The organism is Aminobacter sp. AP02, from assembly GCF_003148805.1.
In the GTDB taxonomy this organism is placed as follows: Bacteria; Pseudomonadota; Alphaproteobacteria; order Rhizobiales; family Rhizobiaceae; genus Aminobacter.
In genome coordinates this window covers 57,111-218,998 of the sequence record NZ_QGGX01000010.1, presented here as the reverse complement: position 1 = coordinate 218,998, position 161,888 = coordinate 57,111, and the positions used below count along the sequence as shown (strand labels likewise).

Genomic DNA, 161,888 nt, shown 5'->3' with positions numbered 1-161,888 from the left:
GTGAGGATGCGGCCGAGCGTGGACTTGCCGCAGCCGCTTTCGCCGACGATCGCCAGCGTCTTGCCCTTCTCGACCTGGAAGCTCACGCCCTTGACGGCGTGAACGGTCTTGGCCTTCTTCAGGAAGCTGCCCGGCACATGGTAGTCGCGCACGATGTTGCGTGCTTCGAGAATGACGCTCATCGTGCAGCCCCTTCCAGATTCTCGTCGTCGACGAAGAGTTCGGAGATCGTCGGCAGGCGGTCGCCGGTCGCGTTGTCAGGCAAGGCCGCCAGCAGCGCGCGCGTGTAGCTGCTCTTGGGGTTCTCGAACAGCGTCAGCACGTCGGCTTCTTCCATCTTGCGGCCCTTGTACTGCACGACGACGCGGTCCGCGGTCTCGGCCACGACACCCATGTTGTGGGTGATCATGATCAGGCCCATCTTGTGCTCGGCCTGCAGCTTCATCAGCAGGTCGAGGATCTGCTTCTGGATCGTCACGTCGAGAGCGGTGGTCGGCTCGTCGGCAATGAGCAGCTTGGGGTTGCAGGCGATCGCCATGGCGATCATCACGCGCTGGCACTGGCCACCCGACATCTGGTGAGGATAAGAGCCAAGGCGCTCGGCCGGATCGGCAATGCCGACAGATTCAAACAGTTCGATCGCGCGCTTGCGCCGGGCCGCCTTGTCGAGACCCAGGTGCACGCGCAGCACTTCCTCGATCTGGAAGCCGACGGTGAAGCACGGGTTGAGGCTGGCCACCGGCTCCTGGAAGATCATGGCAATATCCTTGCCGATGATCTTGCGCCGTTCGTTGGCGGGCATCGACAAAAGGTCGCGGCCGTTGAAGGTCAGCTTGTCGGCGGTGACGTTGGCGGTCCAGGGCAGCAGCCCCATCGCCGCCAGCATCGACACCGACTTGCCCGAACCGGACTCGCCGACGATGGCGAGAACCTCGCCCTCGTGGACCTTCATCGACACGCCGTCGACCGCCCGGAACGGGCCGGAGGCCGTCTGGAACTCGACGACGAGGTTTTCGATTTCAAGAAGCGCCATGTCAGGACCTCTTCAGCTTCGGATCGAGCGCGTCGCGCAGGCCATCGCCCATCAGGTTGATCGCCAGCACCGTGACCAGGATCGCCACGCCCGGAAGCGTTACCACCCACCACTTGCTCTGGATGAACTCGCGGGCCTCGGCCAGCATCGTGCCCCATTCCGGCGTCGGCGGCTGCGCGCCCATGCCGAGGAAGCCAAGAGCTGCGGCGTCGAGGATGGCGCTCGAAAACGACAGCGTCGCCTGGACGATCAGCGGCGCCATGCAGTTCGGCAGGATGGTCTTGAACATCAGGCGCGTGTTGCCGGCGCCGGCGACCTTGGCGGCGACGACGTAGTCGCGGGTCTTTTCGCTCATCACCGCGGCGCGCGCCAGGCGCACGAAATGTGGCTGGTACACCAGCGAGATGGCAATCATCGCATTGACCAGGCCCGGCCCGAGGATGGCCACCAGCACAAGCGCCAGCAGCAGCGACGGGAAGGCCAGGATGATGTCCATCACGCGCATGATGGCGGTGTCGACCCAGCCGCGGAAGTAGCCGGCGATCACGCCCAGGATGACACCGACGACCAGCGACAGGGCGGTCACGATGACGCCGACGAACAGCGAGAACTGGGTGCCGAAGATAAGGCGCGAAAGCATGTCACGGCCGACCGCGTCGGTGCCGAGCAGGAAGTCGGTGCGCCCGCCCTCCTGCCAGAACGGCGGCACCAGAACCGCGTCGCGGTATTGCTGGGTCGGATCGTGCGGCGCGATCATCGGTGCGAAGAGCGCGAGCAACACCAGGAAGATGAAGAACACGAGGCCGATGACGGCGCCGCGGTTTTCGGAGAAGTAGTACCAGAACTCGGCCAGCCGCGCCCGTCGGGACGGATCGGTCGAAACGGCGCTGGTTGCAGCAGCTTGAGACATTGTGCCCTCCTAGTGCCGGATACGTGGATTGATGAGACCGTAGAGCAGGTCAACGGCAAGGTTCACCAGCATGATGACGGCGGCGATCATGAGCAGACCGCCCTGGATGACAGCGTAGTCGCGCCGCGACACGGAATCGACCATCCACTTACCGATGCCCGGCCACGAGAAGATCGTCTCGGTCAGGATCGCGCCGGCGAGCATGACGCCAACCTGCAGGCCGATGGTCGTGACGACCGGGATCAGGGCGTTGCGCAACGCATGGACGCCGACGACCCGGAAGGCCGACAGGCCCTTGGCGCGCGCCGTGCGTACATAATCTTCCGACAGCACTTCCAGCATCGCCGAGCGCGTCTGGCGCGCGATGACGGCCAGCGGAATGGTGCCCAGAACGATCGTCGGCAGGATCAGGTGGCTGACCGCCGACTTGAAGGCGCCGGCCTGGCCCGAAAGCAGCGAGTCGATGAGCATGAAGCCGGTGACGGGCGGGAAGTAGTACATCAGCGAGATGCGGCCGGAGACGGGCGTCCAGCCGAGCATGCCCGATATCAGCATGATCAGCAGCAGGCCCCACCAGAAGATCGGCATCGAGAAGCCGACAAGGGCTGTGCCCATCATCGCCTGGTCGGCGAAGGAGCCGCGCTTGATGGCAGCGATCATGCCAGCGGGAATACCAAGCACCACGGCAAAGATGATCGCGCACAGCGACAGCTCGACGGTCGCCGGAAACAGCTCGAAGAACTGGTCGACGACAGGCTTCTTGGTGACGATCGAGGTACCGAAATCGCCGTGCACCACGCCCCAGAGATAGTCGAGGTACTGGACGACGATGGGCCGGTCGAAACCGAGCTGGGCGGAGATTTCCGCGTGGCGCTCCGGCGACATGACGCGTTCGCCCGAGAGCAGTGCGACCGGATCGCCGGGCAGAAGGCGGATGAAGGAGAATGCGATGATGGAGACCCCGATGAAAGTCGGGATCAGGACGGCGAGCCGCCCCAACAGGAACCGGAGCATGTCGAACCTTTAAGTGAATGTTCCGAGAAAAGGTAAGGGTAGCACAGAAAGTGCATTGGGGCGCTTGTGATCCAAGCGCCCCAACCCAAGGCTGGCCTGTTTAGGCAACCTTACTCCGTGATGTCAACACCGTCGAAAGCGAAGTCGCCGAGCGGGCTCTGGACGAAGCCTTCGACGTTCTTGCGCATCGGGACAACCGACAGCGAGTGGTCGAGAGTAGCCCACGGAGCCTGCTTCTTGAACACAACCTGGGCTTCTTCATAGAGCTTGGTGCGCTCTGCCACGTCGTTGGTCTCCTTGGCCTTCTTCACGAGCGTGTCGAAGTCCTTGTCGCACCACTGAGCGCGGTTGTTGCCACCCACGGCCGTGCAGCCGAGCAGGGTGTCGAGGAAGTTGTCCGGATCGCCATTGTCGCCGGTCCAGCCGAGGATGACGGCGCCGTCACGGTCCTTGGCCTTCGACTTGTCGAGGTACTCGGCCCACTCGTACGAGACGATCTCGACCGAGACGCCAACCTTGGCGAAGTCGGACTGGATCAGCTCGGCCGCGCGGCGGGCGTTGAGCATGTAGGGACGCGACACCGGCATCGCCCAAACCTTCATCTTCAGGTCCTTGACGCCAGCTTCCTCGAGCATCTTCTTGGATGCTTCCGGATCGTACTTATCGTCCTCGACGGCGTTGTTGTACGACCACATCGTCGGCGGGATCGGGTTCTTGGCAGGCGTTGCAGCGCCCTGGAACACGGCGTCGACAATGGCCTGCTTGTTGATGGCCATGTTGAGGGCCTTGCGGACCTCGGGCTTGTCGAACGGAGCCTGGGTGGTGTTGTAGGCCAGGTACGAGACGTTCAGGCCTTCCTGCTCCATCACCTTCAGGTTCGAGTCAGCCTTCATCGCAGCCACGTCGGCAGCGTTCGGGAACGGCATCAGGTGGCATTCGCCAGCCTTCAGCTTCTGGAAGCGAACAGACGCGTCAGGGGTGATCGCGAAGACGAGATCGTCGATCTTCTGCTTGCCGCCCCAGTAGTCCGCGTTGGCCTTGTAGCGGATGACGGCGTCCTGCTGGTAAGCGACGAACGCGAACGGACCGGTGCCGAGCGGCATCTGGTTCATCTGGTTCATCTTGCCGTCAGCCTGCAGCTTGTCGGCATATTCCTTCGACACGATCGATGCGAACGGCATGGCGATGTTGGCGAGGAACGGAGCTTCCTTGCGGGTCAGGGTGATCTTGACGGTCAGGTCGTCGACCTTTTCGACCGACTTGATCACTTCCGGGAAGCCCATGCCGGCAGCATATTCCCACGAAGCGCCGGTGACGTACTTGTTCCAGGGGTTGTCGGCCTTCAACTGACGGTCGAACGAGAACACGACGTCGTCGGCATTGAAGTCGCGGGTCGGCGTGAAGAACTCGGTGGTCTGGTACTTGACGCCCGGACGCAGCTTGAAGGTGTACTCCAGGCCGTCGTCGGAAACCGTGTAGCTCTCGGCCAGGCCCGGCTCGGTCTCGGTGGTGCCCTTCTTGAACTCGAGCAGGCGGTTGTAGACGGTGTGCGCGGCGGCGTCGAACGTGGTGCCGGCGGTGTAGAGGCCCGGATCGAAGCCTTCAGGCGAACCTTCCGAGCAGTACACGAACGTCTTCGCGCTCGCCGCACCGCTGAGGACGGTTGCAGCCAGCAACGCGGCCGCAAAGGTCGTTTTTTTGATCATTGAACACTCCCTATGATTTTGCCCAAGCCCATCCCTGTCAGGCTCGCAGGCGCGCATATAAGCACCGTTTATTGAGCATTGGAACTCCCCGCCCACCTGCCCTTTGGTAAGCACAATAATTTACCCACAGATGACTTCGAAATAGTGGGGATTCCGCCAGTTCCACTGCATGACGGCGTATTTGAACTTGTGATTAGATTCAGCCGTGGCGAGTTATATCAACGCGATAGCGGACAATTCGGGCTCGCAGACCTGCATGACGCCATGTAATCGCGAATCCTGAAATTCGGCCCGACAGGTGACGTTGGGTGATACTTGCCGTTAACGTCATGTGGCAATACAAACAACTACAACATGCCCCAACGCGGCACTGTTCTTATGCGCTGCGACGTTGACGGGGGCGAAAGCCGGCGGAGCACCACAGCCGGAAACAAGAACATCGAGGGAGGTTGCATTGGCTAAATCCACCGGCAAGGCAAGCAAGGCGCAGACCACCAGCAAGGCGGCAGCCCAGCCAGTCGACAATACGAATTCCGCGACCAAAGCTGCCGTGAAGGCGAAGGCAGCGCCCGCCAAGACGGCAAAGCCGAAGGCAGCACCAGCCAAAGCCGCCTCGGCACCAAAGCCTGCAGCCAAGGCTCCCGCCACAGCCAAGAAAGCCGCTTCCAAGCCAACCACTGCCAGGGTCGAAGCTGCCAAGGCCCCGGCAAAGGCCGAGCCAACCAAGCCAGTTCCTGCCAAAGCTGCCGCCAAGTCGAAGCCCGCTGCCGCAAGAACCAAATCCACGGCCCCGGCAGCCGTGAAGTCTCAAGCCGTCAAGCCGGCGGCCGCAAAGCCGGCGCCAGCCAAGGAAAAACCTGCCGCAAAGACCAATTCGGCTGCCGCGCCCGCGCCTGTGGCCAAGGCAGCTGCCAAGGCAGTGGCCGTAAGGTCCGACGCGAAGCCCTGGCTGAAAAGCTATCCCGCCAACATGCCGGCCGAGATCGCACCGCTGGCCCACAACTCCATCGGCGACCTGCTGTCTGCCGCCTGCCATCAGTATGCCGGCCGCCCGGCCTTTTCGTGCATGGGCAAGTCGCTGAGCTATGGCGAACTCGACCGCATGTCGACGGCCTTCGCCGCTTGGCTTCAGTCCAAGGGGCTGGTCAAGGGCGCCCGCGTCGCGATCATGATGCCCAACGTGCTGCAATATCCCGTCGCCATGATGGCGATCTTGCGCGCCGGCTACACGGTCGTGAACGTCAACCCGCTCTACACGCCGCGCGAACTCGAGCACCAGCTCAATGATTCCGGCGCTGAAGCGATCGTCATCCTCGAAAACTTCGCCACCACGCTCCAGGCCATCATTGCCAAGACCCAGGTCAAGCACGTCGTCGTCGCCTCGATGGGCGAGATGCTCGGCGTCAAGGGCATCCTGGTCAATCTTGTCGTGCGCAAGGTCAAGAAGCTGGTGCCAGCCTGGTCCCTGCCGGGCCACGTCAAGTTCAACTTTGTCCTCCACCAAGGTGCGGCAAAGACGTTCAAACCGGTCGCGGTCAAGGCCGACGACATCGCCTTCCTGCAATATACCGGCGGCACCACCGGCATCTCCAAGGGCGCGATGCTGATCCATTCCAACGTGCTGGCCAATGTCGCCCAGCTCGCTTTGTGGGTCGAGGACGCCTACTCGGTCAGGCCGAAGCCCGCGCATCTGACCTTCGTCTGCGCGCTGCCGCTTTATCATATCTTCGCGCTCACGGTGAATGCGCTGATGGGCATGCAGCAGGGGGCGCTCAACGTCCTCATCCCCAACCCGCGTGACATCCCGGGCTTCGTCAAGGAACTGAAGAAGTTCAAGTTCAACATCTTCCCCGGCCTCAACACGCTGTTCAACGCGCTCACCAACAACGAGGAATTCCGCAAGCTCGACTTCAGCGGGCTGATGCTTAGCCTCGGCGGCGGCATGGCGGTGCAGCGGCCGGTCGCCGAGCGCTGGAAGAAGGCGACGGGCAACCACATCACCGAGGGTTACGGCCTGTCGGAGACGTCTCCCGTGGCGACCGCCAACAAGTGTTCGTCGCCCGATTTCACCGGCACGATCGGCCTGCCCCTGCCCTCCACCGACATCGCCATCCGCGACGAGGACGGCAACGACATGCCGCTCGGCGAGGTCGGCGAGATCTGCATCAGGGGCCCGCAGGTCATGGCCGGCTACTGGAACCGCGCCGACGAGACCGCCAAGGTGATGACATCAGATGGCTACTTCAAGTCGGGCGACATGGGCTTCATGGACGAGCGCGGCTTCACCAAGATCGTCGACCGCAAGAAGGACATGATCCTGGTCTCGGGCTTCAACGTCTATCCCAATGAGCTCGAGGACGTCGTCGCCCAGCATCCCGGCGTGCTCGAAGTCGCGGCCATCGGCGTGCCGGACGAGCATTCGGGCGAAGTGCCCAAGCTGTTTGTCGTGCGCAAGGATCCGAACCTCACCGTCGAGATGCTGATCGCCTACTGCCGCGAAAACCTCACCGGCTACAAGCGCCCGAAACACATCGAGTTCCGCACCGAACTGCCGAAGACCAATGTCGGCAAGATCCTGCGGCGCGAACTCAGGGGATAGCAAGCAACTCCCTCGGAAGATGATGCGGCCGCCGTGGAACCCCACGGTGGCCGATTTTCTTGTGGCCCGCTCGAACCGCAACGCGCCGGAACGATTTCTCGCCAAGACCGGACTCGCCCGTTTTGGTCGAGTTACCTGGGCAGGCCGGCCTTGCCGAGCATGTCCAGGAACCGCTTCTGCTGCTGCTCGCGGACATATCGCGGCACGAAGCCTGGCGAGACATTGCCGAGGCGAAGATCAGGCAACTGGCCGAGGCAGAGTTCCACAGCCCGCCGAGCTTCCTCGAAGTTGCCGCTTGCCGCAGCCGCTGCAGCCCAAAAAAGCGCGCCGCGTGCGAAGTCGGGCTTCGAGCGCATGACATGGCGCGCGCTTTCCAGCGCACCTGCATCGTCGCATGCGGCGAACTTGGCCACCGAGAGCGCATAGTGGCGCCAGAAATCCGCCGGGTCATGAAAGCTCGAGCGGATCGCTTCGGTTGCCTCTTCGATGGCTTCGTTGGTTTGCCCAAGAAACGCACATATCTCGGCGAGGTCGCCGCGGGCATTTGGATAATGCGGGTTGAGAATGAGCGCGTATCTCACTTGCGCGGCGGCTTCGTTGTGCCTGTCGGCACTCAACAGCGCAAACGAAAGCGCGCAGCGGGCAATCTCGTCATCTGGAACAGCGGCAACGGCGGTTTCGGCAAGGCTGATCGCCCTCTTCAGCGTCTCCGGCGTCTTGGCGAAAGCTCCAAGAGCCATGGCAACCGTCGTTGCGAACGACAAGGTCCGCATGGCCTGAGCGCTGTCGGGATCGATCTCCAGCGCACGTTCGGCCAGTGCCACCGAGGCCGACAGAGATGCCCTGGTCATCTCGTAATATTTGACCACCGCGCGGTTTACGAGAAGGCGCGCGGCGGGATCATCCAAGGGCGCCTTGTCGCGCACTTTCCAGCGGGCTCGCAACAGGTGCACCCGCGTGGCAAACGCCATCGACTGGGCAACCTTGTCCTGAAAATCCAGAGCTTCTTCCACGGCCCCGTCATACCGCTCTGCCCAGATATGATCACCGGCAGATGCATCGACAAGGTGGGCATTGACGCGCAGATGCTCGTTCGTTCGCTGCACGCTCCCGCCCAGAATGTAACGTACACCGAGCCTCGAAGCGATCTCGGCGATGCGCGGCGAGTCCGCCCTGAAATCGGATGGTACCTCATCCGCTCGGATGATGAGTTCCTTGTGCGGCGAAAGTTCCGTGACAATGGCTTGCGCGAGCCCCCTCGAAACAAGCTCTTCGCCCTGGCTTCCAGTCAAATTGACAAAGAGCTGAACGCCGACCGAGGGTCGCTGCTCCATGGATTGTTGCGTGCGATCGGCAAATGCCGGTGCTTTCCAGTCGCGGGCAGGCTGGGGCGTGACGATGGTCTGCCGCAATCGCTCCGTCTCGGGGCTGGGCTGGACGCCGAACTCCCTGCCCAGCATGTCCCTGCACAAATCATATTGTCTGAGCGCGAGGTCGCGATGACCGTTACGGGCCAACATCTCCATCATGAGGCGATGCGAGCTTTCCCCCGTTGGTTCTATCGTCAAAAGGCGACGCGCAAAGTCGAGACCATGTTTCCCGCTCGCCTCGCGTGCCAGCCGTTCCAGCGCAATGATCGCGACGCCGGCCAGCCTCCCCCGCTCTGCCGAAGCCCAGTCCTCGAAGATGTCGCTTCCGGCAAAAAAACCGTCGAGGAACGGACCTGTGTAGATGTCCGCCAACGTGTGGCCATCGTCCATGGACCCGGTCGCCGCCGCGCTAAGGAAGCGGTGGACGTCGCAGTTGACCGAAAGCGGCCTGAGACCCACGAGGTCATGGCGGGAGAACAGGATGTCGGGATCGTACGGAGAGAGCTCACGGCGCAACATCGCCAACGTCTGCCGCAAGCTGTTTCTCGCGTGCCAGTTGTCGGCACTGCTCCAAAGAAGGTCGCTGAGCTTGTCCCTGGACGCGGCCATGCCCTGGCATTGGCAAAGATAGGCAATGAGCGCCAGGCTCTTCTTGCCCGAAATGGAAACCGTCTCGCCATCGGCCGTCTGCAGGCGCGCGCCGCCAAGCAAGAGGACTCTGATCGGGCGGCGATGGCGACCTAGAGCCATGGCTGCAGCCCCACGCTCCGCTCAGCGCCCATGGCGCCGGAAGGCGTTTGCCGGACCTGGACCGCGGGCCCCATTTTAACGTTCCTCTAACGCCAGACAAGCGCCGCACTGACGCGTACTTGGTAACCTTCCTCTACGTCAGCGTGCAAGTACAAAGAGGCGGAGATGGCCACCAAACGCTCTGAATACCGCTTGATCGTGCTGTGCATGACCTTGCTGCAGGCGCTACTTCTGGTACCGCCTGGCAACACACGCGCCGCGGATAGACCGGCAGACCATACGACAGTCGATGTCGCCATTGTCCTTGCCGCCGACGTCTCCGCTTCGATGACCGAGGAAGAGCTGGAGTTCCAGCGCATAGGTTACGCCGAGGCGCTGCGCTCGATCGATGTCCTGACTGCGATCCGCACAGGCTACGCGGGGCGCATCGCGGTGACCTATGTCGAATGGTCGGGAAACGGTTCAGCCCGCGTCGTCGTTAATTGGACCGTCATCGACAACAGCACCTCTGTCGCCGAGGTGGCAGAGACGATCCGGTCCTTCACGAGCATACCCTCGCGGCGTGGCGGTGGGGCGCGCACGTCCATTTCGCATGCATTGCGCTTTGGCGTGGCCCAATTCAGCAAGCTGCCCTGGGCCGCGACTCGCCATGTCATCGACATTTCGGGTGACGGAATCAACAATGACGGCGGGCCTGTGGAGGCGGCGCGAGATCTCGCGCTTGACGCTGGCATCGCGATCAACGGCCTGCCCATCGGCAATGACAGCAACAGCGGAGAACCGATTTCGGCCTACTACGCACGCGCGGTCATTGGTGGCGAAAACGCATTCATCGAGCCCGCCGCGTCGATCCGTGATTTTCAGATTGCCCTGCAGCGAAAGCTCCAGCGCGAGATTGCCAACCTGGATGGAATGTCGACCAAGGCAGCGTCGATTACGCCGGCGCAGGGCGCCAGCTCCCAGCACGCGACAATGGAGAGACTGGCGCGCCACGGCGCTGCCCGCGACGACGGTTAGACCGTTCGTTCGTCAACCCACATGGGGTCACCATGACGCGCTTGCACGCCAATGCGCTGCTTTTCCTGGCTGCGTTTTGCTGGGGAGTTGGAAATGTCGCTCAAAAGACCGTGCTCGACGACCTTGGTCCGATCCTCGCCATGGGCTTGCGGGGAATGATTGCTCTGATCGTGGTCGCGCCGTTCTTGTGGCGAGAGACCAAGTCCAGCGCGCCTCCGACAGGCGGGCAATGGCGGGCACTGGCAAAGGTATCCGTCTTCTTCCTTCTTGCGCTGGCCTCCCAGCAACTGGCCTACGGCGGAACGTCGGTCACCAATGCTAGCTTCCTTGTCAACACCACGGTGGTGTTCACGCCCGTATTTGCGTGGCTGATGCTTCGGGAGCGGCCCGACCTCGTGCTGGTGCCGTCAGTTGGCCTGGCCGTCTGTGGCATCTTGCTGATGAGCGGCGGATTGGGCGCGCTGCGGTGGGGTGACGCCGCCTGTGTTGCCTCGGCGGTACTCTATTCGGTTTGGATTGTCCTTGTCGCCAATGTGGCACGTGCATTCGATCGGCCATTCATCATCGCAGGCTGCCAGTTCTGCCTTGCGGGCTTTGTGGGCATCACGTTCGGCCTGATCTTCGAGAACATCAGCTGGCAGGCGCTTGCTGCCGCGGCACCCGAGCTTGCCATGCTCGGCGTTATCTCGACGGGCCTCGCCTATACACTCCAGGCCGTTGCCCAGCGCCACACGTCACCTTCCCATTCGGCCATCATCATGAGTGCTGAAAGCATCTTCGGCGCCGCTGCCGCCTCGATGCTACTCGGCGAGCGGATGAACCTGATGAACGGTGTCGGCGCAGCGACGATACTGGCGTCGATCATTCTCCTTCAGGTGCCCGCGCAGCTTGTTTTCGGTAAGCGTTTGACAAGGCTGGCGGCCGCGATGGCCTACACAAAGCGATAGGCAAGACACGCATTCTCGCTAAGGCTTCAGATGCGCGTCGACGCGTAAAGGCCGGTCAGCGCCGGTCCGGAGCTGAAGTACCCCGGCTGTTTTGCCCGGCAAGATGGAAGCAACTTGAATTTCGTTGCTGCTTTTTCTGCCGAATTGGCAGCAACTCTGTCACCAACCACCGTGGATAGCCGCGCCCGTTTTTCCACGCCCTTGAATCCCGTTTTATCATTCTCCTCGCGATCTTCCACGGGACTCCGGTGCGCACCGGGTGTCGGAGGGAAGCGCCGGTGCCGGGCTGGTGGGAGGTCGGTTCTCCCACTGGGTGATGAGCCCCCAAGTCCGGGCCTTGCGGCGGCTGGCGGTGCGACAAGCACTGAGGCGACTGAGCGGGCAAGAACACCGGGCGGGGCGCGAAGGTTCGCGCCACATACAAACTATCGGAAGGCACGGCCTCGCGCCCCGCTTCCCGAGTTCCTCATCCTGAGCTTGTCGAAGGATGACAATGGCCAGACCGGCAACGGGGCGTGGCGGTGAATAAGTGTGGCTTCTTCTCCCCGTTCACGGGGAGAAGGTCCCGGCAGAGGGATGAGGGGCAGCGCAAAACTTTGGCCCCTTGGCCCCGCCCCTCACCCGGCCTCCCGAGTTAGTCGAGGGGCGGGCCACCCTCTCCCCGCAAACGAGGCGAGGGAAATCCTACGCCCCGCCGACTTTCTCGCCAAAAGCCGAAAAGAACTGCCCCGCGAGCTTCTTCGAGGTCGAGGTGATCAGGCGGCTGCCGAGTTGGGCGATCTTGCCGCCGACATCGGCCTTGGCCTCATATTTCAGGATAGTGGAACCGGGCCCGTCTTCGGTCAGCGTGACATCCGCTCCGCCCTTGGCGAAACCGGCGATGCCGCCCTTGCCCTCGCCCTCGATGGTATAGGAGTGCGGCGGATTGAGGTTTTTCAGCGTGACCTCGCCCGCAAAGGTCGCCTTGATCGGGCCGACCTTGAGCACGACCTTGGCGGCCATCTCGGTCGGCGAGTTCATCTCCAGGCTCTCGCAGCCTGGAATGCTCTCTTTCAGGATTTCGGGGTCGTTGAGCGCCTTCCACACCACATCGATGGGGGCGGCTATCTTTTCTTCGCCTTCGATCACCAGGGCCATGCGCAATCCTCCCGAATTCCGATCCTTGAGGGGTAACGCAGCCTCCAGCTATTGTCCATCACACCGGCATCGGTCAGCCCTTGTGGCCGATCGGAATGATCTCGCGCAGGTCAGGCGCATAGGGCGCGCCCTGCCAGCTGCCGAGCCAGCGATCGACGACGAGCCCCGCCTCGGCCATCATCGCGGCGAGCCGCTCCTTGTCGGCAAAGGCGATGCGCGAGCGGGCATGAAAGCGCTGGCCAGTTGCCGGCACACGGTAAAACGTATCGTAGGTGACGATGCCGGTGGCCTCGTCGCAAACGGCATCGTTCCATGCCTCGACCGCACCGTAGACCGGATGCTCAGCGGTGCGCTGCGAGTCGGCAGGCCCCCAGTTCAGCCAGCTCTTGGCCGCGGGATTGCGCGTGTCGAAGATGAAGCGTCCGCCTGGCGCGAGGTGGGCGGCGATGGTGTCGAGTGCCGCCCTTTGATCCTCGGCTGTCAGGAACACCTGGAAGGCGTGGCCGGTCAGAAGCACCAGGTCGAAGCTCTTGCCAAGCCGAAGCGACCGCGCATCGCCCTCGACCCATTCGACCCGGTCGCCGCCGGGGCGTTTGCGGGCGACATTCAGCATGGCGGGGGCCGGATCGACGCCAGTGACTGCGCGGTCTGGGGACAGCATCGTGGTCAGCATGCCGGTGCCGCAGCCGAGGTCGAGCACGGTTTTAGCCCCGCCGGCAAACTCGAGGCAAAAATCGACGTCGTCGCCGCCTTCGTTTTCGAGGTCGTAGAACTGGACAAGCTCCGGGTCGATATAGAGACGGTCGTCGATCAAAGCACTGGTCCTCGCTGCATTGCGCCGGTTTCATAGCATTGCGACGGCCCAAGGACAGCCCCACGAGTAGGACCAGTGCCGCCTTCGAAACCGGCGCGCTCAGATGTCTCAACCGCCGGCCCCTTCGTCGCCCTTGCAGCGATTTGGTCCTTGCCATAACGATGCAGGTCCGGATTTCGGGAGGAATTTATGGCCGTCGACAAGACCACGAAGAAGCTCCGTTCGCAGGAGTGGTTCGACAACCCCGACAATCCCGGCATGACCGCGCTTTATCTCGAACGCTACCTGAATTTCGGCCTGACTCGCGAGGAGCTGCAGTCGGGCAAGCCGCTGATCGGCATCGCCCAGACCGGGTCGGACCTGTCGCCGTGCAACCGCCACCACATCGAACTCGCCAAGCGCGTGCGCGACGGCATCATCGCCGCCGGTGGCGTGCCGTTCGAGTTTCCCTGCCACCCGATCCAGGAGACCGGCAAGCGTCCGACCGCTTCGCTCGACCGCAACCTCGCTTATCTCAGCCTCGTCGAAGTGCTCTACGGCTACCCGCTCGACGGCGTGGTGCTGACCATCGGCTGCGACAAGACAACGCCAGCGCTTCTGATGGCGGCGGCCACCGTCAACATCCCGGCGATCGCCCTGTCGGTCGGGCCAATGCTCAATGGCTGGCACAAAGGCGAGCGTACCGGCTCGGGCACCATCGTGTGGAAGTCGCGTGAAAAGCTTTCAGCCGGTGAGATCGACTACGACCAGTTCATGGACATCGTCGCCTCGTCAGCACCTTCGGTCGGCTATTGCAACACCATGGGCACGGCAACGACGATGAACAGCCTAGCCGAGGCGCTGGGCATGCAACTGCCCGGCTCGGCGGCGATCCCGGCACCTTATCGCGAGCGCGGCCAGATCTCCTACGAGACCGGCAAACGCGTCGTCGACATGGTGCGCGAGGATCTGAAGCCATCCGACATCATGACGCGCGAAGCCTTCGAAAATGCCATCGTCGTCAATTCGGCGATCGGCGGCTCGACCAACGCGCCGATCCACCTCAACGCGATTGCCCGACACTTGGGCGTGCCGCTCGACAATGACGACTGGCAGAAGATCGGCCACCACGTGCCGTTGCTGGTCAACCTCCAGCCCGCCGGCGAGTATCTCGGCGAGGACTACCACCACGCCGGCGGCGTGCCTGCCGTTGTGTCGGAGCTGATGAAGGCAGGCCTGCTGCCGCACCCGAACGCGGTCACCGTCAACGGCAGGACCATGGGCGAAAATTGCGGCGCGGCGGAAAACCACGACGAAAAGGTCATCCGCGCCGTCGCCGACCCGTTGAAGAAGGATGCCGGCTTCATCAACCTCAAGGGCAATCTGTTCGACAGCGCGATCATGAAGACCAGCGTGATCTCGAAGGAATTTCGCAACCGCTATTTGTCGAACCCCAGGGACCCCGGCGCCTTCGAAGGCACGGCAAAAGTGTTCGACGGGCCGGAAGACTATCACGCCCGCATCGACGATCCCGCAGAGAACATCGACGAGAACACCGTGCTGTTCATGCGCGGTGCGGGCCCGGTCGGCTATCCCGGCGGCGCGGAAGTGGTCAACATGCAGCCGCCGGCCTATCTGCTCAAGCGCGGCATACACTCGCTGCCCTGCATCGGTGACGGCCGCCAGTCAGGAACGTCGGGCTCGCCTTCGATCCTCAACGCCTCGCCGGAAGCCGCCGTCGGCGGTGGGCTGGCGCTGCTGAAATCGGGCGACCGGGTGCGCATCGACCTGAACAAAGGCACCGCCGACATTCTGGTCAGCGACGACGAGATCACCCGTCGCCGCGCCGAACTGCACAACCATGGCGGATACCATTTCCCGGCGCACCAAACGCCATGGCAGGAAATCCAGCGCGGCATGGTCGACCAGCTGTCCGAGGGCATGGTGCTGAAGCCGGCGGTGAAGTACCAGCGCGTGGCGCAGACCAAGGGCATCCCGCGCGACAATCACTAGCGCGCGGAATGTACCGTCCCGGCGGCGCTCAGCCGTGCTTGCCGCAGCCGCAGTCGGCCGGGTGGTAGCGCCCGGTCATCTCGACCATGCCGCCCTTGCCATACATGTCATGCGGCCGGACCCAATCGGTGAGCAGGTGGAACGGGCCGTTCTCGGCCCGTCCCTTTGGCATCACGTCGAGAAAACCATAGATGCCGAGGAACTGCTCGGCGCCGCGCCCGAAGGTGGAATAGGTGAGGTAGATCTGCCCGTCGACATCCTTGAAGAAGACGCTGTCGCCGGACAGATCCTCGATCTCGAAGTCGAGCGGCGCGTAGTTGTAGCTGGCCTTCTTCGCGGCCAGTTGCTCGGGCGTATAGGAAACATTGAAGTCGTAGTTGAAGTCGCTGGCAAAGGACGAGACGAAACGCGCCCGCCAACCCATGCGCGCCTTCAACGCATCGACCTCGGCGATAGGCGCACGCGCCACGGCGACATAACTCACGTCATGGTTTTCGAGATGGACCAGCACGCTGTCGACATTGTCCATTTCGAATGAGCAGCCGACGCAGTGATGCTGCTGGCCTGGCGCCATCATGAAATGCTTGATGAACAGCTGGCTGCGCCCATCGAACAGCTCGGACAGCGACAGCCGGCCTTCGGGACCGTCGAAATAGTACGGCTTGTCGATACTGACCCACGGCAACTCGCGCCGCTCGGCGCTGAGCTGGTCGCGCGCCTTGGTCATCGCTTTTTCCCTGGCGAGCAGGGCGCGCCGCGCCACCAGCCAGTCTTCCCTCGACACGATTTCATGCTGCATTTCGCTCTCCATCGTTTGGACACAGGTTCTCCATCGGCAGCCGGAGGGCGGCCGTCATGCAAGGCTGCGAGCTGTTGGTGCTCGGTTAGAGGTAGGAGGCCACCGCAGGCGGGCGGTCCCAGGCGTCGTTCTTGCCGTCCTCGTAGATGATAGGCACGGCGGCCAGTTCCTCCGGCGTGACGTCATCGAGGCAAGCAATGTTCACGGCATAGAAGTCGCCACCCATGATCTCGAAGCTTGCCGAGGCGAAGGGGTGGACGCCGCAGCGGCTGCAGAAAGTGTGGCGGATGGCGGACGTGCCGAAGCGGTATTCGGTCAGCATGTGCGCGCCCGAGGTGACGGAAAAACCGGCAGGACGGGCGAAGTCCTTCCAAAAGCGCGTCTTGGCGCACCAGGAGCAGTTGCAGCGGAAGCTCGACGTCCACCAGACGCCGTCAAGTTCGGGCTTCGAGCGCTGGCCCTCGGGTGCTAGATCGAGCTGACATTCGAAATGCACCGCCCCGCAATGGCAGCTGCCGCGATAGGTCTTCAGCATCGTCGTCTCCAAGCATGGCTCGTCGTTCCGATGATCGACAACGATTAGCGGCGACAGCGGTTTCATTCGGCAGTCGGCGCGCCGTAGGCTTAGGCCGGCGCGCAACAACTCAGACGACGGGACGGCCGGCGAGCGCGTCGCCAAGGCGATCGAGGCATTCGCCCCAGCCACCCAGATGCGAGTCGCGGGTTTCGACGTCGAGGAACGGCTCCTGGCGGAAGGTCAGACGCGTACCGTCGCCCTCGGGCTTCAATGTCACGGTCACCAGTGTCTGCCAGTCGGGATCGTGATCCCAGGCGAATGTGAAGACGATCCTCTCGTTCTCGACGATCTCGCGGAAGGTGCCTGACATGCCGTTCTGGTCATAGCCGTGGATCAGCAGGTGGTAGCTGCCGCCCTTGCGGAATTCGTGCTTCTTGCAGCTCGACGTGAAACCCTTCGGCCCCCACCAGCGTGTCAGGTGCTCTGGGCTGGACCACATGCGGAAGACGAGCGCCGGCGGCGCATCGAAGACCCTGGAGAGTTCGAGGAAAAGCGACTGTGCGGCGACGGTGTCAGTTCTTGCGGTCATCCGGATCTCCCTTGGGCGTTTGCAGTTCCTTGAGATAATCGGCCATGCGGTCGAAACTCGCGTCCCAGAAGCGGCGGTAGCGCTCGACCCAGTTGGCAATGTCCTTGAGCGGCCCGGCCTCGAGCCGGCACGGGCGCCATTGCGCCTCGCGGCCGCGGCTGATGAGGCCGGCGCGCTCCAGCACCTTGAGGTGGCGCGAAATGGCCGGCAGGCTCATCTCGAACGGTTCGGCCAGCTCATTGACGGTTGCCTCGCCCTGCGCGAGCCGGGCAAGGATGGCTCGCCGGGTCGGGTCGGCGAGGCTGGCGAACGTGGCGTCGAGGCGATCTTCGGTCATTTATTTAGCATGATTGTTAATTAACACATCTGTTAACTAAAGCCGAAACGGAGCTGAGTCAAGAGCACGCGCTTGTTGCCGGGCCGATGGAATAGAGGCGGCTGTCGCCCGTTGTCCCCGGCATCATCAAGGAGATGCCAGATGTTCCTTTCGCCCAAGCCGCGCTCGATACGCTTTCTCTGCCGCCCCGAGGACGACGGCGTGATCCCGCCGCCGGTGCCGGCCAAGACCTTCCTGCCCGACTGGTTCCGCAAGCTGCCGGCTGTCGACCCAGAGAAGCTGTCGGCCGGCGACAGCGGGCTGACGGTCAAGCGCTGCATGCCGTTTCTCGACGCCATGACCGCTGGCTGGATCATCCGGCTGGCGGCGACCGTGCGCATGGAGATTTCGGACGGCGGCAAGACAGTCGATACCGCCTGGGATTTCGACCGCACGCTGGTCAGCAACCACGGCGCCCACCAGGTCACCGGCAACCCCCGCGCACCGCTGCCGCCATGCAAGTTCCACAACTACTGGAGCATCCGCACGCCGCCGGGCTGGAGCTGCCTGTTCGTACAGCCGCTGAACCGGCCGAACGGCATCTTCGAGATCGTCTCCGGCGTGGTCGACACCGACAGCTACACAGCCGAGATCCATTTCCCGTTCTTCGCCACCGGCGCGGACGGGCTGCACATCATCGAAAAGGGCGCGCCGATCGCGCAGGTCATTCCCTTTGAACGCAAGGCGCTGGAACTTTCGGCCGACATCCGTGCCGAGAGCGACCACGAAAAGCAGGACCGCAACCGCGTCTTCCGCAACACCATCGCCTCCGACGGCTGGTATCGTAAGTTTGCCCGTGCCCAGCGCTAACTTTCATCGGGCACAAAAAAAGGGGCCGGAGGCGAACCACCGGCCCTTTTTCCCTGATCCGCTTGGGGTTCAATCGTCGTCGGACGACGAGTTCGACGAACTGTTCGAGCTCGAGTTCGACGAAGAGTTCGAGCTGGAATTGGACGACGAGTTGGAACTCGAATTGCTCGATGAGTTGGACGAGCTGTTGGAGCTCGAGTTGTTCGACGAGTTCGAAGAACGGTTGGAACTCGAATTGTCCGAAGAATTGGACGAGCGGTTGCTGCTTGAATTCGACCAGCCGTTGCGTCCGCTCGAATTCTTTCCGCCCGAAACCACCGACTTGAAGAAACTCGAAATATCGCTGTCCGCCATTGCAGACGTCTGGCTTGCAGGGGCTGCAACAAGCAATGCGCCAATTACGGCAAATATCTTTTTCATCTTCCATCTCCTGTTCGGCAACCTTGGTGATTGCCTGTGAGGAACGGGAGATGCTCCGTTCTATTCCCCCGGCGGCAGAAAAATCCGGGAACGTGCGCAAGGGCGAGCGATTTCGCGCGCGCAACCCGCTGGTGTATGTTGAGCCAGCAACAGAGGTGGAATGGCCATGCGCAATCGCATCGCATCCTGGCTGAGTGCATTCATCCTGATTCCCATGCTGCTGACGGACGCTGCCTTGGCGGCGACGATCGATATCCAGACCTCTGCCGAGCCGGCGACACTCGACCCGCAAAAGCTCACCGGCGATTGGCCGGACCTGATCGTCGGCGATCTGTTCGAAGGTCTGGTCACCGAAGACCCGTCCGGCAACCCGGTGGCCGGCCAGGCCGCATCCTGGAAGGTGTCGGCGGACGGGCTGACTTACACATTCAAGCTGCGCGACGGGCTGAAATGGAGCGACGGAGAGCCACTACAGGCGAGCGACTTTCTGTTTGGCCTGCGCCGCCTACTGGACCCCAAGACCAAGGCCGAGTTTGCTTTCATCCAGTTCCCGGTCAAGAACGCCGAGGCCTTCAACAACGGTATCGTGACCGACCCAGCCGCGCTCGGGATGGCTGCTCCCGACGCCAAGACACTCGAAATCAAGCTCGAACGGCCGATGCCCTATTTCCTGCAGGCGCTGGTGCAGGCGAGTGCCTATCCAGTGCCGCAGCACATCATCGAGAAGTTCGGCGATGACTGGGCCAAGCCGGAACATCTGGTGGGCAATGGCGCCTTCAAACTCGCCGAATGGAAGCCTGGGAAGACGCTGCGCGCGGTAAAGAACGACAATTATCGGGCGGCAGACGAGGTCGAAGTCGACGAGGTCGTCTATCATATCCTAGCCGATGAAGCCGCGACGCTCGCGGCGTATGAGGCTGGCGACTTCGGCATCGCCACCCAATTCCCCGCCCTGGAGATGAAAAGGCTGGAGACGAGCAGGCCAGGCGAGGCGCGCATCACGCCGACGCTCGGCATCTGGTACTACGTGCTGAACATGAAGACGCCGCCCTTCAACGATCCACAGTTGCGGCGCGCATTGTCGATGGCAATCGACCGCGAGCAATTGGGCGCGGGCGTGCTGGAGACAGGACAGGCTGCCGCCTATGGGATGGTGCCGCCCGGCGTGCCGGGCTTCGGCGCCACCCCCTATGCGCCCGATTGGAGAGTGAAATCATACGAGCAGCGCGTGGCGGAGGCGGCAGCGCTGATGCAATCCGCCGGCTACGGACCCGACAAGCCACTCAAATTCCAGCTACGCACATCCGACTTGCCTCCACAGATCAAGGTCAGCGAAGCAGTGGCAGCCGCGTGGAAGGGGATAGGCGCGGAGGCCGAGTTCGTGAGGGCGCCAATTCCCGAACATCAGAGCGCGCTCAACAGGCACGATTTCGCCGGCGGCTCCACGCGCTGGATTCTAGACTATTCAGACGCCGCCGACTCCCTGGCGCTCATGAAAACCGGCCATCCCAACAATTATCCGAGCTACTCGAACCCGGCCTTCGACCGGCTGCTTGAGCTGGCGGCAACCGAACAGGACGCAGCGGAGCGGGCAGCGTTGCTGAGGGCCGCCGAAAGGCTGGCACTCGACGAAACGGCAGTCATTCCGCTGACCTGGGCGGTGTCGAAAAATCTTGTGTCGCCGAAAGTTGCCGGCTTCGAAGACAACGTCCGCAACGTTCACCGCTCGCGCTGGCTGGCGCTCAAGGAGTAGTTGGCCAACGTTGCCCTGTTACCGGTGACTTGCACCGGTCGACCTTTGTATTCCGTTTCCGAACCACCTAATTGGTTGGGAAACGGAATGGGACATCATGGCCAGACGACGTTCTTCCCTTGGATTCCTCGGCATGTTCGGCCGCTCGGGCGATCTGCGCGAGCTGGACACGGCCTTGCGCGGTGTCGATCTGTATCCAGCGCTGGTTCCGGAAGGCGTAAAGCTCACCATCGTCAATTTGATGAAGGATCAATGGCCAAACGATCCACCGTCCCAGGCCTACCCGCCGGTGGCGCAACTGTTCGGCTACTGCATCGCCGGACCGGAAGCGTTCGAGCGGGCCAATGGCCACGACTCCATGGAAGAAGCCGAGCAACGCATCGAGGGCGCACTGGAAGCCGGCGAGGGTTTCGATGCGGAGATCGTGTTGCTTGCGCTTCATGCCAAGCTGATCAACCCCGAGGTGGTCGAGCGCTTCGGGTTGAGCAGCGACTAGCGGCAGCCCCCCTACCCGCCCATGCCGCCACGCGGCAACTTGATCAGTTCACCGAAGCGGGCGCGCAGCCTGTCGTCGGTGGCCTTGGGAACGTGGCGCGGAAAGCACTCGGCCAGGATGCGTTTCTTTTCTGATATCGCCTTGCCCAGCAAATCGGGCTTGCCCTTTTCGTTCCACTCCTTGGGCGAGAAACGGTCGGCAACGGCCGGGTAGAAATATTCGGTCTGCATCAGCCTGAGCGTCTGCTCGTTGCCGAGGTAGTGGCCGGGGCCCTTGAGGCACACCTCGGTGATGGTGTCGATCGACAGTGCCGCGTCGGTGACCTCGATGCCGCGCACGCAGCGCAGGCATTGGCCCAGCATGTCGTTGTCGATGATCAGGCTTTCCAGGCAAAAGCCGAGCAGCGAGGCATGCATGCCGGCGGACTCATAGACCAGATTGAGGCCCGACAGACCCGCCATGACATTGGTGATGCCCTTTTCGTAGCCGGACTGGATGTCGGGTAGCTTGGAGTCGGCCATGCCGGCGGCCGAACCGCCGGGCAGATCGTAGAACTGGGCCATCTGGGCGCAGGCCGCAGTCAGCAGCGCCTGTTCGGCCGATCCACCCGACATGGCGCCGGTGCGCAGGTCGGAGACGAAGGGCCATGTGCCGAAGATGGCGGGGTGACCGGGTTTCAACGCGTTGACATAGACCAGGCCGGCCAGCACCTCGGCCACTGCCTGGACCACCGCGCCGGCGATGGCAGCCGGTGCTGTTGCGCCCGCCTGCCCTGCCGACAGCAGCAGGATCGGGATGCCGCCGTCGACGCAAGCCTCGAGCACGCCGCAGGCATCCTCGGCGAACTTCATCGGCGGCACGACGAAACAATTGGAGTTGGAGACGAACGGGCGGGCCCTGAAATTCTCCTCGCCGCCGGCGATTTCGTAAAGCATCTCCAAGGCCGGGGCGACGTTCTCGCGCACGGTGAAACTTGTGCCGACATGCTTGGACGTGCCCGACACGCAGGCATAGAGCGTGTTGAAATCCATTTCCAGCGGGTCGGGAATGTCGCGCGGCACCATGGGGCGCTGGAAGAAATGGATGTTGTCGAGCCCGTCGACGATGCGGGCGGCGTCGTAGATGTCCTGCAGCAGGCTTTCGCGGTATTCGCGCTTTTCGACGTCGACAAGATGCACGGCAGCGCCGGCGGTGCCGTAGTGCACGCGCTTGCCCTGGATCACCATGTCGTGCCTGGGGTCCTGGCCGCAGAGCGTGAAGTTGCGGGCAGCATTCTTGATGGTGGAGAGCACCAGCGCGCGCGGAAAACGAATGCGGCCGTCGTCGCCGTAGCTTGCGCCGACCCTCGTCAGCGCCTCGATGCAGCTTGGAATGGCGTTGGCGAAGCCGACGGTTTCAAGCAGCGTCAATACCGCTTCGTGGATGCGTTCGAGATCGTTTGGGCCCAGCGCCTGGAAGCGTCCGCCTTCGAGGCCAGCGCGGATGGGGCGGATGTCGTCGGCGAGTGGAGCCGCGCGCATCGCCCGCCTGGCCTCCCTGCCACCGGATCGGCGCGAGCGTTGCTCCGCCGACAGGTCATGGCTTTCGATGGCATGCGGCATGCAGGTCCTCCGAATTTCTCTGAGGCTGGCCCGCAGTGATTATGCCACCGTCGTGTCGCCTCGTTCCCTTTGCGCGACTATGCCGTGTCCATTGGCCCAGACTATGGGCCAACGGATTCCGCCGGATATGCCAGATCGCTGATATAAGCCGGCGGCGCGGAGGAGCCGCCGGCGAAGGGCATCATGCAGCCGCTGGGCGGCGTCCGGCGGCGGTCGCCAGTTCGCGGATTCCGGGTTCGATATGCTGGAGCGCAATCGAGGAAATACCCAACCGCATGAAGCGGGTAGGCTTGTCGGAATGCTCGAAGAAGCGTTCGCCCGGCTCGATGATGACGCTGCGTGTCGCAGCAGCAGCGGCAAGCCCGCGCGAGTCGGTGCCGCGCGGCCCTTCGAGCCACAAGGACGTGCCGCCGGCGGAGTCGGTCGACTGCCAGTCTGGCAGAAAAGCCGAGATCGCCTGGACCAATCGCTTGCGCCTCTCGCCGAAGGCGGTCGACAACCGGCGCACCAGCGCCTCATGGTGGCCGAGCGACAGGAACAGAGCGACCGCGCGCTGGTTGTTGGCCGGTGGATGGCGCAGCATGAAGCGGCGCAGCGCGCGCAGCTCGGCGATGAGATCCGCCGAGGCGACGATGTAGCCGAGACGCAGGCCGGGCGCGAGCGTCTTCGACATCGAGCCGACATAGACGACACGGCCGGAGCGATCGAGGCTCTTCAATGCCTGCTGGGGCGCTTCGTCGAGCAACTGGCTGTCATAGCCGTCCTCGATGATGATCTGGTTGTTGCGCATGGCACGGGCAAGGAGGTCCTGCCGCCGCTCTGCACTCAACGGCACCATTGTCGGGCACTGATGGCTCGGCGTAACGAAGACAAAGCCGGCATCGGACGGGATCGCCGACGTGACGATGCCCGAATGGTCGACCGGAACCGGCTCGATGTCGGCACCGGCGAGCCGGAAGATCGAGCGAGCATCCGGATAGCCCGGGTCTTCCATCGCAACCTTGGAGCCCTTGGACATCAGCAGCGTTGCGAGCATGTAGAGCGCGTTCTGCGCGCCAAGCGTGACGATGATCTCGTCTGGGTTGGCGAAGATGCCACGGCGCGGCAGCAGGCGTGCCTGGATCTGCTCGATCAGAAGCGGATCGTCGCGGTCGACCATGTCCGCCGCCCAGTTGCGGATTTCAAGCACCGCCAGTGCCATGCGGTTGCACTCGCGCCATTCGGCGGTCGGAAACAGCGTCGGGTCGAACTGGCCATAGACGAAGGGGTAGGACGACTTGATCCAGTTTTCGAGCTTGGCGGGCGGAGGCATGTCGGAGGCAGCGATCTGGCGGCGCGCCTTCCAATCGATTTCATTGGCCTGGTCGGGGCTCTTCTGCTGCGGCTTGGCCGGCGTTGCCAACACTTCGGGATTGACGAAATGGCCCCGGCGCTCACGCGCCACGAGGAAGCCCTGGTCGACCAGCTGCTGGAAAGCCAGAACCACCGTGCCACGCGCCACGCCAAGCTTTTCGGCAAGGATGCGGCACGAAGGCAGCGGCATCGAAGCCGCGATCTGGCGGTCGAGAATGGCGGCGACGATCGCCTGCCTGATCTGGGCCTGGAGCGTCTGACCTGATTCCGCCGAAATCCGGAACAAGCCTGACCAGATAGCCGTGTCGTTTCGCTGTGGCATAGAATCTCTTCCCGCATGTCCAGTCTTTTTGACTTTGCTGGACCATAGAACGCTATCCTTGGTACAAGCGGTTGCACCAATCAATTTTTCTAATCCTATAGATTTATGCCAGTGAACCTTTCCAGCGACGGTTGTAGATGGAGGCAATTGAACCGATTGAAATTTGGAACGATAGTCCGCCGCGACGCCTCTCAATGACTCTCAAGGTCTGCTAGGGTGATGCCAGCAGCTCACATCCCCGGAGTTTCCAGATGATCGACCAATCCTTTCATGCGGCGCTGACCGCGCTTAGCAACCATCATCAGGACGCGCCCAGGAACTTGCGGGCGGCATTCGCCTCCGACCCGAAGCGGTTCCAGCATTTTTCGGTGACCGACGGTGACTTGCTGTTCGACTGGTCGAAATGCGCCGTAGACGCCACGACCATGGCGCTGCTCGAAAAGCTGGCCCAGGCGATCGACCTCGCGGGCAAGCGCGCGGCTATGTTTGCCGGTGCGCGCATCAACGTCACCGAAGATCGCGCGGTGCTGCACACGGCCCTGCGCAACCCCGTCGGCGAACCGGTCATGCTCGACGGCCATGACGTTACCGTGGACGTACACGCAGTGCTCGACGCCATGGCGGCGTTTTCGGACGATATCCGCTCGGGCAAGGCGGCAGGCGCCACCGGCAAGAAGATCACCGACATCGTCAACATCGGCATCGGCGGCTCCGACCTCGGCCCCGCCATGGCGACGCTGGCGCTGGCGCCCTATCATGACGGGCCGCGGGCGCATTTCGTCTCCAACATCGACGGCGCCCATATCCACGACACGCTGAAGGGGCTCGACGCCGAGACGACGCTGTTCATCATCGCGTCCAAGACCTTCACCACCGTCGAGACGATGACCAATGCCGCGACCGCGCGGCGCTGGGTCGAAGAAAAGCTTGGCGCGGCGGCCGTGGGCAAACACTTCGCCGCTGTGTCGACCGCCCTCGAGAAGGTTGCCGCCTTCGGCATCGAGCCTGGCCGCGTCTTCGGCTTTTGGGACTGGGTCGGCGGGCGTTATTCCCTGTGGTCGGCGATCGGCCTGCCGATCATGATCGCCATCGGCCCGAAGAATTTCCGCGAGTTCCTGGCCGGCGCGCATGCCATGGACCGGCATTTCGCCACCGCGCCGCTGCTCAAGAACATTCCCGTGCTGATGGGGCTGGTCGGCTTCTGGCACCGCGCGGTGTGCAACTATCCCGCACGCGCCGTCATTCCTTATGACCAGCGCCTGTCGCGCCTGCCGGCCTATCTGCAGCAGCTCGACATGGAATCGAACGGCAAGAGCGTGACGCTCGCTGGCGGCGGGGTGGTGACGCCGACCGGACCGCTGGTCTGGGGCGAGCCCGGCACCAACGGCCAGCACGCCTTTTTCCAGCTGCTGCACCAGGGTACCGATATCATCCCGGTCGAGTTCCTGGCGGCTGCCGAAGGCCACGAGCCCGACCTTAAGGAACACCATGACCTCCTGCTCGCCAACTGCCTTGCGCAGTCGGAAGCGTTGATGAAGGGACGCACGCTCGAAGAAGCGCGACGGCAGATGCTGACCAAGGGGATCAAGCCCGAGGAGGTCGACAAGATCGCGCCGCATCGCGTTTTCTCGGGCAACCGCCCTTCGGTGACCCTCCTCTACCGCAAGCTCGACCCGCATATGCTCGGGCGACTGATCGCGCTTTATGAGCATCGTGTCTTCGTCGAAGCGCAGCTGTTCGGCATCAACGCCTTCGACCAGTGGGGCGTGGAACTCGGCAAGGAACTGGCCACCGGGCTGCTGCCTGTCGTGGAGGGGCGAGAAAATGCCGCGCGTCACGACTCCTCGACAGCAGGCCTCGTGGAGCATATCCACCGGCTCAGATCAGGGGAGTAGTCATATTGCGGGGCATCAAGGGCATACTTTTCGACAAGGACGGAACCCTTGTCGATTTCCAGGCGACATGGTTCGCCATCGGCGAAATGATGGCGCTGAAGGCGGCTGACGGCGACAAGACACGCGCCGATGCGCTGATGGACGCAGCCGGCTACGATTTCGAGGCACATGGTTTCCGCGCCGATTCGGTGTTTGCCGCCGGCACCAACGCCGATATCGTGGCTCTATGGTACCCTGACGCCGGCAATGACGAGCGGGCCGCACTGGTCAAGGTTTTCGACCAGGTGTCGGCCGAACAAGGCTCGGCCAAGGCCGTCCCCCTGCCCGGCAGCAAGGACGCACTGGCACGCCTGCATAGCGCGGGCTTCCGGCTCGGCGTCGCCACCAACGATTCGACCAGCGGCGCGGAAAAGACGCTGCTGACGCTCGGTGTCGCGCAGATGTTCGAGGCTGCCTACGGCTATGACGCGGTAGCCAATCCGAAGCCAGCACCGGATTCGATCCACGCCTTTTCCGATCTCACCGGCCTCAAGCCGTCGGAAATCGCCATGGTGGGTGATAATCGCCACGATCTCGAAATGGCCCGCGCCGGAGGGGCAGGTCTCGCAGTCGCCGTGCTTTCGGGCACCGGCACGCGCGAGTCCCTGACACCGATGGCTGACGTGGTGCTGGACTCGATTGCCGACCTGCCGGCCTATCTGGCGTCCAACAACGGCTGAAGAGCGCGGCGGCGAAGCCGCGATCGGCGGGGATTTTCATGCCATCCGAACTGACAATTCGCCGGGCAACCCGTGCGGACCTGCCTGGACTGGTTCAGCTCTACAGGCATCTGGTTCCCGACGACGTGCCGCTGGACGACGCGAAGGCCGGCCTGATCTGGGACCGGTTTTCGCGTATCGAAGGCAGCTCGATATTTCTCGGCGTGCGCGACGGCATCCTCGTTGCCACGTGCACGCTCGTCGTCATACCGAATTTCGTCCGCAGCGGCGCGTCCTATGCGCTGATCGAAAATGTCGTGACGCACTCCGATTTTCGCGGGCGTGGCCACGGCGAGGCCGTGCTTGGTCGCGCCGTCGAAACGGCGTGGTCGCTCGGCTGCTACAAGGTGATGCTGCTGACCGGTTCGAAAGACCCGGCAACCCTGGGGTTTTACGAGAATGCCGGGTTTGCGCGCAGCAAGACGGGTTTCGAGATGCGGCGACTGCCGCCGCGTGAAGGATGAGGGGCCGAGGCCCCCTCGCCTACTCGAACACGATGGTCGGCGTGGCGGCTTCCGAAGCGTCCTTTTCTTCCTGCAGACGAGCCCAGACCTTGGTGGCGATGTCGCGATAGACCTTGGCTTCGGCACCGTCCGGCTTCGACACCGTGACCGGCGTGCCTGCGTCCGAGCTTTCGCGGATACCCATTTCGAGCGGCACCTCGCCAAGGAAGGTCACGCCAAGGCGTTCGGCTTCCTTCCTGGCACCGCCATGTCCGAAGATGTCATAACGCTTGCCGGTGTCGGGAGCGATGAAATAGCTCATGTTCTCGACGATGCCGAGCAATGGCACGTCGACCTTCTTGAACATGTTCAAGCCCTTGCGCGCGTCGATCAGGGCAAGATCCTGCGGCGTGGAGACGATCACAGCACCTGCCAGCGGCACCTGCTGGGCCATGGTCAGCTGGGCGTCGCCAGTGCCGGGCGGCATGTCGACGACGAGCACGTCGAGCGGCCCCCATTCGACCTCGCGCAGCATCTGGGTCAGCGCCGACATGACCATCGGCCCGCGCCAGATCATCGGCGTCTCCTCGTCGACGAGGAAGCCCATCGACATGACCTTGAGACCGTAGTTGCCCATCGGCTTCAGGATCTTGCCGTCGACCGTCTCGGGCCGGCCGTGGATGTTGAGCAGGCGCGGCATGGACGGGCCATAGATATCGGCATCGAGCACGCCGACCTTGAGGCCAATCGCCTGGAGGCCGAGCGCGATGTTGACGGCGGTGGTCGACTTGCCGACGCCACCCTTTCCCGAGGCAACGGCGATGATCGAAGAGATGCCCGGAACGCCGCGCTTGCCCTGGCTTTGCGAGGCTGGCGCGTGCTGTGCCGGACGCGCTGCGGGCGCGGCTGCGGCCGGGCGCGCAGGCGCTGGACGCTGCGGCACGGGCGCCTCCATGCCACCACCCTTTTTCTCGGCGGTCAGGGCAACTACAGCCCCCGTGACGCCTGGGATGGCCTTGACGACACGCTCGGCAGCGGCGCGCAGCGGCTCCATTTCCTGCGCGCGGGCAGCCGGAACGGTGATCGAGAAGAACACCTTGCCGTCAGCGATAAAAATGTCGGACAGCAATCCGAGATCGACGATGTTGCCTGAGAAATCCGGGCCGTTGACCGTCTTGAGACGCTCCAGAACGGTTTCTTTGGTGACTGACATTTGGGCCCTGCCTTACTGCTCCATTGCGTCATTGAGATAGTGCAGTTTGCCTCAAGAACCAAGCTACCCGATACGGCAGCCGCGCCATGCCCGATGGGCCAGCCCGCCGATCGCCCCATGCTTGCCCGGCAAAAAAGAAATCCGCGCCAGCATGTCGGCGCGGCGCTGCCTGCTGCGTCCTTGGGGCAGACTGAGCGCAAACGTCAGGGAGAACCGACATGAAATTCGTCAATTACCTCTTCTTCAACGGCGACACCCGCGAGGCTTTCGAGTTCTACGCCAAGGTCTTCGACGGCAAGATCACAGGCATGCTCACCCACCGCGAAACGCCTGCGAGCAAGGACGTGTCGGAGGAGTGGCAAGACAAGATCATCAACGCCCAACTCATCATCGGCGACCAGGTGCTGATGGCTTCGGACGCGCCGCCGCAATACCGTACTGAAATGTCTGGCTTTTCGGTGTCTGTCGACATGGACGACCTCGCCAAGGCCGAGCGCGTCTTCAACGCCCTAGCCGATGGCGGCTCCGTCAACATGCCGTTCAGCCCGACCTTCTGGGCCAAGGGGTTCGGCATGGTGAAGGACAAGTTCGGCACACCGTGGATGATCAGCAGCGGCAACGCCGGCGCATAAGCAAAACAAGCAGCATTACGAGGGACCAGACCATGCAATCGGCTATTGTAACTCCAACCATTTCGAGCCCTGTCCTGTGGACCGGACGTGTCCTCAGCGGCGCCCTGATCGCTTTTCTTGTCTTCGACGCGGTGATCAAGCTGGTGCCGCTGCAAGTGGTGATCGACACCACGGCAGCGCTGGGCTTTCCACCTGAATTGGCACGAACGCTCGGTGTGCTGACGCTTATATGTACCGCACTCTACGCCTGGCCGCGGACGGCGATCCTCGGCGCGATCTTGCTGACCGGTTATCTCGGCGGGGCCATCGCGATCCATCTACGCATCAGCAACCCGCTGTTTTCGCACACCTTGTTCGGCGTCTATCTCGGGCTGATGGCCTGGGGCGGGCTCTACCTGCGTGACGAACGGTTGCGAGCCTTGATCCCGTTCCGCCGCTGAACACCACGCCTGGTCGGCCCGTAGAGGCACCGGCTCGCGCTACACTGTCGCCCCGCTGGGGCGACCCTATTTACTGAACGGGGTGCGAGGACAAGACAAAGGAGAAAGCCATGCTTGGTGAAACCAACGCCGTTGCAAATCTCGCAGTCAGGGATCTCGCCCGCGCCAAGGCCTTTTACGAGCACACCCTTGGCCTGAGGGAAGTCGACCACATGGGCGAGCAAGTGTCGGTGCTGAAAAGCGGCGATACGGTGATCAACGTCTATCGATCGGATTATGCCGGTACCAACAAGGCGACAGCGGTGACCTGGAAGGTCGGCGACAAGATCGACAGCCTGGTCAGTGAACTCAAGTCAAAGGGCGTGAACTTCGAGCATTACGACCTGCCCGAAACCGCCCATCAGGGCGACATCCATGTCTTCGGCGATATTAAGGTCGCCTGGTTCAAGGATCCCGACGGCAACATCCTCAACCTCGTGAACAGATGATTTTCGCGCGGTAGTCCCTTGTGAAGACTGGCTTAATCGGACGGCGCCGGATAGTTTTCCGGCATGATCGACAAGCTTGAGTTCTTCATCGCGCTCGCAAGGGAGCAACATTTCGGACGCGCCGCCGAGGAATGCGGCGTCACGCAGCCGACGCTGTCGGCCGGCATCAAGCAGCTCGAGGACATCTTGGGCGTCATGCTGGTGCAGCGTGGCTCGCGCTTCCAGGGCCTGACGCCAGAAGGCCGGCAGGTGCTGGACTGGGCGCGGCGCATCGTCGGCGACACACGCGCCATGCGTGACGAGATGCGCGCCGCCCGCCACGGCCTGTCAGGGCGCATCCGCATCGCCGCCGTGCCGACAGCGCTTGCCATGGTGCCAAAGCTGACAACGCCGATGCGCGAAAAGCACCCGGGCGTCACCTTTTCGATCCTGTCGCGCACCTCGATCGAGATCCTGTCTTTGCTCGGCAATTTCGAGATCGACGCAGGCATCACATATCTCGACAACGAACCGTTGGGGCGTGTCACCAGCGTGCCGCTGTACGCCGAACGCTACCAGCTGATCACGGCTGCCGGAAACGAGTATTCCGACCGCGACAAGGTGACATGGGAGGAAGTGAGCACCTTGCCGCTGTGCCTGCTGACGCCCGACATGCAGAACCGGCGTATCATCGACCAGCATCTCGCCGAAGCAGGCGTGCAGGTGCGCCCGACCCTCGAATCCAATTCGATGATCGTCTTGTTCTCCCACATCCGGACCGGCAAATGGTCATCGATCATGCCGCTGAACCTTGCCGAGACCTTTGGTTTCGCCGAACCTATCCGGGCAATTCCCATAGTCGAACCCGATGCCAGCCACAGCGTCGGGCTGGTCGCGGCACCTCGCGAGCCGCACACGCCACTGGTCAAGGCGCTCATTGAGGAAGCCATGACGCTAGCAGGCAACTTCCGGCGCAAGCCGTGATATAATGACTGGCGCTCCGTCCACTCGATAGAAAATTTTTATCATGTGACGAAACAGCTTTATTGATTCCGGGCGTTGAGATCGGGTTCAATAGAGACATAGCGCCTAAGTCGGCGCCAGTGTCAGGGAGGGCGCTGCATGGTTCTGCAGCCTGCAAGTACCGAGATCGCAGCGCGCACCGCTGCGGTGATCAGCGAGTTGAAGAGCCTCGAGGGTCCGCTGATCCCGATACTTCACGGTGTTCAGGAGGAATTCGGCTACGTTCCGCAGGAAACCCTGCCGATCATCGCCGAAGCGCTGAACCTGTCGCGTGCCGAAGTGCACGGCGTCTTCACCTTCTACCACGATTTTCGCCATCACCCGGCCGGCCGCCATGTGCTCAAGGTCTGCCAGGCCGAGGCTTGCCAGTCGATGGGCAGCGACGCGATTGCCGCCCAGATCAAGCAGAAGCTCGGCATCGGCTTCCACGAAACCAGCAAGGACGGCGACGTGACGCTGGAGCCGATCTACTGTCTCGGCCTGTGCGCATGCGCGCCCGCCGCGATGCTCGACGGCGAAGTGATCGGCCGGCTCGACGCCGACAAGATCGATGAAATCGCCGAGGAGATCCACTCATGAGCGTGACGATCTACGTTCCCGGCGATTCCGGCGCGCTTTCGCTCGGTGCTGAAAAGGTCGCCAAGGCCGTTGCCAAGGAGGCAGCTGAGCGCGGCGTCGATGCCAAGATCGTGCGCAACGGATCGCGCGGCCTCTACTGGCTCGAGCCGATGGTCGAAGTCGTCACGGACGCCGGCCGCGTTGCTTACGGCCCGGTTTCGGCCAAGGACGTGGCGTCGCTGTTCGACTCTGGTTTTGTCACCGGCGGCGCGCACAAGCTGTCGCTCGGCGATCCTGAAAAACTGCCATTCGTCGCCAAGCAGACACGGCTGACCTTTGCCCGTTGCGGCATCACCGATCCGATCTCGCTGGAAGACTACGAAGCCCATGGCGGCCTCGTTGGCCTGCGCAATGCGGTCGCCATGGCACCCGCCGACATCGTCAAGCAGGTGACCGAATCCGGCCTGCGCGGACGCGGCGGCGCGGGCTTCCCGACCGGCATCAAGTGGAAGACGGTCCTCGATACGCCGGGCACGCAGAAATACATCGTCTGCAACGCCGACGAAGGCGACTCCGCGACCTTCGCCGACCGCATGATCATGGAAGGCGATCCCTTCGTCTTGATCGAGGGCATGGCGATTGCCGGCCTCGCGACCGGTGCCACCAAGGGCTACGTCTACATCCGCTCGGAATATCCGCATGCGATCGCGGTGATGGAAAAGGCCGTCAAGGTGGCGCGCCGCGCCGGTGTGCTCGGCAAGAGCGTGCTCGGCGCCAGCCAGGGCTTCGACATCGAGATCCGCTCGGGCGCTGGTGCTTATGTCTGCGGAGAGGAAACTTCGCTGCTCAACAGCCTCGAGGGCAAGCGCGGCGTTGTTCGCGCCAAGCCGCCGCTACCGGCGATCCAGGGCCTGTTCGGCCGCCCAACCGTCATCAACAACGTGATCTCGCTCGCCTCCGTGCCGATCGTCATGGACAAGGGCGCGCAGTACTACAAGGACTTCGGCATGGGCCGCTCGCGCGGCACGATCCCGATCCAGATTGCCGGCAACGTCAAGCATGGCGGCCTGTTCGAGGTGGCCTTCGGTCTCACGCTCGGCGAGATCGTCGACGAGATCGGCGGCGGCACAGCAACCGGGCGCCCGGTCAAGGCGGTGCAGGTCGGCGGCCCGCTCGGCGCCTATTTCCCGCGCGCGCTATTCGACACGCCGTTCGACTATGAGGCATTCGCGGCCAAGGACGGCCTGATCGGCCATGCCGGCATCACCGTGTTCGACGACAGCGCCGACATGCTGAAGCAGGCGCGCTTCGCCATGGAATTCTGCGCCATCGAAAGTTGCGGCAAGTGCACGCCCTGCCGCATCGGTTCGACGCGCGGTGTCGAAACGCTCGACAAGCTGGCTCAGAACATCGAGCCCGAAAAGCAGCTCGCGCTGGTGACCGACCTCTGCAACACGATGAAGTTTGGGTCACTTTGCGCTCTTGGCGGCTTCACGCCCTATCCGGTGATGAGCGCCATCAACCATTTCCCCGAAGATTTCCGGCCGGCAGCGGTCGCTCAGGCAGCGGAATAGGAGACGGCATCATGGGTCTCATTCAAGAAATCGATTTTGGCACCCCTGCCTCCAAGTCCGAAAAGCAGGTTACGCTGACCGTCGACGGCTTCGAGGTGACGGTGCCCGAGGGCACCTCGATCATGCGCGCCTCGATGGAAGCGGGCATTGCCATTCCCAAACTCTGCGCCACCGACATGGTCGATGCATTCGGTTCCTGCCGACTCTGCCTCGTCGAGATCGAAGGCCGCAACGGCACGCCCTCGTCCTGCACCACGCCTGTCATGCCCGGCATGGTCGTCCACACCCAGACCGGCCGTCTCAAGGACATCCGCAAGGGCGTGATGGAGCTGTACATCTCCGACCACCCGCTCGACTGCCTGACCTGCGCGGCCAATGGCGATTGCGAATTGCAGGACATGGCCGGTGCAGTGGGCTTGCGCGACGTGCGCTACGGCTATGAAGGTGACAACCACGTTCGCGCCAAGAACAATGGCGTCGAAAACTTCAAGTGGATGGCCAAGGACGAGTCCAACCCCTATTTCACCTACGATCCGTCCAAGTGCATCGTTTGCTCGCGCTGCGTACGGGCCTGCGAAGAGGTGCAGGGCACCTTTGCGCTGACCATCGAAGGCCGCGGCTTCGGAAGCCGCGTTTCGCCGGGCGCGCATGAACTGTTCCTCGACAGCGAGTGCGTTTCCTGCGGCGCCTGCGTGCAGGCCTGCCCGACGGCGACGCTGACGGAAAAGTCGGTCATCCAGATCGGCCAGCCCGAGCATTCGGTCGTCACCACCTGCGCGTATTGCGGCGTCGGCTGCTCGTTCAAGGCGGAGATGCGCGGCGACGAGCTGGTGCGCATGGTGCCGTGGAAGGACGGCAAGGCCAATCGCGGCCACTCCTGCGTCAAGGGCCGCTTCGCCTATGGCTATGCCACGCACAAGGAGCGCATCCTCAACCCGATGATCCGCGAGAACATCGCCGATCCATGGCGCGAAGTGTCGTGGGAAGAAGCACTTGAGTACACGGCCAAGGAATTCCGCCGCATCCAGTACCAGTATGGTCGCGGTGCTGTCGGCGGCATCACGTCCTCGCGCTGCACGAACGAAGAAACCTTCCTCGTACAGAAGCTGATCCGCCAGGGTTTTGGCAACAACAACGTCGACACCTGCGCTCGCGTCTGCCATTCGCCAACCGGCTATGGCCTCGGCCAGACCTATGGAACCTCGGCGGGCACGCAGGACTTCGACTCGGTCGAAGATACCGACGTCGCGCTGATCATCGGCGCCAACCCCGCCTCGGCCCACCCGGTGTTCGCATCGCGGCTGAAGAAGCGGCTGCGCGCCGGTGCCAAGCTGATCGTCATCGATCCGCGCCGCACCGAGATGGTGAAGTCGGCCCATATCGAGGCAGAACATCACCTGGCGCTCAAGCCGGGCACCAACGTGGCTATCGTCACCGCGATGGCGCATGTGATCGTCACCGAAGGCCTGTTCGACGAAAAGTTCATCCGCGAGCGCTGCGACTGGTCGGAATTCCAGGACTATGCCGAGTTCGTCTCGGACCCGCAGTACAGCCCCGAGGCGGCGGAAAAGCTGTCGGGCGTTCCTGCCGAGACGATCCGAGGTGCGGCTCGCCTCTATGCCACCGGCGGCAATGCCGCGATCTATTACGGCCTCGGCGTGACCGAGCACAGCCAGGGCTCGACCACTGTCATCGGCATCGCCAACCTCGCCATGCTGACCGGCAATATCGGCCGCAGGGGCGTGGGCGTGAACCCGCTGCGCGGCCAGAACAACGTGCAGGGGGCCTGCGACATGGGCTCGTTCCCGCACGAGTTGCCGGGCTACCGTCACATTTCGGGCGATGCCGTGCGCGAAATATACGACAGCCTGTGGGGCGTGAAGCTCGACGACGAGCCTGGCCTGCGCATCCCCAACATGCTGGATGCCGCCGTCGACGGAACGTTCAAGGGCATCTACATCCAGGGCGAGGACATCCTGCAGTCGGACCCGGACACCAAGCACGTCTCGGCCGGCCTCGCAGCCATGGAATGCGTCGTCGTGCAGGATCTGTTCCTCAACGAGACGGCAAACTACGCCCATGTGTTCCTGCCCGGCTCGACCTTCCTCGAGAAGGATGGCACCTTCACCAACGCCGAGCGCCGCATCAACCGCGTGCGCAAGGTGATGGCACCGAAGAACGGCTATGCCGACTGGGAAGTGACGCAGAAGCTCGCCCAGGCCATGGGCCTGAACTGGAATTACCAGCACCCCTCCGAGATCATGGACGAAGTGGCCAAGACGACGCCGAGCTTTGCCAACGTCTCCTACGAGTTCCTGGAAAAGATGGGCTCGGTGCAGTGGCCGTGCAACGACAAGGCGCCTGAGGGCACCCCGATCATGCACATCGACGGCTTCGTGCGCGGCAAGGGCAAGTTCATCCGCACCGAATATGTGGCTACCGACGAGAAGACCGGCCCGCGCTTCCCGCTGCTGCTCACTACCGGCCGTATCCTGAGCCAGTACAATGTCGGCGCGCAGACCAGGCGCACCGAAAACGTCGCCTGGCACGCCGAGGACTTGCTGGAGATCCATCCGCATGACGCCGAAGTACGTGGTCTGCGTGACGGCGACTGGGTGCGCCTGCAAAGCCGCGCCGGCGAGACGACGCTGCGCGCAACGATCACCGACAAGGTATCGCCAGGCGTGGTCTATACCACCTTCCACCACCCCGACACTCAGGCCAATGTCATCACCACCGACTTCTCCGACTGGGCGACCAACTGTCCGGAGTACAAGGTGACGGCGGTTCAGGTTGGTGCTTCCAACGGGCCGTCGGAATGGCAGAAGGAATACACCGAGCAGGCACAGCAGAGCCGCCGCATCGCCGGCCAGCTGGAAGCGGCGGAGTAATGGTACACGGGACGCAAGCCTTTCCTTCTCCCCGTTCACGGGGAGAAGGTGGCCTGAAAGGCCGGATGAGGGGCTGTACCAGCCTCGAAAGGTTTGCGCTGCCACTCATCTGCCTGCCGGCATCTTCTCCCCGTAAACGGGGAGAAGAACGATGACCGACCGCCCCGCAATCTCCGCGACCTCCCGTCTCGCCCGCCGGGCGAGCGGCACGACAATCGCCAACCGTATGGTGCCGGAAGAGACGCCGATCGCGTTGTCTTATGGCGGCACCACGCATGCGGTGATGATGGCGAGCCCGGCGGATTTCGAGGATTTCGCACGCGGCTTCTCGCTGACCGAAGGCATCATCGGCTCAGTTGAAGAAATCGAGTCGATCGAGGTGCTTGATGTCGAAGCCGGCATCGACATCCAGATCCGGCTCAAGGACAAGGCCAACAAACGCTTCGAGTTGCGGCGTCGTAGGCTCGCCGGGCCGGTCGGTTGCGGGCTGTGCGGCATCGAATCCATCGAAGAAGCGATGCGCTCTGTCGATGACGTACACACGCCGGCGCTCAGGCTTTCGGCCGACGACATCGTGCAGGCGGTGAAGCTGTTGTCCAAGGCGCAGCCACTGCATGCGGAAACAGGTGCTGTTCACGCCGCGGGCTTTTACGTACCCGGAAAAGGCATTGTCGCCGCACGCGAGGATGTCGGCCGCCACAACGCGCTCGACAAGCTCGCCGGCGCGCTCGACAAGGCCGGCATTTCGGGCGGATCGGGTGCTGTGGTGGTGACCAGCCGCGTGTCGGTGGAAATGGTTCAGAAGACGGCAGCCATCGGCGCGCCCTTCATCATCGCCGTCTCAGCCCCCACGGCCCTTGCCATCCGCACCGCCGAGCAAGCCGGCATGACGCTCGTCGCACTTGTGCGCGGCGACGATTTCGACATCTTTACCCATCCAGACCGCGTGAGTACCGGAGCCGCCAAAAATGTCGCATGAAGAGCACAAGATGGGGACGAAGGAAAAGATCGTCTACATGGCGAACCAGATCGCTACCTTCTTTGAATCCAAGCCACATGATGAAGGCGTCGCCGGCGTGGCTGAACACATCAACAAATTCTGGGATCCGCGCATGCGTCGCCAGTTCTTCGAGATGTTCGACGAAGGCGGCAAGGGCATGAAACCGCTGGTGATAGAAGCGGCCGCCACGATCAGAAGGCCTGCCGACAAGGCCGCCTGACGCCCCTCCCCTTAGCACGCGAAGCCACTTCACCCTTCGGCCGAACATCTGATATGTTAGCAATTCCTAATGCAATCCGCAGGTGGAATGGCTGTGCCAAGGCCGATCGCGACCCGATATGCCCGCAGTGGTGACGTGCGGATCGCCTATCAGGTGGTCGGCCAGGGATCGTTCGACCTCGTCTTCGTTCCCGGATTCATCTCCAATCTCGACCTTCACTGGGAAGACGAGGGTTACAGCCGGCTGCTTTCACGACTTTCCGCCTTTTCCCGCCTGATCCTGTTCGACAAGCGCGGCACCGGGCTTTCCGACCGGGTCGACACGCATGCGCTGCCGAGCCTGGAAACGCGCATGGACGACGTGCGCGTGGTGATGGATGCCGCCGGAAGCAGCCGAGCGGCAATCCTCGGCGCCTCGGAAGGCGCTCCAATGGCGATCCTTTTCGCAGCGACCTATCCCGAACGGACGCGCTCGCTCGTGCTTTATGGCGGCTACGCGCATTTCCATAAGTGGGTGATGAGCCCTGAGCGGCTCGACGCTTTCATCGCAGACGCGGAGACGTCCTGGGGTACCGGGGCAACACTTCAGAATTTCGCGCCAGGGCGGCTCGACGATACCCGTTTTGCCACCTGGTGGGGGCGCTTCGAACGGCTATCGGCGAGTCCAACCGCAGCGGCGGCGCTTGCCCGGATGAACGCCGAAATCGACGTGCGTGGCGTGCTGGCCAGTATCCGGGCGCCGACCTTGCTGATCCATCGCCGCAACGACGCCCGCGTCAATCCCGATGCCAGCCGCTATCTCGCCCAGAAAATACCAGGCGCGCGCCTTGTGGAGGTCACCGGACGCGACCATCCGATCTGGACCGGCGACGTCAACCGTGTCGCCGACCTTGTCGAAGAGTTCCTGACCGGCACACATGCGGCGCCTGAGACCGAGCGGGTACTTGCTGCCCTGCTCGTCACGCGCATTTCCGATACCGCACGTTTGGGCGACCGGATGTGGAGCGAGCGCAGCGAGCGCTTCCACGAGACCTGGCGGCTGATCGTCGGCCGCCATGGCGGACGCATCGCCGACCAGCATGGCGAAACGCTTGTCTCGCGCTTCGACGGGCCAGCGCGGGCGGTCCGCTGCGCCTCGGCGCTGCGCGAAGCGGCCCAGGATATCGGCATCGCCAGCGCCCACGGAGTACATGTCGGCGAGGTCGAGATGCGCGGCCCGCCAACGGGACTTGCGATGCGGGTGGCGGTGCAGATCGCCGATCGTGCCGAACGCGGAGATATCCTCGCCTCGCGGCTGGTGGCCGACCTCGCTGCCGGCTCGGGCCTGCATTTCACGGATGTCGGCAAGGTTATGTTCGATGACCTCGACGAGCCGCTGGCTTTGGTCCAGGCGACCTCGGAACAGCATCTCGAACCGGCGTGCCGTAGCCGCGTGATCGCTGTCGAACCATCGGCACTGACCGCGCGTGAGAACGAGGTGGTGGCGTTGATTGCCGACGGCAAGAGCAATGCGGCGATCGCAGCCGAACTCAGCCTCAGCGAACACACGGTCAAACGCCATGTCGCCAACATCCTGTTGAAGCTCGACCTTCCCTCGCGGGCGGCGGCTGCAGCATTCGCGGCGCGGCAGACTGGCCCGGACGGGCCATAGCGGAGATGGCCCTTTCGGGCGAAGCGGAAGGACGGCGCCAAGGACTACAAATTCTTCCCATCCAGACAGGCTGAAACACTGACCTGCGAATGGAGGAAGACATGACCAAGGCAATCGGACTGCTTGCGTCGCTGGCGATAGCCGGCCTGGCAACGTTCGTCGTATCGGACGCCCGAGCCGAGGACAGCTCGGCTCAAGCAACCTACAAGGACATCGCGGCCACGCTCGGCTCGGTGCCGAGCTTCTTCAAGGCGTTTCCGGAGGCCGGCGTTGCCGGCGCATGGGCTGAATTCAAGAGCGTGCAGCTCAATCCCAAGACCGAACTGAACGGCAAGACCAAGGAACTTGTCGGCCTTGCCGTCGCTGCCCAGATACCGTGCCAGTACTGCATCTATTTCCACACAGCAGCCGCAAAGGCCAATGGCGCGACGGACGAGGAAATCCGCGAGGCCGTGGCGATGTCGGCGATCGTGCGGCATTGGTCGACGGTGCTGAACGGCATGCAGGTCGACCTGCCCCAGTTCAAGCAGGAGGTCGACACAGTGATGGCGGCGGCCAAGGCCAAATCGCAGTAGCTGATTTCTACGGGGCGGCGGGCCGCGTTTCGCGGTCCTTGGCTGCCGGACCATCCAAGACAGCGCCGCTCGCGGAGCGGCCGACAGGAGGATAAAATGCTTGCCACCAAGGAACCCGTGACCGGTGCCTCGATCAAGAAGGCGATCGAAAGCCGCGACGGCAAGATGCTGTCCAGCTTCTATGCCGACGACGCGCTGGTACGTGTCATCGACCGCAACAATCCGCCGAGCAAGCCGCGCGAAATCCGCGGACGCGCGGCAATCACCACCTTCTGGGACGACATTTGCAGTCGCGCGATGAGCCATCGCGTCGACACCACCATCGCGCAAGGCGACAGCCTCGCCTTCTCGCAAGCCTGTGCCTACCCCGACGGAACCAAGGTGTTCTGCGCCGCCATGCTTGAGCTCAAGGACGGCAAGATTTCGCGGCAAACCGTGGTCCAGGCCTGGGACGAGTGATCGAATGCGGGCGAATGGTCGCCCGTAGACAGGAGGAAGCCATGTTCGTCGCACGCTGGAAGATCGATGCCCGCTTCGGGCACAAGCAGGCCGCAATTGAGCTTTTGCGCCAATGGGAGCGCGAGATCGGTCCACAGGCCGGTGTCGACAAGATGGCCTTGCAGATCCTGAGCGGATCGGTCGGCGCCAAGGAAGCCACCGTCGAAGTCAATCACACGGTGGAGAGCCTGACTCAACTGGAAGAGATGTTCGCCAAGATCTCCAAGATCGACGCCCATGCCAAGTGGGGCAAGCAGTTGGAGCCGCTGGTGGTTTCAGGATCGTCGTACTGGAACATCTACCGGGTGATCAAGGACTAGGTTGGAGCCCACTCCATCCGAGCACCCGGATCGTGCTCTAGGGCCGAGGATGCGTTTCGCCCGAGGGATGGCTGTCGGCCGTCCCACGGGTGCTGTGTCGCAATGCCAGCAGGAAGACGATCTCGGCGAGGACAACGATGGCGACAATGCGGAATCCGATCGTCACCGGGTCGTGGTCGCCGTCGCGCATCAGATAGCCGCCGACCAGAAAGGCGGCGTTCCAGAGAAAAGCGCCGCATATGGTGGCAAGCGCGAAAGGCACGAACGAAAGGCGCAGCACGCCTGCCTCGAGCGCGAGGTAGGTTCGCGCCACCGGCACCAGCTGGGCGATCAGCGAAGCGCGGAAGTTGTTGCGGCGATAGGCATGCGTCAGCTTTTGATAGGTCGCGTGCTTGAGGAAGACGTATTTGCCGAAACGCTTGACGAAGTCGTTGGCGCGGTCGGGCCCCAGCCAGTTGCCGCCCGCATACCAGATCATCGAACCCAGGGTCGAGCCGAGCGTGGTCGCAAGCATCAGCGCGACAAGCATCGGCACGTGGGGCGCGGCGGTCATGCCGAGAAACAGCAGCAGCACATGCGACGGCGGGACCGGCGAAACCTTCTCCATGAACGCAAGGCATGCCGCGCCGACCAGACCGAAACCCAGGATCGATGGAATCATGCAAAACGCCAGTCGTAGATCTTTGCCGGCTTCATCCTGGTGATCCGATAGACAGCCGCCGGCGGCAGATTGCGGAAAGTATGGCCGACCCGGGTCACCTCGAGATCGAGCCTGTCGAGCAGCGACTGATCAATAGGGCAACGGAAGCCGTAGGTGAAGATATACATCGCCCCGCCTGCCCTGACATTGGCGAAAACGCCTTCGAGGATGGCGAGCGTCTGGCGCGGCGGAATCGCCAGGAACGGCAGCCCGCTGATAGCAGCACCGGCGAGCGGCGTTTCATAAAGCGGCTTGCAGCGCAGTTCGGCTGCATCCATCTCCAGCACGCGAGACTTGGGAAACCGGCACCGGAGCAGATGGGCGAGATCGGCGTTGAACTCGATCAGCGTCATATCGCTTTCCCTGACGCCGCGCGCCAGCATGGCGCGGGTGAACGGCCCCGTACCCGCTCCAAGCTCCAGAACAGGCCCGGTGTCGGGTCCAAGATCCTGGGTCATCAGCTTTGCCAAGCTTGAACTGGACGGCGCTATGGAAGCAACCTTGAGTGGCGCCGTGGCCCATGCCATGAGATAGGATAATGTGTCGTTTGCGGCCATTGCGAACCTCTTTCGAAATCGTCTGCCGGCGAACCGGTCGCCAGCCTGTAGCGAAAGCTGTGTGCGGCCACTGGATTACACAGGCATTGCAGGAAAGGTGCCGTATCAAGCAATTTGGTGCTTGCGTTTGTTCAGCGTCTTTGTTTCGCAATGCTTCCGCAATGTTCATGACGTAGCCGGGCGGCTCTCAAGGGACCTTCGAGGAACAGATGCGCATATTGCTAGTTGAAGACGAGCCAGAACTGGCGTCGGCTATGCGGACGGCGTTGCGACGGTATGACATGGTCGTGGACCACGCCACATCATTGCTGGAGGCCGGCGATTTCGCCGCCAGCGAAAGCTATGACGCTATCCTGCTCGATCGCCAGCTGCCCGACGGCGACGGCCTGACCCTGGTGCCAAAGCTGCGTGCGCGCGGAAACGCGACACCGGTTCTGGTGCTGACGGCACGCAGCGACACTTCCGACAAGGTCGACGGGCTGGACATGGGGGCCGATGATTATCTCGCCAAACCCTTCGCCTTCGAGGAATTGCTGGCCCGGCTGCGCGCGCTGCTGCGCCGGCCGGCCAACGTGCAGACCCAGGTCATCCATGCCGGCGATCTCGCCTTCGACTTCGGCCACCGCGAGGTCCTGGTCCGTGGTGAGCCCATGGCGTTGCCCCGTCGCGAACTGCTGGTTCTGGAGGCGCTGTTGCGGCGCACGGGCCGGATGGTGCAGCGCTCGTCGCTGATGGAGGCCGTGTTCGGCCTCGACGACGAGATCCAGTCCAACGCACTCGACACGCATGTGTCGCGGCTGCGGCGCAAGCTGGCTGAAGCCGACGGCAAGGTGGAGATCAACGGTGTGCGCGGCGTCGGCTACCTCCTGCGCGAGATTTCATGAACGCCTCGCGGATTCTACGCTCGCTCGGCCGGTTCTTCCGCCCGATCTCGCTGAAATGGCGTCTGGTCTGGCGCCTCGTGATCCTGCAGGTGATCCTGCTGACGCTGCTGATCGCCATGATCCTCGGCGCCCTCATCGTCACCGGCGTCATCCCGGACCATTACGAGGGCCGGGCGGTCGAGGTGCTGCAAAAGGTGGTCCGCCGGGACGACGCGGGCGAGCTTGTCCTCAAGAGTACCCCGTCACTGGCGGATCTACGCGAGGAAGTGCCGGATCTTTGGTTCGTGTTGCGCGACGAGCAGGGGCATACGCTGTCGGAGGGCACGGTCCCGCCGGAATTCACCCGCATGGCCGCCGCCCTCGACCATATCGACACCGCCAAGCTAGTCTGGAAGAAGGGCACGACACTGCCAGCTGCGACGGTCCAGTGGTACGACACAAGCGCCGGAAGGGTCCAGATCTTCACTGGCGCCCAAGGGCGCTTCAGGGTTTCGGCGCTGATTTACGCTACGCCGGGAATTTTCACGGAGGTCATCCTGCCGGTCGGCGCTGTGATGGCGGTGGCGACGCTGCTGGTGATCCCATTGGTGGTGCGCAGCGCGTTCCGAGGCCTGAGGCAGGCGGCCGCCCAGGCCGAGAAGATCGACATAGACGAACGCGGCGTGCGGCTGCCCGTGGAGCGTATCCCCTCGGAGATCGCACCGCTGGTGAAAGCCGTCAATGGCGCACTCGACCGGCTGGACAGGGGCTATGAAAGGCACCAGAGATTTCTGATCGACGCAGCGCATGAATTGCGCACGCCGGTGGCCATCCTCAACACCCGCATCACATCGCTGCCGGCTACGCCCGAGCGCGCAAGGCTCTTGCAGGATACGGCGCGGTTGTCGACGCTCACCGATCAGCTTCTCGATATCCAGCGCCTCGGTCGGCAGGCGCAAAGCTTCTCGCGCATCGACCTTGTGGCGGTGGCGCGCGGGGTTGTCCTCGATCTGGCGCCGATGGCTTTTGCTGCCGGTTACGAGGTGTCATTCGAGCCCTCGCGCGCCCAGCTGTTCGCCAAAGGCGACCCGACCGCTGTCGAGCGCGCCATCACCAATCTGGTACAGAACGCGATCGAACATGGCGGGGGCGCAGGCAAGATCACGATTGCTGTGAACAGCCCGGCCACGGTGGAGATTTCGGACGAGGGTGACGGCGTGCCGGCGGAAGAGCGCGAACGGATCTTCGAGCCCTTCTACCGCCTCAAGCCACGAGGACATGGAGCGGGCCTCGGCCTCAACCTGGTGCAGGAAATCATGCAGATCCATGGCGGCCGCATCGAGCTTGCTTGCATCGAGCGTAAGGGCGCCTGCTTCAGGCTGGTCTTCGCGCAGGCCTAGGATTCAGCCGTCCGCGATGGTGAGTTGCGTGCCAGCGTCCGCAAGAGCCCTGGCCAGATCATCCGCTGGCTGGCGATCGGTGACCAGTTCGGTGAAACCGGAGAAGCCGCAGACCTGCACCAGCCCCTGGCGACCGAATTTGGTGTGGTCGGTGACGACGACCGAACGCTGGCCGCGCGACAGCACCACGCGGGCGAACTCGGCTTCTTCGAGATTGTAGTCCATCACCCCGTTCGCCGCGTCGACGGCCCCTGCCGAGATCACCGCATGGGTGACAGCGAAGCGGCTGACGAAGTCGATCGCCGAGACCCCGAAGGCGGCACCGCTGTCGCTGCGCAACTCCCCGCCCGCCATATAGACCTTGTTGCCGTTGACGGTGGCGAGCGTTCTGGCGATGTCGGACGAGTTGGTCACGACAGTCAGGCGGCGATGACCCAGCAATTCTCGGGCGAGATAGCTGGTGGTGGTGCCGGTATCGAGCATGACCGCCTCGCCATCATGGATGGTGGCGGCGACAGCCTTGGCGATGGCGCGCTTGGCGCCGGCGTTTTCGCGCATGCGGCGCTCGAAAGGTGCCTCGCCCACCACTGACGGCAGGCCGATGGAGCCATGCATCTTGAGGATCGAGCCATCAGCTGTCAGTGGCTTTACGTCACGCCGCACGGTCTCGAGCGAAACGCCGAGCTTGTCGGCGAGATCGGCAATGGTGATCGTGCCCTCGTCGTTGAGCAGACGCAGGATTTCACTGTGGCGCTTGGAATGGTTCATCATGCGGCCCTGGTCGGATGCGCGGCATGGCCGCAACTCAGAAAGCTACTGCCCGAATCTACTGCAGCATTGCAACCAATCTCAACAGATACGGTCACAAAAACAACTAAAGCCACAAACTCGCGTTGACAGCGGCGCTTCCGCTGCGTGAGACTACCACCCAACAAGGCCAAGACGCGACACTGGGGAACGCGTCATGCACAGCGCGGAGGGGCTTCATGACGACGAGCGAGGACCGCATCCGCGCCCTGCCGCTGTGGAACGGGACGGTGACTATCACACCGCTCAAGGGTGGCATCAGCAACGAAAGCTGGGTGGTGAGGGATGCCTCGGGGGGCCACGTGGTGCGCTTCGGCCAGGATTTTCCCTTCCATCACGTCTTTCGCGACCGCGAGGTGATGGTAGCCAAGGCAGCCCATGAGGCGGGCTTCGCGCCGGAACTGCAATATGCCGCGCCTGGCGTGATGGTGACCGAATTTCTCGGCGCCAAGACCTATGGCGCCGATGACGTGCGAGCCAACGCGGCACGCATCGCCCGCCTGATCAGGCATTTCCACGACGAGATGCCCCGGCATGTGTCAGGGCCCGGCTTCATGTTCTGGGCCTTCCATGTCATCCGCGACTACGCGCGCACACTTCAAGCCGGCAAAAGCCGGATGACGGCGGAACTGCCGCGCTATCTGGAATTGGCGGACAAGCTCGAAAAAGCACAGGCGCCACTGCCGATCATCTTCAGCCACAACGACCTTCTGCCGGCCAACTTCCTCGACGACGGCGAGCGGCTGTGGCTGATCGACTTCGAGTATGCCGGTTTTTCGACCGCAATGTTCGACCTTGCCGGCACGGCCTCCAATGCCGGGATGACGGGCGAAGAATCGGACGAACTGCTTGCCAGCTATTTCGGCGCTGCGCCCGACCAGCAAATCAGGCGCTCGCATGCGGCCATGCAATGCGCCTCGCTGCTGCGCGAAGCGATGTGGAGCATGGTCTCGGAACTCCACCTCTCCGCCCCCGGCGTCGACTACGCCGCCTACACCGCCGAGAACCTCGAAAAGCTCGAGACGGCGCTCGAAACCTATCGCACGCAATACGGAAAGCTCTGACCATGGCCCTTCCCTCACATGCGCAGATCGTCGTCATCGGCGGCGGCATCATAGGCTGCTCCACGGCCTATCATCTTGCCCGCGACCATAAGGCCGACGTCATCCTGCTCGAACAGGGCAAGCTGACCTCGGGCTCGACGTGGCATGCGGCCGGTCTCGTCGGGCAGCTGCGTTCTTCGGCGTCGATCACGCGCGTGCTCAAATATTCGGTCGAGCTCTACAAGGGGCTCGAGGCCGAGACCGGGCTCGCCACTGGCTGGAAGATGACCGGCTGCCTCAGGCTTGCCACCAATCAGGACCGCTGGACCGAATACAAAAGGCTGGCAACGACGGCGAAAAGCTTCGGGATGGACATGCAGCTGGTGTCGCCGGAAGAGGTCAAGCGCATGTGGCCGCTGATGGAGACGTCCGATCTCGTTGGCGCCTCATGGCTGCCGACCGACGGGCAGGCAAGCCCCTCCGACATCACCCAGTCGCTCGCCAAGGGCGCGCGCATGCACGGCGCGAAACTGTTCGAGAATGTGCGGGTGACCGGCTTCGAGATGAAGGACGGGCGCATCCAGAAGGTGAAGACCGACCAGGGCGACATCGCCTGCGACAAGGTTGTGAACTGTGCCGGCCAATGGGCGCGGCAAGTGGGGGCCATGGCGGGCATCAACGTGCCGCTGCAGCCGGTGAAGCACCAGTACATCATCACCGAGAAGGTGCCCGGGCTTTCGACCGACGCACCGACCATCCGCGACCCCGACCGGCGCACCTACTTCAAGGAAGAGGTCGGCGGGCTGGTGATGGGCGGCTATGAACCCAATCCGCAAGGCTGGACCACGGGCGACGTGCCCAATGACTGGGAGTTCCGCCTGTTCGACGACGACTACGACCATTTCGAACAACACATGACGCAGGCGATAGAGCGTGTTCCAGCGCTGGAGACCGTCGGCGTGAAGCAGATGATCAACGGCCCGGAGAGCTTTACGCCTGACGGCAATTTCATCCTCGGTTCGGCGCCGGAATGCTCGAACATGTTCGTCGGCGCCGGCTTCAACGCCTTCGGCATCGCCTCGGGCGGCGGTGCTGGCTGGGTGCTGGCGCAGTGGGTGGTCGACGGCGAAGCCCCGCTCGACCTGTGGGTAGTCGATATCAGGCGTTTCTCGAACCTGCACCGCGACCGCCAATGGGTTTCGGACCGCACGCTCGAAGCCTATGGCAAGCACTACACGATCGGTTTTCCGCACGAGGAATATGAAAGCAGGCGGCCTTACATCGTCTCACCACTTTACGAGCGACTGAAGCGGCATGGGGCGGTGTTTGGTTCGAAGCTCGGGTGGGAGCGGCCCAACTGGTTCGCGCCGCAGGGCACGGAAGCCAAGGACGTCTACTCGATGGGCCGACAGAACTGGTTCGCTCGGGTCGGCGACGAGCACGCCCATGTGCGCAAGGCGGTCGGCATCTTCGACCAGTCGTCCTTCGCCAAATACGAGATGAGCGGCAGCGACGCGCGACGGGCGCTTGATTTCATCTGCGCTAACGACGTGTCGAAGCCCGCCGGACGGCTGACCTACACACAGCTGCTCAACACGCGCGGCGGCATCGAAGCGGATCTCACGGTGGCCCGCTTGGCCGATGACAAGTTTTACATCGTCACCGGCACCGGGTTCCGCACGCATGATCTTGCCTGGATAAGCGATCATGTTCCGGCAGGGCTGAAGGCACAGCTTGTCGACGTGACCGAGGAATACGGCACGCTGTCGCTGATGGGGCCGAAAGCGAGAAACGTGTTGGAAGCCGTGACAAAGGCGGATGTTTCGAACGCCGCCTTCCCGTTCGGGCATGTCCGCGAAATCGTCATCGCCGGCACAACCGTCAGGGCGCTGCGCGTGACCTATGTCGGCGAACTCGGCTGGGAACTGCATGTACCGATCGCCGCCACCGGCGAGGTGTTCGACGCGCTGATGGCGGCCGGCGCCGCTCATGACATCCGGCCCGTTGGCTATCGCGCGCTGGAATCGCTCAGGCTGGAAAAGGGCTACCGCGCCTGGGGCTCCGACATCACACCTAACGACACGCCGTTCGAGGCCGGGCTCGGCTGGGCGGTAAAGCTCAGAAAAAACACCGACTTCCTCGGCCGCAAGGCGCTCGAGAAAATTGCCGGGGCGGCACTCACCAAGCGGCTCGCCGGCTTCACGGTCGATGACAAGGATGTCGTTCTGGTGGGGCGCGAGACGATCCTTCGCGATGGCCAGCCGGTGGGATATCTGACCAGTGGCGGCTATGGCTACACGGTGGGCAAGAACATCGGCTACGGCTATGTCCGCAACGCCGCGGGCGTCGGCGACGATTTCCTCAAATCGGGCGTCTACGAGCTTGTCGTGGCAACGGAAAAAGTGCCTGCCAGGATCCATCTCGAGCCGATGTTCGACCCGGCGGCCGCGCGCGTGAAAGCCTGAAGATCGACGGATTTCGCCAAAAAGCCATGATCTGGACTATCAAGGCTGGCGGGGGACGGAACAAGGATCGGACGATGGCTCAGCGGATGATAGGTGCAGCTGCACGCGCGATGGTGATGGGCGGACTGGCGTTCCTGGCCGCCTGCCAGACGGGTTCGAACGTTGTTGGCGAAGGCGGCGGGGCCTCGACGACCGGGGTTGCCTACCTCCAGACCATCCGCTCGGAACACGGGCTGCCGCCGCTCAAGCCCAACGCCACGCTGGAGCGCGCCGCCTTGCAGCAGGCGGACTACATGGCGCGCGCCGGACGCATGGCGCACACCACTGGCCTGGGCAAGGATTTTGCCACACGCATGAACGCCAGTGGCGTCGAAGGTGCCGCCGCCGAAAACATCGCCCATGGCCGCATGGAGCCGGCCAAGCTGTTTTCGATGTGGATGAACTCGGACGGCCATCGCCGCAACATGCTCGACCCGCGCTTTGCCAGCTTCGGCCTCGCCTATGTGCGCGCCGGCGAGGGAAGCGAAGAACGCTACTGGGCGCTCGTGCTGGGACGCTAGGCCCTAGTGGACGCTGGTCGGGACCGTCTCCGGCTCGGCCTTGTCCACGACCTTCTGGCGGTGGAAGATGAACAGGCCGGCAACGACGATGATCGCCGAACCGATGAGGACCTGCGCGTCGGGGTAATCGTTGAAGAAGGCGATGCCGAACACCACGGCCCACAACAGCAGCGTGTATTGCAGCGGCGCCAGAAGCGAGGCCGGCGCGAGCTTGAGCGCGCGCGTGATCATCAGGTGCGCCGCGCATGAGACGACGCCGATCAGCAACATCGCCGACCAGTCGAGCGCAGTGGGCGTGCGCCAGTCGTAGATCGCTAGCACGCCGCCGACTGCCAGCGCGCCAAGCGTCTGCCAGGTAACGAGCGTGGTGTCGTTGGTGGCGCGCAGCTTGCGGCTGAGGATCAGCGTAATCGCAAAAGAGAGGCTGCCTACGATGGCAAACAGCGAGGGCCAGGACAGCGAGGCCGTGGAAGGGCGCAAGGCGATGACCACACCGCAGAAGCCGAGCACGATGGCGATCCAGCGCCGCCAGCCGACCTTTTCGCCGAGGAAGAAATGCGACAGGGCAGCGATGTAAATCGGCCCGGCCATGTAGAAGGTCATGACGTCGGCCAGCGGCAGATAGGCAACCGCTGCGTAGAAAAAACCGGTGTCGGCGGTGGCGAGCACGACGCGCAGCACCTGCAGGCCAGGACGCTCGACCTTGGTCAGCGGTCCGATGCCTTGCTTGGCGATCATTGGCCCCAAGATGATGAAGGCGCCGATGGAGCGGATGAGCAGAACCTGGGCGACGGAGAAGCTGGTGACCAGCCATTTGCCCATCGCGTCGTTGAGCGCGAACATGAAGTCGCCCAGCAACATGAGGAGGATGCCCGCAAGAACCAGATTGTTCTTCGGGAGGGCGATGGCTTGTCGGAAGGTCATTGCACAGAATCCGCCGGGCAAAGGACCCGAATGCCGCTATCTAGGCCCAGAGGCCCGCATTTGCGAGGCCTATCTGCGCCATCGCGATGCGTTGAGGCGTCGCACGCCGGTCAGCGCCGAACGATGACGGGGCGATAGTAGAACGGCCCGTAGAAGTCGTCATATGTGCTTGCCCTCAATGCGGCGCGGCGATCGAGATCGATGCGTTGCAGGCATGCGGCAAACGCATCGTTTTTCTTGTTGAAGCCGTAGGAGCGGCATTTTGCTTCATCGAGCGCGCGCTGTTCCTGGGCGGTGACGCAACCGGCAAGCGTAGCGGCCATGAGGAGCATCAAAATCGTCGTGATCCTCATGGCCTTGGTCCTTCTGCGCCGGTAGAATCTGGATTGCGATTGTAAGCTTTTCGTCTGGCCAGGAAAAGCTGCCCGTCGAGGCTCAATTCACCTGCGGCGGCACGACGTGGCGGCGATTAATCGAGGCGGGCCGGCCCTTGATCGACAACGCCGTGTCGCGCTTCGGACGCTCGGCAACGACCTTGCCCCTGGCTACGACGCAAAGGCGCTCGGCGCGCAGGCGCACGGCCTCGATCGGATTGCCGGCGTCGAGGACGACGAGACTCGCCACCTTGCCGACAGCAAGCCCGAGATGGTCGAGGCCCATGATCTCGGCATTGACCTTCGTGACCATGTCGAAGCAGCGGCGCATGTCGGCAGGGCTCGACATCTGGGCCACATGGAGGCCCATGAAGGCGACGTCGAGCATGTCCGCGGTGCCAAGCGAATACCAGGGGTCGAGCACGCAATCCTGGCCCCAGCCGACGCGGATGCCAGCTTTCAGCATTTCAGGCACTCGCGTCATGCCGCGGCGCTTGGGATAGGTGTCGTGACGACCCTGCAGCATGATGTTGATCAGCGGGTTGGGGATGGCCGAGACACCGGCCTCCGCGATCAGCGGCAGGAGCTTGGAGACATAGTAGTTGTCCATCGAATGCATCGAGGTCAGGTGCGACCCGGCCACCCTGCCCTGCAGTCCGAGACGCTGCGTTTCGTAGGCGAGCTGTTCGATGTGACGCGACAGCGGATCGTCGGTTTCGTCGCAATGCAGGTCGACCATCAGACCGCGTTCCGCCGCGATCTCGCAGAGTTCGGTCATCGACCGCGTGCCGTCGGCCATGGTACGCTCGAAATGCGGTATGCCGCCGACAATGTCGACGCCCATGTCGAGGGCGCGGATGGTATTTTCGCGCGCATTGGGCGAGCGGTAGAGGCCATCCTGCGGGAAGGCGACGAGCTGCAGGTCGATATAGGGCGCTATCTCCTTCTTGACCTCGAGCAGGGCCTCCACGGCGAGCAGGCGGTCGTCGCAGGTATCGACATGGGTGCGGATGGCAAGCAGGCCCATCGACACGGCCCAGTCGCAATAAGCGAGCGCGCGCTCCTTGACCGCTTCGTGGGTCAGCAGCGGCTTGAGTTCACCCCATAGCGAGATGCCTTCGAGAAGCGTGCCAGAGGCGTTGATGCGCGGCAGGCCGTAGGACAGCGTCGCATCCATATGGAAATGCGGATCGACGAAGGGCTGCGAGACGAGGTTGCCTGACGCGTCGACAACGGACTTCGCCGCAGCTTCGATCCTGGCCTCTATCGCGGCGATCTTGTCGCCCTTGATGCCGATGTCGGCAACTGTTCCGTCGGGCAGCGTACCGCCCTTGACGATCAGGTCGAAGCTCATCTCTCGCCTTTCTGGTAAGGGATCATCAGCGCCTTGGGATAGGTGGCGCGGCGCGCCACCAGGATCAGCGCCAGGATCGATAGTGCATAGGGCATCATCAGGAACACCTGATAGGGAACGATGCCGCCGGAAAGCTGCTGCAGGCGAACCTGATAGGCATCGAAAGCAGCAAACAGGATGGCGCCAAGCAGCGCCTTGCCCGGCCGCCACGAGCCGAAGACGACAAGGGCGATGCAGATCCAGCCGCGGCCGTTGATCATCTCGAAGAAGAACGAATTGAATGCCGACATGGTGAGAAAGGCGCCACCGACAGCCATCAGCGCGCTGCCGACCATCACCGCACCCATGCGGATGCCAGTGACGGAGATGCCTTGCGCCTCGACCGCAGAAGGGTTTTCACCGGCGGCGCGGACGGCAAGGCCGACCGGCGTGCGATAAAGCACCCAAGCAACCACGGCGACGGTGACGAAGGCGAGATAGGTCAACGGCGTTTGCGAAAACAGCGCCTCGCCGAACAGTGGAATTTGCGACAGGCCGGGAATCGGCAATGGCTGGAACGGCTCGATCTTGGGTGGCGAGGTCACTTCCGGCAGCACAAGTCGATAGGTGAAATAGGTAAGGCTGGTGGCAAGCAAGGTAACCCCGATACCTACGACATGCTGCGACAGGCTAAGCGGCACGGTGAGCGTGGCATGCAAAAGCCCGAACATGGCACCGGCAAGAGCCGCTACCAGCACCCCGGTCCACAAGTCGCCGCCGGCATAGACGGTGAACCAGCCGGCGAAGGCGCCGGCGGTCATGATGCCCTCGATACCAAGATTGAGCACGCCCGCGCGCTCGCAGATCAGCTCGCCCATGGTGGCGAAAATCAGCGGCGAGGCGATGCGGATGGCCGCGACCCAGAACGAAGCTGTGAAGAGGATTTCGAACGCGTCCATGCTCACTTCCACCTCACACGGAACCGCGTCAGCAGGATCGCGACCACCATCGTCAGCAGCGAGGTGGCGACCATGACATCGGCGATGTAGCTCGGCACCTTGGCGATGCGGCTCATGGCGTCGGCCCCGACAAAGATGCCAGCGACGAAGATGGCTGAAACGACGACACCGAGCGGGTTCAGCATCGCCAGCATGGCAACGACGATGCCCGAATAGCCGTAACCCGGCGACAGGTCGAGCGTCAGATTGCCCTTGAGACCCGACACTTCCGAGAAGCCGGCAAGGGCTGCGAGGCCGCCTGACAGCAGCGCCGTCTTCATCAGCACGCGGTTGACAGGAATGCCGACGAAACGCGCGCCCTCGGGGTTGTGACCGACCGCGCGCATCTCGTAGCCGAGGACGGTCTTCTTCATGATGACCCAGACAACGATCGCCGAAACGATGGCGACAACAAAGCCGTAATGCAGGCGCTTGCCCTGGATGATGCGTGGCAGCTGCGCGTCGGCGATGACCTTCTGCGACTGCGGCCAGCCGAGGCCCATCGGGTCCTTGAGCACGCCTTCGAGCAGCATGGACACGAACAGCAGCACGATGAAGTTGAGGAGCAGCGTGGTCACCACCTCGTCGACGCCAAAGCGGGTCTTGAGGATCGCTGGCCCCAGCAACAACAAGCCGCCGGCGAGCATCGCGGCAAGCATGATGACAGGGATGAGGATCACCGATGGCAGCGGCAACGCACCGGTGCCGAGAACGACCGTGACCACGCCCCCGATGTAAAGCTGGGCTTCGGCGCCGATGTTCCATAGCTTGGCCCGAAAAGCGACGGCGACGGCAAGCCCAGTGAAGATCAGCGGTGTGGCCCGGGTAAGCGTCTCGAGCAGGGCGAATTGCGAGCCGGCTGCACCCTTGGCGACGAGATAAAACACCGACAGCGGCGAAGCGCCGGCTGCGAGCACCAGCAGCGAGGTGAGCAGCAGCGTGGCCGCGATGGCGGCCAACGGAAACAGCAAGGTCATGCCAAGCGAAGGTGCGGGTTTGGGCTCAAGCCGCATCCTTGGCTCCCTCTTCGCCATGTCCGGCCATCAGTTCCCCCAATTCGCGAATGCTGCGCTCACCTCGGGCAGAGGGGCTCGATAGCCTGCCCTTGGACATCACGACGATACGGTCGGACAGGGCCAGGATTTCTTCGAGGTCTTCGGAAATCAGCAGGATCGCGGCTCCTCTTTGCCGCGCGGCAAGCAGCATGCGGTGGACATAGGCAACGGCGCCGACGTCGAGGCCGCGCGTCGGCTGGCTGGCGAGGATGACCGACGGCTCGGGATCGAGCGCGCGGCCGAGAATGAGCTTTTGCATGTTGCCGCCCGAAAGCAGGCGGATGCGCGCTTCAGGCGACGGACATTTGACGTCGTAGTCGGCGATGATCTGTTCGGCGAAATTGCGAGCAGCCTTCCAGTCGAGAAAACCCATGCGGCTGAAGCGCGGGCTGGCGTAGCGCTCGGCGATGACATTTTCCGTCACGCTCATGTCGCCGATGGTACCCACAGCGTGGCGATCTTCCGGAATGCGGGCAATGCCGTGGCCAAGTGCTGCTTTCGGCGACCAGTCGCCAATTTGCCTGCCGCCGATCACGACCGTTCCCGCAATGGGGCTTTCAGTGCCGGCCAGCAGCGCGGCAAGTGCCGCCTGGCCATTGCCGGAAACGCCCGCAAGGCCAGTGATTTCCCCGGCACGCAGGGTGAGCGAGACGCCGTCCAAGGCAGCACCATTGCGGCGGCCCGTGGATACCGTGTCGAGCACTAGCAGGGCATCTCCCGGCTCAACGGCAGTGACCTCGGCCGGCTTGACCTCCTGCCCGACCATAAGTGCTGCCAGCTCCTTGCGGTCAGTTGCGGCCGTGGCGCGCTCGCCCGCAAGACGCCCCGAACGCAGCACCAGCACCCGATCGCTGACAGCCATGACCTCATGCAGCTTGTGTGAGATGAAGATGATCGACAGGCCCTTGGCGACCAGCAGTTTGAGTGTGCGAAACAACGCGTCGGTCTCGGCGGGCGTCAGCACCGCCGTGGGTTCATCGAGGATCAGGATGCGGGCGTCGCGGTAGAGCGCCTTGAGGATTTCAACGCGCTGGCGTTCGCCCACCGAAAGGCTGGACACGACGGCGGCTGGATCGACCGCCAGGCCAAAATCGGCGGAAAGCTGCTCGATACGCAGGCGGGCCACGGCCCGGTCAAGGCGAGGCAACCACAGGCTTTGGGTGCCTAGCGCGATGTTTTCCAGCACGGTCATATTGTCGGCGAGCGTGAAATGCTGGTGCACCATGCCGATGCCAGCGTCGAGCGCTGCACGCGGATCGCCTGGCTGCAAGGGCTGGCCGAAAGCCTCGACGCTGCCCTCGTCGGCGACATAGTGGCCGAACAGGATGTTCATCAGCGTGGTCTTGCCCGCACCATTTTCGCCAAGCAGCGCGATGACCTCGCCACGCTCGAGCTCGAAGGAAATGGCGTCGTTGGCCACGAGCGGGCCGAAACGCTTGGTGATGCCGGAAAGGCGCAGGACAGGAGGTTGAGAGGCAATGGACATGGGATGGCCGCAGCGATGGAGATCCCTTCTCCCCGTTCGCGGGGAGAAGGTGGCCCGAAGGGCCCGATGAGGGGCGCGGCTGCGACTTCTGAAAGGCTATTGCTGCCCCTCATCTGCCTGCCGGCATCTTCTCCCCGTAAACGGGGAGAAGAGCGCTGTCATCAGCTCGATTTCGGTTCGGCGTCGTTGATCTCGACGGTGAACGAACCGTCCTTGATCGCCTTTTCCTTCTCGGCGACCTTGGCCTTGACCTCGTCGGGCACCTTGCTCTCGAAGGTGCCAAGCGGAGCAAGCGAGGAGCCGCCGTTTTTCATGAACGAGTAGACGCCGTAGTCTTCAGCCTTGAAAGTACCGGCCTTGACCTCAGATATCGCCTTGTCGAGCGTCGGCTCGAAGTGCCACAGCGCGGACGCCACCACGGTTTCGGGATAGTCGGCCTGGGTATCGATGACGTTGCCGATGGCCAGAACCTTCTTTTCCTTGGCAGCGTCGGAGACACCAAAGCGCTCCGCATAGAGCAGGTCAGCACCGCCGTCGATCTGGGCAAACGCAGTTTCCTTGGCCTTGGGCGGATCGAACCACGAGCCGATGAAGGCGACCTGGAACTTGGTATCGGGCGCGCTTTCCTTCACGCCAGCCATGAAGGCGTTCATCAGCCGGTTGACCTCAGGGATCGGGTAGCCGCCGACCATGCCGATATTCTTCGACTTGGTCATGGCGCCGGCGACGATGCCGGAGAGGTAGGAGGCATCCTGGATGTAGTTGTCGAACACCGAGAAGTTTGGCACCGCGGCGTCCGGCTTGAAGCTGGAGCCCATCAGGAAGGCGACGTCGGGATAGTCCTTGGCGACCGCACGCGCCGCGTCCTCGACACCGAACACTTCGCCCAGGATCAGCTTGTGGCCGGCCTCGGCATATTCGCGCATCACGCGCTCGTAGTCGTTGTTGGCGGTGTTTTCCGAATAGACATATTCGATGTCGCCGCGCTCCTTGGCAGCGTTTGCCGCCTTGTGGATGCGGCTGACCCACTGCTGCTCGACAGGCACGGTGTAGACGGCGGCGACCTTGATCGGATCGGCCGCAAACAGGCGCACTGGCAATCCGGCTACCGCGACAGCGGCGGACGCACCCGCGGCCTTGATCAAGGTACGCCTGGACAAGCCGAAATCACTTGAACTTCTTGGCATTCTTTCCACCTCTGGCTGGTTTTGGTCTTCTTTGGCGATGGTGTCTTTTTATCGTTTGGTCAACGGTATGCGAAATCCCCCATAGCGGCAATCGGCGGCCGCGGGCTGTCCACCAAGTCCTTGCAAACCCGCGACCCTTGGTCCGCAATTTGCCGGTTCCCCTTGGCCAATCGTTGCTTTATATAGACCCGCGCAGGGGTACGACCCAAGGGACTCATTGATTTGTTTCGTTTTTTTCGTCCGACACAGAACCATCTCCTGATCTGGCGGCTGATACGGGAGTCGTTCCGTCAGCATGCGTTAGGCTATGCCGTTGCGATCGCTTCGATGATGGTTGTGGCCGGCATGACGGCGGCGAGCGCCTGGATCATGCAGGACATCACCAATGAGTTCGTGATCGGCAAGGACATCAACCGCGTCTACCAGATCGCAGGGTTAGTGGCGGCAATCTTCATCACCAAGGGGATCGCCACCTTCCTGCAGGCGTTTTTCCTGAGCCGCGTCGGTAACTCCATCATCGCCGACCGCCAGCGCAAGATCTACGACCGCATCCTGGCCCAGGGCATCTCCTTCTATCACTCGATCCCGTCTTCGGACCTGATCACGCGCGTGACCCACAATGCGCAGGCAGCGCGAAATGTGCTGGACGTCATCGTCACGTCGTTCGTGCGCGACCTGTTTTCGCTGATCGGCCTGATCTTCGTGATGGTCTACCAGCAGCCGGTGATGTCGCTGGTAGCGTTCATCGTCGGGCCGATCGCCATTTTCGGCGTCAACATGATCCTGCGCAGGGTGCGCAAGATCATGGAGGCGGAGTTCCTGTCCCTGGCCCAGATCGTGCAGGTCATGCAGGAAACGACGGTCGGCGTCAGGATCGTCAAATCCTTCAATCTCGAGCCGATCATGCGCAGCCGCATGCACCGCGCGGTCTCCGACGTGGAAAAGCGCGCCAACACCATCGCCGCACTCGAGGCAGGCACCAGCCCGATCATGGAGACGCTGGCGGGCCTCGCCATAGCCGGCGTGGTCCTGGTCAGCGGCTATCTGGTGGTCCAGGGCGGACAGACGCCTGGCAGCATCATGTCGTTCATCACAGCGCTGCTGCTCGCCTATGAGCCGGCCAAGCGGCTGGCACGCTTCCGCGTCTCCCTGGAAACAGGACTCGTGGGCGTGCGCATGATGTTTGAGCTGTCGGATCGCCCCCTGACCCTGGCTGAGAAGCCGGGAGCAACGCCACTGGTGCCCGGATCCGGCGCGATCGAACTCAAGGACGTCAGCTTCTCTTATGCAGACGGCGAGCCGGTACTGCGCGATCTCGACCTGGTCTTCCCGCCCGGCAAGATGACGGCCCTTGTCGGCCCGTCCGGCAGTGGCAAGTCGACGATCATGAACCTGATCATGCGCATGTACGATCCAGACAGCGGCGAAGTGCTGTTCGACGGACAGGACATCGCGCATGCGACGCTGCACTCGGTGCGCGACCGGATCGCCTATGTCAGCCAGGATACGTTCCTGTTCTCCGGCACCATCATGCACAACATCCGGCTCGGCCGCGATGGCGCCAGCGACGAAGAGGTGATCGAAGCCTCCAAGGCCGCCAATGCCCACGATTTCATCATGTCGCTCAAGAACGGCTACGAAACCCAGGTCGGCGAAAACGGCGCACTTCTTTCGGGCGGCCAGAAGCAACGCCTGTCTATCGCACGCGCCATCCTGCGCGACGCCAACGTTCTCTTGCTCGATGAAGCGACCAGCGCACTCGACGCCGAGTCGGAATCGCTGTTCCGCGAAGCGCTGGAGAAGCTGTCTGCAGGACGCACGACTATTGCCATCGCGCACCGCCTGTCGACCGTGCATCAGGCTGACAACATCGTGGTGATGCAGGACGGCAAGGTCGTCGAGCAAGGTCGCCATACCGACCTCATCAACTCCGAGGGTCTCTATCGCAGGCTCTACGAGTTCCAGCTGATGGGCTGAGCCGAACCCAGTCTTCAAAACTTTGCGAAAGCCGCGCCCCGGACATTCCGGGGGCGGTTTTTTCGTTTTGGGTCCACTGCCAGCGCACTTGCCGATGCGTCGGCGCCATGATAGTTAAGTATCTACTTCAGTGTTTGAGCAACGTGGATCCAATGAGGTTTCCAACATGTCGTTGACGCTGCATTTCCACCCCCTCGCCTCGTTCTGCCACAAGGCGCTGATTGCGTTGTACGAGAACGACATCCAGTTCGAACCGGTCATCGTCGACCTCGGCGAGCCGACATCGCGAGCGGCGTTCCTGAAGCTCTGGCCTATCGGCAAGATGCCCGTGCTGCACGATCATGCACGCGACCGCGTCGTGCCGGAGTCGAGCATCATCATCGAGTATCTCGACCAGCATCATCCTAGTCCGGTGAAGCTCGTTCCCGTTGACCTTGACGAAGCGCGGCGGACGCGTCTCAGCGACCGCTTTTTCGACCTCTATGTGCAGGAACCGATGCAAAAGATCGTGACCGACAGGATCCGGCCAGCAGGCATGAACGATCCGCACGGCGTGGCCGCGGCTCGGACACAGCTCGAAACCGCGCTCGGCATGGTGGATAACGATATGCAGTCCAAGCCCTGGGCGATGGGCGAGAACTTCACAATGGCGGACTGTGCCGCGGCCCCTGCCCTGTTCTATGCCGACAAGGTCGCGCCGCTCGCCAGCGGACATCCCAATGCCGCCGCTTATCTGGACCGCCTGATGGCACGACCATCGGTGGCACGCGTGTACAAGGAAGCGGAACCCTATTTCAAGATGTTCCCAAGCTGATGGACAACCGCGATGCTGCATGATCCGGCACAACTCGACCTGATGTTCCAGGCACTTGCCGATCCAGCCCGGCGCGGCATGGTCGACCGGCTGTGCCAGGGGCCAGCCTCGGTGAGTCAGTTGGCCGAACCATTCGCCATGTCGCTGTCGGCGGTGATGCAGCATCTCCAAGTGCTTGAGGCCAGCGGCCTCGTGCGCACGGCCAAGGTGGGCCGCGTGCGCACCTGCCAGATCGAGCCGACGGCCCTGAGGCGCGCCGAAAGCTGGATTTCAGAACGCCGGATGCTGTGGGAACAACGCCTCGACAGGCTGGGGGAATTTCTGGCCGAAACATCCGATGAAAACTGAGCAAGGGAGTTCGAAATGACCAAGCGATCCGTGACCCACGCTACGTTCACCATCGAACGCCGCTATGACGCGTCGCCGACACGGGTCTTTCATGCGCTGAGCGACCCTGTCGCCAAGGCGCGCTGGTTTTCCGGCCCCAAGGAGTGGGGCGCGATGGAGCACAAGATGGACTTTCGCGTCGGTGGCCGTGAACTGAATTCGGGCGGACCGAAGGGCGGGCCAGTGCACAAATTCAATGCGGTCTATCATGACATCGTGCCGGGCGAGCGCATCATCTACAGCTACGACATGCATCTCGGCGAGACCCGCATTTCGGTGTCGCTGGCAACGTTCGAGCTGATGGCTGATGGCACTGGCACAAGGCTTACCTTCACCGAGCAAGGCGCGTTTGTCGACGGCTATGACGACGCTGGCAGCCGCAAGCGTGGCACCCTCCAATTGCTCGACGCGCTGGGCGCAGAGCTTGAACGGCAGGCAATCGCCTGAGCTCAGTCGATCCGGATGAAAACGCCCTTGGTGTTGAGATATTCGTCGAGGTGCTCGGCACCGCCCTCACGCCCGTAGCCGCTCATCTTGTAGCCGCCGAAAGGCACGGCAGGGTCGATGGCGTGGTAGGTGTTGACCCATACGGAGCCCGCATGAAGCCGCCGCGACAGCTGGTGAGCGGTGGCAAGGTCGCGGGTAAAGACACCGGCGGCAAGGCCATAAGGGGTGTCGTTTGCACGCCGCACCACCTCGTCGAGCGTGTCGAAGGACAGTGCCGAGATGACCGGGCCGAAAATCTCCTCGCGCGCAATGCGCATGATGTCGGAGACACCGGCAAAGACAGTGGGCGCCACGAAATTGCCGGCCGCGAGGGCGCCATCCGACAGCCTATTGCCGCCAGCGACGAGCCGGGCGCCCTCCTCCGTGCCGGCGCGCAGATATCCCTGGACCCGGTCGAGCTGGCGCGGCGAAATCAGCGGGCCGATTTCGGTGTTCGGATCGATGCCGTTGCCGATGCGCAATGCGCCGGCATAGGCCGCCAGTCGCGCGACGAATTCGTCATGGATGGAGCGCGCGACGAAAAGCCTGGAGCCCGCGATGCAGATCTGGCCGGAATTGGCGAAGACCGACATCGCGGCGACCGGCACGGCACGCTCGAGATCGGCATCGGCACAGACAATGACCGGCGACTTGCCGCCGAGTTCGAGCGACACGCGCTTGAGATTGCCGGCCGAGGCGCGGACGATGCTCTGGCCGGTGGCGGTGGAGCCGGTGAAGACGATCTTGTCGACGCCCATATGTTCGGCGAGCGGCGCGCCAGCCTCGGGGCCGGTGCCGGTGACGATGTTGACGACACCATCAGGGACGCCGGCGTCAGCCATCAGTTCCGCGATCAGAAGCGGCGTCAGCGGCGCCTCCTCGGACGGCTTCAGGACAACCGTGCAGCCAGTTGCCAGCGCGGGGCCGATCTTCCAGACCGAGGCGGCGGTCGGAGCATTCCACGGGATGATGGCGCCGACGACGCCCACGGGTTCCTTACGAGTGTAAGAGACGATATCGCCAGCCAGCGAATTTTGGATGCTCTGCCCATGGATGGCCGTGGCCATGCCGGCGTAATAACGCAGCATGCCGAGAACTCGGTTGGCGTTGCCCCGCGCCCTGACGATGGGCAGGCCCATGTCGGTGGTGTCGGAAACGCAAATCTCTTCCCAGTGACGCTCGAACAGATCGGCGATCTTCAGCAACAGCTTCTGCCGCTCATGCGGCTTGAAACGGCTCCATGGACCGTCAAAGGCGTTGCGAGCGGCAGCGACCGCGCGTTCGATGTCTCGCTTGCCGCCCCGCGGCACGGTGGCGATAATCTCGCCGGTGGCGGGATTGCGGGTCTCCATCGTCTGGCCGGACGCGGCCTCTACCCACGCGCCGCCAATGAACATCGGGCGATGGCGGCCGTCGAGCGAATGGCGGGTCTGGTCTACGGTCATCAACTGGCTCTCCCCTGGCGCAGCAATGGGCACAGGCGCCCATGGCAACGTCAGTCCCGCAAGCCTAGGCTGGAGACATCAAACCATTCAAGTCATTGAGATGGGGCCAGCAGAGAACGCTCAGGCGATGGCCGTGCGTTCGAAGTCGCCGGTATTGCGGTCCATCAGCCACAACTCGCCCGCCGAGATATCGAACCAGGCGCCAAAGATTTCCAGCCGACCCTTCTGCTCAAGGATCTTCACGCATGGAAACGTGCGCAGATTGGCTATCGAATAGCGGATCGAAATGCGCTCGAGCGCGGTCTGCCGCTCGGTCTGGGTCATCATCGTATTGCCGGTCACCGTCTCTGCGGCAGGGGCGACCAGGCTCATCCATTTGCCGATAAAGTCACCGGGAGACAGCGGCGCCGAATTGGGATCGAGCGCCGCCCGGATGCCACCGCAACGTCCGTGGCCCATCACCACGATGTTCTTCACCTTGAGCGCCTGCACGGCGAATTCGAGCGCGGCCGAGGTGGAATGGAATTCGCCGTCCGGCGAATAGGGCGGCACGAGATTGGCGACGTTACGGACTACAAACAGTTCGCCGGGGCCAGCATTGAAGATGGTTTCAGGCGCAGCGCGGGAATCGCAACAGGCTATGACCATTGTCTCGGGCGACTGACCCTCTCGCGCCAAAGATTTGTAATGATCAGTCTCGGCCGCATAGCGACCGGTCATGAAGTTGCGGTAACCGGTGAGCAGTGTCTCGGGCAGATGCGACATGCGTTTGGCCATAAACAAAAAATGCCGTCGCGGCAAATGCAAAACCGCGACGAAGCGATGGCCGCCACTTCGGATTTGTACACGAAGCCCAGGCTCAACCAGCAGATGAGTCCCCTGGTGCTTTACCGCGCCGGCAGTTGGGATATGCTGCGCTGCCGGCCGCGACGGAACGCCTGCAACGATAGGGTGAACCCGCCGTTGACACTGCGACATCGGTCGCGACCTTTCCAGAACGCTTCGGGGAGAGAGACATGCGCGTGCTTCTTTTCGCAGTTACCATCTTCTGTCTGCTGGCAGCGCCGGCCACGTCGTGGCAATTCACCACTCGTGCACAAGCTCAGGAATGCACAGGGGAAAACTGCCCCAAGCCGAGCGGCCAGGGACGGGACTGCGAACAGAAAAAAGAAAAGACCGTCAGCTGACACCCTGCTCGCTGTTCAGGGATTGAGCGCAGGCAAGGCCGAGGATGAAACGGTTCTACCCGCGTGGCTTGCCAGCCACCGCTTCCTGGCGGGTGCTAATCCGCCCAGCAGTTTCTGGGGATTGCAGGGCGTGGAATCCGGCTTTGCTGCGAAGATGGCACTTTCGAAGCGCGCTAATTCTTGTTGCGCTGCCTCATCTCCGTTTTGGCGTAGCCACATGGACACCGGCGCAATACCTGCCCGACGCGACCAGGAATCGAGGGCCGAATAGATTTCAGGCAAGCGACCCGCGCGGCACGCTTCTTCAAGGCGCTGGAAGTAGGCAGGCTCGGATTGTTCATGCTCCAAACGCCGCGCGTGTCGCCAACCATGCAGGCGCGGCAAGGCGGTTGTAACGAGCCACGCCAAGGCCGCCAGCGCAACTGCCACCGCCACGAACCACGGCCAGTATTTCAGCCATGCTTTCCACTTGGCCGGCGCTGGTTCCTCAGGCGCTGGCGGCGGCGCGATGGCAGGCTTGAATGCGGCGACATCGGCAACCGACACCGAGATCTCGGGAGCCCGCGCCGTCGCATGCTTTTGCGATGCCGGGTCATACCAACCGACCTCGACAGCGGGCAAAACGTAGCTGCCCGGCTTTTCGAAGGCATAGGTGACGCGGTCGACACGCTTGCCGCTTCCCTCCTGGTCGGAGAGCACGGGATCATGAGGATAGATGCGAACGCCGTCGGGCGCGGTGAAATCCGGTACGGGGATCATCATCGCCTGCATGCCCTGGGCACTGACAGTAACTGTACGAACCAGAGTGTCGCCGGTCTTGAGGCCCTTGGGCTCCGGATCGACAGTCTGAGTGACCGTCAGCGCGGTGGCGGCGGCCACATTTCCGGCCGGGGCGCCGGGCACGCCGGCAACGGTGAACTTGGCCGGCGGCAGCGTGACCGATCCTTTGGTCGCCTGCCCGGGGACCGCGGCATAGGCGAATGTGATTGTCGCTGGCGGCAGCACATAATCGCCTGGCGCTTGCGGAGTAACGAAATACAGCCGCCGAATGCCCGAAAAACTCTCCCCGCCTATTGTCTCGACGAGGTTTACCGCCCGCACATCAGGCAAGGTAACGACGGCGTTTGGAATGTCGAAATTCGGAAACTGCGGCGCCGACATGAAGAAATTCGGCACCAGCACATCGACCTGGACCTGAACCTGCTGGCCCGAAACGATGGGAGCCGGCGTCAGGATGTCGACCCGAATGAGAGGTTCGGCGGCATGAAGCGGCACGACCGATACGAGCGCGAAAAGCAGGACAGCCAGGCAGCGGGCGACGAAGCTCATCGTTTCGTCCCCGCCACTTCAAGGGCGAACCTGCGGGCCAGAAGGTCGGTGGGCGTTACCTGGATGTTGCGCATCCACATGTCAGCCGTCTGCTGCGCCAGGTCGACAGTGCCCGCCTTGCCCTTCTTGCCCTTGTCATCGAACTGGATCTGGTCCGGCTTTTCATTGGGATCCTGCTGCTGCTCGTCCTCTTCGTCCTTCTTCTGGGCAATGAGCTTTTCCACAATGGCCAGGTTTGCCTTGGCCTGCGGCCAGTCGGGCTTCAGCTTGAGGGCTTCCTTGAAACCGGTCACCGCCTCGTCGAGCTTGTCGAGTTGCGCGAGCGCATTGCCCTGATTGTAGTAGCTCTCGGCTTTCCTCACCTGCGCGAAGGCATCGATGGCGTCGCTGAATTGACCCGCCCGATAGAGCGCGACTCCGCGCCACATGGGATCGCTGAAATGCGCCGCGGCACCCGCATAGTCACCCTTGTCGAAGGCGAGCCGTCCCTGCTGGTCTGGGGTCAGCCACATGCCTGCGAAATCGAACTCGGCCGCATCGGCACGGCCTGGCGCTGCAAGGGTGGCTGCGATCATTGCCGCGCAGGCCCATTGCACCGTCCAGCCGCGACGGAACCAGAACGCACCCAGCACGGCGATGGGAATTGTGAGCCACCAGCCGACATCCAGCCAGCGTGTCTGGCCTTCGGCGAGCTTTGCCTGCAAATGGCTTTGCACGCGCTGGGCGATCCAGCCGACATCGCTGTCGTCCATGGTGATGGTGGCGACGCGAACCCCGGCATCGCGCCCAAGAGCCTGTAATTGCGCAACGTCGAGTTTCGCAATGACGCGGCCTCCGCCCTCTGACAGGAACTCTCCCTCCCCCGTCTTGACCGGTCCGCCCTCGGCGGTTCCGACGCCCAAGACCATGATTTCATTGTTGCCGGTATGGCGCTTGAAGGCTTCCGTCGCGGCCGGTTCGACGCCGTCGGTCAGGAAAAGCAGCGTGCCCGGCACCTCTTCGTTTTTCAGCCCCGCTTCGGCGGCCTCGAGCGCCTTGGCGGTATCCTTGCCCGGAACCGGCATGACCCTCGTCTGCAGTGCGTTGACATAGGTCTTGACGAGATCGGCGTCGTCGGTGAGCGGCAGAACCATATGGGCGGAACCGGCATAGGCGTAGACAGCGGTACGACCGCCGGGCCTCAGCTTGAGCAGGTCCTGCACCTTGAGCTTGACCCGCTCAAGCCGCGAGGGCGTGATGTCGATGGCGTCCATCGTCTGCGAGACGTCGATCACCAGCACCAGCGGCGCCCTGTCCTCGACGAAAGGCGGTTGCTCGCGCTGCCATGTCGGCCCGGCCATGGCAACGGCGCCAAGCGCAATGAGGAGGGCGACAAAATGCACCGGTCGCCAGCGTTTGCTGCTCTGCCGGTCGATGACGAGATTTTCGAGGAGATGCGAGGCGATGAGGCCACGCAGGCGCGAGCGGACATCGGTTTGCCGCGACAATAGGAACACCAACGCAATGGCGGCAAGAATTGCCAAAAGCCACCAAGGCCGGAGGAAATGAAAATCCGCGATCATGAGACCTGCCCCACCCGCTCGGCCGGCGCGCGGCGCAACACGACCCACAGCCAGGCAAACAGGTGATAGGCGATCAGCAAAAGCAATGCAGCGCCCAAGGGGTAGCTGAACAGCTCGATCTTGGGGCGCCAGGAAAGCGTGGTCTGGTTGGCGGGCGTGATCTTGTCGAGGGTGGCGTAGATATCCTCGAGCTGGCTCTGGTCCTGCCCGAAGAAGTAGCGACCGCCGGTCGTCGCGGCGATCTTTTCCAACGCGCCGACGTCGAGCTTGTCTTCGCCCGTGGCCCCAGGGTCGCCGATGCCGACCGTGTGAATGACGATCTTGTTCTGGCTGGCGATATCGGCCGCGCGGTCCGGCGGCATCTTGCTTGCCGTATCGTTGCCGTCGGTCAAGACGACCAGCACCTTTTCCGGCGCCTTGCTGTCGGCGAACATCTTGATGGCAAGGCCGATGGCATCGCCCAGCGCCGTTCGAGGCCCGGCCATGCCCGGCAAAGCGTCCTCGATCATGGTCTGGACGGTGAGATGATCGAGCGTGAACGGGACCAGAGGATATGGAGCATCACCAAAGGCGATCAGTCCGACGCGATCACCCTGCCGGCGCTTGACGAAATCGCTGACCACCTGCTTGACGGCGTCGACGCGGGCTTCGATCTGGCCGGACGGATCGCGAAAATCACGCGTGTCCATCGATTGCGACAGGTCGAGCGCCAGCATCAGGTCACGCTGCGGCTCGGTCTTGGTGATCGGCGGCTCGACAAACTGCGGCCGGGCCAAAGCCAGCACGATGAGAAACCAGCACAGCGGCGCCAGCAGCCTTTGCGCCCAATTGGTGCGGGGTATGACCGAACCTTGCGTCGGCACCACGCCGGCGGCATCGGCCACCTCGCCAAAGAACGGGATGCGGATCGCGGCGGTTTCCTCGCGATAGGCCGGCACCAGCCACCAGATGAGCAATGGCAGCGGCAGCACCGCGAGCAACCATGGATACTCAAGCTGATACAACGTGGCCCTCGATCCATCGGCGTGCTGAAGCCGCAAACATGCGCGCATCGTCTTCGCTGACGCTCGCGCGTGTTTGCCTCGAACGGTATTCGAGATCGTCGAGCAGTTGTGCGGCCGGCTCAGGAAAGGATTTTTCGCCGCCATGCTTGCGCAGGAAAGCGAGCCAGTTTCCGCCGCTGAGCGAGGCCACGGCATCGCGCGGCCAAGCCGCGAGTGCGACGCGCTTGAGCAGTTCGGGCATGGCTTCAAGCGCCTCGGCCCGCGTTTTGGTATCGCCGAGTTCCTGCTCGATGCGGCCCAGCTCGACAAGCGCTTCGCGGCGGTAGCGGTTGGCGACGCGCCGCCTGTGCCAGCGCCACACGGCAAGGAGCAGCAGTGCAGCGGCTATCAGCGCAAGCAGCGCCCAACCCCAGGTCTGCGGCATCCATGACACCGGCGGCGGAACGGCGATGTCATCCAGTTTTTCCAGTGCCAGTCTGGTCAGCGGATCCTGTTGGGACTGTACCGGCTCCATCGTCACCGCCTCCTCTGCCGCCAGGCAAGCTGGCCGAGCGTGCGGCGCAGTTGCGGTGCAGTTGCCTCGGCTGCGGAAACCAAAAGCATCGGCAGGCCCAGCTCCTGCTGCCAGGCCATTAACTCCTCGCCGCGTTTTCTGGCAAAATCCGCGACGCCGCCCCTGACCTTGCCGTGTCCGAGCGGCAGCTCGGCCTGCATGCTGCCGCCGCTGACGACGATTTGGCCGGTCTCAGGCAGGTCGAGCATGAAAGGATCGTAGACCAGCACCGCGATCACGTCGTTGCTGATGGTCAGCCGCAACAGCAGGTCGCGGGTGCGCGGGCCGTGGCCTTCAAAATCGCTGATGACGATGACCAGATGATCGTGGCGCGCGACATTGGCCACAGCCTCGAGTGCAAGGTCGAGTTGGCCCGAGCCGCGATGATCGGACAAGTCTGCCCTCAATTCGGCATTCTGCCCGGCGATCGCACCGGCGAGCTGGATGACGGCGGCCCGGCTGCGATGAGGCCTCAGCTCGTCGATGCGGGTGTCGTTGAAGACTAAGCCGCCGACGCGGTCGCCGAGGTTCATCACCCGCCAGGCGCAGAGCGCCGCCGTCTCCGCCGCCGACACCGATTTCATCATCAGGCGGCTGCCGAAAAACATGTTCATGCGCTGGTCGACGACGATCAGCGCTGGCCGGTCCTTCTCCTCGTCATAGACGCGAACGAAAGGCTTGCCGGTGCGCGCCGTCACCCGCCAATCGATGGTGCGGACGTCGTCGCCGGGCAGATAGTCGCGCAGTTCCTCGAAGGAAAGCCCGCGCCCCCGCATGTTGGAGGCATGGCGGCCGGCGAGCAGGCGATTGACGGGCTGCTTGCGGAGGAAATTGAAATCTCGTGCCGCGGCCTCCAGCGCCACCAGTTCATCGACGGTCGTATAGACACCCTTCGCCGGCGCCGGCACAGCGTTGCGCGGCTTGACCAGGCCCTTCGACCGTCCAAGAGCCGACAAGGAGAAACCCATGGATGCCTCCGTCAGGCCACCGCCACAAGTTCAACGACACGGTCGACCACCTGGTCGGCGGTGACGCCGGCGGCATGCGCCTCGTAGGACAATATCAGGCGATGACGGAAAACGTCATGCACCACCGCCTTCACATCGTCGGGACTGACATAGTCACGTCCGTTGAGCCAGGCGTTGGAGCGAGACACCTTGTCGAGCCCGATCGAACCGCGCGGACTGACACCAACCTGAATCCAGCTTGCCAGGTCCTTGTCTAGCTTGGCCGGCTCGCGTGTCGCGTAGACGAGGGCAACGATGTAGTTCTCGACCGGTTCGGAAACGGTGATTGCACCGATCTGCTGGCGCGCATCGAAGACCGATTTCTGGTCGAGCTTGGCCGCCTGCTTGCCTGCGGGTTTGCCGCTGCTGTTTTCTTCCCCCCGCACCAGCCGCATGATCTGGGCCTCGGCTTCGCGGGCCGGATAGTCGACCCGCACGTGCATCAGAAAACGGTCGAGCTGCGCCTCGGGCAGCGGATAGGTGCCTTCCTGCTCGATCGGGTTCTGCGTTGCCATGACGAGGAACAATTCGGGCAATGGGTGGCTGTCGCCGCCAACGGTGACCTGCCGCTCCTCCATCGCCTCCAGCAGAGCGGACTGCACCTTGGCGGGCGCTCGGTTGATCTCGTCGGCGAGAACGAGATTGGCAAAGATAGGTCCTTGCTGGAACCTGAACTCTCCTTTGCCTGCTTCCGTGAAATAGACTTCCGAGCCGGTAATGTCGGACGGCAGAAGGTCGGGCGTGAACTGGACGCGCGAGAGCTTGGCGTCGAGGTTCTTGGCAAGGCTCTTGATGGCGCGGGTCTTGGCAAGACCGGGCAAGCCCTCGACCAGCAGATGGCCGTCGCTCAACAGCCCCAGCAACAGGCGCTCGACCATGGCATCCTGGCCGATGATCGACTGGCCGATGCGTTTGCCGAGGTCGATGATGTCGTCGCGTGCGGTCATGGCGACCTCAATTTTGCGTGTCTGTTAAAGGACGCGCCAACCTGTGGGTTGGCGCGTCGCAGCATGGGAACGTGAATAGCCCAGGCTATTGCTTCTTTTGTTGCTCTTCGAAGTGCTTCTCGATGGCCTTGTCGACCTCCTCGCGAATCTGATCGACGCTGAAGCTTGCCGGCCGCTGACTGGGCGGGTATTCGACAAAGGTCTCCAGAATGGCGGCCGACTTCATGACCCCTTTCACGAACAGAAAATCATTCCTGACCCGCCAATCGTTGTACTGGTCCGAAACGATATCGGCGCGCTCGTAGGGGTCCGTGCGAAGATTGAACAGCTTCGGAACGCGGAGTTTCGTGAAGGGATTTGCCCAGACGTCAAAGCCGCCAGGCAAACGTTGTTCTTCAAAGACGACTTTCCAGTCGTCGAAACGCGTGGCCACCAGATCGCCATCGTCATTGAAGTAAAAGAACTCGTTGCGTGCGCTTTTCGGCGACTTGCCCGTCAGGTAGTCAAGCTGGTTGAAGCCGTCGAGATGCACCTTGAACTGCTTGTCACCGATCTGCTTACCCTTCAGCAGCTCGTCCTTGATGGTGGCGTCGCCGCCCGCCGCCAGCAGTGTCGGAAACCAGTCGAGCCCCGAAACCATCTCGTTCGAAATCTGTCCGGGCTCAATTTGTCCGGGCCAACGCACCATTGCCGGCACGCGGAAGGCGCCTTCCCAGTTGGTGTCCTTTTCGCTGCGGAAGGGTGTCGTCGCCGCGTCCGGCCACGACCACTGGTTTGGGCCGTTGTCGGTTGTGTAGACTACGATCGTGTTGTCGGCGATGCCGAGGTCGTCGAGCGCCTTCAGCAGCTTGCCGACGTCGCCGTCGTGCTCGATCATCCCGTCGCCATATTCGTTGTCGGGCATCCCGCTTTGGCCGCGCATCGATTCACGCACGTGAGTGAAGGCATGCATGCGCGTCGTGTTCATCCAAGTGAAGAAAGGCTTCTTGGCCTTGGCCTGGCGGTTTATGAAGTCGATGGCTGCAGCCGTCGTCTCGTCGTCGATCGTCTCCATACGCTTGATCGTCAGCGGACCGGTGTCCTCGATCTTGCCGTCGGCGAAACTGTGCAGCACGCCGCGGGGGTTGTAAGCCTTGAGAAATTCCGGGTCGTCCTTCGGCCAATTGGGACTCTCGGGCTCTTGCTCGGCATTGAGATGATAAAGATTGCCGAAGAACTCGTCGAAGCCGTGCTTGGTCGGCAGGTACTCGTCGCGGTCGCCTAGATGGTTCTTACCGAACTGGCCGGTTGCATAGCCAAGCGGCTTCAGCGCCTGGGCAATCGTTACGTCGCGATCCTGCAGGCCAACAGCCGCGCCGGGAGCGCCGACCTTGCAGAGGCCCGTCCGCAAGCACACCTGACCCGTAATGAATGTCGAGCGCCCTGCCGTGCAGCTGTTCTCGGCATAATAATCCGTGAACATCATGCCTTCCTTGGCGATGCGGTCGATGTTGGGTGTCTTGTATCCCACCAAGCCCATGGAATAGGCTGATATGTTGGTCTGGCCGATGTCGTCGCCGAAGATGACGAGGATGTTGGGTTTTTGCGCGTCCTGCGCGCTGGCGGATGAAACCGCCCCGATGGCCAAACAACTGGCCGCGGCGATCATTGCCGCCCTCAAAATACTTCCCTTCCGCATAGTCATACTCCTGAGCGAAATCAGTTGGAACGAACCGGTGCTTTCAAGACAGGGAGTGCCCATCAAAATGTCGACGGACTTTGTGCCGGACCTCCATTCGGCATGATCAGTGTATTGGCGCACTTCACGCTAGGGAAGACGGAACGTAACAGGAATTCTTGTGCCAGCAGATGTTTCGGTATCAAAGCTTACATCTTGTAAATGAAGCGATAGTCGGCGGCGCTTCGGTGCCTGTATGAGATTGTATTACTATCAACGAGTGCTAATGAAAAACGGCGTTCGGTTTTGCTCTGGAGGATTGGCGAAAACACAGATAGCATTGCAGATGAGCAGTTCAGTCGGAGGCGATTTTGACGACCCCCTCACGCAACTTCTTCCTGCAAACATTCCTGGCACTTCCTCTCCTTTTGCTGGCACTTGTCTCCAGCGCCTTCGCCCAATCGGACCCGTTGCCGTCGTGGAAGGACGGCGCGGTGAAGTCGGCGATCACCGATTTCGTCGCCAAGGTGACGAAGGATGGCGGAGCGGATTTCGTAAAACCCCAAGAACGCATCGCTGTCTTCGACAATGACGGAACACTGTGGTCGGAGCAGCCGATGTATTTCCAGCTGGCTTTTGCTCTCGACCGCATCAAGGCGATGGCGCCACAGCACCCGGAATGGAAGGACACCGAGCCTTTCAAGTCAGTGCTGGCAGGCGATATAAAAGGGCTCGCCGCATCGGGCGAAAAGGGCCTGATGGAGCTGATGGCGGTGAGCCATTCGGGCATGACCACGGATGAATATGCCGCCATCGTTGCCGATTGGTTGAAAACAGCGCGCCACCCCCGCTTCGATCGCCCCTACGACGAACTGGTCTACCAGCCGCAACTGGAGCTTCTTGGCTATCTCCGCGCCAACGGCTTCAAGACGTTCATCGTCTCGGGCGGTGGCGTCGAATTCATGCGCGGCTTCGCTGAAAAGGCCTATGGCATTCCTCCCGAACAGGTCATCGGATCGGCCGGGGTGACAAAGTTCGAATTGCGAGACGGCAAGCCGGTTCTGGTCAAGGAGCCCAAGGTCGAGTTCATCGACGACGGCCCAGGCAAGCCTTCGGGCATCAACAATTTCATCGGCCGCCGCCCGATCCTCGCCTTCGGCAACTCGGATGGCGACCAGCAGATGCTGGAATGGACCGCGGCCGGCGACGGCGCGCGCTTCATCGGCATTGTCCACCACACCGATGCCGACCGCGAATGGGCCTATGATCGCCAGTCGCATATCGGCAAGCTCGACAAGGCGCTCGATGAAGGCACCGCCAAGGGCTGGACCATCGTCGACATGAAGAGCGACTGGCTCACCATCTATCCGCCGGCAAAATAGCCGGCGGCGCACCGCCCCCATTAGAGGCACCGACATGCTGCCAGCCGAAATCGTCAAGACCTTTCGGGTGAAGAAGGGCCGGAAGTTCCAGCTTGGCGACTGCAATCCGGGCGACACGTGTGGCCTCGACATCGAAAAGGACGACGCCAAAGAACTGCTGGAAGCAGGCGTGAAGCGCCTGCGCGGGCTGCAGGAACGGCTTTACGCCGAAGGGCGCTGGTCGGTGCTGATCGTCCTGCAGGCCATGGACGCAGCGGGCAAGGACAGCGCCATCGAACACGTCATGTCCGGGGTCAACCCCCAAGGCTGCGACGTGACTTCATTCAAGGCACCGAGTTCGACCGAACTGCGCCACGACTACCTTTGGCGCTGCGCAGTCAGGCTGCCGGAGCGCGGCCGCGTCGGCATTTTCAACCGTTCCTATTACGAAGAAGTTCTCGTCGCTCGCGTGCACCCGGAAATCCTCGCCAGCCAGAACCTGCCGCCGGACCTTGTGACCGACGACATCTGGAAGGAGCGTTTCGAAGACATCTGCACCTTCGAAAAGCACCTGGCGCGCAACGGCACGATCCTTCTCAAGTTTTTCCTCCACGTTTCGAAGGACGAGCAGAAGCGGCGTTTCATGGAACGCATCGAAGACCCGGAAAAGCGCTGGAAATTCTCCAGCCAGGATCTTGTCGAGCGCCAGCACTGGAGCGCCTACATGGACGCCTATGAGGACATGATCCGGCACACGGCGACGAAAAGTGCGCCCTGGCATGTCGTGCCGGCCGATAACAAATGGTTCACGCGCCTGGTCATTGCGGCAACCATCGTTGACCGGCTGCAGAAGCTCGACCCGAAATTCCCGGAGGTTGGCGACGAGGTCTTGCAGGAGATGGACAAGGCCCGAAAGCAGCTTGCCGATGAGAAATCCTGAGGCCCAGTGCGCATGTGCCGGGCAGCGAAAAGGTCGACACGACAAGGGCAAGGTGTATGCTGCCTCGCCGTGCAAACGCCGTTGAAAGAGATATCGCGATGAACGAAAGCCCAGTCATCGGCAAGGCGGACATGCTGTGGATTCCAGGCGGCACGTTCCGAATGGGCTCGGACAGGCACTATGCCGAGGAGCGCCCTGCCCACCGCGTCAGCGTCGACGGGTTCTTCATGGACAAGACCCCTGTCACCAATCGCCAGTTCAGGCGTTTCGTCGAGGCTACCAACTACACCACCTTCGCCGAGATCCCGCCAAACCCGGCTGACTATCCAGGCGCCCTGCCGCATATGCTGCAAGCCGGATCGCTGATCTTTTCGCCGCCGAAAGGCCCGGTCGACCTGCGGAACTGGGGGCAGTGGTGGGCTTTCAAGTTCGGTGCCAACTGGCGCCGGCCGTATGGTCCGGGCAGCAACATCAAAGGGCTCGACGAACATCCGGTGGTTCATGTCGCATACTGCGACGCCGAGGCTTATGCCAAATGGGCCGGCAAGGAACTGCCCACCGAAGCCGAGTGGGAGTTCGCTGGCCGCGCCGGGCTCGAAGACGCCGAATACGCCTGGGGCGACGAACTCACCCCCGGCGGCAAGCACATGGCCAACACCTGGCAAGGCACGTTCCCGCACGAGAACCTCAAGAGCGACGGCAACGACCGCACCTCGCCGGTGACAGCATTTCCCGCCAACGCCTACGGTCTCTACGACATGATCGGCAATGTCTGGGAATGGACCAGCGACTTCTGGTCGACCAAGCACACCGAGGATGCGCCGAAAGCCTGCTGCGTGCCGACCAATCCGCGCGGCGGCCCCATTGAGTCGAGCTTCGACCCGAACCAGCCGCAGATCAGGATCCCGCGCAAGGTGTTGAAGGGCGGCTCGCATCTGTGCGCGCCCAATTATTGCCGTCGTTACCGGCCCGCCGCGCGGCATGCCGAGCCAGTCGACACCTCGACGAGCCACGTCAGCTTCCGCTGCGTGTTACGGCAGAAGACGGACTAGGCGGCGGGCTGACTAACCCGCACGGACGCGCTTTCGCTCGGAAGCGACTCAGCGCGCCAGATAGTAGGCTTGGCCAACCGACCGCAATTGCTCAAGCGTTTTGCCGGCGCAGCTTCCGCTCCCGTCCGCTCCTACAGGCTCGGCCTTGCCTTTGATCGTTATTGTCCCGGCCTGCCTGTCTGGCGAGATATAAATGGCAACTCCATCCGGGCCAATTGTCGATAGATAAAAGGCTCGACTTAGGCCGCTAAAGCTGCAATGCACCAGGAACGGGAAGTCATCAAATGCCGACTCATCGGCATGTGCTTGAACGCCGTAGATCGGCGTTAACTGCAATGCCGATGCGGCAGCAAAAGCAATCAGCCAGCGTGCCTTCAAGCCCGAATTTTGGCAGGACGTTACTGTAGCCATTGATTGAGAACCCCACTTGCTTGCCATCACTCTTTGACAGCTCGGTTGTGACGATGGTCCGACAATGATGTAACTTCACTACCGCTCGACAAGCGGTCCTTGGAATAGTTTTTGCGCAGATGCCGTCATCTGGCAAGCGCATTTAAGTTGGGCGAAATTCTCGCCGAACCCGCAGGAATTCAAGGTATTGGCAGTTACCGGACACCAGGCCGAACAGCAGTGCTTCGGGCCGTTTCGGACAGCAAGGCAATTTTCACAATACGTCTCTGGCGGCAATGGTGGATCAGTCATGCCGCTGTCTGGCGATCGAACCGCCGGAGCTTTGTTGCCAACGACGGATCACCTCGGCCAAGGGCTCATTGGCGGTCACCGGCCCGCCATCGTCCTTGAACCCTGCCCGGCCAAGCGTTTCGCGAACACTGCCTAAAGTATCGGCCAGCGAGAATTCGATCCCGCGCTCGCGCAACTTTCGATGAATTTCTTCCAGCATTTCCAGGCCCGCGAGATCCAGGACAGGCACCGAGCCCATGAAAAACACTGCAAGGCGCGTGTCGATCGGCCGGCTGTCCAGCATCTCGAAAAACCTGTCGTTCAACGCATCAACGTTGAAATAGAGAATCGCGCCACTGCTGCGAAAGATGAAAACCCCGGGCACTTGCTCATTGGTCGACTGCCGGGCGAGATCATCGAAATAGTCGGTTCCCGGGACACGTCCCAGTTCCGTTGCCTGGGGCCGCGAACTGTTCCGCAACAGGATAATAATGGAGATCACGGCTCCAATCAGGACGCCGCGCAAGATACCCGAACCGAGCACGCCAAGGAACGCGGCTGCCGCCACCGCAAACTCCGTCCGGCTAAACGCCCAAAGCCGTTTCAAGGCCTGGACTTGCACAAGCCCGGTCACTGCCACGAGCACCACTGCGGCAAGCACCGGCTGGGGCAGATCGCGCAACGTTCCCGACAGCAGGATCACCACCAGCAGGATGAAGAATGCGGCGAACAGGCCCGACAGCGGCGTACGGGCTCCGCTGCTCTCGTTGACCAACGATTGAGACAGACCGCCACTGACCGGATAGCCTTGCCCGATGCCCGCGGCGAGATTGGCTGCGGCGAGCGCAAGCAGATCCTGATTGGTATCGAGCTTGTAGGCGTGCTTGCGCGCGAACGTGCGACCGATCGCAGCCGTTTCGACCGCCCCCAAAAGCAAGCAGGCCATGGCCAACGGCAGCAAATCGTTCAAGTCTGCCCACTGTACCGCCGGCAATCCAATTGGCGGCAGGCCCTGCGGAACCTCTCCAAGCAGCTTCACACCACGATCCCCAAGATTGGCCCATTGGGCAACGAGGATTCCGGCCACCACGACGAAGAGTGCCACAGGTCTGTTCGGCAGGTATTTCTTGCCGAGCAACAGCAGCGCCAGTGCGCTTACGCCGAGGATCAAGGCCGCCACATTGGTTTCGTTCAGATGAGAAAAGAAGTGCCCGATCCGCTCCCAGAAATCGCCATGCCCGCCTGCAAATCCGAACAGCTTCGGCAATTGTGTGCTCGCCAATAGCAAAGCCACCCCGGCCTTGAACCCGGTCATCACCGTCTCGGATACGAAAGCGATTACTGCCCCGCCATGCACGGCCCAGACCATGAGCGCCATGGTTGCGACCATCAAGGCCGTGCACGACGCCAGCGCTGCATAACGCGCCATATCGCCGCCCGCCATTCCCCCAAGCGTGGCTCCGACAAGCAGCGAAATGGCTGACGTAACGCTTATCGCGGTATGGCGGGAACTGCAGAACAGCCAGAATACGAGACCGGAGAAGAGGCAGGCATAAAGACCGGCTTCGGGAGGCAACCCCGCGAGGGAGGCATCGCCGATACCCGCTGGCATCATGTAGGCCGCGAGTGTAAGTCCGGCAACAAGGTCAGCACGAAACCACTTGCCCTCGTATCCCCGCAACCAGCGCGTCGCCGGAACCAGGTTGCCAAGCCCGCCTTGCTTAAGTTCGCTCAAGGACATGTCAGTCCTTATCCTCTGCCGTGCCGTCAGAGAGTTTCGCGCCTGCTTCGAAGATTTCAACTTCGCGCGGCGAAGCAGCTATCGGGCAGCGTCACGTCCATTTGAGCATTACGCCCACATCCCCTGGAACACCGCTCGAGAAGTCCACGATCTGCATCGACAATTTGTACCCGCGCGGCTGCAATTGCCTCTGCCAGAATTCATACATTTCCTTGGGAAGGCCGGTCAGCGTGGTCTCCCAGCCCCGCTCCTGCTGATTGATGGCGCGACCGCCATCCGTGCACAACGAGTTCGGAAAACGATAGACCTGGACTTCGGTCTTACCGTTGCTCACGGCGCGCTGAATGATCGTGGCGACGCGCTTCAAGGCCTCTTCATCGGAAACACCTGAAGGCTTGATCAGGCGATCGAGCAGTGCCTTCTTTTCGGCGTCTTCAGCAGCCTTCAGCTTGATCGCCTCAGATGCTTTCTCGGCTTCCGCCAGTGCTGCCCTTTGCCTCAATTCGTTCGCGGTTGGTAAAAGATTCGCCAGGTCGTCGGACATCGAACTTTCCTCTTAGCTAGTCAGTTCCATTCCCCATGCCGCGCCAAGGGCCGTATCAGTCGTGATCGCCAGAGCAGCGGCGCCAAGCAGCCGACGGCGTCAGAATTTCTCCGGAATCCAACGTCGGCCGCTGATGGTCGCCTCATCGTCATAGGCGTGCTTTGTCGAACGCTTGGGCAACTTCACCTCCGGCCTCGGAACAGGCTCGTAGGGAGTGATTGAAAGCAGATGAGCAATACAGTTGAGCCGCGCCCGTTTCTGATCGTCGGAACGAACTATGTGCCAGGGCGACTCGTCGGTGTCGGTAGCCTCGAACATGACATCACGCGCCCGGGAATACTCATACCATCGCTCACGCGACGGAAGATCCATCGCCGACAGCTTCCATTGACGCAATCGATCTTCGATCCGGGCTTCAAATCGCTTTTTTTGCTCCTCGTTACCTACTTCGAGCCAATACTTAATTAACGTAATTCCATTGCCTATAAATACATTCTCAATTTTCGGACACAATTCAAGGAATGTTCTTCTCTGTTCTTTTGTGCAAAACCCCATGACATATTCAACACCAGCACGGTTGTACCAGCTTCTATCAAAGATAACTACTTCACCAGCAGCCGGAAAGTGCTCAATGTAGCGTTGAATATAGATCTGGCTCTTCTGGCGGTCAGACGGAGCCGGAAGTGCTACAACCCGAAATATGCGTGGGCTCACCTTCTCGGTAAGCGCCCGGATGACCCCGCCCTTGCCGGCGGCGTCGCGCCCTTCAAACACGATGACGATGCGCTGGCCAGTCTCCTTGACCCATTCCTGCATCGTGCAGAGTTCGGCCTGCAGCTTTCTGAGTTTCTTCAGATATGCCTTGTTTTTGATTTTTCCGGTTTCGAATTTTTCGCTTTCGGCCTCAACCAGATCCGAGACTGCGCCGGGTTTGTCATCCATGACCGACCTCCCATCCAGGGACAGCTGCGCCCGCCGATAGCGCGCCCGCATTGTTACCGATGAGCGCCGGCAGCTTAGCCAAATTCGACCCGGGTCAAGTCTATCCCAAAGCCGGACCCAGTGCCTGTGGAATCTTTGACGAACGAACTAGTTCAAAAGCCTTAGCGTCCGGACCGACCTCGCTCACGATTGCGACGACGGCGACATTGTCCGTCCCACTCGTCCATTCACTGTACGTTTGGCGGCAGCAAATAAAGCGTCATGGCAAAGACCACGTAGATCATCAGCACGAACACTCCCAAAAACCACGCCGAGCGTCCGGTAGTCGTCGTCAAAAACGCGGTCATCGTCGAGATGAGCACCATGACTACCGCGCCAGGCCAGAACCGCAGATCCATCGGCGCAGGGCCGATGACGTAGCTCAGCAGAACCAGTACCGGCGCAACGAAGAGCGCGATCTGGGCGGCGCTCCCCAGCGCGATGCCCACGCTCAAATCCAGCCTGTTCTTGCGGGCACCAGAAAAGGCGGAGGCCATTTCGGCAGCACCACCAACCAACGCAACGACGATAAAGCCCACGAATGCGGGAGTCATGCCGAAGGTGACCGCCGCTTCCTGCACCGACTCGACGAAAACCTCGCTGACCAACGCCACGAGCACAGTCACGCCAGCCAGGACCGCAAGCGCAAGACCCATAGGCCATATTTCGTCGCCGGCCTCGTGATGGGACGCGCTCCCGAAGAATTCGCGATGTGTCTTTAGCGAAAAGAGCAGGCCCAAGGCATAGGTGCCGATCAGCAAGACTGAAAGCCCCAAGCTCAATTGGTGAGTGAAGGCCGGCGTGGAAAAGGAGCCGGAATCCAGGATCGCGGACGGCGTCATGATCGCGATCGTCGCCAGAAACAGCAGACATGTTTGTAGCCGCGCACTGTCTCGGTTGAATTCCTGGGTGTGGTATTTGAGGCCGCCGAGCAGGAAAGACGCGCCGAGCATGAACAGCGTATTGGTAACAATTGCTCCGGCAATCGACGCCTTCACCAATGTGTACTGGCCGGCACGCAGCGCAGCCAGTGCGATGACGAGCTCGGTCAGGTTCCCAAGCGTGGCGTTGAGCAGGCCGCCAACGGTATCGCCAGTCTTGGCCGCCACCGCCTCCGTCGCGGAACTCAACAACGTGGCCAGAGGCACGATCGCCAGGACGGAAAGCACGAAAAGCAGCGTATGCGCTTCGGGCTCAAGCTGCTGCGCGACGAACACCATAGGCACAAATGCCAACAGCCAGAGAATGGGATTGCCGCGGATTTCCTTGAGCAAGAGAAGCATGGTCGCGGTCCCCTTCCTTATCCTGGTCACAGAATATTCCATGCCTGCAATCGTCGACCAGCTTTCCAACCTGTCGGTCGCAACCGCCCCATACCGGAGCCGGCATGCGTATCGTCGAGTGAGCCTATTTTTTATCAGGATCCTCGGCTTCGGTCGCACGCAGTGACTGGACGCTGACAGCTGCAACCAGCCCTGTCAGCACGATGCCTGAAAAACCAATCAGCACCGCCAGCAGCCGCGTCAGGAAATGCGTTGGTGAAAAGTCTCCGTAGCCGATCGTAAGGCCAGTTACGAAGGTGAAATAAAGGGACTCACCAACACTCCATCCCTCTATTCTGCCCGCGACAACCCCAGCTCCAACCATAGCCAGGAGAACTCCTGATACGATTGGCCACAGAACATACAAATTCTTCAGAAGCGCAGAAAAAAATATTCGCCTTATTTGAATGGCATTGAGTTTGACGGGTGACTTTTTAGGCATCGCCTCAGCACCTGATTCGCCGGCAGACATCAGTTGGCCATAACTCCCACGATTACCGTACCCCATGTCGTGAGCAAGATATGGCCGATTGGAACCGCCGGCGTGTAGCCGAGCACGGCTACCGGACTGCCGGACCGCTCCTGAACGGCAGCCATGCCGGCCGTCATGGTCTGGGCGCCGGCCAGCCCCCCAAGCAGCAGTATGGGATTCATGCGCAGCAGGTAGCGGCCAACGTAAAGCCCCACGATCATGGGCATCAAGGTGACGATCATGCCGCCGAACAGAAGGCCGACGCCCACTTCGGCGATGGCCGACACAAACACTGGTCCAGCATGAAGTCCGGTCATCGCAACGAACGCGGCAAGGCCGAGTGCGGTCATCAGTGACACCGCAGCGTCGGGTATACGGCCAAAGAGAGGGAAGCGCGTGCGCAAGTGCCCGACGACCAAACCGGCCAGCAGCGTGCCGACGCTGGTGCTCAAGGAAATCCGCATGCCCGCGATGGGTATGGTGACTAGAACGCCGACAAGCCCGCCAAGGAAGATCGCAAGGCCAAGCACGAAGAAGTCGGTCGCTGTCGTTGGTGCAACGACGACCCCTATGCGCTCAGCGGCACGCGACACCACAGCCTCTGGTCCTACCAGCCGCACGATGTCGCCACGTTCGATCGTGATTCCGGGCGCGAAAGGGATGTCTTGCCCCCCGCGTGTGATGCTGCGGAGATAGACGCTCCTTGCCCAGCTCTCCTTCGACACGTCTTCGATGCTCCGGCCTGAGGGATCCGGATGAGTCACCAGAACGTCCAGGATCGAAACCGGAACATCGAGAAGTTCCGGATCCTCGACTTCTTCGGCGCGCTGTTCAATCACCTCCACCAGCGTCTCTCGCCGGCCCGACACGGCAACGACATCACCGGGTTTGATGACAAGTTCTGGTGCTGCCTCAAGGATCGCGCCGCCCCGCCGTACACGCTGGATGAAAAGCCGTTGTTCAGGAAACGTGCTTTCGGCATCCTTTACGGACAGCCCAGCGACCGGCGCATTCTCCGCGATGAGGTATGCGCGCAGCTCGAATCTGTGCCAGGCCGAGGAGACCCCGGCCGCGACGCGCTTGATGCCCAGCTCCTGCTCCAGCTTCAGCGCCTCGGCGGCAAGGTCGATGCCGAGCAGCTTGGGGCCGACGACGCTGCAAAACAGGATGACGCCAACCGCACCGAATATGTAGCAGACCGCGTCTGCCACGGCGATGTGGGCCACAAACCGCGCGCGGTCTGCCTCAGGCAGTGGAAGAGCGTTGATCGCCTCGGTTGCCGTGCCCATGGCCGGGCTCTCGGTGAGTGACCCAGAAAGGAGCCCCGCCGAAAAGCCCGGATCGAGGCCGAGCGTCTTGGCAACGACGATCGCCGTGAGCAGTCCGGTCACGCACACGACCACGGCGAGCAACACCGGTTTCATACCGTCGCGCTTCAGGGCCTGCAGGAATTGCGGCCCGACCGAATAGCCGATGCCGAAGAGGAAGAGCAGAAACAGGAACGACTTCGCCGTACTTGAGACCGGCACTTCGGCGAACTGGCCGATCAGGATGCCCGCAAACAGGGAGCCAGTCACCGGCCCAAGGCTGAAACCTCCGAACTTAATGCCACCGATCAGATAGCCGATGCTGATCGCCGCGAAGACCGCAAGCTCGGGATACTTGACCAGGAATTGCTCGAACCACGCCATGACGAAACTTGCTCCCGTCTTCCCGAGCCAGGCTAGCTCGCCAGCACCATTGCAAAAGGCGTTCTGCGCTGCATCCGCATGGTGCCTTCAGCGTTTCGACCTGGCGGCGACGGCGTCAGGCTTCACCAGTTTCAGTCCTCTCGCTTTTTCGTAGCCGTGGATTTCCTTCACATCGAGCTTTCGCATGAAGTCGATCGTCTCTTGCGTCAGCACCTGGCCCGGCACCATGATGGGGAAGCCCGGCGGGTAGGGGATGACGAAGTTGGCCGACACCATCTCCGGCCCCTCGCGCAGCCGCTTGTCGCACTCGGCGCCGGCGAGCGGCACATATTCGCAAACAGAGGCGTCATAGGCGTTGAAGAAGGCGGAGCGAATGTCGCCCTCCGGCGTGTCGCGCCCGGCGTCGCTGCGATACATCTCATGGAAATGGCTGAAATTGGGAAGGTCGGGCACGTCGGTCATCAGCGACTTCACCCGCGCCGCAAAGGCTGAGCGCTCCCCCTCCCCGCCGTCGGCAAGACGCTTTTCGATGCCATGGCAGATCTCGACCAGGACGCGGATGAGGTGGGCGACGTCGCTTCTTGTGTTGTTGATGTTCGACTGCAGCAGCACGCTGTTGCGGGACGTTTTGTTCAACTGGATGTCATATTCGTTCGCCAGAAGCCCCTTGAACTGCGTTCCGTCGAATCCGGCGGTACCGCAGACCAGCGTCATGCGTGTCGGATCGAGATAGAACTCATCCTCCTGCATTGCCTTTACCGCACTGCCCCAGGTCGAGCCCGGCGCGAGATAGTCCTTGAAGCCAGATTGCCGGTACTCCGCCGGGATCATCTCGTCAGCGCCGAGCACGCGGAAGTATTTCGAAATCAGCGGATGCTCGTTCACCGCGCGGCGGATCTTGAGTCCGATCTCGATGGCATTCATCACCAGCCCATAGCCTTCGAGCTCCATCTGCCGCCGAGCGACATCGAGGCTGGCGATCAGTTGCTGGTTGGGGCTGGTCGAGGCATGGGTAAAAACTGCCTCGTGGAACTGGGCTTCCACCGTATGAAAATCCACGTCCTTGACCAGAAGCATGGAACCCTGGCGGATGGCCGACATCGACTTGTGCGTGGAATTGGTCTGGTAGACCCGAAGCCGCACAAGACGTGGATCGGGGATCAGACGCGCTGCGAGCAGCGTCTCGTCCGAGGGTTTGTCGCCAAGTTCCGCCTGCTGCTTTTCATAGGCATCGACGGATGCCGGATCCCGCAGCCATTCCTCGAGATCCGCGGCAGCCCCCATGGCCGTGCGCGGACGCAGGAACGGCGAAAAGCGGGCAAACCCGGACCATGCCTCGTCCCAGAGAAAGATGAGGTCCGGCTTGATGGCGAGGCATTCCTCCATAACGCGGCGAACATTGTACATATGCCCGTCGAAGGTGCAGTTGGTCAGGTCGAGCAGTTTCAGCCGGTTCAGACGGCCTTCCGCTCGCAATGCCAGCAGCGCGCGCTTGATGGTGGCAAGCGGCACTGCGCCATACATCGAATATTCGGCCATCGGGAAAGCTTCGACGTAATAGGGCTGCGCGCCGGTGAGCACCATGCCGTAGTGGTGCGACTTGTGGCAATTGCGGTCCACCACCGCTATGTCGCCCGGCGCAAGCAGTGCCTGCACCGCCATCTTGTTGGAGGTGGAGGTGCCGTTCGTCACGAAGAATACGTGGTCGGCACCAAATGCCCGCGCGGCCATCTCCTGCGATCGCTTGATGGTGCCGGTCGGCTCCAGCAGGCTGTCGAGGCCGCCCGTCGTTGCACTGCTTTCCGCCAGAAACAGATTGAGGCCGTAAAATTCGCCCATGTCGCGAATCCAGTCAGACTTGAAGACCGACTTGCCACGGGCGATGGGCAATGCGTGGAACGTGCCGATCGGGCGCCGCGCGTATTTCTTCAGATTGTCGAAGAAGGGCGTTTCGAAGCGGTCCTGCACACCTTCCAGGATGGCGAGGTGCATCTCGAGCGGCTCCTCTACAGCGTAGAAGATGCGCCGCACGGCATCGGCCGCCGGATCGCCTGCAATGTGCTCCACCTGGCGATCGGAGAGCAGGTAGATGTCGAGCTCCGGCCGAATCCGCTTCAGCGCGCGCGAAAGCCGAAGCGCCGACATTTCAGGCCCCTCGGTTTCTCCAAGCGGATCCAATATCGAGCGCAGCACGGGCGCGTCGCGGCGGGAACGGTAGGGGAACCCTTCGGCAAGAACGACCGAAATGATGTCGGGATTCAATGCCGCGGCGACGAACGCATCTTCGAAGGAGCCCACCATGACGGGCTCGTAGATGAACGCATCTTCCGGCCGGCGCAGCCTTCGCAACTCCGCTGCGAATGCAGGCCAACGCGAGGCTGGCTGGTTGTTGACGAACAGCACTTCGAAATAGGGCCGGCGTCCACCTGCTTCGCCAGTTGCGGGTGGCATCACGTCGGCCACCTCGCCCGACGACATCTCGTCATGGACGTCCCACTCGCCGGGACGACCGCGATAGGCATGCGTCAGCAGCCCGTTGGAGATACGGCGCGCGAGTTTGGACGCCCCACCCGCGTCGTTGGTGGCGATGCGCTCGTTCAAGGCTGTAAGCAATCGCGCGCCAGGATAGGCGTGGTACTCTTCGACCGCCGCCATGTCGGCGATTGCAGCCTCCAGCTCTGCCCGCTCGCCACGTCCGGCGGCCCAGGCATCTGCCAGCGTCGTGATCTCTCGCCAGTTGTCGGCACGCGCCGAATGGATGAGGAGGAACTTATCAATACGTGCAGCCTTGCGTGGCATCGCGTGCTCCCAAATTTGGTTCTGATTGAATCCCTGCCGCGGCCAGCCTGCCGTCATCTCACCGGCTTCGAAGCCGTATTTCGGCGCTTCATTGCGGCCCGACAGTTCCTCCTGACGCAGGCCCCAGTTCAGACGTCCGACGAAGGTTCACCAGAGTCGGCCCTAGGCCATCAGCATGACAATGACCATGCCCCAGATCGTCAGCAGGGTGTTTCCTACGGCATAGGTAACTGTATAGCCGAGCCCGGGGATCTGGCTCTTGGCGCGGTCGTTGATCATGCCAAGCGATGCCGTCGTCGTGCGTGCGCCCGAGCAGCACCCCAACAGAATGGCCGGGTGGAACTTGAACACGTATTTGCCGACATACATCGCCAAAACGAGCGGCACTGTCGTTGCGAAAATGCCCCAAAGAAACAGACTGAAGCCAAGCTGCTGCAGGCCGGCAACAAAGCCTGGGCCCGACGAGATGCCGACCACGGCGATGAAGACGTTGAGGCCGACCGAATTCATGAACCACACGGTCGATGACGGGATACGTCCGAATTTCGGGTGGACCGAGCGCAACCAGCCAAAGAAAAGGCCCGAAATGAGCGCGCCACCTGAAGTCGACAGCGTCAGTGGCACATCGCCGATCTTGTAGACGATCGCTCCGATCAGGGCACCGATCGTAATAGCCGCACCGATGAAAGCCACGTCGGCGATATCTGTTGGACGGTCGGCCACGCCGAGCGCCTTGGCCGCCGCCGTGGTATCTTGGGTGCGCCCCACAATGGTGAGGATATCACCCCGATGAATCTTGGTGTTCGGCAAGATTGGAATCTCGGTCGCCGTTGCTCCCCGGGCGATCCGGCGCAGAAATACGCCGCGTGCCGCCGGTAGTTGCGCCAGTTCGGCAAGGGTCTTGCCGTTGGCCGACTTCTGGGTCACCAGCACATCGACACCTTCGATGGGTACCGCCAGCAATTCGCGATCGTCGACCTCTTCAGCGGCATGGCCAATCAGATCAACCAGGACTTCGCGCCGACCAGACACCGCAACGATATCGCCCGCCTGGATCACCGTATTTGCAGTCGCGTCCTCGATCTTGCCGCCACGGCGAATACGTTCGATGAACACGCGCTGGTCGGGGATCATGGACTCGGCATCATGGGCCGTCTTTCCGACGATCTTTCCGCCCTCACGCACCTTATATGCACGCAATTCGTAGTGATGCCAGGCCGTGCCGGCTCCACCCACTTCCTTGCTGCCGCCGTGTTCGGCTTCGTACCGCTTGCATTCCGCCTCGAGATCGATGCCCAGCAAGGCGGGGCCAAGCAAGGCCAGGACGATGGCCGATCCGACCGTGCCGAAAATGTAGGTGACGGCATAAGCGACCGGCATCGCATCGAGCAGCCGCTTGGTCTCATCCGGCGGCAACGCCAGGCGATTGATCGCGTCGGTCGCCAAACCCATCGATGCCGAAATGGTCTGCGAACCGGCGTAGAGACCTACAGCCGACCCGAGATCATAGCCGGCCAGCTTGGCTGCGAGCAAAGGCGCACCGAGGCAGAACACGCAGACAACCACCGCAAACAGCGCCTGGGGGATGCCATCCTTGGCAATGCCGCGCACGAATTGCGGCCCCACCCCGTAGCCGATCGCAAACAGGAACATCAGAAAGAAGGTCGCCTTGAGCGGAGGCGAAATGGTGATGCCGAGTTGCCCAATGATGACGGCAGCGATCAGGGTTGCCGTTACCGCACCGAGGCCGAGCCCTTTGTAGGTAAACGACCCGAAGTAATATCCGAGAGCCAAAGAGAGAAATATTGCGATTTCTGGATAAGTGCGAAGTGTGCTCACGAACCAGTCAAACATAGTGGAATCCCTCTATGAATCGGAACGGCCGGTGACAACTCTGCGCTGCAACAGCGCATCGCTATTCAGTCAAGACTACACACTTGCGTGATCCTTTCAAGATGTTACCATCGAGAAGAAAACAGGCGATAGGCGTGCGCGGCTAAAATACGTATTTTGGAAATCTGATCTAGGTGAAGCAACAACAAGGAAAATTTCAATCTAAGCAATCGGCCTAGGATGTATTTCATGTCCATCGCGGTTAACAAAAGCTGAAATGAGAATGAAACGTTCATCTACTTCCGATGGCGCCATTTCGATGACTTATCCCCTGCAATGGACAATACTTTCCGGAAAACTCGACACCACCACCAGCGCAGCTCCTTCTGAGCGAAACCCGCTCGCTATAGCGGCCCGGATGGTTGCTAACACTTCAGCGGCGTCGCGAGCGTTCCGCCTATTCCGACGTCAGGTCGTGCACCGTTGCGCGCTGTCGGCCAGGCCAGTTTTCATCGCAACTTCACCCAACTCTTGCCTGACGACCGCTTGGCCGGACCCTGCGCCAAATGCTGCTGCGGCGTTGCCAGAAAACCACAGGCACGCCGGGCAACCAAGCCGAGCAACGGCATCCATCAGGCGATCTTTTTGGTTTGGCGGGGGCCTGCAACGCGGCGTGGCCGCAGATTGAAACGGACTGGAGATAGGGGACAATGCGAACTCACCGACAAGCGCTGGCAGCGGCAGTGGCATTTCCGCTCATGTCGCTGGCGCTGGCGATGCCAGCCGCTGCTGCGGACGCAGCGACGGCCAAGGCAGCCGACACCGGCAAATCTACCCTAATACCCAAGCTGCGGGTTGGCGACGACAACAGCTATCTTGAATTCTACGGGCAGATCAACAAGGGCCTGCTGGTCTTCGACGATGGCGGCTCGACCTTGGGGTATGGTCCAGTCGACAACGGCAATTCGTCCTCGCGCATCGGCATACGTCTCTATGGGGCCTTCTACGAAGGCTGGTCGCTCGGCGGCAACCTTGAATGGGAGTGGAACCCCTATTCCACAAACAATGTAACCCAGCTCAACCGGGGCGATTTCGATTGGGATACCAATCTGCTTCGCAAGGCGGAATTCTATCTGGAGTCGAAAGAACTCGGCAAGCTGTGGCTCGGCCAGGGCAGCATGGCTTCCGACTCGACCGCCGAGGCTGATCTTTCCGGCACCACCGTGGTCGGCTATTCGCTGGTCGCCGACATGGCCGGCGGACCGTTCTTCAGGGAGGCCGACGGTACGCTGACTTCAGTGCATGTCAAGGATGCTTTCACCAACTTCGACGGCCTTGGCCGCAAGCTGCGCGCGCGATACGACACGCCGAAATTCCTTGGCGGCTTCAGTCTTGCTACTTCGGTGGGAACGCAGGTGGTCCCCGATGAGACAAACGTCACTGTCTGGGACATTGCCGCGCGATACGACAACACCTTTGAGGACGTCAAAGTCTCGGGCGCTATTGCCTATTCCAGACCCGGCGAGGACCAAAATCTAGTCGATGCGTCGGTGTCTTTACTACATGAACCGACGGGCCTGAGCTTGACGCTCGCTGCCGCCTATTCGGATGAGCAGACGGTCGACGGGAAATATGGCTACATCAAGCTTGGCTATCAAACCGACATCTTCGAGGTCGGCAAGACCGCGTTCTCCGTCGATACCTATTTTGGCGACGACATCGCGGCTGCCGGCAGCAGCAGCACTTCCTTCGGTGCGCAAATCGTCCAGAATCTGGATTATCTTCAGACGGAACTCTATCTCGGCGCGCGCTCGTATTCGTATGAAGAGGCATCAGTGGATATCGACACCAGCTATGCCTTTCTCGCGGGAGCCAGGATGAAGTTTTGAGGCCGGGCGGGACAACAGCCCGCAGGCAGCATGATGATCGTGAACGAAGTCGCCGAGGTTCGCACCCTCCGTGCGAACGGAAATGAAGCAGAGCAGGCAATGACGCCCTGTTCGGTATTCTGGGAGTGATGTCATGGAAAAGATCGACTACCGGGAATACGAGAAGATGAGCCCGTTCGAGATCAAGGACGGGCTCATCAAGCTGGCCAAGCAAAGCGCGCAGAAATCCGCCCATGCCCTGCTCAACGCCGGACGCGGCAATCCCAACTGGGTTGCGACCGCGCCGCGTGAGGGGTTCTTCCTGTTCGGCCAGTTTGCCCTTACCGAATGCCGCCGCACCATGGACGATCCGAAGGCCGGTCTCGCCGGCATGCCGCAGATGCGTGGCATTGCCGAGCGCCTGGAAGCCTGGCTGGACAAACACGCCGACATGCCTGGTGCCGACTTCCTGTCGAACATGGTTCGCCATGGCGTGAAGGCGCTAGGCTTCGATGCCGACGCCTTCGTCTTCGAACTCACCGACTCGATCATCGGCGACAACTATCCGGTGCCGGATCGCATGCTCGTTCACGCCGAGCAGGTGGCTCATCGCTATCTCATGTGGGCGATGGCCGGCGACAAGCTGCCGTCCGGCAAGTTCGACCTCTACGCGGTTGAAGGCGGCACCGCCGCCATGTGCTACATCTTCAAGTCGCTGATGGCGAACCGCATCCTCAAGAAGGGCGACACCATAGCGATCGGCACGCCGATCTTCACACCTTACATCGAGATCGCCGAGCTCGAAGACTACGCATTCAAGTCGGTTCACATCAAGGCGACGCAAGAGCATCGCTTCCAGTACTCCGACGAGGAGATCAAGAAGCTCGAGGACCCCAAGATCAAGGCGTTCTTCGTGGTCAATCCCGGCAATCCGACCTCGATGGCCATCGACGCCGCAACCATGAAAAAGCTCGTCGACCTGGTGAAGAAGAAGCGCCCGGACCTCATCCTTCTCACCGATGACGTGTATGGCACCTTCGTGCCTGGCTTCCGCTCGCTGATGGCCGAGTTGCCGCACAACACCATCGGCGTCTATTCCTATTCGAAGTATTTCGGATGCACCGGGTGGCGCCTCGGCGTCATAGCGCTCCACGAACAGAACATCCTCGACGATATCATCGCCAAGCTTCCCGCCAAGGAGTTGGAGGCGCTCGACAAGCGCTACATCGCAATCACGCTCGAGCCCCGCAAGCTCAAGATGATCGACCGGCTCGTGGCCGACAGCCGCGACGTGGCACTCAATCACACCGCCGGGCTGTCGCTGCCGCAGCAGGTGATGATGACCATGTTTTCCATGAGCGAGCTGATGGACACGGAGAAGATCTACCAGAAGGCCTGCATGGAGATCTGCAAACGCCGCGTCGACAGCCTGCTCGAAGGGCTGCCGCTCGATGTCCAGCCCAATCCGAGCTTTGCCGGATACTACGGCACCCTCGATTTCGAGTTCTGGCTGCGCAAGTACCAGGGCGAAGAGATGGTCGAATGGCTGAAGAAGAACGTGCATCCGCTCGATCTTGTCTATCGGCTGGCCGAAGACCATTCGATCGTCCTGCTCAATGGCGGAGGATTCGATGCGCCCAACTGGAGCGTACGCGTCTCTTTCGCCAACCTACAAGATGACGTCTATGACGACATCGGCCGGGCGGTCCGAGCGGTCGCGCGCGGATACGTCGATACTTTCCACGCGTCGCAGAAAAAGAAGTAATATCCTGTCCCGGAAAGGCGGTTCGCTACCGGTATCCAATCGGATGCGAACCGCCGCAGTGCGGTGCCTGAAAACGTCACGGCCTTGCACGGCAAGTTCAACCACCGAACTATCCTTGAAGGCACAATTTCCATGGAAGCCACGCCTCACCCTGTCGCAATAGAGCACCTGCCGTTCTTCATCACCGCGCCCGGGCAATCAGATGTCCTCTTCAACGTGATGGTCATCTTCTTGCTGGTGCTGATCCTTGCCATCGGAAATCTGTACTTCCAGCTTCATGCGGTGCCGGAGCGCATGGCGCATCGCACCAGCAAGGTGCAGATGGAACTGGTCGCCGTGCTGGCGCTGATTTCCCTCATCACCCACAATCACCTGTTCTGGATCGCGGCCCTGCTGCTCGCGATGATCGAGTTTCCCGATTACTCCACGCCGATGCTGTCGATTGCCGACTCGCTCGAAAAGCTCGTTGGACGACGCGATGTCCGGATCGGTGAGCCGATGGCGGACCCTTCGAACGCCAACTACGCCGAGCCTCCTGGTGCCGAGCCACCGGGCCAAGGCGATAACCCGGCAATGGCGCACGCGCCGCACGTGCATACTCCGAAAGGGAGTTGAGCGATCATGCTTGAGTTGATGCTCTGCTCGATGCTCACGGTCTTTCCGGACTATCTCTATCGCCGCTACGTCCAGGGTAAGCGGATCGGCCGCGAGATCACTCTTTACACCATGTGGTACGAGCTGAGGTGGGGCATCACGGCCTGCCTTATGCTGACGCTTTCGCTGATCACCCTCATCTTCTACTTCCATCCCTCGACATCGAATGTCACCGCCGTGTTCCGCACTGTCTCGGTCTTGCCCGAGTCCGGCGGCCGTGTCGCCGAGGTGTTCGTAAGCATGAACCAGAAGGTCGAGGCCGGCCAACCGTTGTTCCGGCTCGACAGTTCCGAGCAGGAGGCGGCGAGGGAGTCGGCACGTCGGCGCATAGCCGAGATCGATGCCGAGACAACCGTAGCGCAAACCGAGCTTGCGGCGGCGGACGGCGTGATCGCACAGGCACAAGGTGCGTATCAGCAGTCGCTGGACGAGCTTGAGACCAGGACGGAGCTGAGGCGGCGGGATCCGAACTCCGTCGCCCCACGCGAGATCGAGCGCCTGCAAGTAGCTGCCGATGGTCGCAAGGGCGCGGTTGATGCCGCCCAGTCGAACAAGCTGACGTTGGAGACGAAGATTTCCTCGCTTCTGCCAGCCCAGAAGGCGAGCACCGAAGCTGCGCTGGCCCAGGCGCAGGTCGAGTTGGACAAGACACTTGTGCGTGCCGGTGTCGCAGGCACGCTCCAGCAATTCACGCTTCGCCCGGGCGACGTCGTCAATCCGTTGCTGCGCCCCGCCGGCATCCTCGTCCCGGCGGAGGCGGGCAAGGTCGCGCTCATCGCAGGTTTCGGGCAGATCGAGGCGCAAGTGCTCAAGGTCGGCATGATCGCCGAAGCCACGTGCATGGGCAAACCTTACACCATCATTCCGATGGTGGTGACCCAGGTTCAGGATGTCATCGCCGCCGGTCAGGTTCGCCCGACTGATCAGCTAGTCGACATCCAGCAGATGGCGCAGCCGGGCACGATCACCGTCTTTCTGGAGCCGCTCTTTGCCGGACAGCTCGAAGGCGTGCCCCCCGGGGGCAGTTGCATCGCCAACGCCTACACCAATAATCACGATGCGCTGGCCGACCCGAATTTGAGCATGTCCCGCTGGCTGTTCCTGCATGTCGTCGACACGGTCGGGCTGGTGCATGCCATGATCCTCAGGTTGCAGGCCATTCTCCTTCCCATACAGACCTTGGTCTTCGGGGGACACTGACAGCCAGGGAAAGGGGATGGCACCGCCGCTCGGAACTCCGTGGATGGTTTTGTGCCGCGCAAGCAGCGGCGCAGCCACTGGCCCAAGAAATCCCTCCCTGCCCGGCGGGATCTGACAGCGGGCGCGATCGTGGGCACTGGAGGCGCGAGAGAGGGAATGGTTCGAGGAAATCAGGATATCACGCGCCTTACTTTGGCGGTGCTGTTCATCGGCGGCATCCTTGTTGCCAGCATCTGGGTGATGCTTCCTTTTGTGCCGGCGATCATATGGGCCATGACCCTGGTGATCACCACCTGGCCGCTGATGTTGTGGGTGCAGCGCCATGTCGGCAACCGTCGCGGATGGGCCACCGTGATCATGACGCTGGCCTTGCTGCTCGTCTTGATCATACCGCTATGGTTGGCCGTCGGCACCATCGCTGCCAACACCGGCAAGATCGGGGAATTGATCCGAACCGCCTTGTCCCTGCGGATCCCGCCGCCGCCGTCCTGGCTGGCGGACGTGCCATTGGTGGGCGCCCGCGCGACAGAGATCTGGACAAATCTGTCGGCTGGCTGGATGGATGAGCTGACCTCCAGGCTTGCGCCATACACAGGGGCCCTCACCCAATGGATCGCGTCTGTTGCCGGCAGTTTGGGAGGGATGTTCTTCCATTTCCTCCTGACAACCCTGATAGCCGCGATGATGTATCTTGGCGGCGAGCAGGCAGCTGAAACCGCAGTGCGCTTCGGCCGTCGACTGGGCGGCGATCGTGGCGACATGGCCGTGCGGCTTGCCGGTCAGGCAATCCGCAGCGTTGCCTTGGGCGTCGTCGTGACGGCGGTGGCCCAAAGTGTCTTGGGAGGCATCGGCCTGGTGGTGACCGGGGTGCCCTTCGCGCCCTTGCTGACAGCGGTGATCTTCCTGTTGTGCCTGATCCAGCTCGGCCCGGCCCTGGTCATGCTGCCGGCAGTGGCATGGATGTACTATTCCGGAGAGGCGCTTTGGGCGACTATATTGCTCGCCTTCACCATCGTTGCCGCGACAATGGACCAGTTCATACGTCCAGCACTGATCCGTCGCGGCGCCGATCTGCCTATTCTGCTCATCATTGCAGGGGTCATCGGCGGCCTGATTGCATTTGGCATGCTGGGCATTTTCATAGGCCCGACCGTCCTTGCGGTCGCTTATACGCTCTTGAATGCGTGGATGGCGGAGGGGGACGATTAGGCGGTATCCGCATGCCGTAAGCCCAGCAATTCGCCGCGCTCCATCAGGCCGCGATGCGTCGAGGGCATCCAAAGCGGGATGCCGGTCGATCCACGAACTGACGGCAGCTGGCATGGGCTTGTCCAACCACCGGACGTAGCCTAAACGGCGTTGCTGAAAGTACAGAATGTCGATCCAAGCCATGCAACTTGCCGCATCGTCTGCTTCCGCGAACGCTTATACTGCGGAAAGCCTCGTCCGGATGGACCGATTTCGCGACGGGCTCGCCTCCGCGGCAAGGGAATTGCTTGAAACGCACCTGGCCCTGCCCCAGGAGGTTCACTACGTCGCCGACTTGCAGCGATGGCTGCTCAGTCAGATGACGGTCGCCATGCATTTCGAGAGCAGCCTCGATCCTGCCGCCCCGCCGATTTCCGCCAAGAACCTGGTCGACGCCCTGGCGGGCACCGGGATAGCCAGCCGCAACACAGTGTATGGTTTTCTGCAGGAACTGAAGCGCTACGGCTTTATCGTGCCACGACCGAGCGACGACAGGCGACAACGGTTTTTTCAGGCGACCGAGATGAGCGAACGCCTCATCCGGCGCTATTTCGACATCCACCTGCGGGCTCTGGATGTTGTCGACAACGGGCAGCGCTACGTCCTGTCATGCCGGCATCCTGGCATTCTGCTTCAGGCGCAGCCCCGTTTCGCGCGGCTTCTTCTCGCGCTCGACGCTTGGCACAGACCGCCGCAGAACATCGCCAAGTTCGTGCGCTCCGACTCCGGCAGCAGCATCCTGCATTGCCTGATCAAGGGCGTTCCCTCGCTGTCGAGCGACATGACGTCGCCGATCGGGGTCGGAAAGGTGTCGCCCAATGCGCTGTCGCAGCGATACCGAATTTCGCGGACACATGCCGCCCGGCTTTTCGGGCTGGCGCGAGATGCGGGGCTCGTCGGCTGGACCAACAGCAGTAACAGGGGCAATTGCTGGATCTCGCCGGATCTCGTGCGTGCCTACAGGCACTGGCAGGCCATCAAGCTTGCAGCCGCGTCGCAAGCATTCCACGAGGCCTGCCTCGACGCGCCTTTGGAATTGCATGAGCCAGCCGGCAGGTAGTTGCGGAGAGCCATAGACCGGCTCCCCGCAAACAATTGGTCATTCGTGGATTGTGTAGGATCCCATTTCGCACAGATCCTGCGTGTCGGTCGTGGTGTCCAGGTCCGAGCCCTGTTCGAATTCGAATTTCATGTCGTACTTGCAGACATCGCGCCCGTCGGCGATGGTGATTTCCATGGTCTCGCCCGGGTTGAGAACATTCTGGCCGAATACGTCATCTTCCCAGTTGTTGACGCCCACCGGAGACGTGTAGAAGCGCGTGAGTGTGGATTGCGTTCCGTTCTTGAGCGTGAACACCAGATCCTCGGCCTGAGCCGGGGCAGACATGCATAGAACGGCCGCCGACAGAGCAAGAGCGACGTTAAATTTCCTCATAATTTCATCCTGTTGCAAGGTGGCGGGAGAATTCCCCCGAGGCGCGATGTACACGACCGCCCCATGCGAATGAAGATGGCTGCCGTTCCATGTTTGGGACGATTGACGTTGCGGCACTGAAGACGCAGGCCGGCTGCCTGGCCGTCCTTTCCCGCGCACCACTGCTGTCCATCGATTTGTCAGCGGTCGAGACCTACCGCGCCGCCGACTGCTCCATGGCGTTTGCGTAGCGACCGGGAGGCTGCCCGACATGCCGGCTGAAGGCCGTGCTGAAGGTGCTTGCCGAACCGTAGCCAACACGTTCGGCAATCTCGGCGATCGGCAGGCCCTGGCGCCGAAGCAGGTCCTTGGCGATCGCCATGCGCCAGGCGAGCAGGTATTCCATCGGCGGCACGCCCACATTTCGCGTGAACCGATCGAAGAACCCCGAACGAGAAAGTGCTGCCTTGCTTGCAAGTTGGGCCATGGTCCATGACCGCGCCGGGTCGCCATGCATCAGCCGTATCGCCTCCACCAGCCTGACATCGCCGAGCCCGCGCAGCAATCCTGCAGGCGCATCCGGTTGCTGCGTCAGCCGCAGCGCCTCGATGAGCAGCACCTCGACAAGACGCGCGAGCACAAATTCGCGGCCAGCGTGCTGTTCATTCGCTTCTTCGGTGAGAAGACGCACCAGAACGGCCAGCCGTTCAACCCCACGCACATGCACCTGTATGGGCAGCAGCGACGCCAGCAATCCAGCATCGTCGGAATCGAAGATGAAGTAACCGCCGAGCAGGCGCACGCTGGCAGGTCCGTCGCGTGTGCCATGGCGGATCTCGCCCTCAGGCGAGGGCGTGATCCTGGGGTCGATGAGTTCGGGGCTGAACGGCTCGAAACCCGACAAGGTGAAGCCAGGCGTTGTCGGCAACAGCACGAAATCGCCCGCTTCGAGTATGAGGGCGTCCTGCCCTTCGACAGCGAGGCGGCAACTTCCTTCGATCACCACGCAGAAGCTTGGATGGCCGAAATCGGAATAGCGAACGCCCCAGCGCCCGGCTCCGCTGATGCCCTTGGTGAACACCGCTCGTGGCCGCAACAACGTGATGACTTCGGAAAGGGGGTCAACCATTTCTGGACGATAGCAAACAAAATATGGACCATCAATTATGGATAGTCCGATATTGCTTCGTTATCTCTGGGGCATCGAAACCAACAAGGAAGTCCCCATGAAGACCGTACTGATTACCGGCTGCTCGTCCGGCTATGGATTGGAGACCGCGTGTTACTTCCATTCGCAGGGCTGGAGCGTGATCGCCACCATGCGCACGCCGCGGCAAGAGCTTCTGCCTAAATCGGAGCGGATCCGTGTGCTGCCGCTCGACGTGACCGAAGCTGAAAGCATCAAGGCAACGCTGGAGGCGGCCGGCCCCATTGATGTCCTCGTCAACAATGCGGGCATCGGCGTGGTCGGCGCTTTCGAGGCAACCCCGATGGCGCATGTACGCAAGGTGTTCGAGACCAACACGTTCGGAGTGATGGCGATGACGCAGGCAGTGATCCCGCAGTTCCGGACGAGGCGATCGGGCGTGGTGGTCAATGTGACTTCCAGCGTTACCCTTGCGCCAATGCCGCTGGCGGCAGCGTATACCGCAAGCAAGATGGCCATCGAAGGGTTCACAGGGTCGCTGGCCCACGAACTCGAGGCATTCGACGTACGCGTCAAGCTGGTCGAACCGGGTTACGCCCCGACCACGCGCTTCACTGAGAATACCAACGTTCGCGTCGAGGACCTGATCCCCGAAACATATGCGTCCTTCGCGGCCCCGATCTTCGCCGCCTTCGCCAAGCCTGCCTTGGTAACCACGGAGGCGGATGTGGCCGAGGCGGTATGGCAGGCCGCCAACGATACGACAGGGCAGCTTCGTTTTCCCGCGGGGCCCGATGCCGTCGCCTTGGCTCAGGCAAGCTGAAGGGTGCTGGCGCCGGTCATCGGATAGCCTGGTGACACGGCGCCACCCGCTCGCAAGCAAACGACCTACGGCTTTTGGCCGTCGAGCACCTGATGCAGGGTTCTTGCGAAACCCTCGCTGTGGCTGCCGAAGCCTCCGTGTCCACCTGGGAACACGACCGGCTCGGCGCCCAGCTTCGCCGCCAGCGCCACGCTCGTGCGGTGAGTGATCTGTCCAACCGTCTCTTCGCCGATGCCAACCACGACGCGGGGTTCGCCTGCGCGCAAGGCAGCAACATCGGGGCAATAGAGCGACAGCGGCATCAGCCCATGGGCGATGAAATATTCGAAATTCGCTTCCATCCTGGCGAAGGTTGCTATGTCTTCGGGCGAGGGTTCGAATTCCGGCGACCCGCCGTCGTACTCGTCATCGAGGCCGGCCATGACCATGAATTTCGCCATCGCCGGGCCTATGCCGTCACGAAGGTAGGTTTCGTAAATCTCCCTGTCGGCAGCAATGGCTTTTTCCGGGTCATCGAGCATGACAAGGCAAGGTGGCTCGTGCGCCACAAGCACCCGCACCCGTTCGGGATGCCGGGCTGCCAGATTGAGACCGATCTGCGCGCCCCCGCTGTTGCCAAGCACAAAAGCCGGCCCGTCGCTCAGCGCGTCGATCAGCCGGGCGGCATCGTCGCCGTGAACGTCAAGCTGCTGCTCCACGGGTTCGCCGTCGAAATGACTGCGCGAGTTTCCGCGCGGGTCATAGGCAACGACTGTGTAACGATCGGCAAGCTGGCGCGACAAACCGGCAAAAACGCCGGCGTCGCTGGGGCCGCCGGCGATTGTCAGAAGCAAGGGGCCGGATCCCAGGGCTTCGTAGTGGATCTTCGCTCCAGGCACTTTCAACGTCGATGATTTAGGGGTCATGACCATCTCTCCCACCGTCAGTTGCCGAGCACCAAGCGATTACCCTCGCTGTCGCGGAATTCGGCGACGATGCGTCCGGGCTGCCAGGGTGCGTCCTGCGGTTCGCTGATGATCTCCACGCCATGCGATTTGAGTTTTGCGACTGTCGCTTTGACGTCGCTGTCGACCAGCACCAGCACCGGGTCTGCCGACGGCGTTTCATCGGCGCGCCTGACAAAGTGCAGCGCTGTTTCCGCGCCTGCGAATTTGAGTTCGATCCAGCGCCAGCCGTCCTTGCCCATCGGCGCGTCGGCTGCGACCTGGCATCCGAAATGGTCAAGATAAAATGCCTTGGCACGGTCCTGGTCGAACACGGGCAACTCGGCAAATTGAATGTGCATGGGAACCTCCTCGAATTGGCTTGACGAAGTGAACTAGACCGTACAGTACCGCATTTGCATAAAACTAGACTGTCCAGTACTGTTGAGTCAACCTGAGTCTCGATCTTGATGGAACGGCGCCCGATGACGGAAGTGGCGACAGCGCAAAAAGCGGACGGGCCGCGATCGACCCGCAAGCGCCAGGCGATCCTGGCCGCCGCAACCGAGGTTTTTCTGAAGAGCGGCTATCTCGGCACCAACATGGACGAGATCGCGGCCCTGTCTGAGGTGTCGAAACAGACCGTCTACAAGCATTTCGCTTCCAAGGAGGCGCTGTTCATCGAAATCGTCACCTCCATGACAGGTGCAGCCGGCGACAGCGTTCATGACCAGGCCCCCGAGTTCGACGAGAGCGGCGATCTGGCGACCTATCTCCACGATTATGCCGAGCGTCAACTGATCGTGGTGCTGACGCCGCGCCTGATGCAGTTGAGGCGACTGGTGATCGGCGAGGTCAGCCGTTTTCCTGAACTGGCCAAGGTGCTTTACGAACGCGGCCCCCAGCGCGCGATGACGGCACTGGCAACGATATTCGAACGCCTGGCTGAACGCGACCTGCTCACGATCGACGACCCCATGGTGGCGGCCTCGCATTTCAACTGGCTGATCATGTCCACCCCGGTGAACCAAGCCATGCTGTTGGGCGATTCCGCGATACCAAGTCCTGAAGAGCTCCGCCGGCACGCCGCCGATGGCGTCCGCGTCTTCCTCGCCGCATACGGAAAACAGCAATCATGACCGCGACATCGAAATCCATTGTGCGCTGCTCATGCGGAACCGTCGAACTAGAGGCGTCAGGTGCGCCGATCACAAGTGTTGTCTGTTATTGCGACGACTGCCAGGCCGGATCGCGCCAACTGGCCGCATTGCCGGATGCCGCTGCAGTCCAAGACGCCGATGGCGACAGCGCCTATGTCCTCTACCGCGCCGATCGCATCAGATACACCAAGGGCAGCGAGCGCCTGCAAAGCTACAAGATCAAGGAAAAGTCGGCGACAAACCGGCTTGTCGCCTCTTGCTGCAACGCGGCCATGGCCATGAAATTCGACGATTCCAGGCACTGGACGCCGATCTACCGGAAGCGCTTTGAGGACCATGCTCCGCCCTTGCAGTGGCGCATCTGCACAAAATTCAAGGCTGAGGGTGTCGAGATTCCAAATGATGTCCCCAGCTCCAGCATGTACCCGTTCGGGTTCATCTTCAGGCTGGTAGGCGCAAACATCGCCATGCTGCTCCGCCGCTAGAAGCCAAGGCGCCTGGGCCCCTCTTGCGCCTTGGCACGGCGCGTTTGTGGAGCCGGCGCGGTCGGCTCGCGGCCGGCTGGATGGTTTTCCCTGAAAACTTTGCCGGCGGCGGCTTGCAATTCGCAAAGCCAGCCGCTAGGTAGCGCCGGTCGCTGCGATCCATCGATCGAAACGACTTGGCCGCTGCCGTGGCCTGATGCGCGCCCGTAGCTCAGCTGGATAGAGCACCAGACTACGAATCTGGGGGTCAGAGGTTCGAATCCTTTCGGGCGCGCCATTCTCCGAACAAAACTCAGAATTTCGGCAGAATGCTCTGCCTTCCCGTCGCCAGCCGCTCAAGCGTGGTCCGGTAGCCGATGATCCGGATTTTCCGCGTCGTCCATTTCCGCTTGGCCGATGACCGAGCGGATATAGGCGCGGCGGAACAGCGTATTGCCGGTCAGCACGTTCGACTGCATCACATCGACAAGGGTGGCTATCTCTTCTACCGTGATCCGCCGCGCGGCGAGGTTCGGTGACGGCGGGGTCAGAGACGATCTCGCGTTCGGTCAGGACTGCGGGGATACGACCTATCAGGGGTGGTCCGAGGAGTCGGCAACGCCGCTTTCGATGGCGGTATAGAGCCGGTCGAGGCGCGCTTTCGCATCTGTCTTCCTTGCCCCGATGCGTGCCGGGGTCAGAAGCCTGTCGGCAAGGCGCTTGATCACCAACCGCTCGAGCTTCCGCCTCTTTTGGGGAGAGCTGCCCAGTTCCAATTTTGGTGAGGTGGTGAAAAATGGCGCGCCCGAAAGGATTCGAACCTCTGACCCCCAGATTCGTAGTCTGGTGCTCTATCCAGCTGAGCTACGGGCGCGCGTCAGGCCATGAAGGTGGCCAAGTCGTTTCGATCAATGGACCGCAGCGACCGGCGCTACCTAGCGGCTGGCTTTGCGAATTGCAAGCCGCCGCCGGCAAAGTTTTTGGTGACGGCGGCCGGACGCAACGTCGCCCGGCCGTTTGTCGGCGCATCCCAGGCGCACGGTGTCAGTGCGACAGCAGCACCGGCAACCGCAGGTCGCTCAGGATGCCCTCGGTCGCGCCGCCCAGCACGAAGTCACGCACGCGGGAGTGGCCATAGCCGCCCATGACCAGGAGCTTTGCCCCCAGTGAAGCAGCGGTTTCCTGAAGGGTAGCACCGATGGGCGAGTTGCCGATTGAAGTCGGCACCGCTTCGGCTGCAAGGCCGCGCTGGCGCAAGCCTTCTGCAAGCTGTTCCGCCGCATCCGCATCGCGCAGCTTCTTTTCGTTGAGGACGGTGATCACGGAAATCCTGGATGCCTTTTCCAGGATTGGGCGCGCGTCGGCGACAGCGCGTGCCGCAACGCGGCTGCCGTCCCAGGCGATGGCGACATGGTCGATGGCGCCCACGGTCAAGAGGCTCGGTACGATCACGGTCGGGCGCCCGGCGCCGAAGACGACCGCCTCGGCAAGCATGCGCGAGGTTTGATTGCCCGCTTCCCAACCGAGCAGCGCGAGGTCGAAATAGCGGGCCTGCTCGCAGGCCGTTTCGCCAAGGGCTGCAAGTGGCACCGATGTCTCGCCGGTGGTGACCTCGACGCCGACCTCATTCGCGCTCGCTTCCACAGCCGCGAGAAGTTCCTTGCCATGCCTGCGGCTCGAAGCCTCGGCATCCCGGATCATCTGCGGCGTATCGAGCAGCAAGCGCGAAAGCGCGTTGGATACCTGCGGAATGGCCGGATTGAACACCACCGCACGCAGGTTAGCCTTGAACTGGGCTGCGATCGACGCTGCACTCGATGCCACCGCCTCGGAGTTGGGCTCGGGATAGGTGGCAAGGGGAAGGAAGAATTGCGGCTTCATCGGAAGTCTCCTGTTTTGACGCGCCAACCAACAAGGCCGTGGCGCGTACTCGACTGAGATTACCCTTTCGCAGCCAGCCCTTCATTGAGCTGGATCAAGACAGGCTGCCACCTTGCCCGTAACCGCGGCGCACCCTCACGCCGGGCGGCGCATGCCGTGGCGCGCTTCATCGAGGCGAACCGGCTGGTCGGGAATTGCAACGGCAAAGACAGTGCGCCCGCCGGAACTCTCGATCAGTTCAAGCGTGCCACCATGGGCGCGCACCAGCTCCTGGGCAATGGCGAGGCCAAGTCCGGTGCCGCCGCTGCGAGCCGAACCGCGGAAGGCGGCAAACAGATTTTCGCGCGCCTTTTGCGGCAGGCCGGGACCGGTGTCGGCGACCAGGATACGGCTGACACTGCCTTCGCGTTCGGCATAGACCGTCAGCCGATTGACGATGGAGCTGTCGGCGACGCCGGCCATGGCCTGGACGGCGTTGCGGCAAAGATTGGTCAGCACCCTGAAGAGTTGGTCGGGATCGGCGTCGATCTCGAAATCGGAACTCACAGCGTTGTTGAATTCGATGCCGGACTCAGGCTCCAGACCGAGCAGGCCATGCACGTCGTCGACCAACTGCGCGAGCCGCAGGCGCCGCCGTGCGGGAGGCAATTCCTGGGCGCGGCCATATGACAGCACGTTTTCCGAATAGGCGACGGCGCGGTCGAGCGTTCTCAGCAATTTCGGGGCAAAGGCCTGCACCGCCGGATCCTTGACCATGCGCAAACGGTCCGACATCAGCTGCGCGGAAGCCAAGATGTTGCGCATGTCGTGATTGATCTTGGACACGGCCAGACCGAGATCGGCGAGATGCTTCTGCTCGCTCAGCATCCTTTGCAAATGCGTCTGCATCGCCGCAAGCTCGCGCTCCGCCAGTCCAATCTCGTCGGATCGCGCTTCGGGAACGATGACGCCGGCGGGACTGTCAGGCGCATCGGAAAAAGTCAGCATCGAGCGTGTCATGGCGCGGATCGGCTTGATCATGATGCGGTCGATGGCGGCATAGACCAAAGCTGCCGTGCAAAGCGAAATTAGCAGCGAGACAAAGACGATGTAGCGCGCATTGACGAGCATCGCACGATGCAGCCGGTAGTCGGGGATGACGAGTTCGAACTCCTTGGCGCTCTCGCCCACCGGGCCATAGACCCGCAGCATCCGGTTGCCGCCAAACAGCAGCGTGTCTATGGCCGCCGGCATAGAGCTGAGCACGCTGGCCTTGGATATCTCGATGTGTTCGTCGACTTCGGGCGGCATGTCGGCAACGACGAGCAGCCTTGACACCCCGCCGTCGCGCACGGCGATCGCCTTGGCGCCGATCGCCGCCAGCACGTCGTTCTGGGCCGAACGCGACAGGGTCGTCGGATCGCCCTGCACCAGAATGGTCGCGACGGCCGCCGCGGTTGCCAGTCGTTCCTCAAGCCAGCGCATGCGGAAGCTGGCAATCGAAGGCAGGAAGAACAGCACTTCGGCGAAGAGCACGAAAGCAACGGTCAAAAGCAGCAGCTTCGCCGATAGGCTGCGCGAGCGCGGAACCGACCGTTCCGCCTGTGTTCCGGCATATGCGCCGGTATCGGCTGCTTCAGTCATGCTGTTCTTTGCTGCAAATCCGCCCTGGGAGAAATTGCCTCGGATCCGTCAGGTCCCGAAACGCCTTTGCTTCCCGACCTCGCAAAGATAGGCTATTGCAGCGCAGTTGCAAATTCGGCAGTGCAAAAAGAGCTTCGTCGAAGCACCCAATTACCGCCATCAACAGCCGCCGGTGGCGGCGGCGCTTGCGCATTGACTTCACGGCACCTTCTTTCTATAAGCCCGCACACGCTCGGGACCCGCTTCCGTCGCGGTTTTTGATCGCGTCGAAGCATGCTGAGCCAAGCTCCTGTTACAAAGTGACAGAATCAAGAAGGGCCGCACCCCGCGGTATTAAAACAAATGAAGCGTACCTATCAGCCGTCCAAACTCGTTCGTAAGCGCCGTCATGGTTTCCGTGCTCGCATGGCTACCAAGGGCGGTCGTGGCGTCGTCGCAGCTCGCCGCAACCGCGGCCGCAAGCGGCTCTCCGCCTAAGCCATAGGCGGGAACCTTGCCCGCTGACAGCAAGCCTGAGGGGTCTGCGCCGCATGGACGCGGCCCCGAACGGCTTCTGAAAAGAAAACAGTTTCTGGCCGTCCGCCGCGGTGACAAGCGGCGCGGACGGTTTTTTCTCGTCGAGGTTTTGGATCGCGGCGACGAAACGGGGCCCAGGGTCGGCTATACCGTTACCAAGAAGGTCGGCAATGCGGTTGTGCGCAATCGCGTCAAACGGCGCCTCAGGGAAGCCGTTCGTACACATGCCGCAGGTGACATGGCCGCCGGCAAAGACTATGTGATCGTCGGGCGCGAAGACGTGCTCACCGCCCCTTTCGGCCAGATCACGGCCGAACTTTCTCGGCGTATTCGCGGAACGCGATAAGGGCTTTCGATGGAAAACAACCGTAATTTCTTTATCACCATCGCCTTGTCGGTGCTGATCCTGACGCTCTGGCAGGTGTTCTACATGAACCCTCGCGTCGAAACGCAGCGGGAAACCGCGCGGATCGAGGCCGAGCGCGTGGCCCAGCAGCAGAAGGCCGCGCAACCGGCCGGCACGACGCCCGGCGCCGGAACGCCAACGGCACCGCAAGCCGGCATTCCCGGTGCGCCGGCGACCCAGGTCTCGGTCGCTGACCGTGCACAGGCGATTGCAGCTTCGGGCCGCATCCCGCTCGACACGCCGAGCCTGAAGGGTTCGATCAACCTGACCGGCGCGCGCATCGACGACATCAGCCTCAAGCACTACCGCGTTGCCGTCGAGCCGACCTCGCCCATCATCGAGCTGTTGAACCCGCAGGCGCTGCCGTCCGGCTTCTACAGCGAGATAGGCTTCGTCGGCAGCGAAGCGACAGGTACCGTTCCAGGTCCCGACACGGTGTGGACCGCCGAAGGCGCCCAGACCCTGACGCCGGCAACGCCCGTGACGCTGACCTTCACCAATGAAAAGGGCCTGACGTTCAAGCGTACCATCGCTGTCGATCAGAACTACATGTTCACGGTCTCCGATACGGTGACCAATGCCAGCGGCGCCGATGTGTCGCTGTCGAACTACGGCCGCATCACCCGTTTCGACAAGCCGCTGCATGCCTCGACCTACGTGCTGCACGAAGGCCTTATCGGCGTCACCGGCACCGAAGGCCTGCAAGAGATCAAGTACGCCTCGATCGAGAAGGACAAGCAGGTCCTGCCAGGCAAGTCGACCGACGGCTGGCTCGGCATCACCGACAAATACTGGGCCGCCACGCTGGTCCCCTCGGGCAAGCAGCCGTTCCAGCCGCGCTTTTCCTACTTCGAGGATGGCCGCCCGCGCTATCAGGCCGACTATCTGACAGACCCGATCACTGTTGCTGCCGGCCAGTCGGCAACGGTCGAGACGCTGGTCTTTGCCGGCGCCAAGGAAGTGGCCAAGATCAACGCCTATGAGAAGGATCGCCAGATCCGCCAGTTCGAGCTTCTGATCGACTGGGGCTGGTTCTACTTCATCACCAAGCCGATGTTCTGGCTCATCGACACGCTCTACAAGATGCTCGGCAATTTCGGCCTGGCGATCCTCGCCACCACCGTCATCGTCAAGGCCATCTTCTTCCCGCTCGCCAACAAGTCGTACAAGTCGATGGCGAACATGAAGATGGTTCAGCCCAAGATGCTGGAAATCCGCGAGAAATACGCGGATGACAAGATGAAGCAGCAACAGGCGATGATGGAGCTGTACAAGACCGAGAAGATCAATCCGCTCGCCGGCTGCTGGCCGGTGTTGATCCAGATCCCAGTGTTCTTCGCGCTCTACAAGGTGCTCTACGTCACCATCGAAATGCGCCATGCGCCGTTCTTCGGCTGGATCCACGATCTGGCGGCTCCCGATCCGACGTCGCTGTTCAACCTGTTCGGCCTGCTGCCATGGGGCGTGCCCGCCTTCCTGATGATCGGCGTCTGGCCCCTGATCATGGGCGTCACCATGTTCCTGCAGATGCGCATGAACCCGACGCCTCCGGATCCGACCCAGGCGATGATCTTCACCTGGATGCCGATCCTGTTCACCTTCATGCTGGCATCGTTCCCGGCGGGCCTCGTCATCTACTGGGCATGGAACAACTCGCTGTCGATCCTCCAGCAGGGCGTGATCATGAAGCGCCAGGGCGCCAAGATCGAGCTGTGGGACAACCTCATGGCGCTGTTCAAGAAAAAACCGACACCGGCCGAATAGCCGGACGTCGTGGAGAAAACGAAAAGGCCCCGGCACGTCCGGGGCCTTTTTCTTTCCGCACACATGACCCACTGAAACTTTTGCGGCGCCGGCCCCGTAACTTTGTGATGCCTCTCATGCATCAGCCTGTGGGGTGGCGGTTTCTGACCACCCCCCGGTCAGAATTGAACCGTCTCGGCAAGGCCGGGGTCCTGCATCCCTTGCGGGACCCCGGTTTGTCCTGCCATGCTGCGGGTCTGCCAAGGCAGCCGGCCCCCGACACCTCCCCCGATGCCATCGCGTTGGATCGCGCTATACTGTCATGGCACACGCATCAAAATGGACGCAGCCATGCAGGGACCGAACCCGTCGATCAAGCACCCCATGCCGATGCACAAGCGCGTCGGTTTCCTCAAGCCGCTCGTCGATGCCGAAAACATCGAGATCGGCGACTTCACCTATTACGACGACCCCGAGGGACCGGACCTGTTTCAGCAGAAATGCGTCCTGCATCACTACCCCTTCATCGGCGACAAGCTGATCATCGGGAAGTTCTGCGCTATCGCCGAGGGCGCGCGTTTCATCATGAACGGCGCCAATCACGCCATGTCGGGCTTTTCCACCTATCCATTCAACATTTTCGGCCACGGCTGGGAGGAAGGCTTCGATGTCGCCACCTGGCACAAGGAGGTGCGCGGCGACACCGTGCTCGGCAATGATGTGTGGATCGGCATGGAAGCGGTGATCTTGCCGGGCGTGCATATCGGCCACGGCGCCATCATTGCTGCGAAATCGGTTGTCAGCCGGCACGTACCGCCTTATGCGATCGTAGCCGGCAATCCTTCCGTCGTGGTCAAGAAGCGTTTCGACGACAAGACCATCGAACGGCTCTTGACGATTGCCTGGTGGGATTGGCCGGTGGACAAGATCGGCCGCAACCTCAATGCCATTCGCGGCTCGGATATTTCTCTGCTGGAGGCAGCGGCTTGAACGATCAGACAACACCAACAGCGCCGGTCAGTGCCGAGCTCTTCACGCGCCCATGGGTCTTCATCCGTGGCGTACCTTCAATGAAGTTCCTGCCTCCCGAAGGGCCGCCGGAGATCGCCTTCGCCGGCCGCTCCAACGTCGGCAAGTCTTCGCTGATCAATGCGCTGGTTCGACACAGCGGGCTCGCGCGCACCTCCAACACGCCGGGGCGCACCCAGGAGCTCAACTACTTCGTGCCCGACGGCTATTCCGGCCAGGCCGGCGACTTGCCGCCGATGGCACTGGTCGACATGCCGGGCTACGGCTATGCCAAGGCACCCAAGGATCAGGTCGATGCCTGGACCAAGCTGGTGTTCGACTATCTGCGCGGCCGGGTGACCCTCAAGCGCGTCTACGTGCTCATCGATTCGCGCCACGGCATCAAGAAGAACGACGAGGAGGTTCTGACCCTGCTCGACAAGGCCGCCATCTCCTATCAGATCGTCCTCACCAAGACCGACAAGATCAAGGCTGCGGGCGTGCAGCCGCTGATTGAGGACACGCTGTTGAAGATCAAGAAGCGCGCCGCCGCCTTCCCGACCGTGCTCGCGACCTCCTCGGAAAAGGGCGTAGGCATGGACGAGTTGCGAGAGGCGATCGCGCTCGTGGTCAATGGCGGCTGAGCGGCCACCATCCACTGTCTTTCGGGGTGACCGGCCTCAAGCCTGCGTCACCTCATGGACGACCTGGTAATAGCCCGGCGTCACGCTTTCGATCAGCGGGGCGACCTTCTCGATATGCTCGGTGAACCCTTGCGTCTCATGCACGCGCTGGTGGTCGGCGACGCTGTCGAAGGTGCTGATCATGATCGCCGTGTTGCCGTCGATCGAACGATGCAACCGGCTGCCCCGCCAACCCGGCACATTTCCGACTGAACGCTCCAGATTGATCTTTTGAAGGGCGATGAAGTCGTCGAGCTTGCCAGGCTTCAAGGTGAAGATGTTGACGAACGCCACCGGGCCGTTTGGTTCATTCTTCGCATTTTGGGTCATCGCCGCTCTCTTGTTTTCGTGATGGTGAGAGCACGTCGATACAACCTCAACATATCTTAAGGTCAAGGGGACAAGGCGTGTGAGAACGCTACGCCGCCACTGGCCTGAAGGTCAGCGCCACGCCATTGATGCAATGGCGCTTGCCGGTCGGCGGCGGACCATCATCGAAGACGTGACCAAGATGACCGCCGCAGCGGCGGCAATGCACCTCGGTACGGGTCATCAGCAGGGAGCTGTCGACCTTTGTGCCGACTGCATTTGGCAGCGCTTCCCAAAAGCTCGGCCAGCCGGTGTGGGAATCGAACTTGGTGGCTGAAGCGTAGACGGCGAGATCGCAACCGGCGCAATGGAAGTTGCCCGTGCGGTGTTCGTTGAGTAGCGGGCTCGATCCCGGCGGCTCGGTATCTTCCTGGCGCAACACCGCGAAGGCGGCGGGCGAAAGGATCGCGCGCCATTGGGCGTCTGTCTTGGTGACCTCGAAGTCCTCGGCCAACGCCGGGGCCGATATGTTCAGCCGCCTGGACAACACCAGGCCCGCAAGAACGGCAATCGCTGCGCTGCCCAACAAGAATGAACGGCGATCCATGGCACATCTCCTGACCGACCATAGGCCGGTGTCGCATCACTGCAAAATCAATACGGCTTGAGAAAATGGACCACGCCCCGCAACGCAGACCGTTGCGGGGCGCTTGCCGATTGCACGCACCTCAGGGAGCCCCAGCGCGCGCAATCGCCCTGCCCGCCAGGCTTACATCTTCGGCAGCAGCACCTTGTCGATGACATGGATGACGCCGTTCGACTGGGCGACATCGGCGATCGTGACGTTGGCGACGTTGCCGTTTTCGTCTGTTACCGTGACCTTGCCGCCAGCATCCTTGAGTGTCAGGGCGCAGCCGCCTGCAGTCTCGACCTTGTGTGCGCCGCCATCGGCCATGACCATCTTGGCGACGTCAGCCGACATGGCCTTGGCGCCGACGACATGGCAGGTCAGGATCTTGGTCAGCTTGTCCTTGTTTTCGGGCTTTAGCAGGGTCTCGACCGTGCCAGCGGGAAGTGCCGCGAAGGCCTCGTTGGTTGGAGCAAAGACAGTGAACGGGCCCTTGCCCTCGAGCGTGTCGACCAGACCGGCTGCCTTCACGGCCGCCACGAGCGTGGTGTGGTCCTTCGAATTGACAGCGTTCTCGACGATATTCTTGTTGGCATACATGGCAGCACCGCCAACCATGGGATTTTCGGCATAAGCGAAGGTAGCGAGAGCGGAAAATGACCCGGCGAGTAACGAGAGATAGATCTTGCGCATGTCACAACTCCTTGAGTTTTTTCGCGGGATGAAAAAGACACAAGAAGTTACGGATGCGAATTCAATTAGTTTCGCGAATTCAACAAAATATACTTATTTCTTTCATCGAAAATTCTCCAAACCTTGCAGGTACGAGCATTACGACGATGAAGTTTCAATCTGCGAGCAAAAAATTTCTGAGATCAAATTTGGCGGAGATCGCCAGCGGCGACAACAGGGCCGGTCGGCAGGCCGGTTGGCGAGCCTCCCACCGGCTCGACGCTGACGGCGAGCACGGTCCCGGCGGCGAACTTGCCGCGCATCCCCTCTTTGACCGGCATCTTCATGGTCGTTCCGGCCGGAATGACGCCCATTGACACCGGCTGGGCGTTGGCGTCGATCATCCAGAGTTCGAAGTCCTTGCCCGAAGCGCGTTCGCCGGCGACATGCGACAGGCCTATCTCATTTGTCGCCGCGTCATACATGATCATGTACTTCACGTCGCTGCCATCCGCGGCAAGCGAGGCCACCATGAACTCCCGCGGCGCCTGGGCAGGCGGATTGATGTAGGGAACCGCAACATAGATGGCCAGCGCGGCGACCGCTGCGGCTGCCAGGCCGCGCCAGAAGCCAAGGCTCGACCAAAGCCTCGGCCGCCCTGCAGTCTCTGTCTGTTCGGTGAACAATCTGCGATCGATAGCCTGCTTGACCGAGGGCGCTACATCGATCTCGGGATAGCCGACCGCCAGCGGGGCAAGATGCACTTCCCATCTATCGACCATCCGCGCGAAGTCAGGCTCCGCCGCGATACGAGCGCTCACCTGGCGCCGTTCGTCGGCCGAAAGCACGCCGAGAACGTATTCGGCGGCGAGGATGTCGTCGCCTCCACGTTCCGGTCCGCTGTCTTCCGCTAGCGTCATCTTTCCAGGCATTCCCTAAGTTTCAGCAAGCTGCGGCGCAGCCACGTACGCATGGTGTTGAGCGGCACGCCATGGCGCTCCGCAAGTTCGGCATAACTCTCGCCCTTGAGATAGGCGCCGCGCACCGCAGCCGCCCTCTCCTTGTCCAGTTCTTCGAGGCAGCCCTTGATACGCCCAGCCTCGTCGCCGGCCAAAGCGGCCGCCTCAGGCCCCGGCGCCGGGTCGGCAACCTCAAGCGCCTCGTCAATAGCAAGGGGCGCCTGACGCCGTGCCCGGATACGGTCGATCGCATGATTGCGCGCGATTGCCACAAGCCACGAAATGGGGCTCAGTTCGGAGGCCGCAAACCGGTCGGCCTTCGTCCAGATCTTGACGAAGACCTCCTGTAGCGCCTCTTCGGCATTCGCCCTGTCATTCAATACACGCAGGCAAACGCCGAAAAGTTTCGAGCTCGTCTGCCGGTAGAGCAGATCGAAGGCCGCACGATCCTTCATCGAGGTCCGCACAATCAGTTTGGTGATGTCCTGCGGCGTCATGGTCGCCAAGTTACGTGGCGAAGGATGAAATGCAACTGCTGTTTAGCGGATCGGCAATCCGCAACCGGTTCAGCTGCGCATCACTCATGGCCCCGCATCCGCGCGCCAACCATCGAACCATTTGCCCCCTGCCCGGTTTCCGGCTAAGACCGCGCCGACCTTTTCCATCGATCCGGGACCCATGCCGATGACGACGAACGTCGCCGCCACCGCCGAAATGCAGGCCGCCCTGCTCTCCGCGGCCTTGCCCTACATGCAGCGCTACGAAAACAAGACCGTCGTGGTGAAGTACGGCGGCCACGCCATGGGCAATGTCGAGCTGGGCCGCGCCTTCGCCCGCGACATCGCCTTACTGAAGCAGTCGGGGGTCAATCCGATCGTCGTGCATGGCGGCGGTCCGCAGATCGGCGCGATGCTGACCAAGATGGGCATCGAATCGAAGTTCGAGGGCGGCCTGCGCGTTACCGACCAGAAGACGGTCGAAATCGTCGAGATGGTTCTGGCCGGTTCGATCAACAAGGAGATCGTCGCGCTCATCAACGCCGAGGGCGAATGGGCGATCGGCCTGTGCGGCAAGGACGGCAACATGGTCTTCGCCGAAAAGGCCAAGAAGACCATGATCGACCCCGACAGCAACATCGAAAAGGTGCTTGATCTCGGCTTCGTCGGCGAACCGGTCGAGGTCGACCGCACGCTGCTGGATCTGCTGGCCCGCTCGGAAATGATCCCGGTTCTGGCACCGGTGGCCCCTGGCCGCGACGGCCACACCTACAACATCAACGCCGACACCTTTGCCGGTGCCATCGCAGGTGCGGTCAAGGCCTCGCGCCTGCTGTTCCTGACCGACGTTCCCGGCGTGCTCGACAAGGACAAAAAGCTGATCGACGAGCTGACCGTCGCCGACGCCAGGGCTCTGATCAAGGACGGCACCATTTCGGGCGGCATGATCCCCAAGGTCGAAACCTGCATCGAGGCGATCGAGCGCGGTGTCGAGGGCGTCGTCATCCTCAATGGCAAGACGCCGCATTCGGTGCTGCTCGAACTGTTCACCGAACATGGTGCGGGAACGCTGATCGTTCCGTAAGTGCCTGAACCCCGCTTTGACCGCCGAATGGCGGAAAGGCCGGCTTTCGCCGGCCTTTTGTTTCGCGCAGATCTCGCGCGCCGATGTCCATCACGAAGCGTTGAAGCGCATCGGCTTTCATTTTTCCCAACTTGCCGCACACTGACTATGAAGTCCGCTCGGAGGGCGATCGTCGCGACAAGCGATGCTGGCAACGCTGGCACTAATCCTGTGCATGAATTGCGAACTGCCCGTCACCCCGATCGTCGGTGCGGACGCAGGGACGGTCGATGTCGAACTGGTGCTCGCCGTCGACGTTTCAAGTTCGATGGACGACGGGGAGTTCGCGCTCCAGCGCGCCGGTTACGTAGGTGCGCTGCGCGATCCTGCCTTCATCAATGCCGTACTCTCGGGTTTGAGGGGGCGCATTGCCGTCACCTATTTCGAATGGGCAGGAAGCGTCCTGCAAGACACGGTCATACCCTGGCAAGTCATCGACGGTCGCGAGAGCGCAGACGATTTCGCCGCCAAGCTCGCAGCCAGCCCGATCGGCGGATCCGGCGGCACTTCGATCTCGAATGCCCTGGTCTTCGGGGCAGGCCTTCTGGAAAACAACGCGTTGAGAGGCGAAAAGAAGGTCATCGACATCTCTGGCGACGGGCCCAACAACACCGGTGCGCCGGTTGAGGTTGCCCGCAACAATGCGGTCGCGACCGGCATAATCATCAATGGATTGCCGATCCTCGTTCGACCAACGGGGAGCCTTGAAGGCGTGGACCGCTACTATGCCGAATGCGTGACGGGCGGGCCAGGTTCGTTCGTCCTGCCCATTTACCGCACCTCCGAATTCATCACCGCAATCCGCCGCAAGCTCATCCTTGAGGTCAGCGGTGTCAACGCACCCAACGTCGTGAAGATCCAGGCGACAGAGCCGGTCGACTGTCTCGTCGGCGAGCATTACCGGCTGATCTATCCCGAACCCTAGATGCGGTCCTACGCCCGCAAATGTGCCAGCGGCACATGCCCCGGGCCCTTGATGTTCTGCAGTACCAGCTGCGTATGCACGTCACGGACGCCTTGCAGGCGCATCAGCCGGTGCATGACGAAGGCGTTGAGGTCGTCGACGTTTGGCACCATGACATGCAGCAGGAAGTCGTAGTCTCCGGTCATCGTCCAGCAGGCCGAGACCTCGTCCATGCGCTGCACGGCAGTGATGAACTTTTCCGGCGAGTCGTCGCTGTGACTGACCAGCCTGACCTGGACGAACACCTCGACCATGAGACCTACCGCCCTGCGGCCGATGCGCGCCGAAAACCCCTTGATGACGCCGGCTTCCTGCAGCGCCTCGAAGCGGCGGGCGCAGGGCGTGTTGGACAAGCCGATCTCAAGGGCAATTTCGGACACCGGCTTGCGCCCGTCGCGCTGGAGGATGTCGAGCATCCTGATCTCGAATTCATCGAATTGAGGCATTTTCACTCCCATTTTCTCCAATGAGAGTAATCATACCTCAAATCTCGTGTGAATTCGCCCAAAGAAGTGAATCCCGCTCCGTCCGTGAAGCTATCGTTCGCCAATCACAGCCTGTTTCTGGGGAGGATCAGACCATGGGCATCAGCGTTCAGGATTATGCACGGGAATGTGCGGCCCAAGGGCTGCGCGGCGACTATACCGTTTGCCGCCCGGACTTCACCGTCGAGCAGAAATACGACTACAACAACTCAGAGCAGGAGGTGTGGCGCACGCTGTGCGACCGCCAGACCAAGCTGACCCAGCGGCTGGCGCACAAATCCTATCTCGACGGCATGTCCGCGCTCGGTCTCGTCGACAGGATTCCCGATTTTCACGAGGTCAGCGAGAAGCTGCGCAAACTCTCCGGCTGGGAGATCGTCGCCGTCCCCGGACTGATCCCGGCACAGCCCTTCTTCGACCATCTTGCCAATCGCCGCTTCCCTGTCACCAACTGGCTGCGCAAGCGCGAAGAGCTCGACTACATCGTCGAACCCGACATGTTCCACGATTTCTTCGGCCATGTGCCGGTGCTGAGCCAGCCGGTCTTCGGCGACTTCATGCAGATGTATGGAGAAAAGGCGACCGACCTGATCGCGCTTGGCGGCGACGAGATGATCACCCGGCTCTACTGGTACACGGCCGAATACGGGCTGATGCAGGAACCCGGCCAGCCGCTCAAGGCCTTCGGCGCCGGCCTGATGTCATCCTTCACCGAATTGCAGTTCGCGGTCGAAAGCCCCGATGCGCATCAGGTGCCTTTCGACATCGAGACGGTCATGCGTACCACCTACGAGATCGACAAGTTCCAGCGCGCCTATTTCGTGCTGACATCGTTCGACGCGCTCAAAGACGCCTTCCAGAACACCGATCTGGCCAGTGTCATCGCACGCTGGAAGGACGAGCCACCACGCGATCCGGCGACGATCTAGTTTCTTGGGCTAGCCCACCGCGAGCAGTACCAGGATGCCGCCAACGATCAGCACGCAACCGGCTATCTCGAGCCGGTTGATGCGCTCGCGAAAGAAGAAAACCGACGACGCGAAGGTAAACAGCATCTCGATCTGGGCGAGCGACTTGACGATCGCCGCCTGCTGCAGCGTCATCGCCATGAACCAGCCGAATGAGGCCGAGGCACCAACGAGGCCGGTGAACAATGCCGGCCGCCAGGCTTTGGCGATGCGTGGCAGCTCATCGCGTTCCTTCCACAGGATCCAGACCAGCATGAGCACGGTCTGGAAGACGATGACCACGGCAAGGGTCACCGCTGCCTGCATCATGAAATTCGGCCCGCCGAGCGCCAGCGACGCGGCACGATAGGCGACCGCCGAGATGCCGAAAAACGTGCCCGAGGCGAGCCCGATCAGTGCGTTGTGGCTGAGCACGGAGGTGACCAGCGTGCGCGCGGTAAATGCCGTGTGCGCGACAGAAATCAGCATCACGCCGAACACGCTGATGGCAATCGCCGCAATCGCACCCGCCGTTGCCCGTTCGCCGAGGAACAGCAGCCCAAACAGGGCAGCCTGAGCCGGCTCGGTGCGCGAATAGGCGGTGCCGACCGCAAAGTTGCGGAACGAAAACAGGTGAATCAGCAGGAACGTCGCCGCGATCTGGCCGATGCCACCGAGTATCGCCCAGGCAAAAAACGTTGCATTGAGCGATGGCAGTGGGTAGCCGACGACAAGGTGCAGCACGCCGACGAAGGCAAGCGCGAACGGAAAACCGAAACCGAAACGCACGAAGGTGGCACCTGTCGTGCCCATCACGCCTTTCAGGTGCTTCTGGACCACCGACCGCAGATTCTGCAGGAAGGCGGCAGCGATAGTGATGGGTATCCACAATGTCATGATGGCGCAGTGTCAGCTGATAGGCGACCCGAGCGGCCGCACATTCGCGTCTACAGCATAGCCTCGAGAATCGGAATCGATTTTCGGCAGCATCGCACCGTGCACCCAACGAAGAACGGGGCCTGTCTCGTCACATTTCCACAGGCACCGGCGGGGATTGAACCTTGTCGGCATTCTGGCCCTTGCTGCCATGCGGCGCTGCCGGCTTCAGGAAAAACACCATCGCTGCCACAAGCGCGAATGCTGCGACCTCATAGATGAGGGCGTGCTCCATGGCGGCTACAAAAGCGGCATGTGAAAGCTCGCCCGCCCTCAGGCGACCATCAAGCGTCGAAAAGAAGATCTGCCCCGTGATGGCAATGCCAAGGGCGGCGCCGATCTGCTGGAAGGATTGCATCGCGCCCGAACCCGAACCGGCATCTCGCGGCGGCACAGCCGACAGCACGGTCTGAAACAACGAGGAGATGGCTATGCCCATGCCGAAACCGCAAATCAGCAAAGGCAAGACAAAGTACCAATGATTGACGGCATCGCCGATTCCAACGACGACAAGACGAAGGAAAACCATGCCGACGCCCATGACCAGCGCACCAACGACGATCCTCTGGTGAGGCCATCGGCTGCCCAGCCGTCCAGAAACGAGCGAAGCAATCAGCACGCCGATCGGAAACGGCACCGTGGTCAGTCCGGACTGCAACGGCGTCAGCCCGAAGCCGGTCTGCAGGAAGACGGCCAGGACCAGGAAGAAGCCCGCAACGCCGGAAAAGAACGTCATGGTCATCGCAGAGCCGAGCAGGAAGCTGCCGTTGGTCATCAGGGCGACCGGCAACAATTGGCTCTGGTCCCTTTTCTCCCGTGCCTTTTGATGCAGGAAGAACGTGACCATCGCGACGACGGAAAGGCCTATCATGGCAAAGGTCCACAACGGCCAGCCATAGGCGTGCCCCTCGATCAGGGGAAACACCAGCAGGAAAACCGCGGCGCTGGCGATCAGGATGCCGACCGGATCCTGTGTAAGCTCGGGGCGACCGGGCATGTCGGGAATGAGCGCCCGGCCGGCGATCACAGCCAGGATACCGACCGGGATGTTGACCAGGAAGATCGGCCGCCAGTCGAGGCCAAAAAGGTCCGCGCTTATCAGCATGCCGCCGGCAAGTGGGCCAGCGACGGAGGCAAGGCCAGCCGACAAACCAAACAAGGAGAAGGCGAAGCCACGCTCCTGCGGTGGAAAGATCACCTGCGTGATCGCCAGCACCTGCGGCATCATCATGGCGCCGGCCAGTCCCTGCAGCACGCGCGCGACGATCAAAGTCGTCATTGTCGGCGCCAGCCCACATAGCGCCGAAAAGACCGTGAAACTCGCAACGCCGATCAGAAACAGGCGCTTGCGGCCGACCACGTCACCGAGCCTGCCAAACGGCAGCAGGCCGAGCGCGAAGGCAAGCACATAGGCCGCCACCACCCATTCGATCTGGCTGCTCGTCGCACCAAGCCCAGACTGGAGGCGCGGCAGCGCGACGTTGACGATGGTCACGTCGATCAGGTTCATGAACCCGGCCAGAAGCAGGATCGCCATCGCAACCCATCGCCTTGGATAAGCATCCTCCGGCGTTAACGGCGAGCTATGGGAAAAAGTCATTTCCAATTCCTTTGACTTCGGAAGCCGACCCTGAATCGCCGCCCCGACATGATCGCATCCCATTCAATGCAGACCAATGTCGCCGGAGCGTCGCCCGATTTCGACAAGGCTTTCGCAAAGTGCCATCTGACCCCAAGCTTACATTTGGCGCGGGCACGATCAAAGTGAACAGGGCAAAAAGGACGACTGCAAATGCCAGCGTCCCGGAACAAGCCATGCTGTCGTTTTGAACGCCGTTACGCCGCTTCGGAAATGCCCGTGTCGAAGATGGCGCGGTTGCGGCCACGGCGCTTGGCCTCGTAGAGGCGCTTGTCGGCAGCGCGCATCAGCTCCGAAACATTGGCTTCGGACGCACAATTGGTGCCTCCTATGCTGACGGTCAGGGGCACGGCAGGCTCGTCATTGGGCTGGAAGCGCAACCGCTCCACTTCGCTGCGGATACGCTCGGCCACAAGCTTGGCTTCCTCCTCCGAGGCGCCAGCCAGGAAGGCACCGAACTCTTCGCCACCGATGCGGCCGAGAATGTCGCCGCTGCGAACGCCGCGCGTGATCGCGCTGGCAATCTGGAGCAGTGCCTGGTCGCCGGTCAAATGACCGAAGCTGTCGTTGATCTGCTTGAAATGATCGGCGTCGATGATCAGCAGCGCGCCGCGATCGGTCTTGCGCCTGCTGCCGTCGAGCGCGGCAAAGAAATTCTCGCGGTTGAGCATGCCCGTCATCTCGTCGCGGCTCGCCTTTTCCGAAAGGCGGCGATGGGCTGCGGCAAGTTGGGCGTGGGCGCGCGTCAGGTCGGCGTGGGCTACTTTCAGCTTTTCGCCCTGCAGGAAGGTGAAAAACGCCAGTGGCGTCGCGATGGCCAATGGGCACAGGATGCACATCAGCCAGCCGATGACACCAACAGTTCCCCCAAGCGCCGGCACGATCGTCAAGACCATGGCGAGCGACCCCACGATCGACACCAAGGTCACGGCGGCCGTTTTCAGAATCACACTTTTCATTTCAACTCCCTGCCGGCAGTTGGAATGCCAGCATCAACTGAAGGTCATCTTTCAGCGGTAGTTAAAATTTGACCAACCCTGCCGAATTTGGCCATCGTGCGATGCCACGCTGGCCTCATGCTGCGGCTTCCAAAATTCTCGAACCATGCCATAAGGGCGTCATGACCGATATTCCCGATCCCGCCCGCTTCGACCACGTCACCGACTGGATCTTCGATCTCGACAACACGCTGTATCCACACCATTCGAATCTGTTTTCGCAGATCGACGTGAAGATGACCGGCTATGTCGCAGAGCTTCTGACGCTGTCGCGCGAAGACGCGCGCAAGCTTCAGAAAGAACTCTATCTGGAATACGGCACGACGCTGAACGGGCTAATGCAACGCCACGGCATCGACCCCGACGCCTTCCTCGAACATGTCCACGACATCGATTACTCCTGGCTGGTGCCGGATCCGGTGCTGGGTGCGGCGATCCGGCAGCTGCCGGGCCGGAAATTCATCTTCACCAATGGCAATCGCAGCCATGCGGAGCGCACCGCGCGTCAGCTCGGCATCCTGGACCATTTCGACGACATTTTCGACATCGTCGCCGCGGGCCTGACGCCCAAGCCGGCGCGCCAGCCCTACGAGACCTTCGCCGCACTGCACAAGGTGACAGGCGCCAACGCGGTGATGTTCGAGGATCTCGCCCGCAACCTGTCGGTGCCGAAGGCGCTTGGAATGACAACGGTGCTGATCGTGCCGCGCAACTTCGAGCCAACCTTTTCGGAAATCTGGGAAAGCGACCCGACGCACGAGGACGACGTCGATTACGTCACCGACGATCTCGCAACGTTCCTGACCACGCTCGTCGAGGCCAACGCCGCTTGAGCCGTTTCACCTCCGTCGAGGCACGGGTCGATGCTGCGGCGCATGCCGTGCTCGACCGGTTGCCCGCCGGAGGCATTTACGGCGGGCTCGTCGAGTTCCTGGTGTTCGGGCTGAAACAGGCCTGGGCCTGCCTGTTCGGTGGCGCAATGCTTGCTTTGATCCTGGCAACCAAGCTGTGGTGGCCGCAAGATGCGGGACTGGCGCGCTACGACTTCCTGTTCCTTTCGGCGGTTGCCATCCAGCTGGCGATGCTGGCGCTCAGGCTGGAGAAACCTTCCGAAGCCAAGGTCATCCTGATCTTCCATGTCGTCGGCACGGCGATGGAGATCTTCAAGACGTCAGCGGGGTCGTGGATTTATCCCGAGGAGAGTTTCTTCCGCGTCGCTGGCGTGCCTTTGTTTTCCGGCTTCATGTATGCGGCGGTCGGTTCCTACCTCGCCCGCATCAGCCGCATCTTCGACATGCGATACACGCACTATCCGCCGCTCTGGGCGACGGTGCTTCTGTGCGCGGCGATCTACGTCAATTTCTTCGCCCATCATTTCACGGTCGACATACGCTACGGGCTATTTGCAGCAACGGGACTGCTCTATTTGCGCACCGTCGTGCACTACCGCGTCTTCCGCTTCCGCCACCGCATGCCGCTTTTGCTCGGCTTCCTGCTGGTGGCGCTGTTCATCTGGTTCGCCGAAAACATCGGCACCTGGTCGCGCGCCTGGATCTATCCCGGACAGAACGACGGCTGGACCCCGGTGTCCATCCACAAGCTCGGCGCCTGGTATCTGCTGATGATCATATCGTTTGTGCTGGTGACACTGGTGCACAGGCCACGACCGATAAACAGCAAGGCCGGCTCAAAGGCTGTAGAACTTGCTGATAATGTCCCAGGCCTCGTCGGCGGTGTCGACGAAGTCGATGATGTCCTGGTCACCCGGCGAGATCGTGCCCTGGTCGGCCAGGAAGTCGAGGTCAATCGCCCGCTCCCAAAATGACTTGCCGAACAGAATCACCGGCACGCGCTCCATGCGCCCGGTCTGGATCAGCGTCAGCGTCTCGAAGAACTCGTCCATGGTGCCGAAGCCGCCGGGAAAAACGGCAACCGCCTTGGCGCGCATGACGAAGTGCATCTTGCGGATGGCGAAATAGTGGAAGTTGAAGCAGAGCTCCGGCGTCACATAGGCGTTGGGCGCCTGCTCATGCGGCAACACGATGTTGAGCCCGATCGAGGGCGCGCCGACATCATCGGCACCACGGTTGCCAGCCTCCATGACGCCCGGGCCGCCGCCCGTCACGACAACGAATTCGCGGTAGTAGGATGCCGCCGAATGCTGCGAGCACAAGCGGGCAAACTTGCGCGCCTCCTCGTAGTAGCGGCTGTTGGCCTCGAGGCTCTTGCGCTGCGTCTCGTTCTTGGCCGCCCAGGCTTCACCGCCCGGCTCCGGGATGCGGGCGCCACCGAATAGGATGACCGTCGAACGAATACCGCGCTCGGCAAGGACCATCTCGGTCTTGAGCAATTCGAGCTGCAAGCGGACCGGTCGCAGGTCGCGCTGGGTCATGAAATCTTCGTCGTTCCACGCAAGCCGGTAGGTTGCAGCACGTGTCTGCGGCGTATCGGGCACGCTTTTCGAGCGTTCCAGGTCCTCGTCGGAGTGCGGCAGCGGCGTCCAGCCAGCCTTTTCCATTGGATTCATTTTCTGCTCGACCCCAAATTGCCGTTAAGCGCGACATTACGCGGCGCTACCGCGATTGACCCCTTCATAAGGCTGAAATAGGGTCCGCGCGATTTTATGCCAGCTTAGAAGCCTTATGCTTAACGGCTCGTAACGGAGATGTTTATGTCGAAGCCTGATCTCGCCAGCCTCGAAAAGACCATCGACAAGGCGTTCGAGGAACGCGACGGCATCTCGACGTCGACCCGCGGCGAAGTCCGCGAGGCCATCGAGGCCGCGCTCGACCTGCTCGACAAGGGCACGTCGCGTGTCGCCGAGCGTCAGGCCGACGGCAAATGGCAGGTCAACCAGTGGCTCAAGAAGGCGGTCCTGCTGTCCTTCCGTCTCAACCCGATGGAGCTGATTTCGGGCGCGCCGGGCGGGGCTTCGTGGTGGGACAAGGTGCCGTCCAAGTTCGACGGCTGGGGCGCCATGGACTATGAGAAGGCCGGCTTCCGCTCGGTACCTTCGGCGGTCGTGCGCCGCACTGCCTACGTCGCTCCCGGCGTCGTCTTGATGCCTTCCTTCGTCAATGTCGGCGCCTATGTCGATACGGGTACCATGGTCGACACCTGGGCCTCGGTCGGCTCCTGCGCCCAGATCGGCAAGAACGTGCATCTTTCGGGCGGCGTCGGTATCGGCGGCGTGCTGGAGCCGATGCAGGCCGGCCCGACCATCATCGAGGACAACTGCTTCATCGGCGCGCGCTCGGAAGTCGTCGAGGGTTGCATCGTGCGTGAAGGCTCGGTGCTGGGCATGGGCGTGTTCATCGGCCAGTCGACCAAGATCGTCGACCGCGCCACCGGCGAAGTGTTCTACGGTGAAGTGCCGGCCAATTCGGTGGTTGTCGCTGGCTCCATGCCGGGCAAGCCTTTGCCCAATGGCGACCAGGGCCCAAGCCTTTACTGCGCCGTCATCGTCAAGCGCGTCGACGCCAAGACCCGCTCCAAGACCTCGATCAACGAACTGTTGAGAGATTAAGGTTGCGGCACATCGCTTAACCGGGCATTTGAGCAAATCGCTCGAATGCCCGGCCAAACAGAACGGACCAGATCCACTTGCCTGACAAATCCCAGCTTTTCTGGTTGTTCTTCCGATTCTCGGGCCGCGTGAATCGCGCGGTCTATTTGCTCGGTTTCCTGTTCATGCTGGTGGCGATGTCCTTCCCGCTCTACCAGTTCATGCGCGTTCACCCCGAAAGCGGGGCCGCTCAAATCTGGTCGATGCTGTTCGGCCTGACCTTCCTGGTGTTTTTGTGGGCGCATATCGCCTTCAGCGTCAAACGCCTGCATGATTTCGACAAGCCCGGCCTCTACGCGGTCGCCTTGTTCATCCCGGTGGTTTCGATCTTCGCCTTTATCGCGCTGTGCCTTTTTCCAGGCACGCCGGGCCCGAATCAATTCGGATACGAGACCAACGCACCGCGATAGCGGCCAGGCATCGAACTCTTTCCTTCCTGAACGGCTGGCCAAGAGGGAAGCCGCCGCGATGCTTTACCCAACCTGGAATCGGCGGCCGCTGGAGTGATCAAGCGTCGTGACAGGGGCCGGCGATTCAACTATCGCTATGGCCATGAAGCTGCCCACAGACCCCGCCGAAAACCTTGCCGCCCTCATCCGCTGCCCGTCGGTGACACCCGCGGAAGGCGGCGCCTTGAGCGCGCTGGAAACCATGCTGAAACCGCTTGGCTTTGCAGTCGACCGCCCGACATTCTCGGAGGACGGCACACCCGACGTCGAGAACCTCTATGCCCGCCGTTCGGGCAACGGTCCGCATCTGATGTTCGCCGGCCATACCGACGTCGTGCCGGTGGGCGACGAGGCAGCGTGGACGCACCCGCCTTTCTCGGCTGCGATCGCCCATGGCGAGATGTACGGACGTGGTGCTGTCGACATGAAGGGCGGCATCGCCTGCTTCATCGCTGCTGTGGCTCGTCACGTCGAAGCGCATGGCGGACCCAAGGGATCGGTTTCGCTGCTGATTACCGGCGACGAGGAAGGCCCCTCGATCAACGGTACGGTCAAGTTGCTCGAATGGGCGGCTTCGCGCGGTGAAAAATGGGACGCCGCACTGGTCGGCGAGCCGACCAATCCCGATGCGCTCGGCGACATGATCAAGATCGGCCGCCGTGGCTCACTGTCGGCCACGATCACCGTGCATGGCCGCCAGGGCCACGTCGCCTACCCCCACCTTGCCGACAATCCGGTGCGTGGGCTCATGACGCTGGTCGATGCGCTGATCAACCCGGTGTTCGACAAGGGCACCAAGGATTTCCAGCCGTCCAATCTCGAAGTCACCACCTTCGATGTCGGCAATACCGCGACTAACGTCATTGCGGCCAAGGCCACGGCGACCTTCAACATTCGCTACAACGATACCTGGACGGACGAAACACTCCAGGCGGAGATCCACAACCGTCTGGACAAGGCCAGCGGGAGGAAGAAATATCGTCCGGGGCGCAAGGACCCGATCGAGTTCGAACTCGCCTGGCGCGACCGGCCGAGCCACGTCTTCCTGACCCGCAACGACAAGCTGATCGACGCATTGGCTGGATCCATAAAGACGGTCACCGGCCGCGAGCCGAAGCTTTCGACCACCGGCGGCACGTCTGACGCGCGATTCATCAAGAACTACTGTCCTGTCGTTGAATTCGGGCTGGTGGGCAAGACCATGCACATGGTCGACGAGCGCGTGCCGCTTGCCGAACTGGAGATGCTGACACAGGTCTACCAGCAGTTCCTCGCGGACTGGTTCGGGTGACGACAAGCTCCCATGTTGGCAACCGATGACATCGAGCAACATCTGTCGGGCGCCTGGCGGCTGATGCTGGGCAAGGCCGACGGGTTGCGCCAGCTTGATCTCAGCGCCGACGGCTTCTGGAACTCGTTCCTTGCCATCTTGATCGCGGCGCCGGCGCTAATCGTCGGCTGGGTCGCCGTTTCCGATGAGCTTGCGCTGCAATCGGCGTTTTTCGCCACCCGCTTCGGCATCATCCTGCGGCTGGCGCTGGTCGACATCGGGGCCTGGATATTGCCGCTGATTGCCTTTGCGCTGGTGGCGCCGCGCGCGGGCGTCGGCGACCGCTTCGTCCACTATGTGGTTGCCAGCAACTGGACTTCGGCAATCGTCGCGTGGCTGATGCTGCCGACTGCGCTGTCGCGCATGCTGTTTCCGTCGGCACAAAGCTTCACGGCGCTGTTGTCGCTGGGGCTGTTCGGCCTGTCCATGGTGCTCACCTGGCGCATGACAAACGCAACCATCGGCAAGGGGGCCGCGGTTGGGTCGGCGGTCTTCACCGCCATGTTCATGCTATCGCTGCTGGTATTGTTTTCGCTGCAGGCCCTGTTCGGGATCTACGTCCCCTAGCGCACCGGCCCGAAAATAGGGACCGATTTTCGGAAAGCACGATGCGCAGATCCTAGGACGTAGAGCGTCCATTCGGACGCACAAAGGTCGCTCTAGTAATCCACGCCGCTCAGATAGAGCCCATCAGGCGGGGCCACCTGGCCGCAGGCAGAGCGATTGCGGGCGTCGAGTGCAGCCTTGAGATCATCGGCACTCCAGCCCCCCTCTCCGACCCGCTTCAGGGAGCCGACCATCGAACGCACCTGGTTGTGCAGGAAAGAACGCGCCGAGGTCGTGACCTCGATGATGTCGCCGGTCCGCGTCACATCGAGCCGGTCGAGCGTCCGCAGCGGACTGTTGGCCTGGCACTGGGTCGAGCGGAAGGTGGTGAAATCGTGCCGGCCAAGCAGAAGCCTGGCGGCCTCGGCCATTGCCTCGTGGTCGAGGCGCTTGGGTACCCACCAGACCTTGCCTCGCTCCAGCGCGGCGGGTGCCCGGCGATTGAGGATCCTGTAGATGTAGTGGCGCCCTGTGGCCGAGAAACGGGCATCGAACTCGTCCGAGACCTTCTGCGCTGCAAGCACCGCAACGGTTTCGCCCGCCGCCTGCAGATGCGCGTTGACCGCATCGCGCACCTTGTCGTTGGCCCAATCCTTCGTCAGGTCGGCGTGAGCCACCTGCGCCGTCGCATGCACGCCGGCATCGGTGCGGCCAGCGCCGCGCAGCGAAATCTCGTCGCCGCTGAATTTTTGGATAGCCTGCTCGATGGCAGCCTGCACGGTGTTCAGGCCAGCCTGCCGCTGCCAACCGGCATAGGCGCGACCGTCATACTCGATATCCAGGCGATAGCGCGGCATGTGCTGGAAAACTCCGGCCGCTTACGCGGCCAGAGCCGTGCCGAAGGCCGAGGCGTAGACCAGCCTGCCGGTCTCGGGAGCGTCGCCCCAGGCAAGAGCCTGCAGCGCCTCGCCCTGATAATCGCTTTCGAACTTCGCGGCACGCTCGTGGGTATAGCCGAAGCGGCCGTAATAGGCCGGATCGCCAAGCACCACGGCAAGCGTCTCGCCGGCATCCTTGAGGCGGATGTGGGCCTCGCGGATCAGCGCGCCGCCGATGCCGGTGCCATGGAAATCAGGCTCGACGGCCAGTGGCGCAAGTGCGACCGCCGCAACAGTGCTGGCGCCATTCTGAACGTAGAGGCGCGAAAACAGGATGTGGCCGACCACGTCACCGTCTTCCTCAGCGACCAGTTCGACGATCACGTCACCCTGGGACACCAGCGCATCGACCAGGCCGGCCTCGGCCTGCTGACCGAAGGCATGTTCTTCAACGAGGCGGATCGCCTCACGGTCGCGGGGCGTTGCCGCCCGAATCGACATCATGCTCATGACAACTTCATTCCTTTTTCGATCTTGGCACCGCGCAGGAATTCATCCGCGGTGACGGGCTTTCCTCCCGCCTTTTGTACCTCGACCAATCCAACGGCACCTTCGCCGCAGGCAATCTCCAACCGGTCGTTGAGAACCGTTCCCGGCTCTCCATTTCCGGCGGCACGTTGCGAGCGCAAGACTTTCAGGCGCTCTGTCCGTCCGCCGATTTCAAATTCGCACCAGGCGCCGGGAAGCGGCGACAGGCCACGGATATTGTTGTCGACCGCCGTTGCCGGCAAGGTCCAGTCGATCCGCGTCTCCGCTTTATCGATTTTCTTGGCGTAGGTCACGCCTTCGCTGGCCTGCGGTACCGTTTCCAGCTTGCCCGCTTCGAGTTCCGCCAGCGCTTCTACCATAAGCGAGGCACCCACCGCCATCAGACGATCGTGCAACTCGCCGGCTGTCATGTCGGGTGCAATCGCGACTTTTTCAAGTCTGGCGACCGGTCCGGTGTCCAATCCTTCTTCCATCCGCATGACCATCATGCCGGTTTCCGCGTCGCCCGCCATGATGGCGCGCTGGATGGGAGCAGCCCCGCGCCAGCGCGGCAGCAGCGAAGCATGACCGTTGTAGCAGCCAAGCCGGGTACCCTCAAGAATGGCCTTGGGCAGCAGCAGCCCATATGCGACGACGACCGCGACATCGGCCTTGAGGCGCGCAAATGCTGCCTGCTCGGCCTCACCTTTCAACGACAGCGGAGTGCGCACTTCGATGCCCAACCGCTCGGCCTCGCGTTGCACCGGCGATGGCGTGAGTTCGAGCCCACGACGGCCTGCGGCGCGCGGCGGCTGGCTATAGACGGCAACGACCTCGTGGCCGGCCTCAGCAATCGCACGCAGCGTTGGCACGGAAAAGTCCGGCGTGCCCATGAAGATGACGCGAAGGCTCATTCGGCTCTGGCTATCCCGCAATGCCCCAGATGGCGTTCGGCTATCCGTTCAGGCTCTCGCTTCAAACGGGTTTACGAGCCTGAGGTCAAGTCCGTCGAAGTCGCGAACGTTGCGTGTGGCAAGAGTTGCGTCGTGGACGAAGCAGATCGCGGCGATCATGGCGTCCATCAGGCCCATCGGGCGACCAACCGCTTCTCGTTTGGCCAGGATCTCGCCGAACCTCATTGCGGAAGTGGCGTCGTTGACAAGCACTTGGTTGCGGAACTGCCCGCTGATCAACAGCGACAGTGCACCAAGATGCTTCGGGTTCTTGTCTCTGAGCAGAATTCGATGAGCGCCATACGAAAGCTCAGCCACCACAGGAGCACAAATAGACAGCTCAGACCGGTCTTGCTGCGCCATCCAGGCAACAACGTTGGCATCGGGACGGCGCAGCGCGATTTCGGACACCACGTTCGTATCGAGGACAATCATTCAAGGTCAGGGACGGGCCGCCCCATGTCCTTGCGCATCTCCTCGACGGCTTGCATGAATTCGGCGTGGTCCTCGTCGGACATCAGCGCATCGTTGTCTTCGAAAACGCTTCTCAGCATCTGGTAGGCATTCTTGGTTACCGCTGGCGTTTGTTCGTCTTCCGCCAGACTGCGGACAAGACGCAGCATCACCTCATCAGACAGGCTGCGGCCGCCTTGGCGAGCCCTGTCAGTCAAGCCTTCCTTGACAGCTTCCGGGATATTCCTGATCAGCAGGTCGCCCATGGGCACCTCCATCGCTTGATATCAATGATATCAGGCCGCGGCGATACCGGCAAATGGGGCAGAATCACCCCACCATTCGGCTCGGCGGACGGTCCTTGGCGAGCTTCTTGAACTTCTTCATCACCATGTCGCGCTTGAGCTTGGAGATGTAGTCGATGAACAACACGCCGTTCAGATGGTCGATCTCGTGCTGCAGGCAGGTGGCGAGCAGGCCATCGGCGTCGACTTCCTGCTGCTTGCCGTGTTCGTCGAGATACTTCACCCGAACCGTCGCCGGACGCTCGACTTCGGCATAATAGTCGGGAATCGACAGGCATCCCTCTTCGTAGACCGCGCGGTCATCGCTGCTCGTCACGATCTCGGGATTGATGACGATGCGCGGCGCCGGCTCTTCGCCCTCCTTGGCGAGGTCGATCACGATCAAGCGGATCGGCTCGCCGACCTGGATCGCGGCCAGGCCGATGCCCGGCGCGTCATACATGGTGTCGAGCATGTCGCGCGCGAACTTGCGCACGCCGTCGTCGATGCGTTCGACCGGTTTGGATTGCTCGCGCAACAGCGGATCGGGAAGGAGGATGAGCGGCTTGATCGTCATGCGCTTCAACTAAGATGTCGGAATAAAACCGTCAACTGGTCTGACGCGGCAATGTTCCTGCTTTGATCTGACCTTGCGGGGCGAATCGGTTATTGTGCCGGCCATGAACGAGCTTTCCAGCATCCTGTCGGCCCCGGTCGCCCAGCTTGGCGCCACCATCATCACGCTCGGCGAGGCACTTGGCTTCGCGGCCTTTCTGTTGGTAGCCTTGTTCGTCATGCTGATGGTTGCCCTGTGGCGTTCGGCCAAGGCACGCGCGGTCGCCGCCGCCGAAGCCGCCGACCACGCCCGCGACGCAGAAGCCCGCATGGCAGGCATCCTGCAGGCGCAGGCGGAGATGCAGGGCCGGCTCGGCACGGTCGCCGACATCTTCGGCGCGCGCCAGGCCGAACTCACCCAGTCGCTCGGCCAGCGCCTCGACGCCATGACCGGCCGCATCGGCCAGACCATGGCCGAACAGACCAAGTCGACGCATGACAGCCTCGCCAAGCTGCAGGAGCGGCTGGCCGTCATCGACACCGCGCAGGGCAACATCCAGTCGCTCGCCGGCCAGGTCGTGCAGTTGCAGGCAATCCTGTCCAACAAGCAGACGCGCGGTGCCTTTGGCCAATCACGGATGGAAGCGATCGTCGCCGACGGATTGCCGCTCGGCGCCTACGAGTTCCAGGCGACGCTGTCGAACAGCAACCGGCCGGACTGCCTGGTCAAGATGCCGAACGGCGCGCCTTCCCTGGTGATCGATGCCAAATTCCCGCTCGAGGCGTGGAACGCGATCCGCGCGGCGGCCGACACCAACGGCACTGTCGATGCCCAAAAATATGCCGCCCAGGCGTTCCGGCGCGACCTCGAGGTCCACATCAAGGCGATCGCCGACAAATACCTGATATCGGGCGAGACGCAGGACACCGCCTTCATGTTCGTGCCGTCGGAATCGATTTTCGCCGAGATCCACGAAAACTTCGAATCCCTGGTGCAGCGCGCCCACCGCGCCCGCATCGTCATCGTCTCGCCATCGCTCTTGATGCTGTCGATCCAGGTCATCCAGGCGATCCTCAAGGATGCCCGCATGCGCGAACAGGCGCACCTGATCCAGGGGGAAGTCATCAGGCTGATGGAGGATGTCGGGCGTCTGGACGAGCGCGTGCGCAAGCTGCAGACGCATTTCGGCCAGGCAAGCAAGGACATCGACGACATCCTCGTGTCGTCATCCAAGGTCACCAAGCGCGGCGAAAAGATCGAGGCGCTGGAGTTCGGTGCGGGGCATGCCGGCGAAGGCGAGGAAGCGCCACGGCCGCAAGCCCCGCGCGCGGCCGATTCGAAGACCGGCCAGTTGCGCCTGCGCGTCGTCGAAGAGGAGTAGGAAAGGCGTACTAGGCCTTCTCCACCGTTTCCATGCTGTCGAATGCGGGCAGCCAATGCAGCGCCGAGCGGTGCCACACCTGCTTGCGCGGTACCAGTTGCTCGCGCTGGTCGGATGTGCCTGTCCTGAGACCATAGACCTTGGGTCCGTCGCCGACTGACGTGGCGAACAGGTGCGAACCGCACTCGGCACAAAAGCCCTGTGCCCGCTTGTTGCCGCTCTCGCCTGTCTTGACGTAGATCTTCGGCGTTCCCGAAAATACGATCTTGTCCTCGGCCACGGGCACTGTGACACGGAAGGCCGTTCCGGTCAGTTTCTGGCAATCGGTGCAGTGGCAGATCGCCGTCTTCTCCGGATCGACTTCGGCTTTATACGTGATGGCGCCGCAATGGCACCCGCCCTCTATCTTCATGAAATGCCTCCCTTTCGGAAACTGATGATGCCTTAGGCATCCTAATCCTTTTCAGGCGCCGCCGTCCCGCCTTGCGGGTTCACGATTCGCGCCCGCCGCTCCCGCCAGAGCCGCGACGTCTGCGGCTTGACGAACACTGCCGTCACTTCCGGAACCTCGGCCTTGAGCTTGGCCTCCAGCCGCTCGACGCAAAGTTCGATCTCGGCGGCCGAGATATGATCGACGAAATCGAGGCTGAGGCCGGCAACGACCTGCTCGGGGCCCATATGCACCGTCAGCACGCCGTTGGCGTTCTCGACCGCGGGATCGGCCTGGGCGATGGCAAGGATCGACGATTGCACATCCGGCAGCGCCGGCTCGCCCATCAACAGCCCCTTGCTTTCATGGGCCAGGAACACGGCCGTTGCACCCAGGATCAGGCTGATGCCGATGGAAGCGGCGCCATCGAGCCAGGGCTGCTCGAAATATTGCGCGGCCGAAATACCAATGAAAGCGATGATGAGGCCAAGCAAGGCAGCGCTGTCTTCAAACAGCACAGTATAGACGCTCGGATCCTTGCTGCGGCGAACCGCCTGGATGTAGCCGAGATCACCCTTGTTGCGGCGAAACTCCTTGAAGGCGACCAGCCACGAACCGCCTTCGAACACCATGCAAAGGCCGAGCACCACATAGTTGATGAGCGGGTTTTCGATCGGCTCGGGGTCGAGCATGTGCACGATGCCTTCATAGAAGGCGACGCCCGCACCGAGCGCGAAGACAAGGAGTGCTACGATGAAGCTCCAGAAATAGAGCTCGCGGCCATGGCCGAACGGATGCATGCGGTCGGGTGGCTGGGCGGCGCGATGAAGCCCGTAGAGCAGCAGCGCCCCATTGCCGGTGTCGACGAGCGAATGCACCCCTTCCGACAGCATCGCCGAACTGCCAGTGAAGGCCGCTGCGACGAACTTGGTTGCAGCGATGAGCAAGTTGCCCGCTATCGCCGCGAAAATCACAAGCTTCGAGCCGGAATGTGCTGCCATCTCTACCTCTCGTGGTCAGACTGTAGCGGGGACATTTCCGCACTCAAGCGTTTTCGCCCCAGCGGCGAAGGCGCGGTCGGTGCCCTCAATACCCCTCTTGCAAGCGCGGCGACTTCGCGTTTCACTTCGCGTCTCAGCAGCGGGAGAAACGAATCATGGCCAAGGGTGCGATGAAAGCGGGGAAAGAACCCCGGAAACCCAAGAAAGATGCCAAGAAGCCTGCGCCTGCGCCGGCATTCAAGGCACCTCCGGTGCAAGCGACGAAGCTCAAGGACAAGTAGTCCCTGCTATCGGCTTGACGCCAATCAGCCGCGCCCGGTCTCGGCCGGGCGCATGGTTGAACTTTTCATCAAAAGAACCTATTTGAACGGTGCAAGGACGGCCTTGCATTCCCCCAAAAAAACCCGGCCGGGACGACCCGCCATCCCCAATGGAGCGTTCCATGGCTTGGACTTATCTGTTTTTTGCCGGCTTGTTCGAGATCGGCTGGGCCATCGGCCTGAAATACACCGACGGCTTTACTAGGCCGATGCCAACTGTCCTCACCGTTGCCTCGATGGTCATCAGCCTCGGCCTGCTCGGCCTGGCGCTGAAGTCTTTGCCGCTTGGCACCGCCTATGCGATCTGGACCGGCATCGGCACCGTTGGCACCGCGATGCTCGGCATCTGGCTTTTCGGCGAGCCGGCGACGGCGATTCGCCTCGCCTGCATCGCCCTGATCGTGTCGGGCATCGTCGGTCTCAAGCTCGTCGCCTGATAAAATCGACGAAATCGTGAAATGGCCAGCCCTGTGGGGCGGGCCATGAGCCCAAATCCGAACACTGACCAATAGACGCGCAAAAGCGATCCGCGACCGGGGCTTGGCAATACCCCCGGTCGCGAACCGCTAGCAATGTGAATTTGCACTATCGAACCTGGTTACCAGACCGATGCGTCACTCAGGCGAATGTGTCAGCCGAAGTTGGCCGAGGGCGGCATCCGCTTGCCACGCGCCTTGCGTGCGGCGTAGCGCGCATCGCGCTTGGCCTTGCGTTCGGCCTCGTCGGCGAGCAGGCGAGCGATACGATCGCCTTCCTCGGCCTCGCGTGCCTTGGCTTCCGCCTGTGCGGCTTCTTCCGCTGCCAGACGTTCGGCTTCGGCCTTGGCTTCGCGCTCGGCCTTTTCTGCAGCTTCGCGAGCCAGGCGCTCCTGGCGCAGCTTTTCCTTCTCGGCTTCGCGGATGGCGCGAGCCTCTAGGATAGCCTTGCGCTCGGCCTGACGGGCCAGGACCATCGGATCGTCAGCTGCGGGGCGGGCCTTGAACTTTTCGAGGAGTGCTTTCTTTGCGTCATTGGCGGCGTTACGCCGCTCGAAGACGTCTTTTTCTCTGTAGATTGCCAATTTGATTTCCCTGAAGTCACTTCGCGCCGCTTACATACGCGCACGAAGGGATAGTTCAAGCGCCAAAAAGGCATGTCTCCCATGAATTCGCATGATGTTGCGGATAGGAAACGCTCTTGGCGCCAATCTCGACATGGATTGTTCACTAGACCGCATCTGGCGGCGTCGTGGAGCGATAGCTACTTGTAGCACGAAAAATAGCGATAGGACCAGAGACCATGGAACTAGGCCTGTACACTTTTGCCGACGTCAGTCCTGAACCCGGACCTGGCGCCATCGGGCCGCATCAGCGGCTACGCAATCTCATCGAAGAAATCGAACTGGCCGACCAGGTCGGGCTCGACGTATTCGGCCTTGGCGAGCACCACCGCCCAGACTACGCGGCTTCGGCGCCGGTCGTCGCCCTGGCGGCCGCTGCCGAGCGCACCAAGCGGATCAGGCTGACGAGTGCCGTGACCGTTTTGTCGTCCGACGATCCCGTACGCGTGTTCCAGCAATTCGCTACCCTGGACCAGCTCTCCGGCGGCCGTGCCGAGATCATGGCGGGTCGCGGCTCGTTCATCGAATCGTTCCCGCTGTTTGGCTACAATCTCGAGGACTACGACGATTTGTTCGCCGAAAAGCTCGACTTGCTGCTGGCGCTGCGCGACAGCGAGCGCGTGACATGGTCAGGCACCCATCGCGCGCCGATCAACGATCGTGGCGTCTATCCCCGCCCCTATCAGGACAGTCTGCCGATCTGGATCGCCATTGGCGGCACTCCGCAGTCGGCCGCGCGCGCCGGCGTGCTCGGCCTGCCGTTGGCGCTTGCGATCATCGGTGGCGAGCCGGCCCATTTCGCCCCCCTGTTTGATCTCTATCGCGAGGCGGCGCGCCGTGGGGGCCAGGAACCGGCCAAGCTCGCCACCAGCATCAACGTGCATGGCTTCGTCGGCGAGACGACCGAGCAGGCAGCCGACGATTTCTACGGGCCACAAGCCGAGGTGATGAACCGCATCGGGCGCGAGCGCGGCTGGGGCCCGACATCCAGGGCGCATTTCGACCAGGCGCGTTCGCCGCAGGGCGCCCTGTTCGTCGGCAGCCCGGAAGTGGTGGCCGAAAAGATCGTGGCTCAACACAAGCTGTTCAAGAACGACCGCTTCCTGCTGCAGATGGCGATCGGCATCATGCCACATGACAAGATCATGAAGGCGATCGAACTCTACGGCACCAAGGTGGCGCCGCTGGTGCGCAAGGAACTGGGTGCGACGACATCGCAGCCGGTAGCTGCCGCCTGACGCTCCGGTGCCTGGACCAAGGTAAATTGCCGCGACGGGTTTGTTCGCGGCAAACCGCTTCCTATATCCGGCGGGTCCCAACCGCCGGAGCTGCCCCATGACCACCCTATCCGTGCTCGACCTTTCGCCGGTCACCGAAGGCAGCACTGCCGGCCAATCGCTGAGGAACACGCTCGACCTCGCGCGACATGCCGAGAAACTGGGTTTCCACCGCTACTGGCTGGCCGAACACCACAACATGGCAGGCATCGCCAGTGCCGCGACCTCGGTTGTCATCGCCCATGTCGCGGCCGGCACCAGCACCATCCGCGTCGGCGCCGGCGGCATCATGCTGCCCAACCATGCCCCGTTGGTCATCGCCGAACAGTTCGGCACCCTGGCCGCCCTGCATCCGGGCCGTATAGACCTCGGCATCGGCCGAGCGCCGGGCACTGATATGCTGACTGCGCGTGCGCTGCGCCGCAATCTCGAGGCCGGCGTCGACAATTTCCCCCAGGATGTGGTCGAACTTATGGGCTACTTCGAGCCGGCGACGCCGGAACAGCGCATTCGCGCCGTGCCCGGCGAAGGCGAGCAGGTCGAGGTCTGGGTGCTCGGCTCAAGCCTCTATGGCGCCCATCTCGCGGCCATGCTCGGCCTGCCCTACGCGTTCGCCTCGCATTTCGCCCCGGCCGAACTCGACCATGCGCTCGAAATCTACCGCTCGCGCTTCCAGCCCTCGGAGCGGCTGGCCAAGCCCTATGTCATGGCCGGAATCAATGTCGTTGCGGCCGACTCCGACGCGGAAGCAAAGCTGTTGTTCACTTCGGTCCAGCAGGCCTTCGTCAACCTGCGCAGCGGCCGTCCGGGCAAGCTGCCGGCACCTGTCGAAGGCTACGAGGGCGAACTCGATCCGGTCGCACGCCAGATGCTGTCGCAGACGCTCGCCTGCGCGGTGGTCGGTTCGCCTGACACGGTACGGCACGGCATCGAGGCCTTCATCGCTCGCACCGGCGCGGATGAGCTGATGGTGACGGCACAAGTCTACGACCATCCAGCTCGCAAGCGCTCATACGAAATCTTGGCGGAGCTGCACCAGCAGAAGAAGGTCTTGGCGTAGTCGCAGCCCCTCGCCCCGCTTGCGGGGAGAAGGAAACTAGCGCATCGCCTCGACCACTGACTTGTCCGGAAAACACGTGGCAGAGCGGCCGTTCTTGGCTTGCCAGTCGCCGATCGAACGGCGTGTCTTGAAACCGGGCAGGCCGTCGGCACCGCCGACATCGTAGCCGAGCTTTTCAAGTCCACGCTGCATGTCGGCGACGTCCGAGCGATAGAGCCCGTCGACCTTGCCCCAGGCGCCAGCAAAGCGCTTGTCGCCGCTGGCAATGCGGTCTGCGCCGTGGCCGATGAACAGCGCGTAGACGTCGCTCTCGTTGTATTCCTTGAGCACGTAGAAATTGGGCGTGACGATGAAAGCCGGGCCGTTGCGACCCGCAGGCATCATCAGGAAGCCGTCGGCGCGTGACTCGTTGGCCGGAAACGGCCTGCCGCCGACGCGCGTTATGCCCATCGCCGCCCAGTCCGATATCCTCTTGCCCTGATCGGGGCCCTCCAGCGCGCAGGTGACATTGTCGGGCACGGAAACCTCGAAGCCCCAGTCGCGCCCTTTAACCCAGCCGTAGTGGACGAGATAATTGGCGATCGAGGCCAACGTGTCGGGCGTCGACTTCCAGATGTCGGCACGGCCGTCGCCGTCGAAATCCACGGCATGCTGCAAAAAGGATGTCGGCAGGAACTGCGGCTGGCCAAGGGCGCCCGCCCAGGACGAGCGCATGTCCTTGCGGCTGACCAGCCCGCGCTCGACCATTTCAAGTCCGGCGAGAAGCTCCTTGCGGAACATGTCCTTGCGCGTCGCAAGGAACGCCTTTGTGCCCAGAACCTCGAAGGCGTCGTAAGGCATCTTGGCCGCGCCAAAGCCGGATTCGCGACCCCAGATGGCGAGCACCACACCACCGGGCACGCCGAAGCGTTTTTCGATCGCGGCAAGCGTCTTCGCGTTTGCGCCGGCGCGCGTGCGACCGCCTGCAGTGACGGCACCGAGGGTCTTTTCGGCAAAATAGTTGCCCGGCGAGCCGAATTCAGCCTGATGCTGTTTTTTTGGCGTCTTGGGCTTTTCGCCCGGCAAGACGAGGTCGGGCAGCTTCAAATTGGGCGATACACCCGAGAAAGCCGCGTCAAAAGTAGTCCTGGAAATGCCCTTGGCCTTGGCTTCCGGCCACAGGTCTTTTGCCAGCCAAGCCTGGAACTGGTCGTCGATCTTTGCGGCTGAGGCGGGGGATACGGCAAGCAGGCCAGCGATGGCCAACCGGAAAACGGCGGCCGTGGAGCGCACGGCAATTCTGGCGAGAAGACGTTTCATTCCCCCTCCCTGCCGGGCAATTGCGTCAAAAGACGGTACGCGACTTGAGTGCGGCCGACAGTGTCCCCTCGTCGAGGTAATCGAGTTCGCCGCCGACCGGCACGCCATGCGCGAGCCGTGTGACCTTGATATCGAAGCCGGAAAGCTGGTCGGTCAGATAGTGCGCCGTGGTCTGGCCCTCGACGGTTGCGTTGACGGCGAGGATGACCTCGCTGACACCGCCCTCGGCGATACGCGTCACCAGCTGCTTGATGGTGAGCTGGTCCGGACCGATGCCGTCGAGCGGCGACAGCGTTCCGCCCAGCACATGGAAACGCGCGTTCATCGCCCCGGCGCGCTCGAGCGCCCACAGGTCGGACACGTCCTCGACAACGATGATGGTGGTGGGGTCACGGCGCGGATCGGTGCAGATCATGCAAGGATCCGACGTATCGACGTTGCCGCAGGTGGAGCACACCCGCACCTTGTCGACAGCTTCGCCCATGGCTGCGGCCAGTGGCGCCAGCAGCTGTTCCTTCTTCTTGATCAGGTGAAGTGCGGCACGGCGCGCCGAGCGCGGCCCAAGCCCCGGCACCTTGGCAAGGAGCTGAATCAGACGTTCGATCTCGGGACCGGCGATTCGCTTCGACATGGAAGCGATATAAAACGTGTAGCGAACAGTGAGTAGCGAATAGTGAAGGCGGGCGTCACGCCCGCCATCCCCTAATCGTTCATCGGCCGATCCTGGCTGGCGATCAGCGCGCCGATGGCCTCGGCCTGCTTGGGGCTAGCCTGGAAGGACATGGCGCTTGCCAGCGCCGCGTCAGAACTAGCCGAAGCGACCGTGGTGGGCGCTGAATCCTCGACGCCGGGCAAGGTCGGCTTGTCGGCGGAAGCGACCATCGTCTCGGCTTCCGGAGCGGCGGGCAATTTTGCCGGTTTGCGCCCGCGCTTCTCATAGAAGGCATTGCCGCCGGCAACGGTGGTGTAGTGCATGTTCTTGTATGGGAATTTCAGTCCGGCGGTATGGAAGAACATGACATTTGGTGCAACCTTAGGATGTCGCTCGCCCTTGAGCACCGCCTCGGCTGCGGCCTGCACATCGGGCAGTGCCTTGGAATCCATGCGCCTGGACAGAACGCCGGGCGCGAACTGGTTCTTCTGGCCGACCACGCCACAAACCGTATCGGCATATTGGCCCGATTTGAGCCGGTTCATGACGACGCTGCCGACGGCCACGAGGCCGTCGCGACTGGAGCGATTGGATTCGAAGAACATCGCTCGCGCCAGACACTCCTTGTCCTTCGCCGTATAGGCATAGGACTTCGTGCCGACAGAACTGGTGGTGACCCCGTCTGCTCCGTTGCTGGTGGTGCAACCGGACATGAAAAACGGGGAGGCGACAACGCCGACCAAAATCGGCGTCCTCCATCTCACGGCGATCACAGGCTTCCCCTCTTACAAAAGCCCGCCACGTCCCCAGAACTCAGTAAGATGAGCCAGTTTCGGGCAAAATGATGGCCACGAGCCTCAAAAGCGGCTTGCCGTCAGGCTCGCACCTTCAACACCTGGCCGCTATGTTCGTCCATCAACTGCACGAATGTGCCCAACACACGCCAACGCCTCTGGAGGAAATCTTGAAAGCTGTCTTGTTCGAGCAGTTTGGCCAGCCGCCGAGAGTGCAAAATGTTGCCGACCCGACCCCGTCGCCGACAGGCGTTGTGATCAAGGTCGAGGCCACGGGATTGTGTCGCAGCGACTGGCACGGCTGGATGGGACACGACGTGGATATCGTGCTTCCGCATGTGCCGGGCCATGAACTGGCCGGCACCATCGCAGCACTTGGCAAGCTGGTTACCAAGTGGCGTATTGGCGACCGCGTCACCGTACCTTTCGTTGGCGGCTGCGGCCATTGCTTCGAGTGCAGTTCAGGCAATCACCAGGTTTGTGAACACCAGTTCCAGCCAGGTTTCACCGCCTGGGGCTCATTCGCCGAACATGTCGCGGTCGATTTCGCCGATACCAATCTCGGGCGGCTGCCCGACAGCATGGACTTCGTCACCGCAGCCGGCCTTGGCTGCCGCTTCGTCACTTCGTTCCGCGCGGTGCTCGACCAGGGCCGCGTCAAACCTGGGGAATGGGTTGCCGTGCATGGCTGCGGCGGCGTCGGATTGTCGGCGATCATGATCGCGTCCGCTGCTGGGGCCAATGTGATTGCCATCGACCTGGCCGACGACAAGCTGGAATTCGCACGCCAGATCGGCGCAGTGGCGACGATCAATGCGTCCGGCACGAGCGACGTGGTCGGCGCCGTCGGCGAGATCACCAAGGGCGGCGCGCATCTGTCGATCGATGCGCTAGGCCACCCTACCACCTGCTTCAATTCGATCGCCAATCTTCGCCGGCGCGGCCGCCACGTCCAGGTCGGCCTCATGGTGGGCGACCATCATCACCCACGGATTCCGATGGACAAGGTCATTGCCCACGAGCTCGAAATCCTCGGCAGCCACGGCATGCAGGCATTCCGCTACCAGGCGATGATGGAGATGATCGAGGCAGGCAAGCTCAGGCCGCAAATGCTTGTCGGCAAGCACCTCAGCCTCGAGGAGGCGCCTGAAGCGCTCATGTCGATGGACCGGTTCGACGGGCTTGGGATCAGCGTGGTTACGCGGTTCTAGGGTGAGTAGCCACTACTCGCCGCTTCTGTCGCGCATCGGAGACATCTGGTCGAACAGCCACACCTGAAAGGCCACGATATCGGCATCGCGCTTGCGATCCGGAGCGATGGCCAGCTGATACTGTAGATCCGACAAGGTGCTTTCGGTGAAGCAGCGAACAAGGCGTCCAGCGCGGATGTCGGCATCGACGAGACAACTCCTCACCAATGCAAAACCTTCCCCGCGTCGGCATGCCTCCAGCATCTCGACAAAGGTTGGATAGCAAGGCCCACCGTCAAAATCGGTGGTAGCAGGCACCTGATCGTACATCTGGCCATGCCACCGGCCCCAATCAAGCGCAGTGTGGCGGCTTCCGGCGTAGCGCAGCAACGGCGCGACACCGAGCGCATTTCGCTCTGGCAACAATACTGCGATCGACGGAGCGCAGACCGCAAACTCCTCGTCGTTGGTCAACTGTTCGCTCCCTGTCGACGGACCCGCAAGCCAGATCGCGAGATCGACCTCGTCGGCGGCGAAACGTGTTCGGCGATATTCGACCGTCACGCTCAGGTCGATGTCTGGATGAGCGCTGCAGAACTGCGGTAGTCTGGGAGCCAGCCACTGTGCCGCAAACTCTGGCGTCGTTGACACCCGCAGCCTCTGGATTCCCACGCTTTGACGGGTTCGCTCCAGGATCGTGGAAAGGGTTTCGAGCAGCGCGGCAATGTCGGGCACCAGCCCGGCGCCGAGACGTGTCAGCGCAACTCCGCTGCGGTCGCGGACAAAAAGCGGACCGCCGATCCAGTCCTCAAGCTGCGCGATCTGATGGCTAACCGCCGTCTGGGTGATCCCGAGAGCATCAGCTGCCTTCGTGAAGCTCCTCAGCCTCGCGACCGCGACGAGCGCGCGTAGCGTCTGCACAGGCGGCGTGTATCCGGGCAGTACTTGCATGAAATTTCCTCATGTTCGTGCTGAGGACTCTTCATTTCACTATCGACGAAAATGCCACGATGCTCCGCTCCATGAAAGCGAACTCATCGGTTCTCATGAAGAAAATTGGTCAGATCGTCAGGCAGTTGGTTCAGCGCGGCCGGTGCCGGCCACCTTCTTGTCCTCCCGACGCGTTGCGAGAGGACATCGGCCTGCCTCCGCTTCAGGAAGCACGCCGATGGCAGGATTATCTTTAACCGCTCAGAACGGCAGTTTCATGCCGGGCGGGATCGGCAGGCCGGCGGTCAGCGCCTTGGTCTTTTCCTGCATCGTCGCTTCGACCTTGGCCTTGGCGTCATTATGGGCGGCGACGATCAGGTCCTCGAGGATCTCGCCCTCGCCTTCCTTCAGCAGCGACGGGTCGATCTTCAGCGACTTCATTTCCGACTTGCCCGAGAGCGTGACGGTAACCATGCCGCCGCCGGACTGGCCGGTCGCTTCGATCAGCGCGACCTCTTCCTGCAGGGCCTGCATCTTGGCCTGCATTTCCTTCGCCTTGCCCATCAGGCCCAGCAGATCCTTCATCGTCTTGTTCCTTTCGTCTCAGAACGGATCGTCATCGTCGTTGTCCACGCCCGGATCGGGCGGCAACTCGATGTCGGTATCGATATCGGGTGTATCGGGCGCCGTGGGAAGGCGCACGTCGATGATTTTCGCACCGGGAAAACGCGACAGGATCGCAGCCACGGTCGGGTCGGCGCGCGCGTCGGTCAGGGCGACCTCGCGCTTGTTGGCCTCGACCTCGGCGAGCGTCGGCCCGCCCTCTTCACGTGACAGCGACACCATCCAGTGGCGGCCGGTCCATGCCTTCAGCTTGGCCGTCAGGTCATTGAGGAACGTCCGTGGCGCGTCCGCGGTCAGGCTGACTTCGATGTGGCCAGGCTCGATACGGACCGGGCGCACGACGCGCCGGATCAGCACCTTGAAAGCCATTTCGCGATTGGATTCCGCGAGGTTCGCAAGCTCTTCGATCGTGCGTACCGGCACGGCATCGACAACTGGTTCGGGCGCGGGAGCCGGTGCCACAAAGGCAGCCGGTGCGCTTTCGACCAGACGCATCGCCTGGCCGCCGCCGTTGCTCACAGGCATCCGCGCCTGCGATACGGCCGAAGCTGCCGGCCCGCCATTGCCGGCACCGGCTGAGATGCCGCCGTTGCGCGGGCCGGGTGCCGGCTGAGACGGCGCATCGCCAAGCGATTTCAACGCTTCGTCTAGCGTCGGCAGGTCGGCGGAATGCGCCAGCCTGATCAGCACCATTTCAGCGGCACTGACCGGACGGTTGGACGACTGCACTTCGGGAATACCCTTGAGCAGCATCTGCCAGGCGCGCGACAGCACCCTGACCGAAAGGCTCTGTGCGAATTCGACGCCCCTCTTGCGCTCGTCTTCCGACAGCGAGGCATCATCGGCCGCTGATGGCACGAAGCGCAGGCGGGTCACCAGATGGGTGAACTCGGCCAGATCGTTGAGCACCGCCACCGGGTCGGCGCCAGTGTCGTATTGGGCGCGCAACTCGCCGAGAGCTGCCGCGATGTCGCCCTTCATGATGTTTTCGAACAGGTCGACGACACGGGCTCGGTCGGCGAGACCGAGCATGGCGCGTACCGCTTCCGTCGTCACCTTGCCGCCGCCATGGGCAATCGCCTGATCGAGGATCGACAGCGAATCGCGCGCCGAGCCTTCGGCGGCACGCGCAACCATGGCCAGCGCGTCGTCTTCGACCGCAATGCCCTCTTGCTGGGCGATGTTGCGCAGATGCCCGACCAGCTTGCCGGCATCGATGCGGCGGAGGTCGAAGCGCTGGCAGCGCGACAGGACCGTGATCGGCACCTTGCGGATTTCGGTGGTCGCGAAGATGAACTTCACATGCGGAGGCGGCTCCTCCAGCGTCTTCAGCAGCCCGTTGAAGGCTTGCGTCGAGAGCATGTGCACTTCGTCGATGATGTAGACCTTGTAGCGCGCCGAAACGGGCGCATAGCGGACGCGGTCGATGATGTCCCTGATGTCGTCAATGCCGGTGTGCGAGGCGGCGTCCATCTCGATCACATCGACATGGCGGCCTTCCATGATCGCCTGGCAATGCTCGCCAAGTACGGAGAGATCGACCGACGGGCGATCGATTTCAGCTGTCTTGTAGTTGAGCGCGCGGGCGAGAATACGGGCGGTGGTGGTCTTGCCGACACCGCGAACGCCGGTCAGCATCCATGCCTGGGCAATACGGCCTGAGGAGAATGCGTTGGTCAGCGTCTGGACCATCGGCTCCTGGCCGACGAGTGCCGTAAAATCGGCGGGGCGGTATTTGCGCGCAAGAACGCGGTAGGCGCCGTCTTTGCTCTTATCGGTCTGTCCGGCTTCGCTCATTCGCCCCGTCGCCCGTTGGTATTGGCGCCCCTGCCTCGGCCGCAAAGGACCGATTCCGCGAAACGAGTTTCGCCCGCACGGCGCAACGCCGTCAATGACGCGGAGAAGGGCGAAGAGGCGGGAGGCTGGAACAATGACCCGTTCCGGGCTCGTTAGGGCTGCTTCCTTCCGGACCTGACCCGGTTGGCGAGTGGATCGTCCACCACCAACCTCCCAACTTCCATATCGGCAATTGCCGAACCAATTGCAAGAGCCAAGGATGAGGAGCCCCCACCCGCGATCAAATGCCCTGGGAATTATGCGCGCCCGAAGACGCAATCGGCGACATTGATGCGTATGCGCCACTTGCAATGGCGGCCGCGCGATGCTGCAGCAGTCAACATATCGGCATCGCCGCACGACTTGCCACCCCGCCGGCGGGAACTAGCTTTTTCAATGATTCGCTTGCAGGCACGGCAGGCAGGCTCTAGCCTTCGCCTGAACAAAGGAAACGCCAATGATGTCGGGCCTCAAGGCTGGGTTTGCGTTGGATTCGCGTCTCGACGCCGACAGCGAACCGCTGATGTGGCTTGGACTTTGCGAATTGCGCGTCATGAACGACCAGCGCTGGCCCTGGCTGGTGCTTGTGCCGCAGCGCTCCGGCGTCGAGGAAATCCATGACCTGACCCCGCTCGACCAGGCGATGCTGACCTTCGAGAGCAACATGGTCGCACATGCGTTGAAGCGCACCACCGGCTGCGCCAAGATCAACAGCGGCGCACTGGGCAACATAGTGCGCCAATTGCATTTCCATGTCGTCGCCCGCTCCGAGGGCGATCCCGGCTGGCCCGGCCCGGTCTGGGGCCATGGCGTGCGCGAGCCCTACCGCCGCGACGACCTCCACCGGTTTGCCGAGCGTATCAAGACCGCCCTATAAAAGCGGCACCAATCCGGACCGAGTCTCCAATGCCTTTCAGCCTGTTCAGCGCACCGGCGCGTGAAGCCAGCCATTTCCTCGGCTTCGCCGGCAACATCATCGACCGCCAATCGGAAAAGCGCAGCGACGACTCCGCCAAACTTGCGCTGGTCGAACCCGACGCCCGGCTGCTGCTGATCGCCTCCGGACGACTGGTCCTGGATTTCAGCGATGGCCCAGCCAATCCTTACTTCACGCTCGCAGCAGTGCAGGCGCTCGGCGCTCAGACCAGCGACGCGATCCTGCTTGGCCGGACCGACGGCACAGCCACGCTCGCGGTTCCGATCGCCGCAGAGCCAGAAAGCCTGCCCGACCACCTGAAAGCCATCGACTTCCGCGCCATCCTTGCGCAAGGCCTCGCCGAAAAGGCCGAGCTCGGAGCACTGGCGCAAGGTGCCGCCTTGCTTGCCTGGCACGCCAACCACCGTTTCTGCGGCCGCTGCGGCGGCCCAACCGAGATGCGGGCCGGCGGCTACAAGCGACTGTGCGCGGCTTGCGGCGCCGAGCATTTTCCACGCACCGATCCGGTTGCGATCATGCTGACGGTTTCAGGCGACAAATGCCTGATGGGCCGCGGTCGGCATTTCGCTCCCGGCGTCTATTCTGCATTGGCGGGTTTCATCGAACCCGGCGAAACGATCGAGGCCGCCGTGCGGCGTGAGACACTTGAGGAATCGGGCATCCGCCTTGGCCGGGTCGTCTACCACGCGAGCCAGCCCTGGCCGTTCCCCTACTCGCTGATGATCGGTTGCTACGGCGAAGCGCTCAACGAAGACATCTCGGCCGATTCCGACGAGCTGGAAGACTGCCGCTGGTTCTCCCGCGCTGAGGTTGTGCAAATGCTCGACGGCACGCATCCTGGTGGGCTCAAAGTGCCGGCCGGCCATGCCATCGCCCATCAGCTGATCCGCACCTGGGCGGATGCCGCCAGCGATTCCTAGACCAACAAATATTGCCTTTCGTCAAATATCTGACTATCGTCAGGCAATGGACAAGTCTCTGCAAATCACCCAGATGCGCAGTTTCAACCGCGCGGTGACCCGCCGCATAGGCGCGCTGGAGGACAGTTATCTGAGCCGCGGACGCCCGCTCGGCGAGGCACGCCTCATTTTCGAGATCGGGCCGGAAGGCGCGGGGCTTGGCGTACTGCGTTCCCGGCTTGGGCTGGATTCGGGCTACCTCAGCCGCCTGTTGCGGTCGCTCGAGGCACAGGGCCTTGTCTCAGTCGGCAAACTCGACGGCGACGCCCGCAGCCGCCACGCGACGCTGACCGACAAAGGCCGCGCCGAGCATGCAGCATATGACGCGCTGTCGGACGACCTGGCGAATTCCATTCTCGGGCCGCTTTCCGAAGCAGCGCGGGGTCGCCTCGTTGCGGCGATGGCAGAGGTAGAGCACCTGCTTGCCGCGGCGTCGATCACCGTCGACCAGGAGGCGGCCAATACCGAGGATGCACGCCAATGCCTGGCGCATTACTTCAACGAACTCGACGCGCGTTTCGAAGAAGGTTTCAACCAGGCCAAAGGAAACGCAGCCACAGAGGACGAGTTCACGCCTCCGCGTGGTACTTTCGTGATCGCTCGCCTCGACGGATCTCCGGTAGGTTGTGCGGCGCTGCGCATGTTCGATGCCACCACCGCGGAGATCAAGCGGATGTGGGTCGCACCCTCCGCGCGCGGGCTCGGCGTTGCCCGCCGTATTCTGCACAAGCTCGAGGCCATCGCGCCGGGTTTCGGCGCGATGGCCGTGTGCCTCGACACCAACCGCGCGCTCAAGGAGGCGCAGTCTCTCTACAGGCGCGAAGGCTATAAGGAGGTCGGCCGCTTCAACGACAACCCTTACGCCGACCACTGGTTCGAGAAGCGCCTGTAGAGCGCTTCACGATCAGATCGAATCGCACCGAAGTGGCTCCGTCCGCCGGGAGCCGAGCGCGTGATCAAGCGTCGCCGTTATTTTGCGTGCCGCGGAACTCGTTGGCCTCGTAGACGCCGAGAATGCGCACCTCGCGGGTGAAGAAGCGCAGTTCCTCCAGCGCGAGCGCGACCAGGCGGTCGTCGGGATGGCCTTCGATGTCGGAATAGAACTGGGTCGCGGTGAATTCGCCGCCGAGCTGGTAGCTCTCCAGCTTGGTCATGTTGACGCCGTTGGTGGCGAAACCGCCCATCGCCTTGTAGAGCGCTGCCGGCACGTTGCGGACGCGGAAGACGAAGGTGGTCATCATCTTGGTGTCGGGGTTGGTGCGCTCGGCCCAGCTCTTGCCCTTGGACAGGACGACGAAGCGGGTGATGTTGTTTTCGGTGTCCTCGACGTTTTCCTCGAGGATATCGAGACCGTAGAGCGAGGACGCCAGGCGCGGCGCGAGCGCTGCCATGGTGCGGTCCTTGACCTCGGAAACCAGCTTGGCAGCGCCAGCGGTGTCGCCCGCGACGACCGGCTTCCAGCTGTTCTTGCGGATGTATTTGCGGCACTGGCCCAGCGCGTGGATGTGGCTGTGCACGGTCTTGATCTCCGAGCGCTTCACGCCCGGCAGAACCATCAGCTGGAAATGGATCGGCAGGAAATACTCGCCGACGATATGCAGCTTCGACTCAGGCAAGAGATGATGGATGTCGGCGACGCGACCGGCGATGGTGTTTTCGATCGGAATCATCGCCAGGTCGGCTTTGCCCGTTTCCACCGCATTGAACGCATCCTCGAAGGTCGGGCACGGCATCGGCTCCATCTGAGGAAAGACGTTGCGGCACGCCGTGTCGGAGTTCGCGCCAGGCTCGCCCTGGAAGGAGATGCGGTTGGTCTTTTCGGGCATTTTCAGGCCTGTTCTATTTTGAGAGAAGTTCGCGAGCGCGTTCGAGATGCTCCGGCGTGTCGACGCCGAGCGGCACCGTATCGACGATTTCGACGTCGATGCGCATGCCCGCTTCCAGCGCCCTGAGCTGTTCGAGACGCTCGCGCTTTTCGAGCGGCGACGGGCCAAGCCCGACAAAGCGCTCAAGGGCAGCACGGCGATAAACATAAAGCCCGACATGGTGATAGAGCGGGCCCTCGCCCCAGGGTGCGGTGGCACGGGTAAAATAAAGCGCCCTCAGCCGCTGCGCCGACAATGGCGAGCCGATGATCTTGGGGACGTTCGGATCGACCTTTTCTTCGGGACGGGTGATTTCGACGCCAAGCGTGGAAATGTCGACGGACGCTTCTTCCAGCGGCCGCAGCGCGGCCTGTATGATTCCCGGGTCGATGGTCGGCAGGTCGCCCTGGACATTGACCACTGTTTCAACCTGGCCCTTGGGATCGAGCGTGGCCAGCGCCTCGAAGATCCGGTCCGAACCCGACTCATGGTCGGCGCGCGTCATCACCGCTTCGAAGCCATGCGCCCTTACGGTCTCGGCCACAATATCGGTATCGGTCGCCACCACCACGCGGCCGAGCCCGCTTTCCGAAGCGCGGCTGGCGACATGAACGATCATCGGACGGCCGGCGATATCGGCCAAAGGCTTGCCGGGCAAGCGTGTGGAGGCCATTCGGGCGGGGATCAGGACAAGGGTGGACATGGCGGTACGACTGTTTCTAAATGGCTTTGGAAAGTGTCAAAACGTCTCACTGGAAGCGCCCTTATAGGTGTTGCAACCGGCAAGCAAAAGACCTAGTTTCCGCGCGATTTGACCCGGTCCGCCGGGCGATAGACTTTACCGACAAACGGCAGCGGTCGCAGAGGATGGCGATCGACCGGATAAGGGAGCCAGGGGCGTATGGACTCATTTGAAGTGAACAAGGTACTTGGCGGCCTGCTGGGTACTGCCTTTGTGGTGTTCTCCATCTCGCTCATATCGGATGCGATCTTTGCTGCGCCGGTTCCCGAGAAGCCCGGCTTTGCCATCGAGGCCGCTGAAGAAGGCGGCGCGGGTGCTGGCGGCGGCGAAGCCGCACCGGCTGCCGTGCCGATCGCACAGCTGCTGGCCAGCGCCAATGCCGAAGCCGGTGCGGCCGTCTTCAAGAAGTGCACCGCCTGCCATTCGATCGAAAAGGGCGGCCCCAACAAGGTCGGTCCGGACCTCTGGGGCGTCGTCAACCGCCCGCTGGCCTCGCATGAAGGCTTCGCCTATTCCGGCGGCATGAAGGAATTCTCGCAGGGCGGTACCGTCGTGTGGGATTTCGAGCACCTCAACCACTTCCTGGCGTCGCCGAAGGGCTACATCAAGGGCACCGCGATGGGCTTTGCCGGCATCAAGAAGGATGACGAGCGCGCCAACCTCATCGCCTACCTGAATTCGCAGTCGGACAGCCCGGCACCGTTGCCTGCGGTTGACGCGGCTCCGGCGGCTGAGCCCGCAGCGGCTCCGGCTGGCGCGGCCCCTGCCGCAGCCCCCGCCACCGAAGGTGCTGCTCCTGCCGCTCCCGCGGGCGCTGCCCCGGCAGCCCCTGCAGAAGGCGCTGCGCCAGCTCCTGCCGCTCACTAACGAATTTGTCATTTTCGCATCTTGAAAAAGCCGGGTTTAGCCCGGCTTTTTTGTTGCCTTGCGCAAACATGCGACGACAATCGTCTAACGTATGGTTTCCTCGCGCTGCGAATTAATTAGAGTGTCCGAGAATACCGATGCGAAGGGGATTTTCATGAAGGCTTGCCTGATCAGGATTTTTGCAACCGCCGGCCTTGCCGCGGTTCTTCTGTCGGGCACCTGGCTGCCGGCGAGCGCGCAGGACACCAGCCAATGGCATACGACCTCATCGCTGATCGGGACCTCGAAATACGGCGAAGATTTCAAGCACTACGACTACGTCAATCCGAATGCGCCCAAGGGCGGCACGCTGAACTCGACGACATTCGGCACGTTCGACAGCTTCAACCCGTTCATCGTCAACGGCACGCCCGCGGCCGGGTTCACCTACTTCGGCGGCCTGCTCTACGATACGCTGATGCAGCAGGCGACCGACGAGTCGAGCACCAGTCATCCACTGATCGCCGACGCCTACAAATATCCCGCCGACTATTCTTCGGCGACCTATCGAATCGATGCCCGCGCAAAGTGGCATGACGGCAAGCCGATCACGGCGGATGATGTCGTCTGGTCGCTCAACACGCTGAAACAGATCAACCCGCTTTATGGAAAATACTTCGCCAACGTGACCGAGGCAGTGGCCCTGTCCGATCGCGAGGTCGAGTTCCGCTTCGACCAGAAAGGCAATCGCGAGTTGCCCCACATTATCGGCGACCTCGCCGTGCTGCCCAGGCACTGGTGGGAGGGCACCGATGCCTCGGGCAAGAAGCGCGACATCACCAAGGGGACCCTGGAGCCGCCACTCGGCTCGGGCGCCTACAAGATCGAGAGCTTCAAACCGGGCGCCGAGATCGTCTGGGCGCGCGTACCCGACTATTGGGCGTCTGAAGTTGCGGTCAATGTCGGGCGCAACAATTTCGACAAGCGGCGCTACATCTATTTCATGGATCAGGACGCCGAATGGCAGGCCTTCACCAAGGGCGGATTTGAAGACATCAGGCTTGAAAACCGTTCACAGCGCTGGGCCACCGGCTACAATTTCCCGGCATTCACTGCCGGCGATGTCATCAAGAAGGAATTCGACAAGACCTCCGGCGCGCCAATGCAGGGCTTCGTGCTCAATACGCGTCGCCCGCAATTCCACGATCGTCGCGTGCGCGAGGCCCTGACCATGGCTTTTGATTTCGAGAGCATGAACCGCACGCTGTTTTACGACTCCTACGTGCGCACCGACAGCTACTTCAAGGGTGGCGACCTCGCATCCAGCGGCCTGCCGCAAGGCAAGGAGCTCGAAATCCTCGAAAAGTACCGGGACAAGCTGCCGCCCGAGCTGTTCACAACACCGTTCAAGCTTCCGGTTTACGGCACCCCGCAATCGTTCCGCGAAAACCTGCGCTCGGCTTCGCAGCTGTTGAAGGAAGCGGGTTGGGTGAACCGCGGCGGCAAGCTTGTCAGCGAGAAAACCGGCGAGCAGTTCAAGATCGAATTCCTCGGCAACGACCCCACCGACGAGCGCGTCACGGCACCGTTCATGGACAATCTGCGCAAGCTCGGCATCGATGCCACCCTCAGGATCGTCGACGTCAGCCAGTATGTCAGCCGGGTCAATCAGTTCGACTATGACGTGATGAGCACCGTCATCGCCCAGACCCAGTCGCCGGGCAACGAGCAACGTGATTTCTGGAGCTCCAAGGCTGCCGCCACGCCGGGATCGCGAAACTATGCTGGCATCAAGGACCCTGTGGTCGACGAGTTGATCGATCGCGTCATCTTTGCCGACGGCCGCGAGGATCTCGTCGCCGCCACCCGGGCGCTCGACCGCGTCCTGCTGTGGAACTACTACATCGTGCCGCAATGGCATCTGCCGAAGGTGCGGACGGCCTACTGGAACAAGTTCGGCATTCCTGACAAACAGCCGGCCTATCTTGGCGTCGATCCCGATTCCTGGTGGATCGACAAGGACAAGGAGGCCGCGCTGGCGGCCAAGTACAAGGGCGTCAATTGAGCCCGCGCCTGCCCCGTCGCGATTTCCTGGCGCTCGGTGCGGCGGCGGCCGTCGTACCATTGCTGCCAAGGCGCGTCTTCGCCGCAAGTCCGACCGGTACCGGGCTGCATGGCCTGTCGGCTTTCGGCGATCTCAAATACGGTCCTGATTTCAAGAACTTCGACTTCGTGAACCTCGACGCCCCCAAGGGCGGTACGTTCAATTTTTCGCCACCAAACTGGGTCCTCAATCAGAGCCCGCTCACCTTCAACACGCTCAACACCTTCGTCAGCCGCGGCGATGCGCCGCCGCGCATGGGGCTGTGCTACGATTCGTTGATGACGTCCGCGCTCGACGAGCCCGATGCCATCTACGGTCTTCTGGCGCACTCGGTGACCATTTCCGACGACCGCAACAGCTTCGATTTCGCGCTGCGGTCCGAGGCGCGTTTCAACGACGGCACGCCCTTCACCGCTGAAGACGCCGCATATGCTCTCACGCTGTTCAAGAAGGATGGCCATCCCAGCCTGCTCCTACCGCTCAGCCATCTGGTGGAGGCGAAGGCGCTCGACGCCCACACGCTGCGGATCAGCTTCGACGGCAAGCAATCAGACCGGACTGTTCTCGACATCGCGACCTTTCCGATCCCGGCGAAATCGTTCTTCGAGGCCAATCCTTTCGATGCCTCGCAGATGAAGGCGCCGCTGGGGTCGGGGCCTTACAAGGTTGGCCGCGTCTCCCCCGGCCAGACGATCGAATATGAGCGGGTGGCCGACTATTGGGGCCGTGACCTGCCGGTCAATCGCGGCCTCTACAACTTCGACCGCATCCGCATCGAGTTCTACCAGGACAGACAGGCCGCCTTCGAAGCATTCAAGAAAGGCGACATCGCGTATCGCCAGGAATTCACCTCGCGTATCTGGGCAACCGGCTACGACTTTCCTGCCTTCACCTCAGGCAAGGTGGTCAAGCGCGAGTTCCCCGGCGAGAAAAGGCCGATGATGCAGGCGACTGCCATCAACCAACGGCGCGAACGATTTCGCGATCCGCGCGTGCGCCGCGCCATGGCACTGTGCTTCGATTTCGAATGGACCAATCGCAACCTGTTTTATGGCGCCTATCAGCGCTCCCAATCGACCTTCGAGAAGTCGACCTATCGCGCCGAGGGATTGCCCTCAGCAGCTGAACTGGCGCTGCTAGAGCCTTTCCGCGGTCGTATTCCCGAGGAAACCTTCGGCGAGGCAGTGCTGCAGCCGCCTTCGGACGGTTCAGGCCGCGACCGCAAGCTGTTGGGGCAAGCCTCGAAGCTGCTGGCCGATGCCGGCTGGGCGCGCAAGGACGGCAGTTTGCGCAATACCAAGGGAGAGCCACTAACGCTCGAGGTCCTGGTCGACGATGACAGCTTCGTCCGCGTCTATTCGCCATGGATCGAGAACATGCGGACGATCGGTATTGATGCGTCCATTCGCATGGTCGACGCGACCCAGTACCAGGCGCGGCAGACCAGCTTCGATTTCGATGCCATCTCGACCGCTGCCTCGTTTTCCGCAACGCCAAGCCGCGACGAAATCGACGGTTTTTTCCATTCCCGCGCAGCCAACATGCAGGGCTCGACCAATCTGCCAGGCACCGCCGACCCGGCAATCGACGCGCTGGTCGACGCCGTGGGTGCGGCCAAGGATCGCGAAGCGCTGACAGTTGCCATGCGTGCGCTCGACCGGGCCTTGCGCGCCCGGCTAGACTGGATTCCAAATTGGTTTTCGGCGAATCACCGCGCCGCATTCTGGGACATGTTCGGCTATAAGGAGCCGAAACCGGATTTCGGTTTCCCCGTCGAGGCTATGTGGTGGTTCGACAAGGACAAGGCTGCACGTATTGGCAAGACCTGAGATTTCTATCCCTGCCCCATTGCTCCGTCTGAGGAGCCTTGCCTGATGGGCGCCTATATCCTCCGCCGTATCCTTTTGATGATACCGACCCTTTTCGGCATCATGGCGATCTCGTTCGCCGTCATCCAGTTTGCTCCAGGCGGTCCGGTGGAGCAGGTCATCGCCAAGCTGACCGGCCAGGGCGGCGACGCGGGCGACCGCCTGTCCGGCGGCAGCGGCGGTGATGTCGGGGGCAACAATTTCGACGCGTCCGGCAGCGAAGGCTCGTCCAAATATCGCGGCGCCCAGGGGCTCGATCCCGAATTCATCGCCAAGCTCGAGAAGCAGTTCGGCTTCGACAAACCGCCGCTCGAACGCTTCGGCATGATGTTGTGGAACTATGCGCGCTTCGACTTCGGCGACAGCTATTTCCGCGACATCTCGGTGCTCGACCTGATCATCTCCAAGATGCCGGTGTCGATCTCGCTCGGCATCTGGATCACGCTGCTGTCTTACCTCATCTCCATCCCGCTCGGCATCCGCAAGGCGGTCAAGGACGGCTCGACCTTCGACATCTGGACCAGTGGCGTCATCATCGTCGGCTACGCCATCCCGGCCTTCCTCTTCGCCATTCTTTTGATGGTGCTTTTTGCCGGCGGCTCGTTCTTCGATTGGTTCCCGCTGCGCGGCCTGACCTCGGAAAACTTCGACCAGCTGTCGCTGGGTGGCAAGGTCGTCGACTACCTCTGGCACATCACCCTGCCCCTGGCTGCGCTGGTGCTTTCGGCCTTCGCCACGACCACGCTTTTGACCAAGAACTCGTTCCTCGACGAGATCCGCAAGCAGTATGTGGTGACCGCCCGCGCCAAGGGCCTCTCGCAGCGCCAGGTGCTTTACGGCCACGTCTTCCGCAACGCCATGCTGATCGTCATTGCGGGTTTCCCCGGCGCCTTCATCTCGGCCTTCTTCACCGGTTCGCTTCTGATTGAAAACATCTTCTCGCTCGACGGGCTCGGCCTGCTTGGCTTCCGCTCTGTGCTCGATCGCGACTATCCCGTGGTCTTCGCCAATCTCTACATCTTCTCCCTGATGGGGCTGATCGTCGGCCTGATCTCCGACCTCACCTACACCTGGATCGACCCACGCATCGATTTCGAGCGGAGGGACGTCTGATGTCGGCGCTCGATGTTGTTGCCACACCGGCCGGCGTAGCCAAACCGGTCAAGCGGCCCTGGCTGTCGCCGATCAACAAGCGGCGTTGGCAAAACTTCAAGGCCAACCGTCGTGGCTACTGGTCGCTCTGGTTCTTCCTTGTCCTGTTCGGCCTGTCGCTGTTTTCCGAGTTCATCGCCAATGACAGGCCGCTTCTGATCCGCTTCAAGGGCGAGTTCTTCTCGCCGATCATGAGGGACTATGGCGAAGAGACCTTCCTAGGCGATGAAGGCTTCCTGCCCATCACTGACTACCGCATGGCGGTGGTGCAGGAGGCCATTGCAGCCAATGGCTGGATGATCTGGCCGCCGATCCGCTATTCCTACCGCACCACCAACAACGAGATCCCCGAGGCGGCACCTGCCAAGCCGTCCTGGATGTATCCGAAGGAGGTGCGCTGCCAGCGCTATCCGCAAGGGGCCAACGACCCCAACTGTACGGTCGGCAACTGGAACTGGCTCGGCACGGACGACCAGGCTCGCGACGTGCTGGCGCGGGTCATCTACGGTTTCCGCATCTCCGTGCTGTTTGGCCTGATCCTGACTGTCGGCTCCGCTCTCATCGGCGTTTCGGCCGGCGCCATGCAGGGTTACTTCGGCGGCTGGACCGATCTCCTGTTCCAGCGTTTCATCGAAATCTGGTCGGCGATCCCGGTGCTCTATCTGCTCCTGATCATCGCCGCCGTGCTGCCGCCCGGCTTCTTCATCCTGCTTGGGCTGATGCTGCTGTTTTCCTGGGTAGCGCTGGTCGGCGTCGTGCGGGCAGAATTCCTGCGCGCCCGCAACTTCGAATATGTGAATGCGGCGCGCGCGCTCGGCGTGCCAAACCGCACCATCATTTTCCGCCATCTGCTGCCCAATGCCATGGTCGCGACGCTGACCTTCCTGCCCTTCATCCTCAACAGCTCGATCTCGACGCTGACCTCGCTCGACTTCCTCGGCTTCGGCCTGCCGCCCGGCTCGGCCTCGCTCGGCGAACTGCTCAAGCAGGGCCAGCGCAACCTCAACGCGCCCTGGCTCGGCCTGTCTGGTTTCGTGGTGATTTCGCTGATGCTGTCGCTGCTCATCTTCGTGGGCGAAGCCACCCGCGACGCCTTCGATCCAAGGAAGACGTTCAAGTGAGTTTGGATGTATGGTATAATTTCTTATGTTTTCTACCATGGAGACAAACATGGGAATGAACATCAAGAACGCGACCGTGGAGCGGCTTGCCAAGGAACTCGCCGCCGAGACCGGCGAGACGATGACTTCGGCGATCCAGACTGCCCTTGAGGAGCGGCTGGAACGTCTGCATCGACAGCGAGACGTCGGGGAGAAAAGGCGTCGGCTGCGTGAAATCCTGGATTCGCTACCGCCGCCACCTCCCGGTGTGACCAGTGATCATTCGGACCTGTATGACGAATTCGGATTGCCGAAATGATCGTCGACGCTTCGGCAATCCTGGCGATCCTGCTCAAGGAACCGGAAGAATACCGTTTCGCTGACGTTCTGACCGAACAGGCTGACACTGTAGCCCTGTCTCCGGTCAATTATCTGGAGGTCGCGCTGCGGGTCGATCGCGGGGACATGGGTGTCACCTCCGACAAATTGGACCAGATCATCTCCAGCATGAATGTAAGGCTAGTCGACATCACGCCGGATCAGGCACGCCTTGCCCGCGAAGCCTACCAGCAATTCGGCAAGGGCAAGCACGCAGCCAAGCTCAACCTCGGCGACTGCTTTGCCTATGCGCTCGCCAAGGCGCGTCGCGAGCCGCTTCTTTTCAAGGGTGACGATTTTCGCATGACCGACATCGAGGCCGCCATTTGACCTCCCCCCTCCTTTCCGTCCAGGACCTGTCCGTCGCCTTCAGCCAGGGCGGTTTGACTACGACCGCGGTCGACCACATCTCCTTCGATATCGCCAAGGGCGAGACGGTAGCGCTGGTCGGTGAATCCGGTTCGGGCAAGTCCGTCTCCGCCCTTTCGGTGCTCAAGCTGCTGCCCTATCCGCCGGCAAGCCATCCCTCGGGTCGGATCATGTTCGGCGGGCAGGACCTGCTGGCGCTGGACGAAAACGCATTGCGCAAGGTGCGCGGCAACAAGATCACCATGATCTTCCAGGAGCCGATGACCTCGCTCAACCCGCTGCACACCATCGAGCGGCAGATCGTCGAAGTGCTGTCGCTGCACCAGGGCATGCGCGACAGGCAGGCACGTGCCCGTACGCTGGAACTGCTCGAGGAGGTCGGCATCCGCGATCCCGAGAAGCGCCTCGACGCCTATCCGCACCAGCTCTCGGGCGGTCAGCGCCAGCGTGTGATGATCGCCATGGCGCTTGCCAACGAGCCCGAACTGCTGATCGCGGACGAGCCGACAACCGCGCTCGACGTGACGGTTCAGGCGCAGATCCTTGAGCTGCTCGCCAAGCTGAAGTCCCGCAAGGGCATGTCGATGCTGTTCATCACCCACGACCTCGGTATCGTCAGGCGCATCGCCGACCGCGTCTGCGTGATGACACGTGGGCAAATCGTCGAAACGGGGCCAACGAAGGAGATCTTCGCGAACCCGCAGCACAGCTACACGCGCCATCTGCTTGCCGCCGAGCCGAAGGGCAAGCCGCCTGCGGCCAATGCCTCGGCCAAGACGGTGATGTCAGGCTCTGACGTGAAGGTGTGGTTTCCGATCAAACAGGGCTTCTTTCGCAAGACAGTCGATCATGTGAGGGCCGTCGATGGCATCGATGTCGCCGTGCGCGCCGGCCAGACGGTTGGCGTCGTCGGCGAATCGGGCTCGGGCAAGACCACTCTGGGGCTCGCGCTTACCCGCATGATCTCGTCACAGGGCCGGATCGATTTCGACGGCCGCGAGATCGACAAGCTGACCTTCAACGCGATGCGGCCGCTCAGGCGCGAGATCCAGATCGTGTTCCAGGACCCGTTCGGCTCGCTCAGCCCGCGCATGTCGATTGCCGACATCATCGAAGAAGGCCTGAAGATCCACGAGCCGAAACTCACCGCGGCCGAACGCGACGTTGCCGTCGTCGACGTGCTGCGCGAGGTCGGCCTCGATCCAGAAACCCGCTTCCGCTATCCGCACGAGTTCTCAGGCGGCCAGCGCCAGCGCATCGCCATCGCGCGCGCCATGGTGCTCAAGCCGCGCTTCGTCATGCTCGACGAACCGACCTCCGCACTCGACATGAGCGTGCAGGCGCAGGTCGTCGACCTGCTGCGCAGCCTGCAGGCCAAGCACGACCTCGCCTATCTGTTCATCAGCCACGACCTCAAGGTGGTGCGCGCACTTGCCAATGACGTCATCGTGATGCGCAACGGCAAGGTGGTAGAGGCGGGGCCGTCCGAGCAGATTTTCGAGCGCCCGCAAACAGACTACACTCGGGCGCTGATCTCGGCGGCGTTCAAGATCGAAACAGCGCCGACCGGCGTGGTCAGCGAATAGCATCAAGGGCAGGGCATGGCGGACAAGGGCAAGATTCTTCTTTCGATCACAGGCTTCAGTCCGCAACGCTGGTATGAACTGCTTTCAGCCGAGCGTGAAGTGGTGCTCGAACCCGATGGTGCTGCCGATCCTTCGATCGAATATGCCGTCGTCTGGAAGCAGAAGCCGGGCACGCTCGCCAAGCTGCCCAACCTCAAGGCGATCTTTTCGATCGGTGCCGGTGTCGACCACGTTTTTGCCGATCCCGGCCTGCCCGATGTGCCGATCGTGCGCGTGGTCGCCGACAACCTGACGCAATACATGACCGAATACGTGCTGTGGCGCGTTCTCGACCATCATCGCCAGGGCCAACTCTACCGCACGCAGCAAACCAAGAAGACCTGGCACGAGCCGCCCCAGAGGCCTGCAGAAGACATTTCGGTCGGCATCATGGGTATGGGCAATCTTGGCCGCGCGTCCGCTGAGGTGCTAAAAGCCGTGGGCTTCCGCATCAATGGCTGGAGCCGAAGGCCGCAGGAGGTCGCGGGCGTAACCACCTTCAGCGGCGACGCAGGACTGGTGCCGTTTCTCAATGCCACCGACATTCTCGTGGTTCTGCTGCCGCTGACCGACGCCACAAAGGGCATCATCAACTACGGCCTGCTCAAGGAGTTGCGCCGGCGCAATGGCCTTGGCGGTGCAGTGCTGATCAATGCCGGACGTGGCAGGCTGCAGCGCGACGCCGACATATTGCGCGCGCTTGACGACGGCACGCTGAAGGAAGCCAGCCTCGACGTCTTCGAGGTCGAGCCGCTGCCCAAGACCAGCCCGATGTGGAACCACCCCAAGGTGTTCGTCACCCCGCACGCGGCCGCGACCTCCGATCCGGCGCATCTGGTGGCACCCATGCTCAAGCAGATGGATGCATTCGAGCGCGGCGAAGCGCTTCAACACGTGGTTGACCGCAACGCGGGTTATTGATTCTCGGTGGCCTGGCGCATCAGCCCGGAAATCGGAATCGATTTCCGGAAAGCACGATGCGAAGATTCAATGAATTACGGACGCACGGCGCTCTAAGGCCGCCTGAAAGCCGTCGGGCCACCATAGAGGTAGCCAATGCGGTCGATGGCCTCGCGCAGGCCCTCGCGGGCAACGGTCATTGTATGGCCGTTGGCGTGGATCATCATCTCGGCGTCGGTCATGATGGCGACATGGCCCTTCCAGAAGACGAGGTCACCGCGCCGAAGTCTCGAAAAATCGGCGCCCGCGTCTACTTGCGTGCCGAGCGAAGCCTCCTGCATGTCGGAATCGCGCAGCACATTGCGTCCAGCCATGCGCATCGACAGTTGCACCAGCCCGGAACAATCGATCCCGAAGGCGCTGAAGCCGCCCCAGAGATATGGCGTGTCGATCAGCCGTTCTGCGACCGAAACGAAATCGCCGGCCTTGGCTTCGACCGGTGCGAGGTGCTGGGTGACGAGCGCCTCTCCCGAAGCCAGCAATGCGTAGCCGGTGCCGCGCGTTTCGGCATAACCGGTGATTGCCACACGCGCGCCCAGCGACAAGACCGAACTGCGCGGCAGCTTCATGTCGGGGCCGGGGTAGACGAAGGTGCGAAGGGCCGTGACGACATGGGTCGGCACAGGCCCGCGCGGAGCAAGGTCGCCCGCAGAGACGTAACCGACATAACCGTCGCGCTCGGCTTGGAGCCAGGCAAAACCTTCGGCCTCCTCGAAGACCAGGACGTCGTCGCCATAGAGCAGCTGCGTGTTGACGCCGGCATCAGGGCGCGGCGCCTTGCGGACGTCGGCAACCGGCACGGAAATGCGCGCCGGGCGCCCAGAGACAAATCTCTCCGCTGCGACTTCGCCCTCAAGGCGGGCATCGGCAAGGTCCGGGCGGAAGGCGTGAAGGCGGCTGTCTCGGGCGGTCAAATCGGAAGCTCCATTGCTTTGGCAATGATAGCATCGCCCAGGCGCTCGACATAGAGCGCCCCTTCGACAGTGCGCCGGATCAGGACGTTGCGCTTGTCGAGTTGGTCGCGGTGGCGCGACACCAGCTTGAGCGCGCCCATCGTGTCGAGCGCGCGGGTGATGACCGGCTTGCTGACGCCGAGCCGGGCGGCCAGCCCGCGCACGGTGTGTGGCGGCGGGTCGAGATATATGGTGAGAAGGATCGCCATCTGGCGCAGCGTCAAGTCGGGCGCGTCGTCACGCACCTCGGACAGGGTAAATTGCTGCAACAATCTCAATGACTGGCTAGGACGCAACGCGATCGGCATGAAGCCAGCATCCACGCTAATTGTTTCGGTTCCGTTTCATTCAAATGAGACTTTGAGGCAAGGGCAAGGCGGCGCAACCGCAATGCCCCCTCAACGTCACCCCAAAATTCAGGACCCGGCCCCCCGCTACGTTGAGGCGAGGAGCCGGCGCCCGTCTCACCCAAATCGCGCCGAGATCACCTTTTCCAGCGCGCGGATGGCCTGTGCCTCGCCGCCGATCGGACCGTGCGGGCGGTCGGTCGGGTTCCAGGCAAAGATGTCGAAATGCGCCCAGCTGGTGGTCTTTTCGACAAAACGCTTGAGGAACAGGGCAGCCGTAATCGAACCGGCAAAACCGTCCGTGGTGACGTTGTTCATGTCGGCGATCTTCGACGACAGCTTCGCGTCATAGGGCTTCCACAGCGGCATGCGCCAGATCGGATCCTCGACCGCCACCGAAGCGGCCGACAAGTCGGCGGCAAGCGCCTCGTCGTCAGTGTAGAAGGGTGGCAGATCCGGTCCAAGCGCCACGCGCGCGGCACCCGTGAGCGTCGCCATGTCGATCAGCATAGCCGGCTGCTCCTCGTCGGCGAGTGCGAGCGCATCTGCCAGCACGAGGCGCCCTTCGGCGTCGGTGTTGCCGATTTCAACCGTGATGCCCTTGCGGCTTTGCAGCACGTCGCCGGGCCGAAAGGCGTTGGCCGAGATCGAGTTTTCCACCGCCGGGATGAGCACACGCAGCCTGACGTTGAGCTTGGCCGCCATGATCATCGAGGCGAGACCGAGCACATTGGCCGCGCCGCCCATGTCCTTCTTCATCAAGAGCATGCTCGACGGCGGCTTGATGTCGAGGCCGCCGGTGTCGAAGCACACGCCCTTGCCGACGAGCGTGATCTTCGGGGCATCGCTTTGCCCCCATGTCATGTCGATGAGGCGCGGGGCATCGTCGGAGGCGCGGCCGACGGCATGGATCATCGGGAAATTGTGCTTGAGCAGATCGTCGCCGATGGTCACGCTGAGTTCGGCGCCATGCGCGCTTGCCAGCGCCCTGACCGCGGCTTCGAGTGCCGATGGCCCCATGTCGTTGGTCGGGGTGTTGACGAGGTCGCGGACTAGGAAAACCGACTCGACGATGCGTTTCAATCGCGCGGCATCGACGCCCGCGGGCACAGTGAGCCCGAGTTCCCTCCCCGATTTCTTGCCATAGCGGGTGAAGGCATAACCGCCCAGCGCGACGCCAAGAGCGGCCAGTTCGGGTTGAGCAGGCTGGGTCGCAAAATGCCAGGCACCTTCGGGCAAGTTGCGGGCGAGCGCACCAAAGGCAAGTCCGTTTTCGCTCTGACCGGTCCCGAACAAAGCGCCTGCAAGGTGGCCGTTGGCACCAGGAACCGCCAGCACCTTGCCCATCTCGCCGGCAAACCTGTTGGCATTGGCCCAGGCGAGTATTTCGGGGGCGAGACCGGCGTTTTCGAGGCCATCCTTGGCCACGAGGTGGATCGGCAGCGTGTCGGAGGGCGTGGTGTCGAGCAGTTCGACCGGCATTTCGACTTCCTTCAGTGTCGGATGGCGCCGTGTTCCGGACATTCTTAACCATCCATTAGGGTTAACAGATTATTTCTCCAAATCAGGGAGATGGCCGGCGAACGGCCACGCGGACGAATGGAGAGCCGTCGCCGATGTTGACCAATCGCTCGATGAACGCAACGGGAAAACGCCTTGCGAGAGCGGCTTTGCTTTCGCTGCTCATGGCCGGAGTGGCCGGCTGCGGCACTTCGAAGATGACCACGGGCTCGATCGGAAGCAGTGGCCAATCGCTCGACACGATGTCGACCGGCTCCCTCGCCAGTTCTGCCGACAAGATCGGCCGAACCTATGCCAGCGACCCCAACAACAAGCCGGTGGCGATGCAATACGCTTCCGTGCTGCAGATGAAGGGCCAGACCGATCAGTCTCTGGCGGTGATGCGCAAGCTCGCCATCGGCTATCCCAAGGATCGCGACGTCTTGGCCGCTTATGGCAAGGCTCTCGCCGCCTCCGGTGAATTCCAGCCCGCCCTTGATGCTGTGCGGCGCGCCCAGACCCCTGAGTATCCCGACTGGAAGCTGGTTTCGGCGGAAGCCGCGATCCTCGACCAACTCGGCCAGACACAGGACGCACGCAGCCTCTATCGCAAGGCGCTCGACCTCAAGCCTAACGAGCCGACCGTGCTGTCCAATCTCGGCATGTCCTACGTGCTCGAAGGCGACCTGAAATCCGCCGAGACCTATCTGCGTTCGGCAGCCTCGCAGCCCGGCGCAGACAGCCGCGTGCGCCAGAACCTGGCGCTGGCGGTCGGCTTGCAGGGGCGCTTCGACGAAGCCGAACAGATCGCCAGCCAGGAGCTTTCGCCCGAGCAGGCACAGGCCAATGTCAGTTATCTCAGAGGCATGCTTTCCCAGCAGAATGCCTGGAACCAGATCAAGGCGCAGGACAAGCAGAAGACCAACTGATCTGCCGTTGGCACCCGAAAGCAAAAGCCGCGGCCATCGACGCGGTTTTTTTTGTTGACCCAGCAATCAGGGTCTATTCGCTGCTCGACTGCTGCTTGTCGCCAAAGATGCCGCGCTGGCTGATCTGCATGCCGGCCGGCCCGAGGATGATAGCAAACAGCACGGGCAGGAAAAACAGGATCATCGGAACTGTCAGCTTCGGCGGAAGGGCGGCCGCTTTCTTCTCTGCCGCGTTCATGCGCATGTCGCGGCTTTCGGCTGCCAGCACACGCAACGCCTGGGCAACGGGGGTACCGTAGCGCTCGGCCTGGATCAGCGCCTGGGTGACCGACTTGACGGATTCGAGACCAGTGCGGGAAGCCAGGTTTTCATAAGCCTGGCGGCGCTCGGTGAGATAGGAAAGCTCGGCATTGGTAAGCACGAATTCTTCCGCAAGATCGACCGACTGGGCACCGATCTCGTCGGCGACCTTGCGCATGGCGGCCTCAATCGACATGCCTGACTCAACGCAGATCAGCATCAGGTCGAGTGCGTCCGGCCATGCCGTCTGGATCGACTGTTTGCGCTTGGCGGCGCGATTGTTGACGTAGAGCACCGGCGCGTAGAAACCGGCATAGGCCATGATAATGCAGGCGAATATCTTGAAGAAGAATGGTTTCTCCGCAAACCCACCAAACACGAAGACGTAAACCGCCCCAAGCGCCAAGCCGGCAAAAGGCAACACCAGGCGGAAGAACAGGAAGCGCGTGAGCGGGTTCTGGCCACGGAAACCGGCAACCTTGAGCTTGTTGAGCGTGCCTTCGTCGGCAAGCGCGCGGCGCAGATCAAGGCGCTCGACGATGTTGCGCATGCCGATCGACTGCTGTTCACGCAGGCCCTTGTGGCGGCGCTCGGCTTCTGCAGCCAGGCGGATACGCTGCTTGGCGCGCAGTTCGTCACGTTCAAGTGCTACCGCCTTCATGCGCCCCTTGAGCGGATTGCCGCTCAGCGAAGGCAGAACCGTGAACACCGTTGCGAAGACCGCGATGGCTACGAGCAGCGCGATGAGAAAGGAGGGATCGGTAAGCGACTTGACGATCTGGTCTGTCACGGTCCTACACCTCGAAATTCATCATCTTGCGCATCACGAAGATGCCGATCGCCATCCAGATGCCTGAAATGCCGAGGATCAGGTGGCCGGTGCTCGTGGTGAACAGCGGCATGATGTAGTTCGGGCTCGACAGGTAGACGAGCAGAGCCACGATGATCGGCAAGGCTCCGATGATGCCCGCCGAGGCCTTGGCTTCCATCGACAGCGCCTGAACCTTGGCCTTCATCTTCTTGCGGTCGCGCAACACGCGGGAGAGGTTGCCCAACGCCTCGGAGAGGTTACCGCCGGCCTGGCTCTGGATCTGGATGACGATGCCGAAGAAGCCGGCTTCGGGGCACGGCATGGTTTCTGTCATGCGCAATGCGGCATCGGGAATGGAAACGCCGACCTGTTGGGCTTCGACCAGGCGGCGGAACTCGCCGCGAACCGGCTCGGGAGACTCCGATGCGATGAGGCGGATCCCGTCATTGAGCGGCAGACCCGATTTCACCGCGCGCACGATAATGTCCAGGGCGTTGGGAAATTCCTCGAGGAAGTGCTTCACGCGGCGGCCACGGCGGAACGAGACGAACCACCTTGGCAAGCCGAAGGTGCCGGCAAGGAGCGCACCGGGCAGCAAGATCAGTGGCGCGCCGGCCAGAAAGACCAGGAAGGTGACGACGGCACCGCAAATCGCCGAATAGACGTAGAAGCGCTGGATCGTCACCACCATGCCTGCCTGGCGAATCTGTACGCGCAGCGGCGGCTTCTTGATGTTGCGGTCCTTGGCCTTCTGCTTTTCCTCGAGGTCATTCAGCGTGTCTTGCACCGATTTGCGCCGCTTGGCGACTTCGGCGACCCGATCACGCGATGCCTTCACCACGGACTTGTCGGCCTCCGTCTGTCCAACCAGTGCAAGCCGCCGATCAGTGTTGGTCTGGCTCTCGATACGGTTGAACAGGAAGGCGTATGCGACCGCGCCGGCGCTGAGCCCGGCGAGAACGATGAACATCAGCATCATTGGGTCGAGGCCGAACATGGCGCTAGATCCTTGTCTTCCGCATCTCAGTCAGCACTCTTTTCCATGGCTTCGAGCGCGGTCGCGAGCCGTGCCTCCTCACCGTAGTAGCGGGCGCGATCCCAGAAATGCGGCCGACCGATGCCGGTGGAAACATGCTGGCCGATGAGACGGCCATTCTGATCCTCGCCCTTGATGTTATAGAGCACCAGATCCTGGGTGATGATGACATCGCCTTCCATGCCGATCACTTCGGTGATGTGGGTGATGCGGCGTGAACCGTCGCGCAAGCGCGCGGCCTGGATGATGACGTCGACCGAGCCGACCACGATCTCGCGCACCGTCTTTTGCGGCAGCGAATAACCACCCATGGCGATCATCGCCTCGATACGGTTCAGACATTCGCGCGGGCTGTTGGAGTGGATGGTGCCCATCGAACCGTCATGGCCGGTGTTCATGGCCTGAAGCAGATCAAAGACCTCGGGTCCACGCACTTCGCCGACGATGATGCGCTCCGGACGCATGCGCAGGCAGTTCTTGACGAGGTCGCGCATGGTGACCTCGCCCTCGCCTTCCAGGTTTGGCGGACGCGTCTCGAGCCGAACCACATGCGGCTGCTGCAGCTGCAGCTCGGCGGAATCCTCGCAGGTGATGACGCGCTCGTCGCGGTCGATATAGTTGGTCAGGCAGTTGAGCAGCGTCGTCTTGCCCGAGCCCGTGCCACCCGAGATGATGATGTTGCATCGGACGCGGCCGATGATCTTCAGCACCTCCGCGCCTTGCGGCGAGATGGCGCCAAATTTGACGAGCTGATCCAGCGTCAGCTTGTCCTTCTTGAATTTTCGGATGGTGAGCGCCGCGCCGTCGATCGATAGCGGCGGCGCAATCACGTTGACGCGGGAGCCGTCAGGCAGGCGCGCATCGCAGATCGGCGAGGATTCATCGACGCGGCGGCCAACCTGGCTGACAATGCGCTGGCAGATGTTGAGCAACTGCTGGTTGTCGCGGAAGCGGATACTGGTCTGCTCGACCTTGCCGCTGAC

The 161,888-nt window shown here is 62.1% G+C and carries 161 protein-coding genes, 2 tRNA genes, 1 other RNA gene and 2 pseudogenes (1 of these 166 only partly in view); 80 read left to right on the top strand and 86 right to left on the bottom strand.

The window, feature by feature from the left end; genetic code table 11:
• From C8K44_RS15310 to C8K44_RS15290, 5 genes are all read right to left on the bottom strand, one after another.
• The coding region (locus C8K44_RS15310) for an ATP-binding cassette domain-containing protein (RefSeq protein WP_146203946.1) at nucleotides 1–182 on the bottom strand (182 nt) is incomplete at its 3' end.
• Nucleotides 179–1,033 (bottom strand): ABC transporter ATP-binding protein, encoded by an 855-nt coding sequence (locus C8K44_RS15305; RefSeq protein ID WP_109576641.1) that lies wholly within the window; start codon nucleotides 1,031–1,033, stop codon nucleotides 179–181. The genes C8K44_RS15305 and C8K44_RS15310, both read right to left, overlap by 4 nt.
• Before the next feature lies 1 nt (nucleotide 1,034).
• Nucleotides 1,035–1,943, bottom strand: a complete 909-nt coding sequence (locus tag C8K44_RS15300; RefSeq protein WP_109576640.1) for an ABC transporter permease subunit — start codon at nucleotides 1,941–1,943, stop codon at nucleotides 1,035–1,037.
• A gap of 9 nt (nucleotides 1,944–1,952) precedes the next feature.
• Entirely contained in the window at nucleotides 1,953–2,957 is a 1,005-nt protein-coding gene (locus C8K44_RS15295) for an ABC transporter permease subunit (protein WP_109576639.1), read from the bottom strand.
• 110 nt (nucleotides 2,958–3,067) lie between these two features.
• Nucleotides 3,068–4,663: an ABC transporter substrate-binding protein gene (locus C8K44_RS15290; protein ID WP_109576638.1), complete on the bottom strand. Its 1,596-nt coding sequence runs from the start codon at nucleotides 4,661–4,663 to the stop codon at nucleotides 3,068–3,070.
• Nucleotides 4,664–5,117: 454 nt separating this feature from the next.
• Here C8K44_RS15290 and C8K44_RS15285 point away from each other — a divergent pair, with 454 nt between their 5' ends.
• Nucleotides 5,118–7,262 (top strand): long-chain fatty acid--CoA ligase, encoded by a 2,145-nt coding sequence (locus C8K44_RS15285; protein WP_348626334.1) that lies wholly within the window; start codon nucleotides 5,118–5,120, stop codon nucleotides 7,260–7,262.
• 131 nt (nucleotides 7,263–7,393) lie between these two features.
• Here C8K44_RS15285 and C8K44_RS15280 read toward each other — a convergent pair whose 3' ends face one another.
• Nucleotides 7,394–9,382 (bottom strand): BTAD domain-containing putative transcriptional regulator, encoded by a 1,989-nt coding sequence (locus tag C8K44_RS15280; RefSeq protein WP_109576637.1) that lies wholly within the window; start codon nucleotides 9,380–9,382, stop codon nucleotides 7,394–7,396.
• Between the two features lie 165 nt (nucleotides 9,383–9,547).
• Between C8K44_RS15280 and C8K44_RS15275 the strand changes: the two genes are divergently transcribed.
• Nucleotides 9,548–10,399, top strand: coding sequence for a DUF1194 domain-containing protein (locus tag C8K44_RS15275; RefSeq protein WP_109576636.1), 852 nt, complete (start codon nucleotides 9,548–9,550; stop codon nucleotides 10,397–10,399).
• Nucleotides 10,400–10,431: 32 nt separating this feature from the next.
• A complete protein-coding gene (locus tag C8K44_RS15270) occupies nucleotides 10,432–11,346 on the top strand; it encodes a DMT family transporter (RefSeq protein ID WP_109576635.1) in 915 nt (304 codons plus the stop codon).
• A 26-nt stretch (nucleotides 11,347–11,372) separates the two neighbouring features.
• Here the strand turns inward: C8K44_RS15270 and C8K44_RS27305 are convergent, their stop codons facing one another.
• The 3 genes from C8K44_RS27305 to C8K44_RS15260 form a co-directional block, all read right to left on the bottom strand.
• On the bottom strand, nucleotides 11,373–11,585 hold the full coding sequence (locus C8K44_RS27305; protein WP_146203945.1) for a hypothetical protein: 213 nt from the start codon (nucleotides 11,583–11,585) through the stop codon (nucleotides 11,373–11,375).
• Nucleotides 11,586–12,030: 445 nt separating this feature from the next.
• Entirely contained in the window at nucleotides 12,031–12,483 is a 453-nt protein-coding gene (locus C8K44_RS15265; protein ID WP_109576634.1) for a carbon monoxide dehydrogenase subunit G, read from the bottom strand.
• Between the two features lie 73 nt (nucleotides 12,484–12,556).
• Complete coding sequence (locus tag C8K44_RS15260) at nucleotides 12,557–13,294, bottom strand: class I SAM-dependent methyltransferase (protein WP_199227102.1); 738 nt, start codon at nucleotides 13,292–13,294, stop codon at nucleotides 12,557–12,559.
• 192 nt (nucleotides 13,295–13,486) lie between these two features.
• Here C8K44_RS15260 and C8K44_RS15255 point away from each other — a divergent pair, with 192 nt between their 5' ends.
• The gene (locus tag C8K44_RS15255) at nucleotides 13,487–15,289 is read left to right on the top strand and encodes an IlvD/Edd family dehydratase (protein WP_109576632.1); all 1,803 of its coding nucleotides are present in this window, start codon (nucleotides 13,487–13,489) and stop codon (nucleotides 15,287–15,289) included.
• 28 nt (nucleotides 15,290–15,317) lie between these two features.
• Here the strand turns inward: C8K44_RS15255 and C8K44_RS15250 are convergent, their stop codons facing one another.
• From C8K44_RS15250 to C8K44_RS15235, 4 genes are all read right to left on the bottom strand, one after another.
• Nucleotides 15,318–16,088 carry a thioredoxin family protein gene (locus C8K44_RS15250; RefSeq protein ID WP_245417492.1) on the bottom strand — a complete coding sequence of 257 codons (771 nt, stop codon included), beginning with the start codon at nucleotides 16,086–16,088 and terminating at the stop codon, nucleotides 15,318–15,320.
• Between the two features lie 85 nt (nucleotides 16,089–16,173).
• A complete protein-coding gene (locus tag C8K44_RS15245) occupies nucleotides 16,174–16,623 on the bottom strand; it encodes a GFA family protein (RefSeq protein WP_109576674.1) in 450 nt (149 codons plus the stop codon).
• A 109-nt stretch (nucleotides 16,624–16,732) separates the two neighbouring features.
• The gene (locus tag C8K44_RS15240; protein ID WP_109576630.1) at nucleotides 16,733–17,194 is read right to left on the bottom strand and encodes an SRPBCC domain-containing protein; all 462 of its coding nucleotides are present in this window, start codon (nucleotides 17,192–17,194) and stop codon (nucleotides 16,733–16,735) included.
• Nucleotides 17,178–17,531 (bottom strand): metalloregulator ArsR/SmtB family transcription factor, encoded by a 354-nt coding sequence (locus C8K44_RS15235; RefSeq protein ID WP_109576629.1) that lies wholly within the window; start codon nucleotides 17,529–17,531, stop codon nucleotides 17,178–17,180. Before C8K44_RS15235 ends, C8K44_RS15240 begins: the two co-directional genes overlap by 17 nt.
• Nucleotides 17,532–17,672: 141 nt before the next feature.
• Here C8K44_RS15235 and C8K44_RS15230 point away from each other — a divergent pair, with 141 nt between their 5' ends.
• The 4 genes from C8K44_RS15230 to C8K44_RS15215 all read left to right on the top strand — a co-directional run bounded on the left by C8K44_RS15230 (nucleotide 17,673) and on the right by C8K44_RS15215 (nucleotide 21,049).
• Nucleotides 17,673–18,380 (top strand): DUF6065 family protein, encoded by a 708-nt coding sequence (locus C8K44_RS15230; RefSeq protein ID WP_109576628.1) that lies wholly within the window; start codon nucleotides 17,673–17,675, stop codon nucleotides 18,378–18,380.
• On the top strand, nucleotides 18,361–18,840 hold the full coding sequence (locus C8K44_RS27525) for a hypothetical protein (protein ID WP_158282740.1): 480 nt from the start codon (nucleotides 18,361–18,363) through the stop codon (nucleotides 18,838–18,840). The genes C8K44_RS15230 and C8K44_RS27525 overlap by 20 nt, the downstream gene beginning before the upstream one ends.
• A 126-nt stretch (nucleotides 18,841–18,966) precedes the next feature.
• Nucleotides 18,967–20,553 carry a peptide ABC transporter substrate-binding protein gene (locus C8K44_RS15220; protein WP_158282739.1) on the top strand — a complete coding sequence of 529 codons (1,587 nt, stop codon included), beginning with the start codon at nucleotides 18,967–18,969 and terminating at the stop codon, nucleotides 20,551–20,553.
• Nucleotides 20,554–20,650: 97 nt separating this feature from the next.
• On the top strand, nucleotides 20,651–21,049 hold the full coding sequence (locus C8K44_RS15215) for a hypothetical protein (RefSeq protein ID WP_109576626.1): 399 nt from the start codon (nucleotides 20,651–20,653) through the stop codon (nucleotides 21,047–21,049).
• An 11-nt stretch (nucleotides 21,050–21,060) separates the two neighbouring features.
• Here C8K44_RS15215 and C8K44_RS15210 read toward each other — a convergent pair whose 3' ends face one another.
• Nucleotides 21,061–22,650 carry a trimethylamine methyltransferase family protein gene (locus C8K44_RS15210; RefSeq protein ID WP_109576625.1) on the bottom strand — a complete coding sequence of 530 codons (1,590 nt, stop codon included), beginning with the start codon at nucleotides 22,648–22,650 and terminating at the stop codon, nucleotides 21,061–21,063.
• Between the two features lie 181 nt (nucleotides 22,651–22,831).
• Nucleotides 22,832–24,325, bottom strand: a complete 1,494-nt coding sequence (locus C8K44_RS15205; protein WP_109576624.1) for a PLP-dependent aminotransferase family protein — start codon at nucleotides 24,323–24,325, stop codon at nucleotides 22,832–22,834.
• Between the two features lie 251 nt (nucleotides 24,326–24,576).
• On the opposite strand from C8K44_RS15205, the gene pgi reads away from it, so the two are divergent.
• Genes pgi through C8K44_RS15190 form a run of 3 tightly spaced genes read left to right on the top strand, consistent with a single transcriptional unit; the run spans nucleotide 24,577 to nucleotide 27,442 of the window.
• Nucleotides 24,577–26,220 carry a glucose-6-phosphate isomerase gene (pgi, locus tag C8K44_RS15200; RefSeq protein WP_109576623.1) on the top strand — a complete coding sequence of 548 codons (1,644 nt, stop codon included), beginning with the start codon at nucleotides 24,577–24,579 and terminating at the stop codon, nucleotides 26,218–26,220.
• A gap of 5 nt (nucleotides 26,221–26,225) precedes the next feature.
• Nucleotides 26,226–26,939, top strand: coding sequence for an HAD family hydrolase (locus C8K44_RS15195; RefSeq protein WP_109576622.1), 714 nt, complete (start codon nucleotides 26,226–26,228; stop codon nucleotides 26,937–26,939).
• 38 nt (nucleotides 26,940–26,977) lie between these two features.
• Nucleotides 26,978–27,442 (top strand): GNAT family N-acetyltransferase, encoded by a 465-nt coding sequence (locus C8K44_RS15190; protein WP_109576621.1) that lies wholly within the window; start codon nucleotides 26,978–26,980, stop codon nucleotides 27,440–27,442.
• Between the two features lie 19 nt (nucleotides 27,443–27,461).
• Here C8K44_RS15190 and C8K44_RS15185 read toward each other — a convergent pair whose 3' ends face one another.
• Nucleotides 27,462–28,634: an Mrp/NBP35 family ATP-binding protein gene (locus tag C8K44_RS15185; RefSeq protein WP_109576620.1), complete on the bottom strand. Its 1,173-nt coding sequence runs from the start codon at nucleotides 28,632–28,634 to the stop codon at nucleotides 27,462–27,464.
• Nucleotides 28,635–28,852: 218 nt separating this feature from the next.
• Between C8K44_RS15185 and C8K44_RS15180 the strand changes: the two genes are divergently transcribed.
• The 13 genes from C8K44_RS15180 to C8K44_RS15120 all read left to right on the top strand — a co-directional run bounded on the left by C8K44_RS15180 (nucleotide 28,853) and on the right by C8K44_RS15120 (nucleotide 40,482).
• Nucleotides 28,853–29,266, top strand: a complete 414-nt coding sequence (locus C8K44_RS15180; protein WP_109576619.1) for a VOC family protein — start codon at nucleotides 28,853–28,855, stop codon at nucleotides 29,264–29,266.
• Nucleotides 29,267–29,298: 32 nt separating this feature from the next.
• On the top strand, nucleotides 29,299–29,706 hold the full coding sequence (locus C8K44_RS15175; RefSeq protein ID WP_109576618.1) for a DoxX family protein: 408 nt from the start codon (nucleotides 29,299–29,301) through the stop codon (nucleotides 29,704–29,706).
• Between the two features lie 110 nt (nucleotides 29,707–29,816).
• On the top strand, nucleotides 29,817–30,194 hold the full coding sequence (locus C8K44_RS15170) for a VOC family protein (RefSeq protein WP_109576617.1): 378 nt from the start codon (nucleotides 29,817–29,819) through the stop codon (nucleotides 30,192–30,194).
• A 63-nt stretch (nucleotides 30,195–30,257) separates the two neighbouring features.
• Nucleotides 30,258–31,157 carry a LysR family transcriptional regulator gene (locus C8K44_RS15165; protein WP_109576616.1) on the top strand — a complete coding sequence of 300 codons (900 nt, stop codon included), beginning with the start codon at nucleotides 30,258–30,260 and terminating at the stop codon, nucleotides 31,155–31,157.
• 138 nt (nucleotides 31,158–31,295) lie between these two features.
• Nucleotides 31,296–31,775 carry a formate dehydrogenase subunit gamma gene (locus C8K44_RS15160; protein WP_109576615.1) on the top strand — a complete coding sequence of 160 codons (480 nt, stop codon included), beginning with the start codon at nucleotides 31,296–31,298 and terminating at the stop codon, nucleotides 31,773–31,775.
• Complete coding sequence (locus C8K44_RS15155) at nucleotides 31,772–33,328, top strand: NADH-quinone oxidoreductase subunit NuoF (protein WP_109576614.1); 1,557 nt, start codon at nucleotides 31,772–31,774, stop codon at nucleotides 33,326–33,328. The genes C8K44_RS15160 and C8K44_RS15155 overlap by 4 nt, the downstream gene beginning before the upstream one ends.
• 11 nt (nucleotides 33,329–33,339) lie before the next feature.
• Nucleotides 33,340–36,219 (top strand): formate dehydrogenase subunit alpha, encoded by a 2,880-nt coding sequence (gene fdhF, locus C8K44_RS15150; RefSeq protein ID WP_109576613.1) that lies wholly within the window; start codon nucleotides 33,340–33,342, stop codon nucleotides 36,217–36,219.
• A gap of 151 nt (nucleotides 36,220–36,370) precedes the next feature.
• The gene (fdhD, locus tag C8K44_RS15145) at nucleotides 36,371–37,198 is read left to right on the top strand and encodes a formate dehydrogenase accessory sulfurtransferase FdhD (RefSeq protein ID WP_109576612.1); all 828 of its coding nucleotides are present in this window, start codon (nucleotides 36,371–36,373) and stop codon (nucleotides 37,196–37,198) included.
• Complete coding sequence (locus C8K44_RS15140; RefSeq protein WP_109576611.1) at nucleotides 37,188–37,439, top strand: formate dehydrogenase subunit delta; 252 nt, start codon at nucleotides 37,188–37,190, stop codon at nucleotides 37,437–37,439. Before fdhD ends, C8K44_RS15140 begins: the two co-directional genes overlap by 11 nt.
• An 87-nt stretch (nucleotides 37,440–37,526) precedes the next feature.
• Entirely contained in the window at nucleotides 37,527–39,089 is a 1,563-nt protein-coding gene (locus C8K44_RS15135; protein WP_109576610.1) for an alpha/beta fold hydrolase, read from the top strand.
• Between the two features lie 101 nt (nucleotides 39,090–39,190).
• Entirely contained in the window at nucleotides 39,191–39,664 is a 474-nt protein-coding gene (locus C8K44_RS15130) for a carboxymuconolactone decarboxylase family protein (protein WP_109576672.1), read from the top strand.
• Nucleotides 39,665–39,760: 96 nt separating this feature from the next.
• Nucleotides 39,761–40,123, top strand: coding sequence for a nuclear transport factor 2 family protein (locus tag C8K44_RS15125; RefSeq protein ID WP_109576609.1), 363 nt, complete (start codon nucleotides 39,761–39,763; stop codon nucleotides 40,121–40,123).
• Between the two features lie 41 nt (nucleotides 40,124–40,164).
• Nucleotides 40,165–40,482: a hypothetical protein gene (locus C8K44_RS15120; protein WP_109576608.1), complete on the top strand. Its 318-nt coding sequence runs from the start codon at nucleotides 40,165–40,167 to the stop codon at nucleotides 40,480–40,482.
• A 37-nt stretch (nucleotides 40,483–40,519) separates the two neighbouring features.
• Here C8K44_RS15120 and C8K44_RS15115 read toward each other — a convergent pair whose 3' ends face one another.
• Both C8K44_RS15115 and C8K44_RS15110 read right to left on the bottom strand, forming a co-directional pair.
• Nucleotides 40,520–41,143 carry a DedA family protein gene (locus C8K44_RS15115; RefSeq protein WP_109576607.1) on the bottom strand — a complete coding sequence of 208 codons (624 nt, stop codon included), beginning with the start codon at nucleotides 41,141–41,143 and terminating at the stop codon, nucleotides 40,520–40,522.
• Nucleotides 41,140–41,640, bottom strand: a complete 501-nt coding sequence (locus tag C8K44_RS15110; protein WP_245417491.1) for an SAM-dependent methyltransferase — start codon at nucleotides 41,638–41,640, stop codon at nucleotides 41,140–41,142. Before C8K44_RS15110 ends, C8K44_RS15115 begins: the two co-directional genes overlap by 4 nt.
• A gap of 308 nt (nucleotides 41,641–41,948) precedes the next feature.
• On the opposite strand from C8K44_RS15110, the gene C8K44_RS15105 reads away from it, so the two are divergent.
• Together C8K44_RS15105 and C8K44_RS15100 are read left to right on the top strand one after the other, a co-directional pair.
• The gene (locus C8K44_RS15105; protein WP_109576605.1) at nucleotides 41,949–42,623 is read left to right on the top strand and encodes a response regulator transcription factor; all 675 of its coding nucleotides are present in this window, start codon (nucleotides 41,949–41,951) and stop codon (nucleotides 42,621–42,623) included.
• Entirely contained in the window at nucleotides 42,620–44,002 is a 1,383-nt protein-coding gene (locus tag C8K44_RS15100; RefSeq protein WP_109576604.1) for a HAMP domain-containing sensor histidine kinase, read from the top strand. Before C8K44_RS15105 ends, C8K44_RS15100 begins: the two co-directional genes overlap by 4 nt.
• Before the next feature lie 3 nt (nucleotides 44,003–44,005).
• Here C8K44_RS15100 and C8K44_RS15095 read toward each other — a convergent pair whose 3' ends face one another.
• Nucleotides 44,006–44,770 carry a DeoR/GlpR family DNA-binding transcription regulator gene (locus tag C8K44_RS15095; RefSeq protein WP_109576671.1) on the bottom strand — a complete coding sequence of 255 codons (765 nt, stop codon included), beginning with the start codon at nucleotides 44,768–44,770 and terminating at the stop codon, nucleotides 44,006–44,008.
• A 218-nt stretch (nucleotides 44,771–44,988) separates the two neighbouring features.
• On the opposite strand from C8K44_RS15095, the gene C8K44_RS15090 reads away from it, so the two are divergent.
• The 3 genes from C8K44_RS15090 (at nucleotide 44,989) to C8K44_RS15080 (ending at nucleotide 48,877) form a co-directional block, all read left to right on the top strand.
• Entirely contained in the window at nucleotides 44,989–45,873 is an 885-nt protein-coding gene (locus C8K44_RS15090) for a choline/ethanolamine kinase family protein (protein ID WP_109576603.1), read from the top strand.
• A 2-nt stretch (nucleotides 45,874–45,875) separates the two neighbouring features.
• A complete protein-coding gene (locus C8K44_RS15085; protein WP_109576602.1) occupies nucleotides 45,876–48,317 on the top strand; it encodes an FAD-dependent oxidoreductase in 2,442 nt (813 codons plus the stop codon).
• A gap of 74 nt (nucleotides 48,318–48,391) precedes the next feature.
• Nucleotides 48,392–48,877 carry a CAP domain-containing protein gene (locus tag C8K44_RS15080; RefSeq protein ID WP_109576670.1) on the top strand — a complete coding sequence of 162 codons (486 nt, stop codon included), beginning with the start codon at nucleotides 48,392–48,394 and terminating at the stop codon, nucleotides 48,875–48,877.
• Between the two features lie 3 nt (nucleotides 48,878–48,880).
• Here C8K44_RS15080 and C8K44_RS15075 read toward each other — a convergent pair whose 3' ends face one another.
• From C8K44_RS15075 to C8K44_RS15045, 7 genes are all read right to left on the bottom strand, one after another.
• Entirely contained in the window at nucleotides 48,881–49,801 is a 921-nt protein-coding gene (locus C8K44_RS15075) for a DMT family transporter (protein ID WP_109576601.1), read from the bottom strand.
• A 110-nt stretch (nucleotides 49,802–49,911) separates the two neighbouring features.
• Entirely contained in the window at nucleotides 49,912–50,154 is a 243-nt protein-coding gene (locus C8K44_RS15070) for a hypothetical protein (RefSeq protein ID WP_109576600.1), read from the bottom strand.
• 82 nt (nucleotides 50,155–50,236) lie between these two features.
• Nucleotides 50,237–51,529, bottom strand: coding sequence for an amidohydrolase family protein (locus C8K44_RS15065; RefSeq protein WP_109576599.1), 1,293 nt, complete (start codon nucleotides 51,527–51,529; stop codon nucleotides 50,237–50,239).
• Nucleotides 51,526–52,467, bottom strand: a complete 942-nt coding sequence (locus tag C8K44_RS15060) for an ABC transporter permease (protein ID WP_109576598.1) — start codon at nucleotides 52,465–52,467, stop codon at nucleotides 51,526–51,528. The genes C8K44_RS15065 and C8K44_RS15060 overlap by 4 nt, the downstream gene beginning before the upstream one ends.
• 2 nt (nucleotides 52,468–52,469) lie before the next feature.
• Nucleotides 52,470–53,519 carry an ABC transporter permease gene (locus C8K44_RS15055; RefSeq protein ID WP_109576597.1) on the bottom strand — a complete coding sequence of 350 codons (1,050 nt, stop codon included), beginning with the start codon at nucleotides 53,517–53,519 and terminating at the stop codon, nucleotides 52,470–52,472.
• Entirely contained in the window at nucleotides 53,509–55,047 is a 1,539-nt protein-coding gene (locus C8K44_RS15050) for an ABC transporter ATP-binding protein (RefSeq protein ID WP_109576596.1), read from the bottom strand. The genes C8K44_RS15055 and C8K44_RS15050 overlap by 11 nt, the downstream gene beginning before the upstream one ends.
• A gap of 161 nt (nucleotides 55,048–55,208) precedes the next feature.
• Entirely contained in the window at nucleotides 55,209–56,234 is a 1,026-nt protein-coding gene (locus tag C8K44_RS15045) for a BMP family protein (RefSeq protein WP_109576669.1), read from the bottom strand.
• 222 nt (nucleotides 56,235–56,456) lie between these two features.
• Here C8K44_RS15045 and C8K44_RS15040 point away from each other — a divergent pair, with 222 nt between their 5' ends.
• The 4 genes from C8K44_RS15040 to C8K44_RS15025 all read left to right on the top strand — a co-directional run bounded on the left by C8K44_RS15040 (nucleotide 56,457) and on the right by C8K44_RS15025 (nucleotide 59,859).
• Nucleotides 56,457–58,211, top strand: coding sequence for an ABC transporter ATP-binding protein (locus C8K44_RS15040; RefSeq protein ID WP_199227100.1), 1,755 nt, complete (start codon nucleotides 56,457–56,459; stop codon nucleotides 58,209–58,211).
• A 166-nt stretch (nucleotides 58,212–58,377) separates the two neighbouring features.
• Nucleotides 58,378–59,025 carry a glutathione S-transferase family protein gene (locus C8K44_RS15035; protein WP_109576595.1) on the top strand — a complete coding sequence of 216 codons (648 nt, stop codon included), beginning with the start codon at nucleotides 58,378–58,380 and terminating at the stop codon, nucleotides 59,023–59,025.
• Between the two features lie 12 nt (nucleotides 59,026–59,037).
• Nucleotides 59,038–59,373, top strand: coding sequence for a metalloregulator ArsR/SmtB family transcription factor (locus C8K44_RS15030; protein ID WP_109576594.1), 336 nt, complete (start codon nucleotides 59,038–59,040; stop codon nucleotides 59,371–59,373).
• Nucleotides 59,374–59,388: 15 nt separating this feature from the next.
• Nucleotides 59,389–59,859 (top strand): SRPBCC family protein, encoded by a 471-nt coding sequence (locus C8K44_RS15025; protein ID WP_109576593.1) that lies wholly within the window; start codon nucleotides 59,389–59,391, stop codon nucleotides 59,857–59,859.
• 2 nt (nucleotides 59,860–59,861) lie between these two features.
• Here C8K44_RS15025 and C8K44_RS15020 read toward each other — a convergent pair whose 3' ends face one another.
• Together C8K44_RS15020 and C8K44_RS15015 are read right to left on the bottom strand one after the other, a co-directional pair.
• Nucleotides 59,862–61,343 carry an aldehyde dehydrogenase family protein gene (locus tag C8K44_RS15020; RefSeq protein WP_109576592.1) on the bottom strand — a complete coding sequence of 494 codons (1,482 nt, stop codon included), beginning with the start codon at nucleotides 61,341–61,343 and terminating at the stop codon, nucleotides 59,862–59,864.
• A gap of 120 nt (nucleotides 61,344–61,463) precedes the next feature.
• Nucleotides 61,464–62,108: a carbonic anhydrase gene (locus C8K44_RS15015; protein WP_109576667.1), complete on the bottom strand. Its 645-nt coding sequence runs from the start codon at nucleotides 62,106–62,108 to the stop codon at nucleotides 61,464–61,466.
• Between the two features lie 251 nt (nucleotides 62,109–62,359).
• Between C8K44_RS15015 and C8K44_RS27520 the strand changes: the two genes are divergently transcribed.
• Complete coding sequence (locus C8K44_RS27520; protein WP_158282738.1) at nucleotides 62,360–62,530, top strand: hypothetical protein; 171 nt, start codon at nucleotides 62,360–62,362, stop codon at nucleotides 62,528–62,530.
• 15 nt (nucleotides 62,531–62,545) lie between these two features.
• On the opposite strand, the gene C8K44_RS15010 is transcribed toward C8K44_RS27520, so the two are convergent.
• From C8K44_RS15010 to C8K44_RS14980, 7 genes are all read right to left on the bottom strand, one after another.
• Entirely contained in the window at nucleotides 62,546–63,859 is a 1,314-nt protein-coding gene (locus tag C8K44_RS15010; protein WP_109576591.1) for a BatD family protein, read from the bottom strand.
• Complete coding sequence (locus C8K44_RS15005; protein WP_109576590.1) at nucleotides 63,856–65,421, bottom strand: VWA domain-containing protein; 1,566 nt, start codon at nucleotides 65,419–65,421, stop codon at nucleotides 63,856–63,858. Before C8K44_RS15005 ends, C8K44_RS15010 begins: the two co-directional genes overlap by 4 nt.
• On the bottom strand, nucleotides 65,418–66,425 hold the full coding sequence (locus C8K44_RS15000; protein ID WP_109576589.1) for a VWA domain-containing protein: 1,008 nt from the start codon (nucleotides 66,423–66,425) through the stop codon (nucleotides 65,418–65,420). The genes C8K44_RS15005 and C8K44_RS15000 overlap by 4 nt, the downstream gene beginning before the upstream one ends.
• Complete coding sequence (locus C8K44_RS14995) at nucleotides 66,412–66,939, bottom strand: DUF4381 domain-containing protein (protein WP_109576588.1); 528 nt, start codon at nucleotides 66,937–66,939, stop codon at nucleotides 66,412–66,414. The genes C8K44_RS15000 and C8K44_RS14995 overlap by 14 nt, the downstream gene beginning before the upstream one ends.
• Before the next feature lie 2 nt (nucleotides 66,940–66,941).
• Complete coding sequence (locus C8K44_RS14990; RefSeq protein WP_109576587.1) at nucleotides 66,942–67,946, bottom strand: DUF58 domain-containing protein; 1,005 nt, start codon at nucleotides 67,944–67,946, stop codon at nucleotides 66,942–66,944.
• 11 nt (nucleotides 67,947–67,957) lie between these two features.
• Nucleotides 67,958–68,932, bottom strand: coding sequence for a MoxR family ATPase (locus tag C8K44_RS14985; protein WP_109576586.1), 975 nt, complete (start codon nucleotides 68,930–68,932; stop codon nucleotides 67,958–67,960).
• Between the two features lie 85 nt (nucleotides 68,933–69,017).
• Nucleotides 69,018–70,580, bottom strand: coding sequence for an arylsulfatase (locus tag C8K44_RS14980; RefSeq protein ID WP_245417494.1), 1,563 nt, complete (start codon nucleotides 70,578–70,580; stop codon nucleotides 69,018–69,020).
• A 419-nt stretch (nucleotides 70,581–70,999) separates the two neighbouring features.
• Here C8K44_RS14980 and C8K44_RS14975 point away from each other — a divergent pair, with 419 nt between their 5' ends.
• The 3 genes from C8K44_RS14975 to C8K44_RS14965 all read left to right on the top strand — a co-directional run bounded on the left by C8K44_RS14975 (nucleotide 71,000) and on the right by C8K44_RS14965 (nucleotide 73,942).
• Nucleotides 71,000–71,971 (top strand): HAD family hydrolase, encoded by a 972-nt coding sequence (locus tag C8K44_RS14975; RefSeq protein ID WP_245417493.1) that lies wholly within the window; start codon nucleotides 71,000–71,002, stop codon nucleotides 71,969–71,971.
• A 34-nt stretch (nucleotides 71,972–72,005) separates the two neighbouring features.
• The gene (locus tag C8K44_RS14970; protein WP_109576585.1) at nucleotides 72,006–72,890 is read left to right on the top strand and encodes a polyphosphate kinase 2 family protein; all 885 of its coding nucleotides are present in this window, start codon (nucleotides 72,006–72,008) and stop codon (nucleotides 72,888–72,890) included.
• A gap of 98 nt (nucleotides 72,891–72,988) precedes the next feature.
• Entirely contained in the window at nucleotides 72,989–73,942 is a 954-nt protein-coding gene (locus tag C8K44_RS14965; protein ID WP_109576584.1) for a formylglycine-generating enzyme family protein, read from the top strand.
• 48 nt (nucleotides 73,943–73,990) lie between these two features.
• On the opposite strand, the gene C8K44_RS14960 is transcribed toward C8K44_RS14965, so the two are convergent.
• The 9 genes from C8K44_RS14960 to aspT (C8K44_RS14920) all read right to left on the bottom strand — a co-directional run bounded on the left by C8K44_RS14960 (nucleotide 73,991) and on the right by aspT (C8K44_RS14920) (nucleotide 86,027).
• Nucleotides 73,991–74,353 carry a hypothetical protein gene (locus tag C8K44_RS14960; RefSeq protein ID WP_245417490.1) on the bottom strand — a complete coding sequence of 121 codons (363 nt, stop codon included), beginning with the start codon at nucleotides 74,351–74,353 and terminating at the stop codon, nucleotides 73,991–73,993.
• 283 nt (nucleotides 74,354–74,636) lie between these two features.
• Nucleotides 74,637–76,358, bottom strand: coding sequence for a SulP family inorganic anion transporter (locus C8K44_RS14955; protein ID WP_158282737.1), 1,722 nt, complete (start codon nucleotides 76,356–76,358; stop codon nucleotides 74,637–74,639).
• A 97-nt stretch (nucleotides 76,359–76,455) separates the two neighbouring features.
• Entirely contained in the window at nucleotides 76,456–76,908 is a 453-nt protein-coding gene (locus C8K44_RS14950; RefSeq protein ID WP_109576582.1) for a hypothetical protein, read from the bottom strand.
• A gap of 99 nt (nucleotides 76,909–77,007) precedes the next feature.
• Nucleotides 77,008–77,850, bottom strand: a complete 843-nt coding sequence (ppk2, locus tag C8K44_RS14945; protein WP_109576663.1) for a polyphosphate kinase 2 — start codon at nucleotides 77,848–77,850, stop codon at nucleotides 77,008–77,010.
• Nucleotides 77,851–78,077: 227 nt separating this feature from the next.
• Nucleotides 78,078–79,172 carry a calcium/proton exchanger gene (gene cax / locus C8K44_RS14940; RefSeq protein WP_109576581.1) on the bottom strand — a complete coding sequence of 365 codons (1,095 nt, stop codon included), beginning with the start codon at nucleotides 79,170–79,172 and terminating at the stop codon, nucleotides 78,078–78,080.
• A gap of 124 nt (nucleotides 79,173–79,296) precedes the next feature.
• Nucleotides 79,297–79,653 (bottom strand): potassium channel family protein, encoded by a 357-nt coding sequence (locus C8K44_RS14935; RefSeq protein WP_109576662.1) that lies wholly within the window; start codon nucleotides 79,651–79,653, stop codon nucleotides 79,297–79,299.
• Between the two features lie 29 nt (nucleotides 79,654–79,682).
• Nucleotides 79,683–81,374: an aspartate-alanine antiporter gene (aspT, locus tag C8K44_RS14930; RefSeq protein ID WP_109576580.1), complete on the bottom strand. Its 1,692-nt coding sequence runs from the start codon at nucleotides 81,372–81,374 to the stop codon at nucleotides 79,683–79,685.
• An 87-nt stretch (nucleotides 81,375–81,461) separates the two neighbouring features.
• Entirely contained in the window at nucleotides 81,462–84,173 is a 2,712-nt protein-coding gene (locus C8K44_RS14925) for a decarboxylase (RefSeq protein ID WP_109576661.1), read from the bottom strand.
• A 162-nt stretch (nucleotides 84,174–84,335) separates the two neighbouring features.
• Nucleotides 84,336–86,027 (bottom strand): aspartate-alanine antiporter, encoded by a 1,692-nt coding sequence (gene aspT, locus C8K44_RS14920; protein ID WP_109576579.1) that lies wholly within the window; start codon nucleotides 86,025–86,027, stop codon nucleotides 84,336–84,338.
• 689 nt (nucleotides 86,028–86,716) lie between these two features.
• On the opposite strand from aspT (C8K44_RS14920), the gene C8K44_RS14915 reads away from it, so the two are divergent.
• The 6 genes from C8K44_RS14915 to C8K44_RS14890 all read left to right on the top strand — a co-directional run bounded on the left by C8K44_RS14915 (nucleotide 86,717) and on the right by C8K44_RS14890 (nucleotide 93,801).
• Nucleotides 86,717–87,895 (top strand): porin, encoded by a 1,179-nt coding sequence (locus C8K44_RS14915; protein WP_245417489.1) that lies wholly within the window; start codon nucleotides 86,717–86,719, stop codon nucleotides 87,893–87,895.
• A 133-nt stretch (nucleotides 87,896–88,028) separates the two neighbouring features.
• Nucleotides 88,029–89,639 (top strand): bifunctional aspartate transaminase/aspartate 4-decarboxylase, encoded by a 1,611-nt coding sequence (locus C8K44_RS14910; protein WP_109576577.1) that lies wholly within the window; start codon nucleotides 88,029–88,031, stop codon nucleotides 89,637–89,639.
• Between the two features lie 132 nt (nucleotides 89,640–89,771).
• Nucleotides 89,772–90,254: a hypothetical protein gene (locus C8K44_RS14905; RefSeq protein WP_109576576.1), complete on the top strand. Its 483-nt coding sequence runs from the start codon at nucleotides 89,772–89,774 to the stop codon at nucleotides 90,252–90,254.
• Nucleotides 90,255–90,260: 6 nt separating this feature from the next.
• The gene (locus C8K44_RS14900) at nucleotides 90,261–91,493 is read left to right on the top strand and encodes an HlyD family secretion protein (RefSeq protein ID WP_109576575.1); all 1,233 of its coding nucleotides are present in this window, start codon (nucleotides 90,261–90,263) and stop codon (nucleotides 91,491–91,493) included.
• A gap of 156 nt (nucleotides 91,494–91,649) precedes the next feature.
• Nucleotides 91,650–92,702, top strand: a complete 1,053-nt coding sequence (ydiK, locus tag C8K44_RS14895; RefSeq protein WP_109576574.1) for an AI-2E family transporter YdiK — start codon at nucleotides 91,650–91,652, stop codon at nucleotides 92,700–92,702.
• A gap of 166 nt (nucleotides 92,703–92,868) precedes the next feature.
• Nucleotides 92,869–93,801: a hypothetical protein gene (locus tag C8K44_RS14890; RefSeq protein WP_109576573.1), complete on the top strand. Its 933-nt coding sequence runs from the start codon at nucleotides 92,869–92,871 to the stop codon at nucleotides 93,799–93,801.
• A gap of 39 nt (nucleotides 93,802–93,840) precedes the next feature.
• On the opposite strand, the gene C8K44_RS14885 is transcribed toward C8K44_RS14890, so the two are convergent.
• Nucleotides 93,841–94,176 carry a hypothetical protein gene (locus C8K44_RS14885; RefSeq protein ID WP_109576572.1) on the bottom strand — a complete coding sequence of 112 codons (336 nt, stop codon included), beginning with the start codon at nucleotides 94,174–94,176 and terminating at the stop codon, nucleotides 93,841–93,843.
• A gap of 193 nt (nucleotides 94,177–94,369) precedes the next feature.
• Complete coding sequence (locus tag C8K44_RS14880) at nucleotides 94,370–95,284, bottom strand: AraC family transcriptional regulator (RefSeq protein WP_109576571.1); 915 nt, start codon at nucleotides 95,282–95,284, stop codon at nucleotides 94,370–94,372.
• Nucleotides 95,285–95,381: 97 nt separating this feature from the next.
• Here C8K44_RS14880 and C8K44_RS14875 point away from each other — a divergent pair, with 97 nt between their 5' ends.
• Nucleotides 95,382–96,125, top strand: coding sequence for an SDR family oxidoreductase (locus C8K44_RS14875; protein WP_109576660.1), 744 nt, complete (start codon nucleotides 95,382–95,384; stop codon nucleotides 96,123–96,125).
• A gap of 65 nt (nucleotides 96,126–96,190) precedes the next feature.
• On the opposite strand, the gene C8K44_RS14870 is transcribed toward C8K44_RS14875, so the two are convergent.
• A complete protein-coding gene (locus C8K44_RS14870) occupies nucleotides 96,191–97,030 on the bottom strand; it encodes an alpha/beta hydrolase (protein WP_199227099.1) in 840 nt (279 codons plus the stop codon).
• Nucleotides 97,031–97,047: 17 nt separating this feature from the next.
• A complete protein-coding gene (locus C8K44_RS14865; protein ID WP_109576569.1) occupies nucleotides 97,048–97,410 on the bottom strand; it encodes a VOC family protein in 363 nt (120 codons plus the stop codon).
• A gap of 123 nt (nucleotides 97,411–97,533) precedes the next feature.
• Here C8K44_RS14865 and C8K44_RS14860 point away from each other — a divergent pair, with 123 nt between their 5' ends.
• The 3 genes from C8K44_RS14860 to C8K44_RS14850 all read left to right on the top strand — a co-directional run bounded on the left by C8K44_RS14860 (nucleotide 97,534) and on the right by C8K44_RS14850 (nucleotide 98,970).
• Nucleotides 97,534–98,187, top strand: a complete 654-nt coding sequence (locus tag C8K44_RS14860; protein WP_109576659.1) for a TetR/AcrR family transcriptional regulator — start codon at nucleotides 97,534–97,536, stop codon at nucleotides 98,185–98,187.
• Nucleotides 98,184–98,693 (top strand): DUF6151 family protein, encoded by a 510-nt coding sequence (locus C8K44_RS14855; RefSeq protein ID WP_109576568.1) that lies wholly within the window; start codon nucleotides 98,184–98,186, stop codon nucleotides 98,691–98,693. The genes C8K44_RS14860 and C8K44_RS14855 overlap by 4 nt, the downstream gene beginning before the upstream one ends.
• A 200-nt stretch (nucleotides 98,694–98,893) precedes the next feature.
• A tRNA-Arg gene (locus C8K44_RS14850) sits at nucleotides 98,894–98,970 on the top strand.
• Nucleotides 98,971–99,265: 295 nt separating this feature from the next.
• Here C8K44_RS14850 and C8K44_RS28185 read toward each other — a convergent pair.
• The 4 genes from C8K44_RS28185 to C8K44_RS14835 all read right to left on the bottom strand — a co-directional run bounded on the left by C8K44_RS28185 (nucleotide 99,266) and on the right by C8K44_RS14835 (nucleotide 102,176).
• Nucleotides 99,266–99,400, bottom strand: a complete 135-nt coding sequence (locus tag C8K44_RS28185; RefSeq protein ID WP_281062996.1) for a hypothetical protein — start codon at nucleotides 99,398–99,400, stop codon at nucleotides 99,266–99,268.
• A gap of 69 nt (nucleotides 99,401–99,469) precedes the next feature.
• A tRNA-Arg gene (locus C8K44_RS14845) sits at nucleotides 99,470–99,546 on the bottom strand.
• Between the two features lie 170 nt (nucleotides 99,547–99,716).
• A complete protein-coding gene (locus C8K44_RS14840) occupies nucleotides 99,717–100,553 on the bottom strand; it encodes a universal stress protein (protein ID WP_109576567.1) in 837 nt (278 codons plus the stop codon).
• 135 nt (nucleotides 100,554–100,688) lie between these two features.
• Entirely contained in the window at nucleotides 100,689–102,176 is a 1,488-nt protein-coding gene (locus C8K44_RS14835; RefSeq protein WP_109576566.1) for a HAMP domain-containing sensor histidine kinase, read from the bottom strand.
• Between the two features lie 342 nt (nucleotides 102,177–102,518).
• Here C8K44_RS14835 and rpmH point away from each other — a divergent pair, with 342 nt between their 5' ends.
• From rpmH to yihA, 5 genes are all read left to right on the top strand, one after another.
• Nucleotides 102,519–102,653, top strand: coding sequence for a 50S ribosomal protein L34 (gene rpmH, locus C8K44_RS14830; protein ID WP_008833937.1), 135 nt, complete (start codon nucleotides 102,519–102,521; stop codon nucleotides 102,651–102,653).
• Between the two features lie 16 nt (nucleotides 102,654–102,669).
• Nucleotides 102,670–103,038: a ribonuclease P protein component gene (gene rnpA, locus C8K44_RS14825; RefSeq protein ID WP_109576565.1), complete on the top strand. Its 369-nt coding sequence runs from the start codon at nucleotides 102,670–102,672 to the stop codon at nucleotides 103,036–103,038.
• A gap of 9 nt (nucleotides 103,039–103,047) precedes the next feature.
• Nucleotides 103,048–104,862: a membrane protein insertase YidC gene (gene yidC / locus C8K44_RS14820; RefSeq protein ID WP_109576564.1), complete on the top strand. Its 1,815-nt coding sequence runs from the start codon at nucleotides 103,048–103,050 to the stop codon at nucleotides 104,860–104,862.
• A gap of 330 nt (nucleotides 104,863–105,192) precedes the next feature.
• A complete protein-coding gene (locus C8K44_RS14815) occupies nucleotides 105,193–105,831 on the top strand; it encodes a CatB-related O-acetyltransferase (protein ID WP_109576658.1) in 639 nt (212 codons plus the stop codon).
• Complete coding sequence (gene yihA / locus C8K44_RS14810) at nucleotides 105,828–106,493, top strand: ribosome biogenesis GTP-binding protein YihA/YsxC (RefSeq protein WP_109576563.1); 666 nt, start codon at nucleotides 105,828–105,830, stop codon at nucleotides 106,491–106,493. Before C8K44_RS14815 ends, yihA begins: the two co-directional genes overlap by 4 nt.
• A gap of 36 nt (nucleotides 106,494–106,529) precedes the next feature.
• Here yihA and C8K44_RS14805 read toward each other — a convergent pair whose 3' ends face one another.
• The 5 genes from C8K44_RS14805 to C8K44_RS14785 all read right to left on the bottom strand — a co-directional run bounded on the left by C8K44_RS14805 (nucleotide 106,530) and on the right by C8K44_RS14785 (nucleotide 109,597).
• Nucleotides 106,530–106,862 carry an antibiotic biosynthesis monooxygenase gene (locus C8K44_RS14805; protein ID WP_109576562.1) on the bottom strand — a complete coding sequence of 111 codons (333 nt, stop codon included), beginning with the start codon at nucleotides 106,860–106,862 and terminating at the stop codon, nucleotides 106,530–106,532.
• Nucleotides 106,863–106,950: 88 nt separating this feature from the next.
• Complete coding sequence (gene msrB, locus C8K44_RS14800; RefSeq protein ID WP_109576561.1) at nucleotides 106,951–107,448, bottom strand: peptide-methionine (R)-S-oxide reductase MsrB; 498 nt, start codon at nucleotides 107,446–107,448, stop codon at nucleotides 106,951–106,953.
• 162 nt (nucleotides 107,449–107,610) lie between these two features.
• Complete coding sequence (locus C8K44_RS14795) at nucleotides 107,611–108,162, bottom strand: fasciclin domain-containing protein (protein WP_109576560.1); 552 nt, start codon at nucleotides 108,160–108,162, stop codon at nucleotides 107,611–107,613.
• Nucleotides 108,163–108,344: 182 nt separating this feature from the next.
• Nucleotides 108,345–109,061, bottom strand: coding sequence for an anti-sigma factor (locus C8K44_RS14790; RefSeq protein WP_109576559.1), 717 nt, complete (start codon nucleotides 109,059–109,061; stop codon nucleotides 108,345–108,347).
• A complete protein-coding gene (locus C8K44_RS14785) occupies nucleotides 109,058–109,597 on the bottom strand; it encodes a sigma-70 family RNA polymerase sigma factor (protein WP_109576558.1) in 540 nt (179 codons plus the stop codon). Before C8K44_RS14785 ends, C8K44_RS14790 begins: the two co-directional genes overlap by 4 nt.
• A 181-nt stretch (nucleotides 109,598–109,778) precedes the next feature.
• On the opposite strand from C8K44_RS14785, the gene argB reads away from it, so the two are divergent.
• The gene (argB, locus tag C8K44_RS14780; RefSeq protein ID WP_199227098.1) at nucleotides 109,779–110,681 is read left to right on the top strand and encodes an acetylglutamate kinase; all 903 of its coding nucleotides are present in this window, start codon (nucleotides 109,779–109,781) and stop codon (nucleotides 110,679–110,681) included.
• Between the two features lie 184 nt (nucleotides 110,682–110,865).
• Complete coding sequence (locus tag C8K44_RS14775) at nucleotides 110,866–111,645, top strand: DUF1194 domain-containing protein (protein WP_109576557.1); 780 nt, start codon at nucleotides 110,866–110,868, stop codon at nucleotides 111,643–111,645.
• Nucleotides 111,646–111,653: 8 nt separating this feature from the next.
• Here the strand turns inward: C8K44_RS14775 and C8K44_RS14770 are convergent, their stop codons facing one another.
• On the bottom strand, nucleotides 111,654–112,130 hold the full coding sequence (locus tag C8K44_RS14770; RefSeq protein WP_109576556.1) for an Lrp/AsnC family transcriptional regulator: 477 nt from the start codon (nucleotides 112,128–112,130) through the stop codon (nucleotides 111,654–111,656).
• 134 nt (nucleotides 112,131–112,264) lie between these two features.
• On the opposite strand from C8K44_RS14770, the gene phhA reads away from it, so the two are divergent.
• Entirely contained in the window at nucleotides 112,265–113,098 is an 834-nt protein-coding gene (gene phhA / locus C8K44_RS14765; protein ID WP_109576555.1) for a phenylalanine 4-monooxygenase, read from the top strand.
• A gap of 9 nt (nucleotides 113,099–113,107) precedes the next feature.
• On the opposite strand, the gene C8K44_RS14760 is transcribed toward phhA, so the two are convergent.
• The 3 genes from C8K44_RS14760 to C8K44_RS14750 form a co-directional block, all read right to left on the bottom strand.
• The gene (locus C8K44_RS14760) at nucleotides 113,108–114,013 is read right to left on the bottom strand and encodes a DMT family transporter (protein WP_109576554.1); all 906 of its coding nucleotides are present in this window, start codon (nucleotides 114,011–114,013) and stop codon (nucleotides 113,108–113,110) included.
• A gap of 130 nt (nucleotides 114,014–114,143) precedes the next feature.
• On the bottom strand, nucleotides 114,144–115,652 hold the full coding sequence (locus tag C8K44_RS14755; protein WP_245417488.1) for an MFS transporter: 1,509 nt from the start codon (nucleotides 115,650–115,652) through the stop codon (nucleotides 114,144–114,146).
• A 236-nt stretch (nucleotides 115,653–115,888) separates the two neighbouring features.
• Nucleotides 115,889–116,650: a GGDEF domain-containing protein gene (locus tag C8K44_RS14750; protein WP_109576552.1), complete on the bottom strand. Its 762-nt coding sequence runs from the start codon at nucleotides 116,648–116,650 to the stop codon at nucleotides 115,889–115,891.
• 161 nt (nucleotides 116,651–116,811) lie between these two features.
• Between C8K44_RS14750 and C8K44_RS14745 the strand changes: the two genes are divergently transcribed.
• Together C8K44_RS14745 and C8K44_RS14740 are read left to right on the top strand one after the other, a co-directional pair.
• Nucleotides 116,812–117,522 (top strand): pyrimidine 5'-nucleotidase, encoded by a 711-nt coding sequence (locus C8K44_RS14745; protein ID WP_109576551.1) that lies wholly within the window; start codon nucleotides 116,812–116,814, stop codon nucleotides 117,520–117,522.
• A pseudogene (locus tag C8K44_RS14740) lies at nucleotides 117,519–118,355 on the top strand (DUF817 domain-containing protein); the annotation flags it as partial. The gene C8K44_RS14745 and the pseudogene C8K44_RS14740, both read left to right, overlap by 4 nt.
• A gap of 21 nt (nucleotides 118,356–118,376) precedes the next feature.
• On the opposite strand, the gene C8K44_RS28180 reads toward C8K44_RS14740, so the two are convergent.
• Nucleotides 118,377–119,216 carry an LOG family protein gene (locus tag C8K44_RS28180; protein WP_109576550.1) on the bottom strand — a complete coding sequence of 280 codons (840 nt, stop codon included), beginning with the start codon at nucleotides 119,214–119,216 and terminating at the stop codon, nucleotides 118,377–118,379.
• A gap of 144 nt (nucleotides 119,217–119,360) precedes the next feature.
• Between C8K44_RS28180 and dapD the strand changes: the two genes are divergently transcribed.
• From dapD to C8K44_RS14715, 4 genes are all read left to right on the top strand, one after another.
• Nucleotides 119,361–120,215, top strand: coding sequence for a 2,3,4,5-tetrahydropyridine-2,6-dicarboxylate N-succinyltransferase (gene dapD, locus C8K44_RS14730; protein ID WP_109576549.1), 855 nt, complete (start codon nucleotides 119,361–119,363; stop codon nucleotides 120,213–120,215).
• 77 nt (nucleotides 120,216–120,292) lie between these two features.
• The gene (locus C8K44_RS14725; RefSeq protein WP_109576548.1) at nucleotides 120,293–120,664 is read left to right on the top strand and encodes a DUF805 domain-containing protein; all 372 of its coding nucleotides are present in this window, start codon (nucleotides 120,293–120,295) and stop codon (nucleotides 120,662–120,664) included.
• A gap of 142 nt (nucleotides 120,665–120,806) precedes the next feature.
• Nucleotides 120,807–121,994 carry a succinyl-diaminopimelate desuccinylase gene (dapE, locus tag C8K44_RS14720; RefSeq protein WP_109576656.1) on the top strand — a complete coding sequence of 396 codons (1,188 nt, stop codon included), beginning with the start codon at nucleotides 120,807–120,809 and terminating at the stop codon, nucleotides 121,992–121,994.
• Nucleotides 121,995–122,006: 12 nt separating this feature from the next.
• Nucleotides 122,007–122,600: a transporter gene (locus C8K44_RS14715; RefSeq protein ID WP_109576547.1), complete on the top strand. Its 594-nt coding sequence runs from the start codon at nucleotides 122,007–122,009 to the stop codon at nucleotides 122,598–122,600.
• Between the two features lie 92 nt (nucleotides 122,601–122,692).
• Here the strand turns inward: C8K44_RS14715 and truA are convergent, their stop codons facing one another.
• The 6 genes from truA to def all read right to left on the bottom strand — a co-directional run bounded on the left by truA (nucleotide 122,693) and on the right by def (nucleotide 126,252).
• A complete protein-coding gene (gene truA, locus C8K44_RS14710) occupies nucleotides 122,693–123,436 on the bottom strand; it encodes a tRNA pseudouridine(38-40) synthase TruA (protein WP_109576546.1) in 744 nt (247 codons plus the stop codon).
• A 21-nt stretch (nucleotides 123,437–123,457) separates the two neighbouring features.
• Nucleotides 123,458–123,967 carry an N-acetyltransferase gene (locus C8K44_RS14705; protein WP_109576545.1) on the bottom strand — a complete coding sequence of 170 codons (510 nt, stop codon included), beginning with the start codon at nucleotides 123,965–123,967 and terminating at the stop codon, nucleotides 123,458–123,460.
• A complete protein-coding gene (fmt, locus tag C8K44_RS14700) occupies nucleotides 123,964–124,899 on the bottom strand; it encodes a methionyl-tRNA formyltransferase (protein ID WP_109576544.1) in 936 nt (311 codons plus the stop codon). The genes C8K44_RS14705 and fmt overlap by 4 nt, the downstream gene beginning before the upstream one ends.
• A gap of 48 nt (nucleotides 124,900–124,947) precedes the next feature.
• Entirely contained in the window at nucleotides 124,948–125,373 is a 426-nt protein-coding gene (locus C8K44_RS14695; protein WP_109576543.1) for a type II toxin-antitoxin system VapC family toxin, read from the bottom strand.
• Complete coding sequence (locus C8K44_RS14690) at nucleotides 125,370–125,657, bottom strand: plasmid stabilization protein (protein ID WP_146203944.1); 288 nt, start codon at nucleotides 125,655–125,657, stop codon at nucleotides 125,370–125,372. Before C8K44_RS14690 ends, C8K44_RS14695 begins: the two co-directional genes overlap by 4 nt.
• A 64-nt stretch (nucleotides 125,658–125,721) precedes the next feature.
• Nucleotides 125,722–126,252, bottom strand: coding sequence for a peptide deformylase (def, locus tag C8K44_RS14685; RefSeq protein WP_109576541.1), 531 nt, complete (start codon nucleotides 126,250–126,252; stop codon nucleotides 125,722–125,724).
• Between the two features lie 103 nt (nucleotides 126,253–126,355).
• Here def and C8K44_RS14680 point away from each other — a divergent pair, with 103 nt between their 5' ends.
• A complete protein-coding gene (locus C8K44_RS14680) occupies nucleotides 126,356–127,612 on the top strand; it encodes a DNA recombination protein RmuC (RefSeq protein WP_109576655.1) in 1,257 nt (418 codons plus the stop codon).
• Nucleotides 127,613–127,622: 10 nt separating this feature from the next.
• On the opposite strand, the gene C8K44_RS14675 is transcribed toward C8K44_RS14680, so the two are convergent.
• Nucleotides 127,623–128,024, bottom strand: a complete 402-nt coding sequence (locus C8K44_RS14675) for a GFA family protein (protein ID WP_109576540.1) — start codon at nucleotides 128,022–128,024, stop codon at nucleotides 127,623–127,625.
• Nucleotides 128,025–128,065: 41 nt separating this feature from the next.
• Nucleotides 128,066–129,043: a cation diffusion facilitator family transporter gene (locus C8K44_RS14670; protein WP_109576539.1), complete on the bottom strand. Its 978-nt coding sequence runs from the start codon at nucleotides 129,041–129,043 to the stop codon at nucleotides 128,066–128,068.
• A gap of 155 nt (nucleotides 129,044–129,198) precedes the next feature.
• Here C8K44_RS14670 and C8K44_RS28175 point away from each other — a divergent pair, with 155 nt between their 5' ends.
• Together C8K44_RS28175 and sugE are read left to right on the top strand one after the other, a co-directional pair.
• Nucleotides 129,199–129,324 carry a hypothetical protein gene (locus C8K44_RS28175; protein WP_109576538.1) on the top strand — a complete coding sequence of 42 codons (126 nt, stop codon included), beginning with the start codon at nucleotides 129,199–129,201 and terminating at the stop codon, nucleotides 129,322–129,324.
• Between the two features lie 161 nt (nucleotides 129,325–129,485).
• Nucleotides 129,486–129,800 carry a quaternary ammonium compound efflux SMR transporter SugE gene (sugE, locus tag C8K44_RS14660; protein ID WP_109576654.1) on the top strand — a complete coding sequence of 105 codons (315 nt, stop codon included), beginning with the start codon at nucleotides 129,486–129,488 and terminating at the stop codon, nucleotides 129,798–129,800.
• A 194-nt stretch (nucleotides 129,801–129,994) separates the two neighbouring features.
• Here the strand turns inward: sugE and C8K44_RS14655 are convergent, their stop codons facing one another.
• The gene (locus tag C8K44_RS14655) at nucleotides 129,995–130,423 is read right to left on the bottom strand and encodes a DUF6481 family protein (RefSeq protein ID WP_109576537.1); all 429 of its coding nucleotides are present in this window, start codon (nucleotides 130,421–130,423) and stop codon (nucleotides 129,995–129,997) included.
• Between the two features lie 218 nt (nucleotides 130,424–130,641).
• Here C8K44_RS14655 and C8K44_RS14650 point away from each other — a divergent pair, with 218 nt between their 5' ends.
• Entirely contained in the window at nucleotides 130,642–131,700 is a 1,059-nt protein-coding gene (locus C8K44_RS14650) for an LLM class flavin-dependent oxidoreductase (protein WP_109576536.1), read from the top strand.
• Nucleotides 131,701–131,797: 97 nt separating this feature from the next.
• Entirely contained in the window at nucleotides 131,798–132,799 is a 1,002-nt protein-coding gene (locus C8K44_RS14645) for an LLM class flavin-dependent oxidoreductase (RefSeq protein ID WP_109576535.1), read from the top strand.
• Nucleotides 132,800–132,835: 36 nt separating this feature from the next.
• Here C8K44_RS14645 and C8K44_RS14640 read toward each other — a convergent pair whose 3' ends face one another.
• The 3 genes and pseudogenes from C8K44_RS14640 to C8K44_RS27920 all read right to left on the bottom strand — a co-directional run.
• Complete coding sequence (locus C8K44_RS14640) at nucleotides 132,836–134,098, bottom strand: lytic murein transglycosylase (protein WP_245417486.1); 1,263 nt, start codon at nucleotides 134,096–134,098, stop codon at nucleotides 132,836–132,838.
• Nucleotides 134,099–134,123: 25 nt separating this feature from the next.
• On the bottom strand, nucleotides 134,124–134,729 hold the full coding sequence (gene recR, locus C8K44_RS14635; RefSeq protein WP_109576534.1) for a recombination mediator RecR: 606 nt from the start codon (nucleotides 134,727–134,729) through the stop codon (nucleotides 134,124–134,126).
• 290 nt (nucleotides 134,730–135,019) lie between these two features.
• Nucleotides 135,020–135,463, bottom strand: a pseudogene (locus C8K44_RS27920) (cell wall hydrolase); the annotation flags it as partial.
• Between the two features lie 251 nt (nucleotides 135,464–135,714).
• On the opposite strand from C8K44_RS27920, the gene C8K44_RS14625 reads away from it, so the two are divergent.
• Nucleotides 135,715–136,755 (top strand): zinc-dependent alcohol dehydrogenase family protein, encoded by a 1,041-nt coding sequence (locus C8K44_RS14625; RefSeq protein ID WP_109576652.1) that lies wholly within the window; start codon nucleotides 135,715–135,717, stop codon nucleotides 136,753–136,755.
• Between the two features lie 12 nt (nucleotides 136,756–136,767).
• Here C8K44_RS14625 and C8K44_RS14620 read toward each other — a convergent pair whose 3' ends face one another.
• The 4 genes from C8K44_RS14620 to ffs all read right to left on the bottom strand — a co-directional run bounded on the left by C8K44_RS14620 (nucleotide 136,768) and on the right by ffs (nucleotide 140,299).
• Nucleotides 136,768–137,685, bottom strand: coding sequence for a LysR family transcriptional regulator (locus tag C8K44_RS14620; RefSeq protein ID WP_109576532.1), 918 nt, complete (start codon nucleotides 137,683–137,685; stop codon nucleotides 136,768–136,770).
• A gap of 240 nt (nucleotides 137,686–137,925) precedes the next feature.
• Nucleotides 137,926–138,249, bottom strand: coding sequence for a YbaB/EbfC family nucleoid-associated protein (locus tag C8K44_RS14610; RefSeq protein ID WP_109576530.1), 324 nt, complete (start codon nucleotides 138,247–138,249; stop codon nucleotides 137,926–137,928).
• Between the two features lie 18 nt (nucleotides 138,250–138,267).
• Complete coding sequence (locus C8K44_RS14605; protein WP_109576529.1) at nucleotides 138,268–140,085, bottom strand: DNA polymerase III subunit gamma/tau; 1,818 nt, start codon at nucleotides 140,083–140,085, stop codon at nucleotides 138,268–138,270.
• Nucleotides 140,086–140,202: 117 nt separating this feature from the next.
• Nucleotides 140,203–140,299: signal recognition particle sRNA small type (gene ffs, locus C8K44_RS14600), an RNA gene on the bottom strand.
• Nucleotides 140,300–140,581: 282 nt separating this feature from the next.
• Here ffs and C8K44_RS14595 point away from each other — a divergent pair.
• The 3 genes from C8K44_RS14595 (at nucleotide 140,582) to C8K44_RS14585 (ending at nucleotide 142,912) form a co-directional block, all read left to right on the top strand.
• Nucleotides 140,582–141,001: an HIT family protein gene (locus C8K44_RS14595; protein ID WP_109576528.1), complete on the top strand. Its 420-nt coding sequence runs from the start codon at nucleotides 140,582–140,584 to the stop codon at nucleotides 140,999–141,001.
• A 29-nt stretch (nucleotides 141,002–141,030) separates the two neighbouring features.
• Nucleotides 141,031–141,981 carry an NAD(+) diphosphatase gene (nudC, locus tag C8K44_RS14590; RefSeq protein ID WP_109576527.1) on the top strand — a complete coding sequence of 317 codons (951 nt, stop codon included), beginning with the start codon at nucleotides 141,031–141,033 and terminating at the stop codon, nucleotides 141,979–141,981.
• 73 nt (nucleotides 141,982–142,054) lie between these two features.
• The gene (locus tag C8K44_RS14585) at nucleotides 142,055–142,912 is read left to right on the top strand and encodes a helix-turn-helix domain-containing GNAT family N-acetyltransferase (protein WP_245417485.1); all 858 of its coding nucleotides are present in this window, start codon (nucleotides 142,055–142,057) and stop codon (nucleotides 142,910–142,912) included.
• A gap of 64 nt (nucleotides 142,913–142,976) precedes the next feature.
• Here C8K44_RS14585 and C8K44_RS14580 read toward each other — a convergent pair whose 3' ends face one another.
• Nucleotides 142,977–143,846, bottom strand: a complete 870-nt coding sequence (locus tag C8K44_RS14580) for a prephenate dehydratase (RefSeq protein WP_109576525.1) — start codon at nucleotides 143,844–143,846, stop codon at nucleotides 142,977–142,979.
• Between the two features lie 13 nt (nucleotides 143,847–143,859).
• Nucleotides 143,860–144,588, bottom strand: coding sequence for a 3-deoxy-manno-octulosonate cytidylyltransferase (locus C8K44_RS14575; protein WP_109576524.1), 729 nt, complete (start codon nucleotides 144,586–144,588; stop codon nucleotides 143,860–143,862).
• A gap of 198 nt (nucleotides 144,589–144,786) precedes the next feature.
• Here C8K44_RS14575 and C8K44_RS14570 point away from each other — a divergent pair, with 198 nt between their 5' ends.
• The 9 genes from C8K44_RS14570 to C8K44_RS14530 all read left to right on the top strand — a co-directional run bounded on the left by C8K44_RS14570 (nucleotide 144,787) and on the right by C8K44_RS14530 (nucleotide 154,990).
• Complete coding sequence (locus C8K44_RS14570; protein ID WP_109576523.1) at nucleotides 144,787–145,494, top strand: cytochrome c family protein; 708 nt, start codon at nucleotides 144,787–144,789, stop codon at nucleotides 145,492–145,494.
• Between the two features lie 154 nt (nucleotides 145,495–145,648).
• Nucleotides 145,649–147,538: an extracellular solute-binding protein gene (locus C8K44_RS14565; protein ID WP_109576522.1), complete on the top strand. Its 1,890-nt coding sequence runs from the start codon at nucleotides 145,649–145,651 to the stop codon at nucleotides 147,536–147,538.
• Nucleotides 147,535–149,406: an extracellular solute-binding protein gene (locus tag C8K44_RS14560; protein WP_109576521.1), complete on the top strand. Its 1,872-nt coding sequence runs from the start codon at nucleotides 147,535–147,537 to the stop codon at nucleotides 149,404–149,406. Before C8K44_RS14565 ends, C8K44_RS14560 begins: the two co-directional genes overlap by 4 nt.
• Nucleotides 149,407–149,451: 45 nt before the next feature.
• The gene (locus C8K44_RS14555) at nucleotides 149,452–150,558 is read left to right on the top strand and encodes a microcin C ABC transporter permease YejB (RefSeq protein WP_109576520.1); all 1,107 of its coding nucleotides are present in this window, start codon (nucleotides 149,452–149,454) and stop codon (nucleotides 150,556–150,558) included.
• Nucleotides 150,558–151,718 (top strand): ABC transporter permease, encoded by a 1,161-nt coding sequence (locus C8K44_RS14550; RefSeq protein WP_109576519.1) that lies wholly within the window; start codon nucleotides 150,558–150,560, stop codon nucleotides 151,716–151,718. Before C8K44_RS14555 ends, C8K44_RS14550 begins: the two co-directional genes overlap by 1 nt.
• A 55-nt stretch (nucleotides 151,719–151,773) precedes the next feature.
• Nucleotides 151,774–152,016, top strand: coding sequence for a type II toxin-antitoxin system VapB family antitoxin (locus tag C8K44_RS14545; protein WP_245417484.1), 243 nt, complete (start codon nucleotides 151,774–151,776; stop codon nucleotides 152,014–152,016).
• Nucleotides 152,013–152,405, top strand: coding sequence for a type II toxin-antitoxin system VapC family toxin (locus C8K44_RS14540; protein ID WP_109576518.1), 393 nt, complete (start codon nucleotides 152,013–152,015; stop codon nucleotides 152,403–152,405). The genes C8K44_RS14545 and C8K44_RS14540 overlap by 4 nt, the downstream gene beginning before the upstream one ends.
• Nucleotides 152,402–154,030, top strand: a complete 1,629-nt coding sequence (locus C8K44_RS14535; protein WP_109576517.1) for an ABC transporter ATP-binding protein — start codon at nucleotides 152,402–152,404, stop codon at nucleotides 154,028–154,030. The genes C8K44_RS14540 and C8K44_RS14535 overlap by 4 nt, the downstream gene beginning before the upstream one ends.
• Nucleotides 154,031–154,045: 15 nt before the next feature.
• Nucleotides 154,046–154,990, top strand: a complete 945-nt coding sequence (locus C8K44_RS14530; RefSeq protein WP_109576516.1) for a glyoxylate/hydroxypyruvate reductase A — start codon at nucleotides 154,046–154,048, stop codon at nucleotides 154,988–154,990.
• A 92-nt stretch (nucleotides 154,991–155,082) separates the two neighbouring features.
• Here the strand turns inward: C8K44_RS14530 and C8K44_RS14525 are convergent, their stop codons facing one another.
• The 3 genes from C8K44_RS14525 to C8K44_RS14515 form a co-directional block, all read right to left on the bottom strand.
• A complete protein-coding gene (locus tag C8K44_RS14525) occupies nucleotides 155,083–155,943 on the bottom strand; it encodes an NlpC/P60 family protein (RefSeq protein ID WP_109576515.1) in 861 nt (286 codons plus the stop codon).
• Nucleotides 155,940–156,290 (bottom strand): MarR family winged helix-turn-helix transcriptional regulator, encoded by a 351-nt coding sequence (locus C8K44_RS14520; RefSeq protein WP_109576650.1) that lies wholly within the window; start codon nucleotides 156,288–156,290, stop codon nucleotides 155,940–155,942. The genes C8K44_RS14525 and C8K44_RS14520 overlap by 4 nt, the downstream gene beginning before the upstream one ends.
• Before the next feature lie 156 nt (nucleotides 156,291–156,446).
• Nucleotides 156,447–157,811: a leucyl aminopeptidase family protein gene (locus C8K44_RS14515; RefSeq protein WP_109576649.1), complete on the bottom strand. Its 1,365-nt coding sequence runs from the start codon at nucleotides 157,809–157,811 to the stop codon at nucleotides 156,447–156,449.
• A gap of 134 nt (nucleotides 157,812–157,945) precedes the next feature.
• Between C8K44_RS14515 and C8K44_RS14510 the strand changes: the two genes are divergently transcribed.
• Nucleotides 157,946–158,758, top strand: a complete 813-nt coding sequence (locus C8K44_RS14510; protein WP_109576514.1) for a tetratricopeptide repeat protein — start codon at nucleotides 157,946–157,948, stop codon at nucleotides 158,756–158,758.
• 73 nt (nucleotides 158,759–158,831) lie between these two features.
• Here the strand turns inward: C8K44_RS14510 and C8K44_RS14505 are convergent, their stop codons facing one another.
• The 3 genes in view from C8K44_RS14505 to C8K44_RS14495 are tightly spaced (at most 26 nt apart) and all read right to left on the bottom strand, a layout consistent with a single transcriptional unit that may run on beyond the window.
• The gene (locus tag C8K44_RS14505; RefSeq protein WP_109576513.1) at nucleotides 158,832–159,848 is read right to left on the bottom strand and encodes a type II secretion system F family protein; all 1,017 of its coding nucleotides are present in this window, start codon (nucleotides 159,846–159,848) and stop codon (nucleotides 158,832–158,834) included.
• 4 nt (nucleotides 159,849–159,852) lie between these two features.
• Complete coding sequence (locus C8K44_RS14500; RefSeq protein WP_109576512.1) at nucleotides 159,853–160,866, bottom strand: type II secretion system F family protein; 1,014 nt, start codon at nucleotides 160,864–160,866, stop codon at nucleotides 159,853–159,855.
• Nucleotides 160,867–160,892: 26 nt separating this feature from the next.
• Nucleotides 160,893–161,888: the 3' portion of a CpaF family protein gene (locus tag C8K44_RS14495; RefSeq protein ID WP_109576511.1), read on the bottom strand. The gene runs 495 nt beyond the window's last position; 996 of the gene's 1,491 nt are visible here — the last part of the coding sequence; the start codon falls outside the window, past its right edge; it ends in the stop codon at nucleotides 160,893–160,895.

What these genes read in the sequence shown, in the direction of transcription:
- C8K44_RS14950 (WP_109576582.1), bottom strand. Translation starts at nt 76,908, where the DNA reads ATGTCCGACGACCTGGCGAATCTTTTACCAACCGCGAACGAATTGAGG.
- C8K44_RS14925 (WP_109576661.1), bottom strand. Translation starts at nt 84,173, where the DNA reads ATGCCACGCAAGGCTGCACGTATTGATAAGTTCCTCCTCATCCATTCG.
- C8K44_RS14510 (WP_109576514.1), top strand. Translation starts at nt 157,946, where the DNA reads ATGTTGACCAATCGCTCGATGAACGCAACGGGAAAACGCCTTGCGAGA.
- msrB (WP_109576561.1), bottom strand. Translation starts at nt 107,448, where the DNA reads ATGGATCGCCGTTCATTCTTGTTGGGCAGCGCAGCGATTGCCGTTCTT.
- C8K44_RS14545 (WP_245417484.1), top strand. Translation starts at nt 151,774, where the DNA reads ATGAACATCAAGAACGCGACCGTGGAGCGGCTTGCCAAGGAACTCGCC.
- C8K44_RS14565 (WP_109576522.1), top strand. Translation starts at nt 145,649, where the DNA reads ATGAAGGCTTGCCTGATCAGGATTTTTGCAACCGCCGGCCTTGCCGCG.
- nudC (WP_109576527.1), top strand. Translation starts at nt 141,031, where the DNA reads ATGCCTTTCAGCCTGTTCAGCGCACCGGCGCGTGAAGCCAGCCATTTC.
- C8K44_RS14500 (WP_109576512.1), bottom strand. Translation starts at nt 160,866, where the DNA reads ATGTTCGGCCTCGACCCAATGATGCTGATGTTCATCGTTCTCGCCGGG.
- C8K44_RS14645 (WP_109576535.1), top strand. Translation starts at nt 131,798, where the DNA reads ATGACCACCCTATCCGTGCTCGACCTTTCGCCGGTCACCGAAGGCAGC.
- C8K44_RS14985 (WP_109576586.1), bottom strand. Translation starts at nt 68,932, where the DNA reads ATGACCGCACGCGACGACATCATCGACCTCGGCAAACGCATCGGCCAG.
- C8K44_RS14540 (WP_109576518.1), top strand. Translation starts at nt 152,013, where the DNA reads ATGATCGTCGACGCTTCGGCAATCCTGGCGATCCTGCTCAAGGAACCG.
- C8K44_RS15065 (WP_109576599.1), bottom strand. Translation starts at nt 51,529, where the DNA reads ATGAGCTTCGACCTGATCGTCAAGGGCGGTACGCTGCCCGACGGAACA.
- C8K44_RS14995 (WP_109576588.1), bottom strand. Translation starts at nt 66,939, where the DNA reads ATGGAGCCGGTACAGTCCCAACAGGATCCGCTGACCAGACTGGCACTG.
- C8K44_RS15115 (WP_109576607.1), bottom strand. Translation starts at nt 41,143, where the DNA reads ATGATTCCATCGATCCTGGGTTTCGGTCTGGTCGGCGCGGCATGCCTT.
- C8K44_RS14935 (WP_109576662.1), bottom strand. Translation starts at nt 79,653, where the DNA reads ATGCCTAAAAAGTCACCCGTCAAACTCAATGCCATTCAAATAAGGCGA.
- C8K44_RS14595 (WP_109576528.1), top strand. Translation starts at nt 140,582, where the DNA reads ATGATGTCGGGCCTCAAGGCTGGGTTTGCGTTGGATTCGCGTCTCGAC.
- C8K44_RS15140 (WP_109576611.1), top strand. Translation starts at nt 37,188, where the DNA reads ATGTCGCATGAAGAGCACAAGATGGGGACGAAGGAAAAGATCGTCTAC.
- C8K44_RS14575 (WP_109576524.1), bottom strand. Translation starts at nt 144,588, where the DNA reads ATGTCCACCCTTGTCCTGATCCCCGCCCGAATGGCCTCCACACGCTTG.
- C8K44_RS14865 (WP_109576569.1), bottom strand. Translation starts at nt 97,410, where the DNA reads ATGCACATTCAATTTGCCGAGTTGCCCGTGTTCGACCAGGACCGTGCC.
- C8K44_RS15025 (WP_109576593.1), top strand. Translation starts at nt 59,389, where the DNA reads ATGACCAAGCGATCCGTGACCCACGCTACGTTCACCATCGAACGCCGC.
- C8K44_RS15300 (WP_109576640.1), bottom strand. Translation starts at nt 1,943, where the DNA reads ATGTCTCAAGCTGCTGCAACCAGCGCCGTTTCGACCGATCCGTCCCGA.
- C8K44_RS14915 (WP_245417489.1), top strand. Translation starts at nt 86,717, where the DNA reads ATGCGAACTCACCGACAAGCGCTGGCAGCGGCAGTGGCATTTCCGCTC.
- rpmH (WP_008833937.1), top strand. Translation starts at nt 102,519, where the DNA reads ATGAAGCGTACCTATCAGCCGTCCAAACTCGTTCGTAAGCGCCGTCAT.
- C8K44_RS15280 (WP_109576637.1), bottom strand. Translation starts at nt 9,382, where the DNA reads ATGGCTCTAGGTCGCCATCGCCGCCCGATCAGAGTCCTCTTGCTTGGC.
- C8K44_RS28175 (WP_109576538.1), top strand. Translation starts at nt 129,199, where the DNA reads ATGGCCAAGGGTGCGATGAAAGCGGGGAAAGAACCCCGGAAACCCAAG.
- C8K44_RS14550 (WP_109576519.1), top strand. Translation starts at nt 150,558, where the DNA reads ATGTCGGCGCTCGATGTTGTTGCCACACCGGCCGGCGTAGCCAAACCG.
- C8K44_RS15030 (WP_109576594.1), top strand. Translation starts at nt 59,038, where the DNA reads ATGCTGCATGATCCGGCACAACTCGACCTGATGTTCCAGGCACTTGCC.
- recR (WP_109576534.1), bottom strand. Translation starts at nt 134,729, where the DNA reads ATGTCGAAGCGAATCGCCGGTCCCGAGATCGAACGTCTGATTCAGCTC.
- C8K44_RS15210 (WP_109576625.1), bottom strand. Translation starts at nt 22,650, where the DNA reads ATGCCGCATGCCATCGAAAGCCATGACCTGTCGGCGGAGCAACGCTCG.
- C8K44_RS15050 (WP_109576596.1), bottom strand. Translation starts at nt 55,047, where the DNA reads ATGTCCATTGCCTCTCAACCTCCTGTCCTGCGCCTTTCCGGCATCACC.
- C8K44_RS15060 (WP_109576598.1), bottom strand. Translation starts at nt 52,467, where the DNA reads ATGGACGCGTTCGAAATCCTCTTCACAGCTTCGTTCTGGGTCGCGGCC.
- C8K44_RS14815 (WP_109576658.1), top strand. Translation starts at nt 105,193, where the DNA reads ATGCAGGGACCGAACCCGTCGATCAAGCACCCCATGCCGATGCACAAG.
- C8K44_RS15190 (WP_109576621.1), top strand. Translation starts at nt 26,978, where the DNA reads ATGCCATCCGAACTGACAATTCGCCGGGCAACCCGTGCGGACCTGCCT.
- C8K44_RS14690 (WP_146203944.1), bottom strand. Translation starts at nt 125,657, where the DNA reads ATGGGCGACCTGCTGATCAGGAATATCCCGGAAGCTGTCAAGGAAGGC.
- pgi (WP_109576623.1), top strand. Translation starts at nt 24,577, where the DNA reads ATGATCGACCAATCCTTTCATGCGGCGCTGACCGCGCTTAGCAACCAT.
- fdhF (WP_109576613.1), top strand. Translation starts at nt 33,340, where the DNA reads ATGGGTCTCATTCAAGAAATCGATTTTGGCACCCCTGCCTCCAAGTCC.
- C8K44_RS14610 (WP_109576530.1), bottom strand. Translation starts at nt 138,249, where the DNA reads ATGAAGGATCTGCTGGGCCTGATGGGCAAGGCGAAGGAAATGCAGGCC.
- C8K44_RS15090 (WP_109576603.1), top strand. Translation starts at nt 44,989, where the DNA reads ATGACGACGAGCGAGGACCGCATCCGCGCCCTGCCGCTGTGGAACGGG.
- ppk2 (WP_109576663.1), bottom strand. Translation starts at nt 77,850, where the DNA reads ATGGATGACAAACCCGGCGCAGTCTCGGATCTGGTTGAGGCCGAAAGC.
- C8K44_RS15230 (WP_109576628.1), top strand. Translation starts at nt 17,673, where the DNA reads ATGTTCCTTTCGCCCAAGCCGCGCTCGATACGCTTTCTCTGCCGCCCC.
- C8K44_RS14570 (WP_109576523.1), top strand. Translation starts at nt 144,787, where the DNA reads ATGGACTCATTTGAAGTGAACAAGGTACTTGGCGGCCTGCTGGGTACT.
- C8K44_RS15180 (WP_109576619.1), top strand. Translation starts at nt 28,853, where the DNA reads ATGAAATTCGTCAATTACCTCTTCTTCAACGGCGACACCCGCGAGGCT.
- C8K44_RS14605 (WP_109576529.1), bottom strand. Translation starts at nt 140,085, where the DNA reads ATGAGCGAAGCCGGACAGACCGATAAGAGCAAAGACGGCGCCTACCGC.
- C8K44_RS15295 (WP_109576639.1), bottom strand. Translation starts at nt 2,957, where the DNA reads ATGCTCCGGTTCCTGTTGGGGCGGCTCGCCGTCCTGATCCCGACTTTC.
- C8K44_RS15070 (WP_109576600.1), bottom strand. Translation starts at nt 50,154, where the DNA reads ATGAGGATCACGACGATTTTGATGCTCCTCATGGCCGCTACGCTTGCC.
- C8K44_RS15095 (WP_109576671.1), bottom strand. Translation starts at nt 44,770, where the DNA reads ATGAACCATTCCAAGCGCCACAGTGAAATCCTGCGTCTGCTCAACGAC.
- C8K44_RS14670 (WP_109576539.1), bottom strand. Translation starts at nt 129,043, where the DNA reads ATGGCAGCACATTCCGGCTCGAAGCTTGTGATTTTCGCGGCGATAGCG.
- C8K44_RS15125 (WP_109576609.1), top strand. Translation starts at nt 39,761, where the DNA reads ATGCTTGCCACCAAGGAACCCGTGACCGGTGCCTCGATCAAGAAGGCG.
- C8K44_RS14585 (WP_245417485.1), top strand. Translation starts at nt 142,055, where the DNA reads ATGCGCAGTTTCAACCGCGCGGTGACCCGCCGCATAGGCGCGCTGGAG.
- C8K44_RS14520 (WP_109576650.1), bottom strand. Translation starts at nt 156,290, where the DNA reads ATGCCGATCGCGTTGCGTCCTAGCCAGTCATTGAGATTGTTGCAGCAA.
- C8K44_RS14785 (WP_109576558.1), bottom strand. Translation starts at nt 109,597, where the DNA reads ATGACGCCGCAGGACATCACCAAACTGATTGTGCGGACCTCGATGAAG.
- C8K44_RS14885 (WP_109576572.1), bottom strand. Translation starts at nt 94,176, where the DNA reads ATGAGGAAATTTAACGTCGCTCTTGCTCTGTCGGCGGCCGTTCTATGC.
- C8K44_RS27520 (WP_158282738.1), top strand. Translation starts at nt 62,360, where the DNA reads ATGCGCGTGCTTCTTTTCGCAGTTACCATCTTCTGTCTGCTGGCAGCG.
- C8K44_RS15015 (WP_109576667.1), bottom strand. Translation starts at nt 62,108, where the DNA reads ATGTCGCATCTGCCCGAGACACTGCTCACCGGTTACCGCAACTTCATG.
- C8K44_RS15010 (WP_109576591.1), bottom strand. Translation starts at nt 63,859, where the DNA reads ATGAGCTTCGTCGCCCGCTGCCTGGCTGTCCTGCTTTTCGCGCTCGTA.
- aspT (WP_109576579.1), bottom strand. Translation starts at nt 86,027, where the DNA reads ATGTTTGACTGGTTCGTGAGCACACTTCGCACTTATCCAGAAATCGCA.
- C8K44_RS15055 (WP_109576597.1), bottom strand. Translation starts at nt 53,519, where the DNA reads ATGCGGCTTGAGCCCAAACCCGCACCTTCGCTTGGCATGACCTTGCTG.
- C8K44_RS14835 (WP_109576566.1), bottom strand. Translation starts at nt 102,176, where the DNA reads ATGACTGAAGCAGCCGATACCGGCGCATATGCCGGAACACAGGCGGAA.
- C8K44_RS14980 (WP_245417494.1), bottom strand. Translation starts at nt 70,580, where the DNA reads ATGATCGCCGCGGCCAGTTGTTTGGCCATCGGGGCGGTTTCATCCGCC.
- C8K44_RS15220 (WP_158282739.1), top strand. Translation starts at nt 18,967, where the DNA reads ATGCGCAATCGCATCGCATCCTGGCTGAGTGCATTCATCCTGATTCCC.
- C8K44_RS14620 (WP_109576532.1), bottom strand. Translation starts at nt 137,685, where the DNA reads ATGCAAGTACTGCCCGGATACACGCCGCCTGTGCAGACGCTACGCGCG.
- C8K44_RS15290 (WP_109576638.1), bottom strand. Translation starts at nt 4,663, where the DNA reads ATGATCAAAAAAACGACCTTTGCGGCCGCGTTGCTGGCTGCAACCGTC.
- C8K44_RS15020 (WP_109576592.1), bottom strand. Translation starts at nt 61,343, where the DNA reads ATGACCGTAGACCAGACCCGCCATTCGCTCGACGGCCGCCATCGCCCG.
- fdhD (WP_109576612.1), top strand. Translation starts at nt 36,371, where the DNA reads ATGACCGACCGCCCCGCAATCTCCGCGACCTCCCGTCTCGCCCGCCGG.
- C8K44_RS14890 (WP_109576573.1), top strand. Translation starts at nt 92,869, where the DNA reads ATGTCGATCCAAGCCATGCAACTTGCCGCATCGTCTGCTTCCGCGAAC.
- C8K44_RS14775 (WP_109576557.1), top strand. Translation starts at nt 110,866, where the DNA reads ATGCTGGCAACGCTGGCACTAATCCTGTGCATGAATTGCGAACTGCCC.
- C8K44_RS14805 (WP_109576562.1), bottom strand. Translation starts at nt 106,862, where the DNA reads ATGACCCAAAATGCGAAGAATGAACCAAACGGCCCGGTGGCGTTCGTC.
- C8K44_RS15165 (WP_109576616.1), top strand. Translation starts at nt 30,258, where the DNA reads ATGATCGACAAGCTTGAGTTCTTCATCGCGCTCGCAAGGGAGCAACAT.
- C8K44_RS14745 (WP_109576551.1), top strand. Translation starts at nt 116,812, where the DNA reads ATGACCGATATTCCCGATCCCGCCCGCTTCGACCACGTCACCGACTGG.
- C8K44_RS14760 (WP_109576554.1), bottom strand. Translation starts at nt 114,013, where the DNA reads ATGACATTGTGGATACCCATCACTATCGCTGCCGCCTTCCTGCAGAAT.
- C8K44_RS15235 (WP_109576629.1), bottom strand. Translation starts at nt 17,531, where the DNA reads ATGACCGAAGATCGCCTCGACGCCACGTTCGCCAGCCTCGCCGACCCG.
- C8K44_RS15005 (WP_109576590.1), bottom strand. Translation starts at nt 65,421, where the DNA reads ATGATCGCGGATTTTCATTTCCTCCGGCCTTGGTGGCTTTTGGCAATT.
- dapD (WP_109576549.1), top strand. Translation starts at nt 119,361, where the DNA reads ATGTCGAAGCCTGATCTCGCCAGCCTCGAAAAGACCATCGACAAGGCG.
- C8K44_RS15135 (WP_109576610.1), top strand. Translation starts at nt 37,527, where the DNA reads ATGGCTGTGCCAAGGCCGATCGCGACCCGATATGCCCGCAGTGGTGAC.
- C8K44_RS15085 (WP_109576602.1), top strand. Translation starts at nt 45,876, where the DNA reads ATGGCCCTTCCCTCACATGCGCAGATCGTCGTCATCGGCGGCGGCATC.
- C8K44_RS14755 (WP_245417488.1), bottom strand. Translation starts at nt 115,652, where the DNA reads ATGACTTTTTCCCATAGCTCGCCGTTAACGCCGGAGGATGCTTATCCA.
- C8K44_RS15175 (WP_109576618.1), top strand. Translation starts at nt 29,299, where the DNA reads ATGCAATCGGCTATTGTAACTCCAACCATTTCGAGCCCTGTCCTGTGG.
- C8K44_RS14855 (WP_109576568.1), top strand. Translation starts at nt 98,184, where the DNA reads ATGACCGCGACATCGAAATCCATTGTGCGCTGCTCATGCGGAACCGTC.
- C8K44_RS14795 (WP_109576560.1), bottom strand. Translation starts at nt 108,162, where the DNA reads ATGCGCAAGATCTATCTCTCGTTACTCGCCGGGTCATTTTCCGCTCTC.
- C8K44_RS14880 (WP_109576571.1), bottom strand. Translation starts at nt 95,284, where the DNA reads ATGGTTGACCCCCTTTCCGAAGTCATCACGTTGTTGCGGCCACGAGCG.
- C8K44_RS14965 (WP_109576584.1), top strand. Translation starts at nt 72,989, where the DNA reads ATGAACGAAAGCCCAGTCATCGGCAAGGCGGACATGCTGTGGATTCCA.
- C8K44_RS14515 (WP_109576649.1), bottom strand. Translation starts at nt 157,811, where the DNA reads ATGCCGGTCGAACTGCTCGACACCACGCCCTCCGACACGCTGCCGATC.
- C8K44_RS15075 (WP_109576601.1), bottom strand. Translation starts at nt 49,801, where the DNA reads ATGACCTTCCGACAAGCCATCGCCCTCCCGAAGAACAATCTGGTTCTT.
- C8K44_RS14790 (WP_109576559.1), bottom strand. Translation starts at nt 109,061, where the DNA reads ATGACGCTAGCGGAAGACAGCGGACCGGAACGTGGAGGCGACGACATC.
- phhA (WP_109576555.1), top strand. Translation starts at nt 112,265, where the DNA reads ATGGGCATCAGCGTTCAGGATTATGCACGGGAATGTGCGGCCCAAGGG.
- C8K44_RS14960 (WP_245417490.1), bottom strand. Translation starts at nt 74,353, where the DNA reads ATGGCTACAGTAACGTCCTGCCAAAATTCGGGCTTGAAGGCACGCTGG.
- C8K44_RS14770 (WP_109576556.1), bottom strand. Translation starts at nt 112,130, where the DNA reads ATGCCTCAATTCGATGAATTCGAGATCAGGATGCTCGACATCCTCCAG.
- argB (WP_199227098.1), top strand. Translation starts at nt 109,779, where the DNA reads ATGCCGATGACGACGAACGTCGCCGCCACCGCCGAAATGCAGGCCGCC.
- C8K44_RS15240 (WP_109576630.1), bottom strand. Translation starts at nt 17,194, where the DNA reads ATGACCGCAAGAACTGACACCGTCGCCGCACAGTCGCTTTTCCTCGAA.
- C8K44_RS14750 (WP_109576552.1), bottom strand. Translation starts at nt 116,650, where the DNA reads ATGAAAAGTGTGATTCTGAAAACGGCCGCCGTGACCTTGGTGTCGATC.
- C8K44_RS14990 (WP_109576587.1), bottom strand. Translation starts at nt 67,946, where the DNA reads ATGGGTTTCTCCTTGTCGGCTCTTGGACGGTCGAAGGGCCTGGTCAAG.
- aspT (WP_109576580.1), bottom strand. Translation starts at nt 81,374, where the DNA reads ATGGCGTGGTTCGAGCAATTCCTGGTCAAGTATCCCGAGCTTGCGGTC.
- C8K44_RS14910 (WP_109576577.1), top strand. Translation starts at nt 88,029, where the DNA reads ATGGAAAAGATCGACTACCGGGAATACGAGAAGATGAGCCCGTTCGAG.
- C8K44_RS14705 (WP_109576545.1), bottom strand. Translation starts at nt 123,967, where the DNA reads ATGAGCATGATGTCGATTCGGGCGGCAACGCCCCGCGACCGTGAGGCG.
- C8K44_RS15205 (WP_109576624.1), bottom strand. Translation starts at nt 24,325, where the DNA reads ATGCCACAGCGAAACGACACGGCTATCTGGTCAGGCTTGTTCCGGATT.
- C8K44_RS14970 (WP_109576585.1), top strand. Translation starts at nt 72,006, where the DNA reads ATGCTGCCAGCCGAAATCGTCAAGACCTTTCGGGTGAAGAAGGGCCGG.
- cax (WP_109576581.1), bottom strand. Translation starts at nt 79,172, where the DNA reads ATGCTTCTCTTGCTCAAGGAAATCCGCGGCAATCCCATTCTCTGGCTG.
- fmt (WP_109576544.1), bottom strand. Translation starts at nt 124,899, where the DNA reads ATGAGCCTTCGCGTCATCTTCATGGGCACGCCGGACTTTTCCGTGCCA.
- C8K44_RS14650 (WP_109576536.1), top strand. Translation starts at nt 130,642, where the DNA reads ATGGAACTAGGCCTGTACACTTTTGCCGACGTCAGTCCTGAACCCGGA.
- sugE (WP_109576654.1), top strand. Translation starts at nt 129,486, where the DNA reads ATGGCTTGGACTTATCTGTTTTTTGCCGGCTTGTTCGAGATCGGCTGG.
- C8K44_RS14900 (WP_109576575.1), top strand. Translation starts at nt 90,261, where the DNA reads ATGCTTGAGTTGATGCTCTGCTCGATGCTCACGGTCTTTCCGGACTAT.
- C8K44_RS15080 (WP_109576670.1), top strand. Translation starts at nt 48,392, where the DNA reads ATGGCTCAGCGGATGATAGGTGCAGCTGCACGCGCGATGGTGATGGGC.
- C8K44_RS14695 (WP_109576543.1), bottom strand. Translation starts at nt 125,373, where the DNA reads ATGATTGTCCTCGATACGAACGTGGTGTCCGAAATCGCGCTGCGCCGT.
- C8K44_RS15120 (WP_109576608.1), top strand. Translation starts at nt 40,165, where the DNA reads ATGTTCGTCGCACGCTGGAAGATCGATGCCCGCTTCGGGCACAAGCAG.
- C8K44_RS15155 (WP_109576614.1), top strand. Translation starts at nt 31,772, where the DNA reads ATGAGCGTGACGATCTACGTTCCCGGCGATTCCGGCGCGCTTTCGCTC.
- C8K44_RS15215 (WP_109576626.1), top strand. Translation starts at nt 20,651, where the DNA reads ATGGCCAGACGACGTTCTTCCCTTGGATTCCTCGGCATGTTCGGCCGC.
- C8K44_RS14875 (WP_109576660.1), top strand. Translation starts at nt 95,382, where the DNA reads ATGAAGACCGTACTGATTACCGGCTGCTCGTCCGGCTATGGATTGGAG.
- C8K44_RS14675 (WP_109576540.1), bottom strand. Translation starts at nt 128,024, where the DNA reads ATGAAGATAGAGGGCGGGTGCCATTGCGGCGCCATCACGTATAAAGCC.
- C8K44_RS15245 (WP_109576674.1), bottom strand. Translation starts at nt 16,623, where the DNA reads ATGCTGAAGACCTATCGCGGCAGCTGCCATTGCGGGGCGGTGCATTTC.
- C8K44_RS15130 (WP_109576672.1), top strand. Translation starts at nt 39,191, where the DNA reads ATGACCAAGGCAATCGGACTGCTTGCGTCGCTGGCGATAGCCGGCCTG.
- C8K44_RS15045 (WP_109576669.1), bottom strand. Translation starts at nt 56,234, where the DNA reads ATGCCAAGAAGTTCAAGTGATTTCGGCTTGTCCAGGCGTACCTTGATC.
- C8K44_RS15185 (WP_109576620.1), bottom strand. Translation starts at nt 28,634, where the DNA reads ATGTCAGTCACCAAAGAAACCGTTCTGGAGCGTCTCAAGACGGTCAAC.
- C8K44_RS14580 (WP_109576525.1), bottom strand. Translation starts at nt 143,846, where the DNA reads ATGCCCGAAAAGACCAACCGCATCTCCTTCCAGGGCGAGCCTGGCGCG.
- C8K44_RS14860 (WP_109576659.1), top strand. Translation starts at nt 97,534, where the DNA reads ATGACGGAAGTGGCGACAGCGCAAAAAGCGGACGGGCCGCGATCGACC.
- C8K44_RS15170 (WP_109576617.1), top strand. Translation starts at nt 29,817, where the DNA reads ATGCTTGGTGAAACCAACGCCGTTGCAAATCTCGCAGTCAGGGATCTC.
- C8K44_RS15110 (WP_245417491.1), bottom strand. Translation starts at nt 41,640, where the DNA reads ATGACCCAGGATCTTGGACCCGACACCGGGCCTGTTCTGGAGCTTGGA.
- truA (WP_109576546.1), bottom strand. Translation starts at nt 123,436, where the DNA reads ATGCCGCGCTATCGCCTGGATATCGAGTATGACGGTCGCGCCTATGCC.
- C8K44_RS15250 (WP_245417492.1), bottom strand. Translation starts at nt 16,088, where the DNA reads ATGCAGCATGAAATCGTGTCGAGGGAAGACTGGCTGGTGGCGCGGCGC.
- C8K44_RS15105 (WP_109576605.1), top strand. Translation starts at nt 41,949, where the DNA reads ATGCGCATATTGCTAGTTGAAGACGAGCCAGAACTGGCGTCGGCTATG.
- dapE (WP_109576656.1), top strand. Translation starts at nt 120,807, where the DNA reads ATGAAGCTGCCCACAGACCCCGCCGAAAACCTTGCCGCCCTCATCCGC.
- C8K44_RS15275 (WP_109576636.1), top strand. Translation starts at nt 9,548, where the DNA reads ATGGCCACCAAACGCTCTGAATACCGCTTGATCGTGCTGTGCATGACC.
- C8K44_RS28180 (WP_109576550.1), bottom strand. Translation starts at nt 119,216, where the DNA reads ATGAATCCAATGGAAAAGGCTGGCTGGACGCCGCTGCCGCACTCCGAC.
- C8K44_RS15265 (WP_109576634.1), bottom strand. Translation starts at nt 12,483, where the DNA reads ATGGCCCTGGTGATCGAAGGCGAAGAAAAGATAGCCGCCCCCATCGAT.
- C8K44_RS14640 (WP_245417486.1), bottom strand. Translation starts at nt 134,098, where the DNA reads ATGAAACGTCTTCTCGCCAGAATTGCCGTGCGCTCCACGGCCGCCGTT.
- C8K44_RS15035 (WP_109576595.1), top strand. Translation starts at nt 58,378, where the DNA reads ATGTCGTTGACGCTGCATTTCCACCCCCTCGCCTCGTTCTGCCACAAG.
- C8K44_RS15160 (WP_109576615.1), top strand. Translation starts at nt 31,296, where the DNA reads ATGGTTCTGCAGCCTGCAAGTACCGAGATCGCAGCGCGCACCGCTGCG.
- yidC (WP_109576564.1), top strand. Translation starts at nt 103,048, where the DNA reads ATGGAAAACAACCGTAATTTCTTTATCACCATCGCCTTGTCGGTGCTG.
- ydiK (WP_109576574.1), top strand. Translation starts at nt 91,650, where the DNA reads ATGGTTCGAGGAAATCAGGATATCACGCGCCTTACTTTGGCGGTGCTG.
- C8K44_RS14905 (WP_109576576.1), top strand. Translation starts at nt 89,772, where the DNA reads ATGGAAGCCACGCCTCACCCTGTCGCAATAGAGCACCTGCCGTTCTTC.
- C8K44_RS15100 (WP_109576604.1), top strand. Translation starts at nt 42,620, where the DNA reads ATGAACGCCTCGCGGATTCTACGCTCGCTCGGCCGGTTCTTCCGCCCG.
- C8K44_RS15270 (WP_109576635.1), top strand. Translation starts at nt 10,432, where the DNA reads ATGACGCGCTTGCACGCCAATGCGCTGCTTTTCCTGGCTGCGTTTTGC.
- C8K44_RS14715 (WP_109576547.1), top strand. Translation starts at nt 122,007, where the DNA reads ATGTTGGCAACCGATGACATCGAGCAACATCTGTCGGGCGCCTGGCGG.
- C8K44_RS14870 (WP_199227099.1), bottom strand. Translation starts at nt 97,030, where the DNA reads ATGACCCCTAAATCATCGACGTTGAAAGTGCCTGGAGCGAAGATCCAC.
- C8K44_RS14555 (WP_109576520.1), top strand. Translation starts at nt 149,452, where the DNA reads ATGGGCGCCTATATCCTCCGCCGTATCCTTTTGATGATACCGACCCTT.
- C8K44_RS15255 (WP_109576632.1), top strand. Translation starts at nt 13,487, where the DNA reads ATGGCCGTCGACAAGACCACGAAGAAGCTCCGTTCGCAGGAGTGGTTC.
- def (WP_109576541.1), bottom strand. Translation starts at nt 126,252, where the DNA reads ATGACGATCAAGCCGCTCATCCTCCTTCCCGATCCGCTGTTGCGCGAG.
- C8K44_RS15305 (WP_109576641.1), bottom strand. Translation starts at nt 1,033, where the DNA reads ATGGCGCTTCTTGAAATCGAAAACCTCGTCGTCGAGTTCCAGACGGCC.
- C8K44_RS14530 (WP_109576516.1), top strand. Translation starts at nt 154,046, where the DNA reads ATGGCGGACAAGGGCAAGATTCTTCTTTCGATCACAGGCTTCAGTCCG.
- C8K44_RS14840 (WP_109576567.1), bottom strand. Translation starts at nt 100,553, where the DNA reads ATGAAGCCGCAATTCTTCCTTCCCCTTGCCACCTATCCCGAGCCCAAC.
- C8K44_RS14680 (WP_109576655.1), top strand. Translation starts at nt 126,356, where the DNA reads ATGAACGAGCTTTCCAGCATCCTGTCGGCCCCGGTCGCCCAGCTTGGC.